General features: G+C 28.4%; 178 protein-coding genes, 8 tRNA genes, 2 pseudogenes, 2 riboswitches and 6 other annotated features. Of the genes and pseudogenes, 45 read left to right on the top strand and 143 right to left on the bottom strand.

Translation table 11 applies throughout. The annotated features are described in order from the left end of the window. Window positions 1-456: 456 nt before the first annotated feature. From OW763_RS12730 to OW763_RS12630, 21 genes are all read right to left on the bottom strand, one after another. The gene (locus OW763_RS12730) at window positions 457-900 is read right to left on the bottom strand and encodes a hypothetical protein (protein ID WP_268041517.1); all 444 of its coding nucleotides are present in this window, start codon (window positions 898-900) and stop codon (window positions 457-459) included. Window positions 901-1009: 109 nt separating this feature from the next. Further along, window positions 1010-1864 (bottom strand): undecaprenyl-diphosphate phosphatase, encoded by an 855-nt coding sequence (locus OW763_RS12725; protein ID WP_268041516.1) that lies wholly within the window; start codon window positions 1862-1864, stop codon window positions 1010-1012. A gap of 92 nt (window positions 1865-1956) precedes the next feature. Next, window positions 1957-3078, bottom strand: a complete 1122-nt coding sequence (locus OW763_RS12720) for a transglutaminase domain-containing protein (protein ID WP_268041515.1) — start codon at window positions 3076-3078, stop codon at window positions 1957-1959. 123 nt (window positions 3079-3201) lie between these two features. Then, window positions 3202-4071 carry a cation diffusion facilitator family transporter gene (locus OW763_RS12715; RefSeq protein ID WP_268041514.1) on the bottom strand — a complete coding sequence of 290 codons (870 nt, stop codon included), beginning with the start codon at window positions 4069-4071 and terminating at the stop codon, window positions 3202-3204. A 138-nt stretch (window positions 4072-4209) separates the two neighbouring features. After that, window positions 4210-5205: a LacI family DNA-binding transcriptional regulator gene (locus tag OW763_RS12710; protein ID WP_268041513.1), complete on the bottom strand. Its 996-nt coding sequence runs from the start codon at window positions 5203-5205 to the stop codon at window positions 4210-4212. Between the two features lie 220 nt (window positions 5206-5425). Continuing rightward, window positions 5426-6361 carry a ribose ABC transporter substrate-binding protein RbsB gene (gene rbsB, locus OW763_RS12705; protein WP_268041512.1) on the bottom strand — a complete coding sequence of 312 codons (936 nt, stop codon included), beginning with the start codon at window positions 6359-6361 and terminating at the stop codon, window positions 5426-5428. 21 nt (window positions 6362-6382) lie between these two features. Further along, window positions 6383-7312 (bottom strand): ABC transporter permease subunit, encoded by a 930-nt coding sequence (locus tag OW763_RS12700; RefSeq protein ID WP_268041511.1) that lies wholly within the window; start codon window positions 7310-7312, stop codon window positions 6383-6385. A gap of 25 nt (window positions 7313-7337) precedes the next feature. Next, window positions 7338-8843: a sugar ABC transporter ATP-binding protein gene (locus tag OW763_RS12695; protein ID WP_268041510.1), complete on the bottom strand. Its 1506-nt coding sequence runs from the start codon at window positions 8841-8843 to the stop codon at window positions 7338-7340. Window positions 8844-8856: 13 nt separating this feature from the next. Further along, the gene (rbsD, locus tag OW763_RS12690; RefSeq protein ID WP_268041509.1) at window positions 8857-9252 is read right to left on the bottom strand and encodes a D-ribose pyranase; all 396 of its coding nucleotides are present in this window, start codon (window positions 9250-9252) and stop codon (window positions 8857-8859) included. Beyond that, window positions 9249-10184, bottom strand: coding sequence for a ribokinase (gene rbsK / locus OW763_RS12685; protein WP_268041508.1), 936 nt, complete (start codon window positions 10182-10184; stop codon window positions 9249-9251). The genes rbsD and rbsK overlap by 4 nt, the downstream gene beginning before the upstream one ends. Window positions 10185-10369: 185 nt before the next feature. After that, a complete protein-coding gene (locus OW763_RS12680) occupies window positions 10370-10567 on the bottom strand; it encodes an aspartyl-phosphate phosphatase Spo0E family protein (RefSeq protein WP_268041507.1) in 198 nt (65 codons plus the stop codon). A gap of 310 nt (window positions 10568-10877) precedes the next feature. Beyond that, a complete protein-coding gene (locus OW763_RS12675; RefSeq protein ID WP_268041506.1) occupies window positions 10878-11087 on the bottom strand; it encodes a hypothetical protein in 210 nt (69 codons plus the stop codon). 3 nt (window positions 11088-11090) lie between these two features. Next, window positions 11091-12254: a Ger(x)C family spore germination protein gene (locus tag OW763_RS12670; protein ID WP_268041505.1), complete on the bottom strand. Its 1164-nt coding sequence runs from the start codon at window positions 12252-12254 to the stop codon at window positions 11091-11093. Window position 12255: 1 nt separating this feature from the next. Further along, complete coding sequence (locus OW763_RS12665) at window positions 12256-13782, bottom strand: spore germination protein (protein WP_268041504.1); 1527 nt, start codon at window positions 13780-13782, stop codon at window positions 12256-12258. 123 nt (window positions 13783-13905) lie between these two features. Then, the gene (locus OW763_RS12660) at window positions 13906-14403 is read right to left on the bottom strand and encodes a TspO/MBR family protein (RefSeq protein ID WP_268041503.1); all 498 of its coding nucleotides are present in this window, start codon (window positions 14401-14403) and stop codon (window positions 13906-13908) included. A 142-nt stretch (window positions 14404-14545) separates the two neighbouring features. Then, window positions 14546-14764: a hypothetical protein gene (locus OW763_RS12655; protein WP_268041502.1), complete on the bottom strand. Its 219-nt coding sequence runs from the start codon at window positions 14762-14764 to the stop codon at window positions 14546-14548. 187 nt (window positions 14765-14951) lie between these two features. Further along, window positions 14952-15797: a PHP domain-containing protein gene (locus OW763_RS12650; protein WP_268041501.1), complete on the bottom strand. Its 846-nt coding sequence runs from the start codon at window positions 15795-15797 to the stop codon at window positions 14952-14954. 259 nt (window positions 15798-16056) lie between these two features. After that, on the bottom strand, window positions 16057-16365 hold the full coding sequence (locus OW763_RS12645) for a hypothetical protein (protein ID WP_268041500.1): 309 nt from the start codon (window positions 16363-16365) through the stop codon (window positions 16057-16059). Window positions 16366-16508: 143 nt separating this feature from the next. Beyond that, the gene (locus OW763_RS12640) at window positions 16509-17378 is read right to left on the bottom strand and encodes a radical SAM protein (protein WP_268041499.1); all 870 of its coding nucleotides are present in this window, start codon (window positions 17376-17378) and stop codon (window positions 16509-16511) included. Between the two features lie 25 nt (window positions 17379-17403). Next, entirely contained in the window at window positions 17404-18591 is a 1188-nt protein-coding gene (locus OW763_RS12635; protein ID WP_268041498.1) for a transglutaminase domain-containing protein, read from the bottom strand. 12 nt (window positions 18592-18603) lie between these two features. Continuing rightward, complete coding sequence (locus OW763_RS12630; RefSeq protein ID WP_268041497.1) at window positions 18604-19500, bottom strand: phosphotransferase; 897 nt, start codon at window positions 19498-19500, stop codon at window positions 18604-18606. 170 nt (window positions 19501-19670) lie between these two features. Between OW763_RS12630 and OW763_RS12625 the strand changes: the two genes are divergently transcribed. The 3 genes from OW763_RS12625 to OW763_RS12615 all read left to right on the top strand — a co-directional run bounded on the left by OW763_RS12625 (window position 19671) and on the right by OW763_RS12615 (window position 22379). Next, window positions 19671-20531, top strand: coding sequence for an MBL fold metallo-hydrolase (locus OW763_RS12625; protein WP_268041496.1), 861 nt, complete (start codon window positions 19671-19673; stop codon window positions 20529-20531). Window positions 20532-20733: 202 nt separating this feature from the next. After that, the gene (locus OW763_RS12620; protein WP_268041495.1) at window positions 20734-21003 is read left to right on the top strand and encodes an ACT domain-containing protein; all 270 of its coding nucleotides are present in this window, start codon (window positions 20734-20736) and stop codon (window positions 21001-21003) included. 20 nt (window positions 21004-21023) lie between these two features. Beyond that, entirely contained in the window at window positions 21024-22379 is a 1356-nt protein-coding gene (locus tag OW763_RS12615; RefSeq protein WP_268041528.1) for a PFL family protein, read from the top strand. A 90-nt stretch (window positions 22380-22469) separates the two neighbouring features. Here OW763_RS12615 and OW763_RS12610 read toward each other — a convergent pair whose 3' ends face one another. The 12 genes from OW763_RS12610 to OW763_RS12555 all read right to left on the bottom strand — a co-directional run bounded on the left by OW763_RS12610 (window position 22470) and on the right by OW763_RS12555 (window position 36848). Continuing rightward, window positions 22470-23333, bottom strand: coding sequence for a phosphatase PAP2 family protein (locus tag OW763_RS12610; protein WP_268041494.1), 864 nt, complete (start codon window positions 23331-23333; stop codon window positions 22470-22472). A gap of 222 nt (window positions 23334-23555) precedes the next feature. Then, window positions 23556-24983, bottom strand: coding sequence for an aspartate ammonia-lyase (locus OW763_RS12605; protein ID WP_268041493.1), 1428 nt, complete (start codon window positions 24981-24983; stop codon window positions 23556-23558). Between the two features lie 50 nt (window positions 24984-25033). Further along, on the bottom strand, window positions 25034-25579 hold the full coding sequence (locus tag OW763_RS12600; RefSeq protein ID WP_268041492.1) for a Fe-S-containing hydro-lyase: 546 nt from the start codon (window positions 25577-25579) through the stop codon (window positions 25034-25036). A gap of 20 nt (window positions 25580-25599) precedes the next feature. After that, window positions 25600-26439, bottom strand: coding sequence for a fumarate hydratase (locus OW763_RS12595; protein ID WP_268041491.1), 840 nt, complete (start codon window positions 26437-26439; stop codon window positions 25600-25602). Window positions 26440-26464: 25 nt separating this feature from the next. Continuing rightward, window positions 26465-27709: a dicarboxylate/amino acid:cation symporter gene (locus OW763_RS12590; RefSeq protein ID WP_268041490.1), complete on the bottom strand. Its 1245-nt coding sequence runs from the start codon at window positions 27707-27709 to the stop codon at window positions 26465-26467. Between the two features lie 78 nt (window positions 27710-27787). After that, complete coding sequence (locus OW763_RS12585) at window positions 27788-28960, bottom strand: NAD(P)-dependent malic enzyme (protein ID WP_268041489.1); 1173 nt, start codon at window positions 28958-28960, stop codon at window positions 27788-27790. Window positions 28961-29251: 291 nt separating this feature from the next. Continuing rightward, complete coding sequence (locus tag OW763_RS12580) at window positions 29252-29926, bottom strand: response regulator (protein ID WP_268041488.1); 675 nt, start codon at window positions 29924-29926, stop codon at window positions 29252-29254. Then, window positions 29923-31542: an ATP-binding protein gene (locus OW763_RS12575; RefSeq protein WP_268041487.1), complete on the bottom strand. Its 1620-nt coding sequence runs from the start codon at window positions 31540-31542 to the stop codon at window positions 29923-29925. The genes OW763_RS12580 and OW763_RS12575 overlap by 4 nt, the downstream gene beginning before the upstream one ends. A 313-nt stretch (window positions 31543-31855) precedes the next feature. Continuing rightward, the gene (locus tag OW763_RS12570; RefSeq protein ID WP_268041486.1) at window positions 31856-33136 is read right to left on the bottom strand and encodes a 2-hydroxycarboxylate transporter family protein; all 1281 of its coding nucleotides are present in this window, start codon (window positions 33134-33136) and stop codon (window positions 31856-31858) included. 84 nt (window positions 33137-33220) lie between these two features. Then, entirely contained in the window at window positions 33221-34393 is a 1173-nt protein-coding gene (locus OW763_RS12565; protein WP_268041485.1) for an NAD(P)-dependent malic enzyme, read from the bottom strand. 192 nt (window positions 34394-34585) lie between these two features. Next, on the bottom strand, window positions 34586-35260 hold the full coding sequence (locus tag OW763_RS12560; RefSeq protein ID WP_268041484.1) for a response regulator: 675 nt from the start codon (window positions 35258-35260) through the stop codon (window positions 34586-34588). A 1-nt stretch (window position 35261) separates the two neighbouring features. Next, window positions 35262-36848 (bottom strand): ATP-binding protein, encoded by a 1587-nt coding sequence (locus OW763_RS12555; protein WP_268041483.1) that lies wholly within the window; start codon window positions 36846-36848, stop codon window positions 35262-35264. Window positions 36849-37630: 782 nt separating this feature from the next. Between OW763_RS12555 and OW763_RS12550 the strand changes: the two genes are divergently transcribed. Beyond that, window positions 37631-38275: an undecaprenyl diphosphate synthase family protein gene (locus OW763_RS12550; RefSeq protein ID WP_268041482.1), complete on the top strand. Its 645-nt coding sequence runs from the start codon at window positions 37631-37633 to the stop codon at window positions 38273-38275. 234 nt (window positions 38276-38509) lie between these two features. Here OW763_RS12550 and OW763_RS12545 read toward each other — a convergent pair whose 3' ends face one another. From OW763_RS12545 to OW763_RS12510, 8 genes and pseudogenes are all read right to left on the bottom strand, one after another. After that, on the bottom strand, window positions 38510-39172 hold the full coding sequence (locus tag OW763_RS12545) for a 3-oxoacid CoA-transferase subunit B (RefSeq protein ID WP_268041481.1): 663 nt from the start codon (window positions 39170-39172) through the stop codon (window positions 38510-38512). Window positions 39173-39200: 28 nt separating this feature from the next. Continuing rightward, window positions 39201-39908: a CoA transferase subunit A gene (locus OW763_RS12540; protein ID WP_268041480.1), complete on the bottom strand. Its 708-nt coding sequence runs from the start codon at window positions 39906-39908 to the stop codon at window positions 39201-39203. A 576-nt stretch (window positions 39909-40484) separates the two neighbouring features. After that, window positions 40485-40928: pseudogene (gene lspA / locus OW763_RS12535) on the bottom strand (signal peptidase II); the annotation flags it as partial. A gap of 403 nt (window positions 40929-41331) precedes the next feature. Next, complete coding sequence (locus OW763_RS12530) at window positions 41332-42126, bottom strand: ABC transporter ATP-binding protein (protein WP_268041479.1); 795 nt, start codon at window positions 42124-42126, stop codon at window positions 41332-41334. Continuing rightward, the gene (locus tag OW763_RS12525) at window positions 42089-43003 is read right to left on the bottom strand and encodes an ABC transporter permease (protein WP_268041478.1); all 915 of its coding nucleotides are present in this window, start codon (window positions 43001-43003) and stop codon (window positions 42089-42091) included. Before OW763_RS12525 ends, OW763_RS12530 begins: the two co-directional genes overlap by 38 nt. Further along, window positions 43003-44025, bottom strand: coding sequence for an ABC transporter substrate-binding protein (locus OW763_RS12520; RefSeq protein WP_268041477.1), 1023 nt, complete (start codon window positions 44023-44025; stop codon window positions 43003-43005). Before OW763_RS12520 ends, OW763_RS12525 begins: the two co-directional genes overlap by 1 nt. 274 nt (window positions 44026-44299) lie before the next feature. After that, on the bottom strand, window positions 44300-44716 hold the full coding sequence (locus tag OW763_RS12515; protein WP_268041476.1) for a HutP family protein: 417 nt from the start codon (window positions 44714-44716) through the stop codon (window positions 44300-44302). A 93-nt stretch (window positions 44717-44809) separates the two neighbouring features. Further along, complete coding sequence (locus OW763_RS12510) at window positions 44810-45646, bottom strand: CvfB family protein (protein ID WP_268041527.1); 837 nt, start codon at window positions 45644-45646, stop codon at window positions 44810-44812. Window positions 45647-46062: 416 nt separating this feature from the next. On the opposite strand from OW763_RS12510, the gene OW763_RS12505 reads away from it, so the two are divergent. Both OW763_RS12505 and OW763_RS12500 read left to right on the top strand, forming a co-directional pair. Beyond that, window positions 46063-46395 carry a flagellin gene (locus tag OW763_RS12505; RefSeq protein WP_268041526.1) on the top strand — a complete coding sequence of 111 codons (333 nt, stop codon included), beginning with the start codon at window positions 46063-46065 and terminating at the stop codon, window positions 46393-46395. Window positions 46396-46480: 85 nt separating this feature from the next. Further along, the gene (locus tag OW763_RS12500) at window positions 46481-47209 is read left to right on the top strand and encodes an HAD-IB family hydrolase (protein WP_268041475.1); all 729 of its coding nucleotides are present in this window, start codon (window positions 46481-46483) and stop codon (window positions 47207-47209) included. A 69-nt stretch (window positions 47210-47278) separates the two neighbouring features. On the opposite strand, the gene OW763_RS12495 is transcribed toward OW763_RS12500, so the two are convergent. The 4 genes from OW763_RS12495 to OW763_RS12480 form a co-directional block, all read right to left on the bottom strand. Then, window positions 47279-48259: a YeiH family protein gene (locus OW763_RS12495; RefSeq protein WP_268041474.1), complete on the bottom strand. Its 981-nt coding sequence runs from the start codon at window positions 48257-48259 to the stop codon at window positions 47279-47281. Window positions 48260-48346: 87 nt separating this feature from the next. Continuing rightward, window positions 48347-49249, bottom strand: a complete 903-nt coding sequence (locus OW763_RS12490) for a LysR family transcriptional regulator (RefSeq protein WP_268041473.1) — start codon at window positions 49247-49249, stop codon at window positions 48347-48349. Window positions 49250-49368: 119 nt separating this feature from the next. After that, complete coding sequence (locus tag OW763_RS12485; protein WP_268041472.1) at window positions 49369-50283, bottom strand: branched-chain amino acid transaminase; 915 nt, start codon at window positions 50281-50283, stop codon at window positions 49369-49371. 260 nt (window positions 50284-50543) lie between these two features. Continuing rightward, window positions 50544-50741, bottom strand: a binding site (T-box leader). 69 nt (window positions 50742-50810) lie between these two features. Further along, window positions 50811-51011, bottom strand: a complete 201-nt coding sequence (locus OW763_RS12480) for a 4Fe-4S binding protein (protein ID WP_268041471.1) — start codon at window positions 51009-51011, stop codon at window positions 50811-50813. A gap of 192 nt (window positions 51012-51203) precedes the next feature. Between OW763_RS12480 and OW763_RS12475 the strand changes: the two genes are divergently transcribed. Further along, a complete protein-coding gene (locus OW763_RS12475) occupies window positions 51204-51497 on the top strand; it encodes a hypothetical protein (protein WP_268041470.1) in 294 nt (97 codons plus the stop codon). 33 nt (window positions 51498-51530) lie between these two features. Here OW763_RS12475 and ilvB read toward each other — a convergent pair whose 3' ends face one another. Then, window positions 51531-53201 carry a biosynthetic-type acetolactate synthase large subunit gene (gene ilvB / locus OW763_RS12470; RefSeq protein WP_268041469.1) on the bottom strand — a complete coding sequence of 557 codons (1671 nt, stop codon included), beginning with the start codon at window positions 53199-53201 and terminating at the stop codon, window positions 51531-51533. A gap of 22 nt (window positions 53202-53223) precedes the next feature. Beyond that, a complete protein-coding gene (ilvC, locus tag OW763_RS12465) occupies window positions 53224-54219 on the bottom strand; it encodes a ketol-acid reductoisomerase (protein WP_268041468.1) in 996 nt (331 codons plus the stop codon). Between the two features lie 101 nt (window positions 54220-54320). Next, window positions 54321-54524, bottom strand: a binding site (T-box leader). 108 nt (window positions 54525-54632) lie between these two features. Further along, window positions 54633-54837: a binding site (T-box leader), on the bottom strand. A gap of 149 nt (window positions 54838-54986) precedes the next feature. On the opposite strand from ilvC, the gene ilvD reads away from it, so the two are divergent. Further along, on the top strand, window positions 54987-56648 hold the full coding sequence (gene ilvD, locus OW763_RS12460) for a dihydroxy-acid dehydratase (RefSeq protein ID WP_268041467.1): 1662 nt from the start codon (window positions 54987-54989) through the stop codon (window positions 56646-56648). 47 nt (window positions 56649-56695) lie between these two features. On the opposite strand, the gene OW763_RS12455 is transcribed toward ilvD, so the two are convergent. From OW763_RS12455 to OW763_RS12435, 5 genes are all read right to left on the bottom strand, one after another. Further along, window positions 56696-58009, bottom strand: coding sequence for an aspartate kinase (locus OW763_RS12455; RefSeq protein WP_268041466.1), 1314 nt, complete (start codon window positions 58007-58009; stop codon window positions 56696-56698). A 224-nt stretch (window positions 58010-58233) separates the two neighbouring features. Then, the gene (locus OW763_RS12450; protein ID WP_268041465.1) at window positions 58234-59103 is read right to left on the bottom strand and encodes a DegV family protein; all 870 of its coding nucleotides are present in this window, start codon (window positions 59101-59103) and stop codon (window positions 58234-58236) included. 12 nt (window positions 59104-59115) lie between these two features. Then, on the bottom strand, window positions 59116-59271 hold the full coding sequence (locus OW763_RS12445) for a hypothetical protein (protein ID WP_268041464.1): 156 nt from the start codon (window positions 59269-59271) through the stop codon (window positions 59116-59118). Window positions 59272-59288: 17 nt separating this feature from the next. Then, window positions 59289-60155: a methionyl aminopeptidase gene (locus tag OW763_RS12440; RefSeq protein WP_268041463.1), complete on the bottom strand. Its 867-nt coding sequence runs from the start codon at window positions 60153-60155 to the stop codon at window positions 59289-59291. A gap of 278 nt (window positions 60156-60433) precedes the next feature. Next, window positions 60434-61690: a uracil-xanthine permease family protein gene (locus OW763_RS12435; protein ID WP_268041462.1), complete on the bottom strand. Its 1257-nt coding sequence runs from the start codon at window positions 61688-61690 to the stop codon at window positions 60434-60436. 902 nt (window positions 61691-62592) lie between these two features. Here OW763_RS12435 and OW763_RS12430 point away from each other — a divergent pair. Then, entirely contained in the window at window positions 62593-63183 is a 591-nt protein-coding gene (locus tag OW763_RS12430) for a superoxide dismutase (RefSeq protein WP_268041461.1), read from the top strand. A 90-nt stretch (window positions 63184-63273) separates the two neighbouring features. On the opposite strand, the gene OW763_RS12425 is transcribed toward OW763_RS12430, so the two are convergent. From OW763_RS12425 to OW763_RS12395, 7 genes are all read right to left on the bottom strand, one after another. Next, window positions 63274-64164, bottom strand: coding sequence for a DMT family transporter (locus OW763_RS12425; RefSeq protein WP_268041460.1), 891 nt, complete (start codon window positions 64162-64164; stop codon window positions 63274-63276). A 147-nt stretch (window positions 64165-64311) separates the two neighbouring features. Further along, window positions 64312-64782, bottom strand: a complete 471-nt coding sequence (locus OW763_RS12420; protein WP_268041459.1) for a sporulation membrane protein YtrI — start codon at window positions 64780-64782, stop codon at window positions 64312-64314. Continuing rightward, complete coding sequence (locus tag OW763_RS12415; protein ID WP_268041458.1) at window positions 64770-65108, bottom strand: YtrH family sporulation protein; 339 nt, start codon at window positions 65106-65108, stop codon at window positions 64770-64772. Before OW763_RS12415 ends, OW763_RS12420 begins: the two co-directional genes overlap by 13 nt. Window positions 65109-65268: 160 nt before the next feature. Then, on the bottom strand, window positions 65269-65493 hold the full coding sequence (locus OW763_RS12410; protein ID WP_268041457.1) for a hypothetical protein: 225 nt from the start codon (window positions 65491-65493) through the stop codon (window positions 65269-65271). A 221-nt stretch (window positions 65494-65714) separates the two neighbouring features. After that, a complete protein-coding gene (locus tag OW763_RS12405; protein WP_268041456.1) occupies window positions 65715-65963 on the bottom strand; it encodes a spore coat protein in 249 nt (82 codons plus the stop codon). 27 nt (window positions 65964-65990) lie between these two features. Further along, window positions 65991-66173 (bottom strand): hypothetical protein, encoded by a 183-nt coding sequence (locus OW763_RS12400; RefSeq protein WP_268041455.1) that lies wholly within the window; start codon window positions 66171-66173, stop codon window positions 65991-65993. 75 nt (window positions 66174-66248) lie between these two features. Next, window positions 66249-66908, bottom strand: a complete 660-nt coding sequence (locus OW763_RS12395) for a hypothetical protein (protein ID WP_268041454.1) — start codon at window positions 66906-66908, stop codon at window positions 66249-66251. 170 nt (window positions 66909-67078) lie between these two features. Between OW763_RS12395 and OW763_RS12390 the strand changes: the two genes are divergently transcribed. After that, the gene (locus tag OW763_RS12390; RefSeq protein WP_268041453.1) at window positions 67079-68464 is read left to right on the top strand and encodes an MATE family efflux transporter; all 1386 of its coding nucleotides are present in this window, start codon (window positions 67079-67081) and stop codon (window positions 68462-68464) included. Window positions 68465-68501: 37 nt separating this feature from the next. Here OW763_RS12390 and OW763_RS12385 read toward each other — a convergent pair whose 3' ends face one another. From OW763_RS12385 to OW763_RS12370, 4 genes are all read right to left on the bottom strand, one after another. Further along, window positions 68502-69200 carry an MgtC/SapB family protein gene (locus tag OW763_RS12385; RefSeq protein ID WP_268041452.1) on the bottom strand — a complete coding sequence of 233 codons (699 nt, stop codon included), beginning with the start codon at window positions 69198-69200 and terminating at the stop codon, window positions 68502-68504. A 100-nt stretch (window positions 69201-69300) separates the two neighbouring features. Next, on the bottom strand, window positions 69301-71112 hold the full coding sequence (locus tag OW763_RS12380) for a hypothetical protein (RefSeq protein ID WP_418921802.1): 1812 nt from the start codon (window positions 71110-71112) through the stop codon (window positions 69301-69303). Between the two features lie 168 nt (window positions 71113-71280). Beyond that, window positions 71281-72627 (bottom strand): citrate/2-methylcitrate synthase, encoded by a 1347-nt coding sequence (locus OW763_RS12375; protein WP_268041524.1) that lies wholly within the window; start codon window positions 72625-72627, stop codon window positions 71281-71283. Window positions 72628-73100: 473 nt separating this feature from the next. Further along, window positions 73101-74018 carry a DUF7916 family protein gene (locus OW763_RS12370; protein ID WP_268041451.1) on the bottom strand — a complete coding sequence of 306 codons (918 nt, stop codon included), beginning with the start codon at window positions 74016-74018 and terminating at the stop codon, window positions 73101-73103. Between the two features lie 349 nt (window positions 74019-74367). On the opposite strand from OW763_RS12370, the gene OW763_RS12365 reads away from it, so the two are divergent. The 4 genes from OW763_RS12365 to OW763_RS12350 all read left to right on the top strand — a co-directional run bounded on the left by OW763_RS12365 (window position 74368) and on the right by OW763_RS12350 (window position 80278). After that, window positions 74368-75798 carry a cation:proton antiporter gene (locus tag OW763_RS12365; protein ID WP_268041450.1) on the top strand — a complete coding sequence of 477 codons (1431 nt, stop codon included), beginning with the start codon at window positions 74368-74370 and terminating at the stop codon, window positions 75796-75798. A 566-nt stretch (window positions 75799-76364) separates the two neighbouring features. After that, a complete protein-coding gene (locus OW763_RS12360) occupies window positions 76365-78080 on the top strand; it encodes an ABC transporter permease (RefSeq protein ID WP_268041449.1) in 1716 nt (571 codons plus the stop codon). A 37-nt stretch (window positions 78081-78117) separates the two neighbouring features. Further along, window positions 78118-79194, top strand: coding sequence for an ABC transporter ATP-binding protein (locus OW763_RS12355; protein WP_268041448.1), 1077 nt, complete (start codon window positions 78118-78120; stop codon window positions 79192-79194). Window positions 79195-79240: 46 nt separating this feature from the next. Beyond that, window positions 79241-80278 (top strand): ABC transporter substrate-binding protein, encoded by a 1038-nt coding sequence (locus OW763_RS12350; RefSeq protein ID WP_268041447.1) that lies wholly within the window; start codon window positions 79241-79243, stop codon window positions 80276-80278. A gap of 45 nt (window positions 80279-80323) precedes the next feature. Here OW763_RS12350 and OW763_RS12345 read toward each other — a convergent pair whose 3' ends face one another. From OW763_RS12345 to mtnA, 7 genes are all read right to left on the bottom strand, one after another. Next, on the bottom strand, window positions 80324-82507 hold the full coding sequence (locus OW763_RS12345) for a bifunctional diguanylate cyclase/phosphodiesterase (protein ID WP_268041446.1): 2184 nt from the start codon (window positions 82505-82507) through the stop codon (window positions 80324-80326). A 333-nt stretch (window positions 82508-82840) separates the two neighbouring features. Next, complete coding sequence (locus OW763_RS12340) at window positions 82841-84022, bottom strand: nucleotidyl transferase AbiEii/AbiGii toxin family protein (RefSeq protein ID WP_268041445.1); 1182 nt, start codon at window positions 84020-84022, stop codon at window positions 82841-82843. A gap of 197 nt (window positions 84023-84219) precedes the next feature. Beyond that, window positions 84220-85446, bottom strand: coding sequence for an NRAMP family divalent metal transporter (locus OW763_RS12335; protein ID WP_268041444.1), 1227 nt, complete (start codon window positions 85444-85446; stop codon window positions 84220-84222). Between the two features lie 36 nt (window positions 85447-85482). Continuing rightward, the gene (locus OW763_RS12330) at window positions 85483-86238 is read right to left on the bottom strand and encodes a LamB/YcsF family protein (protein WP_268041443.1); all 756 of its coding nucleotides are present in this window, start codon (window positions 86236-86238) and stop codon (window positions 85483-85485) included. Window positions 86239-86247: 9 nt separating this feature from the next. Further along, window positions 86248-87252, bottom strand: a complete 1005-nt coding sequence (locus OW763_RS12325; RefSeq protein WP_272507452.1) for a 5-oxoprolinase subunit C family protein — start codon at window positions 87250-87252, stop codon at window positions 86248-86250. Beyond that, window positions 87243-87968, bottom strand: coding sequence for a 5-oxoprolinase subunit PxpB (pxpB, locus tag OW763_RS12320; RefSeq protein WP_268041522.1), 726 nt, complete (start codon window positions 87966-87968; stop codon window positions 87243-87245). The genes OW763_RS12325 and pxpB overlap by 10 nt, the downstream gene beginning before the upstream one ends. 594 nt (window positions 87969-88562) lie before the next feature. Next, the gene (mtnA, locus tag OW763_RS12315; protein WP_268041442.1) at window positions 88563-89612 is read right to left on the bottom strand and encodes an S-methyl-5-thioribose-1-phosphate isomerase; all 1050 of its coding nucleotides are present in this window, start codon (window positions 89610-89612) and stop codon (window positions 88563-88565) included. Between the two features lie 305 nt (window positions 89613-89917). On the opposite strand from mtnA, the gene ndk reads away from it, so the two are divergent. Beyond that, window positions 89918-90313, top strand: a complete 396-nt coding sequence (gene ndk / locus OW763_RS12310) for a nucleoside-diphosphate kinase (protein WP_268041441.1) — start codon at window positions 89918-89920, stop codon at window positions 90311-90313. Window positions 90314-90333: 20 nt separating this feature from the next. On the opposite strand, the gene OW763_RS12305 is transcribed toward ndk, so the two are convergent. From OW763_RS12305 to hydG, 14 genes are all read right to left on the bottom strand, one after another. Continuing rightward, complete coding sequence (locus OW763_RS12305) at window positions 90334-90870, bottom strand: hypothetical protein (RefSeq protein ID WP_268041440.1); 537 nt, start codon at window positions 90868-90870, stop codon at window positions 90334-90336. 19 nt (window positions 90871-90889) lie between these two features. Beyond that, window positions 90890-91162: a DUF1294 domain-containing protein gene (locus tag OW763_RS12300; RefSeq protein WP_268041439.1), complete on the bottom strand. Its 273-nt coding sequence runs from the start codon at window positions 91160-91162 to the stop codon at window positions 90890-90892. A gap of 25 nt (window positions 91163-91187) precedes the next feature. Further along, complete coding sequence (gene clpA / locus OW763_RS12295; RefSeq protein ID WP_268041438.1) at window positions 91188-93503, bottom strand: ATP-dependent Clp protease ATP-binding subunit ClpA; 2316 nt, start codon at window positions 93501-93503, stop codon at window positions 91188-91190. Window positions 93504-93505: 2 nt separating this feature from the next. Beyond that, window positions 93506-93799 (bottom strand): ATP-dependent Clp protease adaptor ClpS, encoded by a 294-nt coding sequence (locus OW763_RS12290; RefSeq protein WP_268041437.1) that lies wholly within the window; start codon window positions 93797-93799, stop codon window positions 93506-93508. A gap of 41 nt (window positions 93800-93840) precedes the next feature. Beyond that, window positions 93841-94542, bottom strand: coding sequence for a DUF5714 domain-containing protein (locus tag OW763_RS12285; protein WP_268041521.1), 702 nt, complete (start codon window positions 94540-94542; stop codon window positions 93841-93843). A 149-nt stretch (window positions 94543-94691) separates the two neighbouring features. Further along, window positions 94692-95033 (bottom strand): hypothetical protein, encoded by a 342-nt coding sequence (locus OW763_RS12280; protein WP_268041436.1) that lies wholly within the window; start codon window positions 95031-95033, stop codon window positions 94692-94694. Window positions 95034-95136: 103 nt separating this feature from the next. Beyond that, a complete protein-coding gene (locus tag OW763_RS12275; RefSeq protein ID WP_268041435.1) occupies window positions 95137-95553 on the bottom strand; it encodes an MFS transporter in 417 nt (138 codons plus the stop codon). A gap of 30 nt (window positions 95554-95583) precedes the next feature. Further along, entirely contained in the window at window positions 95584-96147 is a 564-nt protein-coding gene (locus tag OW763_RS12270) for a DUF3867 family protein (RefSeq protein ID WP_268041434.1), read from the bottom strand. Window positions 96148-96288: 141 nt separating this feature from the next. Then, a complete protein-coding gene (gene lepB, locus OW763_RS12265; protein ID WP_268041433.1) occupies window positions 96289-96819 on the bottom strand; it encodes a signal peptidase I in 531 nt (176 codons plus the stop codon). 324 nt (window positions 96820-97143) lie between these two features. Beyond that, on the bottom strand, window positions 97144-98127 hold the full coding sequence (locus tag OW763_RS12260; protein ID WP_268041432.1) for an NrtA/SsuA/CpmA family ABC transporter substrate-binding protein: 984 nt from the start codon (window positions 98125-98127) through the stop codon (window positions 97144-97146). Window positions 98128-98202: 75 nt separating this feature from the next. Then, the gene (locus tag OW763_RS12255; protein WP_268041431.1) at window positions 98203-98940 is read right to left on the bottom strand and encodes an ABC transporter ATP-binding protein; all 738 of its coding nucleotides are present in this window, start codon (window positions 98938-98940) and stop codon (window positions 98203-98205) included. Next, window positions 98909-99691: an ABC transporter permease gene (locus OW763_RS12250; RefSeq protein WP_268041430.1), complete on the bottom strand. Its 783-nt coding sequence runs from the start codon at window positions 99689-99691 to the stop codon at window positions 98909-98911. The genes OW763_RS12255 and OW763_RS12250 overlap by 32 nt, the downstream gene beginning before the upstream one ends. Beyond that, window positions 99672-100016 (bottom strand): hypothetical protein, encoded by a 345-nt coding sequence (locus OW763_RS12245; protein WP_268041429.1) that lies wholly within the window; start codon window positions 100014-100016, stop codon window positions 99672-99674. Before OW763_RS12245 ends, OW763_RS12250 begins: the two co-directional genes overlap by 20 nt. After that, window positions 100009-101436 carry a [FeFe] hydrogenase H-cluster radical SAM maturase HydG gene (hydG, locus tag OW763_RS12240; protein WP_268041428.1) on the bottom strand — a complete coding sequence of 476 codons (1428 nt, stop codon included), beginning with the start codon at window positions 101434-101436 and terminating at the stop codon, window positions 100009-100011. Before hydG ends, OW763_RS12245 begins: the two co-directional genes overlap by 8 nt. Window positions 101437-102108: 672 nt before the next feature. On the opposite strand from hydG, the gene OW763_RS12235 reads away from it, so the two are divergent. The 3 genes from OW763_RS12235 (at window position 102109) to brnQ (OW763_RS12225) (ending at window position 104911) form a co-directional block, all read left to right on the top strand. Then, window positions 102109-102879, top strand: a complete 771-nt coding sequence (locus tag OW763_RS12235; protein WP_268041427.1) for a TSUP family transporter — start codon at window positions 102109-102111, stop codon at window positions 102877-102879. A 78-nt stretch (window positions 102880-102957) separates the two neighbouring features. Further along, window positions 102958-103143, top strand: a complete 186-nt coding sequence (locus tag OW763_RS12230; RefSeq protein WP_268041426.1) for a hypothetical protein — start codon at window positions 102958-102960, stop codon at window positions 103141-103143. 96 nt (window positions 103144-103239) lie between these two features. Next, window positions 103240-103532, top strand: a binding site (T-box leader). Between the two features lie 95 nt (window positions 103533-103627). Continuing rightward, complete coding sequence (brnQ, locus tag OW763_RS12225; RefSeq protein WP_268041425.1) at window positions 103628-104911, top strand: branched-chain amino acid transport system II carrier protein; 1284 nt, start codon at window positions 103628-103630, stop codon at window positions 104909-104911. A 38-nt stretch (window positions 104912-104949) separates the two neighbouring features. Here brnQ (OW763_RS12225) and OW763_RS12220 read toward each other — a convergent pair. From OW763_RS12220 to OW763_RS12205, 4 genes are all read right to left on the bottom strand, one after another. After that, window positions 104950-105023, bottom strand: a tRNA-Gly gene (locus OW763_RS12220). 4 nt (window positions 105024-105027) lie between these two features. Next, window positions 105028-105104, bottom strand: a tRNA-Ile gene (locus OW763_RS12215). 179 nt (window positions 105105-105283) lie between these two features. Beyond that, a complete protein-coding gene (locus OW763_RS12210; RefSeq protein WP_268041424.1) occupies window positions 105284-105631 on the bottom strand; it encodes a hypothetical protein in 348 nt (115 codons plus the stop codon). A gap of 18 nt (window positions 105632-105649) precedes the next feature. Beyond that, window positions 105650-106651 (bottom strand): lysylphosphatidylglycerol synthase transmembrane domain-containing protein, encoded by a 1002-nt coding sequence (locus tag OW763_RS12205; protein ID WP_268041423.1) that lies wholly within the window; start codon window positions 106649-106651, stop codon window positions 105650-105652. A gap of 189 nt (window positions 106652-106840) precedes the next feature. On the opposite strand from OW763_RS12205, the gene OW763_RS12200 reads away from it, so the two are divergent. The 3 genes from OW763_RS12200 to OW763_RS12190 all read left to right on the top strand — a co-directional run bounded on the left by OW763_RS12200 (window position 106841) and on the right by OW763_RS12190 (window position 111237). Next, window positions 106841-108037 carry a pyridoxal phosphate-dependent aminotransferase gene (locus OW763_RS12200; RefSeq protein WP_268041422.1) on the top strand — a complete coding sequence of 399 codons (1197 nt, stop codon included), beginning with the start codon at window positions 106841-106843 and terminating at the stop codon, window positions 108035-108037. 276 nt (window positions 108038-108313) lie between these two features. Further along, complete coding sequence (locus OW763_RS12195) at window positions 108314-110344, top strand: methyl-accepting chemotaxis protein (RefSeq protein ID WP_268041421.1); 2031 nt, start codon at window positions 108314-108316, stop codon at window positions 110342-110344. Between the two features lie 134 nt (window positions 110345-110478). Further along, window positions 110479-111237, top strand: a complete 759-nt coding sequence (locus tag OW763_RS12190) for a YwaF family protein (protein WP_268041420.1) — start codon at window positions 110479-110481, stop codon at window positions 111235-111237. Here the strand turns inward: OW763_RS12190 and OW763_RS12185 are convergent. From OW763_RS12185 to OW763_RS12165, 5 genes are all read right to left on the bottom strand, one after another. Beyond that, a complete protein-coding gene (locus tag OW763_RS12185; RefSeq protein WP_268041419.1) occupies window positions 111234-111866 on the bottom strand; it encodes a hypothetical protein in 633 nt (210 codons plus the stop codon). The genes OW763_RS12190 and OW763_RS12185 overlap by 4 nt on opposite strands. A gap of 228 nt (window positions 111867-112094) precedes the next feature. Further along, a complete protein-coding gene (locus OW763_RS12180) occupies window positions 112095-112970 on the bottom strand; it encodes a pyridoxamine kinase (RefSeq protein WP_268041418.1) in 876 nt (291 codons plus the stop codon). Window positions 112971-112986: 16 nt separating this feature from the next. After that, the gene (locus OW763_RS12175; protein WP_268041417.1) at window positions 112987-113916 is read right to left on the bottom strand and encodes a radical SAM protein; all 930 of its coding nucleotides are present in this window, start codon (window positions 113914-113916) and stop codon (window positions 112987-112989) included. Between the two features lie 173 nt (window positions 113917-114089). Then, window positions 114090-114632, bottom strand: coding sequence for an ECF transporter S component (locus OW763_RS12170; protein ID WP_268041416.1), 543 nt, complete (start codon window positions 114630-114632; stop codon window positions 114090-114092). A 125-nt stretch (window positions 114633-114757) separates the two neighbouring features. Further along, window positions 114758-115666, bottom strand: a complete 909-nt coding sequence (locus OW763_RS12165; protein ID WP_268041415.1) for a DUF2156 domain-containing protein — start codon at window positions 115664-115666, stop codon at window positions 114758-114760. 198 nt (window positions 115667-115864) lie between these two features. On the opposite strand from OW763_RS12165, the gene OW763_RS12160 reads away from it, so the two are divergent. Further along, entirely contained in the window at window positions 115865-116392 is a 528-nt protein-coding gene (locus tag OW763_RS12160) for a DUF6512 family protein (protein ID WP_268041414.1), read from the top strand. Between the two features lie 120 nt (window positions 116393-116512). On the opposite strand, the gene OW763_RS12155 is transcribed toward OW763_RS12160, so the two are convergent. Both OW763_RS12155 and OW763_RS12150 read right to left on the bottom strand, forming a co-directional pair. Continuing rightward, window positions 116513-117652 carry an aldo/keto reductase gene (locus tag OW763_RS12155; RefSeq protein WP_268041413.1) on the bottom strand — a complete coding sequence of 380 codons (1140 nt, stop codon included), beginning with the start codon at window positions 117650-117652 and terminating at the stop codon, window positions 116513-116515. Between the two features lie 164 nt (window positions 117653-117816). Beyond that, the gene (locus OW763_RS12150) at window positions 117817-118317 is read right to left on the bottom strand and encodes a flavin reductase family protein (RefSeq protein WP_268041412.1); all 501 of its coding nucleotides are present in this window, start codon (window positions 118315-118317) and stop codon (window positions 117817-117819) included. 372 nt (window positions 118318-118689) lie between these two features. Here OW763_RS12150 and OW763_RS12145 point away from each other — a divergent pair, with 372 nt between their 5' ends. Next, window positions 118690-119187, top strand: a complete 498-nt coding sequence (locus OW763_RS12145; protein ID WP_268041411.1) for a hypothetical protein — start codon at window positions 118690-118692, stop codon at window positions 119185-119187. Between the two features lie 98 nt (window positions 119188-119285). Here OW763_RS12145 and OW763_RS12140 read toward each other — a convergent pair whose 3' ends face one another. Beyond that, the gene (locus OW763_RS12140; protein WP_268041410.1) at window positions 119286-120446 is read right to left on the bottom strand and encodes a M20 family metallopeptidase; all 1161 of its coding nucleotides are present in this window, start codon (window positions 120444-120446) and stop codon (window positions 119286-119288) included. 210 nt (window positions 120447-120656) lie between these two features. Then, the gene (locus OW763_RS12135; RefSeq protein WP_268041409.1) at window positions 120657-122096 is read right to left on the bottom strand and encodes a YfcC family protein; all 1440 of its coding nucleotides are present in this window, start codon (window positions 122094-122096) and stop codon (window positions 120657-120659) included. Between the two features lie 653 nt (window positions 122097-122749). Between OW763_RS12135 and OW763_RS12130 the strand changes: the two genes are divergently transcribed. Further along, a complete protein-coding gene (locus tag OW763_RS12130) occupies window positions 122750-123889 on the top strand; it encodes a THUMP domain-containing class I SAM-dependent RNA methyltransferase (RefSeq protein WP_268041408.1) in 1140 nt (379 codons plus the stop codon). A gap of 29 nt (window positions 123890-123918) precedes the next feature. On the opposite strand, the gene cobO is transcribed toward OW763_RS12130, so the two are convergent. Further along, complete coding sequence (gene cobO / locus OW763_RS12125) at window positions 123919-124440, bottom strand: cob(I)yrinic acid a,c-diamide adenosyltransferase (protein ID WP_268041407.1); 522 nt, start codon at window positions 124438-124440, stop codon at window positions 123919-123921. A gap of 318 nt (window positions 124441-124758) precedes the next feature. On the opposite strand from cobO, the gene nuoE reads away from it, so the two are divergent. Genes nuoE through OW763_RS12110 form a run of 3 tightly spaced genes read left to right on the top strand, consistent with a single transcriptional unit; the run spans window position 124759 to window position 128900 of the window. Beyond that, window positions 124759-125259 carry an NADH-quinone oxidoreductase subunit NuoE gene (gene nuoE / locus OW763_RS12120; protein ID WP_268041406.1) on the top strand — a complete coding sequence of 167 codons (501 nt, stop codon included), beginning with the start codon at window positions 124759-124761 and terminating at the stop codon, window positions 125257-125259. Next, the gene (locus tag OW763_RS12115; RefSeq protein WP_272507451.1) at window positions 125252-127147 is read left to right on the top strand and encodes an NADH-quinone oxidoreductase subunit NuoF; all 1896 of its coding nucleotides are present in this window, start codon (window positions 125252-125254) and stop codon (window positions 127145-127147) included. Before nuoE ends, OW763_RS12115 begins: the two co-directional genes overlap by 8 nt. Before the next feature lie 19 nt (window positions 127148-127166). Next, complete coding sequence (locus OW763_RS12110; RefSeq protein ID WP_268041405.1) at window positions 127167-128900, top strand: NADH-dependent [FeFe] hydrogenase, group A6; 1734 nt, start codon at window positions 127167-127169, stop codon at window positions 128898-128900. 77 nt (window positions 128901-128977) lie between these two features. Here OW763_RS12110 and OW763_RS12105 read toward each other — a convergent pair whose 3' ends face one another. From OW763_RS12105 to polA, 21 genes are all read right to left on the bottom strand, one after another. Further along, a complete protein-coding gene (locus tag OW763_RS12105) occupies window positions 128978-129349 on the bottom strand; it encodes a methylglyoxal synthase (RefSeq protein ID WP_268041404.1) in 372 nt (123 codons plus the stop codon). A 12-nt stretch (window positions 129350-129361) separates the two neighbouring features. Next, window positions 129362-130480, bottom strand: a complete 1119-nt coding sequence (gene rodA, locus OW763_RS12100) for a rod shape-determining protein RodA (RefSeq protein ID WP_268041403.1) — start codon at window positions 130478-130480, stop codon at window positions 129362-129364. Window positions 130481-130572: 92 nt separating this feature from the next. Further along, entirely contained in the window at window positions 130573-130833 is a 261-nt protein-coding gene (gene minE / locus OW763_RS12095; protein WP_268041402.1) for a cell division topological specificity factor MinE, read from the bottom strand. A gap of 11 nt (window positions 130834-130844) precedes the next feature. Then, on the bottom strand, window positions 130845-131645 hold the full coding sequence (minD, locus tag OW763_RS12090) for a septum site-determining protein MinD (protein WP_268041401.1): 801 nt from the start codon (window positions 131643-131645) through the stop codon (window positions 130845-130847). 14 nt (window positions 131646-131659) lie between these two features. After that, the gene (minC, locus tag OW763_RS12085) at window positions 131660-132292 is read right to left on the bottom strand and encodes a septum site-determining protein MinC (RefSeq protein WP_268041400.1); all 633 of its coding nucleotides are present in this window, start codon (window positions 132290-132292) and stop codon (window positions 131660-131662) included. 114 nt (window positions 132293-132406) lie between these two features. After that, complete coding sequence (locus OW763_RS12080) at window positions 132407-135493, bottom strand: penicillin-binding transpeptidase domain-containing protein (RefSeq protein WP_268041399.1); 3087 nt, start codon at window positions 135491-135493, stop codon at window positions 132407-132409. An 18-nt stretch (window positions 135494-135511) separates the two neighbouring features. Continuing rightward, entirely contained in the window at window positions 135512-136003 is a 492-nt protein-coding gene (gene mreD, locus OW763_RS12075; RefSeq protein WP_268041398.1) for a rod shape-determining protein MreD, read from the bottom strand. A gap of 11 nt (window positions 136004-136014) precedes the next feature. Then, a complete protein-coding gene (gene mreC / locus OW763_RS12070) occupies window positions 136015-136860 on the bottom strand; it encodes a rod shape-determining protein MreC (RefSeq protein ID WP_268041397.1) in 846 nt (281 codons plus the stop codon). Window positions 136861-136866: 6 nt separating this feature from the next. After that, complete coding sequence (locus OW763_RS12065; protein ID WP_336296893.1) at window positions 136867-137976, bottom strand: rod shape-determining protein; 1110 nt, start codon at window positions 137974-137976, stop codon at window positions 136867-136869. A gap of 26 nt (window positions 137977-138002) precedes the next feature. After that, window positions 138003-138689, bottom strand: a complete 687-nt coding sequence (gene radC, locus OW763_RS12060) for a RadC family protein (RefSeq protein WP_268041396.1) — start codon at window positions 138687-138689, stop codon at window positions 138003-138005. 17 nt (window positions 138690-138706) lie between these two features. Continuing rightward, window positions 138707-139285, bottom strand: a complete 579-nt coding sequence (locus OW763_RS12055; protein WP_268041518.1) for a Maf-like protein — start codon at window positions 139283-139285, stop codon at window positions 138707-138709. Window positions 139286-139292: 7 nt separating this feature from the next. After that, window positions 139293-139550, bottom strand: coding sequence for a DUF4321 domain-containing protein (locus OW763_RS12050; RefSeq protein WP_268041395.1), 258 nt, complete (start codon window positions 139548-139550; stop codon window positions 139293-139295). 153 nt (window positions 139551-139703) lie between these two features. Next, complete coding sequence (locus OW763_RS12045; protein ID WP_268041394.1) at window positions 139704-140438, bottom strand: SPOR domain-containing protein; 735 nt, start codon at window positions 140436-140438, stop codon at window positions 139704-139706. Between the two features lie 143 nt (window positions 140439-140581). Then, complete coding sequence (locus tag OW763_RS12040; protein ID WP_268041393.1) at window positions 140582-141163, bottom strand: C40 family peptidase; 582 nt, start codon at window positions 141161-141163, stop codon at window positions 140582-140584. Window positions 141164-141387: 224 nt separating this feature from the next. Beyond that, entirely contained in the window at window positions 141388-141888 is a 501-nt protein-coding gene (locus tag OW763_RS12035; protein ID WP_268041392.1) for a GNAT family N-acetyltransferase, read from the bottom strand. 97 nt (window positions 141889-141985) lie between these two features. Next, window positions 141986-142429: a hypothetical protein gene (locus OW763_RS12030; RefSeq protein ID WP_268041391.1), complete on the bottom strand. Its 444-nt coding sequence runs from the start codon at window positions 142427-142429 to the stop codon at window positions 141986-141988. Window positions 142430-142518: 89 nt separating this feature from the next. Next, on the bottom strand, window positions 142519-142953 hold the full coding sequence (locus tag OW763_RS12025) for an ACT domain-containing protein (protein WP_268041390.1): 435 nt from the start codon (window positions 142951-142953) through the stop codon (window positions 142519-142521). Window positions 142954-143129: 176 nt separating this feature from the next. Next, window positions 143130-143214: transfer RNA gene (locus OW763_RS12020), tRNA-Leu, on the bottom strand. 91 nt (window positions 143215-143305) lie between these two features. Beyond that, window positions 143306-143875 (bottom strand): lytic transglycosylase domain-containing protein, encoded by a 570-nt coding sequence (locus OW763_RS12015; RefSeq protein ID WP_268041389.1) that lies wholly within the window; start codon window positions 143873-143875, stop codon window positions 143306-143308. Then, window positions 143847-144479: a dephospho-CoA kinase gene (gene coaE, locus OW763_RS12010; RefSeq protein WP_268041388.1), complete on the bottom strand. Its 633-nt coding sequence runs from the start codon at window positions 144477-144479 to the stop codon at window positions 143847-143849. The genes OW763_RS12015 and coaE overlap by 29 nt, the downstream gene beginning before the upstream one ends. A 23-nt stretch (window positions 144480-144502) precedes the next feature. Further along, window positions 144503-147151 (bottom strand): DNA polymerase I, encoded by a 2649-nt coding sequence (gene polA, locus OW763_RS12005; protein ID WP_268041387.1) that lies wholly within the window; start codon window positions 147149-147151, stop codon window positions 144503-144505. A 225-nt stretch (window positions 147152-147376) separates the two neighbouring features. On the opposite strand from polA, the gene OW763_RS12000 reads away from it, so the two are divergent. Beyond that, window positions 147377-148174: a TIGR00266 family protein gene (locus OW763_RS12000; protein ID WP_268041386.1), complete on the top strand. Its 798-nt coding sequence runs from the start codon at window positions 147377-147379 to the stop codon at window positions 148172-148174. A gap of 171 nt (window positions 148175-148345) precedes the next feature. Here the strand turns inward: OW763_RS12000 and OW763_RS11995 are convergent, their stop codons facing one another. Beyond that, a complete protein-coding gene (locus OW763_RS11995) occupies window positions 148346-149488 on the bottom strand; it encodes a YibE/F family protein (protein WP_268041385.1) in 1143 nt (380 codons plus the stop codon). 206 nt (window positions 149489-149694) lie between these two features. On the opposite strand from OW763_RS11995, the gene OW763_RS11990 reads away from it, so the two are divergent. Beyond that, window positions 149695-149781, top strand: a tRNA-Leu gene (locus OW763_RS11990). A gap of 399 nt (window positions 149782-150180) precedes the next feature. Here the strand turns inward: OW763_RS11990 and OW763_RS11985 are convergent. From OW763_RS11985 to OW763_RS11975, 3 genes are all read right to left on the bottom strand, one after another. Continuing rightward, complete coding sequence (locus OW763_RS11985) at window positions 150181-151338, bottom strand: ATP-binding protein (RefSeq protein WP_268041384.1); 1158 nt, start codon at window positions 151336-151338, stop codon at window positions 150181-150183. Window positions 151339-151635: 297 nt separating this feature from the next. Beyond that, on the bottom strand, window positions 151636-156129 hold the full coding sequence (locus tag OW763_RS11980; protein WP_268041383.1) for an AAA domain-containing protein: 4494 nt from the start codon (window positions 156127-156129) through the stop codon (window positions 151636-151638). A gap of 1528 nt (window positions 156130-157657) precedes the next feature. Beyond that, complete coding sequence (locus OW763_RS11975; protein ID WP_268041382.1) at window positions 157658-158344, bottom strand: hypothetical protein; 687 nt, start codon at window positions 158342-158344, stop codon at window positions 157658-157660. Window positions 158345-158666: 322 nt separating this feature from the next. Here OW763_RS11975 and tnpB point away from each other — a divergent pair, with 322 nt between their 5' ends. After that, on the top strand, window positions 158667-159827 hold the full coding sequence (tnpB, locus tag OW763_RS11970) for an IS200/IS605 family element RNA-guided endonuclease TnpB (RefSeq protein WP_268041381.1): 1161 nt from the start codon (window positions 158667-158669) through the stop codon (window positions 159825-159827). 21 nt (window positions 159828-159848) lie between these two features. On the opposite strand, the gene OW763_RS11965 is transcribed toward tnpB, so the two are convergent. The 3 genes from OW763_RS11965 to OW763_RS11955 form a co-directional block, all read right to left on the bottom strand. Beyond that, window positions 159849-161288: a DEAD/DEAH box helicase gene (locus OW763_RS11965; protein WP_268041380.1), complete on the bottom strand. Its 1440-nt coding sequence runs from the start codon at window positions 161286-161288 to the stop codon at window positions 159849-159851. Window positions 161289-161697: 409 nt separating this feature from the next. Next, window positions 161698-162030, bottom strand: coding sequence for a hypothetical protein (locus OW763_RS11960; protein ID WP_268041379.1), 333 nt, complete (start codon window positions 162028-162030; stop codon window positions 161698-161700). A gap of 246 nt (window positions 162031-162276) precedes the next feature. Then, window positions 162277-162480, bottom strand: coding sequence for a hypothetical protein (locus tag OW763_RS11955; RefSeq protein ID WP_268041378.1), 204 nt, complete (start codon window positions 162478-162480; stop codon window positions 162277-162279). A gap of 352 nt (window positions 162481-162832) precedes the next feature. On the opposite strand from OW763_RS11955, the gene OW763_RS11950 reads away from it, so the two are divergent. The 3 genes from OW763_RS11950 (at window position 162833) to OW763_RS11940 (ending at window position 164857) form a co-directional block, all read left to right on the top strand. Further along, complete coding sequence (locus OW763_RS11950; protein ID WP_268041377.1) at window positions 162833-163399, top strand: sugar O-acetyltransferase; 567 nt, start codon at window positions 162833-162835, stop codon at window positions 163397-163399. Window positions 163400-163508: 109 nt separating this feature from the next. Further along, a complete protein-coding gene (locus OW763_RS11945) occupies window positions 163509-164501 on the top strand; it encodes a DMT family transporter (RefSeq protein WP_268041376.1) in 993 nt (330 codons plus the stop codon). Between the two features lie 5 nt (window positions 164502-164506). Next, the gene (locus OW763_RS11940; protein WP_268041375.1) at window positions 164507-164857 is read left to right on the top strand and encodes a hypothetical protein; all 351 of its coding nucleotides are present in this window, start codon (window positions 164507-164509) and stop codon (window positions 164855-164857) included. Between the two features lie 138 nt (window positions 164858-164995). Here the strand turns inward: OW763_RS11940 and OW763_RS11935 are convergent, their stop codons facing one another. Both OW763_RS11935 and OW763_RS11930 read right to left on the bottom strand, forming a co-directional pair. Further along, window positions 164996-165598, bottom strand: coding sequence for a nuclease-related domain-containing protein (locus tag OW763_RS11935; RefSeq protein WP_268041374.1), 603 nt, complete (start codon window positions 165596-165598; stop codon window positions 164996-164998). A gap of 141 nt (window positions 165599-165739) precedes the next feature. Further along, window positions 165740-166369: a DUF1847 domain-containing protein gene (locus OW763_RS11930; protein WP_268041373.1), complete on the bottom strand. Its 630-nt coding sequence runs from the start codon at window positions 166367-166369 to the stop codon at window positions 165740-165742. A 307-nt stretch (window positions 166370-166676) separates the two neighbouring features. On the opposite strand from OW763_RS11930, the gene OW763_RS11925 reads away from it, so the two are divergent. Together OW763_RS11925 and OW763_RS16920 are read left to right on the top strand one after the other, a co-directional pair. Continuing rightward, window positions 166677-166838, top strand: a complete 162-nt coding sequence (locus OW763_RS11925) for a hypothetical protein (protein ID WP_268041372.1) — start codon at window positions 166677-166679, stop codon at window positions 166836-166838. A 27-nt stretch (window positions 166839-166865) separates the two neighbouring features. Beyond that, window positions 166866-168458, top strand: a complete 1593-nt coding sequence (locus tag OW763_RS16920; protein ID WP_268041371.1) for a MutS-related protein — start codon at window positions 166866-166868, stop codon at window positions 168456-168458. Window positions 168459-168552: 94 nt separating this feature from the next. Here OW763_RS16920 and OW763_RS11915 read toward each other — a convergent pair whose 3' ends face one another. Beyond that, window positions 168553-169467: a DMT family transporter gene (locus tag OW763_RS11915; protein WP_268041370.1), complete on the bottom strand. Its 915-nt coding sequence runs from the start codon at window positions 169465-169467 to the stop codon at window positions 168553-168555. Between the two features lie 83 nt (window positions 169468-169550). After that, window positions 169551-171326: a methyl-accepting chemotaxis protein gene (locus OW763_RS11910; RefSeq protein ID WP_268041369.1), complete on the bottom strand. Its 1776-nt coding sequence runs from the start codon at window positions 171324-171326 to the stop codon at window positions 169551-169553. A 259-nt stretch (window positions 171327-171585) separates the two neighbouring features. Here OW763_RS11910 and OW763_RS11905 point away from each other — a divergent pair, with 259 nt between their 5' ends. Further along, window positions 171586-172134 carry a hydrolase gene (locus OW763_RS11905; RefSeq protein WP_268041368.1) on the top strand — a complete coding sequence of 183 codons (549 nt, stop codon included), beginning with the start codon at window positions 171586-171588 and terminating at the stop codon, window positions 172132-172134. A gap of 153 nt (window positions 172135-172287) precedes the next feature. Here OW763_RS11905 and OW763_RS11900 read toward each other — a convergent pair whose 3' ends face one another. Both OW763_RS11900 and OW763_RS11895 read right to left on the bottom strand, forming a co-directional pair. Further along, entirely contained in the window at window positions 172288-173124 is an 837-nt protein-coding gene (locus OW763_RS11900) for an MBL fold metallo-hydrolase (protein WP_268041367.1), read from the bottom strand. A 119-nt stretch (window positions 173125-173243) separates the two neighbouring features. Further along, window positions 173244-174764, bottom strand: coding sequence for a hypothetical protein (locus tag OW763_RS11895; protein ID WP_268041366.1), 1521 nt, complete (start codon window positions 174762-174764; stop codon window positions 173244-173246). 376 nt (window positions 174765-175140) lie between these two features. Here OW763_RS11895 and OW763_RS11890 point away from each other — a divergent pair, with 376 nt between their 5' ends. From OW763_RS11890 to OW763_RS11875, 4 genes and pseudogenes are all read left to right on the top strand, one after another. Beyond that, window positions 175141-176250, top strand: coding sequence for a threonine synthase (locus OW763_RS11890; protein ID WP_268041365.1), 1110 nt, complete (start codon window positions 175141-175143; stop codon window positions 176248-176250). Between the two features lie 53 nt (window positions 176251-176303). Then, window positions 176304-176945 (top strand): helix-turn-helix transcriptional regulator, encoded by a 642-nt coding sequence (locus tag OW763_RS11885; RefSeq protein ID WP_268041364.1) that lies wholly within the window; start codon window positions 176304-176306, stop codon window positions 176943-176945. Window positions 176946-176989: 44 nt separating this feature from the next. After that, entirely contained in the window at window positions 176990-177373 is a 384-nt protein-coding gene (locus OW763_RS11880; RefSeq protein ID WP_268041363.1) for a RidA family protein, read from the top strand. Between the two features lie 11 nt (window positions 177374-177384). Next, a pseudogene (locus OW763_RS11875) lies at window positions 177385-178283 on the top strand (acetamidase/formamidase family protein). A 172-nt stretch (window positions 178284-178455) separates the two neighbouring features. Here the strand turns inward: OW763_RS11875 and brnQ (OW763_RS11870) are convergent. Next, window positions 178456-179802, bottom strand: a complete 1347-nt coding sequence (gene brnQ / locus OW763_RS11870) for a branched-chain amino acid transport system II carrier protein (RefSeq protein ID WP_268041362.1) — start codon at window positions 179800-179802, stop codon at window positions 178456-178458. 115 nt (window positions 179803-179917) lie between these two features. Beyond that, window positions 179918-180180 (bottom strand) — a binding site (T-box leader). A gap of 313 nt (window positions 180181-180493) precedes the next feature. Here brnQ (OW763_RS11870) and OW763_RS11865 point away from each other — a divergent pair. Together OW763_RS11865 and OW763_RS11860 are read left to right on the top strand one after the other, a co-directional pair. Next, entirely contained in the window at window positions 180494-180634 is a 141-nt protein-coding gene (locus OW763_RS11865) for a hypothetical protein (RefSeq protein ID WP_268041361.1), read from the top strand. Window positions 180635-181182: 548 nt separating this feature from the next. Then, window positions 181183-182457 carry an MDR family MFS transporter gene (locus OW763_RS11860; protein ID WP_268041360.1) on the top strand — a complete coding sequence of 425 codons (1275 nt, stop codon included), beginning with the start codon at window positions 181183-181185 and terminating at the stop codon, window positions 182455-182457. A gap of 138 nt (window positions 182458-182595) precedes the next feature. Here the strand turns inward: OW763_RS11860 and OW763_RS11855 are convergent, their stop codons facing one another. The 3 genes from OW763_RS11855 to OW763_RS11845 all read right to left on the bottom strand — a co-directional run bounded on the left by OW763_RS11855 (window position 182596) and on the right by OW763_RS11845 (window position 187168). Next, complete coding sequence (locus tag OW763_RS11855) at window positions 182596-183873, bottom strand: O-acetylhomoserine aminocarboxypropyltransferase/cysteine synthase family protein (RefSeq protein WP_268041359.1); 1278 nt, start codon at window positions 183871-183873, stop codon at window positions 182596-182598. A gap of 76 nt (window positions 183874-183949) precedes the next feature. Then, window positions 183950-184055, bottom strand: a riboswitch (SAM riboswitch). A gap of 85 nt (window positions 184056-184140) precedes the next feature. Further along, complete coding sequence (locus OW763_RS11850; protein WP_268041358.1) at window positions 184141-186510, bottom strand: homocysteine S-methyltransferase family protein; 2370 nt, start codon at window positions 186508-186510, stop codon at window positions 184141-184143. Continuing rightward, window positions 186500-187168 carry a vitamin B12 dependent-methionine synthase activation domain-containing protein gene (locus tag OW763_RS11845; RefSeq protein ID WP_268041357.1) on the bottom strand — a complete coding sequence of 223 codons (669 nt, stop codon included), beginning with the start codon at window positions 187166-187168 and terminating at the stop codon, window positions 186500-186502. Before OW763_RS11845 ends, OW763_RS11850 begins: the two co-directional genes overlap by 11 nt. 160 nt (window positions 187169-187328) lie before the next feature. Continuing rightward, window positions 187329-187437, top strand: a riboswitch (SAM riboswitch). Between the two features lie 186 nt (window positions 187438-187623). On the opposite strand from OW763_RS11845, the gene metF reads away from it, so the two are divergent. From metF to OW763_RS11830, 3 genes are all read left to right on the top strand, one after another. After that, on the top strand, window positions 187624-188523 hold the full coding sequence (gene metF / locus OW763_RS11840) for a methylenetetrahydrofolate reductase [NAD(P)H] (RefSeq protein WP_268041356.1): 900 nt from the start codon (window positions 187624-187626) through the stop codon (window positions 188521-188523). A 94-nt stretch (window positions 188524-188617) separates the two neighbouring features. Further along, window positions 188618-188856, top strand: a binding site (T-box leader). A gap of 51 nt (window positions 188857-188907) precedes the next feature. Then, a complete protein-coding gene (ilvA, locus tag OW763_RS11835; protein ID WP_268041355.1) occupies window positions 188908-190122 on the top strand; it encodes a threonine ammonia-lyase in 1215 nt (404 codons plus the stop codon). Between the two features lie 238 nt (window positions 190123-190360). Further along, window positions 190361-191179, top strand: coding sequence for an EFR1 family ferrodoxin (locus tag OW763_RS11830; protein WP_268041354.1), 819 nt, complete (start codon window positions 190361-190363; stop codon window positions 191177-191179). A gap of 118 nt (window positions 191180-191297) precedes the next feature. Here the strand turns inward: OW763_RS11830 and OW763_RS11825 are convergent, their stop codons facing one another. The 7 genes from OW763_RS11825 to OW763_RS11795 all read right to left on the bottom strand — a co-directional run bounded on the left by OW763_RS11825 (window position 191298) and on the right by OW763_RS11795 (window position 193657). Next, a complete protein-coding gene (locus OW763_RS11825) occupies window positions 191298-191660 on the bottom strand; it encodes a hypothetical protein (protein ID WP_268041353.1) in 363 nt (120 codons plus the stop codon). 108 nt (window positions 191661-191768) lie between these two features. After that, complete coding sequence (locus OW763_RS11820) at window positions 191769-192218, bottom strand: GNAT family N-acetyltransferase (RefSeq protein ID WP_268041352.1); 450 nt, start codon at window positions 192216-192218, stop codon at window positions 191769-191771. Window positions 192219-192369: 151 nt separating this feature from the next. Continuing rightward, window positions 192370-193071, bottom strand: coding sequence for a M48 family metallopeptidase (locus tag OW763_RS11815; RefSeq protein WP_268041351.1), 702 nt, complete (start codon window positions 193069-193071; stop codon window positions 192370-192372). A 241-nt stretch (window positions 193072-193312) separates the two neighbouring features. Continuing rightward, window positions 193313-193397 (bottom strand) — tRNA-Tyr (locus OW763_RS11810). 12 nt (window positions 193398-193409) lie between these two features. Continuing rightward, window positions 193410-193486, bottom strand: a tRNA-Asp gene (locus tag OW763_RS11805). Window positions 193487-193494: 8 nt separating this feature from the next. Beyond that, a tRNA-Val gene (locus OW763_RS11800) sits at window positions 193495-193570 on the bottom strand. 11 nt (window positions 193571-193581) lie between these two features. Beyond that, a tRNA-Lys gene (locus tag OW763_RS11795) sits at window positions 193582-193657 on the bottom strand. Window positions 193658-193707: the final 50 nt, after the last annotated feature.

Genomic DNA, 193707 nt, shown 5'->3' with positions numbered 1-193707 from the left:
ATGTGTTAGGCACGCCGCCAGCGTTCGTCCTGAGCCAGGATCAAACTCTCAATTTAAAAGTTTAATCTTTTACTCATTACAATTGACTGACATTATTTCTTAACTTCTGTTTAATTTTCAAAGACCACATTAGATGCTGTTTTTCTACAACAACAACTATCTTACATTATATTGTCTTTTTTGTCAACAGATTTCTGCATTAATTTTATAATTAATCTTCAAAACACTCTGTTGTTCAACAACAATTGGCATTATATCAAATTATTTTTTATCATTTTTTTAATTTTTGTATCATAAAATTAAATTACATTCATATTATTAAATTATATTCCTTTTTCTTCATTATTGCTTATATTGATACTCTAGGTAAAGTTGTTTTTACTTTTTAAAGAAGTATACCTCTTTTTATAAAATTGTTACACTACCACTGATCATAAATTTATTTTCTATAACAAGTTATAAATTAAAATGCTCTGCTATTTCTTCTGAAACCCTTTTATCATAATTACTCATATATCTTTCTATTCCTTCATGTGGCTCTACATAAAATCCTTCTTCTTCAGATATCATATTCATTTCCTTCAAATCTCCAATTGCATTGCCTTTAAATAGAATTTTCCATTCTTCGGAAGTTATAAATTTAGAATAATTGTCATATTCACTTTCTTCCAATACATAATCATATTGACTATCATAAAACAATACAAGCTCACTACCAGTCACAATTACTTTTTCTACCCTTGCACAAGCTGGACCTTCAAGTTCATCAGCTACAATAAATACCATAAGTTCATCTTCATCATTTACCAATTTACAGCATTGTATCTTCCATAATCCATTATCATTTGCTATCCATTTTTTATTATTAATAATATCTTCTATTTTTTGATTCCATTCCATAATTAACCTCTCCTTAAAATATTATTTTTTAATATAATTTTCTTGTTCTTATTATTACCAAATTCCAAAAAAAAATTAAAAACTGAGACATAACTTCTCAGTTTTTAATTTAAATTATTTTTGTAATTATCAATATACTTAAAATAATACCTATAAGTATCCTATACATAGCGAAAATTCTCATAGGCTTTTTCTTTAAAAATGAAATAAAACCATCAACAACAATCAATGCTACAACAAATGAAACTATAAAACCAATAGTAAGTGCTATAACTTGAATTAAATTAAAATTAATTATATCTGCTTTTAATAGTGAGATTCCTGATGCACCTACCATTGCAGGTAAAGCTAAGAAAAAAGAAAATTCAGCTGCAGCAACAGTAGATAATCCACATATCCATGCACCTATAATCGTTGATGCTGATCTTGACATTCCTGGCCATAATGCTAAACATTGAAAGCACCCTATCAAAAATGCTTGTTTTAAATTAACATCCTCTATATATCTAGTTTTATATTTTTTCCTATATTTTTTTTCTGCATATAACATCCAAAATGCTCCTACTAACAAAGCTGCAGTTACTGTTATTGGATTAAATAATTTCTCTTTGATTTTGTCATGAAAAAGTATTCCAAGTACTCCTGCTGGTATAGATCCTATAAATATATTGAACCAAAATCTAAACCCAGACTTAGGTTTTTTAGGAGAAAAGTTTTTTAATGAATTTTTTATTTTATCCCAATATAAAACAACAATTGCTAAAATAGCACCTAATTGAATAACCACTTCAAAAGTATCTATATATTCTTTTGTATACAAGTAGGATGGTATAACACCGTCCTTAAACCCTATAAGATTTCCTATTATAATCATATGACCGGTTGAAGATACTGGTATGAATTCTGTAATTCCCTCAACTATCCCTATAAGAATTGCTTTAATAATAAATATTAAGTTAATCAAACTTTATACTCACTCGCTTCCTTATGTAATTTATTTTTAATTCATTCAAATTATACTGCGTTAAATACCTATTGTCCACCTTTTTTGCTAATTTATTCTTTAATATTATATTGAAAAACAACTTGTCTAACAATGTTTTTTCCATCACTAGATAATTTAATATCATTAATTCCTGGTTTTAATTCAAATTGAAAATAATTATTAACTTCCTTAAATAAAGAACCATTTATACTTACATAAAATTTTTCAACCATAATACTATTTTTAAATACAGCTCCATAATATTCTATATTTTTATTATCCTTAGAAGTTTTCTTTGAAAAAATAAGCGTTGGTATTTTATCACTTTTATCATCTATATATTTATTTCTAGGTGATAGTGTGAATAATCTCTCTTTATCTGTAAATATAAAAGGATGATTAAATACTATTTCAATTGGAACATTAAAACTATCTTTATTTTTCACAAAACAAATATAGGTATTACTTTTACTTATTCCATATATATTATTATCAATACCCACAGCATATGAACAAAAATATTTTTTCATATTTTTTTTATATTTTTCTGGTTTATTAGTACCTACAACTTTTAATCCTTCTATCCCCTTTTTAATAATTTCAACAGCACTAACAGGTATATCCTTGTCCAATAAATAACATCCATTAGATGGATCTATCATTATCCATTTATTATATTTGTCACTCCATATTTCGCAAACCTTAAAACTTCTGTATTTTTCATTTTTCTCATCAGAAATCATAAATTCTCCTATACGCGAAATAACACCTATAGCATTTGAAACTTCATTATATACTATTGAACATTCATCATCTGAAACTAAATTATTTTTATTTGATTCTTCTGATTTTTTTAATATTTGCTCTGCTCCATCATATGATGAAAAACCATTTTTTTTATTGCTATAATTTAGTTTTTGATTAACCCACTTTAATAGTTCTACACTTTTTTCAAAATCACTATTTCCCTTTGAAATTATATCCTCCAATTTATATTCTCTTTTTAATTTTTCAAAAATTGTTTTATCATCATTAACATAGTAAAAATTAATATTCTTACCATCATAAAAATTATCCCATTTTACAACTTTAAGACCAGTATCATCTTTATAATTCCTAATTTTTATTCCAATAACAAATCCTAAGGCAATGAGAATCCATATTAATATAATTGTACTTTTTTTTCTCTTCATATTTACCACCTTATCTCATATTTTTATTAAATTTTTATTATTGTATGTAACTTATTTATTATTTCATCTCATAATAAATAAAAAACTACTTACTTAATTAGTATCGTAGTTTTTTTTAAAGAGTTAATAAGGATTTACATGCACCATACAGTGTTTAACCTTTTTAATATTATCTTCTACCTTATAATGCACTTCTTCAGCAATAGTATGAGCTTGTATAACTGATAAGTTTTTATTAACAGCTATTTCTACATCTACATATAGTCGACTTGCATGTATTCTAGTTTTAAGATCATCTATTTTAATAACACCCTTAACCCCTAATATATCTTTCTTTATAACTTCAATAGTACCTTTATCTGCTGCTCGATCCATCAACTGATTTGCTGCTTTTATATAAATTTCAACTGCTACTTTTATAATAATCAAACATATAATTATAGACGCTATTGGTTCTAAAACTGCCACGCCCATTCTTGCTCCAACGATTCCAACCAATGTTCCAAGGGACGAAAGTGCATCAGATCTATGGTGCCAAGCATCTGTAATCAAAATAGCACTATTTATTTTCTTTGCTCCTTTTATAGTATACCTATACATCCATTCCTTTAATACTATTGATAGTATTGCTGCATAAACAGCAATTTTGCCTGGAGTAGTATAGTTTTTAGCTAAAATTATATTAACAGCTTTATTTCCAATCATAAGAGCTGTAATTACTAATACAAAAGCCAATAATTTTGATATAATAGGTTCAATTTTTTCATGTCCATATTGATGTTCACTATCTTCTGGCTTATTTGCTAATTTAAGTCCTATTATAACACACACTGTACTTAGCACATCAGATATAGAATGTATACCGTCCAATATTATAGCATTACTTTTTCCAATTATACCTGCAAATATCTTTACAATTGACAATAACAAATTAAGTATAATAGTTACTTTAGATATCCTGTTTCCTATTTTTAATCTTTCTTTTTCATACATAATACTACCTCATTATTTTTAAATGATAATATTTTTTTATAATTAATATATAATATATGAGGTATATATTATATATGTCACTATTTTAGCATTCAATGGTCATTATCAATTGAAAATAATAATTACTAAATTTTAACTTTATGTTGTTCCTCTAATAATTAATTTAGTTTTTAAGTATATTTGTCTATTATAAACCTTCTTATTTATTACATTTACAAGCAATTCACAGGCTATTTTTCCTATTTCATATATAGGCTGCCCTATAGTAGTAAGCTCTGGTTCCATAAAATCAGATATTTTTATATTATCAAATCCTATAATACTTATATCTTCAGGTATATTATATCCTTTTCTTATAAGCACTTTTATACCTCCAAAAGCCATTATGTCATTACTATAAAAAATTGCTTGGATATCATTTCTTGAATTTATAATTTTCTCTGTAGATTGCATTCCTCCTTCAATAGTAAAATCACTTTCAAAAATTAATCCCTCATCATAAATATTATTTTCAAGCATTATTTTTTTATAACCTTCAATCCTTTGTCTTGAAATTCTAAGTTCTTTTGCTCCTGTTACAAACGCTATTTTCTTTTTTCCTTTTCTTAATAAATAGTTTACACCATCTATAACTCCTTGTTCATTCAAAGTATAAACTCCACAATAGTTTTTCTTTTTTTCTATATCTCTATCAACTAAAACTAGTGGAATATTATTATTATCCAATATATCTAAACTTTCATCATTACCACTACCAGTTATAAAAATCACTCCATCTACTAATTTACTTATTAGCAATTTCACATATTTTTTTTCTTTTTCATTGTCATTATCTGTATTGCAAAATATAACATTATAATTTAGCTTACTGGCAGTATCTTCTATAGCTCTTGCTATTTCTGAAAAAAATGGATTTGTTATATCAGGAATTATAATTCCTATTGTCTCAGATTTATTTGTACTCAAACTTCTAGCTACATTATTAGGTATATAGTTTAATTCCTCTGCAATTTTTAATATTTTATTTTTAGTTGTTTCACTTACATTAATATTTTTTTTATTCAAAACCATTGATACTGTAGTTTTTGAAACACCTGCAAGATTAGCAATATCTTTCATTGTCACTTTAGTCATATTTGTATGTTTCCTCCATAAATATTATGAATTTGCAAATATATTATATCAAAGTTATCAATCATATAAAACATTTAGAACAAAATTCACTTTGTGAACTATATGTAAAAGTTATCCATAATTTCAAAGTATTATGATTTTCTATAGCGTAAAATAGATAACATAGAAGAAAACGTCGATACAATCGGCGTTTTCTTCTATGTTATCTATTTCTTCTGTATTATTTAGTGACAATTTCAAGTTCAACTGGAATTTCTTTTTCTACTGTTTCTCCTTTTGCAACTTTAATAGCATTTTCTATAGCTGTACTTCCCATTTGTTTTGGTTGTTGAGCTATGGTTGCTGACATATCTCCTTTTTGTATAGCATCTTTAGCATCTGCATTTCCATCAAATCCTACAACTATTATATTTTTATTAGCAGTTTTTAAAGCTTTTACTGCTCCAAGAGCCATTTCATCATTGTGAGCAAATACTGCATCAAAATCAGATTGTGCTTGAATAATATTCTCCATTACAGTTAGTCCTTTTGTTCTATCAAAATCTGCTGCTTGACTTGCAACTACTTTAATGTTAGTTTTTCCATCAACAACATTATGGAATCCTTTTCCTCTTTCTCTTGTAGCTGATGCTCCTGGAAGCCCTTGAATTTCTATTACTTTTATTTCTTTTTTATCTTTTAACTGTTCTAATATGAAATTTCCAGCCATTTCTCCACCTTTGATATTATCTGAAGCTATGTGAGAAATAACCTCTCCACCATTTGATTTTCTATCAACTGTTATAACTGGTATTTTAGCATCATTTGCAACATTTACTGAATTGGCTACTGCATCACTATCTGTAGGATTTATTATTAGAACCTTAATTCCTTGTTGAACTAAATCTTCCACATTAGATCTTTCTTTTGCAGCATCATTTTGTGAATCTAACACTACTAATTCATATCCTAATTCTTTAGCTTTTGCTTCTGCTCCTTCTTTCATTGAAACAAAAAATGGATTGTTAAGTGTAGATAATACCACTCCTATTTTGTCGCCTTTTACAGTTTCTTCACCTTTTTCCTTAACATCACCTTTTTGAGCACATCCAATAAGTCCTCCAAGTAAAAATACTAAAGTCAATACTGATAAAATTCTCTTAATACTTCTCTTCATAATTCTTCCTCCTTAAGTTTTTTATTTATTTTTCTTATCTACCATAACAGCTAATAGTATTACTACTCCTTTAACTATTAACTGATAATATGGTGATACATTCATGAGATTTAAACCATTGTTTAATACCCCAATAATAAGCGCACCTATTATCGTTCCAGCAATACTCCCTTCACCACCTGCTAAACTCGTTCCTCCTAGTACAACCGCTGCAATTGCATCAAGCTCATATCCCCCTCCAGCTGTTGCTGAAGCTGATCCTATTCTACTTGTAACTATTATTCCGCTTATAGCCGCTGTTATACCTGATATAACATATACCATTGTTTTTATTTTATCAGTATTAATTCCTGAAAGTCTTGCTGAATCTTCATTACCACCCAAAGCATATAAGTATCTTCCAAATTTTGTTTGACTTAGAAAATAAAAAGCAATTAAGAACACTATTAAAGTAATAATAACAGGTATAGGAATTCCGGCTAAATTATTATTTCCTATAACTCCAAATTTCTTTCCTAACCCTGATACTGGAGTACCGTTTGTATATACTTGAGTTACTCCTCTAAATACGGTCATAGTAGCTAATGTAACTATGAAAGCTTGAACTTTACCTTTTGAAACAAATATTCCATTAATAAGACCAACACCTGCACCTATTACAATAGCAGCTGCAACAGCTAAGAATACATTTCCATTGGTTTTAACTATTGTAGCAGCAACAGCACCACTTATTGCTAACGTTGAACCTACGGACAAATCTATTCCTCCTGTTAAAATTACAAAAGTCATTCCAACTGCAATAGTTGCATTTACTGAAACTTGTGTAAGTACATTTTTAATATTTGATATACCTGAAAATCTGGGTGAACTAATTGACATAATAATGCACAATAGCAGAAAAGCAAACAATGATTTATATTTTATTAATGCTTTTTTAAATTTATTTTCCATATTAATTCTCCTTTAAGTCTTTATATTATTCATTAGTTGCAACAGCGCACTTCATTATAAGCTCTTGATTTGCTTCTTCATGCTTTATCATACCTGTAACTTTACCCTCATGCATAACCATTATCCTATCACTAATTCCAAGCACTTCTGCCATATCTGAAGATATCATAATAATAGCTTTTCCACTTTCTTTCAATTGGTTTAATATATCATAAATTTCTTTTTTAGCACCTACATCTATTCCTCTAGTAGGTTCATCAATTATAAGTACTTTTGGGGATAACATTATCCACTTAGCAAGTATAGCTTTCTGTTGATTTCCTCCACTTAAATTCTTCATAAGCTGTTTTGAACTCGGTGTTTTTACTGAAAGCTTATTTATATATTTCTCAATATCATTTTGCTCTTTATTTTTATCTATTTTTTTTAAAGCATTTTCGTAATTTTTCAAATTTGAAATAGTCATGTTATGTCCTACAGACATTCCAAGAATTAAGCCTTCTGTCTTTCTATCCTCAGAAAGATAACATATTCCATTTTGTATAGCATCTTTTGGTGAATTTATTTTTACTTTTTTACCTTCAATCAATATTTCACCATTGTCTTTTTTATATTCTCCAAATATAACTTTTGCAGTTTCTGTTCTTCCTGAACCCATAAGACCTGCTACACCTAGTATTTCTCCACTTTTAACTTCAAAGCTAACACCATTAACTTTATTTTTGTATTTAAGATTCTCTACCTTTAACAAAGTATTTTTACTCTTAGCTTTTTTATACGGGAATTGTTCTTTTAGTTTTCTTCCTACCATCATAGCTATTAGATCATCCTCTGTAGCATCTTTAGTTATAGCCTCTCCAACATATTTTCCATCTCTCAAAACCGTAACTTTATCACATATTGTAAAAATCTCTTCCATTCTATGAGATATATAAATAATGGCAATCCCCTTTTTTTTAAGCTTTTTAATAACCTCAAATAATTTTTTAGTTTCTACTTCTGTAAGTGCTGTAGTAGGTTCATCCATTATTATTATTTTAGAATTTTTAGTTAACGCCTTTGCAATTTCAATCATTTGTTGGTCTCCAACACTTATATCTTTAACTAAAATTTCTGGATTTACCTTACAACCTATTTGTTCTAAAAATCTTTGACTCCTATCTTTAAGCAATTTTTTATTTATTTTTCTAGTATATTTATTGACTTTTTCATTACCTAAAAAAATATTTTCTGCTACTGTTAAATTAGGAAGCACACTTAATTCTTGATGAATAATAGCAACTCCTAACTCTTCTGCTTCTTTAATACTTTTAAGTTCTACTTCTTCCCCATCTATTGTAATTTTTCCTGAATTTTTTTTATATACTCCACTTAATATCTTCATTAATGTTGATTTTCCCGCTCCATTTTCTCCAAGTAAAGCTAGAACTTCTCCACCATAAGCTGACAGCTTTACACCATCTAGTGCCTTCACCCCTGGAAAAGATTTTACGATACCTTCCATTTGGAGTATAGGCTTACATTCTCTCATTCTACCCCTCCTTTTAAAATACAACTCCTGATTTTAATATTATATTTGCATAAGGCGTTTGTTCTCCAGTTCTTATAACTGCTTTACACTTTTCCAATTGTTTTTTAAGTTCTTCATGAGTAATAAACGTAATTTGAACATTTCCTATTTCGCCCTTTATTTCTTCATAAATTTTAGGACTCACTTTTTTAGTTTCTTCTGCTACAATTACTTCTTGTACTTCTTGTTCTAAAAGAATAGCTTTTAAAGTATCCTTAAAACTTGGAATACCTTTTACTAATGCTAAGTCAATTCTCTTTGTTCCATCTGGAATTGGAAGTCCACAGTCTCCAATTGCTATAGTATCATTATGTCCAAGTTTAGATATTATCTCTGATATGCTACTATTTAATAATGGTGTTTTCTTCATTTGTATTCCTCCCCATAAATTTCTTCAATTTCTTTTAAATAAGGAATTGATGGTTGAGCTCCTTCTCTTTGAACTGCAATAGCTGATACTTTATTTCCAAATTTTATTGCTTCTTTCATATTCTCAAAATTCAATTTTTTTGAATCAATTTTACTAGAAAATGCGCCTATAAAACTGTCACCTGCAGCTGTTGTATCAACTGCATTAACTTTATAAGCAGGTATAACCTCAGCATTGTTCTCTGTAATTAATGCAGCTCCTTTGGAACCAAGCGTTATAATTACACATCTTACTCCCTTTTCAAAAAACTTATTTCCAGCTTTTTTAGCATCTTCTAGATTATTAACTTCAACTTTAGTAAGCTCGTATGTTTCAGTTTCATTTGGAATTATTATATCTGTATATTTTAATAATTCTTCACTGATTTCTTTTGCAGGAGCTGGATTTAAAATTGTTACTTTATCATTTTCTTTAGCTATTTTAAACGCTTCTATAGCTACTTCAATTGGTGTTTCAAATTGAGATAAAATTATATCACTTTTCTTAATTACCTCAGAAGCTTTTAAAATCTCAGCTTTATTTATAGCCGTATTTGCTCCTGCTGCTACAATAATACAATTATTTGCTTCATCATCAACTGTTATTATAGCTGTACCAGTTGGTTTATTCTCATCTTTGAATATATAATCAACATTTATATTATCCTTAACTAGTTCATTAATTAACGCTTCGCCATTCCCATCTAGTCCAACTTTAGATATCATGTATACGTTTGCGCCTTGTCTAGCACAAGTTACAGCTTGATTTGCTCCTTTACCACCTGATATATTTTTTAAGTTTGAAGCAAATATAGTTTCTCCTACTTTAGGCATTCTATTAACTTTTAAAACTACATCCATGTTAATACTGCCTAAAACACAAATAGTATTCAATTTAGTACCTCCTCTTTACCAACTCCACTTTAGTTTATCGGTTTAGTTAATCGGTTAACTAAATAATAATTTATATTTTACTTTATGTCAATAGCAAATCCAGTATTAATATGCTGAATATTTTGATAATTTAAAATATATTTTGTACAAATACTAATTTTCAATTCATAATAATAAGAATATTGCTATGCAATATTCTTATTATCCCCATTTATTCTAATATAATATATTAAAAGTTCATCTAATTTTTGACTTAACTTAACCACTTCTGAATCCATAATATTTTGATTTTTTTCAGCAACTAATTTATTTAACTTGTATCTTATGTTTTCTATTTTTTTACCTATACTATTTGTTTTTTTTTCACCTTTGTACAAAACCATTTTATTGCCTCCTCGCACATATTATTACAATAATTAACATATTGTTTGAAACTATATATTATGTATATACCTTCACTATTTTTATCCCAATATATTTATACCATATTTTACAAGTTCTTTCAACTTTTTTCATTTTATATATAATTTAGTACTTTTTTTGTATTTCTAAGCATTCTTACAACAACATATCTAATAAATTGATTAGTTATATAATTTTTAGACTATACTTCATAAACTAATTCTATATTCCTTGTTTTTATTTTTAAAATTTTATACTATTTATAAATTACTATCTCACAGTTTTCTATAATCACCCACCTATAATCGATGTAATTAATTTCTCAATAAAAACAGCTGGACTAGGAATTTTTATTCCTCTACTTAATAGAACACTTAATACCAAAGCTATTACCATCATATTAATATATAAAATCATTTCTTTTTTTTGTTGATTTTTAAATAGGGGAATTACTTCTAATAAGGTAATTACTATATATGCAACTATTATGATTATAGTCATCTCTTATTCTCCTATCTTTATAGGTTTTGAAATCAATGCACTATTTCTTATATTAACTTTTACTTGTACATTTGTATCTAATTTTTTAAATTCTTCTTCCCAATTTTTCTTATTTTTTTTCCATTCTTTAGGCATTTCTCTATTTATAATACTAGAAAACCCAAATATATCGCTTTCAAACTCTATCTGTGCTTTATCTATAACTCTCTCAATATCTCTTTTTATAAGCTTTTCAGCATCCATTTTTAGAATTTCTCTTTTCTTTTTATCAATAAAATTCTTTTCACTGTCTAATTCAACTATCCCTGAATCCAACTCTATATTAATCTCCAATGCAATTTTTCCATTTTTCTTAATAGGCTTAATTTGGGTTTTGTTGTTGAAAATTTCCAAAGTATTTTTATATGTTTCTCCATCAATGTCACTTTGAACTACTATAGCTCCACTTTTTATGTCATCTCTTAACCATAAAGCACTTTTTGTTTCACGACCATCTAAGCATCCAACTGATTTATCTCTCTTAAATGCATAACTACCATCTACTTTAAAACCTGGTATACCATCTTTTACTTCATTTTGAATACCAGGCACTATAGGTGCCATACCATCTGCCATCAATTCTTCTACAAATCCCCATACATCTATTTCAGGATATTTTGATAAAGATTTTCTAGCTGTAAATGCCTTATCAATATCATATGAAATTATATTAGTCTCTTTTTTATAGAGATTATTAAGTATTTCTCCAGCTGTATCCTCTTTAGAAATAAGTATCTTCATATCTCCTCTTAATTCAGCATCTCTATTGATAATATCTATAATTGGCAATATTTCAGTTTGTGCTATTTTTTTACTTATTATAACCACTTTTGTATGACTAAAATAAAGCCTTTTACTAGTTTTAGATATAGTATTTCTTATACTATCAAATAAAGATTTTCCTTCTATCTGAATAACCTTTGATAATAATTGATTTTCCCTTGCTCCTAATATGGGCTCTAAAACCTCTGTTGTCAAAATATATTCATTGGTATTTTCATTTTTATCTATAGCTATCCCAGCAACAATTTCTAATTTGTCTATTTGTGTATAATCCCAGCACCCTGAAAAAATAAATACATTTAATATAATCACAGTTACCAATAAAATTTCTTTTATTTTTTTCAATTCATCTACTTCCTTTATATTTATTAACAAGTTTGCTAAAAACAAATTTAGGATTATTTTCTGTAAACCACCACGGTGCTCTTATAGCAGTATCTTTTAAATCCAATTTATTTATAGAACCTATTTTTAACATATAGTCCACTCCAAAAGATTTCAAAGAAAACAAATAAAAAGATATTCCAATTACTGCAAATATATAACCATATAGTCCTAATATAGAAGCTAAAATTAAACATATAATTCTTATTATTACTACAGGTCCTAACATTTTGGGTATAAGAAAACTACTAATTCCTGTAATTCCAACCACAATTACCATAGGGGCACTAACTATGTTAGCAGATGCCGCCGCTTCTCCTAAAACTAATGCACCAACTATACTAACTGCCTGACCTATATTTTTGGGTAACCTAGTACCAGCTTCTCTTAATATTTCAAATGTAGTCAGCATCATCACTGCTTCAATTGCAGGCGGAAATGGTACCCCCTCAACAGCTGCTGCAATGCTTAACATTAATTGGGTAGGAATCATTTCCTGATGAAATGTTGTTAAAGCTACATATATAGCTGGAACACTCGTAGTTAGCATAAACCCTAATATTCTTAATAACCTATTAAATGAACCATATATAAAATTATTATAATAATCTTCACTATTTTGAAAATATTCTTGAAACACAAAAGGTATAGTAAGTACAAAAGGTGTACCATCACATATTAATGCAATTTTTCCTTCTAATAACATTCCAGCTACTGCATCTGGTCTTTCACTATTTCCTATAGTTTTAAACGTCGAAGCTGGATGATCTTTAATAAGCTCTTCTATATAACCTGACTCTAAAATTCCATCTATTTTTATTTTATCTAATCTTTTATATAATTCATTAAGTATTTGTTTTGATACTAAATCATCTATATAACATATACATATTTTCGTTTTAGTGACAGTTCCTAATTCTCTAAATTTAAACTTCAATTTGTTAGAATTTATCTTTCTTCTTATTAATGAAACATTGACACTCATGCATTCAGTAAAACCTTCTCTTGGTCCTCTTATTACAGTTTCTGATAGAGGCTCTGATATAGCCCTAGTTTCCCATCCTTTTGCATCAATACATATTATTTCATCTATCCCATCTATTAGTAATAATGCATCTCCATATAATATAAAATCTATTGCTGTAGTAATGTCATATATCTTTTTTATTTCATCAGTTATCAAAACATTTTGCATAATATAATCTAATATTTCATTATATTCTAAGTTTTCTTTCATTGAAGTATATATTATTGGTTTTAATATATTATCATTAATTATTTTCCCATCAGCCATACCGTCCACAAATATTAAACAAAATTGCATATCTTTTTCTTTATTTCTAAAATATCTATATATAACAGTCTCATCATCTTTAAATATCTCTTGCTTAAATAAATTAATGTTTTCTTGAAGTGATTTTGAAAATTCACTCTTTTTTACATTGTTACTAATTTTACTATAATGATTCATTTTAAATTTATCATACATTAAAATCACTTCCTTTTATTTACTTAACACATTTAAATTTATTAATAATATTTTTCACTAAAAATTGAGTAATATTCCTATATAAAAAAATAGATACCATTTTAATTCGGTATCTACTCTCTTCTACATATTTAACATCCAAATTGAATAATTTAATACTGATGCAAAAACAGTCCATATGAAATAAGGTATTAAAAGATATCCTGCTTTTTTATCTGCTTTAAAAAATTCAACCATAGTAATTATTATAAACCCCATTAATACTAATAATTCAAAGAATGCTACTGATTTTAAATCAAATCTAAAAAAAATTATTGGCCAAATAAAATTTAATATCAATTGTATACCATAAAAAATCAAAGCACATTTTATATTTTGTCCACTTTTACCAACTAAGTATATTCTATAAACAGCAAGTCCCATTAATAAATATAATATAGTCCAAACTATAGGAAAAATCCAACCTGGAGGCGCAAAAAAAGGTTTATTAAAGCTTTGATACATGATTCTTGGAACGCCTGCAAATACACTTGCTAAAATTCCAGTTCCTACACTTATAATTATACTTATTATAAATGCACCTATATCTCGTTCACCATCAACCATTAAAATACCTTTCATAATTTCAACTCCTAATAACGTATTAATCTCTTAATATATTATTATTTAAAATTATATATTTTATGAATTAAAGAAAGAGTAATTATCAACTTTTTCTTTGATAATTACTCTAAATTTATACATTAACTTAACAAACAAATTATTATCTTGACTTCTTATAAACAAAAATTAAAATAATAATTAAAATCAAAGTTGGAAGTGAAAATACCAGCTTAAAGATTCCTAAAACCAGTCCTAAAATCGCCATAATAAATGCAATTATTAACGCTATTCCTGCAATAGGAAGTACAACTACTCCAATTATAGAAAAAACAGCTATAATAATTGCTATTGCAAGAATTAGGCTAAATAATGTCATCATTTTATCTCCCCCTCGTATAATAATATGAATATATTACATTATATAATAAATTTTAAAAATAATATTTGTTATTTAAAAATTAATTATATACATATTAAAGTTGTATACTCATACCCTTATATTATAAATCTTAAAAAGACAATTCCTATTATTATAATTAAGAATTGTCTTTTTTTATTTTATGTTTCTAATATATATACTTCATTAAAATTCCTAAATTAATATCCTTTATAGTTGTTTTTGGAAAACCCATCTTTCTCTGTTCTATAAAATCGCCATGGAAATCTGATCCCGCAGTTGAAATAACCCCATTTTCTCTACACCATTGGATACATCTATCAGTTATTTCATCACTATGGTTGGGATGAAAACATTCAATACCTTCTATACCTAATTTCAAGAATTTATCTAGTTTCTGTCGAACTGGTATATCATACCCTTCATAATAAGGATGGGCTAAAACTGGAATACCATTTGCTCTTTTTATTATATCTATAACCTCTTTTGTATGGTTAAATTCAGGAAATTGAATTCCATTCTTTTCACAAAACAATGTTGAAAAATAATCCCCTACATCTTTGCATAAACCTTCATCAATCAAAAAATTTAATGCTTTCCATCCACCTCTTTTTTTATCATATTCATATTTTTCATATTCTAAGTAATCAATATTATATCCTTTTTCAATTAAGTATCTTATTGAATCATCATCCTTCTTTTGAAGTAAATATTTATTATGTTCTAATAATTGAATAAGTTCTTTATTTGTGTTATCAGTACCATAAGCTAATATATGAAATAATTCTCCTTCAAGTGTACTTGAAACTTCAATTCCTGGAAGATAAGCTATATCATATTTTTTAGCAATACTTTTTGTTAGCTCCACATTCGCTACTTCATCATGATCAGTTATAGCTATTAATTGTATATCTTTTTTCTTTGCTTCCTTAATTATTCTTTCAGGTTCATAACTTCCATCAGATGCCGTAGTATGAATATGTAAATCCACTCTAGAATCTTCATTTAACATCATTTATCTACACCTCATATTATTTTTTAGTTAATTTCATTATTACTATATAAGTAAAGCCTAATTTTTTTTTCTAACATAACAACATTGCAGCTTGTTGAAATTTGGAATTTACAATTAAGCTCTGTTAATTATCTCTTTCAATCTGTCAATTGTTATCTATAAGAAAAGTGCGTTGCACTTTTCTTATAGATAGTTTCCCCACATTTTTATACTATATAATAAAAGAATGGCATAAATATCAGCCATTCTTTTATTATATTTATTTGTTAATTTCTTCATATTCAACATCTATTATACTAGATTGAACTATATCATCCATATTAAATTCAGCATTCCATTCAACTTTTTCATTCATCACACTTTGAACTTTATCTTTTTTAATACCTTGTTTTACTATTCTCATCTGTACAAATTTAACAACTTTATAAACTGCCCATCCAGCAATTCCTAACGGAATTAAAAGAAAAATCCCTTTTAACACTATTACCAAAATCACTGCAAATACACACCACTTTAATACCGATTTTAACGAATTGCCAATATTAAAACTCTTATTATAATATTCCATATTTTATCCCTCTTTTCAAAATAAAAAATTAATTTTCTCACATATAAATGATTTATATATAAATTATATCATACGGAATATATATATGGTACTAAATATCATTTAAAAAAGTATTAATAATTTGTTAACTATTTATTAATTATTTAAAATCTTCTAAATACCTCACCTTTAAATTCGCAATCTTCTTCTATTAAATTATCTAATTGATTAAGAAGGCTTTTCTTTTCTTTATTTAAATTTGCTGCAAGCGGTGCATAATTAGAGGCATGGTTACTTCTAAACACACAATTTGTTACCTCTAAATTTTTAATAAGTTCTCTAGTTTCTACCATAACTTCCTTTGGAGATAATAATTCCATTTCACCATCTTTAAACTTTTCATACATTTCTGTATTAGGATTAACCATAAGAGTAAGTAACCCTAAATAGTGTGGGTCTATTTCACTTATTACTCTTGCAGATTCAACAGCGTGCTGCTTCCATTTTTCTTTTCCTCCTAACCCAGAAATTAAAGTTACAGACAGCTTTATTCCACTCTGAACAATCTTTTTTCCTGCTTGAATCATTTCTTGAGAAGTCACTCCCTTTTTTACATCCTTTAATATTTCATCACTTCCTGACTCTACTCCCATATACATAATTGTAATTCCTAAATCTCTAAGCTTTATTAAATCTTCTTCGCTTTTTCTTATGACATCTTTAGGTGTTGCATATACAGAAACTCTTTCACATTCTGGAAATAATTCTTTTATTTTTATTAACACAGCTTCTAAATATTCATTTTTTAAAACTAACGCATCTCCATCTGCTAAAAATATTTTTTTCACTACACCGTAATATTTTCTTGCATTTTCCAAATCTTCATACACTTCTTCAATTTTTCTCACTCTAAATTTTTTATCCTTATACATGTCACAAAACGTACACTCGTTATGAGCACATCCTATAGTAACTTGAATAATTAAGCTATACGCCTCACTTGGTGGTCTATATACAGTTCCTTCATATCTCATTTATTTATTAAACATCCCTTCTTTTTTATTTTTTATAATAACTATACCTAGTGCTAGTACACTTAGGATATATGTTAGTATTCCAAATGTGATCTTGTGATATTTTGCCATCTGTTAAATTAAAGTAATTATATGTTAATATATTCTTTCCATTATAGGTTATAGGATCATCAAAAGTAATATCAAGATGATAGTACTCTCCTTCTATCTTTACAATATTCCATGCATGCGGTATTCTTCCTGTTCCATCATCTGCCTCTCCAGTAACATATATGCATTCTATTCCTGCACCTTTCATTAACCTATATATCGCCTTTGCATATCCCGAACAAACCCCTACACCATTTACCAATATTCCATAATCAGTATAAGATTCATTAGGCATGTTATTTGTAAACAACCTTTTATCGTATTTTGAATTATTAACTATATAATCATGTAGTACTAATTCTTTTTCATATTCTGTCATATCAGGTTTAATAATTTTATTTATTATCTCCTTAACCTTTTCCTCAGAATCTGCTTTCATTTTCTTCATATAATCTCTTGAAAACTGATACTCTATATTCATTGTCATTTTTGCATTACCATTACTATCTAACACTATATTTGCATTAGCACCATTATAACCATAATCCATCTCAGGATAAGTTTCTATAATATTATTTAAAATGTCTATTTTATATTTATCTGAATCATAATTTTTTATATTAATAATAACTTTTGTTTCAAAATTCTCTAATGTTTCTTTAATGGCTTTATAAAACTCATCATAACTATTTATGTCTTTTTCTGTCCAAACTTTTTCAATTTCATTTTCATTTTTAATTGTGAAATCAAATTTTATAGGCTTATCTATTTTTTTGCCTTCTTTGGTTTTTAAACCTTTTTCTATTAATAAGGTATATGTCTCCATGTTTTCATATTTTTTTAACGGAACTACTTTTAAAGACTTTCCATTCTCATTACAACTTACTTTTATATCTTTACTTTTTTTTGTTTCTTTTTCTACAACTTTAACATTACTTTCAATTGTATGTATATCTATTGGGTAATTAAACTTTATAGTCCATACCTTATTACTTTCAATATTATTCTTAGTTTCCCAAATTTTATAGTTTGTCTCTTCTGCAAAAACTTTAATATTCATAAAAAACAGTGCTGCTAATACCACTGCAAAAAATACTTTTAAATCTCTATTTATTTTTTTCATTTTATCCCTCTTTTACATCCTTTTTATTAAAACATTAATTTTATCATTTAAAACCTTTATTAAATATTTATTATTCATTTTTAATTGAAAATTCACAAATTTTGCTGCATGAATTAATGAATAAAAATCTATTACCTTTCTTTGAAAATCTGTTACATTCCAAAATTTACATAATTCTTCTACATAATACATACATTTGTCATTTAAATGAACCATAGTTCCTGTTTGAACTAAAGCTATGGTGTAAAGAGGGTCCCCATAACATACCCAATCGAAGTCTATAAGCCCTTCAAGTTTGCCTTCCTTTATAATAACATTTTTAAGAGTTATATCATCAAGAAAACATGTTGGACTAACACTATCAAAATAAACTTTAAATTCATACATGATTGTTATAATTTTGTTATAAATTTCTAAGTCAATACTTTCTTTAACTTTATTAACTTCATCCTTTATAAATTCTGTCCATGATTCATATTTACCTTTTTCACCTATATTACATCTTCCAAATCCTTTTCCTAAACAAAGTTTTCCAACTTTGTTTTGATAAAATATAATTTTATCTGCAATATTTGTCATTTGTTCCTTAGACATGTTTTCTATTTCATATCTTAAATCTCGCCCAGGAATTTTTTCCATAATCATATAAGCAACATCATATTTCTTCTTACTTAAGTCGATATACAATATATTAGATACCGGAAGTCCTAATTCTTTTAATTTTTCTATATTTTGTTCTACTCCTATAAAATTATTTTTATCATGGTTAATTCTAATAATAATTTCTTTTCCAGGAAATTCTACATCATAAACCATATTTATAAATCCTAAATTCATCTTTTTCATACTTATAGGTGTTTGTTTTATATTTTCTTCAATTAAAGCAGTAATTAGCCTTTGTTCATCCATTTTTAACTTCCTTTATTTTTTTATTCTTATTATAAAGTGTTTATATAAAATTCTCAACTAAAATCGTTAATTTATTCGATTACAAAGCAACCCTTGTAATTAGCTTTACACATTTATGTAAAAAAGGTATTATTAGTGTATATAAACTTGGAATTAGGAGTTGATTATATTTGAAAATCACAACATTAATCGAAAATACATTGGGTGAAAATAAATCTTTAATTAATGAACATGGTTTATCTTTTTTTATAGAAACCTCAGAAGGAAATATACTATTTGATACTGGTCAAAGTGGAGATTTTATAAAAAATGCAAAAGCTTTAAATATAGATCTTAATAAAACAGATTATTTACTTTTGAGCCATGCACATTATGATCATTGCGGAGGAGTTAAAAAATACTTAGATTCAGTAGATATTAAACCAGATTTGTATATAAGTAAGTATTTTTTTGATAATAGTGATAAATACCATATTTTCGAAGATTCTAAAGATGAGAATGCCTTAAAAAACGGTTTTACTAAGTATATTGGAATAAACTTTAGTAAAGATTATATAATGAAAAAACAGGTGGATATAAACTACATAACTGGAGATTTTGTTAAACTTACTTCCAAAATATCAGTTCATACAAATTTTAAAAGAGAATGTAATTTTGAGTATCTTAATGAAAATCTGAAAATGAAAATCAACAATACATTATTGACTGATAACTTTAAAGATGAAATTGCTATTAGTATAACTACAGAAAAAGGACTTTTAATTCTAGTTGGATGCTCTCATCCTGGAATTGTAAATATAATAAACACTATTCAAAAAAGAACTGGTGAAAAAATATATGGAGTAATAGGCGGAACTCATCTTATTGAAGCAGATAATTCTCGTATTGAAAAGACTATACAATATTTTAATAAACTGAATATTAAATTAATAGGAGTTTCTCATTGTACTGGTGAAAATGCTATTAACAAATTTAAAAATAGCTGTGATAACTTTTTTATAAACTGTACTGGTAAAATAATTGTTCTTTAAATAAACAGGATTACCATATTTTTATAGATTGTATTAAACATTAATATTATAAATTATAATTAAACTATATAACAAATTAAATATTACTATTCAATAGTATAGTATATATAATGTTTTTTATTAATTTATTCTTATGTTTGTTGCATTTTATTCTTTATTAATATATCATAATATAAAACAATTATACTGAGGAGGAATTACTATGAAAGCTATTATTACTGTGTTAGGCAAAGATAAGGTAGGTATTATTGCTAATGTAAGCCACATTTTATCTAATGCCGATGTAAATATTTTAGACATAAGTCAAACTATACTTCAAGAATATTTTACTATGATAATGTTAGTTGATCTTTCCAAATCTACTAAACCATTTAATGATTTGAAAACTCTTTTAGAAGAAGCAGGAAAAGAACTAGAATTATCTATAAAAATACAACATGAAGATATATTTAACTCAATGCATAACGTTTAAGAGAAAGGGGTGACACTATGATAAACCAAAATAAAATCATGGAAACTATTGGAATGATTGAAAAAGAAAAATTAGATATTCGTACTATTACAATGGGAATTTCACTCAGAGATTGTTGTAGTTTTAGTGGCGAAAAGTCAAGACAAAAAATATACGATAAAATAACAAAATATGCAGAAAATCTAGTTAAAGTTGGTAAAGATATTGAAATGGAATTTGGTATTCCTATAATTCATAAAAGAATATCAGTAACCCCTATTTCCTTAATTGCAGAAGCCTGCGATGATGATAATTATGTTGAATTTGCTAAAACTATGGATAAAGCAGCAAAAGCTGTAGGAGTTAACTTTATTGGTGGTTTTTCTGCTTTAGTACATAGTGGTTATTCTAAAGGTGATAAAAAACTTATTGCTTCACTTCCTGAAGCCCTAAGTGTAACCGATCTAGTATGTTCTTCTGTTAATGTTGGTACAAGTAAAGTAGGGATAAATATGAATGCTGTACGTGAAATGGGTCAAATCATAAAACAAACAGCAGAATTAACTAAAGATTCAAATGGTATTGGCTGCGCTAAACTCGTTGTCTTTGCTAATGCCGTAGAAGATAATCCTTTCATGGCTGGTGCTTTTCATGGTATAGGTCAGGGTGAATGTGTTATAAATGTTGGAGTAAGCGGACCGGGTACTGTTAAATCAGCTCTTGAATCAGTTAGAGGTGAAAGTTTTGATGTTGTTGCAGAAACAATAAAGAAAACTGCTTTTAAAATCACCAGAATGGGTCAACTAGTAGCTAACGAAGCTTCTAAACGTCTTAATGTTCCATTTGGAATAATTGATTTATCTCTTGCACCAACTCCTGCTGTAGGTGATAGCATAGCTCATGTTTTAGAAGAAATGGGTATTGAAAGCTGCGGTGCACCTGGAACTACAGCAGCTCTTGCACTTTTAAATGACGCTGTAAAAAAAGGTGGTATCATGGCAGCTACAAAAGTTGGCGGGCTTAGTGGTGCTTTTATTCCAGTATCTGAAGATGCTGGTATGATAGATGCTGTATTAAAAGGCTCAATTAATATAGAGAAGTTAGAAGCAATGACTTGTGTATGTTCTGTTGGCCTTGACATGATTGGTATACCTGGAGATACACCAGCTGAAACAATTTCAGCTATAATAGCAGATGAAGCTGCTATAGGTATGATTAATAACAAAACAACAGCTGTTAGAATTATTCCTGTACCTGGTAAAAATGTTGGTGACATGGTTGAATTTGGAGGTTTACTTGGAACTGCCCCTATAATGAATGTAAGTAAATTTAGTAGTGCTGCATTTGCTCAAAGAGGCGGACAAATTCCAGCTCCAATACACAGTTTTAAAAACTAATAAGGAAAGTGATTATCACTTTCCTTATTTTATCCAGGGTTTTTAAGCTTCAGATGGAATAAAAACTTCACCTGAAGCTTAAAATTCTCTTTATGCAAATCCTATCTTTTTGAATAAATACGGCGCACCTGATGTCATCCATATTCCTATAATACAATATCTTATAAAGTCAAACAGCAAATATTTGGGGAATACTAATTTTAATCCTTTCATTATAATTAATACTATACTCACTCCAACCAAAAATTTAAATATATTAATTATCATAGACGTTTTTTCGTTAAATTTTATGTATTGACTTTCAATATTATATCCTACAAAAAATCCTAAGGTCACACCAGATATTGTATAATAATCATGCGTCTTAAACATAAATAACCCTATTAACATAGGAACTATTATACTAAACAATATAAGCTTATTGCCTCCATTATCTAAATAATTAAAAATAATATTACATACAAGTACCCATATTAAAGATATTACAATTCCGCCTATCACGTCTATGGGTCTGTGAACCCCCAGATATATTCTGGATACTGCTACTAAAATTACAATTATACTTCCCAAAAAATATATGTATTTTTTTTTAACATTGCTTATTATCGACATCCAAAATGTGGCAACGCCTTGAGTATGTCCACTTGGAAAAGAATAACCAGTAGCTGTGTTAATCCTTAGAGATCTTATCCCTTCTGTTCCAAAAATACGAGGAACTTTTAATATTTCTTTTATAGCTCCATTAATAACCATACTTGAAATAAGTGTAAATCCCAATCTATATCCAAACTTTTTGTCAACACACCAAAATATGATAGCTATAATCATTATAAAAAAATATTGTTCTCCCATCATTGTTATACCCTCTGCAAATTTATCTAAGAAAGAATTAGAAAACGTTTGAATATACTTTATAATTTCTATATTGATATCGTTTGTTAAAAAATCATTCATTATCATCTTCTCCTATTTTTATTATATTTTTTTGATATATACCAATAATTTTTCCTTTTTTACTATTATACTCTATTACTATGATAGAATATATATTTATATATTTTCTATCATAAAAAAAACTATACTATAAATACATATTAAAATTATCAAAAAACAAAGAAAAGTTAATCTGTAATAATCAAGATATCATTACAAATTAACTTTTCTTTTGCTATATAATTAAGCTAATTTTAAAATCTTATTTTTCATTAATTGTTTTCCTGATATTCCTGGAACCGTCATACCATATACATCAAGTATTGTGTCAATTTCTTCTTTATTTAAAACGCCCTCTTCTAATGCAATTTCCGTTACTGCCTTATCTGTTTTAATAGCTTTTTTAGCAATTTCAGCAGCTTTCTTATATCCAACATGTGGACATATAGCCGTAATTATTCCAACACTATTATAAACTAACTCTTTGCAGCGTTTATCGTTAGCAGTTATACCTTTAATACAATTTTTAACAAAAGTATCTACACCATTTTTAATGGTATCTATAGATTGAAATAATTTATAAAATACTACTGGTTCAAACGCATTTAATTCTAATTGACCTGCTTCAGCTGCCATAGTTATTGTCATATCATTTCCTATAACATTAAATGCAACTTGACTAACTACTTCTGGTATAACAGGATTAACTTTTCCAGGCATTATTGATGATCCATTTTGTTTTGATGGAAGATTAATTTCACCAAAACCACATCTTGGTCCAGAAGATAATAACCTAAAATCATTTGCCATTTTTGATAAATTAACAGCACAAGTTTTTAATGCAGCAGAAACCTCAACATAACAATCTAAGTTTTGAGTTCCATCTACAAGATCTTCTGCTTGAGTTATGTCTAAGCCAGTAACTTCTCTTAATTCAAGAGCAATATTTTCAACGTATCTCTCATCAGCATTAATTCCAGTTCCTACAGCTGTTCCACCCATATTTACACTTAATAAATTTGGCAATGTCGTTTTAATACGACATATATCTCTTTTAATAGCTCTTGAATAAGCATTAAATTCCTGACCTAATCTTATTGGAACGGCATCCTGCATTTGGGTTCTACCCATTTTTACAACACAATCAAATTCTTTAGCCTTGCTTTGTAAAGCCTCATACAATTGTTCTAATTTTTCAAGTGCAGTATTCAGAAGTTTTCCTGTTGTTATTTTACCACTAGTTGGAATAACATCATTAGTAGATTGCCCCATATTTACATGGTCATTTGGATGTACTATATAATCGCCTTTTTCTCCTCCTAAAATTTCTGTAGCTCTATTAGCTATAACCTCATTAGCATTCATATTCATCGAAGTTCCAGCTCCACCTTGAATTGGATCAGTAATAAAATATTCATGTAAATTTCCTGCTATTATTTCATCACAAGCTTCAATAATAGCATTTCCTATTCTTTCTTCTAAAACTCTAGCACTCATATTAGTTATTGCAGCAGCTTTTTTCACTTCTGCCAATGCTATTATAAACTGTGGATGTATAGTTAAACCCGTAATTTTAAAATTTTCTGCAGCTCTTAATGTTTGAACTCCATAATAAGCAGATTTTGGTACTTGTTTTTCTCCTATTGAATCACTTTCCAATCTAAATAACATTTTAATTCCTCCTTAATATTTTTAAATTAATAATCAATTATTTTTATTTATTATTTAATTTCATATTCTTTTCTTCCTTGTTCATATAAGTCATTTCCATACATATCATTCACAACAATAGCTGGCAAACCTTCTACTTTAAGTTTTCTTACAGCCTCTGTTCCAAGATCTGGATACGCTATCAATTCTGCACTTTTTATAGAAGTTGCTATTAATGCTCCTGCTCCCCCAACTGCTGAACAGTAAACTGCTTTGTTTTTTACAATAGAATTCTTAACCTCTTTACTCCTAGGTCCTTTCCCAATCATACCTTTTAATCCATTATCTAATAAAATTGGTGCAAATTCATCCATGCGATAACTTGTAGTTGGCCCTGCTGAACCTAGTGGTTCTCCTGGTTTAGCTGGTGCAGGTCCAACATAGAAAATCACTTGGTCTTGTAGTTCTATTGGTAATTCTTCGCCTTTTTTTATTAAATCAACTAATCTAGAATGAGCTACATCTCTAGCAGTATAAATTGTGCCGTAAAACTCTACATTATCACCAATTTTTAGCTTCTTTGTAATTTCTTCTGTTAATGGCAAATCTACCCTCATGTTTTCATCTCCTCTTAATCTTATAAAATAATTGTTTCATGTCTTGCTGCATGACAATTAATATTAATTGCTACTGGTAAAGAAGCTATGTGACATGGATGTGTTTCTACTTTTACACTTAAAGCAGTTGTCCTACCTCCTAATCCCATAGGACCTATTCCTAATTTATTAACAGCTTTCAAAATTTCATCTTCTAATTTTGCTATTCTTGAATCTGGATTATGATCATCAAGTTGTCTCAATAGAGCTTCTTTAGACATTAACGCTGCTTTTTCAAATGTTCCACCAATACCTATACCAATTACAATAGGTGGACATGGATTTCCTCCTGCTTCACTTATAGTTTGTAATACAAAACTTTTAACTCCTTCCTCTCCTTCTAAAGGCTTTAGCATCTTAATTCTACTCATATTTTCACTTCCACCTCCTTTAGGAGCAATAGTTAACTTAATTTTATCTCCTGGCACAACTTTTATATGAATAACTGCTGGAGTATTATCATTAGTATTTTTTCTATATAAAGGATTTTCAACAATGGATTTTCTCAAATATCCCTCTTTATATCCTTGTCTTACGCCTTCATGAATTGCTTCATTAATATCTCCATTAACATGTACTTCCTGACCTAACTCCACAAATACAACAGCTACTCCAGTGTCCTGGCAAATAGGCATTTTTCTTTCAGCAGCTATTCTATCATTTTCTAGTATTTGTGATAAAATTTTTTTTCCAACAGGTGATTCTTCTTTCTCATATCTTTCATTTAATACATTCATTACATCATCGCCTAAAAAATAATTAGATTTTATTGCTATATTTTTAACGGTAGATATTATCTCTTGAGCATTGATTTCTCTCATCACCATAGTTCTCCTTTCAAATATATTAATTTACATCCTTATCAACTGCTGCTTGCGAACTAATTTCAGGATTACTTAATTCTCCTTCTGAAGCAGCTACAACAATAGATGCAGCTGCATTTCCTGTTACATTGACAGCAGTTCTTCCCATATCTAGAATTCTATCAATACCTGCTATTAAAGCTGCTCCTTCCAATGGTAATCCTACTGAAGATAATACCATCATAAGCATCATAAATCCTGCTCCTGGTACACCAGCTGTTCCAATTGATGCTAAAAGCGCTGTAAGAAGTATTGTTAATTGTTGTCCTATACCTAAATTTATACCATACGCTTGAGCAATAAACATTGCACAAACTCCTTGATATATTGCAGTTCCATCCATATTTATTGTTGTTCCAAGAGGTAGCACAAAACTGGCTATTCCATCTGACACTCCAAAAGTTTTTCTCACTACTTTGATTGTCAATGGAAGCGTTCCTGCGCTGCTGCTAGTACTAAATGCAAGTACCGTTGCTGGAGCTGTTCCTTTAAAAAAGCTTAATGGTGTTCTTTTTGAAAAAGCCGTAACTGAAAAAGAATATGCAATAATTGAATGTATAATAAATCCTAAATATACAACTAATATGACTTTCATAAGTGGTAACAGCACTTCTGGTCCATTTTGAGCAATAACTGGTACAATAAGTGCAAAAACTCCATAAGGTGCTAATTCCATTATCATTTCAGTTAATTTATACATTATTTCTGCTAAACTATTGAAAAACTTTAAAAAAGACTTACCTTTTTCTCCTATTTTAGTAGCTCCTACACCAAGTACCAGTGCAAAGAAAATAATCTGCAACATATTTCCTTTTCCCAATCCTAGCAACGGATTTGATGGAACAATATTAAGCAGTGTTTCACCTAATGATGGTGCTTTAGTAACCACTTGTGTAGAATCAATAGCAGCCGTCAATCCTAATCCTTCTCCTGGTTTTAAAATATTAGCCAAAACTAATCCTACAACTATTGCTATACCTGTTGTTGTAAAGAAAAAGATCATTGTTTTACCACCAATTCTTCCAAGTTTTTTAGTATCCCCTATACTAGACGCTCCAACTATCAATGAAGAAAATACTAATGGAACTATCGTCATTTTAATAAGATTTAAAAATAGAGTTCCTATGGGTTTTATATACTTTACAGCTATTATTGGATTTTTAGTAAATAACAGTCCTACCAAGATTCCCCCTATCATTCCTATCATTATCTTGGTTACAAGCTTCATATCATATCCCCCTTGTATAATTATTAATTATAGAAATATATTTAATTTGATAAAATATATCTCTATAACTACGTCCTACTATTCCCTTGAAATTCCAGTCTTTCTTGCTACTTTTTCTACTTCACTTGATACTACTGAAACCACTTTTTTATTAAATGCTTCAGGTATTATATAATCTTCATTTAATTCCTCATCTGTAACTATACTTGATATTGCCTTTGCCGCTGCTATTTTCATTTCTTCTGTTATATCTGATGCTCTAGCATCTAGTGCCCCTCTAAATATCCCGGGAAATACTAAAACATTATTTATTTGATTTGGAAAATCTGATCTTCCTGTAGCAACAACTCTTGCTCCTCCACGTTTTGCTTCATTCGGCATTATTTCCGGGGATGGATTAGCCATAGCAAATACAATGGAATCATTATTCATAGTTGATACCATTTCTGTATTTAATACATTTGGTCCTGAAACTCCTATAAATACATCTTTTTCTTTTATTATGTCTTTTATGGTTCCTTCTTCAAAATTCCTATTAGTGACTTTAGCTATTCTCTTTTGTGCTTCATTCATCCATTCAGCGTCTTCTACTAAAGCTCCCTTTTTATCACACATAACTATATTTTTACCACCAGCTAAAAGTAACAGTTTACAAATAGAAATTCCTGCTGAACCGGCTCCATTTATAACAATTTTAGCTTTTTCTAAGTTCTTATTAACCACTTTTAATGCATTTAGAAGACCTGCTAAAACTACTATTGCAGTACCATGTTGGTCATCATGAAACACTGGAATGTTTAATTCTTCCTTTAGTCTTTTTTCAATTTCGAAACATCTAGGCGCTGAAATATCTTCTAAATTTATTCCTCCAAAAGTTGGTGCTAGATATTTTACAGTCTTTATAATTTCATCTGTATCTTTTGTATCAAGACAAATAGGGAAAGCATCTATTCCTGCAAATTCTTTAAATAAAATTGCCTTACCTTCCATAACTGGCATTGCTGCCTCTGGTCCTATATCACCAAGTCCTAATACTGCTGTCCCATCTGAAACCACTGCTACTAAATTTCCTTTTGAAGTATATCTGTAAACGTTGTCAGTATTTTCATAAATTTTTTTACAAGGTTCAGCCACACCTGGAGTGTACGCAATACTTAAATCATCTCTGTTTTTAACAGCGATTTTTGAAATCACTTCTACTTTCCCTTTATTTTGCTCATGCATCTTTAAACTTTTTTCATTATAGTTCATACATTATCCCTCCATGTGATATCATTAATTAATTTATTGTCTATATCTAACATACTCCAATTATTGTAATAAATAAACATTTTGTAATTATTTTTATATTTTTGTAAATATATTTCTTTATGTTATATTATTAACAATTATATTATAATTTTGAATTTTCTGACTTTAGTACAATACATACAAGCTTTAAAAATACTTTTTACTATTCATTTCTTCTAAAGCAAAAATAACAAATGTAAAATATAAGTTTATAATTATAAATTTTTTCAAATACAAAAGACGAGTAAAAAATCACTCGCCTTTCACATATATATTTTTAGGTCGCCCTATTGGTCCATACTCTATTTCACTTTTAAGTTCCTGTATAGATACCATATATTCCATATATCTTCTTATAGTAATTCTTGAAAGCTTCAATTTTTCCGCTATATCATCATTTGTAAAACTAGTTTGTTTATAACATTCAATACAACTTCTAATTCTATTCAAAGTTCTTATATTCAATCCTTTTTTAAGTTGTGTTTTTGAATTTTTATTTTTTATATTTGTTATTTTATCAAGATCTTTTTGTTCTACTATAGTTTTTTCATGTAATAGTTTATATTTCAACATAAATTTATCAAGAGCTTCTTTAAACCTCTTATATTCAAATGGTTTAATTAAATAATCTACAACTCCATATTTAAAAACTTGATCTACTTTTTCTACATTTTGTGCTGCTGTAACAGCTATTACATCTGTTAAAATTTGATTCTTTCTCATTTTTTTTAGTAAATCCACACCATTAAGCTTTGGCATATAAATATCTAATATAACAAGATCTACATTATTTTCTTTTATGTAACTAAAAGCTTCTTTTCCATCTTTACAGATTTTTATTACTGTAAAATTTTCTATACTCTCACTGTATTTTTTATTAATTTGTGCTACCATTGGATCATCTTCTACTATTAATACCTTAATCAATACTGCTCCTCCTTTTTAGGAATACTAACTATAAATTTTGTACCAATTCCAACCTCTGATGAAACTTTAATTTCTCCATGCAGATTTTTAACAATATTATTTATTCTAGCTAACCCTCTTCCTCTGTTATTTCCTTTAGTTGAAAATCCTTTTTCAAAAATTTTATATATATTGTCTTTTAAAATTCCTCCACCAGTATCCTCTACTTTTATAACTATTTTATATTCCTCTTCCTTTATTAATATATTTATATATCTTTCATCCTTATCACATACATTTATAGAATCAATAGCATTATCAATTAAGTTTCCGATTATAGTAACTAATAAATTATTTTCTATTGTTTCATTTTCTTTCTTTAGTACACTATTATTATTCAAGCATAAGTTAATTGCATTTTCTTTAGCATTACTCATTTTTCCAAGTAACAAGCCAGCAATTGTGGGGTTTTTTATACTATTCATAACTAGACTTATTTTTTCTTGCTGCTGTTTTGTTTCATTTATAATAAATTTTTCTGCTTCTTGACTTTCGCCAATTTGTATTAACCCTAATATTACATGCATTTTATTCATAAATTCGTGAGTATTAGCTCTTAATGATTCAACTATCTGATTTACTCCTGTAACTTCTTCTGCTAACCTCGTAACTTCAGTTTTATCTCTAAAAATATAAACTACACCTACTATATCATCCTTAACTTTTATTGGTATTATATTGCACAATATTTTAATATTATTTACAATCATTTTTACATCATATTCAGCTTGTCCAGTTTCCATAATCCTATTTAAATATGAGTTTGATATAATATTATATATATTATTATTATTTACATTTTCATTTTTAATTTTTAAAATTTTTATAGCTACAGTATTAAAAAATGTAACTTTAAATTTCTCATCAACAACAATTATTCCTTCATATAGTGCATCTAACACTTCATTCTTTTGAAGATATAATTTTGATATTTGTTCTGGTTCATATCCCAAAAGAGTTCTCTTTATACTTTTAGATGATACAAATATCCCTAAAAACCCCAAACAAAATCCTATTACTTCAATAAATATTAATTTGACTATACCTTTATATTCAACATCTTCTATATTCTTAACAATACTTTTAACTATAACGAAACCTATTTTTACTCCTTTTTCATTTCTAACATGTAAAAATGCTATAATTTGATTTCCAAAGCTTTCTGCTCCTTCAGGTATATAATCATTTTGTGTTTTGGTAATATTTATATCACTATTTATTTCATTATTAATCATTTCTGATGATTTTATTGAATCAACTTTTATATTGATATACTTTTTTCCACGAATATCTGTTATTACAACAGCATTAATATCTTCCACACAACTTAATATACCACTTATATAATTTCTAATAATTTCTGGTGATTTATTAGCTTCCAAAGTTTTAATTGTTATCTTAGAATTGGCAATAATTTTAGCTATATTCATTGTATTTTTTTTTATCTCATTTTTTATACCAATCATTCTTAAATCTGAAATAAATAAAGTAGTAATTATTAAAGGTATAAATACAATAACTATATTGATAATTGCTATTTTTGTCTGAAGTCTTAAACTTATTTTTAATTTTTTCATACAAATTTCCTCTATAATTAGTATTTTAGATTTAAATATTATTAATCAATTCAATTTTACTATCATTCACTAGCAATATTCAATAACCATATTTTATATTATATTCTATTTTTACATTATTTTTCATTAAATAGCATAAATTATATCTATATAGCTTAAAAACATATACTTTTTTTAAACAAAAAACTAAAAATAATCTGTGTAACTCTATCATTGTAATACGTTATAATCATATTACTTATTTAGAATTTACACAGATTATTTTTTACTTTTTAGCTAATACTAATTATTTTAAAATTTAATGGATTTTAAATCACAAGAAAATTCTTAACAATGTGCTGGCGAGAATCAATATGAATGCTCCCCCAATACGAGATGATATTTGAGCAAATGGCATAAGTTCCATCCTATCTGATGCTGATAGAACTGCTACATCTCCAGTACCTCCCATGTTAGCCATACATAATCCTGCTGTAATAGCTGATTCTATTGGATAGAAACCTACTAATTTTCCTCCAATTCCACCACCTATTGTTGCTCCTATAATTACAACCATTACAAGTATAATATACTGCCAGCTAAAAGCTGCTATAACTTGTGAAAGATTTGTATATGCAATTCCTATTCCCATAAGAAGTGCTCCTGTTAAATTACTCATTACAAATTGGAACCATTGTTTTGCTGCAAGTTCATATTTTCTTGGAATAACTCCTGACATTTTCATTGCTGCAACCGTTATAATCATCCATGCATATGTGTGAATTGTTGGTAAAAACTTATTTACTATGCTACCAAAAGTATAAAATGTTACTGCCATTAATAATCCTATGCCCATCATCTTTAAATCTATTTTATTATCTTCTTCTTCTTCAATAACAACTTCACTTTCAGTTTTCATAAGTTTTCCATTTCCAGTCAAACTAGGCTTTATTTTTCCTAATTTATTTAATAACCCTCCTGTTACTATTGCCATTGCATTACCAAGCGCTACTGCTGGCACCATAATTGATAACATTTGTGCTGGATCTGCTGCCAATGCTTCTCCAAAAATTTTTGATAATGGAACTGCACCTGCTCCCATTCCTCCACCTATAATCGGAATACCTATATAAAATATTGCTTTTTGTGCACCATATCCGATAAGTGCTCCAACTATTCCTACAAATGCAAGTGCTACCGCTACTGAGCATATAATTGCTGGTAAATATCTAACCGACGCCTTTATAAGAAGCTTTCTCTTCATCCCTAAAATACTACCTGTTATAAGTGCTGCAATATAAAAATTTAAAAATCCCCCAGCTTTCATAAAGGTTGTAACATTTTCAACTGCTGTTTTAGGAAGTACATTATATGTTACAAGTGCTGCAGAAGCAAAAATAATTACAATTGGTCCTCCACCTAAGAAAGTATTAACTATAGGCGTTTTATTGCCTATTTCATTAAATATTGCTCCGACTACCATCATTAGTGCAAGTGCACCAATCATTCCTTTAGGTAATTTACCTAAAACTGTTGCCACAAAAATTACTGCTGCTATAATACCAAAAGCCGCAATAGGAAGTCCCATTATTTTATATCCTTCGTTTTTGCTCATACTTTTTCCTCCTTATTTTTTTATAATAATATCAGCATGAAAAATGCAAATATGCTGATATTAAATTCTTTTGTTAAATGTTCGCTATGCTCTAGCTATTCCTGATTCTCTAGCTACTCTAGCTACTTCATTTGCAACGGTTTCTGCTACCTTTTCATTAAATGCACCTGGTATTATATAGTCCTCATTCAATTCTTCATCTGTAACTATTTGGGCTACTGCTTTTGCTGCTGCTATCTTCATTTCTTCAGTAATATCTGTTGCTCTAACAGATAATGCGCCTTTGAAAATTCCTGGAAATACCAAAACATTATTTATTTGATTTGGAAAATCAGATCTTCCTGTTGCAACTACTCTTGCTCCTCCACGTTTAGCTTCATCTGGCATTATCTCTGGAGTTGGATTAGCCATAGCAAATATTATAGAATCATCATTCATAGTTGATACCATTTCTTCATTTAATACATTTGGTCCTGAAACACCTATAAATACATCTTTTCCTTTTATTATGTCTTTTATGGTTCCTTCTTCAAAATTCCTATTAGTAACTTTAGCTATTATTTTTTGTGCTTCATTCATCCATTCAGCACCTTCTACTAAAGCTCCCTTTTTGTCACACATAACTATATTTTTAGCACCAGCTAAAAGCAGTAGCTTACAAATAGAAATTCCTGCTGAACCAGCTCCATTTATAACAATCTTAGCTTCTTCTAAATTTTTATTAACTACTTTTAATGCATTTAAAAGTCCTGCTAAAACTACTATTGCAGTACCATGTTGGTCATCATGAAACACTGGAATATCTAATTCTTCCTTTAGTCTTCTTTCAATTTCAAAGCATCTTGGTGCTGAAATATCTTCTAAATTTATTCCTCCAAAAGTTGGCGCTAAATATTTTACAGTTTTGACTATTTCATCTACATCTTTTGTATCTAAACAAATTGGGAAAGCATCTATTCCTCCAAATTCTTTAAATAAAATTGCTTTACCTTCCATAACTGGCATTGCGGCTTCTGGTCCTATATCACCAAGTCCCAATACTGCTGTTCCATCTGAAACTACTGCTACTAAATTTCCTTTTGACGTATATTTGTAAACGTTATCGAGTTTTTCATGGATTTTTTTACAAGGTTCAGCCACACCTGGAGTATAAGCAATACTTAGATCGTCTCTGTTTTTAACAGAGATTTTTGAAACCACTTCTATTTTCCCTTTATTCTTTTCATGCATTTTTAAACTTAATTCTTTGTAATCCATTTCAAGTACCTCCTAAAAATTTTTCTTCTTGTCTATATTTTAATTTACAACACTAAAAAAAAATACATTTAGAAATTAATCTAAATGTTTTGTAAATAAAGTTATTATCGTTATCTTATTAACGTTATTTTTTTGACATTTCAGAATATTTTGTAGTCATTCAAACTTAGACTTAAAACTTAATATTCTATATTACACCTTATATATATATCTGCTACTTGGTCTTCCTATTGCTCCATACTCAATATCACACATTATTTCCCCACTCGATTCCATATATTCCATGTATCTTCTTATTGTTACTCTACTTAGCTTTAAATTCTTTGCAATCTCTTCATTTGTATAATATTTATCAACATGATCTTTCATAAAACTTCTTATTCTTTCTAACGTTCTTCTATTTAATCCCTTTGGAAGCTCTATTTGTAAATTTAATTTACTTTGATTTGTAATTTTATCAATGTCATTTTGACTCATAATATTTTTTTTATTAAGCAATTCATATCTCATGCGTACTCTTTCAAGTGCTTCTTTAAATCTTTCATATTCAAAAGGCTTAATAAGATAATCCACTGCACCAAGAGTTAAAACTTCATTTAATTTATCCGTATCCTGAGCAGCAGTAACCATTATTACATTAATCATACTAGTTTGTATTCTCATTTTTTTTAAAAGCTCTATACCATCAAGTTTAGGCATATAAATATCTAAAATAATTAAATCTATCTCATCATTCTTTATTTTTTCCAGTGCCTCTTCCCCATTTGTACAAACTCCTATAACTTTAAATTCTCCCACACTTTCAGTATACTTTTTATTTATTTGTGCTACCATAGGATCATCTTCCACTATTAGTACTTTAATCATTTTATTCCTCCTTTGGAATCGTAATTGTAAACTTTGTTCCACTTCCTATTTGAGAAGACATCTCTATTTTTCCATTTAAATTTTCTACAGTCTCAGCTACAATTGAAAGTCCTCTTCCCCTATTTCCCTCTTTTGTTGAAAAACCTCTTACATATATTTGAGATAAATTTTCTTGCTTAATTCCTATGCCTGTGTCACTTACACAAATAACTATTTTGTTTTTCATTTCTTTTATCAGTACATTTATAATTTTATTGTCATTATTACTTAAATTTAATGCTTCTATAGAATTTTCTATTAAGTTCCCTATTATGGTAATAAATGCACTACTTGAAATTTTCCCACCTCTCTTTTTCAAAACACTTTCTGCATCTAAATACAAGTCTATTCCTCGTTCTTTAGCTCTGCTTATTTTTCCCAGCATAAGTGCTGCAATAGTAGGTTCTTCAATTTTTTTCACAACTCTACTTATTTTTTGCTGCTGTTCTCTACTTTGATTAATTATATATTTTTTTGCTTCTTCAATTTCATTTATTTGAATTAAACCTAAAACAACATGCAGTTTATTCATGAACTCATGAGTATTAGCCCTTAATGCTTCAACTACCTGCTTCACCCCTGTTATTTCTTCTGCAAGCCTTGTAACTTCAGTTTTATCTCTAAATATAGCTACAGCACCTAATATTTTTTTTCCTTCTTTTATAGGAATCCTACTTCCCACTATAATAGCTTCCTCTATAGACATTTCCTTATTATATTCTGCCTCACCTTTTTCCATTACCATAGGAAGCCTAGAATTAGGGATTACATTTAGTATGTTATTTCCTATTACATTTTCATTTTTTATATCCAACATTTCTATAGCTTTATTATTAAGGTGAGTTACTTTTAAATTTTCGTCCACCGCAATTATCCCTTCTGACATTGCATTTAAAACCTCTTTTTTTTGAATATATAATTTTGTTATTTGTTCTGGTTCAAATCCTAAAAGAGTATTTTTTATACTTTGGGATAATAAAACAGCACCTATAATACCTATGATAAATCCTAATAATGAAATAAATATTACTGTAGATATAGCTTCAACTTTTTCTTTTTCTATACTTTTTGTTAAGGTACTTGCCATAACAAACCCCAATTGATTCCCATTATTATCCACAACTGGTACAAACGCTCTTAGTTGTCTTCCTAATGTACCTACTGCCTCTGATATATAGTTTTCTCCTTTTTTTATAACTCTTTTTTCATCTCCACCAACAAAATACAACCCTACTTTATGAAAATCAGGATGAGCATAACGTTTACCATTAATGTCAGCAACTACAAGTATATCTATCTTTTCAGTATTCTTTAATATGGTTTCTATATACTTCTGAACATCTTCTGCTGTTCTTTTATTTAATAAAGAATTTATTACTATTGGAGAATGAGCAGTAATTTGAGCAGTATTCATAATACTAACTTCAATCTCTTTTTTTATACTGGAAATTCTAAATCTTGCAATAACCGCAGTAGTTATTATTAATGAAACAAATATTACCGCTATATTCATAAGAGTTATTTTAGTTTGAAGCTTTAGTTTTTTCATACTTCCACACCTTTTTCTATATTTTTAAAATATATTATAATTTATCATTGCACAAGCTTTTTTTTATATTATACTTTATTTACATAAATTTCGTTTGTTTTTATCAGTAAATTTATAAATTTTAATTGGATAAATTGCATAATTAAAAATTATATATATACATAAGATTTGTTGTAAAAAATTTATTAAATTTAGATATAAACTTGTTTAACATTTTTGTATTTTCACTCTTTATATATTCTTCCTCTATATTATCCTGTGATGCTAATATATTTAATATCTCCATCTATAGTTTTATTTAAGCTAGTTTCATATCTATTTTTAATTTTTTTTCGTATTTCATAATTATAGTTATTATTTATAACAAAAGTAACATAAATCTTAAAATTACTTTTAAATAATAAATATTCAATATAAACAAATTAATTTTCTCTATCTAAAAAATAAATCAAAATTAAAATATACAGCAAAAAAATACAGTTAAATTTTAATTTAACTGTATTTTTTTTATATAGCTGTATAAATAAGTTCATCATATTAGTTATACTGAATAATTTTATCATATATTGGAAAAACTTTATGTTATAAAGAGGATTCTTTGCTTTAAGTGGAATTTTGAAGTTTTTACTCCATCTGAAACTTAGAAACCTTTATGTAAGATCATAGAATCGATTAACTCACGCCTATATAGACGAGAGTCGACGGTAGACATCAGATAAATAAAGCGAATTCAGTCGGTGTATGGGATACTACACTAGATATAAATGAAAGGTGAGAATTGTATGAGAATTCCAAAACACATAGGTATTATACCAGATGGAAATAGACGTTGGTCTATAAATAACGGATTATCTAAAGAAACAGGATATACATATGGGCTAGATCCTGGTTTGATTTTATTTAACTTATGTAGAAAAATAGGCATTAAAGAAATAACATACTATGGTTTTACTACAGATAATGCTAAAAGACCTAAAACACAAAGAAAAGCTTTTACACAAGCTTGCATTAAAGCAGTTAAGATTTTAAGTAAAGAAGATGCAGATTTGCTAGTATTAGGAAACTATAACTCTCCTATGTTTCCAAGCGAACTGTTACCTTATACGAAACGTCAAACCTTTGGTAAAGGTGGTACTAAGGTGAATTTTCTAGTTAACTATGGTTGGGAATGGGATCTAAGTAATTTAAATCATAACAATAGCAGTAATAGAAAAAAAATAACTAATTTATTAAAATCTAATGATATATCTAGAGTCGATCTTATAATTAGGTGGGGTGGTAGAAGACGTCTAAGTGGATTTTTACCTGTTCAATCTATATACTCAGATTTTTATGTAGTTGATGAATATTGGCCAGATTTTAAACAAGAACATTTCTATAAAGCGCTTAATTGGTATAATACTCAAGATATAACACTTGGAGGATAACTTAATATAAGAATATTGTACAACAATATTCTTATATTTAATAGTGAATAGTGAAGGAAAGAATTAAGCAGAGCTTAATTCTGAATCCGCAATTGAAATTTGTTACAATGTGCATAGTCAACTTTGCTGCTATAATTGTAGTTTTGCATTAGCAAAATATCCTTCACTTTCCACTTTCAATTCTCAATTTTTAACTAAAAAGTGCGTCGCACTTTTCTTATATTATGTATAATATTAAAAGCTCATTGTTTTAACATCATCTGGTATGATTAAGTCTGCTTCAGTTTTTAAAACAACTTCTTCAACAGTAGTTTCTGGTGCTATTTCTTTTAAAACTAGTCCCTTTTCAGTCACTTCAATAACTGCTAATTCAGTAATAATTAAATCAACTGCATTTTTAGCTGATAAATTCATTGTACATTTTTTTAAAATCTTAGGAGCTCCATTTTTTGCATTATGAGTAATAGTAACTACTATTTTTTTAGCTCCAACCAATAAATCCATTGCTCCTCCTGGTCCTGGACCATAAGCATTTTCGGTATAAGGTAATGCCCAATTTGCAATATTGCCTTCTTGATCTACTTCCAAAGCTCCTAATACAGTCATATCTAAATGACCACCTCTTATCATAGAAAAAGATGTTTGAAGATCAAATATGGATGTATCTAAAACACGAGTTATTGGATCACCTGCTGCATTACAAAAACATTGTTCTACTTCATTTACTTCTGGATTAGGTCCAAATCCTAAAATTCCATTTTCTGATTGAAGAGTTACATCAACTTCTTCTGCTATATAATTAGCTGCTAAAACAGGTATACCGATACCTAAATTTACAAACATTCCATCTTTAAATTCTTGTGCCGCTCTTCTAGCTATTCGTTCTCTTGCATTCATATTAATTCCTCCTCTATTTTATGATTTTTTAATAAATTCCTTTAGTTTTACACATTTCTATAGTATTTTTTTTATATTCTTCATCTTTATATCCTAAACAAATTACATCTACAAAAATACCTGGAGTACCTATTTCCTCTCCTACTAATTCTCCTACCTCAACTATTTCCTCAACCTCAGCAATAGTAATATCTGCAGCCATTGCCATAATTGGATTGGCATTTGGAGTTCCTTTATATACTATATTACCTTTTTTATCTGCTTTAAATCCTTTTATTATAGCCACATCTGCTCTAATTGGAGTTTCTAATAAATATTCTTTTCCATTTACTGTGATTTTTTGTTTTCCTTTTTCTAATACCGTACCAATACCAGTTGGTGTTAAAACTCCTCCTAATCCTGAACCTCCACATCTTATTTTTTCAATAAACGATCCCATAGGATAATATTCTACTTCTACATCTCCGTTTTTATACTGCTCAACAGCTCTAGGATTTGTCCCATAATGAGATACAATAGCCTTCTTAACTAATTTTTTTTCAAAAAGCGCACCTAAATCATAATCAAAAAAAGAATTTGCTGTTGCAATAAGAGTTAAATCTTTTTTTTCTTGATTTGCAACTTCCCTAAGCGCACATATAGGCGCATTGCACCCAAAAAAGCCTCCCACCATTATACTTGAATTGTCTTTAACATACTTTTCTATAGCTTCCTGCATTTTTAAAATTTCTGTCATTTTTCTTCCTCCTTTTATAAATTTATGTATTTTAATCTTTAAAAGCATCACTAACATTTAAAACATATAACTAATATTCCATTTAATTGTTAAGTTATTTTAATATAATTGATATTTGAAAATATGTTAATATTATAACATTGTTTATGTCATTTTTCCACATTAATCATTTTTTTTTAAAATTTTACACATCATATCCTATGTATGAAAATGCTTCTAAAAAATTTTTTTGCACCTGATTAAATCACATAATTAATTTATGTATATTAATACCCCTTGTTTTTCAGTATTTCGCTATACTTTTTTTAAGTTTTCATTATATAGTATATCACAATTTTGTTTTTTATGCTTATATAATCTTCAAATATCATAAATAGCCTATTTAAAAAATAAATAAATAAACAATGTTAATTTTATAACATTGTTTAACTAACGTAGTAATTCATATTGTAAAAGAATAAAAGAATCTTAGCTTTCCAAACTAAGATTCTTTTATTCTCTCTAAATAACTTTTAAGTTTCTTAAAAGCACTCCCTTTATATGTTAAAATACCTTTTCAAATATTTTCTCTACATACTAAAACAATAAATTAAAAAATATTAAAAGGCTGCCACTTAAAATAAAGAAATCTGCTATATTAAAAACAGGAAAATTTTTCACCTTAAAATATATAAAATCTATTACATATCCATGTATTATTCTATCAATTAAATTCGATATTCCACCGCCTATCATAAAAGCAAGACCTATTTTAAGACTTATACCACCAACATTTTCTAATAAAACTATTAAATAGATTAATGCAGCAAGTAGAAGAATAATACTGATTCTAATTATAAATTCTATATGTCCTGTTAAAATGCTAAAAGCTGCTCCACTATTTTTAGTTATAGATAATTCTATTTTATTGTTTACTATTTCTAATTTTCTATCATCTTGTAATCCTTTACACACCGCAGCCTTACTCATTCTATCTAAGGCTATTATAATAATCATACCTATCCAACAAAACATCATTTTATTATCCTCCTTCTGTTTTAATACATATAAATTTTATATTATAATTAAATAAATTAATTTAATTATATATTTACTTTTATTAAACTTATATTAGTTAAATTTTTAACTTTGAATTTCACATGCCATACATTGACTTTAATAAACATTATTACAATCAGTAATTTTATGTAGTATTTGTATGATATATTTTAATTTGTTTGAATTTATTCTCAATAATATTATTTTAATAATATTATTATACCTTTTATTCTTTGCATTTTCTGAATATTTCAATCTTTCTATTTCTTTCTGTAAATATAATATATCATATCGGTTGTTTGTTTGTCAACTATTTAACAATCATTTTTGCATAAAATGGATATTGATTCTAAAAATCAACATCCATTCACTTTTATATTATTTTTTAAGAAAATAACGCTCTATCACTAATTAAATCCTCTTCTTTATTGTTTTCAAAGCATTTCAGCAACTTGTTTATAGTAAATTGTCTTTTTTCTTCACCACTAACATCCAAAATAATTTCTCCCTGGTGAAACATTATAAGCCTGTTTCCCAATTTTATAGCATGATTTAAATTATGAGTTACCATAAGCGTTGTTATACCCTTTTCATGCACTATATTCTTTGTAATCTCAATTATTTTTTCCGAAGTTTTAGGATCCAATGCTGCCGTATGCTCATCCAATAATAAAAGCTTAGGATTTGCCATAGCAGTCATTATAAGAGAAAGTGCCTGTCTTTGTCCCCCTGATAGAAGCCCAACCTGTGTATACAGTTTATCTTCAAGACCAAGTTCAAGACTTGAAAGTATTTTTTTAAAATATGGAATGTTTTTCTTGTCAACACCAAAACCAAGTCCAAATTTTTTACCTTTATTATAAGCCATAGACATATTTTCAAGAATATTCATAGACGGTGACGTACCTTTTGAAGGATCTTGAAATACTCTGCCTATAAATTTATTACATTTATATTCAGCAAGCTTTGTAATTTCATTATCTTGCAATACTATACTACCATCATCTGCTGGTATTGTTCCAGCTATCATATTTAATAGTGTAGATTTTCCTGCACCGTTACTGCCTATTATTGTTATAAACTCTCCTTCATTTACACTTAAATTAAGTCCACTAAAAATTTTATTTTCGTTTACTGTATTTTTATTGAAGACTTTGTACAGATTTTGTATTTGCAACAACAGTCTTCACCTCACTTTTCTCTCTTTTTGCTCTATTAAAATTAAAGTTTACATTATTAGTTCCTAATACAATAATAACTATAACCGCAGTCATAAATTTTAAATCTGAAGGTGGAAGTCCAATTCTAAGTGATCCTCCAATAGCAATCTTATACAAAATTGCTCCCATTAGTGCCATAGTTGTTGCTTTAACAAATTTCAAATTTTTAAGTATAGCTTCACCTAATATTACAGCTGCAAGTCCTATTACTACTGTACCTGTGCCCATTCCTACTGCTGCATAGCCTTGATGCTGCGCCATTATAGAACCTCCTAATGCTACTAACCCATTTGAAACCATAAGTCCTACAATCTTAACAGTATCTTTATTAACCCCCAACGAAGTAACAAGCTGCTCATTATCTCCAACTGCCTTTAACATAAATCCTAATTTTGTTTTTAAAAATAAATCTAGAACTACCTTTACTCCAATTGCAAATAATCCTACGAGCACTACAGGGCTTATAATTGATACCTTTGTAAAAATCGTCTCAAATTTGAAAAAAGATATATTAGATTTACCCATTATTCTTAAATTAATAGAATACAATCCTATCATTACAAGAATTCCTGAAAGTAAATTTGTTATTTTTAATTTTACATGTAATAATCCGGTTATAGCTCCTCCCAACATACCTACTAAAATAGAATAAATGCATGTTTGAAATGGATTCACCCCTTTTGATAAACACACAGCTGTAACTGCTGCTCCTAGCGGAAACGTTCCATCTACTGATAAATCTGGGAAGTCCAATATTTTATACGTAATATAAACCCCTAATGAAACTATAGCAAAAATAAATCCCTGCTCTAATATATTTACTAAAAATCCAAGCATTATTCTACGCCCCCTGTTACCATTTCTGCTTTTAAAACCAACTCTTCTAGAATCTGTATTTTAAGCTTTTTAGCTGCATCTTCATTTATAACTACCGATGTTTCTTTTTGAGTTTCAACTGGTATTTCTGATGGTTTTGTTCCTTTTAATATTTTGACAGCTTTAAGCCCTGTTTCATATCCAAGTTGATGATAACTTATGCCTTCCGTTGCTAGTGCTCCTGCTTTTACATGAGCACTTTCAGCACCTATAACAGGTATGTTTTTCTTAAAACATTCTTTAGTGATAATCGGCATAGCTGATGCAATCATATTATCTTTTAATGTATACATTACATCTACTTTGCTTAATATAGATTCTAAAGCTTGCGGAATCTCATTTTCACTTGTAATACCTTGAGTTATTATTTTGAAATTAAAATCAGACGCAAATTTTTCAGCTTCTTCCACCTGAATCTCTGAATTCACTTCACTTGTATTATATATGATTCCTATTTTTTTAGCAGTAGGCACTAACTTATTTATAATCTTAAACTGTGCATCTATCGGCGCTGCATCTGAAGTCCCTGTTACATTTGTACCTGAATTTTCTAGTGAATTTACAAGACCTGCTTCTACTGGATCAGTAACTGCCGTTATTGCGATTGGAATATTACACTTAGCTTTTAATGTAGCATTATATGCAGCTTGAGCTGATGGAGTTGATATTGCTAAAATCAAATCAACTTTATCATTAACAAACTTATCAGCAATAGTTTGAGTTGTTGGCATATCACCTTGAGCATTTTGAAAATCTATTTTTACATTTTTACCTTCTTCATAATTATTTTCTTTTAAAGCTTGAATAAATCCTTCTCTTGCAGAATCTAAAGCTGGATGCTCAACTATTTGAGTAATTCCTATTTTTATAATATTTTCTTTTGCTTCCTCTTTGCCCTTAGATGCTTTCGTATTGCCACACCCACCTAAAACACTTACTAATAATAACCCTGAAACTAGAATTGAAATTTTTTTACCTACCATACTACCATCCCCCTTAAATATAAAAAAATAAAAACTCTTCGTAGAAGAGTTTTTTGTATGCTTATTAAAGTAATGTATTTTTAAACATACATTACTTAATAATCTCTAATATCTCCTACCAAACTTCTATACTACTATTTTTTAACGAAAATCTTTTAAATAATTAATTTTCCAAACTACTATCCTTCTTTAAATCTCTTCCTACCATTCTACTAATTTCAGTATGTAAATTTCTTATATTTTACATTACATTTATACATTTGTCAACTGTTTATTATTTCTCAGGTATTGAACGGTGTCCAAGACCAATAACCACCTCATTTAAATGAAGAAGCCCTATACTCATAAAAATACATACACTTATGTGTTCACCAGCTCTTGCTATACCTATCTTTCCTCCTACATTAAGTCCATTAGCTTTAGCAGAAACCTGCATAATAGCTTCTCTTGCTGCTCCAACTACAGCACCGTCATGGACATGGCAATCTTTTATAATGCCCGTACGTTTTGAAGCTACTAATGCTCTTTCCATTATTTTCGGTATAGATTCGTTAAGATTTCCACCAATATCTACTGCAGCCGTTAAAATATTCTCATTTTTAAAACATTCTTCCAATCTTTTCTCTTCATTTCTTTCAGAGGTAGCCATTCTTATTGCCGCTTTTGCTACTTCCATACTCTTAGCTTTCATTTTGTCACCTCAAATATTTATTTTATCTATATAGTTTATTATATAATTATATTTAATTACCCACATTAATGTTACACTATTTTAAATTAAATTTTATTTTAATCTCAAACCTTTTTCTACTTGTTCAATTTTCCCTTCCTTTAATAATCTTCCTACAGCTCTTTTAAAAGCTGCCTTGCTCATTTTTAATCTATCTTTAATTTCTTCTGGCTTACTTTTATCATTAAGTGGAAGAATTCCATCATATTTTTTTATCTTCTCTAAAATCATATCAGCATCAATATCCATTTGCTTATAAGCTTCTTCTCTAGTTGATAAATCAAGTTTCCCATCACTTCTAACTCTTACAACCCTACATTCTAACTCTTCACCAACTTTAATTTCACGAAAACATTCAATTTTAGGTATAAGCCCTCTATATTTATTATCTATAGCTACTAACACACCAATCTCTTGACTTACTGAATATACAGTCCCTTTTACAGTATCATTCTTTTTATATGGGCTATCTGTTCTTAAAAACTTACCTATATAAGTTGTAGCTGTTAATCTATTACTTTTATCAATATACATAACCACTAGATACTTTTTTCCTGGATAAACCTTATATTTTTGTTCTTTAAAAGGCAATAATAAATCTTTTTCTAATCCCATATCTAAAAAAGCACCTATTTCTGTAGTTTGCTTAACCTCTAAAGCAGCCACCTCATCTACCTGAATTAAAGGCTTTTTCTTTGTTGCAATAAGTCTATCTTCTGAATCTCTGTATATAAATACCTCTACTTCGTCTCCCTCTTTCATACCATCTTCTAATTGACTATTAGGAAGTAATATATTGTCATTAGTATCCTCTGTGCCTGCATCTAAATATGCTCCTATTTTAGCTAAATTGGAAATTTTTAAATTTTGCACTTTACCTATTTCTATCATCATTAAATTCCACCTTTTTTCATATTGTAATTAATTATTTTTATTTTAATCAGCAAATCACACAATTTCTTCTAATATAAATATTTAGGCATACTAGTAAAATATGCTTCTTTATTTTAATCTATATTACTATTCATAGTCAACTTGTATACAATATATTTTTTCAATAGATTCAATTAATATTTATGTTATTTATATTATTTACATTTATTCTATATATAATTTAACAATATCATTCACAATATCACCATTTCTTTGAATCCTAATATATTTCTTGTATATAAGTACTTAGTCTTATTTGCAAATCCCTTATTTTATATAAAAAACATCTAAAATACTCAAATAATTAAATTTAAATTCATATATATAAGTAAAACCTAATTTTTTCATAATGTAAGGAAGTGTTTATTGTGAACATGAAAATAAATCATACTATTCCAATTTCATACAAAAACCATACTGCATCAAAAAATATTTCTCACTCAAACAAAAAAAATCAAATTAAAAATTCTTGTATGAAAATTACTCATAAAAACGTAGCAATTCCAAAATATAAAATAAAAGATATAAATACCGCAAAGCAAACATTGGAATTCACTAAAAATCAAATCTTAATACAAGCTCAAATGGCACTAATGGTTCAATCTAACCTCATTCCTCAAAGAATACTAAAAATTTTAAATGATAATGATGATACAACATACAAAGTACATTCAACTAAAAAAACATTACTTCATTTTACAAAATAGCTATATCTTAAATATTAAATTTATTGTATAATAAATATTAAAAAATTTACTATTATCTTTATACAATAATGAGAGGATGATAAACATGAGCAAAACTATAGGAGCATTTTTTGATATAGACGGAACTCTATATAGAGAAGGTCTAATAACTGAAATTTTTAAGAAATTAATCAAATCAGAAATAATAGCACCTGAACGTTGGTATAACGATTTAATTAATGATTATGTTAAATGGGATAAAAGAATAGGTAATTACGATGATTATCTTTTAAAAATGGCAAAAATATATATCGATGCGGTAAAAGGACTTCATAAAACTCAAGTAGAATTTATTGCAAAAAAAGTTATCGATCAAAAAGGTGACAGGGTATATACTTATACTAGAGATATGATAGCTTGGCACAAGTCACAAGGACATAAGGTTATAACTATATCTGGAAGTCCTGAGGAATTAGTTCGAGAAATGGCTTTAAAACACGATTTTGATAATTATATTGGCACAAAATACAAAACAGATGCTGCAAATTATTATACTGGCGAAATAACTCCTATGTGGGACAGCATAAACAAGAAAAAAGCAATACAATATTTTATTGATCAATATAATATTGATTTAGATCAAAGCTATGCATATGGTGATACTACTGGAGATTTTACTATGCTTAAATCAGTTAAATATCCAACCGCAATTAATCCTACACGCGAATTATTATCCAAACTTTTAGATGATCCAAGCACTAGAGAAAAAGTAAAAATAATTGTAGAAAGAAAAGATGTTGTATACAAATTAGATGCTGAGTCTATACATCTATAAGAAAAGTGCAATGCACTTTTCTTATAGATGACAATTAATATTTGAGAATATTGCTTCTCAATATTCTACTTAAATAAACTTTGTAATAACTAAAAATGTAGTTGTTGAGCTAATTAAGAACAGTACACATCCTATAATTAAAGCCTTAATACCTTTGTTCTTAATACTTTGAAAATCTACTGAAAGTCCCATTCCTACCATAGACATAAGTATAAACAATGAACTAATTTTTATCAATATATCAAGTATTGCTTTAGGAACCATTCCAGTAGAATTTATAACTCCTGCAATAACAAAATATAATACATACATAGGAAATTTAATTTTTTTACCACTCTCACTATCTTTGTTATATATATAACCTAAAATCACCGATACTGGTACTAACATAACTACCCTTGCCATTTTGACAAAAGTACCGACTATTTTTGCTTCCTCTCCTTTTGCTCCAGCAGCTGCAATAGCATGCGCAACTCCATGAAGAGATATTCCCGACCAAACTCCATATTGAGTATTTGTCATACTGTTTCCTAACGCTACAGCCGAATACACCAAAACTCCTATAGCTCCTAAAAAACTAACTATAGACACTGCTACTACCGAATCATCATCTTCAGCATTTATGCTTGGAGCTAATGCTACAACTGCTGATGCACCACATATACATGATCCTACACCTATTAATGTGCTTAGTTTATCGTTACATTTAAATACTTTACCTAGTATAGTCGCTAATATTAAAATACTTGGTACAAAAATTAAAACCATAATCAAAACCTTTGGTCCTAATTTTAAAAGTGAATTAAAATTAAGCTTAAATCCTAAAAGAACAATTCCGAATTTTAATAGTTTTTTTAATGAAAACTGTACTCCATTTTTAAATACTTGTTGAGTTTTTATAGTATTATTATAAATAATACCTATTATTATACCAATAGTTAAAGCTTCTAAGTTTATAACGTTTTTTAATGAATTATTTAAACCCATTGATAAAATAGAAATTAAAAACACAAAAATAACTCCTGGTATCATCTTTTTTATTCTTTCCATATCAATCACCTCTGAAAGAATTATAACAAATCTTTTACATAATTAAAAATTATGATTTATTATAGTTTCATAAATATTTATTATACTTTAGGAGATTGTATTTGAACAAAATTTCATAAATTCTTTTAACGAATCATTTATGCTTCTTTCTAAATATACAAAATTAAATTCTCTATAAAAACAAATTCTATCTAATTTTTTATTCTTCATAGGTATTATTTTTATAGTTTCATTGTTACATTCTCTCTGTATGGCTGTTTTTGAAATAATTGTATATCCTAAATTAGCTTCAACTAGTGCTTTAATTGCATCAATACTTCCAATTTCCATATATATGTTTAAATCTTTAGGGGTGTACCCCTCTTCAACCAGAGTATTTTCAAAGTATTTTCTTGTTCCAGAACCTTCCTCTCTTAAAATAAGTTTTCCTTTAAAGATTTCCTCAATTTCAACGTATTTTTTTTGAGCAAATTCATGTTTAGGCGAAACCGCTAAAACTAATTCGTCCTCTTTTAATTTTTTGTATTTAAATTTATTTCTATCAAAAGGTCCTTCAACCACTCCTAAATCTATTTCTTCTCTTAATATTTTTTTTAAAATTTCTTGTGTATTATTTACAGTCAAAATCACTTCAATATTAGGATATTTTTCTTTGTACTTACCTAAAATATATGGAAGCACATATCCTCCTATTGTTAAAGTCGCTCCTATATTATATTTTTTTTCTATAGCCGTTTTATTTCTTAGTTTTTTATATATACCTCTTTCTTTTAATTCTATTTCTTTAACATATTTTAAAAATTCTTCACCCTCTTCTGTCAGTTCTATACTTCTCCCTTTCTTCTCTATAAATTTAACTCTATAGTATTCTTCTAAAAATTTTATATGTTGAGATACAGCTGGCTGAGTTAAATTTAATATTTGAGCAGCTCTCGTATAGTTCTTAATTTTAGCTACAGTAAGAAAAGTTATTAATCTGGTATCTAGCATAATTTTCTCCTCTATTCATAAATTAGCATTTTCACAAAACATAAATTTAAAGACCATAAATATATTTTATGGTATATTTATGGTCTTATATACTATTTTAAATTTCACACTCTAAGGTCTTAATATACTGGAGTACAAAAATGACTATATTTAGGATCTTTCCCTGTTGTAATACTAAAAAATAATTCTTTAATTTTTTTAGAAATATAACCCGGTTTTCCATCGCCTATCACTCTATTATCAACTTCCACAACTGGAGTTACTTCCATTGCTGTACCACTAAAGAACACTTCATCAGCAGCATAAAGTTCTGTTCTTGATATACTTCTTTCAACAACCTCTATACCTAACTCCTTCTCCGCAAGTGTCATTACAGTATCTCTTGTTATACCTTCTAATATATTATCTGAAATAGATGGTGTTATGATTTTGCCACGTCTTACTATAAAAATATTTTCTCCTGGTCCTTCACAAACATGCCCACTCTTAGTTAAAAATATAGCTTCATCATATCCATTTTTAGTTACTTCCAAAGACGCTAAAGCTGAATTCAAATAAGCAGCTGTTGCTTTTGTTCTAGGTGGAAGCATATTATCCTCTAATCTAGTCCAAGAAGTCACTGCAACTTTAAGTCTATCTTTCCCTGTATAACTTCCTAGTGGCTGACAATAAATAAGTATTCTATCATCGTCATCATTAAGTGTAGGTCCTATAGAATCCGCGCCTTTATAAGCCATAGGTCTTATATAAGTTATAGTTTTAAAATTATTTTTTCTTAATAATTTAATTGTTGCATCTATAAGTTGTTCTATTGTGTAAGGAATGTTGATATTTAATGTTTTACAAGATTGAAGAAGTCTTTCATAATGTTCTTTTAACCTAAAAACATAAAGCTGTTGAGTTTCTTCATCCCAGTAAGCTCTTATACCCTCAAAACACGCAAGCCCATAATTGAACGCTTTGCATCTTATACTTATATTAACCTCACTTTCTTTAACTATTTCTCCTTGATAAAATACATAAGATTGATTCATAATTAAAAGCCCCTTTCTTTTCTTAACCCTATTTAAGTATTTTTTTAAATTTAAATAACACCTCATTTTATATTGATAGATTTAATTACCCCTAATTAAATCTATCAATTGAAACTTAGTTTCAAATATAGTTTGTACTGCGTATGAATCTAAATTTAATTTATCTATAAGTTTAATAGCACTTATCTCCTTTAGCATAATTAAAAATCTTATAAATAGTTAGCTAACAAATAAAAATGTTTAATAAAAAAAGACTCTTCCCATGAGGCGAAAAGTCTTTTATCGCGTTACCACTCAATTTTATTGTTCTTTTTATAACGGCATTGCCGGCACAGCTTACTACCATTTCAGCTTGCAATTCCAGGGTGATTTTCAACAATTTGTTATCTATGGGTTCTCAGCTTATCCCACTCTCTTTAAGACACTTACTGCCTACTCGTCCCTATCACTATTTTTAATAAAATATAATTTTATTGAGATGTATTTTATCATTTATTCGCTTATATGTCAATATATTTTTCTTTTATTTATTTCATAACAACCGCACCTCTAGGGCAAGCCGAAATACATTTTGTACATCCAATACATTTATCCTTATTCACAACTGCAGTTCCAAATGAAAATAAACCTTTTTTATCCTGTACCACTGCTTTTACAGGACAAACTTTTTTTACTGGACAAAACGGTGATCTATCACATTGATTTGGATTTATATAAGCTTTTTTCATTATTAATCCCTCCAATAATCTTAATATACCCCTAATAGGTATATTAAGATTATACTACCTTCTCAAATTATTTTCAATTAATTTTCTACTGTTTTATCCTATAAAACATATTTTAATTTTGTTCTAAATTTTAAAATAAACGTATTATTATTTTACCCTTTGGCAATACTGCTAAATAAGGAGTGATTTAATATGTCTAATATGCCTAAAAATCCAAATTACTCATTCAATAATGATGTACTAAAGCTAAATTTGATAACAACTATAAACAATAGTTCTTCTCCACTAAATAAATTAATTGAGAACGGTTCTTTACAAATTAATAGCATAGATTTTTTCCCAGAAGAAAATGAATTAAAAATTGATTTAGAAAGCAATAATAAAAATAATACAAACATCGTAAATGAATTTAAAACCCTCATATCTGATACACTATATAGCAATTTAAATCCATTTTCTGATAAAAAACATATCAAAAGACCATAAAGATGGAATGTTTTTCATTTATGGTCTTTTTTATCAATTTCCTATCATATTATTTATCACTTCTCCTGGTGGTACTATTGGTAAGACTCTTTCAATAGCATCTATTTGGCATTCGATAAGCACAGGTTCATTAAGATTCAAAGCAGTATTAAGTATATCTTTTACTTCTTCATTTTTTGTAATTCTCATGGACTTTATTCCATAAGCCTCTCCAAGTTTTACAAAATCTACTTCATTTTCAAATATAGTATGTGAAAATCTTTGTTTATAAAACATATCCTGCCATTGTCTAACCATTCCTAGACAATTATTATTCAAAACCAACTGAATTAATGGTATTTTAGTTCTAGCTATTGTAGCTAATTCAACTGAATTCATTTTAAAACTTCCATCTCCTGCTACATTTATAACTTTTTTATCAGGCTGTCCTACTGCTGCTCCTATTGCTGATCCAAGTCCAAATCCCATAGTTCCAAGTCCCCCAGAAGAAATAAATGTTCTCGCCTTTAAATATTTAAAATATTGTGCAGCCCATATTTGATTTTGACCTACTTCTGTGCAAATAATACAATCACCTTTTGTAAGTTCGTAAAGCTGTTCTATAACATATTCAGGATTTAGCCCTTCTGTCTTATTATACTTTAATGGATGTTTCTCTTTCCATTTCTGTATTTGTAAATTCCATTCCCCTTCTTTTTTTTCTTCTACAGCTTCAATAAGCATATTCAAAACATCTTTTACATCACCATTTAAAGGAACATCTGTATTTACATTTTTGCCTAACTCCACTTTATCTATGTCTATATGAATAATTTTAGCTTCTGGTGCAAATCCTTCTACTTTACTAGTAACTCGATCACTAAAACGTGCACCTACTGCAATCAACAAATCACAATTTGTTATAGCATGATTTGAGCAATAAGTTCCATGCATCCCACTCATACCAGTATAATATTTGTGATTTCCTGGAAAACATCCCAACGCCATTAATGTGCATGTAACAGGCGCTTTTATTTTTTCTGAAAAATCAGTCAATTCTTTGCAGGCAGCAGAAGCATTTACGCCTCCGCCTGCATAAATAATAGGCTTTTTTGATGAATTTATCAAATTTACTGCTTCTTTAATTTTCAAATATAATTCCTTACTATTTACAGAATAATTTCTATCTTCTTTGTTTTCTTTAAAAGCTTCTTTTTCGCAATAAACTTCTGCTATTTGGATATCTTTAGGAATATCTACGAGTACTGGTCCTGGTCTACCTTCCTTAGCTATTTTAAAAGCTTCTTTAATTATTGAAGGTAAGCTATTTACATCTTCAACTATATAATTTTTTTTAGTTATTGGTTTTGTAATTCCTGTTATATCTACCTCTTGAAAAGCCGCCTTACCTATATATGCAGTTGGTACCTGCCCTGTAAAAACCACCATAGGTACTGAATCTGCATATGCAGTTGCTATACCAGTAACTGTATTTGTAGCTCCAGGTCCAGAAGTTGCAAGCACCACCCCAACTTTTCCAGTTGCCCTTGCATATCCATCAGCGGCATGAGCAGCCCCTTGCTCATGTGCTGTTAGAATATGCTTTATTTTATTTTCATCATATAATGCATCATAAATTGGAAGTACCGCCCCACCCGGATATCCAAAAATTATTTCCACCCCTAATTGTTTTAAACATTTTAATAATAACTTAGCCCCATTCATTTTATAGCCCCCATTGCAAACTTTATTTATTGCCTAACCACGGCATCATACCTCTAAGGTTTTTACCTACTTCTTCTATTTGATGCTCTTTTTCATTTCTTCTTACTGCTGTAAAGCTAGGTCTATTGATTTTATTTTCCATAAGCCAATCTCTTGCAAAAGTTCCATCTTGAATTTCTTCTAATACTTTTTTCATTTCTTTTTTTGTTTCTTCTGTTATAATTCTTTTTCCTATTCTATAATCACCATATTCAGCAGTATCACTTATAGAATATCTCATTTTTTCAAATCCACCTTCGTAAATTAAATCTACTATAAGCTTCATTTCATGTACACATTCAAAATAAGCATTTTCTGGTGCATATCCTGCTTCTACTAATGTTTCAAATCCAGCCTTCATAAGTGCTGTTACTCCTCCACAAAGAACTGCCTGTTCACCGAAAAGATCTGTTTCTGTTTCAACTCTAAATGTAGTTTCTAAAACTCCACCTCTAGTTCCACCTATTCCTTTTGCATATGCAAGAGCATATTCTTTAGCCTTTCCTGTATAATCTTGATATACAGCAATAAGAGCTGGAACTCCGCTTCCTTCTTCATATTGTCTTCTTACTATATGTCCTGGTCCTTTTGGTGCAGCCATGAAAACATCAACATATGCTGGTGGAACTATTTGACCATAATGAATATTAAATCCATGTGCAAAAACTAATGCATTTCCTTCTTTTAAGTTTGGCTCTACCTTAGTTTTGTATAATTCTGCCTGTTTTTCATCTGGTATTAATATCATTACTATATCAGCTTGTTTTACTGCTTCAGCAGTTTCTAAAACCTTTAATCCGGCTTCTTCTGCAAGTTCTTTAGATTTACTTCCTTCATAAAGACCAACAACCACATCTACTCCACTTTCTTTTAGATTCAATGCATGTGCATGACCTTGACTTCCATAACCAATTACTGCAACCTTTTTTCCTTTTAATAATTCTAAATTTGCATCAACATCATAATAAACTTTTGACATTTTTATAGCCTCCTCTTTATAAATTACCCCTATTAATTTGTTTTTATTTATTTATAAAATTAAAATTTATAAATCTATTTAATAAAAAAAAGACTTTTCATCCATGAGGCGAAAAATCTATAATACCCGCGGTACCACTCACATTTATAACTCAATTTTTAACGACAATTTGCCGGCACAGCTTACTATAAGTTCAGCTTGCAACTCCAGGGTGATCTTCAATAAAATGTTGTCTATAGGCTCTCAGCTTTGCCTACTCTCTGTAAGACTAATTTTTATCTACACGTCCCATTCTCAGCTTTTATATATTTTCACCTTTATTATGAAAATTCGGAATAATATAATTATATAAAATCATTAGTACCTGTAATCTAAACGTAGTTATTTTTTAATAATAAAAAAAGACCTTCCGTCCATGAGGCGAAAAATCCATAATACTCGCGGTACCACTCACATTTTTAACTTTAATTAATAACGACATCTCGTCGGCACAGCTTACTATAAATTCAGCCTGCAGCTCTAGGGTGATATTCAATAAAAACTCATCTATGGGCTTTCACCTAATCCCACTCTCTTTAAGTTTAATTTTTATTTACTCGTCCCCGTCTCAGCATTTTTCAAAACAATATTTTGTATTTGAAATGTAGTATACTATGACATTTATCCTCTGTCAAGCAAAATTTTAAAACTTTTTAACTAAAATCGAAGTTGACACTTATAAATATTTACTGTATATTAAAATGCAAATATATAGAGGGGGCTTTAATATGATTAGTAATGAAGTAACAAAAGGAGCTGCAAGAGCACCTCATAGATCTTTATTCTATGCTATGGGCTATTTACCTGAAGATTTAGAAAAACCATTAATTGGTGTAGTTAATGCACATAGTGAAATAATTCCTGGTCACTTTCATCTAAACGAAATAGTTCAATCTGTAAAACTTGGAATATCTGCTGCTGGTGGAACTCCAATAGAATTTCCATCAATAGGAATATGTGATGGTATTTCCATGAATCATAGTGGAATGAAATATCCACTTGCTAGTCGTGAACTTATTGCAGATTCTATAGAAGCTGTAACAATGGGGCATAAATTTGACGGTTTAGTATTGGTAGGAAATTGCGATAAAATTGTACCTGGTATGTTAATGGCAGCTGCAAGACTTAATATTCCTTCGATATATGTTAGTGGTGGACCTATGCTTCCTGGAAATCATAGAGGTAGAACAACAGACCTTGTTTCAGCATTTGAAGGAGTTGGTTCTCATGCTGAAGGAAAAATTTCAGATGAAGAACTAAAAGAAATAGAACACAGTTCTTGTCCTACTTGTGGAAGTTGTGCTGGATTATTTACAGCAAACAGTATGAACAGCTTAGCTGAAGCTTTAGGAATGGCACTTCCTGGAAACGGAACAATTCCTGCTCCATATGGACGAAGACGTCAACTTGCAAAACGTACTGGTATGCAAATTATGCATTTAGTAAAAGAAAATATACTTCCTAGACATATACTAACAGAAAAAACTTTTAAAAATGCTATTGCCTTGGATATGGCTATAGGTGGTTCAAGTAATACAACACTTCACTTATTAGCTATAGCTAGAGAAGCAAAGGTAGCTTTAACCCTTGATGAATTTGATGTAATAAGTAAAAAAGTTCCACATATAACCAAATTAAGTCCTGCTGGTAAACATCATATGGTAGATTTAGATGAGGCTGGAGGTATTTCAGCAGTTTTAAATATTTTGAAAAAAGCAAATCTAATTTCTCCTAATGAAATAACAGTTACAGGAAAAACATTAGGTGAAAATATACAAAATGCAACAGTCTTAGATGATACTGTAATAAGATCTTTAGATAATCCTTACTCAAAAGAAGGTGGAATTGCAATACTTAAAGGAAATCTTGCAGAAGAGGGTTCGGTTGTAAAGCAATCTGCTGTAGAACCTGAAATGATGCATCACAAGGGTCCTGCAAAAGTATTTGAATCAGAAGAAAGCGCATTTGATGCAATTATGAACAAGAAAATTATAGCTGGAGATGTAGTAGTAATAAGATATGAAGGTCCTAAAGGCTGTCCTGGAATGCGTGAAATGTTAAGCCCAACAGCAGCTATTATTGGATTAGGTCTTGAAAAGAGCACCGCTCTTATAACTGATGGACGTTTTTCTGGTGGTACTAGAGGACCCTGCATAGGTCACATTGCTCCTGAAGCCGCTGAAGGAGGACCTATTGCAATAATTGAAGATGGAGATATGATAGAAATTGATATTCCTAATAGAAGAATAACCTTAGATTTACCTGATAAAGAAATTAAGAAAAGACTTTCTACTTGGGAATGTCCTGAATCCAAAGCACAAGAAGGTACTTACCTTCGTAGATACAGCAAACTAGTTACTTCTGCAAGTAAAGGCGCAGTACTTGAATAAAAGGAAATTGCTTAGCAATTTCCTTTTATTCGTTCATATTAATATTTTTAAAATACATTATATATAGCATTTATTGCTTTCTCAAAATCCTCTGCTTGTACTCCTATTATGATATTCATTTCACTTGATCCTTGATCAATCATTCTAATATTAACCTTATTTTTAGCAAGAGCTGTAAAAATTTTTTGAGAGACACCTACCGTTCTAGCCATTCCTCTTCCTACTGTTGCTATAAGTGCCATATTAGGAATAACATGAATAGTGTCTGGATTACACTGTCTCTTTATTCCATCAAGAATTTTGTCCAATTTATTGTCTAACTGAGAATCATTAACTACAACAGACATAGTATCTATACCTGAAGGCATATGTTCAAAAGATACTCCATAAGCTTCCAAAACAGAAAGAAGTCTTCTGCCAAATCCTATTTCTGCATTCATGAATGCCTTTTCTACCGCAATAACTGTAAAATCTTTTCGTCCTGCTATACCAGTAATAGTATATAGATTTTCCTCAGCATTTTCATCATTTATTATAATAGTACCCTTATCTTGTGGCGAATTTGTATTCTTAATATTTATTGGAATTTTCCCTTCTCTTGCTGGGAAAATAGCTTCTTCATGAAGGACTGTAGCTCCCATATAAGCAAGCTCTCTGAGTTCCTTATACGTAATGTTCTCTATAGGCTTAGGATTTTCAACTATTCTTGGATCTGCCATTAAAAATCCAGAAACATCTGTCCAATTTTCATATAAACTAGCCTGTACATCACGAGCAATTATTGATCCTGTAATATCCGAACCTCCACGTGAAAAAGTTTTGATTTCTTTATTTGGCATTACTCCATAAAATCCTGGAATTACAGCTTTTTCTGTATTATTCAATTTTTTTTCAATAGCACACTTAGTAGCTTCTGAATCAAAGCATCCATATTTATCAAATAATATTAAGTCAGCTGCATCAATAAAATTAAATCCCAAAAAATCTGCAAGTATTAATCCATTTAAATATTCCCCTCTGCTAGCTGTATAATCAGCACTAGCTCCATTTTTAATTTTATTTTTAACTTCTTGTAAATAAAATTCTATATTAAAATCAATAGAAAGTTCAGTTACTATTTCTTTATACCTGTCAGATATAATTCCAAAAACATAATCAAAAGAAATTCCTTGCTGCACATGTGCATGGCACAAATAAAAGAGATCTGTTATTTTATAATCCTTATCATACCTTTTCCCTGGTGCAGATGGAACTATAAATTGTCTTCTTTCATCACTTAAAACTATTGATTTCACTTTTCTAAATTGCTTAGCATTAGCAAGTGAACTGCCCCCAAATTTAGCAACTATAATATCATTCATTACTTTACCCCCTATATTCTACATAATCTCCCTAGTGTTTTTAATTATACATCTTATCATAATTTTAAAATTTTTCAAGTGTTTTTTGTTTTTTACAAATAAATTTAAAATTTTTCTCCTATAATAAACTATTAAAAATTAAAGAGTATAGCCTATTTAAAATCTATACTCTTAATTTTCCTCATCACTATTTAATTTTAATGATTTTTAAATATCATAATGCCTTAAACCCTAGTCTTCAATTCATCTTTTGTATAATATGCTATTCCAAAAGCTCCAGGTCCTACATGTATTCCTATAACAGGACTTATATCACATATCTTTACTTTCATTCCAAAACGTTTCTTAACCATATCCAACATTTTTTTTGCTGTTTCTTGGCAATTTATATGTAGAATAGTGACTTCTCCGAATCCATATTTTTTAACATCTTCAAATAAAATATTTAACATAGTCTGTATTGCTCTTTTTTTTGCTCTAACCTTATGTAGTACTTCTACTTTACCTTCTACTACTGTTAATATAGGTTTTATCTGAAGCAGTGATCCTATTAATGCACTAGCTCCTCCTATTCTTCCACCCTTTTTTAAATATTTAAGAGTATCTGGCGCAAATAATATCCTACTTCTTTCTTGATTTTTCTGCACTGCTTGTACCACTTCTCCTAAAGCATTACCATCATATGCAACTTTTGCAGCAGTAATAACTGCAAAAGCAAGTTGCATAGATGCAGATTTTGAATCTAAAATTTCAATTTTCGATTCTGGATAATTCTCTAAAATCATATTTTTCACAAGGCATGCAGTTGAAAAAGTACCACTCATTTTAGATGAAATAAAAATTCCAACAATATCATTATTTTCTTTCACATGCTTTTCAAATACTTTATAAATTTCATCTACAGATGGTTGTGATGATATTGGAATCGTATCACTTTTATCCATTTTTTTATAAAATTCTTCATTATTCATGTCAACTTCTCTAAAAGTATCATTTTCAATAGCTATACTTAAAGAAATCACTGAAATATCATATTTTTCTATTAGTTCCTTTGGTATATAAGAAGTACTATCTGTAATTATTTTAACGCCCATTGTTCTTCCTCCTTATTTATCAAATAGACCTCCACCATTATGGCTTTTAATACCTTTTCTTTGATTACCTATAACCTTAGTAGGTCTTAAACCATTCTTTTGATTAGCGCTATTTTTCTTTTTTTCTTCGATTAATTTTTTCATCATTTCAATATTCTTTTGTGACATAGTTTACCTCCTCCTATTTAATCCGTTAAAATTTCAACTCCATCTTCTGTAACTAATATAGTATGTTCCCACTGAGCACTACGCTTACTATCAGCAGTAATAGCTGTCCAACCATCGTCAAGTATTTTACATCTATATATTCCCTCATTAATCATGGGTTCAATTGTAAAAGTCATTCCAGGTACTAATATCATACCTGTAGTTCTATGTCCACAGTGATCAACAAATGGTTCTTCATGAAAATTTACTCCTATTCCATGTCCACCATATTCACGAACAACTGAATATCCATTACTCTCTGCATGCTTTTGAATAGCAAAACCAATATCACCAATAGTAGCAAAAGGTTTAACTTGTTCAATACCTATATATAAACATTCCTTTGCAATTCTCACTAATTTTTTAGCTTCTTCAGAGCCTTCTCCAATTATAAACATCCTACTAGCATCTCCATAATATCCATCTAGTATGCTTGTAACATCAACATTTACAATATCTCCATTTTTTAAAACTCTATCGCTAGGTATCCCATGACATACCACTTCATTTATAGAAATACAAACACTCTTAGGATATCCCATATAATTTAAAGGCGCTGGAATCGCCCCTAACTCTAAGGTATATTCATGAACCCAAGTATTTATTTCATCAGTAGTTATACCTTCTTTTATTCTTTCAGCTACCATATCTAATACCTTTTTAGTAACCTGAGAACTTTTTCTAATACCTTCTATTTGTTCTGGAGTTTTAATAATTTCTCTAGGAGGGGCTATTAATCCTTCCATTTCCATAATACTTAGTTTTTCATCTTGTTTTAGATGACAGTTTTTATATTTTTTACCACTTCCACACCAACACAAATCATTTCTTGATAATTTTCCCATTTCTTCACCTTCTAAAAATAATAATAATTCTCTTTATATATTATATTGATTTTAAACTTTTCAGTTATTACTATATCACATTTTACTCAATATTACATTTACAAAATAAATAAACTTAAAAATGAAAATATATGTTAACAAATCATTCATAAAGATTTTTAAACATATATTGCTAAAAACAAATTTTACTAGGGTATAAAAGCAAACTGAATGCCACCTAGCACTCAGCTTGTTTTTATACCCTATCTTGTAATGGTTCTTTTTATTACTTTTTTGACCTATTTTTTTGACAGTGCATTCATTAACGCATTCATTAACACTCCTACTATTGCTGCAAAGCTTAAGCCTTGAATACTAACAGTAGCTGTTACAGGAATTCCTATATTTATTCCTGTGTAAGTTGGTAATAATCCTAACACTAATATTGTTAACATTATTATTATATTTTTAATATTAAATTCTACTTTACTACTCTTTATTGTTTTAACACCTACGAATGCTATCATACAGTAAAGCATTAAGCTTATTCCACCCATTACTGGTACTGGTATTGTCTTTAAGAATCCACCTACTTTTCCTACAAACCCTAATACTACTGCAAACACTGCTGCTAATCTAAGTATTGAAGGATCATAGTTCTTAGTTATTGCAAGCACACTTGTATTTTCACCATAAGTTGTATTAGCAGGTCCTCCTACAAATCCAGCAAATAATGTTGCAAGCCCATCTCCCAATAATGTTCTATTTAAACCTGGATTTTCTATAAAGTTTTGTCCTACAACCTCTCCATTAGTTGTTATATCCCCTATATGTTCCATAAATACTGCAAGTACAACAGGTGCAATTATTGCTATTGCTCCGATATCAAACTTTGGAAGAGTAAAATTTGGTAATGCAAACATTGCTGAACTTTGCATTACTGTTGTATTAACTAATCCCATGCTTAATGATACTAAGTATCCAACTAGTACTCCTATTAATATTGAAAGCTGCTTTATAAGTCCTTTACCAAAGAATGTAATTCCAACTGCTGTTCCAAGTGTAATTGCCGCTACTAAATAATTAGCTTTTGCATTTCCTAATGCTACTGGAATAAGATTTAATCCTATTACCATTATCATTGGACCAACAACCTGTGACGGTAATAATTTTCTTACTTTATCAACACCAATTTTTTTGATTAAAAACGAAACTAAAATATAAATTAAACCAGCAACTACTATACCACCTTGAGCATAAGTTAAATCTCCATTAAACTGTTTGCTTACTGTCTGTATACCTGCTATAAATGCAAAAGATGACCCTAAGAAAACAGGTATTTTCCCTTTTGTTACACGATGGAATAAAAGAGTTCCTACACCTGCTGAGAACAGTGCAACCGAAGGATTAAATCCTGTAAGAATTGGCACTAACACAGTAGCACCAAACATTGCTATTAAATGTTGAAGAGCCAAAATCACCTTTTTGGATGCTTCTAATACTTTCGAACTTTCTTTTAATTCTACATTTGATTTTTTTAATACATTTTCTGACATAAAAAAAACCTCCTTATATTTAATCTAAGGAGAAACTATTCTTCTCCTTTTTTCAGTCTCACAGGACTGAATTAAAAAGTATTTTAAATTTATATATAATTTGATAAATAAAAAAACTTCTTACCTGCTGGCAAGAAGTTGTACTCTTAATCGTAAAAATACATACGTAGCTATACTTCTAATCTTGCCAGCCTCACTGGACTGCTTTTAAAGATTATCTTTATCTTTACTTATGATATCACTTTTTTATTATATTTTCAATAGAAAAAATAATTTATATTTATTTTTATTGATATAGTAATCATTTGCTTTGTAATACAGCTAATACACACCTCCTATGCCTTTATGTGTCAAAGTATTTTTTAAATCTGTTTTTAATTTATTATCTATATATTTGCTATTATTAATCATATTATATGCATCTATAATTATATTTTTACACATAATTTTATTAGGTACATTTATTTTTTCAATAAATTCTATATAGTCTCTAACTTTTTTATCATTTAAGTTATCTTCAAGTCTAACTGTATTTTTTATTAATTTCTGTATATTCTTCTTTTGCTCTTCTTCAGCTTTTATAGTTTTTATCCTCTCTTTAATTACTAATGTTGGTATGGATAATAATCCTACAATCGCTAAAATTCCTGTAATTGCATCATTTTTATTATATTTAATTTTAATTCCACCCCTTATAATAATTGTTCCTATTATATATTTATATTCAATTATTTATATTTTAAAATAAAAAAATTTTAAATTTATTAACTATAGCCTATATTAATTCTTTCATATTAAATATAGCAACTATTTCCTCATAAATATAAGTAAAACTATACATATAATATGTAAGTATCATAAATAATATAAGTGTTATAAACTTTATTTAGCGAGGTGATACTATGTTTACTTTACCTAATTTACCTTATGCATATAATGCACTAGAACCTTATTATGATGAACAGACGTTAAAAATTCACCATGATAAACATCATAAATCTTATGTAGATGGACTTAACAAAGCAGAAACAAAGCTTGAAGAAGCACGAAACAGTGGTGATTTTTCTCTTATAAAACATTGGGAACGTGAACTTGCTTTTCATGGTTCTGGGCACATATTGCATACTATGTTCTGGGAAAACATGATACCTGGAGGTTCTACACTTTCTGGAGAATTAGTTGGAAGAATAGATCAAGATTTTGGAAACTTTGAAAACTTCAAAAAACAATTTGAAGAAGCTGCAATAACCGTGGAAGGATCTGGATGGTGTACTCTTGTATGGATTCCTAAATTGCAAAAACTTGAAATACTTCAAATAGAAAAGCATCAAGACCTAACCTTATGGGGATGCAAACCTCTTTTAATTATTGATGTATGGGAACATTCTTATTATTTAAAACATCAAAATAACAGAGCAAATTACTTAAAAGATTGGTGGAATATAATAAATTGGGATGATGTTAATAGAAGATATGTTGAAGTTCTTAAATAATAATAACTAAAACTAAGTTAATTAACAAAGCAAAAGACCATAAATATAATTTAATATTTATGGTCTTTTCTGCAAATATATATAATTTACTTATTTCTTATTATCTAATTGAATTAACACTACCGAAAATAGTATGAAACCCATTCCTATCAATTGTGGAATCTGTAATATTTCTCTGAATATAACAAATCCTAATATAGCTGCAACTATAGGTTCAATACTACATATAATACTGGCCTTTCCAGATTCTACATACTGTAGTGCTTTTACAAAAACTCCATTAGGAATAACTGTAGCTACTATACCTATACTAATAACATAAAACAATGATGTGGAATTATTAATTTTTGATAATATAGTCCACGGTGACCTAAAAATCCATAAAAATAATGCAGCAAATAAAAATGAATATATTAGATGAGTTTTTGGGGAATATTTGTTTGCTCCAATTTTACCTAAAACATTTTGTAGTGCAACAGTAAATCCTGATATTACGCCAAATACTATCCCAATAAAATTCACTTTAAAGGCTTGGATATCATAAGCTTTTACAATTAAAATACACCCTACTATTGATAAAACTAGTGCTATAATCTTTTTCTTTGTAAATTTTTCTCCAAATAAAAAATATGACATAACCATTACAAAAATAGGATTTGTAAATAGTAAAACCGATGCAATTCCAATACTTGTATACTTTACTGCATATGTAAAGGAAAGAAACATTCCATCTAACGCAACTACACCATATAGAATAAAAAACATTATTCCCTTGAAATCAGTCTTAAAACATTTAGTGTCTCTAACTAAATTATATATAACATAAAAAATAACTGCCACAGTAGGTCTCAGTGCAGATACTGATAATTCATCAAATCCTAAAATATCTAATTTTTTTGTTAAAATACCCATTAGTCCCCAACAAACTCCAGCTAATGCAACAAGCATATAACCTTCATTAACTTTTTTTGTATTCTCCATTGTGAATTCCTCCTTTAATACAAAAAAATTCATAAGCCAAAACCTTATATATTTTAACACAAAAATTAGATTAAGTACATCTTATAACAATATTATCATTTGAGTAAATTGCATAATTAAAAATTTGCATATAACTATATAATTTCCTTATTTAATTAATTTAACTTCTACCCATAATTTAAATATTGGAGATACCATCATTCTTTTTACTCTCATTTGATATTGTTTTCCATCAGTTTTCATTATTCTTTTGTCAATAACCTCTAATAATATTTCCCCATCTATCTTTTCTACTTCTTTTCCAATCAACCTTTTAAATTTTTCTTTTATATTTTTCTCTAAAGTTATTCTTACCATCTCATCATCTTGTTCTTCATTCTCAAATTCTAACTCCACTTCTATACTATTAATTAGAAGTCTTTTTTTATCAATTATTTCACTCAGTTTTTCAAGACGCATTTCTTTATCTTCTACTGTTGCTTGAAGATATTGAACTTTCTTCATATAATTATCTATCTTGTATCCAACTAAAAGGTTCACTGCTACAACTCCAAATATTCCCCCAATAAACAAACCAGTTATAAAAAATAAAGCGTATTTATTTTTTATTTCATCCATATTTGACCACACCTATGAATTAATTTTATAAATTTAAGTCCTAAATTAGCTCCAATAAGAGCTGCTAAAATATATACTATTTGTTTTGCAAGTGAAGTAACTTCTCCTCTAAATATTCCTTCTTCAATTACTTGAAACGAAGAGAATGTTCCACCTAATGCAGTAGCTATTGCCCATATTTTTATAGAATTTGCTAAATTAATCATAGTTTTTAATGGAGGGTCATTATTCATCAATGCTCCAATTCCTGCAAAAGTACTTCCACCTACTATAACTCCAAAAGAAATAAAAAAACTATATATAACATTAGATATAAAAACAGACACTAGCATCACCTTTTCATATGAAAATTGTATTTCCATATAATTTATGATACTAGTATCCTCATTATTACCCTTCATTACTATAGAATAATATAATTCTACCTTTCATTCTTACTATAAAAAAACATTTTATAGATATCCAATATTTTATTATGTTTATATTTTAATCTTCTCTGTAACCATATTTCTCTTTCATATTCTCTATTTCACCATTACGCTCTTTTAAATTATGATTATACCCATAAACTAAATTTTTCATTTCTGCTTCTTTATCTATTTCTACTTCTTTTGCCTTAGTATTTTTTTCAAATCCTGTTTTATAACCATGTTTTCCCATATAAGCATCACGTCTCAAGTCACTTATAATATTATCTAATTTATCATTCATTTTAACTGCTCCTTATAAAGTTAGCATTCAACTGATTTGTTTTTTCTTTATCTATATTTTCATCACCCTTATTGCTTATTTATATCATGCCTTATTATTTTTACTTTTATATTCTTATTTAATACCATTTAATAACTTTTAATTATCTGAAAATAAGCCTCTGCATAAAACCCAAAGACTTATTTTTATAGAGAATTATTATTCTAATTAGTGTATCTTTATTATGCTTGATTTAATTGTGATTTAACCTGCTGTCTTTCCTGTTGAGTTACTTGTGCTGCTGGATTATAGTATCCTTTTTGCTTCGCTATATTATATAAATCATATTGAAATTTTTCGCCTTCATCTCTCAATTGCTGAATAGTCTTTCTTAATTCTTGATTATCACATTGAGTTACAACATTAGCATAGCCTGTCATGCTATTATTAACCATTGACAATATATCATTAACCATCTCTTTTTCTTGCATACTGTATCCCTCTCTTTTATTTGAATTTTATAGTAATCCCATCAAATTTTGTGCAGTTTGTTGTGCAGATGCAGCTGCTTGTTGGAACATTTGCTTAATTTGTTGATCCTGGCATTGATTTGCATAATCATTTAATTTACAATTCATAGTCTGATGACTCCCTATAAGGTGTCTTAAGTTTTGCAATTCCATTTGATTTAATTGTTCCATACTATTTCCTCCTTTTAATTTTTATTTCCGATAGTATTGTGTGTTAAATTAAGTAATAATATGTGCTATAATTTTTCACTTTCTACTTTCTTCATATTTATCAATACATACAATTTCATCTAATTTTTTCAAAGTATTTTTATAGCCTATTTTTATAAACTCATTATTATATAACTCCTTATAACTTAACTTATCTATATCATAATTTAATATTCTAGGATAATTCTCTCCATAAAGTTTTTTTAGAAATAATTCACAATCTTTTTTAATTAAATTACACCCATCTTTATCACCATAAGATAGGTCTTTAATATGCTCATTCAAAACTTCTATAATTCCATACAGTTGATATATATAACTCATTTCCTTTAAATCAAATTCACTTGAAAGCGCAGCTACCATCTTAGAATATTCTTTATTTATTGGTATAGGATATTTATTAATAATTTTTTTTTGATCAAAACATTTTAAAGTTCTTATACTTTGAAACATAGCTGTACATATATCTAAACGAATAATATTTACATTTTCATAAAATTTATTTATCTTATCTTCTTTTTCATATTTTCTATTATCCTCTACAATTTTATTTTCTACTTCTATATTTTTATAAGTACAATACTTTGTAGTAAGCCAGCTGCATAATGCTCCTATTAAAGAGCCTAATATGATTGCTGAAGCCGAAATTATTGGAATTATAAATTGTTCAGAAATTAGCATTGGGAAAACTTTCACACCTAATTCAAACTCCTTTCATAAAAAACAAATTATACTACTATATTTTCCACCTAAAGTTGTTTTATTCTAAATAATTTACTTTTAAATTTTAGTGTTTTATGTAGCCTTTTACAAAAAAACATGTTATAATTATTGGCTAGTATCTTAACTAAGAAAGGAAATAAAATATGGACAAATCAAAAGAACTCGGTACTGGAAAAATTTCAAGTCTACTTTGGAAGTTTTCTATTCCTGCAATTATAGGAATGATGGTTAATGCTTTATATAATATAATAGATAGAATTTTTATAGGACAAGGCGTTGGTTCAGATGCTATAGCTGGACTTGCAATAACTCTTCCAATATCCACAATTATAATGGCTTTTGGTATGCTAGTTGGAATTGGTGCTTGTACTCTAGTTTCAATTAAATTAGGAGAGAAGAAACATAAGGAAGCTGAACAAATTTTAGGTGCAGCTGTACTTTTGGATATAATAATATCTGGAGCTGTTGGTATTTTAGGTGTTATATTTATAAAACCTATATTAATAACCTTTGGCGCAAGTAATGTAACTTTTCCCTATGCAAAAGAATATATAATAATTATTCTTGCTGGAGCTGTAGTCCAAAATATAGGCTTTGGTATAAATAACATTATACGTTCCGAGGGTAATCCAAAAATTGCCATGAGAACAATGTTAGTAGGTGGTTTTTTAAATATAATTTTAGATCCTCTATTTATATTTGATTTTGGATTAGGATTAGGTATTAAAGGAGCAGCTATTGCTACAGTAATTTCTGAAACAGTTAATACTATATTAGTAATGTATTATTTTATAAACAAAAATAGCGGAAGCATACTTAAACTTAAAAAATCAACAGTTAAATTAAACATTCAAATATCAGCTAAAATATTTGCTATAGGTCTTTCTCCTTTTTCAATGCAAATTGCGTCCAGTGCTGTAACAGCTTTATATAACAGAGGTTTATATAAATATGGTGGAGATATTGCAGTTGCAGCTATGGGTATAATAGTAAGTATTTCCCTATTTGTTTTTATGCCTATTTTTGGAATCAATCAAGGTGTGCAACCTATTTTAGGATATAATTATGGTGCAAAATCTTATGCAAGAGTTAAAGATGCTTTAAAGCTTGCTATATATGCCGGAGTTGGAATCGGAACTATAGGATTTATAGCAGTAGAGTTTTTTCCCGAAATTTTAATATCATTATTTAGTAGAAATAACCCTGAACTCATAAATCTAGGTGCTCGTGGTCTAAAAATAGATTTAATGTTTCTTCCTATAATAGGCTATCAAATTGTAGCTTCTAACTACTTCCAAGCTATAGGTAAAGCTAAAATATCTATTTTTCTTAGTTTTTTAAGACAAGTAATTGTCTTAATTCCTATTATAATTATTCTACCTAGATATTTACACTTAGACGGACTTTGGTTTTCACAGCCTATTGCAGATATAATTGCGGTTTTTATAACAGGATATTTCTTATATAAGGATATTAAACAGTTAAATAACTTACAAATGTCTCAAGAAACTAAAAAAGAATTGATATAAATTAAAATTCTATATCAATTCTTTTTTTATTTAATTTTTATACAATAGCAACTCTTACAATTCCTTCGTAAGAACTCAGATCCTGTATAATCCTTGATGAATTTAAATTTTTAGGAGTCAATACAGTATATTGAGTTGTCTTTAAAAGAGATCCATAATCTTCATCTATATAAAATTCTATATTTTTAATTTTAATATTTCTATTTTCGAAATACTCAGATACACAATCAGATAAATCTTTCTTGTTTAAATATTCTATTTCAAGTTTTATAATATTAGCTTTTTCAATAATCCTAGTTTCAATTTTTTTCAAACTTACCAAAACTCCATACATTCCTATTGTAGATACCCCAGTTAAAAAATAATATCCCATTCCTATAGCAAGTCCTATACATCCAACTACCCATATGCTAGCTGCCGTTGTCAATCCTTTAACCGAGCCCTTTTCATGTATTATTGTTCCAGCACCTAAAAAACCTATTCCTGAAACAACTTGAGCACCAACCCTTCCAATATCAGCTTTTAATGCGTTTGTAAGTTGAGGGTTCTTCGCTATAATTTGAATAGTATCATCTATCATGTGTACTTGTATCATAGATATAACTGTCGCTCCAACGCAAACTAATATATTTGTTCTAAATCCAGCTGGTCTATTTCTATATTCTCTTTCATACCCTATGATTCCACCAACCAATATAGCTATAACCAATCTTAATACGACTTCATAATTTTCCACTTTTCTACCCCTTTTTTTTCATTGTTTCAAATCATTTTAACATTATATTAGAGCTAAGTACATTATAGTTTATATCAATAGTTTTATACAAATTTATCATTTAAATTTCTTTAAAAAACTTATGGTATTTGTAATTACCAATATTTACAATAACAAGGTTCTTTCTAGCTCTAGTTATTCCTGTATAAATTAATTCTTCTGATACATTTTCAATATTATCTATTATAAAAACTAAAGAGTCTATTTCCCATCCCTTAAAATTATCAATTATAGCCAAGTTTATTTTTCCACTCTTTGCTTTAAAATTATATTTCCTGCTATATCTTATCTTGCCTATTTGATTTTTTAAAATACTTTTATAATAATTATCCCTATCCCTATATTGTTTTTTTAGTTTTTGTTGCAATTTAATATACTCTTCTTCCGTTTCAAACATAATTTCTGTTTTATATTCTGTTTGTTTTGTTATAATACTATTTAGTTTTTTGAGTTTATCTATAGATGTAGAAACAATACAAATATTTTTTATTTTAATATCTTGTTTTTTTATTATATTGTAATAAACAGTTTCAGCATCAAAATTATTATAGAATTTATAATCTATCTTTCCCTGTTCATCCCACATAGTTTTTTGTATACTAAAACAATAAATATTATCTAAATTGTACTTACTGCTAAGAAACTTTTTTTGAAATTTTATTGCAAGAGTAGCTAGATTTGTAGGCAATCTAAAAGATTGTTCTAATACATTCCACGATCCCAAAATATTAGTTTTAGTAGTTTTATTATTCTCAAGCTCTCTAATATACGCATTTTGCTTTTCATCTCCAAAAAGAACATATTCTCCATTCTTTTTTAAAAAATATTTTTTAATAATCCTAAGCCAATCTAATTTATAATCCTGTACTTCATCAATAAAAATAGAATCATATTTTTCAACTGTTTCCTTATATGATTCTAAATGTTTTACAATCTCATCACTTTCAAAATCACTATCCCATTGAAAAGGAATACCTATATTGTTTAACTGAAATTTTATAAATACATGATAGTTATTTATCTCGAAGTCTTTCCAATAAAATTCTTCTCTTATACAATTGATTTTGTTATAAATATAATTTCTTAAAGCTATATTATGAGTTAATATAAGTACCTTATTTTTTGTTCTTATATTGGCATTTACTGCTCTTTGTGCAAGAAGTAATGTCTTGCCTGATCCTACTGTCCCCTTAATTTTTTTATTTTCCTTTTTACTTTTTATAATAGTTATCTGCTTATTACTATAATTTATACTCTTGCCTTGACTACATTTATGAATAGGACAATTTAAGTATTTTTTTAATTCATCATAAACATTATCATCAAAAAATTTTGATTCACTATTTATGTTATCAAACATTTCAAAAAAACTTTTAGTATTAAGAGAATCCCTACCAAAAACTTCACATTTATTTTTTAGCTTTTTATCATTTTCTATTATGAATTTTTTTATATTTTTATTAGTTTCATTATGGAAATACACTGCACATCTAACCAAATTAAATGCATAACTATCCTCTATACTTTTTTTCAAAAGGCTTTTACTATGTAAATTATACATATTGTTTTTATGCTCCTGTACCTGACTAAATGGAGATCTGAAAACTTTAAAGTCTTTTTTCTTTCTAAAATCACCTTTATTATCACAATAATAGCTATCCAATTTCCATTCCTTAATTCCTATAATTATAATACCTCTATTTTTACTAATAACAACAATTTGAGGCTTATCTCCATTAATATTTGGCTTAAAATAAATTTCATAACTAGAATTTAATTGTGTATTTAAAAAATTTAATAAATATTTTTCTCCCTCTGTTGTATTTATATTGTTTTCTTCTATACTTTCCATATCAGGAAACATATCAGCCAAAATATCACCTCAAAACATAATAAAATTTATTAAGTAATATTTTACCATATAATTACTTTTTTTGAAATGGCTTATATATCCTATTTTACTTAAAAACTTCAAAGTATATATTAATATAAATTTTTATTTAGTATTTGGTAAAACCTAGAAGTATTATTCTTCTAGGTTTTATCTACAACTTAAATTAATATATTTTGAATTTCCATTAATATTTTTATATGCAGGTCTTATAATTTTAGGTTCACTTACAACTTGTTCTATTCTATGAGCACACCATCCCGGAACTCTAGCTGTTGCAAACAATGGTGTATATAATTCACATGGGATGTTTAACATTTCATATACAAAACCTGAGTAAAAGTCTACATTTGCACATATATTCCTATTTCCTCTTAATTCTTCAAATATCTCAATGGCCGTTTCTTCTACATTTTTATATAAATTAAATTCATTTATTCTATCTTTTTCCTCAGCTAATTCTAAAGCCTTTTTCTTAAGCATAACAGCTCTTGGATCAGAAAGAGTATAAATAGCATGCCCTATACCATATATTAAACCTGATTTATCAAAAACTTGACCTTTAACAATTTTTAAAAGATAATTTTTTATCTCATCATTGTCTTCCCAATCTTTAATATTTTCTTTTATTTCTTTCATCATATTAATGACTTTAATATTGGCCCCTCCATGTTTAGGTCCTTTTAAAGAGCCTACTGCTGAAGCTATTGCCGAATAAGTATCCGTTCCCGTAGAAGATACAACGTGAGTTGCAAATGCTGAATTATTACCGCCTCCATGTTCAGCATGTAATACTAATGCTAAATCTAAAACCTCCGCTTCGGTTTTAGTATATTTATTATCCGGTCTTATCATATAAAGAATATTTTCTGCAGTTCCAAGTTCAGCTTTAGGTGAATGTAAGTAAAGACTTTTATCATTATAGTAATGGGCTTTTGCTTGATATCCATAAGCTATCATCGTAGGAAATCTTGCTATAAGTTCTATACTTTGTCTTAATATGTTTTTTACACTAACAGCATCAGGATTATCATCAAAAGAATAAGCTGCTAATATACTTCTCTGTAGCTTATTCATAATATTCCTACTAGGGAATTTTAATATCATATCCTCAGTAAATCCATCAGGTAATGTTCTACACTCTCCTAAAACATGCTTGAATTTAACTAATTTATCTTTATTTGGAAGTTCTCCAAAAAGTAGCAAATAGCATACTTCTTCAAATCCAAATCTTTTTTCCGATTGAAATCCGTCAACAATTTCTCTTAAATTTATTCCCCTATAAGTTAATTTTCCTTCAACAGGAATCTTATTTTCTTTATTATCCATAACATATCCATGAACATTTCCAATCTTAGTCAATCCGACTAAAACTCCTGTTCCATTTTCATTTCTTAAACCTCTTTTAACATCATATTTTGTATAATATTTAGAATTAATAACATTATTGCTTTCTGCAGCAACAGTTAACTCTCCTAATATATTTTCATTAAATATATTTTCATTAAATATATTTTCTGTAAAATTATTAATCAATGTTTGCCCCCCTAAACTAAATCGTTGACTTAATATAAGTCTATCACATAATCACTCTTTAATAAATAGTAATTTGCACAAAATTGCATAATTTAATATGAAATATTTCATATTAAATATTTCATATTAAATATTTTCTATATTCTTACAATTTTGTTTTGTTTTTTTCTATTCAAACCTCTAATATCCGTGTTTTATTTATAGATGCCTTTCCCTAAATTCACATTTAATTTTGCATTTCTAAAAACATTGCAATTATATTTTTTTAAATTTCATTTGTTCTTAACACGAAATTATATTTTTATAATAAAAATACAATTTTTGTTTCCATTTATTTGTTGAAAAATCTTAAACATAACCCCCGCTACTATAAACTATAGTGGTTACATTTAAGATTTTTTGTTAAATAGTTTTATTCACGATTTACACATATTCTATCTATTTATAGATCTTGCCATTCTAATATACGTATGCCTTTTTCCCCTTATTGCAATACTATAATACATAATATTTTCTGGTACTGCAATTCCAGTATATCCAGCATCTCCTATGTGATGTATATCCGTTCCTGCCATTTTACACATAAGTGCAATTCTCTTAATAGTTTCACAATCAGCTCCTTCTTGAGATGTTCCGAGAGCTGTTAATGCCAATATTCCTAAACTATGAGCATACGATATAAGATCTTTAATATACTTAACTGTTATTCCTGGTACAGTACCGGGTGCAGGCATAAGTATTATATCTGCTCCAGCACCTACAAATTCTTTTATATCTTTCTTGGTTATAATACTCTCTCCACTTTCCTTTAATGAACCTGATGAATGCATTTTTCCAGCACAAAGAATCACTTTATCGCCTAATTCCTCATTAATATTCTTTAGCGATGATATAATTGCTTTGTTTGAAACTCCACTTCCAGGGTTTCCTGTTAAAACTATTATATTTGCTCCCATTTCATAAGCCTTAACAGCCGTTTTTCTAGTAGCTAGTCTTCCTTTTGAAATTTCGCACATATCTCCTATAGATTCTATTTCACTATCTACTGGCTCTAAGTTTATTCCTATTACTCTACCTGTAAGTCTTTTTATTTCTTTTATTATATTATTATTATCTACTTTAGAAATACCATTAAAAATTGGATTATACACATCAAACATATTAAGTAATATAATATCAGTTCCAAAAGCTGACGCAAGCTCTGCATTACTTATATTAAAGTATAAAGGCATAGCATTACCTATAACTTCTGAAACCAAAACCCGTCCTTCACTAGCAGCAATAGCTTCAAGTAATTCTTTTTTACTTATATTTTTGAAATCTGAAGAACTACAATCTAATAATCTCTTCATAGCTTAACCTCCATAAAAATCAAGTACAAAACTATTAACATATTTTTGTACTTGACTAAATTTATACTATTTTATTATTTCAAAATTAAATCTATGAATAATTCAGTTTAATTTTACTTATTTTCTATATACTATATATTAGACTTAATATAATACTAGACATTGGATAATTCACAATGTACAATTGATAACAAAGAACATTTATTAACCAAAATTTAAGCTAATTGGTTTTTTGTTCTGTATGGATATATACTTTTTTAATTATAAAATTTTATAATTAAAGAACTTCCATAATAAATTGGAATCGTTCAATTCTAAAAACATCTTAAAATTTAAGGGAGGTTTTATTATGACAGAAACTATAAATTTTGATTCTTTATTAATACTTTCTATTTTTGCATTTTTAACTCCTATTTTTATTAATTTTATAAAAAAATTTAGAGTTCCCTTTGTTGTAGGTGAAATATTTGTAGGAATTATAATAGGCAAAAGCTTTTTGAATCTAGTACATGAAGATGTATGGATAAGTTTTCTATCTCATTTAGGTCTTGCTTATCTTATGTTTTTAAGCGGACTTGAAATAGATGTAGATAGAATACGCATAGGTAGAGAAAAGACAAAAGCATTTCTTAGAATTTTAATGTCTTTTGGAATGTTTATTATATCTCTTTTAATTTCATATTTTATTTCAGAAGTTTTATATAATATGAACATTATAAAAGATATCTCATTCATGACCTTACTCTTTACCGCTTCAGCTCCAGGGCTTATAGTTCCTTTTTTAAAAGAACGAAAAATATTAAACACAGAGTACGGTCAAGCTATACTTATCTATTCATTAATTTGTGAATTTGTATGTTTAATAGCCTTAACTTTTATATCTTCTACTATAATGTACGGGTTAACATATAAAAATTTTCTATTTATAATTTTATTTGTTACAGCCTTTTTATTGTTTAAAGCTATAAAAGGTTTTTCTCTTTTTTTAGATTTATCAACAGCTTCCTTTAGAGGATTACACATTGGAGTTAGAGCAGCTTTTGCACTTATCCTTGTTCTCGTAACAATTTCAGATAAAATAGGTACTGAAATAATTTTGGGTTCCTTCTTGGCAGGTGTAATATTCACCTTAATACTTGATAAAGAAAAAGAGGATTTAAAACATGAATTAGATATACTTGGGTATGGTTTCTTAATTCCAATTTATTTTATTATGGTAGGTGTTAACTTAGATTTATCTGCTATTTTTCATAATCCAAGTTCTTTAGCAAACATTCCAATATTCATCATCATAATATTTGTAGTAAAATTAGTTCCTTCTTTGATTATGTCTTTATATTTTGGAATCAATAAAGCAATTTCTGCATCATTTATACTATCAGCACAACTTAGCTTATTAATAGTTGGAGCTCAAATGGCATTTAATCTAAATATAATAAGTTCCTCAGATTATTCTGCATTTATTTTAACAACAGTTATATCATGTATATTATTTCCTCTTTGCTTTGATAAAATATTAAAAAAAGATCATATAACTGAGTTGCCTCCCTCTTTGGTACATAAAATCTCAATAATGGAGATTATTCCACTGAATGAAGAGTTATTTGATAAACCACTAAAAGAAATACGCTTTCCACATAACTTTAGAGTTTTCATTATAATTAGAGATGGTTTGGAAATACTTCCTACAGCTGATACTAAAATATTAAAAGGTGATAGATTAATAATTGCAGGTTTATCTGACAAATCACAAGATATACTAAATTTCTTAAATAGCTAAAAACTACACATATAATTTTAAAAACTGGACATTATAATTAGTGTCAAAGAGTTTTAAAATATTGAGTTGAAATTAAGTATAATCTATCCAGCATGACTAATCACAAAAGTATTAACGAATTGAAAATCAATTCAAATATACTGGAGGTGTTTGTCTTGGAAATATTTAAGATTTAGAAACTTCATATAATACAAAAGTTCCTAAATCTAAAGATAAAATTAGCATTATATTCTATAAAACAAAATATTTTAAACTTTTGATTTTAAAAGGTAGATATATATATATCTACCTTTTATTTTTTTATTATTAAATAATACTTTTTTATTTATATATATTTTTTTGTAAATTGACTTTGAATTATTAATATGCTATTATGTACCTGTGTTTAACTTATTTTTACATTTAATTAAATTTTTTACATAACATCACATCCACATAGTTACTATCTTTATATTATTTTTTTAAATGTATTTGCTTCTATTTATTAAAGAGGGTGATAAATACTTTATGTAAAAGTACTTTTATTCAAGACAAGTAAGCTAATTGTTTTAAAGGAGGAAATTAGCATGAACAATACCCCTTCAGTAACAACTGAAAAAAAAGCATTTTCTCACCTAAGGCAACTCAACATTAAATGGATTATAATTCTGCTGGCAATTTTAGTTTTAGTTATATTCGAAGTTATTCCAATGATATACTTAGTAATTAAAAGTTTTATAGTAAATGAAAGTTCAAGTTTAGCTAATTACAGTAATGTATATTCAAAATCTGTAAACTGGAGTGCATTTATAAACACATTTAAAATTTCCCTCTTAGTTATGTTATTAAGTTTAGTTATAACTTTTCCATTAGCCTGGCTAATTGGAAGAACAGATTTACCTGGGAAAAAATTTTTTAGAACATTTTTTATAACTACATACATGATTCCACCATACGTTGGAGGTATAGCCTGGACTCAATTACTAAATCCCAATGTTGGATACTTAAATAAATTTTTCATGAAAGTTTTTCATTTATCTTCTGCTCCCTTTAATATTTATTCAACTGGTGGTCTTGTGTGGGTATTAACATTATTTTATTCTCCTTTTGCTTTTATAACTATTTCTCGTGCTTTAGAGAAAATGGATCCAACATTAGAAGAAGGCGCAAGAATATCTGGTGCTTCACCTCTTCGTACAATGTTTAATATCACTTTGCCACTTACCCTACCAAGTATACTAGCAGGTGGACTTTTAGTTTTTGTTTCCGCAGCATCAGCTTTTGGTATCCCTTCTATAGTAGGAATGCCTGCTGGAATAGAGGTTCTTACTACTAGAATAGTATCTTATGTGTACCTAGGTAGTTCTAAAGGCGTTTCTGAAGCAACTGCTCTTGCAGTTTCATTAATGGTTGTTGCTAATTTTATCTTGTTTTTATCAACAACGGTAATCGCTGCAAAAGAATACGTTACTATTTCAGGAAAAAGTACAAGACCTACTTTGGTAGAATTGGGCAAATGGAAAAAATTAATTACAGCTATCGTTAGTATTTATGGATTTATTGCAGTTGTTTTACCTATAGGTTCCATTGTAATAACTTCTTTATTAAAAACTTTGTCAAAACCAATTTCTCTATCTAATTTAACCTTTAAAAATTGGTATATAGCTATCTCAAACCCTCAATATATAGTACCTATAAAGAACAGCTTTATATATGCAATAATTACAGCTATAGTTGGTACTCTTGTTTCACTATTAATATCCTATCTTGTGGTTAAAACTAATGTAAAAGGACGTAAAATTCCTGACTTTTTAGTAACTTTAGGTTCTGCTACACCTAGTGTTGTAATTGCTCTAGCAATGATTATAACTTTTTCAGGTAAATTTGGTTTAAATTTATATTCCACTGCTTCAATACTTATAATATCGTATCTAATTAAATATTTGATGATGGGAGTTCGAACAATTTCAGCTTCACTTTCACAAGTACATGAATCATTAGAAGAAGCAGCTTTAAACTCAGGAGCTTCTTGGCTCAGAACTTTAAAAGATATTATTTTTCCACTTATAGCACCTTCTATTATCGCTTCATGGTTTTTGATTTTCATGCCATCTTTTTATGAATTATCAATGTCCATATTGCTATATGGATCAAAAACGAAGACCATAGGAGTATTGCTATACGAATTGCAAACTTATGCTGACCCTCAAAGTGCTTCGATACTTTCAGTATTAATATTACTTATAGTCCTCATAGGAAATTTAGTTATGAGAAAATTCTCAAAAGGAAATATAGGAATTTAGTATTGAATAAATTTATATAAATTAAAGGAGAGATAATATGTCAGAAGTAAAATTAACAAACATCATTAAACAATTCGGACAAGTTAAGGCAGTAGATAATTTTAACGCTGTGATTAAAGATGGGGAATTCGTTTCTATACTAGGTCCTTCTGGCTGTGGCAAAACCACTACTCTTAGAATGATAGCTGGATTTGAAAAAGCTACCAGTGGAGAAATTTGTATAGGAAATGTCGTTGTTAGTTCCTCTGATAGTAAAATGTTTGTTCCTCCTGAAAAAAGAGATATCGGAATGGTTTTTCAATCATATGCCGTTTGGCCTCACATGACCGTTTTTGATAATGTTGCATACCCTCTTAAAATAAAAAAGATGGATAAAAATACAATAAAAGAAAAAACAATAAAAGCTTTGGAATCTGTTGACCTTGACAAATATGAAGAAAGATATCCTAACCAATTATCTGGTGGACAGCAACAAAGAGTAGCTTTAGCCAGAGCTTTAGTTGCAGAACCCGAACTTTTGCTTTTAGATGAGCCTCTTAGTAATCTCGATGCAAAATTAAGAGAAAGTATGCGTTTTGAAATAAAAGAATTACAAAAAAAATTAAAAATCACCGTTGTTTACGTTACACATGATCAAGCTGAAGCTATGGCAATGTCCGATAGAATCATAGTAATGAATAAAGGAGTTATTCAACAAGTAGATGTTCCAATGAATATATATGACAATCCTATTAACCAGTTTGTAGCAGATTTTATAGGGCTTGTAAACTTTATTAAAGCAGATATAGATAAAAATAAGGTAACAATCCCTAAACTAGATTATAGTTTTGAAACACAAACTACTTTTATTGGAAAAGGCATTGTAGCTATAAGACCCGAAAACATTTCTATAAGCAAAGTAGGACCTGGAATTAAAGGAATTTTACTTAGGAAACTATATTTAGGTGATTCAGCCGATTGCAGAATAAATATAAGTGGTCAAACTATTCGTGTAACAGATGAATCATCTGCATATGCAAATTATAAAGATGGTGATGAAGTTTATTTACATTTTAATAAGCTTATGGTATTTCCTGATAAAAGCAACTCTCAAACACTACAAAAAGCTATATAGTTAATTTACTATATATAATTTTCAATAAAATATAAGGAGGTCAAAAATGAAAAGACATTTTAAATTTCTAGTTATGGTTGCTATGATTTTCTGCTTGTCTTTAACTTTAATTACTGGCTGCGGAAATAAAAAAGCTGCTTCTACTAATGCAAAAAAAGTGGAGGGACCTAGTGGCAAACTTATGATTTACACTTCTATCTATCCAGATATTATTGAAAGTGTAAAACCTGCACTCCAAGAAGCTTTTCCTAATCTTGAAATTGAATGGTTCCAAGGTGGAACAGAAAAAGTTGTAACTAAACTCACTGGAGAAATCGAAGCCAATAAAGTAAGTGCAGATTTACTTATGGTTGCAGATCCTTCCTATTACTTAACACTACAAGATCAAGACCTTTTACTTAAATACGATGCCCCTAACAGAAAAGATGTTCAATATAAAGATGAAGAAGGATATTGGACAGGCGTTAGAATTTCTAACATGATAATAGCTTATAACACTGACAAAGTTAAAGATGAAGAAGCTCCAAAATCTTTTAAAGATTTATTAAATCCTAAATGGAAAGATAAACTAGCTATGCCGAACCCACTACTTTCTGGTACTGCTTTCGTAACTGCTGGTGCAATATCTGATGCTTTTGGTTGGGATTACTTTGAAAAATTAAAAACTAACGGTTTAAAAGTAGAAGATGGTAATTCCAAGGTTCAAAACAAATTAATCACTGGAGAATATGATGTTGGTATCATATTAGAAGAAAACATCTTAAAAATGGCTGATAAAGGCGAGCCTTTAAAGGTTGTATATCCTGAAGACGGTGTTGTTGTTGTTCCAAGTCCAATAGCTATATTTAAAACTTGTGAAAATCCTGAAGCAGCTAAAGCTGTTGAAAATTGGTGGCTATCTAAGGAAGGACAAGAAGCTATCGTTAAAGGTTGGATGCATTCAGTACGAAATGATGTAGTTCCTCCAAAAGGTGCTCCTGAATTCAAAACATTCGGAGACAGAGCATTTAAAGTTGACTGGGCTAAACTTGCTAAAGACAATGAACAAATGAAAGAAACATTTAGAAGCAAAGTTATGGAATAAAAACACAGTATAAGAATATTGCTAACCAATATTCTTATACTGTGTTTATTTATAGTATTTTTTTAAATATTTTTCAAATTCTTCTGAACAAACAGGCTTACTAGAATAATACCCTTGTGCTTCATCACAATTAATTTGTTTTAATGCTTCAAGCTGTTCTTTAGTTTCTATTCCTTCTGCAATAACTTTCAAATTCAGTGAATGAGCTAGAAATATTATTGCTTTTATAATTCTGTTTTGGGTAATATTTATAGTTATTTCATCTATAAAAGATTTATCTATTTTTAAATTATTCAAAGGAAATTTTCTTAGATGATTTAACGAAGAGTATCCTGTTCCGAAATCGTCTAAAGATATGCTTATATTCATGTTTTTTAATATTTTTAAAAGTTTAATAGTCTTTTCCATATCTTTCATTGCATTGCTTTCTGTTATTTCAAGTTCAAGATATTTAGATTCGAGTTTAGTTTCATTTAAAATATGCAATATAATATAAATTAATTTTTTGCTTTCCAACTGTCTTCCTGATAAGTTTACAGAAATTTTTAAATCATCATACCCCATATCATGCCATGTTTTTGTTTGCTTGCATGCAGTTTTTAATATATATTCTCCTATAGGTATTATAGCACCTATTTCTTCAGCGCAAGGGATGAATTCTGCTGGTGAAATTAATTTGCCTTTAGGTGTGATCCATCTTGCTAGAGCTTCCATTCCTATAACCTTTCCTGTTTGAATTTCTATTTGAGGTTGATAAAATACTGTGAATTCGTTATTTTTAACAGCAAGTCTCAAAGCTTTTTCAAACTTAATTTTTTTTAAATTATTTATATATAATTCTTTATTATAGATTTTATAATTGTTCTTAAAAGAATTTTTCCCCCCATTCTTAGCAGAATACATTGCTATATCGGCATTTTTTATCAGTTCTTCTGGAATAGCTCCATGCTCTGGAAAAATACTTATTCCAAGACTTGATGTAATAAACATCTCCTTATTCTTCACTATAATACTGTTTCCTAAAACATGGTCTATATCACATAAAAGAGTTTTCACTTCTGATGGACTTGTATTAATTTTTAATATTAATACAAATTCATCCCCGCCCCACCTGTAAGCCTTATAATCATATCCAACTAAATTATTAAGAACACTAGTAAACTCCTTTAAAAGCAAATCGCCAAAAGAATGCCCAAAAGTATCATTAATTTCTTTAAATTTATCTATATCTATAAAAATCAAAGAAAATCTATCCTTTGCTTCACATAATTTTACTAAATCTTTGTATAAATAACTTCTATTTGGTAGTCCAGTCACTAAATCAATAAACGCCAAATTATAAATTTTTTTCTCTCTTTTCTTTCTTTCTGTTATATCCGTATGTGAACCTGATAAACGTATAGCTTTCCCCTTACTATTTCTTAAAATATAGCCATGATTTTGAACCCAAATATAAGAACCATCTTTTTTTGTAAAACGATATTCTAAAGTATATATATTTTCTTTTCCAATTAAATAATTTTCCAATTTAGCTACTATATTACCTCTTTCATATGGATGAATATTATCTTTCCAACTCTCATATGTGTTAGATAATTCATTATCCTCGTAACCAATCATATTTTTCCATTGTTTAGAATAAAAAAAGTTATTAGTTAATAATTTCCAATCATAGATCCCATCTTTAGATCCTAAAAGAACTAATTTATATCTCTCATCACTTTCTTTCAAAAGCTTTTCATTAATTTGCAATTCATTAAACTGCTGTCTAAACTCTTCTTCTGCTACTATTAATTTTTCGTGTACAACTTGTAACTCATTATAGCTCTTATTAGATTTTTTTTCTGCGTAAATAGAATCTAATCTTTCTGAACACAAGGAACAAATTAAATTTGCCATATTTCTAAAAAATTTTATAAATTTATTTTTCATACAAACATTAACATTATGACAAATTATCGCCAGAATTTCTCCATTTATTGATATAGGTATAACTATATTACAAAATCCATTTTCACAGTTAACTTCAAAATAATCCGCTCCATTTTTTATAGTATTAATTATATCTTTAAATTCATCTATGCATATTTTATTTTTATCACCAACCACAACCATATCTTTTTCATCTTTTTCTATTATTATTGATGAAACTCCTGTATATTCATATAAACTCTGTAAAAATTCTCTTAATTCCAAAATATCTATGAGGTCATTTAATTTGTACTTCATATTATCACCTCTTTATAATATAATATTTATCTTATATATATTTTGTACACAATATTATTATAAAGCGTATCAAATATTACTATAGGGTAATACTAATTTTGAATTAATAAGAAAAATATATTCGAGGTGAAGATAACTATGGCTAAAAAAGGTATGAAAAGACCTTCACCAACTGAAAATCAAAAAGGTGAAATAAAAAAGAAAACCAAAAGAGATGACCCAAGACAAGTTTCTGAAGTAAAATAATTACAAAGATAATAACCAGCAATTAACTATTTACAGTATATAGTCAATTGCTGGTTATTAAAATTTCTAAAATATATTTAATGTATTTTATTTTTTAAAATAAAGACTAAACATGCAAATAAGTCTTAAAGGGTCTTTAACATACTTATAATTTAGCTTTGCTCTTTTTTTTGCAAGTTTATTTTTTATATTGTTCAAATAATTTTGCTGCTCTTTTTTAGTTAACTTTTTATAATAATCATGTTCTTTAGTAATTTTATCTACATTATCTAATTTGGAATAGTCTCCATAAAAAATACTTTCTTTTAATGCATAAGTCCATAAATATACATATATGCACATAATACTCCACGAATCAAAATCTAATTTTATTCCTATATGGTATTGTATATAATTATTTTGAAAATCTAAAAATCTTTTTGAATAACCTGTAAAATTATCTCTTAAATCATAGAGTGATAAATAATAGAGTTCCTGTAATATATCATTAAAAATCACTTCCATTCCTATAGGTTTTAATTTTTTTATATAAAATTCTTCTTTTATATTGTGTTGAATATATTTAACTACTTTTTTTAAATCATTCTCGCTATTATATATATGAAGCATATAAAATAAATCATATATATTTTTATATAGCTTATCCTTCTTAAATTTTTCAATTCCTATAGAATTCACTGCAAAAATTATAACTTTAGAAGATATTATATAATATGGATCAACACAAACAGGAACATACTTTAAGTCTAACCCCAAAGCATTTCCATTTTTGATTTCCTTAGTCCTTATATTATTAATATCAACATGTAAAAAATCTATTTTAATCTTTGATTTATCTCCTTTTTTATTTTTTTTAAAAATTAAAGGAAGTTTAAACATAAAAGTTGTAATAGGTAGTGTTTTTCCTGTTTTAATTATGCTTTCAGGAATATACTCACTAATTTTTATATGTATTTTATTAGTATTAAACTCTCTCTCAATAGATTTCATTATCTTTCTTAATTGTTTAATTGTTAAATCTGTATATAAATCTAAGTCTTCAGTACCCCTCTGCATATCAATAGGAAGATATAATTGAATACAAGCTCCACCTTTTAGAATAACTTTACCTTTAAGCCTTTTTTGAATTTGAGAATGTATTTCGTATATCCATATCTGTCTTTCTAATACATTCTTAGGTATACCATAATAATTAGCTTTACTCGCAATATATTCCTCTGTAAATTTAGAATAGTCATGTGTAAAAATCTTTTTATTTAGAGTTTTCATATACTTCCCCTTTTCAATTAACATAGTCCTATATTATATATTAACCACTTTTCATCTTAGCATTTCAATTTATTAAAAATAATTTTTAAATTAAGTATGATATAAACAAAGGGAAAGTGCATTGCACTTTCCCTTTGTTTATATCATACATTAAATCAATATCCTTCTAAAATTTTATTTTACCACACAAATAACATCTAAATAAACAGCTTTGGAATTTGTTTTATAAGAGTACTAACTCCTAAGTATGACATTATTACAACAACTAAAACTCCAAAAATAGTCATCCACGTAGGGTGCTTATAATTACCAACTATATTTTTTCTATATGCCGCTATAAGCATTGTTCCTAAAGTTATTGGAAGAATAAGACCATTAAGTGCTCCAACTAGAATTAAAGTTTTAATTGGTTTTCCAATAAATACAAATACAATCGTAGATATGATAATAAAAGCAATAATTAATTTCTTTTCATTTCTTTCCAATTTATTGCTAAAAGTTTTAATAAAAGACACAGATGTATATGCTGCTCCTATAACTGAAGTTATTGCTGCAGACCACATTACCATTCCAAACATCTTATATCCTGCATTTCCTGCTGCTAATTTAAATACTGAAGCTGGAGGATTAGCTGGATCTAAAGTAAGCCCTCTTGATACAACTCCTAGCGTAGCTAAAAATAAGAAAACTCTCATAATTGATGCAATACCTATACCCGACATACAGCTTTTTGTCATTTTAGGAATATCTTTCTCGCCCTTTACTCCCGCATCTAAAAGTCTGTGACCTCCTGCAAAAGTTATATAACCTCCAACAGTACCTCCCACTAAAGTTACAATTGACATCATATCTATAGTATCTGGCATAAAGCTTTTAGCTACAGCAGTACCTACAGGAGGATTTGATATTGCAACTACATATATAGTAAGTATTATCATAATGAATCCCATAGTTTGTGCAAATTTGTCCATAGCCTTTCCTGCTTCTTTTATAAGAAAAATTCCAATAGCTACAACAGCACTAATAGCAGCACCGGTTTTAGGATCTATATTGAATAAAACATTTAATCCAAGTCCTGCACCAGCTATATTACCTATATTAAAAGCAAGTCCTCCCATCACCACAAGTAAAGCTACAAAATATCCAAGTCCAGGCAAAACCATATTAGCAATATCTTGTCCTCTCTTTTTAGCAACAATAATTATTCTCCAGATATTAAGCTGAGCTCCAATATCTAAAATTATTGATATTAAAATTACAAATCCAAAACTTGCTCCAAGTTGTCCTGTAAATACAGTACTCTGTGTTAAAAAACCTGGTCCTATGGCAGATGTTGCCATTAAGAACGCAGCCCCTAAGATTACATTCCAATTCAATTTATCAGTATTATTTTCTACAACTTTATTATTATTATTATTTTGCATATATAATTCCGCCCCCTTTATGTTTTTGATAATATTCTAAATTGCTTCAATTTTTATTCCTTGCTTTTGAATATCTTGTTTAATTTTTTTTGCAAATTCCAATGCCTTAGTACCATCTCCATGAATACATATAGTATCTGCTTTTATATCTATATCATTTCCATCAATAGATGTTACTTTACATTTCTTTATCATTCTTATTACCTGGGTACTTGCTTTGTCTGCATCTTTAATTAATGCATTTTTTTGTTTCCGTGATGTTAAAGTACCTTCATCTGTATAGGTCCTATCTGCAAAAACCTCATTAGCAACTCTAAGACCTATCTTTTCTCCTTCTTCTATTATTTTACTACCTGAAAGTCCAAATAAAATAAGTTCTGGATCTACTTTATAAACGGCTTCTGCAATAGCCTTAGATAGTGCTGAATCTTTCGCTGCCATATTATAAAGTGCACCATGTGGTTTTACATGTTTCATAATTCCCCCTTCTGCTTTAACAAAACCATATAAGGCTCCTATCTGATAAACCGTCATATTATAAGCTTCCTTTGAAGATATATCCATAACTCTCCTACCAAAGCCAACCAAATCAGGCAACCCTACATGTGCTCCTATTGCAATTTTTCTTTCCAATGCAAGCTTTACAGTTCTATTCATCACAGAAGGGTCTCCAGCATGAAATCCACAAGCAATATTAGCTGATGTTATAAATTTCAAAATTTCTTCATCATTTCCTATTTTATAGGCTCCAAAACTCTCTCCCATATCACAGTTTAAATCAACTTTATGCATAAAATCACCTTACTCCATTTTAATTTTTATCCCTCTTTTTAAATCTTCTATGTACATTTCTCTTAATATATATAACGATTGTGCTTCTTCTAAGGAAATTTTTTGAAATCCTAATCTATCTCCAGGTTTTAATTGTGCTATAATAGGAATATCCACACTTATAACTTGTGCAATCTTAGGATACCCTCCAGTAGTTTGTCTATCTGCAAGAAGTATAATTGGATTACCATCTGCTGGGACTTGTACAGTTCCAAGCGATACTGCTTCAGATATCATTTCCAAAGGTTCTTTCAAACTCAAATTATTTCCTTTAAGTCTATATCCCATCCTATCTGATTGAGAAGTTATCATGAATTTATTTTGGAAAAAATTTTTCTTACTTTCATCATCAAAACAATCATATTGTCCATCAGCAATTACTCTAACTATTGGACTTGCATCATATTTAGGAAGAACCTCTCCTCCAATAAACCATTTAGTAGCTGCAAACCCATAACAATTAACATCTTTCAAAAGATTATTTGCTATCCTGTTTCCAATATGAGAAATATCATTTAACTTTAAAACATCTCCCTTTTTTAAAGCTCTTCCTTCATACCCTCCAATTTCAGCACGCATATACGTACTTTTGCTTTCCATTATTTTCTCGATATTAAAAGAACCTGCAAAAGCCACATAAGTTCTACTTCCTACTACACATTTAGAAAAACTTAAAATACTTCCTCCTTTAACATAAACAGGTCTCCACATAGGAACATCACAATTATTAATCTGTGGAGATAAATCTCCTCCACAGATAGAAATTAATGTGTCCTCTTTTATTAAAATTTTCGGTCCTATCAATGTTGCCTCTAGAACCGCATCCTTCTCTTCATTTCCAACCAATATATTTGCAATCCTATGTGCAAATCCATCCATAGCTCCACTTACAATTATTCCATACTTTCTAAAACCATATCTTCCTGAATCTTGAATAGTAGTTAACAATCCAGCACTTTTTATCTCTATGCCCATTTTAAGCTTCCTTCTGCTTCATACTTAATCTCATAGTATTGAGCTCTAGATATAGCTTTAAATTTAACTATATCTCCAGCTTGAAGCAAACTAGGTATATCACTTTCTGGCTTAAAGAGTTCTAATGGAGTTCTACCAATAAGCTGCCATCCGCCTGGTGTTTCAATAGGATATACCCCTGTTTGACTTCCTGCTATTCCAACAGAACCAGCTGGAATAGCTAATCTAGGTGTTTTTCTCCTTGGTGCAGCAATTTTTTCCGACATACCTGCAAGATATGGAAATCCTGGTGCAAACCCTATCATATAAACTCTATTTTCACATTCCGAATGAATTTTAATTACTTCCTCTACAGTAAGATTGTTATGCTCTGCTACAAATTTTAAATCCGATCCAAATTCCTCTCCGTAGCATACTGGTATTTCTACCACTCTAGGCTTATCATTAATTTTATTTTCAATCTTTAATAAAATATTCTCAATAATCATTTTTACTATATTAAAAGGTGTTTTGTTTTCTAAACCCTTTATATTTTTTGAACTTTTTATTATCTCTAGCGGATTATAAAAAACCGTTAAGGTAACAAAAGCAGGAACATACTCAATCATTCCTTTAAAAGGATTGTTATCAAGATACTCTGATAAAGCTTTTATTGTTAAATGAGTATTTACATTAATCTTTTCACTAAACTTTATAATAATGGCAGAATCTCCCATAGTATTTATTTGAACAGATTTAATATCCACGGTATAACCCCTTCTCTTTCCAAATCTTATTTTTATGAAAATTAATGTATTGAACACATTATTTCCTAAAAAATCATTATATATATATTAACATTTTTTAGCATGTTTTTGCAAGTTTTTTTTTCGTAAATTTCATTTTTTATTCAGTTTCTCATTATACTGAATTTAATTATTAAATCTTTGCGTATTTTCTTTATTTTCACATTATCTTATCCGCATAAATGCTGTCATCTTCCAACTTTGCTTTTTCGGATTGTGAATTTATTAATTCATTTTATGCATTTTCTTGTAAAGAAATTTTTGTTTTGAAATATTTCATTTTTATTGTTTCAATCTTCTTTAAAAGTTGTATAATTAAAGCCCCCTCAATTTCATAATTCTTTAAAAATCAAAGAGCTTGTTATTCAAACTTCAAATAACAAGCTCCTTCTTTATAATATACGAATTTTTATTTGTAAATTCATATATACATTTAACCATGTCCAGTTAAATACATACAATTGTTAAAATTGTATAATCAAAAATTTCAAATGCGCAATGAAACTATGCAATTTCCTCAATTACTTACTTATTAAATACTTTTTTTAAATTTTCTTCATAAGGTGGATAAACTATTCCTCTTTCAGTAACTATAGCTGTTATATTTTCATTTGGAGTCACATCAAAAGCTGGATTATACGTTTTTACACCTTTAGGGGCTGTCCACACTCCAAATCTACATGTAATCTCTTTTGAATCTCTCTCTTCAATTGGAATTTCTTTTCCTGTTGGAGTATCCATATCTATAGTTGGTGTTGGTGCTGCTATATACATAGGAATTTCAAAATATTTTGCAAGTATTGATAGATTAAACGTTCCTATTTTATTCGCAGTATCTCCATTAGCTGCTATTCTATCACATCCAACTATAATTGCATCAATTTTTCCCTGTGACATAACCATAGCTGCCATATTATCTGTAATCGTTGTCACATCTATTCCTGCCTGGTAAAGTTCTAAAGCAGTAAGCCTTGATCCTTGTAATCTCGGTCTTGTTTCATCAGAATAAACCTTTATGTGCCATCCTTTTTCATAAGCAAGGTATATAGGCGCGGTTGCTGTCCCATATTTTGAAGTTGCTAACTGTCCTGCATTACAGTGAGTTAAAATTGTCATATTATCCTTTAATAAACACATGAAATGTTCTCCAATTTTTCTACAAATATCAATATCCTCTTCATGTATTCTTATTGCTTCTTCTCTTAGTATTTTTTTAATCTCTAATACAGACTTACTCTTTGATTCTCGTGCCTTTTGCTGCATTACCTTAAGTGCCCAAGAAAGATTAACTGCTGTTGGTCTACTTGTATTCAAATAATCTGATTTTCTCTTAAGCACCTTAAAAAATGATTCATAGCTATCTTCTGAAGCATCCTTAATTCCTAAATATAATCCATACGCTGCAGTTACCCCAATAGCAGGAGCTCCCCTTACAATCATATTTTTAATAGCTCCCCAAACATCTTCTGCTGTATCATATTCTATATATTCGATTTGATTAGGCAATTTAGTTTGGTTCAATAATATAAGCTTCTCCCTTTCATTATCCCATTTAAGTGCAAGTAATCCTTCCATATTATTTTCTCCTCCTCTTTATTATTTTATTTCACAGGTACCAAATCCAACTTCTACAAATATCCTTAATAATATTTTATGGTAATTTTATACATTTTGCAATATTTCCCACCGAATTGCCCTATACTTTTTTATTTATACACTACCTTTTATTCATTTTATATTAATTCTAATTTTGTTATAACATTATTAACTAATAGCAAACATGAATTTTGCACATATTTTTTTACAAGTTACCAATAATATAGTAATGTAGAAAATATGTACTTAAAATTTATATTAATTAAACTTAAGGAGTGACTTAAATGGAAAAAACTCTTGTACTTATAAAACCCGATGCTGTAGAAAAGAACTTAATAGGTCAAATTTTAACCTTTTATGAAAAAGAAAACTTGAAAATAATTGCTTTAAAAATGTTGAAAGCTGATGAAGTTACTGCATGCCTTCATTACAAGATTCACGAAGGTAAACCTTATTATGATGAACTTATTAAATATATAACAAGAAGTCCTATTTGTACACTTATACTGGAAGGAGACAACGCTATTGAAAAGGTTAGAAAAATAAACGGAAACACAGATCCATCAAAAGCAGATAGCAACTCAATAAGAGGAAATTTTGGAGTTTCAAAAACCGAAAATTCAGTCCACGCTTCTGACAGTGCTGAAAATGCCCAAAAAGAAATAAGCATTTGGTTTTAATCAAATGCTTATTTTCCTTTTTAAATCTGTAATTTATTCAACTCTTTAAAAGTAGAACTTATCTTTTCAACTATGTTTTCTAGTGCTGTAATCATGCTATTATCTTTAAGCTTTCCTAATTCTAAAGCAGTATCAGCTGTGTTTACTATACTATTTAAATATCCACAATACTTATCATGAAAAAAATTTAGTTTATCTGAATGTTTTAACACTTCAGCTTCTGTCTTATATTTATGAAGATTTTCATTTTCTGTTTTAATGGTACTAAATGCATTTTCATCAAATTTTTTTTCATCTACTACCTTCTTTAAATTATCCAATGATGTTTTTATTTTTGAAGAATAATCCTTAATATTTTTTCCATATTGTATATCAGTTTTGTAGCTCTTAATTTCCTCTAAAGGAGAAACCCCTTTTACAAAAACATTATAAAGAGAAACGCCTAAAAGTATCACTAATAAAAAGATTATCAATTTAAAAAGCTTTTTTACTATAGAAACAATTAGAAAAATTGCTATCAACGCAATAACTCCATAAATTAAATATGTGGAACTCATAAACTTCATCTCCTTCTACCTAAAACACTCTTAATCTATAAATCAAATATATTTGTATAAATAATATTATAGGTATACCATAAACGAACTTAAAATGCTTTGTTTTATGCCTGAATAATCTCATACCAAGCATAATTCCTACACTTCCAAAAATCAATGCTGTTTTAAACAACTTTGCTTCTGGAATCCTCCAATCTCCTCGTTTTGCTTTTCTCTTATCACTATACATAATAATCACTCCATATAAATTGATTATTATAAGATATATATAAAAACCATAAAGTAAATTCATCTATAACTCTCCTAAAAATCAAAAATTACATATCTATATTATCTATTATAACTTTGTCTTCTACAACATCAACAACTGCTGTCCCACCCATTGATAATTTTCCAAACAATACTGCATCAACAAAATAAGGCTTAATTTCTTGCTGCACTACACGCAGTATCTCTCTAGCTCCATAAGTAGAGTGAAATCCTTTTTCAGCAAGCCATTTATAACAATTATCTGTAACTTTAAGCTTAATATTTTTCTTTAAAAGTTTTTCTTCAAACTCTTTTATAGCTTTTTTAGCTATTAAAAGAGCCATATCTTCATTAATGTTGTTAAATACAATAATATCATCAAGTCTATTTCTAAACTCTGGTGAAAATATTTTTTCAACTTCTTTTGTTATTGCATCATTCTCAACAGCTCTTTCTCCAAATCCCAACATTATTTTACCTACATTTCTAGCTCCTGCATTAGATGTCATTATTAAAATAACATTTCTGAAATCTGCTTTTTTTCCATTGTTATCTGTTAATGTACCATAGTCCATTAATTGCAATAATACATTTAGAATATCTTGATGGGCTTTTTCAATCTCATCTAATAGGAGTACACAATATGGCGTTTTCCTAATAGCATCAGTTAAAAGTCCGCCTTCCTCATATCCTACATATCCTGGAGGAGCTCCAATCAACCTCGCAACTGTATGCTTTTCTTGATATTCACTCATATCAAATCTAATTAAAGGCACATCTAAATTATTTGCTAACTGCTTAGAAATTTCCGTTTTACCAACTCCAGTTGGTCCTACAAACAATAAGCTTGCCACTGGTTTTTCTTCTTCATTAAAACCTGCTCTGGATCTTTTAATAGCTGTAACAATAGTACCAATTGCCTTATCTTGTCCAAAAATCTTTTTCTTTAAAATTCCTGCAAGGTTTTTAAGTTTTTCAATTTCATTTGCAGATACATTCTGCTCAGGAATTTTTGCTATAGAAGATACTACCTTTTCAATATCCTTCTGTGTGATTACAATATTTTGTTCATCATTTTTTGAATTAAGTCTTGCATATGCTCCAGCTTCGTCAATTACATCTATAGCTTTATCTGGGAGATATCTATCCCTTATATATTTTGCTGCTAATTCAGAAGCACATTTCAATGCTTCATCGGTATATGTGATTTTATGAAACTTTTCATAAGTATCCTTAAGTCCTTGAAGAATCTCATAAGTGTCTTCTACCGAAGGCTCAGTTACCTCAATTTTTTGAAATCTTCTTGATAACGCTCTATCCTTTTCAAAATATTTTTTGTATTCCTCATAAGTTGTAGAACCAATAAACTTTAATTTTCCTTCAGTTAAAAAAGGCTTTAGAATATTTGATGCATCCATAGAACCTCCAGATACGGAACCCGCACCTACTATTGTATGAATTTCATCAATATATACAATTGCTTTACCTTCATTTTCAATTTTTTTAAGTACCTTCTTAATTCTCTCCTCAAAATCTCCTCTATACTTTGTTCCTGCAAGTAGTGATGCCATATCCAAGGAATATACCTTGTTTTCCTTTAATATATTAGGTACTTTATCTTCTACAATTAATCTAGCAAGACCTTCCGTAATTGCAGTTTTCCCTACTCCTGGATCTCCAACATGAACAGGATTATTTTTTAATCTTCTAGATAAAACTTGAATAGTTCTATTTAATATATTTTTTCTTCCTATAAGAGGATCAATTTGTCCTCTTTTAGCTTTTTCAGTTAACTCAACAGTATATTTGCTAAGGAAATTTTTACTTTCTGTACTTTTGTTACTTTCATCTTCTCTTAGTTTTTCATCCATATCTTCTATACTTTCGTATTCATATTCATCTTCTTCGTCATATTCATATTCTTCATCATCTAATGCAATTTCTAATTTTGAATCCTCTAATCCTAAAGTATTGTGAGTAATATAATTAAGAATATCCAATCTAGTTATTCCCTGCTTTTTTAAAAAATACCCAGCAAAAGTTTCTTCTTCATCATACATTGAAACAAGTATATCTCCAAATTTAATAATATTCTTTCCTGATGCCAATACATGTTCTGCTGCAGAAGAAACTATATTCTGTACTCCAATTGTTTGTATTGGCTCTCTTTCTTCTATAGTATTCATATTTTCTCTTAAGTACTTATCTAATTCACCCTCAAGTTTTTGTATATCGCCACCACTGTTTTTTATAATATCTTTAGACTCATCAAAAAATAGGGCAGCATATAAAATATGTTCAGGAGTAAGATACTCATGCTTTTCCATTTTTGCTTTACTATATGCAGCTGTAAATATTTCATTTAATAAACTATCTAATCTCATAATTACTCCTCTTCCATAGTCAATTTTAATGGGAATCCGATTTCTTTACTCATCTGAGCTGCTTGAACTATTTTTGTAGCAGCTATATCATATGAATACACTCCAGCAATCCCTGTACCTTTTTTATGTACATCATACATAATTTTAGTAGCTTCTACAGGCTTTTTTCTAAAAACCCCAACCAAAATCTCAATCACAAAATCCATAGTTGTATAATCATCGTTATGTAGAATAACCTTATACATTTTAGGCTTTGTCACCTTTATTTCTTCTTTAAACATAACTTTTTCTGCCATAAATATCAACCCCAATAAAAATTTATAATTCGCAACAACTTTTATTTACTATAAAATAAACATTTTTCTTTTTTGCATTCATTATTAAGCTTACTGTATTCACATCGAATTTTTCCATTTATTTTTAATTCTACTCCCATATTTTCTTTTATAAACCTAACTGCCTCAAGAACTGAAATATATGAATTTCTCTTACAACATCTTGGTCCTCCATTTTCTGCAATAACTCTTAAGGATTTTGACGTCATTAAATTGCTAAGTCCCCACTCTTTGCCAGACAAAGGAGTAGCCCCTGTAATTAAGCTAATGAAAATACCGGTGCCAACTCCAGCACCACAGTTACCATAAAATCCACAAAAGCCACCTAATATTTGAGCACTTCTTTTTTCTGCTTCAATTATTTTGCATTCTTTATTAATTTTATCACCAATTTTATTATAGTAAGCAGCCAAAAGAACTGCTGGCACTAAAAAATGATGCTCTGGTCCATGCATTTTTATACTTGGATGTCTAAGAAGCTTTAACATAATTTCAATAGGTTCTTCTGAATCAGTTTCCAAACAATATTTTTTTATTATTTCCCTTGCTGTCATCGAATGACACTTATCACATACATAATGTCCTTCTTCACATTTTACATTTGATTCATATATATCATTACAATAAAAACATTTCATTTTTTCTGATGTATTTAAATAAACAAGTTCTTCTCCACAAATCAAACAATTATTCTTATGTTCCATAGCTTTCACCTTATCCTCTTCTTTTTCTTTAAAATTATAAATAGCACTATAATTATATTACATTTTGCCATTATATCAAAATTATTATAAAATTTTATACTTTCTAAAAAAACGAACCATTGAGTTATCAATGATTCGTTTTAATAAAGCTACTTCAAGAAAGAATTGTTATTAAAATCTAAATGCAAACTAAAGTTATCATTATTATCATAAATTACCGATACATCCATACCACCTTGTTGATTATCCTCTTGTAAATAATCTTCTACCTTTCTTTTTAAACCGTTTTGATCTTTCAAAGCATACTCTACTCTATCAGTATCAAATAATTCATTTAACATTTTTCTTGTAATGTGTACGAATTTTTTGGAATCATGCTCCGCTTTATCCGCTACCATTTGCCATTGTATTGCATCATTGACTCTTTTCTCTGTAAAATCCACTTCTAATGAACCAAATTCTCCGTTGTATTTATTAAATAATTTTAGCAAAAATATTCACTCCCAACAATAATTATTTCTACACTAATTATTGTATCTACATTTTAAAATATAATACTAACTATACTTTTATATCATATACACTTAAACAATACTAAATAATATTTTGTACTGTTTCTTTATTATGTACATTAGCAACTTTAAATGTAATCACTGCTCCTATTATTCCTATAACACCAATGACAAAAAATCCAACCTTCAATCCAAACACATCACTTAAAAATCCTGCTAGCCACGGGCCAACAAACATTCCGAGACTACTGATTATTGATAAAATTATACCTAAAATAATAAAGATTTTCCTATTATTAAGAAAATCTGAATATATACCCAAGGGAATCCTCAATATCATTTGAGTAAATCCATATGATCCAATTATAAGTCCTACTATTTTAAGTTCAGCACCTAAGTCTCGTGCAAAATTAGGAAGGATAGGCACATAACTATAAAGCGAAAACCAAAACAAGGTAGTAACTATATAAAAAATAGAAATTTTATGCTTTTTAATCATTAGTCTTCCTTTCATCTACATTAATTTATATCAGTATTTGTATACGAAACAATTATCAGCTACTGTTATATTTAATTTTTCACCTTTTAATATTTTCTTGTAATCACATAATAATTCATTTAATTCTTTATCGTCTATATTAACTTTTTTTTGACTAACTATAGTAACTTCATCTTTACTTAATATCACTTTTCCTTCATTAATATTATTATTTAATTTGTATGTAGCAAAATACTCATCAATTTGATTAACATACAATTTACTCTTATACTTTTCTTGAAACGTATTTATTTCCATAGTTTCATTAATATCAAACTCTAAACCTAATTGTTTTAAATCTATTCCTAATTGATTTAAATCTAATCCTAGTTCATCTGAATATCTTTCCATTAGCTTTTCTTGTATAGCTTTAAATTTTTCCTCTGATATATTGTTGTTTTGAAGCCATTCTTTAATTTTCTCAGGTGCTTCATTTATGTTTATTTTCCCTTCCATAACTCCATAAAACACATTCTGCATATATTGCTCAAATTTTTCTATATCTTTTTCTGTGGCATTATTTTTAAAACTGTTGAAATCTATAATATCACTCATTTTCACGCCCCCTGATAACATTATATCTTAATTTAAAATTAATATTAAAATTGTACTTTGCTATTTTATTATATTATTAATTATAGTATGATTAAGAACCCTCCATTGACTATTAATATTAGTTAGAGGGTTCTTATAAATTCAAAGCGCTTCTTCACCAAAAACAAATTTCCCAAATCTATTAAATGGATATACAATAACTCTTGCTTTACCTTTTATATCTTTTCCTTCTATATACGGATTGTTCCACTTTCTTGCATCATAAGATCTAGCTCTATTATCGCCTAAAAAGAAATAGTAATCTTTTGGTACTTTAAATTCTCCTTTTCTTTTTTCTGGGAAAACCACATAAGGTTCTTCTGTTTTATCTCCATTTATGTATATCTGTCCATTTTCATCTATTTTAATTTCATCTCCTGGAAGCGCTATTAACCTTTTTATTAGAGTCTCTTGTAATTCTTTAGAATAAAAAACTACTATATCGCCTCTCTTCAACTTATCCCTGTTATATACTTTAGTCACAATAATTCTATCTCCTATTTTTATAGTAGGATACATTGATTCTGATGGTACTCGCACCTGAAAAAATAGAAATTGATTTATTAATATCGCAAATACTACAGCTGCTCCTATTGGTATTATCCATTCCTTAAAAAATTTCTTATAATCCATTTTCATACCTCTTCTCAAGTTGATTTTATATATTATGAATAATTTATTTTTTAATCAATCTATCTAATTTTTACCTATTTTAATAACACTTTTCATAAGATTATTCCTTCTTCCTTGTTTATAATCTTGATTTAACCCTTTACATATAAATAATACCATTTTATATAAAATATAACCATATCTTTATAAAAGTTTTCTCATCATAAAAAATGTTCTGAACAGTCCACACTAAACCTTACATGTAACTATATAAGATTCAATTTAAAATATTTATAAAAATAGCTTATGATACTTGATTATCATAAGCTATAATGTTTCTACATTTTATTTTACTTCTTCAATTATTTGTTTTATATCAATAGTTTTTGTTAACATATCGTTTTGCTTTAAAAATTCTTGTGTCTTTTCCAACTCTTTTATATCATTTTTTGTAATTTGAGAATTAAAATCATACCATTTATACATTGTTTTAACTTCATCTATTGGAATATTAGTTTCTTCTGCTGTTATCTTATAAGTATCTTCTAGATTTTCTTTCATATATTTAAGACTTTCATGATGAACCTTCATATAATTTTTAACTAACTCAGGATATTTTCTTAAAAATTCTCCTCTTACAGCTATCACTATAGTCGCATCTAATATTCCTTCTCCTGTTGTAATTATATGAGCACCATTTGCTAACGCTTTGCTAACTGCTGGTCCTGCAACTAATGCTGCATCAACCTTTTCAGACATCATAGCCGAAACACCTTCTGGTATTCCCATATTTATAAACCCTATGTCTTCTGCTTCAAAATTTCCTTTTTGAGCAGCTCCTAGAAGCAATTGATGAAGTATAGTTCCTTTTGGACCTGCTATCTTCTTACTTTTTAAATCTTCAACAGTTTTTATAGACGCATCTTTTGCCATTATTGTAAAAGCTTTAGGTGCTCTACTGTATATTCCTATAATCTTTAAATCTACTCCATTTGCTGCCGCAAGTATTGCTGATGTTCCTCCTAATGCATTACAAAAATCTAAAGAGCCTGCTGCTAGTGCTTCAGTCATTTTAGAACCTTGAGTAATTTCAGGAAAAGTAATCTTTATATCATCTTCCCCAAACTCTTTTTCAAATAACTTTTCCTTCTTTTCAATGATTGAAGGAACATTTAAAGGTAATTTCACATAAGAAATATTTATTTCATTAACACTTTGTTTTGAAGAAGATATCTCCTTTTCTGTTCCACTAGTTTTAGTAGAACCACATCCCATAAAAATAGTTCCACACATCAAAACTGAAACTATAATTGATATAATTTTTTTCATTTTAATTTCCCCCATTTATTTTATTTATTACATAAATTGCATGCAACTAAGTATTTGTGGATTTATTTAATTTTCTTAATTAAACAAGTAATTTAAAATTTCTTCTCTAATATTAAAGATTTCTCTTGAACTTATTTCACGAGGATAAGATAATTTTACAGGAATTTCTTTTATTACTTTACCTTTATCCATCATAACAACTTTTTGCCCCAAATAAACAGCTTCATCAACATCATGAGTAACAAAAATTATAGTCTTTTTATGTTTAAGAAAAATATCTATAATTTCATTTTGAAGTTTTCGTCTATTAAAAGCATCTAAAGCTCCTAATGGCTCATCCATAAGAATTACATCTGGATTATAACACAGTGTTCTTCCTAAAGCAGTTCTTTGTGCCATTCCTCCAGAAATTTGTGACGGATATGCATTTTTAAATTTAGTTAATCCTAGCATTTCTAGATATCCATTAACCTTTTCTTCTATTTGATCCTTATTTAAATTCTTTATTAATGGAAAAGCCATATTTTCTTTTACTGTAAGCCAAGGCATAAGCCTTGCTTCTTGAAAAACAATACTAACTTTCAGAGAATCTAATTTTTCCTTATCATAATCATCAAAAATTATTTCTCCCTCTGTTTTTTCTTCTAGTCCACATAGAATTCTAAGCAAAGTAGTTTTACCACATCCACTTTTACCAACTATGGTTACAAAACTTCCATCCTCAATATCTAAATCAACAGAAGATAACGCCTTTACTCGCCTTGATTCAATATTAAATACTTTAAATAAATTCCTTATTTTCACTCCCGCCATAGTTCGCCTTCCTTCTATCTATATGAATGAATATATTAGTTATCTTAATAAAAATATAGTCAACACAACATCCTACAATACCTATTGTGAAAATCCCAACTATTATGATATCTGGTCTTGATAATTGTTCTGCATCATTTATCATATACCCAATACCTGTAGAAGCTGCAATAAGTTCCGCTGCTACTAAAGACCTCCAACTATATCCAAGCCCTAGTTGCATTCCAACTATTATAGAAGGCATTGCCTGCGGTAAAATTATTTTAAAAAATTCCTGTTTCTTATTAAAATCAAAAACTTTTCCTACTTCAATAAGCTTTCCATCACAATTCATAACACCGTTTAAAGTATTCAAAAACACAGGAAAAAAAGTTGCCAAAACTATAACTGATATTTTTGATATTTCCCCTATTCCAAACCAAAGTATAAGCATAGGAATAAGTGCAATAGGCGGAATATGTCTTATAAATTCCAATATAGGTTCTAAATATTCATACACTTTTTTCTTCATTCCAACTATAATAGCAAGAGGAAATGCTATTACAAAAGTTATGCAAAATCCTATAAAAACTCTATATAAGCTCACACCTAAGTGCTTAATAAGCAATCCTTTTTTTATTAAATTCCAAGCAGTTTGCACCACTCTTTCTGGTGCTGGAATTATATAAGAATTAAACATATTAAATTTAGAACCACTCCACCATAGTATCAAAATTAAAATAGGTACAATGCTACCTTTTAATTTCTTCATTTTCTTTCTCCATTGATGCAATATTCTTAAAAAGTGCTCCAATAGCATTTTTTTCATAGTCAGAAACATTATTAAAATTTTGCATTACTAAAACATACCTCTCATTAATCCTTATTATTTCAGAAGGTTTAAAAAGTTCTTTGCCAGCACCTAATATATAAGATATTCTTTTTCCAATATTTTCTGCAAAAGATATCTGCGTACCAGGATAGTAATCTACTATAGAATTACATACAATTTGTAGAGCACTTTTTAAACTTTCATTTTCAATAGCTCTTTTTGATGTATTTTCTATAAATCTATAAAACTCCTGTTTTTTACACATAAATATCCCTCTTACCTTGTTCAATACTCTTAAGCTTTTCTTCTACTAATTTTTTTCTATCAGGCTCCAAATCCTCAAGATGTTTTTTGATTGATTCTTCCCCAGCTGTTTTGGTTTCTGGTGAAGCATAATCTAATAAATATTCTTTAAAGGTCAATATTGCATTAGGCATACAATAGTTATGAACAAGTCCTGGTTTACAAAGCCCCATGAATTTTTTACCAGTTCGTGCTGTTCTATATCCTGCTGTACAAAAGGAAGGAATACAGCCTTCTATACAAACATCTCTTATAGTTTCATCTAAAGATCTCATGTCTCCTAATTGGAACTGCTCTTTCTCAGGTACATAACCTTTCTCAAATTCCTTATATCCGCCTACACCAATTCTTGAACCAGCATCTACCTGCGAAACACCTAATGGAATTACTTCTTTTCTAACTTCTGGTCTTTCTCTAGCTGTTAAAATCATACCTGTATATGGTACTGCTAGTCTTATTATAGCTACTATTTTCTTAAAATTTTCATCAGAAACCTTATATTTAGGGTTTTGAGTAAATGGTGTATCTAAAGCAGACTCTATTCTTGGAAATGAAATAGTATGTGGTCCTACTCCACCAAAAGTTTCTTCTAAATGAATTGTATGATATAAAAGTCCCATTACTTCAAATTTCCAATCATATAATCCAAATAAAGCTCCTATTCCAACATCATCAATTCCTGCTTTCATTGCTCTATCCAAGCCATAGATTCTCCACTTATAATTACTTTTTCTATCTCCTTTTGGATGAAGTTTTGCATATGTTTCATGATGATATGTTTCTTGGAAAATTTGGAAAGTTCCTATGCCCGCATCATGAAGTTTCTTGTATCCTTCAATCTCTAATGGAGCAGCATTAATATTTACTCTTCTAATTTCTCCCTTATCTTTTTTCACATCATAGACAGTTTTTATGGTTTCAACCATAAAATCAGCATCATAATCAGAATGTTCTCCATATACTAATATCGATCTTTTATGTCCTGCTTTTTCTATTATTTCAACTTCTTTTCTTAATTCATCCATAGTTAAGGTTTTTCTAACAATAGATTTGTTATCTTTTCTAAACCCACAATACAAGCAATTGTTTTCACATTTATTTCCTATATATAGTGGTGCAAAAAATACTATTCTTTTGCCATAAACATCTTCTTTTATTTTTCTAGCAAGTTTAAACATATCTTGTAATAATTCTTCATCCTCTACTTGTAAAAGCTTTGCTACTTCTTCAGGTTCAAGTCTAATTTTTTTTTCAGATTTTTTTAAAATTCTTCTTATTTCTGATGGATTAGGATTTTTAGAATTATTAAGCTGTTTCCATATTTTTTCATCATCAATAAAATCTTTTCCTTCTAAATACTCCTCTTTAATTTTACCTAACATAATCTCCTCATATCCTTCCTCAAAATTTATTTTTTATAAAATAAAAAAACTTTCCTCAAATGGAAAGTTAGGCTTACATAAAATACAATTAATAATTAGAAATCAATAGTTTTAAATATATAGGTGTAAAAATTAGTTAAAGTTTCCCAAAGCAAGGTTAACTTCAAGATTAATTAAACACTACAAAGCTCTCAACCATTAATTCTTGATTATTAATTTTTAACTCTTTATAACCTAATCCCTCTGCAAATCAGATTTCTCTTTTATGTAAGGTATTATTTTTTTAATGAACAAATTCCTTAAGGATTTCCTCAAAAAATTTGAACTCATATACAATTTAATATTATTATATCATAAATATGGAAATACTTCATGTTAACTACTATATCAAACTGAATAAATAATATTATTTATATGTTATCCATTATATTGCTTTTATTTGAATACATGTAAGATTTTAAAATCAGAAAATTAAAGAATATGCTAAAAAACTACCTACCCCAAAAGACTTTTATTATGTTTATAATTTGGAGAATATTAAAAAGCCTATAGTAATATGTAAAAAGCACTAAATATGCCACCATTATAAAATTTATTTAACAAACTATATAAATATTTCAAGAAATGTAGTAAAATATGTGTGAATTTATTTTAATTAGGCGGTGGCTTTATATGATAACAACTTCTCTGATTACAAAAATGTTTTTTCTATGCGTAGCAGGATTTTTAGCTTCTTTTGTAGATTCTATTGCTGGAGGCGGTGGAATAATTAGCGTACCTGCTTTTCTTGCTGCAGGAGTTCCTGCACATTTAGCACTTGGAACAAATAAATTTTGTTCCACTACAGCTTCATTTACAAGTTCTTTAAAGTTTGCTAAATCAAAAAAAGTTAACTTTAATTTACTTAAATATCTGATTCCTTTTACATTTTTAGGTGCTGTATTAGGTGTAAACACTGTTTTAAAAGTTGATGAAAGTTTTCTTCAAACTTTAGTATTAATTTTGGTTTTGTCAGTAGGTGTATACAGTGTCTTTTCTAAATCACTAGGAATGGAAAACAAGTTTAAAAAAGCAACTAAATTAAATGTATGTTTAGGAATCATTCTTGCATTTTCCTTAGGATTTTATGATGGTTTTTTTGGACCTGGAACTGGATCATTTCTAATTTTTGGTCTTATAAAAATCTTTGGATTTGATTTTGTTCAAGCAGCTGGCAATGCAAAATTTTTAAATTTCATAAGCAATATTGCTTCCCTAATTCTTTTTGCAATACATGGTGAAATTTATTATGCTCTTGGCATTCCAATGATAATATTTATGATATTAGGAGCAAGATTAGGAACTTCACTTGCTATTAATAAGGGTTCAAAACTTATCAAACCTATATTTATAACAATGTCATTATTAGTTGCTGGTAAATTGGTAATAACTAATTTTATATAGTAACTAGTAAAGGAAATAATTAGCTTATACTCATATATAATAAAATGTTGATACAATATATTGTAAGGAGGATAACAAATGCAGGTAGATATATATTTAAAAAGTTCTAGAGATCCTTTAATAATAAAAAGTGATAGAATAGATATAAAAGACTTTGAAAATGAAGGTGTGAAATATAAACAAATTAGATATTTCAAAAACTATACAAGTAAAAGCATTTACATCAAAGAATCGGATATAAAAACAATAAAAAAGCGCTCTTAAAAAGATTTTTTTCACTTATTGCAAAATTTTATAAATTATATTGACAATATATTAAAATACTATTATAATGATGACTAACCTATTATAAAATTTAAATACAAAGCTATGACAGAGAGAAAAATATCTTTATTTAACTACAGCGAGCTAATATTTGGTGAAAATTAGCGTTAAAGGGATATATACTAGTAGCTCTAGAGCTGCCAATTCGAAAGATTTTTCTAATAAATTTAGTAGATGCGGACGGTTGCCGCCGATATACGGATATGGTTCGATTGTAATATTTATTTTAAATGTCTAAAACTTTAAATTACATCCGACCTGAATAATAAGACAGTTACTACAACTGTGAATTAGGGTGGTACCACGAATGTTAATCTTTCGTCCCTAAGAATATGAAGATATATTCTTAGGGATGGAAGATTTTTTTATTTAATTTATAAAAACCTAAAAAAAACATAATATAATACAAAGGGAGGCTAAAAAAATGAAAAAAAGGAATAATGATATTTTAGTATTAGGCGTAGCTTTATTTGCTATGTTTTTTGGGGCTGGGAATTTAATTTTCCCTCCATCTTTAGGACTTTTCGCAGGTAAAAATTGGGTGATTTGTGGTGTAGGTTTTTTCATAACCGCTATAGGTATGCCACTTCTAGGTATAATTGCAGCTTCTAAAGCTGGGGGTACAATTTATGATGTAGGTAACAAAGTTGGACCTATTTTTAGTAAAATTTTTGCTACTATAATAATACTTGCTATAGGACCTCTACTTGCAATCCCAAGAACAGGTGCTACAACTTATGAATTAGGTATAAAACCTATTTTCCCTGGAATTAGTCCTGTAGTTGCATCTATAATATTCTTTGGACTTACACTTTATTTTGTTATTAAACCTTCTCAAATTGTAGATAAAATAGCTAAAATACTTACTCCTCTACTACTGATAATGGTATTTATTATAATAATTAAAGGTATTATATCACCTATTGGAGCACCAACTAATCCTATTTCTGTATCTCCATTATCTAAAGGATTTACTGAAGGTTATCAAACAATGGATGCTTTAGCTTCTTTAGTATTTGCCAGTGTAATATTAAACTCTGTTATAAACAAAGGATATAAAGAACAAAAAGAACAAATAAGCTTAACTATAAAAGCTGGAATAATAGCGGCCATAGGTCTTGCTCTTGTATATGGTGGTTTAATATATTTGGGAGCTTCAACTAATAGTATTTTTCCCGTTGACAAAAACAAATCAGATTTACTAATCTCAATAACAAATACTTTATTAGGTGACTTTGGTAAAATAGCTCTTGGAATAGTTGTTTCACTTGCATGTCTTACTACTTCAATAGGACTTACAGCAACTGTAGGAGACTTTTTTAACAAATTAAGTAATAACAAACTAAGTTATTCCTCTATTGTAATTTCAACTGTTGTTTTTAGTGCAGTTTTTGCAAATGTAGGAGTTGAAAAAATTGTTATACTTGCTGTACCTCTATTAGTGGCAGTATATCCTTTAGCCGTTGTACTTATTTTAATGAATATTTTTGATGATTATATACCAAAAACTGCTTATATTGGTGCTGTTATTGGTGCATTAGTTATAAGTTTATATGATGGAATTTCAGCTGCTGGTATTGATATAACTTTTGTTGGAAATATAATAAGTAAACTACCTTTTGCAAGTGAAGGCTTTGCTTGGATTATACCTACAGTTATAGGCGCTTTAATTTCAACATTACTATTAAAAAATACGCAAACTACTTAAAATAAAAAGAACACCTTAATTTGGTGTTCTTTTTATTTTGGAGCGGGTAAGGGGAATCGAACCCCTATGTTCAGCTTGGGAAGCTGACGTTCTACCATTGAACCATACCCACACGTTGGTGGGTCTAAATGGACTCGAACCATCGACCTCACGCTTATCAGGCGTGCGCTCTAACCAGCTGAGCTATAGACCCATATATTATTAAATTTATTGATTTTTCAATTTCTAACAACGAAGGTTATTTTATCATAAATCTTATCCTAATGCGTTTTTATAACTTCATTTATACCAAATCATTTATAATATGCTTTATTTTCCTTTATATATTAAAAAAATACATATAATGATACACTTGGATATGTTTTAACATTTTTACTTACTGGATATTTTCATTTCCGCGAAATATTCTCTGTTTTTCAATTGTATAAAATGATCGTTATAATCTATTTCAAAGTTAGCTATAGTTGAATATAAATCTGAACCACTTAAAAAATGAATAGTACCTATATTGTTATCTTCTAAAATACAAAACCTGATGAGTACACTTGTTACTAAAGGAAATTGTAATCTAGAATTTAAACATTTAGGAGAATTATCTAAATATACATTAATACATCTACCTTCTAAATGAATTAATATATCTATATTATACCTATCTTTTTTTATTTCTTTCATATTAAAGTCACTGACAATACAAAATTGACCATTTTCATAAATCATAATATACCTCCATTTATATCAACAATAGTTCTTCTCTTTTATTGTAAATATACTTCCAACTACTATACACAGATAATAAGTAATAAATCTCCAGATTAATATTGCAACTACTATAGTATGACCTTTAAAGAACATACCAAACAACAAATAAAACCCTCCCTCTGAGCCTCCTGAAGCACCTGGAAGAGGAATAATAGTAACGACCATATTTAAAAAAGTAGCAGCTGCAACCATATTCCAAAAATGTGCTAAATTCATATTAAAACTCCTATAAATAAAATAAGGTATAATAAAATATGAAGTTAGCTGAATTGCAGTAACTAAACTAACTATGATTAGTATTTTAAAATTTTGAGTTATTAATAATGCATTTTTATTAAAATTGTTCAATTCCTCTTCTATTCTTTCTAATATTTTCTGTGTATTCTTAACTACACGAATTTTATTTAAAATCAAAAATACAAATCTAAGTATAACTCTAGTAGTTTTTTTATTGATAGAAGCTAAAACTAAAAACAAAATAACTACGGCATTTAAAGAAAACCCCAAGATAGCTAAATAAAAGAAATTAGTTAGCTTAACTTTAAAAAAAGTACATTTTAGTATGATTATAATCAAAGAATATAGAGCTAAAACACATTGATATACAATTAATTTCATAGCTAAAATTGAACTTGCTGTACCACATTGAATCTTTTTTTTCATCATAAAATATACTTGAGCTGGTTGCCCTCCTGAATAAAAAGGCGTAATAGAATTAAAAAACTGCCCAATCATTGTCATTCTAAAAGATTCCATTATTTTTTGTTTTATGTGTAGCGATTTTGCAAGTATATTTAAAATAATACTGTCTAATAACCAATATATAAACATACACAATATAGCTAATATAATCCATAAACAGTTTACGTTCTTCAGCTGATAAATTAAATTTTCTAATCCATTTGTGGATATAACCAAAAACATAAAAATAACAGCCGTTATAATTATTATTGCTATATTAAAAATTCTATTCTTCATTTAGATTATCTCCTTTAAATTTATTTTTAATAATTATATGACATATAATATGTGATTTATCTGCATAATAAATTATATATTATATGTTCATCTTTTTTCAACATTATAGTTATTATATTTTAATATTGAATAAGTATAATTTTTAGAGTATACTTATTATCATATTAAAATTATTATGGGGGCCTTTGTATGAAAATATCGAACAGAGTTTTAGACATGAATTTTTCTCCTATACGAAAACTTGTTCCTTTAGCACACAACGCTGAAAAAAAAGGAATAAAAGTGTATTCTCTCAATATTGGACAACCAAATGTAGTTACACCTGATGCATTTTTCGAAGGTCTGGCCAAATATGATGAAAAAATTGTAAAATACTCTGATTCTCAGGGTATAGATATTTTAATAGATAGCTTTATAAAATCTTATAAAAAATGGGATATTGAATTGTCAAAAGATGAAATACTCATAACTCATGGTGGTAGTGAGGCAATTTTATTTGCTTTAATGGCTATATGTGATCCTGGTGATGAAGTTCTAATTCCTGAACCTTTCTATTCAAATTACAATAGCTTTGCTAAAATTGCTTGTGCAAAAGTTGTTCCATTTTTAACTACAATAGAGAATGGATTTCATCTTCCACCTAAAGAAGAAATAGTAAAAAAAATAACCGATAAAACTAGATGTATTTTAATTTCAAATCCTGTAAATCCAACAGGTACTATATACACATATGATGAATTAAAAATGTTAGCTGAAATCGCACAGGAATATGATTTATATATTATTTCAGATGAAGTATATAGACAGTTTGTATACGATAATATTGCATATACATCATTTATGTACATGCATGATATGCTAGACAGAATAATTTTAGTAGACAGTATCTCCAAGCATTATAGTGCTTGTGGTGCAAGAATAGGTTTAGTAGCTTCTAAAAATACCAAACTAATAAAACATATATTAAAATTATGTCAATCAAGACTTTGTGTATCTACAATTGAACAATGTGCTGCTGCAAATTTAATAAATACATTAGATAGCTATATAGAAGATGTAAACACCAAATATAAATCAAGAAGAAATTTAATGTACGACTATCTAAAAAGAATCCCTGGTGTTGTTTGTGATAAGCCTGGTGGAGCATTTTATATGCTAGTTAAACTTCCAGTAGATAATACAGAAAAATTTGCAGAGTGGCTTCTAACAGATTATAGCTATGACAACATGACAATAATGATTGCTCCAGCATCAGGTTTCTATGCTACAGAAGACCTTGGCAAAAATGAAGTTAGATTATCATTCTGTACAAATATTGAAGATATTGAGAATGGTATGATTGTATTAACTCATGCAATTGAAGCTTATAACTCTTTAGAAAAATAGTATAATATACAACTTAATATTAAATTTAAACATAATTAAAAACCATTAGAATATAAAAAATTATATTCTAATGGTTTTATTTTTTATCCTAATAAATTATATATTTAAACAAATTCAACACTTAAAATATCAATATTAAGATAATGTTTTTAAAAAATTTATCTATAAAAAGAGGATTATTACATTTTTTGTTGAATTAACTTTAATATTGAAATTTTGTGTATTTAAACAAAATACACTGTTTATTTCAAATAAAGTAACTATAGGAGGATACCAATGGGAAAATTGAAAAATCTACCACTAAAGTTTAAAATCACATTACTATCACTATTATTACTTCTACTATCTACAATTGTGCTAACAATTTCGATAGTTAATATAGTGGAAAATAAAATGGAATCACAGCTTTCTTCTAGTGGAATAGGTTTAGCAACAGAAATGGCTAACGAAATTCAAAACAGCTATGCAGTAGACAACACTATTCTGGAATTATTGGATGAAAAAATATTAGCATCTGCATATGCAATAGGAGATATGGATATCAATACAATGTCAAATGAAAAGTTAACTAAACTATCAAAACAAATGAACTTAGCAATAATAAACATTGCAAATTCAGATGCAGTAGTTATCTTTTCTAATACGTCACGTAATATTGGACAAAAATATCCAGATAAAAATCCAATGCAGCAATTATTCAAAGGTCAAAAAAAAGTTTTAACCGAAGCTATAAGACAAAGCACTAACGGTGATGGTAAACATTACAAGTTTGGCGCTGTTAATATAGGCAATGGATATTTTATTCAAATAGCAATAAGTGCTGATAAAATTGCTAACCTTCAGCAAAGTATAGGACAACAAAGTATTGTTGAAAAAGCTTCTAAAGCTGATAATGTAAATTTTGCAGTTGTAGTAGATAAAAATCTAACTGCAGTAGCTCATAATGATAAAAATATGATAGGTTCATCTTGTGATGGTGAAGGAAGCAGAACAGCTTCAATAGATGGAAATGTTTATTCAAAAAAACATTATGTTAATAATAAATTAGTTTATGACATTCTTGTTCCAATTAACAACAACGGACAGAATACTGGTTCTATAAATATAGGATTATCCTTAAAAGAACTTAATGAATCTAAACATTCTATAATACTTAGCTCAATATTTTTAGTTACAATAACCATTATCATAACTGCAATATTATTAATATTAGCAATCAAAGCTTCACTAAAACCACTAACTATTTGTGCTGACCATATTCATTTATTATCTGAAGGAAATTTCACTTCAAAAATTCCTGAAAAATTTAAAAATTTTAAAGATGAAATTGGAAACATAGCTAACTCACTTGATAAAATGCAGAGTAATTTAAAAAGATTATTATTAAATATAAAGAATTCATCTAATACTGTATCTGAATCATCAGATAACTTATTTAATATAACCGAAGAATACAATAAAACTACTAATGAAGTATCAAATGCAATAAATCAAGTTGCGTCTAGTGCAGCTACACAAGCAGAAGATACACAAACTGTAGCTGAAAAAACAGACTATTTAGGGGATGTAATCAAAAACACAACTGGATTAGTAGAAGATGTATTTGTTATTTCTCAAGAAACAAACACTTTAAGTGAAAAAGGAAAAGAAATACTGAAAATTTTAAATGACAAAACAACATTAAATAATAATAATATAGTAGGAATTCACAAAATAGTATCAGATGTAGATAAATATGCTAAAGATGCCGAAGCAATAACTGATTTAATTGATAGTATATCAAGCCAAACAAACCTATTAGCATTAAATGCTTCAATAGAAGCAGCTAGAGCTGGTGAAGCTGGTAAGGGCTTTGCTGTAGTAGCTGATGAAATAAGAAAACTAGCAGAAAACACTGTAGATGCAACTAATGATATAAAAAACCTAATAATAAATATACAACAAAAAGCAAATAGTGCTGTTAACGAAATGAATTTTGTAAGTGAAACAGTAAAAGAACAAACTTCATCAATAGACGATACTGAAAATATATTCAATAATACTTCCTCAGCATTAAAAAATCTAGTAAATAAAATGAAGGAACTTAAAGAATATGCAGAAAATATGGAAAACAGTAAAAATGAAATAATCTCAGCAATACAAAACATATCAGCAATCACAGAAGAAACATCAGCAAGTACCGAAGAAGTATCTGCTTCTGCACAGGAACAATTAGCTGGTATAGAAAATTTAGTATCTACTGCTGAATCATCAAAAACTCTTGCAGAAACTCTTCAAAATGAAATAGACAAATTTAAATTTGAATAAAAATACATTATTAAATTAAATTTGTATACATAAAATTAGAGATATAAAAAGCAACATTTTATATCTCTAATTTTTTTTGATTTTTTCACTAAAATTTAATATAATTGCAATATATAAAACAGGAGGCTATAGATATGAAATTTGACATTAGTATGTTTTGGAAATCAACAACTAACAATTCTCAATTTGAAAGTTTTTCAAATGGACATGTGTTATCTTTAACAATCATTATATCAATTATTTTATTAATATACTTTAATAAAGAAAAACTAAAAAACAAACATTCAAGAAAAATTATAGGTTCCTCTTTAGCAGTAATTTTACTTTTACAGCAAATTCTATTGTATTTATGGTATATAGATAGTGGTAATTTTACACTAAAAGAATCTCTTCCTTTATATACATGTAGAATATGTGAAATACTATGTATATTTATGGTTATAAAAGGAAATCGCAAACTCTTTGACATAGTTTATTTTTGGGGAGTTAGCGGAGCTTCTATAGCCCTATTAACCCCTGATACTTCTGGATTTAAATTTCCTCACATAATGTACGTTCAATTTTTTATTGGACATGGCTGTATTTTAATTTCTATAGCATTTATGTTTTTTGTATATAACTATATACCAACTATAAATTCCTTAAAAAGGACCTTTAAGTGGTCGTTTATATACATATTTATTGTTGGAGGATTTAATTACTTAGTTAATGGAAATTACTCTTATTTGAGACAGAAACCATTAACATCATCTCCTCTAGATTATTTACCTCCTTATCCTTATTACATTCCTATTTTTGTTGGATTTATATTTACGTTATTTATAATTTTATATTTACCTTTTCATTTTCATTCCATAAAATCTAGTTTACCAAAGCAGCAAGAAGTTACCTAATTCTTCTTGCTACTTTCATCATAAAGTTGTTTCATATATTGATTTAAGATTTTTAATCTACCTTTAATACTTTTAATTTCTTTTTCTTTATGTATGCAATCTTTATTCAGCTTTCCTATAATCTTGTTACTCTTATTTATTTTATTATCCACTCTCTTCTTTTGACTAAACAAATCATATATTTCATTAACCAAATCCTCCCTTTTCAAACTATGATCATATATTTGATTTTGTATGTTTTTTATATCACCATATTTTTTAATGATTTTTATATACTTAGGTATAACAATCATTTTTAACTTATCTACTTTCTTTCTAGACATTAATATTCTTAATATATTTTTAAGTTCTCTTATTTTATTTTTTTCCATATTCAATTTACATTCTGTATCCCTAACAGATTTTTTTATATAATCTAATTTTTCTTTATTTAATTCAATACTTTCCTTTAAATTTATATTTTCTTGTTTATTAATTTTAATGGTATTTTCTTTAATCTTAATTTCATTTAATGCATTATTAGTATAATTATCTACTTTATCATAGCTAAATTCATCCACTTTTATAAATGCACAAATTTTCCTCATAATAAATTCTATATCCGTTAAATTTGAATTTTCATCTTTCATAATTTCTCCCCTCTATATTTTGAAATAATAATACCGTTAAAATTTTTATATAAATTTTTTATTTTAAAATAGGTTTATATATATTAAAATAATACATTTAATTAATCCAAACAACAAAATTGATGAAATTGCATAATTATGAGAGAAAAACAATAAACATTTATTATAAAACACAAACAGCACCTACATTTTTTATGTGGATGCTGTTTTAACATATCTAAACTCATTTTACTCCAACAATTCATAACTACTTACAATAACAGGCATTTTTAAATTTCCAAGTACTCTCTCCAATAAAACGCCTTCTCTTTGAGGATATTGGAAGCCGTAGCTAGCCTTAATTGATGCCGTTATAAATTGCACTCCTCTATCTAATGCAATTGGTAAACTATCTCCTTGTAATAAGCTTCCAACAATTACACTAGTAAATATATCTCCTGTTCCAGGAAAATGAGCAGGAATATATCTACAACTAACTTTCCAAAATTTTTTATATTCGCTGTCATAAGCAATAACACTTGTATTTTTTTGTAATTTATTATCAGGAACACTAGTAATAATCACTATTTTAGGTCCCATATCAGATAATTCAACTAGCCACTCTTTTATTTCTTCATCTGTAATATTATTTGTATAATCTTTACCCAAAAGATATGCCGCTTCTGTAAAATTAGGAGTTATAATATCTGCTTTTCCAACTAGTTTCTTCATATTTTCTACCATTTCTATACCCATAGTACTATATAACTCACCGTTGTCAGCCATAACTGGATCTATTACTACTAGATTATCTTTATTTTCAAACATATCTATAAATTTTAAAACTATTTCTATTTGTTTAGTTGATCCTAAAAAGCCACTATAAATACAATCAAATTCTATATCTAATTTTCTCCAATGTTCAATATACTTTTCCATTGAATCTGTTAAATCAACAAAACTAAAATCTTCAAACCCTCCAGTATGAGTTGATAAAATAGCCGTTGGTAACGGACAAACTTGCGCCCCCATCATTGATAAAACCGGTATAATAACTGATAATGATGACCTTCCGAAACCAGATAAATCATGAATTGCAGCGACTCTTTTAACAGTTCTTATCATATGCTTTTACCACCTTTCATATGTTTAATCTATAAGTATTATATCCTTTATATTCTACTGTTTGTACATTATTATCATTTTTCAATCTTGTAAAAATTTCTTCTATATTACTACATTTTCTAGATTCCAAGAATTTTCTAATTTCATATTGATTCATAGGATGTCTTCTTATAATGCTTAATATCGCTTCATAATCATCCTCTACTTCACTAAAAAAGCCTTCTGAATCAAGCATATCTATAGATATGCCACCTAATATATTAACAGCTAATTCTATTGATTGCTTTGATGCTTGTTTGACCCATTCTTCTGCTGGTGGTCTAACAGGAGTGTTTATATACAATCTACTATATTTTATATTATTTAACACTTCCTTGATTTCTATTAAAGATTTTTCATCATCATTTAAATCTTTAATAATCATTACTTCTAACCATAATTCACCCTTATATTCTTTTGAAAACTCTACTAATCCTTGATAAACTTCTTCATATTTAATTTTTCCATAAGGTCTATTTACCTTTTTAAAAATATTTTCATTATGAGCATCTAAAGATGGAAGAACTATATCTGCATTCATTAACTCTTTTCTTACTTCTTTATCATATAAAAGCGCACTATTTGTAATAACTGCAATAGGTTTAGAAGTCAGTTTTTTTAACTCTAATATAAGTTCACCTAATTTTGAATACAATGTAGGCTCTCCTTCTCCTACTATTGTTACTACATCAAACTTAAATTGTTCTTTTAAGTACTCTTTAAACTCATCTAATATATCCGAAAGTTTAAAAAATTCACTGCGCTGATTTGTCATTCTGTCAGTTCTTCCAAGCTGACAATAGGCACAAGAATAATTGCATGCTTTTCTTGGAATAGGACTTACCCCAACAGAAAGGCCCATTCTTCTTGAAGGTACTGGTCCAAAAATGTACTTAAATTCTTTCATATTAAAAACTCCTTTGTATATCTAGTATAGTACATCCTACACTGACTAAATTTATTACTTTTTACTTATACTATATATAATTAACATAGTCTATAGTATACTACTTATTTATGATATATATCTAAACTTTAAAAACTATAACACTCGGAAATTTAAGTTTCAAATTTCCAAGTCTATAGTTTAATACCAGTTTTTTTTAATGCAGCAGCTGCTGGTAATCCAAAAATCATTGCAGCAACAATTTGTACAATCATTCCTGGTATAGATGTTATTGGTGAAAACCAGTTCCCATAAATAAAAACCTCAGCCATATAGTAACCAGCAATCATCCACACGCCACCAAACAATACACCTATGAAATTCCATAAGATACTGTTACCATTTCTCCCTTTGGCATATGCCATAGTTCCTATAATATATGCCATGTAACCTTTAATTACAAAGGTGAATGGAGCCCACTGTGCTCCTCCTGTGATTAAATCGAATAAGCTCATACCAAATGCTGCAGCTATAGTGCCTTTCTTCTTTCCAAAGATAATTGATATAACTACCACCATCGCACTTCCTAAATGAATCAATCCTCCATGTATAGAAATAGGCAAACGAATATTTATAAACATTGTAGCTACAAATACCAAACTAATTAATAATCCTGATAAAACAATATCCTTTGCTTTACTATTAGTATTAATATCTTTTGAACAACTATTATTCATATTATACCCTCCCATAATATCTCAGTATTTAATTTTTGTATATTATCTCACCCATGGGTATAATTGAATTATTTCACAATAATTACAAATAGTCAATTGTATCGATACTTTACTTGGTTTTGTATTTAAAAATCTAAAATATATTTTTTTGCAAACTTTATTGGACGATAAGACATCTTTGACTTTCTAAGTCCAGCAAGTCCCATGTCTTCTTCTCTATTAATTAAACTTATATCATTAAAATATCTTTTTATAAATGTTCTACTTATAAAACTATATATTCCTCTTATATCAGCGTTAGCTTTTTCTATATGGATAATCGCCATTTTATCATTAACTTTTTCTCCAATACTAAAGGCTTGTACACTATTATCTACATAAACTACTAAACCTTTTAATTCTAATTCATCCATATACTTTAAAATTTCCTTTATAGCATTTAATTCATGTATAAGAATTTTATTTTTCTCCTCTTTTCTTTCATACCATATTTCAGCAGCTCTTATACAATCAAAAATAACTTGCTTGTCTAAAATATCTTCTATCCTATAATCATATTTCTTTACAAATGCATTGTAATGATTCTTCTTCTTATGATATTTTTTTCCAGATAACTCAATAAGATTTTTAGCATCATATATATAATCAAAATTATCCTTGCTTTCTTTTTTACAAACCTTAAAATCTTTTCTTGTTTTTTTATATAAATCTTTTACTTTTTTAACAAATTGCCTTTCTAAATCACTGAACAAATAATCCATATTATTTTTTTCTTTATAATCTCTTAAAACTTCTACTAAATTCATCAATTCATTATCGTTATATCCTATTGGCTGTATAAAATAATATTTACCTTCAAAATCTTTCTTTTTTATTATTAAAGTGTCCTTATATATACTATATTGAATGTCACAAGCATCTTTCCACATAAATAATGTTGCAAAGGAATACTCACAGCTTAGAAATTTATACGGTTTTAGATACCTATTAAGAACAGCTCTATCATCAATATCTAATGTTTTAAATTGAAGCATATTATCCCTTCTTTACTTAATAGTTTTTGTTACAATCATTATATGAAGAATACTTGTATTGTTTTACTAACATACTCTATCTTTTTAGTTAAATATATTAATTTTTATCTTGCATAATACAAATTTTCATTTTGGGTATAATTGTACATAATTATTGCTATACATAATATAGTAATAATTATGAAAGGACTTTTAAATTTGAGAAATATAAGAAAATTTGAATTTTGGGGAGTTATTGTTATTTTTATACTAATGAGCATACTTCATTTTCTTTATGAATTTACTGATATTAAATTTTTCACCCCATTCAGTGCAGTAAATGAAAGTGTTTGGGAACACCTAAAAATAGGATTTTTTGCAGCATTTTTTTATGCAATTTTTGAGTATTTTATAGGATTTAAAAATTATCCAAATTTCATTTTTGCTAAAGCAATATCTTTACTTAGCTTACCAATACTAATAACAATAATGTTCTATAGTTATACATGTGTATTGGGAAAAAACGTACTTTGGGTTGATATATTAATTGCATTTTTGTCCATAATAATTAGTCAATGGATAAGCTTTTCTCTCATAACTTCTTCCAAAGATTTTAGCAGTTATACCTTAGTAGCTAATCTATTGATTGTCTTTTTAGTTTTTATTTTTATATTGTTCACATATTATCCACCAAATTGTAGTATTTTCATAGATTCAAGCAAACAAACTTCATATACATTATTATAAATATTACTAATAGTTAATATATAAAAAACTAGGTACTAGTAAACAAAACTTTGCCTTAAACAGCACCTTCATTCCTAGTACCTTTAGTATTTATTTAACTCACAATAATTTTATCAAGTTTCAAGATTTTTCAAATACCTTTGCTATTTCCATCAATTTCTCTATAATAGGAATATTTTGAGGACAAGCTACTTCACATTTTCCGCATGAAATACATTTTGAAGCTCTTTCTTCTTCTTTTAATAGAGCATTATAACTGGCTTTACTAGATTTGAAATCACCAAAAATAGATAAATTATTATATTCATTAAAACATTCAGGTATGTTTACTCCATTAGGACAAGGCATACAATATCTACAATTTGTACAATTAATCTTTATTTTACTCTTATAAATTGCTTTAACCTCATTAACCAACTCTATTTCTTCATCTTTTAGTGAATTCTCATGTGCATATTGTGATGATGCTAAACATATATTTTCCTTAACCTGATGCATATTTGACATGCCACTTAAAACTATAGTCACTTCTGGATGATTCCAAATCCATTGTAACGCCCACTCTGCAGGAGTTCTCTTAATATCCGATTTGTTCCATATTTTCTCAACTTCCTTTGGAATATTGTTAGTAAGTTTTCCGCCTCTAAGAGGCTCCATAACAATTACCCCTATTCCTTTTTTAGCTGCATATTTAAGCCCTTCTTTTCCTGCTTGATATTCTTCATCCAAATAATTATACTGAATTTGACAAAATGTCCATTCATAAGAATCCACAACTTCTTTAAATAACTCTATATCATCATGGAAAGAAAATCCTGCATATCTTATTTTTCCACTTTTTAATGATATATCCAAAAATTCTAACACACCCAATTGTTTTAATTTTTTCCAATCCGTTTTATTTAATGCATGAAGTAAATAATAATCTATATAATCTGTTTCTAATCTTTTTAACTGTTCATTTAAATATTTATCCATATCAGCTCTTGTTTGAATAAGCCAACTTGGAAGTTTTGTAGCAAGCTTAACCTTTTCTCTATACCCATCTTTTAAAGCTTTTGCAACTAGTAGTTCACTATACCCATTATGATAAGGATACGCTGTATCTATATAATTAACTCCATTATCTATTGCATAATGAAGCATTTTTATTGCTTTTTTCTCATCAATCTTATCTCCATCTATAGTTGGAAATCTCATACACCCAAACCCCAATATAGATAATTTATCTTCTGCTCTACTCATAGTTCTATATAACATAATTCTCCCTCCTCTCTTCTTTATTCTTATTTAAAGTAGCTCCTTAATATTCTTATTTACATATTTCCATCCTTGTATACTTTAATTCAAATAAAAATGCAGCATTAATTTTTCTGCTGCATTTCTAATACTTTCATAAATTTACTTGTTAGAAAAATTATATATTATTTATTTAAATAGCAATCCACTATTTCTCCATAATACATAACATGCTTATCATCTTTTGGATAACAAGCTTTTTTAATGTCTTTATCTAATAAATTCAAGTCCATATCCTGTTTATATATGATTCTACATTCATATACAAGTCCACAATTTTCTATAGATGGTGAAGATATTTTTCTACTCTTTTCCATACTTAAATTACACTCTTTAAATTTATCTAAATTTCTTCCTGATTTACTTCCACAGAAAGCCAATGCTTCTTTCATATCATTATCTAATGGAACACTTACTGTGAAATTTTTAGCTTTTTCCATAAGTCCGTATGTATATCTAGACTGCCTTACAAGAACTGTAAAAATAGGTTTTTTCCATTGGAACCCTATATTTCCCCATCCAATTGTCATAGTATTTACTTTATCATTAACCTTAACTGTTAAAAATGCTCCTTGCTTATATAAATATTCTATTCCTTTTTCAATATTTCTAGTAAAATTAACCACTAATCATACCCCCTAATATCAAGTTTCTTCTTTATTTTAAATTATAACTCACTCTTTTAAAATTGCAAATCTAAGTTAAATTTCATTTTTTTACAATATTCTTATAAATGCCAATAGTATCTATTTGATTTTTTGTAGATTTATGTGAAAATAAAATGTAATTAACGAAAACGAATCTAATTATGAGGTACTAGAAATGAAATTATATGTGAAATTTTTTTAAAATACGAAAATGTTTAAAATATATACTTGTAAATATTTTCACTTCACGTTAATCATCTAAATCATCCTTTAAACAGGATATAGGACCTATTGTTTAAACAATATATCTATGCTAAAATACATCGATATACAACAAAGGAGGGAGATATTATGATTAAACTGTACGTTACATTATTTTTATTAAAATTATTGGATGGTTCACTAAAAACTTTTAAGCAAAAGGCATTAATACACAATCAGGATCTTATAGCGAGTGTGTTAAATTCCTTATCTTTTATAACTTATATGATGATTATAAATAAAATAATCCATCAAAATGATATGACATCAATTATTATAACTTCATCAGCAGTATTTTTTAGCACCTATATACCTTCAAAAATATTTAATAGAGTACAAAGAGATAAAGTTTTTCTATTTGAAATATTGCCTAATGAAAATATCCTTGGAAAAGAAATTGCAGATTTACTTCGTGAAAACAATATAGCAATAACAACTTACAAGGGTTATAACAAGCAAAAAGAACTTGTGTTATGCTGCAAAGCCTTTGCAGAAACTAAAAGTGAAAGTAAGTTTATAACAGGTTTGATAGAAAACAAAGATACAATTTACAATATTATAGAAGTTAAAAACCTAGTCGCGAGTTAAGATAAATTACAAATTTCATCTTAACTCGCTTTGTTTTTCTATAAACTAATCAACCGACAGATAACAACTATCTATCGGTTAATTTAATCTTTAATAATTTATTTTTCATTTAAAAAATCAAAAACATATTGAACATGAAGAGCTGTTCCTATTTCTAATGCCTCTTCATCTACATTATAGTTAGGATGGTGTTGTGCATAGCACGCTCCTTTATCTTTATTTTTTACACCAACCACAGCAAATACTCCTGGTACTTTATTCATATATTGTGCTACATCTTCTGCTGCTGATATCTTTTGAAACTGTACAGATTCAGCTCCTATTTTTTGTACTGCTTTATCTGCTATTTTTGAGCAATCTGCATCATTTACAACCACTGGTGGTCCCTGTATATATTCAAGCTCAGCTTCTGCTCTATATGTACTAGCTGTTTGTTTAGCTATTCTTTCAATTAATTCAGGAAATTTTTTGCGTATTTCCTCATTATAGCATCTAGTTGTTCCTCTTAATACTGCTTCACTGGCAATAACATTATATTCAGATCCAGCTTTAAGGTACCCTACACTAACAACTGCTGGCTCAAAAGGACTTAACTCCCTACTTACAATAGATTGTAAATTCATAACTATTGCAGAAGATGCAAGTACGGCATCAATTCCTTGATGTGGTGCAGAACCATGTCCACCTTTTCCTTTAACACGTATAGTAAACACATCTGCTGCAGCCCAACCCGGACCTTCTTTTACACATACTTTTCCACATTCCAAGTCACTCCATACATGCATACCAAACACACCATCTACACCTTGTAATGCTCCTTGTTTTATCATTTCTTTAGCTCCAACACCTATTTCTTCTGCTGGTTGAAATACTATTTTTACAGTTCCACTTAATTCACCTTTTACTTCGTTTAATATTCTTGCAGCTCCTAGGAGCATAGCTATATGACAGTCATGTCCACATGCATGCATAAATCCTTCATGTTTTGATTTATACTCAAGATCATTAGCTTCTGTAACAGCCAATCCATCTATATCTGCTCTTAAAGCTATAGTTTTTCCTTTACCTTTTCCTTTTATTTCAGCAATTATCCCTGTTTCCGCAACTGAAATATAAGTAATACCTATATTATCTAATTCTTCTTTTATAAGCTGAGAAGTTTTAAATTCTTTAAGACTTAATTCTGGGTACATATGAAATTTTCTTCTTAATTCTATTACATATTGTTTATATTCTTTTGCTAGTTTTCTAACATCCATTTCAAGTCACCTCTATTAAAAAATTTAATTAAGAAATACATACTTTTAAAATCGTATATCTACATACAATTTTCTTATATCTAGTTGTTATTATAGGCAAACATCTTTATATTAATTTTTATATAAAATTAATATAAATTTAGCTTTACGTTAATTTTCAATCATTCGTTGTTAATTGCATATATATTTAACTTTCCATACCTATGTAAGTTAAAATGGTCCATAACCTATCTTAACTGCAATTACTAAGAATATACATGACGCAACAAATACTTTCCATATAACAGGCCAAACAAATTTCATCCAACGATTATATGGTACTTTTCCAGAAGTTAATAAGAACATTAATCCTCCATAAGTAAACCACATTATATTAGAGAAACCATCACCTAATTGGAAAGCCAAAATAGTAGTCTGTCTTGTAATTCCTAGCAAATCACCCAAAGGTATCATTATAGGCATAGTAACCATTGCTTGTCCACTTCCAGACGGAATAAAGAAATTAAGAACCATCTGAACAACAAACATTCCTATAGCACAAATAACTGTTGGTAATTTTGATAAAGGTAATGAAGCTGTATAAATAATTGTATCAACTATATGTCCCTGTAAAAGAATCCATTGAATTCCTCTAGCAAGTCCAACAATTAATGCACCAAAAACTATTTTTTCTGATCCTTTTACAAAATGTTCTGCTATTTTATTTGGTGTCATGCTACATGCTAGCCCTGCTATTATACCACCTATTACAAACACAGCAGACATGTCATTTATATTCCATTTTAATTTAGTCATACCTATAACTACCATTATAAATGTACCTAAAAGAATTAGCAATGAAAGTGTATGTTTACCTGTAAATTCTACTTTTTTAGATAAATCTAAATTATAGTCTAAATCACTGGTATCGATTCCATTCATTAAACTCAAAGAAGGATCTGCTTTTGTTTTTTTAGCATATCTATATACATGAGTAATAGAAATTGTTACTAAAGTAATATATACAATCATCCTATATCCCATTCCTGAGAATAAAGGTAATTCTGCAACTGATTGCGCAATTCCTACTGAGTAAACATTGGTAGGTCCCCCTGTAAATCCTAAAATCATTGAAAGAGTACACACACCAACTCCAACTAAAGTATCATATCCTAATCCACATATAACAGCCATTGCCAGTGGAACAAAAGGGAATGCTGCTTCAATCCATCCTAAAAAGCCTCCTAAAACTGCAAAGAACGTCATTAGTATTACAATTACTATTGGACCGCCTTTATCTCCATATTTTCTTATTATCTTAGAAAGGCCTGCATTTATTGCTCCTGTTTGACTAAAAACTTCTATTGATCCACCAACAAGAAGTATTAAAAACATAATACTACTAGCTTTTATCATACCATTTGGTATAGCCCTAAAAATATCCAAAAAGCTAACTGGGGTGTTTTTAACATAGTGAAAACTTCCAGCATCAACTACTGTTCTACCATTAACTTGAATTCTTTCGAATTCACCTGCTGGTACAAAATAAGATAAAATAGCGCATACCACAATAACCATAAATAATAGTAGAAATGCATGTGGAAAGCTTTTGTACCAAGGTTTTTTTGGAACTGTAGGTTTGTTTGTTACTACCTTATTGTCTTGGCTCATATTTTTCTCTCCTTCTTATGTTAAATTTTATATTAAACTTGAATTCAATAAAGTACACTGAATATTTTGAAATATAATTTTATTAAAGATGTTTGCCTATTTTTTATAAAATTCAAGTTTTGAACATAATAAGAAATACATATAATTTATAGTCTTCTTTTACATGATACCATATTTTTGTTAACATTTGAATATTTTTGTAATAAAGTGATGTATTGTGTCATTTGTAAAAAAACAGTGAAGCTTGAAATTAAATAGCTTGACTAGCTTTATTTCTTAATCTAAAAATAATTTAAAATTCAAATATTAAATCTTAAAATAAGTAAAACTTTAATTTTAAGCTTCCATTTATAATGATATTTCTTGTGATACTTTATTTTTCTCTATTAAACTTAATGCATTATTATCTTTTTAGTATTATGAATCTAAATTCATTTTATAATAAATTTAGATTCATAATACTTATACAAAATAATTATATCAAGTAAAAAAATTTTTAATTAACAATGTATTAAAACATTTGTCTTTTATTATTTCAAATGCTATATTTATATGTAGTATAAATGAGCTACTTAAAAGTTTAAATGACAATCACACTCATCTATAACTCAATCAATTTTAAACAAAAATACAGAAAACAGGAGAGAAAATTCATGGCAAAATACGAATTAATTGCTACTTCAGCCTTTGGTATAGAATCTCTAGTATCAAAGGAAGTAAAAAGATTAGGCTATAAAAATCCAATGGTTGAAAATGGTAAAGTTACTTATACTGCAGATGAAGAAGGTATTTGTAAATCAAATTTATGGCTTAGATGTGCTGATAGAGTTTATATAAAACTTGGGGAATTTGAAGCTACATCTTTTGAAGAATTATTTGAACAAACTAAAGCTCTTCCTTGGGAAAATTATCTACCTGAGGACGCTAATTTTATTGTAAATGCTAAATCAGTAAAATCTCAATTATTCAGCCTTTCTGATATTCAATCCATATGTAAAAAGGCTATTGTAGAAAAACTAAAAGAAAATTATTTTACAGAGTGGTTTGAAGAAAGTGGAAGTAAATATCCTATCGTAATTTCTATTTTAAAGGATAAAGTAACTGTTTTATTAGATACAAGTGGTACTGCTCTACATAAAAGAGGTTATCGTGAAGTTGGGAGTGAAGCACCTCTTAAAGAAACTTTAGCTGCTGCTCTAGTTACATTAAGTCAGTGGAGATATGATAGAATCTTTGTAGATCCTTTTTGCGGTTCTGGAACTATTCCTATAGAAGCTGCCTTAATTGCTAGGAATATAGCACCTGGACTAAACAGAAACTTTGTTTCAGAAGAATGGGACATAATTCCTACGGAGCTTTGGAAAAAAGTTAGGAAAAAAGCCTATGAAGCTATAATGTATGATAAAGATTATAATATACAAGGTTTTGATATCGACAATAGAGTAATTGGAATAGCACGTCAAAATGCAATTAAAGCTGGAGTAGATGATATAATACATTTTCAAACTGCTCCTGTAAGTGAGCTTTCATCTAATAAAAACTATGGAACTATTGTATGTAATCCTCCTTATGGTGAACGTTTAAGCGAAAAAGAAGAAGTAGAAAAATTATATAAAGATATGGGAAAGGTTTTTAAAACCCTTGATACTTGGTCTGATTTTATAATAACTTCATATCCTGAATTTGAAAAATGTTTTGGTGAAAAATCTACTAAAAATAGAAAGCTTTTTAACGGACGTATTGAATGTTACTATTATCAATACATTGGACCAAAACCACCAAAAAGAATTTAAGAATATTGCTTAGCAATATTCTTAAATTCTTATTTTTCTATACCCTCTCTAGCCTCAACGCCTTTTGTATAATAATGCTTTATTTCATTCATTTCAGTAACTAAATCTGATTTATCTATAAGTTGTTGAGGCGCATATCTTCCTGTAATTACCACTTCCACATTTTCTTTTCTTTTATTTAAAATCTCTATTACCTGTTCTACTGTAAATAATTTATAAAAAAGTGCTATATTTAGTTCATCCATTACTACTAAATCATATTTACCCTCTACTAATATACTTTCAATTTCTAAAAGAGCATCTCTTGCTGAGTTTATATCTTCCTGCTCAGGATTATTATAAATAAAACAATTACGTCCATATTGTTTCATTTCAAAATTAGGTAAATATTTTACTGCACCAAGTTCACTATATTTCATTCCTTTAGCAAATTGTCCAAAGAAAACTTTTTTTCCAGCACAAACTGCTCTTAATGAAAGTCCAAGAGCAGCTGTAGTTTTCCCTTTACCATTTCCAGTGTAAATGTGAATATATCCCTTATAGCTTTCCATGAATTTCTCTCCTTAACTTAACTTGTTTTACTTTAATAATTTATTTTTTTAGTTAAAAATTTATAAATTAAATTTATATTTTTTACTTAACTTATTATATATAACTACAAATATAATCATTGTTAAATAAATATATAGTATATTTATTTTTTACTAATAGTTTAAGTCCTCAGTAACTTTATGTCAATGCAGTATAATTGTTGTTTTTTACTATATTATCTCTTTTAAATCAAATGAATTATAAGTTCAAAAATGCACATCCTAAAAATATATTATAAGTATTTCTATATATTACATTTGTAAAGGAGGTTAACCTTAATGTGCTCAAATCCTTTATCAGAACAAAAATTTGGAGAATTAGAAAATTTTATAAATAAACTTCCAGCTAATCGTAGTTCCCTAATAGAAGTCTTACATAAAGCTCAACATATTTTTGGATATCTTCCAGAAGACGTACAAAGCTTTATAGCAGACAAACTTCATCTCTCTGTAGCTACAGTATATGGTGTTGTCACCTTCTATTCTTACTTTACAACTATACCAAGAGGTAAGTATGTAATAAATATTTGTATGGGAACAGCTTGCTTCGTTAAAGGCGCTGGAGATATTTTAAAAGAATTTGAAACAAAATTAAATATTAAAGCAGGTCAAACTACAGCAGATAGTAAATTTACACTTGAAGTACTGCGTTGCGTAGGAGCTTGTGGTCTTGCACCTGTTGTAACAGTAAATGATAAGGTTTATGGACATTTTACTGTAGCTCAAGTAGATGATTTGCTACATGAATATGCAGAAAAGGAGGTATCAGTCGTTGAATAAAATTAATTCTTTTGAAGAGCTTAAAAATTATCATAATCAATTTAAAGAATTACTTGAACTTCGAAAACCTACTTATAAAGAAGAACTAATGGTTGAAAATAAAAAATGTAAAAGAGAAATATTAGTTTGTGGAGGAACAGGATGTCAATCTGCCGAAAGCCAAAAAATACTTGAAAATTTAAGAGAACAAATTGTTAAAGCAGGAATCTCTAATGAAGTAAAAGCATCTATAACTGGCTGCTTTGGTTTTTGTGAAAAAGGACCTATTGTAAAAGTGGATCCGGACAATGTATTTTATGTTAAAGTAAAACCTGATGATGTGGAAGATATAGTTAATGAACATTTATTAAATGGAAAAATTGTTGAAAGATTATTATATGAAGAGCCTACCCTTAAAAAGAAAGTAAAAAGACAAGATGAGATGTCTTTTTATAAAAAACAATACAGAATTGCACTTCGGAACTGTGGTCTTATAAATCCTGAGGATATACGTGAATCTATTGCTGAAAGAGGATACATGGCATTAGGAAAAGTGTTAACTGAAATGACTCCTGATGATATTATTAAATTAATCTCAGATTCTGGATTAAGAGGAAGAGGTGGTGGTGGCTTCCCTACTGGTAAAAAATGGAGTTTAGCTAGACAATTTCAAGCTGACCAAAAATATATTATATGTAATGCAGATGAAGGTGATCCTGGTGCTTTTATGGATCGTTCTATTCTAGAAGGAGACCCGCACAGCGTTCTTGAAGCCATGGCTATAGCTGGATATGCTCTAGATGCTTCTCATGGTTTTATTTACATAAGAGCAGAATATCCACTTGCCATAGATAGACTTAAAATAGCTATAAAACAATCAAGAGAATACGGTCTTCTTGGTAAAAATATATTAGGAACAAATTTTAATTTTGATGTTGAATTAAAATTTGGTGCAGGTGCCTTTGTATGTGGTGAAGAAACAGCTTTGATAAATTCGATTGAAGGTTATCGCGGTGAGCCTAGAAACAAACCCCCTTACCCTGCTGAGAGTGGACTTTGGGATAAACCAACTAGTGTAAATAATGTTGAAACCTTTGCTAATATACCAGCTATAATAAATAATGGTGTAGATTGGTTTACTTCAATAGGTACAAAAACTTCCAAAGGAACAAAGGTTTTTGCCTTAGCTGGAAAAATTAATAACGTTGGTCTTGTAGAAGTTCCAATGGGAACAACTTTAAGAGAAATAATATATGATATCGGTGGCGGCATATCTGGTGGAAAAAAATTCAAAGCAGTTCAAACCGGTGGTCCTTCTGGTGGATGTATACCAACTTCCCTTTTAGATACACCTATAGACTATGAATCATTAAATGCTATAGGCTCTATGATGGGGTCTGGCGGTATGATTGTTATGGATGAAGATAACTGTATGGTAGATATTGCAAAATTTTATCTTGAATTCACACTTGAAGAATCCTGTGGAAAATGTACTCCATGTAGGATTGGAAATAAACGACTTTATGAATTGCTTGATAAAATCACCAAAGGCAAAGCAGAAGAACAAGATCTAATTAATCTAAAAGAACTTGCACAGATTGTAAAAGATACCTCTCTCTGTGGTCTTGGTCAAACTTCTCCTAATCCAATTTTAAGTAATATGAGGTATTTTAGGGATGAGTTTGATGCTCATGTAAATGGTAAATCCTGTCCTGCTGGTGTATGCAAAGACTTATTGAACTATCAAATCACAGATAAATGTATAGGCTGCACTAGATGCGCTAAGAAATGTCCAGTATCATGTATTAGCGGAAATGTTAAAGAAAAACACGTTATAGATCAAGATAAATGTATAAAATGTAATACATGTTATGAAATATGTCCAGTGGATGCAATAATAAGAAAATAGCAAAAAAGAGGTGAGAATATTGAATTTAGTTAGTTTAACTATAAATGGTAGAAAAGTTGAAGTTGAAGAAGGAACATCTATTTTAAAAGCTGCCGAAAAACTTAATATCCATATACCTACATTATGCCACTTTAAACTTCATGATGATAGAACAATAAATGAACCTGGTTCTTGTAGAGTATGCGTAGTTGAAGTAGAAGGACGACATAATTTAGCACCTTCATGTTCTACTAAAGTAAGAGAAGGCATGGTTGTTAAAACCAATTCTATAAGAGCTATAAAAGCCCGACGAGCTATTGTTGAATTGCTTCTTTCAGACCATCCTCAAGAATGTTTATTGTGTGAAAAAAATATGCATTGCGAACTTCAATCATTAGCAGCAGAACTAGGTATTCGCGAAATAAGGTACGAAGGAGAAATGTCTACTTTTCCAACAGATAATTCAAGTTATTCTATAATTAGAGATATGGATAAATGCATTCTATGCAGAAGATGTGAAACTATGTGTAATGAAGTTCAAGCCTGTGGTGTATTATCTGGAATTAATAGAGGATTTCATACTAATATAGCCCCAGCTTTTAATCTTCCAATGGCTGAAACAAACTGTACATTCTGTGGTCAATGTGTAGCTGTTTGCCCTACTGGTGCTTTAACAGAAGTAAATTTCATTCCAAACGTATGGGATGCTATAAACGATGAAGGAAAAATAGTTATTGTAGAAACAGCACCTGCAATTAGAGCTGCACTTGGAGAAGAGTTTGGACTAGAACCAGGAACTTTAGTAACTGGTAAAATGGTAGCTGCTCTTCGCACTTTAGGTTTTGATTATGTATTTGATACAGATTTTGGTGCAGATTTAACTATAATGGAAGAAGCATCTGAATTCATTCATAGGTTAGAACATGGTGGAAGACTTCCTATGCTTACAAGCTGCTGCCCTGCTTGGATAAATCTATTAGAACATAGCTTTACAGATTTATTAGATATCCCTTCTACCTGCAAATCACCACATCAAATGTTCGGTACAATAGCTAAAACATATTTTGCAGAAAAAATGAATATACCTCCTGAAAAAATAGTAGTAGTATCCGTTATGCCTTGTCTAGCTAAAAAATATGAAGCTGCAAGACCTGAAATGCAGCGAAATGGAATACGCGATGTAGATATTGTCATAACCACAAGAGAACTTGGAAAAATGATTAGAGAAGCAGGAATTGATTTTATTTCTTTGCCAGATGAAAAGTTTGATGCACCACTTGGAGAATCTACAAGTGCAGGTGATATTTTTGGTGCATCTGGTGGAGTTATGGAAGCAGCTGTTCGTACAGCTTATGAATGGCTCACTGGCGAAAGTGGTCCAGCATTAGAATTTCATTCAGTAAGAGGTCTTAAAGGAGTAAAAGAAGCTACTGTTAAAATAAAAGATATGGATGTACATGTAGCTGTAACAAATGGTCTTGGAAATGCTCGAAGATTACTTGAATCAATAAGAGCAGGTGAAGTAAATTATCATTTAATTGAAATCATGGCGTGTCCAGGTGGATGTATTGGAGGCGGCGGTCAACCATATATATATGGAGATACTAAAATATTAGAAAAAAGAATAGAAGCCCTTTATCAAGAAGATAAGAACAAAGCACTTAGAAAATCTCATGAAAATCCTTATATACAGCAACTATATAAAGAATTTTTAGGGGAACCTTATGGAGAAAAAGCACACGAACTTCTTCATACACACTACGTTAATAAATAAAAATCATTAAAAAACCTCATACATTTGCATGAGGTTTTTTATAAGTATCCAAAATTACTAAGCACTTCCTTTAGTTTTTACCTTTTTGTTACTAAAGCTTTTGCAAAAACTTCTGCTGAACCTAAATTACTTGCAAGTGGGATATCATGTACATCACATATTCTTAAAAGAGCTGAAACATCTGGTTCATGAGGTTGTGCAGTTAAAGGATCTCTGAAGAATATAACCATATCCATCTCTCCCGTTACAACTTTTGCCCCAATTTGCTGATCTCCACCTAACGGCCCAGATAAAAATCTATATACATCTAATTCTAATTTTTCATTTATAAGTTTTCCAGTAGTACCTGTAGCAAATAATTCATGTTCCCCAAAAACATCTCTATACCTACATACAAAGTCAATTAGCTCTTCTTTTTTGTTGTCATGAGCTACTAACGCTATTTTCATCTTTAATTCCCCCTAAAAATTAATTTTTTTCTTTCTCATACCTATATTTAAAACTAACCCTATAGACATAAAATTAGATAGTATGGAACTTCCCCCATAACTCATAAGTGGTAATGTAATTCCTGTTATAGGCATAAGTCCTATAGTCATACCTATATTTTGTAATATTGAAAATAAGAATGTTGATATAACTCCTATAGTTACAATAGAACCAAAAATATCTTTTGAATTTTTAGCTATCTTTATAAATTTATATATCATAAATCCATAAAGTACTAATAAAAATATAGCACCAACAAGTCCCCATTCTTCTCCTACTACAGAAAAAATAAAATCTGTATGAGCCTCTGGCACATTATTACCTGCTATTTGCAATCCTTTGGTAAAGCCCTCTCCTAATATTTTACCTGATCCAATCCCCATTATAGATTGATTAAGTTGAAATGATAAGCTTCTGCTATATGCTTCTGGATTTAAAAAAGCAACTAATCTTCCCTTCCAATAAGGTTTCATAAGTGGTGAATTCCATATTCCAACAACAAGTACTACAAGACTTGCTAATCCACCTAATATAACTCTTAAGTCAAGACCTGCTATAAAAAATATTCCCAGCACTATAGAAAATGTAACCATTGTCATACCCATATCTGGTTGAATAACAATAAGAATCATAGGAAGCAGCGCATAAAACACTAATTTTAAAAAGTTTTTAGGCTTATTTATATTACCTTCCATATCATTAAGAAGCTTAGCGAGCATTACCATCATACCTAACTTAGCAAATTCTGACGGTTGAATAGCACGTGATCCTATACTAATCCAAGCATTAGATCCTTTATGAATACTTCCTAAAACAAAATCATTTAACACAAGTAACACAATACCAAACCAATATATAATACTTGCATAATTTCCTATAATAGTATAATCAATCAATAAAATTATGTATATTACAAATAACCCCAAACAAAGCCATATTAATTGAAGCTTTGTATAGTAAACTCCAACATTTCTAAAGGTAGCACTGTATATATTCAAGCAACTATATAATACTATCATTATTGCTATAATTACTATACTGTAGTCTAATTCTCTTAACAACTTTTTACTAATCTTCAGTTTTTCGAGCACTTTTATATCCCTCCATATAAATAAGATTATATCACATAAATAAAAAAAAGCCATGTATAACCTATAAATTACACATAGCATTTTTATCAATTTTATTTCATATATTTTATTGGAATACTTGCAACAAGCGCTGGTGAACTACCTTCAACTTCCTGTGTATGGGTTAATCTTACTTCTACTTCACTATCATCTATTACTACATATTTTGAAATTACTTGTAAAATATCCTCTCTCATATTTTCTAAAAGCTCTGGTGATATATTGGCTCTATCATGAATTAGTATTAGTTTTAATCTATCCTTAGCCACAACTTTAGAGGATTGCTTGTTAGAAAATAGCTTTGAAAAATCCATTTAATTTCCTCCTAATTCATTTTAAATATTCTCTTTAACGATTCAAATAAACCTACACGACTATTGTTTGGTACCTGTATAAGAGGTACGTCTTCTCCTAATATCCTTTTTGCAATATTATTAAATGCTTGTCCAGCTAATGCTCTATTATTAAGAACTACTGGTTCTCCTTTATTAGTAGCTACTGTTATTTCTTCATCCACAGGAACAACTCCTAATAATTTTATAGCTAAACTATCAAGGATATCATTTACATCAAGCATATCTCCTCTTTTTACCATTTCATGATCTATTCTATTTACAATTAGTTGATGATTATCAACGCCTTTAGCATCTAATTTTCCAATTACCCTATCAGCATCTCTTACAGAAGTTACTTCTGGATTAACAACAACAATAGCTCTATCTGCTCCTATAACAGCATTTTCAAACCCTTGTTCGATTCCTGCTGGACAATCAATTATCACATAATCAAATTCTTTCTTTAACTCCTGTATTAAGTTAAACATTTGCTCTGGACTAATATCATTTTTATCTCTTGTTTGTGCTGTAGGAAGTAAATATAAATTTGACAACCTTTTATCTTTTATAAGAGCTTGTTTTAGTCTACACCTTTCCTCAATAACATCAAGTAACGTGAATACTATTCTATTCTCAAGTCCCATAAGTACATCTAAATTTCTAAGACCTGTATCTCCATCAACTACAACTACTTTTTTATTTAACCCGGCAAGTGCAGTTCCAACATTGGCAGTAGTTGTTGTTTTACCTACTCCACCTTTACCTGATGTTATTACTATAGCTTCACTCATATGTTCTTCCTCCATTATATAAATTTATTAGGTAAATAAGGTTCAACTATTATAGTATCGTCTTTTATTTTTGCAACTTCAGGATAATTTGCTTTTTCATCATCCTCTGGAGCTCTGGTCATAATATTTGCAATTTGGAGTATCTTCGGTTGAAGTTTAAATGCAGCAATAATTGCTTTTTTATTTCCCGTATTACCGGCATGAACATTTCCTTTTAAATTTCCTAAAACTATTATATTGCCAGCTGCATAAACCTCTGACCCTGGATTCACATCCCCAATAATAACTATATTTCCTGCATACCTTATAATTTGACCACTTCGCAAGGTTCTTCTATAAAATTTTGTACGTCCTTCATATATTCCTGAAAACACTCTAACTTTTGTTTCTTCTTTATCTTCAAAAATACAATCTTTTATGAAAAACTCATCAAATAATATATTTTTTATTATTATTATTTGTCTTTCATTTAATTCTTTAAGTTGAGTTGTTATCTTTATAGTAGCTCCCTTATAGAATCTTTTTCCCTTAGTTAACTTTTCTACAAAGGCTTCTATCATTTCATCAAAATCACCATATTTGTTCATATCAATTACTGCATTTAATCCCTCTTTATTACCTTTCATCATTACTCCATCGTTAACCATACCAAACCTCCATTACTACACTACCTCTATATTTCAACATTTTTATGCTATTTCCTTCTATATAATATAAATAAATTTCAAAAACCAGATAAATAATTATCTGGTTTTGTCTTATTAGTCTACATTTATTTCTATTTGTGATTCTGTTTTTTCTTCATACACGTTATCAGGAATTTTATAATTATATTTTGGAACATAGTTTGGATATTCCTTACTTAATTTTTCTTTAAAATAAGATTCATAAATGGCTCTTCCAACTCCTGCTATACTTCCACCATGACCTCCGTCAAAAACTATCACACAAACTGCAATCTCTGGATTATCATAAGGAGCAAATCCTACAAATACACCATAAGAAGTTCTTCCCATTTCCTCTTGAAGCTTAGAAAATGTAGCTGAACCTGTTTTTCCTCCATTAACTATAGGAAATCCTGAAAATGCGCCTATAGCTGTACCATGACTTCCATTAATAACATCATACATTCCTTTTTTCACAGCATTTATTGTTGAAGACTTAAGTCCTACCTTTTCAATAATTTCTGGTTTAAATTCCTTCACTACTTTACCATCTTGGTCTAATATTTTGTCTACTAAATGAACTTTATATCTGTTTCCACCATTAACAAGCGTTGCAATATAGTTTGAAAGCTGAACTGGTGTAAACTGATTAGTACCTTGACCTATAGAAGCATCATAAACATTATTTTGGTTATTTATGTTATAATTTGAATCATCAATAGAATATACAGCAGTAAGCCATGCTGCTTCTATTTGTTTTGCAGCAAAAGCTTCATATGTAAGCTTTTTATCTTCACTACCAGAATAACTATTAGAATATATATTGTAATTATCCATATAGTTTTTCTTAATAACAGAGTCTATATTTGAAAGTTCAAAAATCATTTCCTTTATATCTGCTGTACCTTTAGCTTTATATTTCATCTCTTCAACAATTCTTTTTCTAATTTTTTCTTTTAGACTTCTAACATTTTCGTTGTCACTTTCATTATCTGTAATATTTATCCCTACGTAGTGATTTCTATAATTAGGAGTTCTTGTATCTGTTCCTCTTTTCAAAAGTGACTCTAATGTATTCATATAAAGTGCTGCAAAAATTCTTCTACCAGATTCCAAATTATATACTTGCCCAAATCTTTCTGGAATTTCTATACCACTAGCAGGCTTAGCATCTTTTGGTGCACCTAAACCAAATTTCCAAGCATAATGAGCTATTGCATCAAATCCATTGTTATATTTACCTGTTTGATACAATCTATCTCCAACTTCAAAGAAAAAATAGTTACAAGATCTTTCAATGGCTTCAGCTACAGCTATATGTCCAAAACTATAGCTATTCCAATCTTTACCCTTGTATCCATGTTTAGTGAATATTAACCCATCATAAATTGTTTCATTTGGTTGCAGTACTCCTTCTTCCATTCCTGCAACTCCCACTAACGGTTTAAAAGTAGATCCTGGTGGTATAAGACTCTTTGTTGCATAATTATATAACGGTTTAGGATATATATCATATCTATCTTGTCTTATAGTAGTATTGTTTTTTATATTTTTATCTAGAGGAAATAGTCTATCTACTATATCCTCTATAGATTTGTCTTTATAAGCTTCTCTTGCTATACCATTTCTTTTAAGCAAATCCTGAACATGTTTTTCTCCAAACTCCTTCAAATCAGGGTTAAAATACTGCTTTTGTAGTTCTGGGGTTAATCGTCCTGGTACTGCAAATAAATTCGGATCATATCCAGGTTTACTTACAAGAGCAAGTACTTTACCTGTTTTTACATCAATTGCTACAGCAGCTCCTCTAGTAGCATTTGTTGTATCAACATCACCAACTCTTCCTCTACCTTGTAACTCTTTCATACTTTCTTCAAGAGATTTTTCTGCAGCATATTGTATATCCTTATCAACTGTAAGCTGAACAGTTTTACCGGGATAAGGTTCTTTTCTTCCTAGCTCTCTTATTATTCTTCCATGCTTATTTATCTGAACAAGTTTTGTTCCTTTGGAGCCTCTTAATATACTTTCAAAAATTTTTTCTATTCCATCTGAACCTATATAATCAGTGCTAATATCATAGCCTTTTTCTTCATACTTTTCCTTCTGATTTGAACTTATTTTTGATAAATATCCTAGAAAAGCTGATCCCAATTCACCATTAGGATATACTCTTATTGGATCAACAGTAACTTCTATACCTGATAATTCTTCATACTTCTGCATAAGTGTAAATGCTGTATTTTTATTAATATTAGATGCTATAACAACTGGTTTAAACCCATAATAACTTTGGAGCTTTATTGCATCTTTTATGAGCACAAATTTTCTTTCTAATTCAATAGAATATACTTTTGTATTTACACCATAAAGTTTCACTAAATATTCAAAAGTTTCCTTAGATATTTCCTTATATAGTTTTACATATTGTTTTTTAATATTTTTTTCTTTTATTTTATACTCTTTTAAATATTTTTCTAAAGTTTCATTTTGTTTTATATCCTCGCCTTTCATTTTATCAAAAAGTTCAGTATATATTATCTTATCTTCTTGAGACTTAATTCCATAAAATTTTAATAAATATTCAAAAGTTTCTGCAGGTGTTTTCTTCAAAAGCTCTTCGTCTATCTTTTCCTTTTCTTGATTTGTTAATTCTTCTCTTTTTTTCCCTGGAAATAATTCTTTTCTTGCACTATCATCCATTCCTCTATCTTTTTTAAACCTAAGTTCCATCCACCTTCTAGTTTTAGGATTACTACTTCTAAACTCAAATCTAAATGGATTGACCTTTAAGTCAAAGTCATCTATTTGACGTTCATTATTGTCATCTAAAATTTCAAAAACTTTAATCATTGTATCAAAAAACTTAGTTTTACTCTCTTCTGTTTGGGTAAACACTAAAGTATATCCCTGTCTGCTTTCTGCTAGTATCTTACCTTTACTGTCAATAACATTTCCTCTTGGAGGAGTAATTGGAACACTTCTAACAGCTTTTCTGCTAGTCATTTCTCTATATTCATCAGCTTTAACTACTTGTAAATAAACCAACTTAGAAATAATCAAAGTAAATATTAATACCATAATTATTGTAAGTGCTGTGTATCTAGTGAACTTTTTATTTTTTTTAGATTTTTTTCGTTTTTGTGATAAATTAACCTTTTTCATTGAATCAGATTTTTTCATTATACTAAATCACCACTTTTAAAATTTCCAATTTTTAACCATAAATTTTCTTTGACAAAGCTTATAAATTCTTTTATACATAAAAACAGCAACTACTGCATTATATATACTGTTTAAAAATATAATTTTTACATTAAAATGAATTTTTAATATGTATAATATGACAAACATTAAGACTCCCTTTAACAAACTAAGTACAAAACAAGTTATAATAGGTATACTTGATTTGTCTTTAAATATAGCCTCACCTATTTTGCTAGCTATTAAGCACATAAGCATATTTAACAACATATTAATTCCAAATGCCCCTATAAGATAAACATCCTGTAACGCCCCAGAAAATATTCCAATTGCAATACCACTCCAACTTCCATTAATAATAGAATAGCACATTGCAAATACTAGTAATAGACTGGGATACACACCTTTTATATTTAAAAAAGGCATTAATGTATTATCCAATATTAAAAATAAAATCGACAAAAATCCTACAATTATCATTTTTTTCATATTATGCCACCCTAATATTTTACTTCTCTTTGCTCTTTAGGAATTACCACAAAAAGTTCTTGTAGCTTATTAAAATCTACACTTGGCTGTATTAACGCATTTTTTACTAATTTACCTTTATCCTCTTCAATATCAATAACTGTTCCTATACTTATTCCTTTTGGATATAATCCACCTAATCCAGAAGTTAAAATTGTATCTTCATTTTTAATTTTAGAATCCAAAGGTAAATAATAAAGCTTAGCCAGTAACTTATCATTGCTATCTCTATATCCTTTTACAATACCATCATTTTCATCAGTACTATTGACAAGACCAGCTACTGCAATATTTTCATTTACTAATGACTGAACTATAGCCCAATTACTTCCTACTGAAGTCACTTGTCCTACTAACCCTTCTCCAGTTATAACTACCATTCTTTTCTTTATTCCATCATTAGAACCTCTATTAATTACAAAGCCTTCCAACCAATCATTACCACTTTTTCCTATAATATCGCAACCTAAATATTCATATTCAGATTTTTGATCCTTAAAATTTAGCATTTTACGTAATCGCTTATTTTCTTTTTGTAATGCATCAAACTTAATTGCTTTATCCTTTAGCTGTATATTGTCAGTTCTCAGCTTTTCATTTTCTTTCTTTACATCCGAATAATTAACAAAAAAATTTATACTATTTTTTATTTTACTGTTAAAATTATACACAACGCCTTGTACTGAATTTAAAGTAACACCTACACCATTTTCTGCAGCACCTATTTTTTCTTTTTTAAAATTATACCCGATCAAAATTAAAAAGCTAACTGACAGCACAATAATAATTACTGTCAGTTTATTCTTAAAAAATGTCATTTTTCATTATTTCCTATTTAATTTGTCAAGATTTTCTAAAAATTTCCCCGCACCAACCGCGACACAGTCAAGAGGTGCTTCTGCTATATGTACTGGCATATGTGTTTCTATATTTATTAATTTATCAAGACCTTTAAGCATTGCGCCTCCACCTGTAAGCATTATACCTTTATCCATTATATCGGAAGCAAGTTCTGGTGGAGTCTTTTCTAAATTTGTTTTTATTGCATCTATTATAGCTGATACCGGTTCCTTCAAAGCTTCTCTTATCTCATTTTCTCCTACTTCTATTACTTTCGGAAGTCCAGTTATAAGATCTCTACCTCTAATTTCCATTCTTCTTTCCGTTAATATTGATTCATCATTTTTTTCTAAATCTATTATATTATCCATTTTTTCTTCTGATTCATCTTCTACTGCTGCTTCTTCTACTGCTAACTCTTCTTCCGTTAGCTTAGTTGGATAAGCTGAACCTATATTTACCTTTAGATTTTCTGCTGTTCTCTCACCTATCATTAAACTATATTCTTTCTTAATATAAGCTATAATGGCATGATCTAACTCGTCTCCAGCAACCCTCAAAGATTGACTTGTAACTATTCCACCTAATGAAATTACAGCAACTTCGGTAGTACCACCACCAATATCAACAACCATGCTTCCAGTTGGTTCATCTACAGGTAACCCTGCTCCAATAGCAGCTGCCATTGGTTCTTCCATTAAATGGACATATCTAGCTCCAGCTCTTTTAGAAGCTTCTTCTATCGCTCTTTTTTCAACAGCTGTAACTCCTGATGGGAAACAAACAACTACCCTTGGACTTGTAAAAGCTGATTTTGTACAAACCTTTGTAATAAAGCTTCTTAACATTTCTTCTGTAACATCAAAGTCTGCAATAACACCATCTCTCATAGGTCTAATGGCTATTATATTACCAGGAGTTCTTCCTATCATTTGTTTTGCTTCTTGACCTACAGCTAAAACTCTATTTGTGTTAGTATTTATTGCTACAACTGAAGGTTCTCTCAAAACTATTCCTTTTCCTTTAGAATATACTAATGTATTTGCTGTTCCTAAATCTATTCCCATATCTTTTGTAATTCCAAAAAATCTCACGATTATTTCTCCTTTCACCTTTTAGACTACAATATGCATTTTTCTTTTAAACTCACATAAATTCCATTACCAATTATCAAATGATCCAACAAACCAATTCCTAAAAGTTCACTGCATTCCTTTAATCTATAAGTTACGTTTATATCCTCACTACTTGGAGTTGGATCTCCCGAGGGATGATTGTGGCATATTATAATAGCTGCACTATTCTTTTTTATTGCTTCACTAAATATTTCTCTTGGGTGAACAATTGATGAATTTAAAGTTCCTATTGAAACATCTTTAATACAAGTAACCCGATTTTTTGTATTAAGCATTATAACTCTCAAATGTTCTTCTTTTAAATAGCGCATTTCTTCCATAACTAAATTAACTGCATCTTTAGGTTGTTTTATAGCATAAAACTCTCCTGATTTGAAAGCTTTAAATCTCTTGAACAACTCCGAAACAGCTAATAATTGTGCAGCCTTTGCAGGTCCAATACCATTTAAACTCATAAATTCCTCTGCATTGGAACTTAAAAGTTCATTCAATCCTCCACTTTCTTTTAATATTCTTGTACTTAAATTCAAGACATTTTCTTTTGACGTACCAGTTCTAAGTATTATAGCCAAAAGTTCACTATTAGATAAATTATCTCCACCATATCTTAAAAGTCTTTCTCTTGGTCTTTCATTTTTAGGTAAATCCATAATTCTAAAAGTAGTTTGCATAGTCATTATTACTCCTTTTATAGATTTACCCCCATCTCCTTGAACATACAATTTAATTTATTTAAAGAAAGTCCCACTACATTATAATAGCACCCGTGTATTTCTTCTACAAATACTCCACCAAATCCTTGGATTCCATACGCTCCTGCCTTATCCATAGGTTCTCCAGTATCTATGTATTTCTTTATCTGTTCATCAGTAATAGTTGAAAACTTAACATTAGTACACACATAATCAATTTTTATGTTTTTAGAAACTTTATCAACCAAAGCAATCCCAGAATATACCTGATGAGTATCTCCACTTAAAAGCTTTAACATATTAAAGGCATCCAATTCATTTTTAGGTTTTCCAAGTACATTATTTTTAAATGAAACTATAGTATCACTACCAATCACCACTGCATCTGTATTAAGCCTATTAGCTACTTCCATAGCTTTTCCTTTTGCTAGCTCCATTACATAATTTCCGCAATCACCTTTAAACGCAATTTTATCTTCATTAAAATTGCTAACAATAATCTCGAAATTATCTGTTAATCTATGTAAAAGGTTTTGTCTTCTTTCAGAAGCTGATGCTAAAACCAACCTCATAATATCACTCCTAATACTTTCTATATAAATACATAGCTAAAATCACTCCAACTATAGTCATTATATTTATATCAAAGTTAATCCCAAAAGTTAACTTCATAATTTTTAGATTTACTATAAAAGGTGCTGAAGTTCCTATATGATATACAGTTTTAAAAAAACTTAGTACTTTTATATTATTTGATAAAATATCTCCAGCAAAAGTTCCACCCAAAGCCCCTAATAATATTACAAAAACTAGAGAACTTTTTCCACTACCATTTCTCACTATATATTCTCCCCTTAACCCCTTTATCTTATATAGTTTAACACTTAATAAAAACTTAAACAAGTGGCAGTATATATTATTTTTATTAATTTTTATTTAACAATAAAATAAATAAAAAAGCATTCAAAATTTAAGAATGCTTATAAAAATTATTCATTTCATTTCCTTTAATATATTGTATATATAAATATTTTGCTTACTTAGTTGTTCTTTAGATATCTTCTCTGGCAATTTATTTGAATTATCTTTAACATTTTGAAGTTTATTATAATTTTCACTTGTTTTATCTATTTTTTTCATTTTTGAAATCCATTCCTTTAGCTGCTTAGTTTCAACTGCTTTAACTTTTTTATCAGAAAATTTATTAATTATTTGTAAATTTCCATTGATAATTTCATAAATTTGAGCATCACATAAATTATTTGTATCAAATACAAATTTTATTCTAGTATAATCTTTACCATTATCCTTTAATATCTTTATTTGTTCTTCAGCTTCCTTTTCAGTATATATTCCTAAAATAACTCTATTTTTACCTTCTTCTTCTATTATAAATGGATTGCCCAAATCAGATAATTCCACTTTTAATATATCAGCATTTTCTTTACTTCCAAACACGCCACATTGAATAGCAATAAAACTACCTCCTGTATTTTTATATATCTTTTCACCTGATTTTTTTTCTTTACTATTTTTTATATCACCAGGATTCATCTCAATATTTTCAACAGGGTTTTTATTACTTTTGCTTTCATTTATATCTTTTATAATAAAATTTGATATAATAGTCCCCAAAATTAAAGCTAATACTAATATCCCACATATTATAATGATAAAAAATATACCATTACTTTTTTTCTTTTTTAAATTATATCTAGTGTATTTCATTTTTATTCCTCCCTACCTAAGTTAAAATAAAAAAACAAAAATTCATTTATATTTTAATATTATTTGACTATAAGCATATTTATACTAAAAAAATCCCAATCTAATGATTGAGATTTTTAATATGTATTATTCTATTTTACACTTTATTTTATTATCCTTCGCCCAGTTGAATATCTAGAATTATAGTAAGATTGACTTAAGCTGCTTACTATAATTTTCTTTTTACCTGATGATGCATGAATAAAATTCCCGTTTCCTATGTATATGCCTACATGGCTATTAGATCCTGATGTATTGAAAAAAACTAAATCTCCAGTTTTAAGGTTACTCCTTGATACTCCATTACCTAAGCTTACTTGGTAACCAGTATAATGAGGTAGATTATATCCAAACTTGCGATAAACATACGATGTAAATCCCGAACAATCAAATGCTCTTGGACCTGAAGCTGCCCAAACATATGGTCTACCTAAAAACTTATAAGCATATTCTATTATGCTCGTATTAGAACTACTACTTCCTCTAGATAACCTTTCTCTTTCTGCTTTTTCTTTAGGCACCTTTATAATTCTATTACTTTCTATTTTCTTCGAACGAACATTTATACTTTTAGTTGTCTGAACACTTACATCTGCCTTTACTTCGTAGCTATTTACAGTTGTTATTATACCTAAGACCATAAAAAACATCGCTGGAATAATAAACTTATGTGTAAAACATTTCATTTTTCTACCTCCTAGCAACTTTAAAGATAACGTTTTCACACCTCAACATCATAACAAAATTTATCATTAAACCATTTTATATGGCATAATCCTTTTTTTAATATTCTCAATTTTCTACACCTGTTTACCATTATATTATATATTATAAATATTTGTCAATAATCCGTGCATCATTTTATCATATTATCATTTATTTTATAATATCGTAGTATTTTTTCATTATATCATTTTTTTAAAATCATTACTTTATCTTGGTACTGATTTTTTTCATTAGAAAATCCTATTAATTTAAAATCATTTTTTTTAAAAAATTGCAAAATATTAATATAACACTTTGGTACTTTAATATAAAAATCATTTATCCTACATTCTCTATAAAAATAATTAATTATCTTTTTTAATATTTCAGTTCCTACTCCTTCATTTCTAAACTGTTCATTTATAAAAAACCACTTTAACCAAACTTGATTTGGATTTTTAAATTCTATTGCACCTTTAACTATTCCTATAGTCTCTTTTTTTCTCTCTACCTTTAAAAAAAATTCACATTCACTTAAATAATATGCTAAAAACATCTCATAGAATTGTTTTTGGGTTAATGGTTTTTGTTTTTTATCAAAATTACAATTCAAACCATTTATAAACCATTTATAAACACTATCTAAATCTTCTTTTTCTACACTTGAAATTTCTACATTTTTGAAATTCAATCTAATATCAAACATATTTCACACCTCTTTTGTTTTAAATTCTACAAAAGCTTGAAAATTCCTTCAAAAAAAAGACAGCCTCTAAACTAACGTTTAAAGACTGATTTTTTCTTTAATCATCATAATACATAAGAGTTAATCTTATGATTCTTCTGCAAATCTTTTTAGCTGTTGGATAAGGTATTCCAAACATCATCATCTGTTTAAATATGCCCGGATTATATCTTTCAATATTTCTAAGTATTCTATTTACTTGATTAGGTCTATAATTATCTTTTTTTCTTGTATCATCAATTTTGTCTTCATCAAAATATCCACTTGTTTCAATATTGTCTGTTCTTAACATATCATTTCTTCCATACATCATTTGATTCATCATCATTCCACTCATTGGATTAGGAATACAATTCATATTCATTGGCATACCATATGGCATAGTTTGCATTGGCATCATACTCATTTCCTGCATTTCCATAGGCATGCACATCCCCATAGGTATCATTTCATATTCTTCATCTATGTCCTTTTTTCTTTTATTGTCAACATTTGAATCCATACACATCCCTCCATAATAGTGTAACTTTATTAATAAGTTATGCATAAGATTCAAATTTGAGTACAATTTTTATTTATGTATCTTTCATTTTACCCCATGGCAAGAAGCTTTACTTCTATAACATTATCCATACTTTTTATTTCCTCTAAAAGAGAATTCAATTCAATATTCATATTTGAAACATCAAAAGTTATTCTTATATTTGCAATGTTACTTACTGGTATATCCTGATTTATTGTTAATATATTACCATTAACATAAGCTATTCTATCCAATACATTAGATAATTTTCCAGCCTGATGAGCAACTGAAAAACTAATTGTAGCTTTTTTTGCATGTGAGCCTTCAGAAACAGAAAAAACATAATCTTTATATTTGTAATATGAACTTCTACTTATTTCGCAAGCCTTTACCGCCTCTGTTATATCTTTTGCTTTTCCCATTCTTAAAAGTTCTTTAGCTCTGAGAACCTTTTCATAAATTTCGGGTAAAATCTGGGTACTTATTATTAAATATTTACTCATATTAAAACACCTCCGTACATTTTGCAAATAAGCTCAACATAATTTTATCTTTTATTGCTTATATTTTTATTTTAGTTTTTTTTTTGAAATTATTCAATAAAAAATATATAAAATTTTATACTTTACCAGTAAATAAGAGTGTCAATTGGTTTAATCCAATTGACACTCTTGATTTTTGGTGCAGGAAACGGGACTTGAACCCGTACACCTCACGGTACACGCCCCTTAAACGTGCGCGTCTGCCGATTCCGCCACTCCTGCAAAAGTAAATATTATCTTTTATTCAATTAACATTATACTCTAATAATGTATGCTGTCAATACTTATATTAAAATAACATTAATATTTACTCTTATTTATTTTTATTATCTTCATATAAAAAACTATAAATATTATAACTAACCTGTACCTTTTTAATATATTTATCAGTCTCTTTAAACGGAATATATTGAAGTGTCTCTCCATCCTTTGAATGCTCGCTACTGTTTAACCATTTTTTAACGTTTCCTCTTCCTCCGTTATATGCTGCAAGTATAAGTTCCATATTAGCTCCAAATTCTTTTCTTAAGTCACTTAAATACCAACATCCCATGTTTATATTCAGTTCTGGATCATAAAGCATATCAACTTCAAAATCTTTAATTTTTATCTTCTGTGAAATTTCTTTAGCGGTAGAAGGTGTTATCTGCATAAGTCCACAAGCATTTTTTTTAGATGTTGCATCCTTATTAAACTTACTCTCTGTCTTTATAACTGCTGCAACAACATAAGGATTAAGATTATACTGTTTAGAATATTTATATATATATTCTTCGTATTTAATAGGATATATAACCCTTCCTATAAGTTTAATATTTATTAAAACTAATGCAAGTATTATTATTACTATAAATCTACTTTTTCTTTTCCTTCTGCCTTTCATTACAGCCTCCTACACTCATAGTTTTTTTCAATATTTCTTTGAGCTGTTTTTTAGTATAGTCTAAATCAAAACTATTATCTATTACATAATCTACTTCTTTCTTTTTATCTTGAAGCAACATCTGAGAATTTATTCTATGTAAAACCTGTTCCTTTTTAAAAAAATCTCTTTTCATTACACGCTCAATTTGAATATCCCTATTGACCCAAACTAAGATATTTGTATCCATTTCCTTATGTATACAATGTTCTATTAATGTTGGCGCATCCACTATACATAAGTTTTCTCCTAATTTATTGTATTTATCTATTCTTTCAAATATTTCTTTTTTTATATAAGGAATCATTATATCTTCAAGCTTTCCTCTTAATTCTTTACTTTTAAATATATAGTTTCCAAGTTCTCTTCTATTTAACTTTCCGTCCTCATTAATAAATTTTTCTCCAAAAACATTCTTTATTTCTTCTAAGATTTCAGAATATATTTCTAAAACATCTCTTGCTATAATATCAGCATCTACTACAGGTATATTTTTTTCTCTAATCATATTTGAAACTGTACTCTTACCACTACCTATTCCACCAGTTAAACCAACCTTTATCATATCAATCTCCCCCAATTGTTATTCTACTTGGCTTCGTACCACGTTTCTCCTATATTAACATCTACCTCTAATGGAACCGAAATGTCTATCACCTTTTCCATCTCATTCCTAACAATATTCTCAACCTCTTCAAGTTCGTCCTTATATACATTTAATATAAGTTCATCATGTACTTGAAGTATAAGTGATGTTTTTAAATTTCTCTTTATTATTTCTTTATATACATTAATCATAGCAAGTTTAATTATATCCGCTGCACTTCCTTGTATTGGAGTATTCATAGCAAGCCTTTCTCCAAAGGACCTTATCATTTTATTTCTAGATTGAATTTCTGGTATAAACCTTCTTCTATTCATAATAGTAGTTACATACCCAGTTTTCTCTGCTTGGCTAATTATGTTATCTATATACTCTCTTACAGAAGGATATCTTTCAAAATAAGTATCAATATATTCCTTTGCTTCTTTTCTTGATACATTTATATCCTTTGCAAGACTAAATGCACCAATTCCATAAACAATACCAAAATTTACAGCCTTAGCATTGCTTCTCATCGTAGAAGTAACCTCATCAACAGGTACCTTAAATACTTCCGAAGCTGTCTTAGTATGTATATCACTATGATGTTTAAAAGCATCTATTAGATTTTCATCACCTGCAATATGTGCAAGTACTCTAAGTTCAATTTGAGAATAATCTGCAGAAAGTATCACTGAATCTTCATTATTAGCTACAAAAACCCTTCTTATTTCTCTTCCCATTTCATATTTTATAGGTATGTTTTGAAGATTTGGTTCTGTGCTTGATAATCTTCCAGTAGTTGTTACAGTCTGATTAAAACTAGAATGTATTTTTCCATCTTCATCAATAACCTTTTTTAATCCTGTAACATAAGTAGAATCAAGCTTAGTGATTTGTCTATATTCTATTATTTTGGGAATAATAGTACTCTTATCTTTGAGTTTTTCTAAAACTTCCGCATTTGTAGAATATCCTGTTTTTGTTTTTTTCACAACAGGCAAATCCATTTTTTCAAACAAAATCTTACCTAATTGTTTTGGAGATTTTATATTGAATTCCTCATCAGCAAGTTCAAAAATCTCTTTTTCAAGGGATTCTATTTTAATCTTAAATTCCTTTCCTAATTCAACAAGTTTTTGTTTATCAATCTTAAAACCTTCACACTCCATCGCAGCTAGCGCTCCTACAAGTGGTAATTCAATTTCATATAAAAGTTTTTCCATATCCAAGTTCTTAATTTTCTCTTCAAGTTCTTCATATATTTCTTTGATATAAAAAGCTTCTTTTATTTTTATTTCATCGTCGTTTCCTGAAAGATTAGCTTTAAATTTAGCTGCAATCATATCCTTTAAAATATAGTCTTTGCTTGAAGGTTCTATCAAATAAGCTGCTATTTTAGTATCAAACTTAACACCTTTAAAATCTATATTATGTTTATTACAAACTATATAAGCCATTTTTGCATCATGACATACTTTTTTTATTTTTTCATCTTCAAAAATTATTTTTAAAATATTTACTACCCTTGAAGCATCTTCTTCATTCATTTTTTCTATATCTAATACATATACCTTATCATTAGAATTAATATATATTTTACTAAACTCAACTTTAGAATATATATTTCCATCATTAAACTCAAACTTTATATATATTGTTTTATCTAATTTGTTAGTCAAATCAGATAAATCCTTTGAATTTTCTATGTATTCATAATCTACATCTATATCCTCATTCACTTCTTCTTTTTTGTCTTCATCTTGATTATTAACTTCTTCAGAATTTTCTACTATCTTATCAAAAAGAGACTTAAATTCAAGCTTTTTAAATAATTCTCTAACACCTTCACTATTGTAATCTTTCTTAGATTTTATCTCATCTAAATCAATGTCTATAGGAACCTCTGTCATTATAGTAGCCAATCTTTTGCTAAAAACAGCTTGTTCTCTATATTCCGTTAAATTTTCTTTCATCTTCTTTCCGCTTATGTTTTCTATATTTTCAAGTACACTTTCAACACTTCCATATTCCTTAATAAGCTTGTATGCAGTTTTTTGTCCTATACCTGGTACTCCTGGTATGTTATCAGATTTATCTCCCATAAGACCCTTTACATCTATAAACTGCGTTGGCGTAACTCCATATTCCTCTATCATTTTATTTTTATCATATATTTCTACTTCGCTCATACCCTTTTTATTTATAACAACTTTTACATTATCTGTTGCTAATTGAAGAGCATCTCTATCTCCTGTAACTATAAAAACCTCTATATCCTTTTCATCCGCAAACTTAGATAAAGTACCTATTAAATCATCTGCTTCAAAACCATCTATTTCAAAGATATTTATAGCAAGCATTTGTAACAGTTCTTTTACAATAGGAAATTGTTCATTAAGCTCTGAGGGCATTTTTGCTCTACCTGCTTTATAATCTTCATATTCCTTATGTCTAAATGTAGGTGCTTTTTTATCAAAAGCAATTACTATATAATCTGGTTTTATCTCCTCTTTCATTTTTAATAACATTTTTATAAATCCGTATACAGCATTTGTATGGATGCCCTCAGAATTTGTAAATTGAGGAAGTGCAAAAAAAGCTCTATACATCAAACTGTGACCATCTAATATCAATAATTTTTCTTTTCCCATAATCTCCTGTTATTACCTCCGTTTTTAAATTGGATACTTAAAACCATTTTTTCGTATTCTTACTATATCTAGTTTACTCATTTTTATTATTTATATCAACAAATTTAAGCATAATAGTAATAAGGAATTTTTCAAACCGAACAATATTTTTTCTTACAATTTGCAAATTATAGAGCATACTTAATAAAATTTAACTATAAAATATATTTAATGGAGGGGATTATTATGAATGCACATGAAATCGATTATACACTATATGGAGATGATATGCAGTTTGTTGAAATTGAATTAGATCCAAATGAAAGCGTTATTGCAGAAGCTGGAGCAATGATGATGATGTCATCAGGTATTGATATGGATACAATTTTCGGAGATGGTTCTCACAAAAGTAATAAGAGTGGATTTATGAATAAGCTTTTTGGTGCTGGTAAAAGAATACTTACTGGAGAAAGTTTATTCATGACATTATTTACAAATAAAGCTTATGGTAAACAGCAAGTAAGTTTTGCATCTCCTTACCCTGGTAAAATCATACCTATGGATTTAAGTGAATTAGGAGGAAAACTCATCTGTCAAAAGGACGCTTTCCTTTGTGCTGCAAAAGGAGTATCTATTGGAATAGATTTTAGAAAAAAACTTGGTGTAGGATTCTTTGGAGGTGAAGGATTTATACTACAAAAACTAGAAGGAGATGGTTTAGCTTTTGTTCATGCTGGAGGAACAATCATAAAAAAAGATCTTCTGCCAGAAGAAACCCTTAAAATTGATACTGGATGTCTTGTTGCTATGACAAAAGATGTACATTATAATATTGAGTTTGTCGGTGGAATAAAATCTGCATTCTTTGGTGGTGAAGGTTTATTCTTTGCAACAGTAAAAGGTCCTGGTTCAGTTTGGGTACAATCACTTCCATTCAGTAGATTAGCTGATAGAATTTTTGCATCAGCACCTAAAACTGGTGGGAAACGCACTGGCGAAGGCAGCGCATTAGGTATGCTTGGTGACCTTTTTGATGGAGAATAACCATACTTTTAGTTTAGTAACCATTTTGCCAGTTAATGGTAAATTAAGCAACGCTTAAGGATACTGTAATATTTCCTCAAATATAAAAGTAGATTGGTGATAAATATAAATCATGAACAATCTGCTTTTATTTAGGTATTCAAAACTTATTTTTCATCTGATCATCAACTGCTAGATTTCCAACCTTCTCCTAGCTTTTCTATTTCTGAGTATTCCCGACACAAAAATAGTTATTGGTATCGAGGATATAAGACCAATGCTTCCTGATAATGCTCTTACAATTTCAGTAGCTATTACATTCTGATTTATTATTTCAATAAAAGAAATATTATATGCCATGAGAAGTATAACGAATTGTAGTGATGCTCCTATATACGCTAATATTAAAGTATTGGACATAGTTCCCATAATATCTTTACCAACACTCATTCCTGCTTTCATAAGTGATGCTGTACTAATATTAGGATTACTATCATCTATTTCATTCATAGATGATGCAATAGACATGCTAACATCCATTATAGCACCTAAAGCTCCCATTAATATTGCAGCAAATAAAAGACCTTTATAATTAAAATTTATATTTTGAGGAATATACATAAGCATTTGACTTTCTTCTGTTCCATAGCCTGTAAGTTTAGTTAAATTGCCCATTAACAATGCTATTAATCCCGCCATTGCAACTCCACAGCTTGTACCAATAATTGCTGATACAGTTTTTCTATTTATCCCACTTACAATTAATAATGTAAATACAATTATTCCTATACAAATTAAAACCGAAGTCGTCACTGGATCATATCCTTTAAGTAACAATGTAGGAAGTACCTTTAGAATAATAATGATAGTAAGAGCTAAAGTAAAAACTGATTTAATACCCTTAATACCTCCTATTAAAATCATTAAAATAACAAATCCTAAAGTTAAATACAATAAATATTTTCCTCTATCAAACTGATACATATAAGCTTTTGTTATTTTTCCGTTTTTTTCTTCAATTGAAATGAGTATGTTATCTCCTTTACTCAATGAAAAATTTTCAGACATAGAAGTATCTATTGTATTATCTATTATCAACTTTTCTCCCTTATGACTTCCACTAGTAATTAATATTTGAACCTTTTGATTTTTAATTCCGTGTGATTGTTCTAATTCAGCATTATCTATTGTTAATGTATCTAAAACAGTTGCTTTAATACCTTCTGTAGATTTACTGCTATTGGTTTCATCTGCAAATGCTAAATTCATATTGAATATAAGCATAAATACAAATATGGAAAAAGAAAAAATGGTAACTTTAGTTTTTTGAAACATATATATATATCCTCCTCTCATAATAAATAAAGGAACTGCATAATTTTAAAAACATTTCATAGTTAATTTTAGCGCATAAAACATTTAATGTAAATATTTTACATTAAATGTTTTAAAATATAATATATTGTTATAAAAATTACCATTTTTCTTTTTTGCTATTGACTTAATTTTAATACTGTGATATTATAATATTCGTCGAGTGAGCCGAAGTGGTGGAATTGGCAGACGCAACGGACTCAAAATCCGTCGGTAGTGATATCGTGCGGGTTCAAGTCCCGCCTTCGGCACCAAATGTATCAATGGGTTAAGGACTTTGGATGAAAATTCCAAAGTCCTTTTTTATTGTATTTGTCCGTTTTTTGTCCGTTTATAAAATAAAACATATTAATACTGCTTAAACTAAAATAAACTTTTTATTTTATATTTCTTTAATTTTACATAAAAAACATAACTTCCTAAATTCTAAAATTCTTAAGAAGTTATATTATTAAATTCTTTAATTTTTGCATTTTAAAATTCTATAAGACATCACCTTATAATTTTTTCTGTAATTTTCTTATATAGTATTTGTTTTATATAAACCTCTTATTGTAGTCTATAATTTTCCACCCTTTAGACTAACATCATTTAACAAATTTCTTGTTCATTTAGTTATTAATGTTTAAAATATAAAAATTAATTTACAAAGATTAAATTGTATTATTGCTCTTAAGAATTTTCAAGTATTCTTCATATGTTTTTATTCCAACTTGTCTTGCCGAATTCACCTTTAAAAAATTTTTCAACATTTCAACTTCTCTTATTGGCTTTTGATAAGTAATTGAAATATTCTTATCTTTAACTATAATTGACAAAGTCTTTTCAACACTATCTATCATATATTTCCTCATTTTTTTATAGACATCGGAATTTATATCAATTCCATCTTTTGTAGTATTAAATGGTAACAAATATGGATTTTTACATTCTACATCTAAATAACCCCTAAATGTATAAAATCTTTCATCAAACTTTGGTGTCTCAATCTCATCATATAATTTATTATATCCCCATCCACTCAACTTACTTTTATCTAAATATACTATTGTTCTTCTATTAAAGGAAATATTCCACCCGCTTTCTTCTAGTGAATACTCTCCTTTCTTCACTATTATTCTCATCATAATACTATTAACTTTATATGAAGTTCTAAATATTTCTTTTTCTATTTCTCTATTAACAGTTAAGATATCTCTATTAACTATTATTTGTATATGTTGCTTTAGTATTTGTCTATATGTTCTATTTATTTCTTTCTTTAATTTATTAACAAATTTTTCAGAACTAAAATCTTTTGATATGTTTTCATATAATTCACTAATTATTATTTTTGTACCTTTAACTCCCTTTTTTGAATCTCCTTCTTTTTTTAAGTATATATTCCAATTATCTGTTCTTTTCCATTTTTTAATATTTAAATCAATACAAAAATAACTGTTTTCACTATTAGATTCTACAATTATCTTATTTCCCATTTTAAAAAATGCTCTTTTCATTCCTATTCCAAATCCACTAGCTGAAAATTCCTTCAAATTACTATTATTTTCATGTCCGAATCTAAAAGCATAATTGCAGATATCTTCTTTAGATATACCTCCACAATTATCTTCAATAATAAATTTATTCTTAGTAATAGTTATTTTTATATAATATCTAGAAAAATAACTATCTTTTACAAATCTTTTAGCTCCCTCTATAGAATTATCTATCAAATCTAGTATAGCTTTGTTTAAGTTTATATCTCTTATTAATGAAAATATAAAAAATTCTTTTGTTGGAGTCATATTTACAGTAGAATCTTTTTTCATAATAATCAACATTCCTTATTTTACTGATTATAATAAAATTATATTATACATTCTTATAACTTATACATAACTTTTCCATATCTCAAGCTTTAAAATATCTTCTGAAAAATATAATAATTTAATAATACTATTAGTTATACATTAAAATATTTTTTATAAAAGAATAAAATTCCTAAGTTGTAGGCTTCTTAGGAATTTTTATTTCTCAATTCTTATATTATTTATACTAAAAATATCAAATTTCGTTATCTATGTTCAGGTATGTCTAAAGGTCTGACTTATTCTTGATTTAATTTTTTATTCTTCTTTCCACTCTCTTCTTATTTGTTCTGCTCTAGAAATTATTATTTCTTTTAAATCATATGTTTCATTTTCTTCACTAGCATAATTTGAAGTATCCGTATATATCTCCATATCAGTTAACTTTTCATATATCATTTCCATTGTTCCTATTTCATTTTTGAAGAATTCACTTCCTCTAATTCTTATAAATCTCCAACCAAGTCTTTCTAAAATTGCCTGTCTAAGCATATCTTCTTCTAATTTATCTTCTCCATGCCATTTTTCACCATCACATTCTATTGCTACTTTATTTTCCTTATATACAGCTACCATATCTATTCTATATGATCCTACTTCCCATTGAGGAACTATTTTATAGCCTTTATTTGTTAAATATTTCATTACTCTTTTTTCAAACTCTGACTCAGCTTTATTAACATTTAAATTATAAGCATTTTCTCTTGACTTAGGATTTTTAATGTAATCTATAAGTTCCTTTCTAATATCTCCAGGTTTTAAATCATTTTCTGAGTCTATAGAATGTACTAGCCATATTTGATCTTTGGCACGACTTACAGCAACATTATATCTTTTTTTATAAAGATTATCTGTTCCATATCCATTAAGCCTTATAGGTCCTTCTCCTTCATTTGTGTCAACCATAGATAAGAAAATAATATCTCTTTCATCACCTTGAAAATTTGCAGGATTTCCACAAAGTATGTTTCTATTTCTATATTTCGCTGGTTCCATCTTGCTTTGAAGCATTTTATCTATAATAGCTGCTTGTTTATCTCCTCTTAAAGTAATAACTCCAAAAGTTTTATCATTGTATTCTTCCATTTCACAACATGCTAAAATAAGTGAAACTACAGCATCGGCTTCTTTTTCATTAGTTTTATTTACACTTATAGCATTATCTACTTTATAACTAATCGTAGCTGGGCGTGTTTTTACATTACTTGTTTCTCTAAGTGGCTTTATCTGTCCATTATACGAAAGCATATTAGAATATTGTATTATATCTGGAACACACCTAAAATGTTCTCTCAACCTAACTGGTTGATAACCAGCTGTTTGTGCTAAATCGTATATAGAAAATTTTCCAGAATATAAAAAATGATTTGGAACTTCATATAAAAATTCTTTAGATAATCTTTCTATATCTTCTGTCTTTTCACCTATTGCAAGTGGACTTACCTGCTCATTGTCTCCTACAATAATTACCTTTTTACCAAGATAAAGTGCTACAAGTGCCATAATGTCTGCTTGACTTGCCTCATCTATTATTACAACATCAAATTTATTTTTACTTGGATTGAAGTTTTCAACTACTTTATTTAAAGGCATAATCCAAACTGGTACAGCTGTTTGACAAAGTGGCATCAGTTTTCTAGCTTCTGCTTTTAAAGCTTCTGCTCTTTTTCCCTTTCCTGAACCTATTTTTCTAATTAATTGTCTCCATCCTTCTATCGCTTGAACCTGCTGCTTATTATTTTCAAAATCTAATAGCTTTGAACTCCAAGCCTTTTTAAAAGCTAGTTCTGCTGTATTTTCTTTCAAATATTTTTCACTTTCCAATATTTCACCTTGAATATTTTCTATAGATAAACTATTTCTAACTTCTATTTGCCCACATAGTTGTCTATATATCCATGCTTCTTTTATATTTTCAAGCGGTTTACCTTCTCCATGTATTCCATTTCTATCTTCTATCTTCTCAGCCCAAGCATTGGCTGTCTTTTTAAGTTTATCAATTAATTTTTTTCTTCTTTCAATAGTTTTACCTAAAGTTTTTATGTGAACTAGAGTTTCATAAGTATCTTGATATAGTTCTACATCTTCATTTGTTAGTGAATCTTGTAATCCCTTTAAAATAACACTAGTCTGCTTATTAGGATACTTATTTATAACTCCCTCTAAACTCTCGTATTGTGCTTTGTATTTTTCGTAGTCTATTCTATATATTTCCGATTCCATAGTTTCTATTAATTTTGGAGATAAGTTTGTCTTTATATATCTAATTCTACTAAACCTATCAGCACTTAAGTCCACTTCATTATCTATGCTTTCTACGTCAAGACCATAACATTTTAATTTCTCTATGATTGGTTGCCATATTTTTTTATACCATTCAATATTACTATGTATAGTATTACAATACTTTTTACAAATCTGTTCAAAATTTTCACCCATTTTTTCTGATGAATCTGCTCCTAAAACAGCAACTTGTCTATCCCATCTATTTTTAAGCTTTTTTCTGTTACAAAGCAGCTCATAGTAACTTCGCAAAGCTTCAAACTCTCTTAAATTCTTAGGATAATTCGTGTTTACTCTACATGAGTTAATAGTCTTTTTCCATCTAGAATTTAACATTAGACTAAATCGTCCTATTTTACCTCCACTTTCTAATCTAGCTATTATATCATCTAAACACTTTTTTGTGTCTATATTTTCTTGTAAACTAATAAACTCTGGATTAAATTCAATCCTTATCTCTGATGTATTAACTGCTGTTTCATATACTTCATCAATTTCTTTAATTAGATTTTCCCATTGCTGTTTAAGTACTTCTTCCTTTCCGTCCTCAATACTTGCAAGAGTCCATTCTTTTTCAAGATTTATATAATCTAAAGCTTTATTTATATCATTTACTATATTTTTTAAATCTTCTCTTGAATACTCTGATGTATTATTCCCCCATAATTCAAAATTCTTCTTTAACTCAGTTTGCGAAAAACTTTGCTTGTTTTTTATTAGTTTTTTAAATTCTGCAGGAGTTAAAAGATTATCAATATTAGGTAAATCAAAATCATACTCTCTCTCTTCCTCTACAGATATGCTTTTATTTGTTTTATATAATTCTAATATCTCGTCATTAGAGAGTGAAGGAAGCACTCCTAACTCCACAGGTACAGGTATCCAGCTAGCTTCTTCTTTATGCATTTTAATGAATTTAGCTGCATCCACAGGCTTATATTCTTCTCCACCTATAACTATAGGTCTATACTCATTTAGCCTAGCATTTTTAAGATCATTTCTTAATTTGTGCAATTTATCAATATTATATTTTCTAGTTCTTTCTAATTCATCTATTTCTTTTTTTAAAATAACGGGATCTAATCTTGATCTATTTTCATTTATCTTATCTAATGTTTTCTCCATTTCCTGTCTGCTTTCTGTGGTGGATAGCAGACTTAAGCAAAGAGATTGTAAATTTTTCACAACTTTTTCTTTTAAAACCGAAAGTGCCTTTTCACTATAACTTGTAACCAATATACTTTTACCTTGTGCTAAAATATGTCCTATCATATTTGCTATCGTATGAGTCTTTCCTGTGCCTGGAGGTCCTTGAACTAAAACTGCCCCTTTTCTTTCAAGATGCTTTGCAACTGCAAGCTGTTCAGAATTTGCTGGTTTTGTAAGTAATATATTCTTATCTAAACCATTAGGATCTAAATTTGCAACAACTGATTTTGGGCTGTTTTTACAGTTATCTTCTTCACTGCATCCTACTATATCTTTTAAAAATCCTGGTATTGTATCATTTATATTCATATCTTCAATTATAGAATCTATAGCAACTCCAAACCCCAAATTTCGCTTTCTTAAAAAAAGAACTGGTCTTCTATATATTTGGGGAAACCCCACACCTTTTTCAATTTCATCATTAGAATTAACAAGTTTTCCTTTAGAAGATAATGATAAGGCAACCCTATTCAAAAATAAATTTGATTTATCTACTTCAATAGGACTATATTCATTTTCCTGTAAATCATTTGAAACATCTTTTAAAAGCTCCAAATTTATATCATCTATATTATAAAAAAGTGAATTATATATCTCTGGTTCCTTATCAGAAGGTATAATTACAAACTCTGGAATATCAGCATTAAACTGCATTTTTACACTTTGAAGTAATACAGGATGTTCTATAAATTTTTTATTACTATAAAAAAGAATTCCATCTCCGATCATCAATTCAACCGATTCTGATTGTTTTTGTATATCAGAATAAAGTGAATACATCTTATTAAAGAATTCTGCTGACTCTCTTGCTGGCTTTTCATTTTTAATCCATTCATCTCTTTCTATTTTCCAATTTTCTAACTCTTTCACTCTATTTTCATCATCTTCAAATTTTGTAAACACATATTTTTCTTTATCATCTTGTCCTACTTCATATAAAGGATTTAATACTTTTAATTCTTTTAAAACTTGTATATCATCATCTACATTTCTCCATCCTTTTTTTACCCATTCAACTAATATCGCTGGAATAGGAGGACATTGTTTTAGTTCTGGTCTTCTAACACTTAGAATAATATCTTCATCTATTTTATCTGAGTATATATTATTTACTATAGAATCATGTACTGGAATACTATCCATCCAACTTTTCCAAACTTGATTATCTATATCTACAACTACAGGATTTTTAATATCATTATATTGCTTTAAAAACGTAAACAATTTAATAAGTTTATCTTTAGAATTATTATCTTCCATTTTATCACCTTCAATTTTAATTAATAGTTTATTGATATTTTTCAACATTTACCCAGCTATAAACATAATAAAACAATTTTGTATAAAATTCCACGAAAAATATTAGAAATTTCAATTTTACTCTAAAATAAATGTTCTACCATAAATAACATTATGTTGTATTTACAATTTATATTACTTTATCTATCTATTAAAATTTAATAAATACTTATACTTTCTATTTTTATGTAACTATAAATAACAGGGCTTGGTGGGTGGGATATGAATTTAATTATTATAGTTCTACAGCTCCTGGTACAAAACTAACATGCCCTATACTTACTGGAGCTTGTTATGGTTTGTACCAGGAATGTACAACTATAATTTCCCAATTGATAGACCACAGAGGATTACTGCTAGGGTTTGGGGCTATGCCCCATTTTAAATTATTCTATCCCAATTTAGCTAAATAACAGTTTTGCGAAGTAGTCACATGTCCCTTTAGGGCTTGTTTATTTCGCAAAACGAGCGGGTTATTTGGCGAAGTTGGGCAAACCCTAGAGGAATCCCCAAGAGAAAAAGACCTGTAAGGAATGCAGTAAAAAGGGTGGACTTGCCTTGCAGCACAAAAGTACGGACATGACTTTTTAATGCTTGTACGTGATATTTGGAGCTGGAAGCATGTCAACCCTTGCCCTTGCGCTCTGTCGGGTAGCTATAAGCAGAGAGCCAAAATCCATAATTTTGTGCGAATCGCTTACTCATTTGAGAAACGAAAATGAGTTTCCTTATAATTTTACAGATACTTAAGCTATAGAAAGCTTGAAGACGTGAAAGACTTATAGAGGTTTAGTATCTCTTAGCAAAACAATGAAGTTCGTTGGGTGACAGGGTTTAGCGCCATAAAAATTATATGTATTAAGTATATATACACCTATAATAACTATACTATTATCTACTATTCTATTAATTTCTAATTTAATTATTTTTATATTTATTTAAACTTTTATCTTTATAAATAATAAAGCTGCTTTACTATAATTATGTATGTTAAAAAAATTAAGATTTTAAAATATACACCTTCGTGGTATAAGCTTGACAAGCTCTAATTCTCTAAGAGCTTGTTTTGCTTGTTCCACGCCCTATTTTAAAACAAGGCAGTGCAAGCTTGGCATGCCCACTTTGGTGGACTTGTTTTGCTTGTACTGCCTTATCAAAGAATTTTTTTGAAGTTGATTCAGTAGCTATAGGGGAATACATTCATGAATGAACTTCGAAAAAATTCATCCTTATTATTCTCTTAAGTAGAAGTGAAAAGCTAGTTTGTTTTTGAAGGGTTTTTCGGAAAAAATGAACTAGGTTCCGACTTCTACATCATATACAATACATAACTATTATAGATTAAAAAACCCTCACACATATACTAAATTTTTATATAAACCTATATATTAATACTTATATTCATTTGTTGCACAATATTGTGCTGTTACGACTTAAGTACTTCCTTTACCATTAGTTCTTCACGCTACTATTTAAGAATTATATTCCCTTAAAAACCATGTTCCATAATTTTAACTACTTCTTTTTTATTATATAACTGATACTCAACATCTTCCCAATACCATTGAGAATCAAATGAACTTTTTCGTGTATAATCATTATCTAATCTAACAACTATTTGTTCCTTTACATTTAATATGCTTCGATTGCCATAAGTTCTATAGTGTTTTTCAAATTCATAAAAATCTTTTCCTACATAATCACTTAAAGATTTTGGTAAATACACCCTAATTTTAAATTCATTTTGACTTCTACTATAATCTATTAATTCTAATTTAAAATTTATAGTTAATTCTTCATTAGAACCATTTAAATTAATATCTGTATCTACTATGTCTACAGCATTTAATCCATCTCTCTTTAACCAATGATAATTTGTTCTAGTAAAATCTAATGACCAATTCATTATTGGTATTATAATCGTTACTATTAATAGAAAAATTAGTATTCTGCGCTTATCTGCAAATCTTTCTAAACTTAAAATACCTTTTATACCAATAATGAATACCGCCAATGGTATTATCCCCGAAAGATAAATCACACTATTTTTATATCTTATTGGTCTTATAATATATTGAATTATAGAATATGAATCATGAGGAAGTTTATATGTTAGTAATACTGCTATGAATACAATTCCTAGATATTTAAACAACTTTTTATTATCCTCACTCAATGTAATCATCTCCTAATCTCTACTTTACATAATTATACTATTTTCCTGTAATCATTATGTTTCCTTTACGACGCACTTTCTTTAAATTCTGCAACACCACTCCATATGAAGTGATATCACTCCAACCCTTATTATAACAATATAACATATTTTACCCAATAAAAAATAACCCTAAACACCTAGTATTTAGAGTTATAAAGCTTTTATCATTTGCCCGTAAGACACCCATCCTCTATAGGTGGTTGATGTAAGGGTGATGTTAATAATTACAAGTATAAATTTAGCCATATTGGGTATACCATATGTGTTAAGGGGTGAAGTTATGAAACTAGCTTTTAAGTATAGAATATATCCAAATAAAGAACAAACTATAATGCTTAATAAAACCTTTGGTTGTAATAGATATATTTTTAACCATTATCTTAATTATAAAAATGAACAGTACAAAGAAACTAAAAAATCAGTTTCCTATAAAGAATGTTCAAGCTTATTAACTAGCTTAAAATATAATTTAGAATGGCTCAAAGAAATTGATAGTATATCTCTGCAACAAACATTAAGGGATTTAGATAAAGCATTTAAAAATTTCTTTAAAGGTTATGGATTTCCTAAATTTAAAAGTAAACATAATCACTTTCATAGCTATAGAACCCAAATGGTTAATAATAATATTGTTATAGAAAATAATAAAATCAAACTTCCCAAAATAGGTTTTGTAAAACTTAAATATCATAGGCAACATAAAGGTAAAATTTTAAATGCTACTGTATCTAAAACTAATACAAATAAATTCTATGTTTCCCTATGTTGTGAGGTTGATAATATAGAAAAATTCCCAAGACTTAATACTACTATTGGAATAGATGTAGGTATCAAGTCTTTTTGTGTTACTTCTAATGATGAAATTATTGATAATCCTAAATTCCTTAAAAAGTATTATAAAAAACTATTGAAGGCTCAGAGGAGATTATCAAGTAAAACTAAAGGAAGTAACAATTTTCACAAAGCTAGAATTAAACTAGCTAAGATCCATGAGAAAATAACTAACTGTAGGTTTGATTTTCTCCATAAGTTAAGTTCAAGACTAATTAATGAAAACCAAGTTATTTGTCTTGAAAATCTTAAAGTAGAAAATATGATTAAAAACAGTAAACTGTCAAAACTCATTAGTGATGTAAGTTGGTCTAAATTTAGACAACTCCTAGAATATAAAGCTAAATGGTATGGTAGAACTATAGCTTTAGTTGATACCTATTACCCTTCGAGCCAAATATGTTCTAACTGTGGTTTTCAAAATAAAGATGTTAAAAATCTTAATGTTAGAGCATGGGAATGTCCAAATTGCCACTACATACATAAAAATAGAGATTACAATGCAGCACTAAATATATTAAAAGTAGGATTGGAACAATCCGATTTTAAGCCTGTGGAGATAGTAGGTTACGAAGTCTTTGAAACAGGAAGCTCCCACTTCAACCGTTAGGTAAGTGGGGGTAGTTCACTGCTATACCTTACTTACATTACGAAGTCTTCCTTTAATTGTTGTATTCTGTAACGCTTGAAAAACCAGCTCACCTTTATTGTTTAATATCTCTACAAAAGTAGACACATCAAGTATATTTATAATACCTATATCTGCTGCTGTCATACCTTTAATATTACAAAGTGTACCTACAATATCTACAGCTCTCATCTTTGTTTTCTTACCTGCATTAATATGTAATTTCATAATTTCCTTGTTTAACTTTTCACCTTTTGTTTTTTTAACTTTAGGTTTACTGTTCATCTTTGTAATAAATTCTTCTTTAGCATTATTCACAGTTTCTTTATCAGGTTTTTCCTTCAAAAGAATTTCTTTACCTATATACTCATGTATATCATCTAAAAATTTATTTTCATTTTTTGCTACAAAAGTAATTGCTCTGCCCTCATTTTTTATACGACCAGTTCTTCCTATTCTATGAACATAGCTTTCTCTATCTTGCGGTATATCATAATTTATAACAAGAGAAATATTATCTATATCTATTCCTCTAGCTGCAACATCTGTAGCTATAAGATACCTAAACTTTCCTTCTCTAAAACCATTCATCACACTCAATCTATCCCGTTGTTCCATTCCACCATGAATCTTATCACAATTATATTTAAGATTTGAAAGCTCATAACACACATCTTCAACCTTTTGCTTTGTATTACAAAATATCATACAGCTATCTGGATTTTCTAGTATTGTAACGTCTCTTAAAAGTTCCATCTTATCTTTTCTATCTACTGTATATCTTTCTTGGACTATTCTATCTGTTGCTGAATTTTCATCTTCTATTTCAATTGATATAGGTGCTTTCATATATTTATTACATAAAGTTTTTATATCTTTAGGCATTGTAGCTGACAACAACATAGTTACACGATCTTTTGGCAATTCCTTTATTATAGTTTCTATTTGTTCCACAAATCCCATATTAAGCATTTCATCAGCTTCATCTACTATAAGATATTTTATTTTTGATGTGTCAAATGTTCCTCTTTCCATATGATCTATAACACGACCTGGTGTACCAACTACAATATGAGTTTTTTGCTTAAGTTCTTTTTCTTGTCTAGAAAAAGGAGCCTTACCATAAATTGCAGATGCTTTAATTCTTTTAAACCTACCTACATTAAAGACATCTTCTTTCACCTGAATTGCAAGTTCTCTTGTTGGTGTAAGTATTAATGCTTGAGGTTTATTTTCGTCCCAATCCACTAATTCACAAATAGGTATAGCAAATGATGCAGTCTTTCCACTCCCTGTTTGAGATTTTACTACTACATCATTTCCATCTAGCACAGCTGGTATAACCTGTTTTTGAACTTTTGTAGGACTCTTAAAGTTCAGCATACTAATTGCTTTTAATAATTCACTACTTAGTTTGTAATCATTGAAATTTTCTATTATCATATTATCATCTCTTTCTTTAGTTTCATTCGATTTACCATTATAACATATCTGATGTAGTATTCCGCATTTAATTCTTATTCTGCAACCATTTTATATTCCCAATTTTTAAAACAGATCAGATATCCTACAACGATTAATCATAAAATAAAAAACACCTACCATTCACCGATAGATGCTAGTTATACTTCCACTGCTGCATAAGCAGCAATATGCTTTAAACATACCTATAACTATAAATACAAACATCCTGTAATTATATAATTATTCCGCAAAATAAGAATACTAGTATTTATATTATTAATCAACAAAAAATAAAAACATCCTAAGATTCTTCTTAGGGTATAATTAAGGGATTTAGGTCCAAAACACACTTTAAATTTAAACATTTTATTTGTTTTGAAGTCTGTTACTATACTATTCCCAATTTTTTATTTACCATTTTATTTGATCTAGTTGAAGCATCTAGTATTTTTTCATAAAGAGAATTATTATTGTATCCCTGATTTAAATATTTATTCTCATAATATTCAAACGGCAAATTATAATTATTAATATCTAAATGCTTTGCAAGCTTTCTATCTCTCATTAATTTTCTAGCTTGCATTCTATACTTATTTCTTAAAGAATGAGCTTGTATAGCCTGTTCTTTTATTGACAATGATTTATCTATCTTATTGATAATATTTTTGTCATGATGATTATACCATATTCTCACTTCTACATTACTTAATTTTCCAATCAAATTTCTGTGTTCTATAAAATCATTAGCTGTTAAAACCTTTTTAACCTTTCTTTATCTTATTTCTATTATTAATATAGTATACTTTATATATTAAACTTTATCAAATCGAATTAGCCACTTTCCCTTGAAATTACTAAATTCAACTTATACCTTTATGTCATCGCTAACACTTTTCTTCTCACCTTTGCGTAAAAATAAAAAATAATTATAATACAAAGATATTCTGATAATATAAAAAAATTATTCTTATTTAAAAATTACAGATGATAACCTTTTTAAACTCATATAAACTACAAAATATATACTACCCCATAATACTATGTCAATTGCAAGTTTGAAATTAAATATACCTTCACCAAAATTATAATAAAATCCTGTTAATTTATATACTATATGCACAATTACATATGTTATTAAAACTGTAATAACTGTTCTATTGCCATTTTTCATATACGCTCCCCCTTTTAAATTCTATAATAACACCCTACATCAAATTATATCATACCATCCTTATTATAACAAAGTATCATATTTTAACCAACATAAATAGCCATTTGCTAAAATTTTATATACTTCTAAAATATAAATACATAAATAATTCATAACATTATATATTTTCCAGTATCATTCTAAAATAACCTTATTATTCCTAATATATACTATGTGCTTTAAAGATATAACACATGGTTCAATTCTTAAACACTTTACTTTCTATATTAAGCTTTATGAACTGTTTGACCATATTTGCTTATACAACTATGCTATACTATTTCAAGCGCGCACTAAATAAGGAGTGTATAAAATGGATGAAAAAAACAAGAAAAGAATGTTAAATGGAGAAATATACAACGCTTACGAGGAAGGTTTAATACTTTTAAGAAATAAAGCTAGACATCTCACAAAAGCATACAATAATACAGACCCCGAAGCAACAGAACAAAGAATAAATATTCTTAAAAATCTATTTGGTAAAATAGGAGATAATTTTGAAATAGAGCCTCCTTTTCATTGTGATTATGGCACTAATATGGAAATTGGAGAAAATTTTTATGCAAATTTTAATTTTTTAGTTTTAGATGATGGACTTGTAAAAATTGGAGACGATGTATTAATTGCACCTAATGTAAGCATACTTACCGCAACTCATCTAATCAATCCTAAATTAAGGCCTAAAAATGCTGATTATACAAAAGCTGTAACTATTGGAAATAATGTATGGATTGGTGCTTGTTCTATAATAAATCCAGGTGTAACTATTGGTGATAATAGCGTAATTGGTTCAGGTAGCGTGGTTACAAAAAATATTCCAGCTAATGTTGTTGCCGTTGGAAACCCTTGTAGAATAATAAAATACATTGATAAAGAATAATAATATTTTTTTAAAAGTTTAAAATACTGCAAACTAAATTAAAAATATGTAACTTTTGAACTTTGTTATTAAACAAAGTTTCTTCTATATATGAAAGGAAAGATTAATATTGAAAAATATAGCCAGTTTAACATTAGAAAGAGATTTGCATTATGCTAAAAATGGTATAGCTAATTGTTTAATTTCAGGTGTAACTTGGGGAATAGATGCTGTTGTTCTTGGTTATTTATTAACTCAATATCCCTTTAACGATCCTAATACTGCTATACAAGCACCCCTTATAGCAGCCTGTATACACACAGGATTTTCATCTTTTTTGATTTTACTTTACACTTTTTTTAATGGTAAAATCAAAGAATTTGGTAGATGCTTATTTAGTAAAGTGGGTGTACTTATTGTTATTTGTGCATTTTGTAGTGGTCCATTAGCAATGTCAGGATATTTACTTTCTATTAATATGGCAGGTCCTGCATACGCAGCAGTTATAACCTCTAGTTATCCTGCAATAGGAACGGCTTTAGCTATAATATTTCTTAAAGAAAGACTAAACAAAAGAACTTTAATAGGAATTTTATTATGCATTGTTGGATCAATAGCTACAGGATATATATCCCCAACTACTGCATTATATCCTAATTTTTATTTAGGAATAATATTTGCTTTTATCGCTGCACTAGGCTGGGGCTTAGAAGGTGTTTTTGGTGCTTATGCTATGGATATTGTAGATCCCGAAATAGCTATTTTAGTTAGACAAACAACGTCCTTCTTAATGTATGTATTTTGTGTTATTCCATTTATAAAAGGATTTAAAATATTCTTTAACGCATTTACAACTTCTAATATAATACTTTTTTTATTAGTAGGTCTATTATGTAGCACATCTTATATAAGTTGGTATCGTGGCTTAAGTATGACTGGAGTAGGTAGAGCTATGGCTCTTAATATTACTTATCCTATCTGGGTTATAATATTAGAATGGTTGATCAAAGGTGTACCTCCTTCTCCAAATTTGATAATTGGGTGTTCAATAATTGTTTTTGGAGCAATTTTGGTTTCAGGAAATCCAAAAGAAATGTTAAAACTAAGAGAATATAAGGAGTAGTAATTATGAAAATGAAACTGCCAATGAAATTTAGAATTCTTCAATTAATTTGCGAAAAAAGTATTCAACTTAAAATAATAGATACAAACGAAATTATAAACCTAATTAATTTAGAATATGGTAATGAAAAACAATGCTGTACTAAAACCATAAAAACACATATTCTAGCACTAAAATCAGTAGGATTAATTTCTGAAATTAATGTTTATGAAAATAAACATCAATTAATATCTGAATATAAATCAACTCGTGAAGGCTTTAACAGAATGAAACTCATCCCTAATACTGCTGAAAGTTATAAAGAATGGCTGCCTTTCAAAAGACAAGCTAGTGCTTTAATAAATCATAGCAACTAAGATTTTTTATTATATTATTACTAACATATATTTATAAATAATGAATTTTTTACTATATTATAAATATTTGTATAAAAACAATTCTAAATATCTACTATCTAGAATTATTTTTATACAAATATTTTTTTATTACTTTCATTACGATATCTTCTTTACCCTCTTAACATGACTTCTTCTTGCTTTATTACTCTTTATATCAGATTTTTTTATAGTTTTATACATATGTCTAACTTCTTTTCTTGAGAGCACTGGCTTATTATATTTCTTAATAGTTTTTAACAACTCTTTATTATTTACTACATTATAAATTTTATTTTTTAATACTGCTTCATCACTAAACACAATTATAGACCTAAAATTTATTCTACGTTTTAATAAATATTTCAAAGCATCTATATGTGCTTCATTCTGTTTTATAGGACTATAGAATTTATACTGTGATGTTCTAAAAGATTGAATCCATTTTTCATCATTTTTATTTCCATAAACCCATCCTTTATAATTTTTAGTTTCTATTACAAAAATTCCGTATCGCGAAATAACTACATGGTCAATTTGTGTAGTGTAGCCTGTCCTTTTTTTTAAAAGTACATCATTTATGATTTTATACTTAAGAGGATTCAATTTTAAAAGAAGAAGTCTAATCTTTATCTCTCCTATATGTCCTTTTATCTTTGACTTATTTAGTTTACAAAGCAATACTATTATTATGATAATTAATGATATTATTATATAAATCATGTCTTCACCCTTTTGATATATTTTTACAAAATATTATTATATATTATTTTTCTATACATATATTATATAATAAAAGTATATCTATTGATGAAAAATGTCAAATAATAATAGTACTATTTTCTTTGTTTGATTCAAAAATATCTATTTTTTAGGGAACAATTTTTTATTGTAATATCCTTCTGACAAATATAAAGCTTGAACAGGATTATGTCCTAATACTCTATCCTTAGCTACTAATACTGTAACTGGTGCATCAGAATACTTTATAAATAATGAATCGTGTCCCACACACAATCCAACTAATACATTTAAATCTGTTTTCATTTCATTTAATAAAAGAGCTTGTCCTATAGGATTGCACATAGGTTCATGTTCACACTCTAAACTAACCTGTTGTTCTCTTTCAATACCTATCTCCGCTTTAGATATTGAGCCGTTTTTACAAATAATTGAATTAACATTAAAACCATTAGCCTTTAATATTTTATGTAATGCTTTCACTTCTTTTTTTAATCCTGAGCAAAAGGCTATTCCAATATTTTTATACCCACATTTATTTGCAAAATCCATTGTTTCTTCTAATCTAGTTTTTTTACAATATCCTTCTGCTTCAACTAAAGCAGAATTATGAGCTATTTTTGCATTTTCTTCTTCTTTGTATAATTCTTTACTTTTTTCAATATTTTCTGATAAACAGGGGCAATTTTTAGGCATTCTTTCTTTTTCTCCGGTACTACAAACATGACTTTCACATACTGCACAAGTATACATATTAAATCTTCCTTTCTTATTAAGAAATTTTATTAAATTGCTCTTCTCTTTATTAATCTAATTCTATACTACTAATGGTATCATTTCTTTCTATTTTTTACAAAGTAAGAAATTAGTTCTAATAAATTTGCTTTATATTAAATCAAATTTCCAATTCTATGTTGTATTCCGAAAAAATGTTAATAATAATACTACATATACATGTTATTACATTTAACAATATGATATAATTTACTAAGTAAAAATATATAAAACTCTATTTACAAACATATTCACGCTTAACATAAATTTTGATTGGAGGTATATTATGATTAAATATGATGAAAGCACATACAAGACTGTAAAAAATGCTGGTACTACTAATATTGCAATAGGAGCTGTATCTATAGTTTTAGGAGTAACTTTAGGTGTTCTATCTATAGTATCTGGCAGTAAGCTTCTTGCAAAAAAGAAAAATTTAATAGACTAGGAAGAAATTACTTTAGGAGATGATATAGTGTCAGTTTCAGAACTACTATCCTATATATTAGATAAATTATTCAGTAAAAGAGCTTTAAGATATATAAAAAGTACTTGGGCTCACGAAATAAAAAGAAAGAGAAACTATAAAACAATAAAAGAATTCTTTAATGAATCATCTAAAACTGACTTTTATATTGATGATATAACCTGGCAAGATTTAAACATGAATAAGGTATATGAAAAACTTGATCGAACCTTATCTACATGTGGTGAACATATTTTATACAATATTTTAAGGAATCCTTTATTTGATATAAATAAGCTACATTCAAGAAATAACATTATAAAGACTTTTCAAAAAAATGAACCTATAAGAGAAAAAATTCAACTATTGCTATATAAGCTTGGGAGAACAAATAGTGATATTACTTCAGTACTATATAATGACCTTGAAGAAAAACCTTCTTCAAAACTTTTATGTAATATATTTGCACTATTATTTACTGGTTTAATTTTAGTATCCATTGTAACAAGAAATGGTGGTTTTGTTTTTTTCTTAATACTATTAGGATTTGTAAATATGTTTCTTCACTATAAAATGAGTTCATTTATAAAAGAACAGATTGAATCTGTAAAATATCTAGGTTGCCTTGTTAATGTAAGTAATAAAATTTCAAAAATTAATGCTGAAGAAATTGCTGAATATACAAACAAACTTAAAGCTTTAAGTGAACAATGCATAAAGATAGGTAAAAAATCATCTATAGTTGGCAGAGTTGAAGGTCTTGATGTATTTGGTGATTATATAAGTATAATGTTTTTAATTCAAGAACGAAACTATTTTTCTATGATAAACGAAATAGAAAAACATAAGCAGGAACTAATAGAACTCTATTCCACACTTGGAGAAATAGACGCAACACTCTCAATAGCTTCTTATAGAGAAAATTTAGATTATTACGTTGAACCTTCATTAATTAATAATGGAAAAATATTAGAAGTTGAAGATATAATTCATCCTTTACTTGAAAAACCCGTTTCAAATTCAATTAAAATGCACAATAGTGGTATAATACTAACCGGATCAAACATGGCAGGTAAATCAACATTTTTAAGAACCTTAGGAGTTAACGCTCTTTTCGCTCAAACAATTTATACCTGTCTTGCTAAATCATATGCTGGTAGCTTTTTTAACATAGTAACCTCTATTGAACCTCAAGATAACATTATTAAAGGCAAAAGTTATTATCTTGGAGAAGCAGAAGCTTTATTACGAGTTGTAAAAGCTAGTAATAATAATATTCCTTGTCTTACTATGGTAGATGAAATATTCAGAGGAACAAATCCTACTGAAAGAATAAATGCAGCAGCTGAAATAATGGACTATCTAAATAAACACAATACTCTTGCTGCTATAGCCACACATGACTTGATTTTAACTAAAATAGTAAAAGGTTATGACTGCTATTACTTTAGAGAACATGTTAATGAAGATGGTTTAACTTTTGATTACTTAATTAAAGAAGGAATTTCTCCTACAAGGAATGCAGTAAGATTGTTAAAACTTGTAGGTTATCCTGATGAAATCATTGAAAGAATTGAAAATAGAATCGCACAAGGAACTTAATACTAAATCAGAGAAGCAATAAGAATTATTCGCTTCTCTTTTAGTTTTTTGTTAAAACATTATATTTAATTTTTACTATTTATTTCATAACATACTATTTTCTATTAGCTTTAATTCCAAAATAATTAGTTCCCCAAACTCCTGATAAAATCATAATCGCTCCAACAATCTGGTACCAATAAAATGGCTCATGTCTTATTACAATCCCAGCAATAATAGATACTATGCTTGAAATGTTTGCAAAAACAGCAGAACGAGAAGCTTCGATTTTAGATAACGTATAGTTTGCTAAAAAGAAAGCTATAATTGAGGATAATATTCCCAAATAAAGTACTGCTGAAATTACTTTTAAATTTAATAAAGGCACAAAATAATTTGATAGTTCTCCTTTAATAATATGTTGTATTACTGCAATTGTATTAAATGTTATTGCCCCAACACACATCATTGCATAAGTAATTTCTACAGGATTAAAGTCCATTGAGTATTTTCGTGATAATATATTAAATATTGAACCACATGATACAGCCATTAAAAGTATAATTATCCCAGTCATATTTGAACCTATTTCACTACTCTTCATAATAATGGTAAAAATCGCACCTGTAACAGATAATCCCACAAACATTACTTGTATCCTACTTGGAAACTCCTTTAAAAATATTACTGCTAATATTGTTACCATAGCAGGTATTAAAGCTATCATCATTCCAGCTTCTGAAGAACTAGCTAGTTGTATACCAAAAACTTCAAAAATGAAATAAGCTACAGGTTGTACCAATGCAATTGTTGCAAGTTTACGAAGCTCTTTTCCTTTGTATTCAATTTTAATCACTTTAGTTATCTTTAAAATTGATAATACTATCGCTGCTATACCAAATCTAAAGCCTAGTAAATGAATAGGTTCAACTTGTGATAACGCTTCCTTTGTAAATAAAAAGGATAATCCAAATATTAAAGCCATTCCCCCAGCGGCTAAATAAGGTAAGTATCTTTCTTTTTCTATCATAAGTCTACCAGCCCCCTATATATCTCTCTACTAAATAATTCTATAGTAAAAGATTGTAATAAACAATTGATTTAAAATAGAGCTTAAATATTAAATTTTTGTACTACCAAATTCAGCTCATTAACAACCTCTTCAAGTTGTTCTGCATTTTCAGATATACTTTCCATTGCACTTGATTGTTCTTCCATAGAGGCAGAAACTTCTTCAGTAGCAGCAGCAGATTCCTCTGATATAGCAGCTATTCCTTGAATAGAATTTATTACTGAATTTTTATCTTCATTTACTTTATTAATGTTAAGAACAAGACTATCTGATTGTTCAATCATATTTTCAACAGAGCTGTCTATAATTTTAAATGCTTTTTCAGCTTGAACCATCGATGTATTTCCCTCATTAAGAAGAGTTTGTCCTTTATCCATATTAATCTTAGCATTATTTATTTCACTTTGAATTTGTTCAATCATATCTTTAATTTCATCAGTAGAATGAGCAGTTTGTTCTGAAAGTTTTCTTATTTCATCAGCAACAACTGCAAAACCCTTGCCAAACTCACCAGCTCTTGCAGCTTCTATGGCAGCATTTAATGCTAATAGATTTGTTTGTTCTGCTATAGACTGTATAGTCGTTACAATTTCATCAATAGAACTAGATTTATTAGAAAGTATATTTATATTTTGTGCAATTTGTAAAATTGATTTGTTATTCTCTTTAATATTTTCACTTAAAATTTTGATATCATGTATTCCTTGTTTATTAACTGATTTTGTGTTGTTTGAATATTCTTTAAGTAAATCAGCATTATTGTTAACAATGTCGATTTCATCAGCGAGACTTGAAAGTTTTTCTGTTCCATTTTGAGAATCAATTGCTTGTTCTGTAGCACCTTTTGCAAGCTCTTCTACAGTTTTTGTTACAGCTTCTATAGACTGAACAGTTTCCTTTACAGAAGATGCAAATTTTTCTGAGTGCTCTTTAATATTATTTGAGTTTTTGTCAATATTTGCAATAATATTTCTTAATTCACTTCTTAAATTCATTACAGATTTTCCAATAATTCCAGTTTCATCTTTATAACTTAATATTACTTCAAAATTTTTATTATATTTCAAATCTAACTTGGATGTATTATCTATAAGCTTAGTAATTATTAGAATAGGATTGCTTATTCTTTTACTGAAATATAGTGCTGAAATAATAGAAAGCACCATAGATATAATTATAAAAATGCTTATAGTAAATATGTTTTTATGTAATTGTTCTTCTAAAACAACCTTTTTTCCAAGAACTACTTTATCAATATCATCTACATAATTTCCTGTTCCAACAACCCAATCAAAAGGTTCAAAGTAAAGAGAATACGCTCTTTTAGGAAGTGGTTCAATCTGACCTTGTTTAGGAAACCAATAATTTGTGTAATCACCTTCTTCTTTCATACCATTATTAATTAAATCTTGAATCATATACTTTCCTCTTTTATCTTGAGTATTATATCTATTTTTACCTTCTATATCTTTTCCAAGCAGAACTACATTTACACCTTTGCTTGTATCAGCCCAAAAATAACCTTCTTTACTATATCGAGCATTTCTAAGTATATTAGCTCCTAATTTTTTAGATTGTTCAAGTGTTATCTCTCCATTTTTATACTTGTGGTAACAGGTTTGCAGTATGCTAAGCATAGTTTGCACTTCATTTTTTATGGTTTCATCGTAATCGTTCCTTAAATTACTTTCTAGTTCTTGAATGTTTTTTAAATTATTTTGTTTCATATTATAAATACTAAAAATTCCGATACCAGAACCCACAACAAAACAGGTTATAATTACTAACATTATTATTTTGCTACTTATTTTTTTCATACTATCACCCCATCCAATATAAATTATATTATCCATTATTATACCATATTAAACCTTAATTTAATAAATTATGACAATATCAAAACACTTTACCAAGTGTATTTAAAGCTAATATGTTTCATTAAATACTACTAGTTATATAGAACTAACTTTGTTATAATAACCTTAATAATAAGCTGTATTTCAAATAATTATTTATAGCTTATATAAATAAACAGTTTTTTAATGACCTATAACACTAAAGAAGGAGCGATTAATTATGAATAAATTTACTTTATTTAAAGAAGACTCTCTTTTGTTGATCATTGACATTCAAGAAAAATTAGTTTCAGCTATGAAAGATGGAAACCAAGTTATAAAAAACACAAATATTTTAATTTCAGCAGCTAAAGAAATGAATTTACCAATATTTTTTACAGAACAATATCCAAAAGGTCTTGGTGGAACATCTCCTGAAATAAATGATCACTTAGAAAATGCAATTAAATTTGAAAAAAATTCTTTTTCAGCTTGTTCTGATAATTTTATCTTTAACCTTAAAGAAACTGGAAAGAAAAAAATAATCCTTACAGGTACAGAAACTCATATTTGCGTTTTCCAAACTGCTAGAGATTTGATTTCTTTAGGTTATGAGGTTTTTGTAGTGAGTGATGGAGTAATTTCAAGAACAAAAGAAAATTATATGAATGGTTTAGATTTAATGAAAAATATGGGTGCTATTATTACAAATACAGAAACTGTATTGTTTGATTTATTGAAAAAATCCGGAACACCAGAATTCAAACTTCTTTCAAAACTTATTAAATAGTCGCTCAGTTGTTATAATTCCTAACAAAAATGCTATTATGTTTTTACATAATAGCATTTTCCTATTAAATATTTTCCTATAGTTTCTTAAAATTTTTTCTAAAATCATTAGATATCTCATCTTATTCTTTAACTATAATTTTATTATATTAGATTAATATTCTAATACTAATCCTATCCCTACTTCTTTTAAGTTACTAACTTTAGATAACTCTATTTTTGATCTTAAATCTGTACAATGGCATGCATGGAGCTCATTTATATTATTCTGTTTTATATATTCGCAAGTATATTTAAGCGTTTCTTCTGTTGGATTAAGTAAATGAAATCCTCCTATTACATCAACTATTCTATCATCTTTACAAATCTTTTTTGAGTATTCTATAATATTACAAATACCTGAATGAGAACACCCAGTAATAATCACCAAACCTTTTGAGGTTTTATAAACTAATGCAGAATCATCTAATACATAATCATCTATTTCATTGCCATTATATTGAACCTTTCCAATTGGTATTTTGTTTTCAAATTCATTTTGTCTTTCTATTTCACCAAGAAAAACTAGTTTATCTGTTATCCAGATTGGCTCTTTACTTAAAACCACCTCAAAATGTTTGTTTAATTTATCCGCTACAATTAGGGAACCTATTTCCTCATTTTCAGACAATTGTTTGTTTGAAAATGCTAAAGGATGAGCAATAAGTTTTGGTTTATTATACTTTATTTTTTCCATAGCTGCTTCTGTATACAGTTTAATTAAGTCAAATAGTCCCCCAGTATGATCATTATGTCCATGAGAAATAACTATTAAATCTATATTTTTTAAATTTATTTGCATTTTATGTGCATTTTTAATAAATGCTCCTGTATATCCTACATCAAATAAAATATTAATATTATCATCTTGAATAAAATAAGATACCCCTGGTTCACCATAAAAATAACGATCTATAAGTGTATTGTTATCTATAAGAACTGTTAACTTCATTTTTCTCATTTCCTTTCAGTAACATATTTTTTAAACAACCATTAAAAATACACGTTTTTAATGGTTGTTATCTACTTCTTAAGTTGCAAACTTCTTAAGAAGTTCTACTCTTTAATTCTTCAATTTTCAACTTCCAATATTTGTTGCAATTTTTTTAGCCAGTTAGTATTATCAACTTCTCTATTTTTATTGACTAATAGCATCTTAATATTTCCTATATTTTGAACTTTAAGTTTATCTGCTATAGCATTTATACGTTGTTGTATTGGAATTCCTTTTTCTATATCAACCACAACCATTTTCTTATTATTTCCATCAATTAATGTTCTAAGTATTCCATTAATATGTTCATCATCTAGATTAAACCCAAAACCCACCACACAAATAGCATCAGATTTTTTAAAATTTTTGTACATATTAACATATTGCATAGACATCTCAATTGATGTCATAGGTTTTGTCCCACTTTGGGTAAATAACAGTGGTACTAAAAAATGTTTTTCATCATTTTCCAAGTCACTTTTTTTACCAATACGATTCAAATATGGATCATACCAAATTTCTGTGGAACCATTTAAAAAATATATTTTCTCTCCTAAGACATCGCTAATAAATGTATTGTAATTAGTTGTAGCAATTGAGCTTACTACATTTTTTTTATCTATGGCTTGCTTTAAATCGTGATAATACCCATTTTTTATTTTCTTTTTTATCATATAACTGTGGTTTAACATATACTGACGAACTGTAATTAAGAAAATGTTAATTTTACAAAATTTTGCCCATTCATCTTTAGGACAATAAAGATAATGCCAATTTGAATCAATTAATGATTTATAGTCAAGAGCAGACGAATAAATAGTTTCTATAATTTTCTTACAAAAATATAGTATAACATTGTCATCACTATTCAAATCTATTTTTTTGTTCTCTATAACATATTCAAGTCCAGATAATCCTGTTGATTGATAATTTAGCTGAATAATATCACCAATATCATCTAACAAATCTATAGAATCATCTTTAGTTGCAAAAATACCATCATTTATACGACGAGTAAGATTTTGACTAAGTGAGCCAATTTGCAACTGAAATATTGATATAATAATTTTTCTAAGTTCATTACGAACATTTTCACTTAACAAATTTTTATCTTTATATAATAATAACATTGCAGGGAAATAGTTACTATTGAATATTTTATTTCCCTCTTTAAAAATGTCAACAAAAGATATTACCTGAGCCATTTTCAACTTTGCAATATCTTGTCCTAATTTTTCTTCTATAATTTTTGTTACACTTTTATTATATTTTTTCACTAATTTCTTTTCTTCTTTTTTAGCAATATTATCAAAATCATTAAACTTGGCAATAATTTTACCTCGATTATGCTCTATTGTATCGCGAATAATGGTTTCGAAAGCTGATTTTCCGTATGAACTAACAGATTTAGTAGCATAATCATTAGGCAACCAATAAGTTGCATAATGAGTTGAATAGTCAATACTATCTCTTATTTGTTTAAATTTTTCTTTACTTTTATTTGTATCTTGTCTAAATATATCTAAGGCAAATTCACCACCTGAAGGTAAGCCATAATCAATCTCTGCACCAGCCCCAAACAGTATACCAAGTTTCATATACTCTCCCTCTTTCAATCAATAATACATAACTAAATTATACTACATGTATACATTAATTACAGAAAAACGTTTCATTATAAATATCGCCTTAAAATTTGTTTTTTTATATATTTGAAATTTATTCTAACCTTAAAAAAAGAAGTCATTATATATTTTTTTATATAAATAATTTATTTTTATATATTTTTTTATATATATCTTTTTACTAATAATATTAATTACCAAAGTTTTATCGAGTATTCACAGCTTACAAACTTAGTCATAGTATACTTTCTAATTAACAAACACTAGTGATATATTCTATTTAAAAAATATTGACTTTATATAAAAAATTATATAATATATAAATAAAAAATATAGGAAGGAGTTTATTATGAAATACTTATGTAAAAAATGCGGAAATCTCTACGATGCTAATGATAAAATAATAAAATGTAAATGTGGAGGTGCATTATGGCTTGATTTTACAGGTAAATTAAAAAAATCAGATATTAAACAAAATGATTTTACTATGTGGAGATATGCTAAAGCTTACCCTGTTAAAAGAGAAAATGTTAAAATCTCATTTGGTGAAGGATTAACACCGCTTTCTTCTATTAACTACAAAGGGCATAAAATCTTAGTTAAACAAGATAACCTTATGCCTACAGGTTCATTTAAAGATAGAGGAGTAGTAATGGTCACTAACTATCTTAATAATCTTGGTGTAACTAAATTTGCAGAAGATTCAAGTGGTAATGGCGGTTCTTCATTTGCAGGTTACTGTGCTCTAGGAGGTATTGACTGTAAAATATTTATTCCTGCTGGAACTTCTCAAGGGAAAATAGCACAGATGAAAGTTTACGGAGCAGATTTAATCGAAGTAGAAGGAACACGAGCAGATGTGGCAAATGAAGCAATGAAAAATATTGGTGGAAGTGTTTACGTTGGACATAATTGGCATCCCCTTTTTGTCCATGGAGTTAAATCTCTTGCTTATGAACTTTGGGAACAGAACGAGTTCAAGGAACCTGATAATATAGTGTGTGTTGCAGGAAATGGTAGTATTGTAACAGGTATTTATATAGGTTTTAAAGAATTATTGAACATTGGAGAAATAGATAAAATGCCAAAAATATATGCTATTCAAACTGATAATTGCAATACATTATATCGTGAATTTGTAGGAGATACCATTAATTTCAAACCACTCCCAACAATTGCTGAAGGTATATCAATTTATAGACCAACTAAACTAAAAGAAGTTGTAGATTTAGTAAGAGAAACAAATGGTAAATTTATAAGTGTAACAGAAGACGAGATAAAAAACGAACTTCTAAAAGTTGGGAAAAAAGGTTTTTATATCGAACCAACATCAGCAACAGGATTTGCAGGTCTTAGCAAATTAATTAATGACAATGTCATTAATAAAAAAGAACAAACAGCTATTATAATATCCGGAAACGGCTTAAAAGCAACCGATAAAATATTGAATTTATTATAATGCTATTAAAAGATAATCTTATATAAAAATTTATACATTTGGTGGTGTTCTTATTGTTTTTTACTAATAAAGAATTAGAAAAATACATTCCTATAGCAAATTTAATAGCCAAAACATTTGGTAAAAATTGCGAAGTTGTAATTCACGACTTATCAATTCCTCAAAACTCTGTTGTTTACGCTGTTAATAATCATGTAACAGGAAGACAAGTTGGTCAACCCTTTGATCATTTAGTTAAACAAGTTTTGTTATCTAAAAATTTTGATGGAGATTATACAGCAAATTATAAAATTGTTACTGAAGACAATAGAGAAATAAAATCCTCAACAGCTCTTATTAGGAATTCTAAGGGTGAAGTAATCGGAGCCTTGTGTATAAATTATGACCTAGACCCTATGAAAAATATAAAAGAATTTCTAGATGAGTTTATGCATGTAGAACAAGAAAAAATAGAAAATGTAAAACCTTTCGATAATGTAATACAAATAGTTGATGATTTAATAGATAAAATTGTATCTAATACAAATATAGACAATTTAAAAAGAAAGGATAAAGTTTCACTAATTAAATTCATGGATGAAAAAGGAATTTTCCTAATAAAAGGAGCTATCGAAAAGGTAGCTGATAAACTAAATATTTCTAAAGTAACTGTATATAGTTACTTAGATGATATAAAGAAAAATAAAAACTGTTAAATTTAAAGATATAGTTATAATTTAAAAATAAGGAGGAAATTTTAATGAAATTTATATCTACAAATAATGCTTTAAAGCCTTCTGGACATTATTCTCAAGCAATAGTACATAATGATTTAGTATTTATCTCAGGGCAATTATCCATAGATCCTGAAACAGGTGAAAAAAAATTTGGCACTATTGAAGATGAAACAGACAGAATTCTAAAAAACATAGAATTAATTCTTAAGGAAGCTGGAAGTGATAAAAATCATATTTTAAAGACAACTATATATATTCCAGATATATCTTTATGGGATAAAGTAAATAAAGTTTATAGTGATTTTTTCGAAAATCATAAACCAACAAGATCTGTTGTTCCTACAAAAGATTTGCATTTTGGTTTTAAAGTTGAAATTGAAGTTATTGCAACAATTATAGAAAAATAGGAGGAAATTATATGAAACGTATCAAAAGAGAAAATTCTATATTTACTATGTCTGCATCTCATAAACCCGTTGAAAAAATAAATTCAGGAGAAACTATTATTTTTCAAACATATGATTGCTATAATAACCAGATAAAAAATGAAAATCAATTATTTAGTACTATAAAAAAAGAATTAACTAATCCTGCCACTGGACCATTGTATATAGAAGAAGCAGAAGTTAATGATATTTTAAAAATTGAAATTATCGATATTAAAATTAATAATAGCGGAGTTATGTCTGTCTGCCCTAATAACGGAGTATTAGGCAAATCCTTTGATACACCAAAATCAAAAATCATACCTATAAAAGACAACAATGCTATTTTCAATGAAAAAATTCATATTCCCATAAACCCTATGATTGGAGTAATTGGAACAGCACCAAAAACGAAGAAATTGAAACAGTTGTTCCTGATATGCACGGTGGAAACTTAGATTGTAAAAGAATAGTAAAAGGATCTACAGTATTTTTACCTGTAAATGTTAAAGGGGGACTTTTATCCATAGGAGATTTACATGCTGTTATGGGCGATGGTGAAGTAGTTATATGTGGATTAGAAGTGGACGGAGAAGTTATAATTAAAGTTGATGTAATAAAAGATAAAAATTTTCCATTACCAATGGTAGTTGAAGGAGAACATATTATTACTATATCATCTAAAAAAACCTTAGATGAAGCTGCTAAACAAGTTACAATAAACATGCATAAATTTTTAATCAATGAACTTAAATTTGATGTTCATGAAGCAGCAATGCTTCTATCTTTAGTAGGAGAAGTAAAAGTATGCCAGATTGTTGATCCGTTAATGACTGCTCGTATGGAGTTTCCTATATATATTTTAGATAAATACAACTATAAAATAGTTTAAAAGATAACTATTCGTGGCTCAGGATTAAAAACAAATTAGAATTTAAAAAATCATTGATAAAATAAAAAATCCACTGCAGATACAACATAATCTGCAGTGGATTTTTATATGTAAATTATACAAGATTTGCTATAGTTTTACCAATAGCAATCATTCCTTATATAATTAAATTTTATTGTACATTAGCATTTTCAAAAGCTTTATTATGCTCTGATTTTTCCTTTACAAGCTTAACTACCACTCCTAAAAACATTCCAAATATTGCTGGAACTACCCAACCTAAACCTTTTGCATAAAGAGGTAATCCACTACATAAATTTGTAACAAATCCTAACTTTATTCCCACCTGACCTAATGAATCAACTATACTTACAACTCCAGTAAACAGTATTGTTAATCCATAAACCATGGAACTTTGTTTAAACAGATTATCTAACATTGCAAGTACTATAAGCATTATTGCTATTGGATAAATTGCATTTAATACTGGTACTGATATTGCAAGGATTTTTGTTAATCCCATATTAGCAAGCGTCATACTAGAAAGTGCTAATATTCTAACCCAACCTTTGTATGCTATCTTATTAGTTAATGTTGAAAAATATTGACTACATGAAGTTATAAGTCCAACACTAGTTGTTAAACAAGCTAAAGTGAATATAACTGCTAGTAATACAGCACCTGGCTTTCCAAATATATAAGTTGTAACATTTGTTAATGTTTGCGCTCCATTTTGAGTACCACCAAATCTTCCACCACTAGTTGCTCCTAAATGTGCAAGTATTGAATATATAAGTACTAGTAAAGCTCCCGCTATCATTCCAGCTTTTATTGTTGTTGAAACTACTACTTTTTCATCCTTAACCCCTTTAGATTTTATTGCTAATGCGATAACTATTCCAAAATTTAAAGCTGCTATTGTATCCATTGTTAGATACCCTTCTAAAAATCCTTTAACAAATGGAGACGTTACATATGCTTCTGTTGGTGCACCATAACCCCCTAATGGTTTAACTAAAGCTCCAACAAACATAACTAAAATTAAAAGTAACAAACTAGGTGTCAATACCTTACCCATACGGTTTACTAACTTAGTTGGTGATAATGAAAGCCAATAAGCTACCGTAAAAAATACTAATGTAAATCCTAGCAATGCTAAAGTTTTTGATATAGTTTCAGGCAAATATGGTGCTACCATCATTTCAAAAGGTAAACTTCCTGCTCTTGGAATACCTAAACAAGGTCCTATTGATAAATATATTAAAACCGTGAAAACCCCTGCAAATATTGGATTTACCCTTTTTGCTAACTTAGCTAATCCACCAGATTTAGCAACTGCAACTACTCCTAAAATTGGAAATCCAACTGCTGTTATAAAGAACGATGCCATTGCTACCCAAGTTTGTGAACCTGCTGCTTGACCTAAAAATGGAGGAAATATTAAATTTCCTGCTCCAAAGAATAATGAAAAAAGCATTAATCCTATAAGTAATAAATCTTTTTTTGATAAATTTTTCATTGTGAATGTCCCCCTTATATTTAAACGTAATCTCTTTTTTGATAATTAATAATACCATCCTCAATGTCCATATAATCGCCACCTTTACATAAATAAAAAACCCGCCCCTTGAAAAACAAGGGACGGGATAAACCGCGTTACCACCCTAATTCTATAAAACAAGTTTACAACGAATAAACCTTTTATAGCTCTTAGTTACATATCTAACAATACGCTTATCTTTTAACGGTGAAAGATTCCGTCAAAGCTTACTAAAATTAACTTCAGCTTTGCTTCTCAGAGATGATTTTCAATCATACTTTGAACATTGGCTTACAGCAAAACACCAACTCTCTGTAGAACAAAATATTACTTACTTTTTCTCTTCATAGAATTTATTTTAATTGTTGTTTATATGATATACTCATATTTATTCTCTGTCAATACCTATTTTAATATTTTTTTACAATATCCCAATATATTAACTTAAAAGTTAGTTTATTAATTAGTTACATAAAAAATAGCTTTTCTAAAAGACAGTGACCTGTAAACGATTTTTCACTAATTATAAATGCTATTTTACTATTTTTAATGTAATTTGAACTTTTACTAGTTTAATGTTTTAGTATTATAATTGTCTACGGTAAAAATAAATACTCACTCAAAAATAATAAATTATTAAATAGATAAATATATATATGGAGGATTTCACATGATGTATCAAATGGTATTTTTAATAATAGGATTAGCTAATCTATTAGGAATTGCATTAGTTTGTTTGGCTAATAACAATACAGAAACAACTACTTCTGTAAAAGATGATGTAAAACCAAACTTCAATCCAGTTCACTAAAAAACAAGCTAATTAAAATAAATAGAATGTAAAAATTCATCATTATTAATATTAAAAGAGCAGCGATAATATACGCTGCTCTTAATTATATCTAATTTCTATATAAATTATTTTTAAAAGTCTTGACATCTATTTCTAAAAATGCTAATATTAAAAAATAAATTTTAAAAAGGAGGTTGTTTATATGATATCAAATACAGAACTAGCATTAACCATGGTAATAAATACTCGATACCATCAAAAAAAATTATGTATAAACGACCTGTGTGAAAATTTTTAAAGGATATTTCTATAATTAGACATATTATGCCGCAGGTAGTTTATCTGCGGCTTTTTAGTATACTAAACTTATATGTCTATGTTAAGTAGTTTTTGAGATTTGATGAGATTTGCTTATCAGAAGTAATTTCTCACTCTCAAGCTTATAAGGATTATATACAAAAAGCCAAATTATACTTATTTTTTATATAAGGTATAGTGGGGCTTTTTTTATTTATTAAAAATATCCATATTGAATTTCACACAGGAACATGAAAGGAAAAAAACTTATGAAGAAATTAATTGAAAAAATTGAAAAATTATTAAATCCCTATAAAGGATTACCAAAGGAAATATATATTTTATTTATAGCAAGAATTATTAATGCTGCTGGTGCCTTTATTTTTCCTCTTTTAACTTTAATTTTCACAAAAAAACTTGGAATGTCAAATGCTCAAGCAGGGATATTTGTAACAATATGCGGAAGTTTATTTTTACCAAGCAGTATTATAGGTGGAAAATTAACTGATACTTTTGGAAGAAAAAAAGTTATTGTAACTTTGGATACATTAGCAGCTTTAAGTTATATAACTGCTGCGCTAGTGGGAACATCTACAAAAATGATACCTTTTATAATGCTTGCTAGTATTTTTATGGGAATGTCAGATCCTGCTCATTCAGCTATTATAGCCGACTTAACTACTCCTAAAAATAGAGATGGAGCATATTCTCTTTCATATATGGGGTTTAACTTAGGATTTTCAATAGGTCCTATATTAGGCGGATTATTGTTTGAAAATCATTTGAAACTTTTATTTATAGGAGATGCTATTACAGCTCTTATAGCAACAATATTAATATTTCTTTTTATTAAAGAAACACTACATAAAACTCATGAAAATATTGGAGATGATAGAAATTTAGAAAAAAGAGTGGAAGGCTCTATATTTAAAGTTTTATTATCAAGACCTATATTAATTTGGTTTTCATTAATAATGTTTGGATATAGTTTTGTTTATTCTCAGTGGAGTTTTATGTATCCAATGTATGTTGAACAAAGTTTTGTAAATGAGGGTGCAAAGCTTTATGGTAAATTAGCAAGCTTTAATGGGATTATAGTAATTACAATGACACCTGCCATTACACTATTTTTATCAAAGGTAAAAAACATAAGAAGGATATTTTATGGTGGTATTTTTTATGCAGTAGGTTTTGGGATGCTTGGTTTTGCAAATACGAAATTAGCCTTCTTCTGTTCAGTATTTATATTTACTATTGGTGAAATAACAATAGTAATAAGTTCTACCCCTTTTATTATAAATAATACACCAGCCTCTCACCGAGGAAGAATGAACGCTATACTTCCATTAATTATGGGCTTTGGACATACTATAGGTCCATTAATTATGGGCTTTGTATTAAAAAGTTCGTCTACTGCATTTGGCTGGAAAATAGTAGGACTTGTTATGATAATTTTTACACTTTTTATGTTCATTTTAGAAAAATATGATAAAAAACCACTCCAACATATTAATAAAATTAAAACAAGTACCAACTTGAAATAAAAAACTAGGATAAAATTTATAATTTTAGCAAAGCATTTCATTGTAAATCTATATACTTAATTTAAATAGCTTTACAATGAAATCTTAAACTATTCTTCTAATTCAACATATATTCTTTTATTAATTTTTACCTTACTTTTATATTTTATTTAATGCATTTGAAATATCATCGATTAAATCATCTGGATTTTCAATTCCTATTGAAACTCTTATTAATTCTGAAGTAACTCCTGCTTGTTTTTGCTCCTCTTTACTAAGCTGCTGATGTGTTGTAGATGCTGGATGTATTACAAGCGACTTAACATCTCCTATATTGGCTAAATGCGAAAACACCTGTAAAGATTTTATAAATTGTTTGGCATTTTCATATCCACCTTTTATTCCAAAAGTAAATACAGCACTAGCTCCCTTAGGTAAATATTTTTCGCATAAAACATTATATTTATTATCTTCAATTCCAGGATAGTTTACCCATTCAACCTTTGAATGTTGACTTAAATATTTAGCAATTTTCTTTGCATTTTCTACATGTTTTTCCATTCTAAGAGATAAAGTTTCAATTCCACTTAAAATAAGAAATGCATTAAAAGGCGAAATGCATGCTCCTATGTCTCTTAAAAGCACAACTCTTAGTCTTGCAATATACGCAGCATCCTTAAATGCATCATAATAAGAAAGTCCATGATAGCTTTTATCTGGTTCTACAAGATGAGGAAACTTACCATTGTTCCAGTTGAATTTACCTGAATCTATAACTATTCCACCAATTGCGGTACCATTACCACCTATATATTTTGTAGCAGAATATACAACAATATCTGCCCCAAACTCAAAAGGTCTGCATAAATATGGAGTGGCAAAAGTATTATCTACTATTAGCGGTATATTATTTTTATGTGCTATTTTTGCTACTTCTTCTATATCACATATATTAATACTTGGATTTCCAATAGTTTCTATATAAACTGCTTTTGTCTTTTCATTTATTGCAATTTCAAAACTTTTAGGATCATCTGAATTTACAAAATTAACTTTAATTCCATAGTCCTTTAAAGTACTTGAAAACAGCGTATATGTTCCTCCGTATAAGGTAGATGCTGCAACTACCTCATCTCCCGATTTTGTAATGTTTAATATAGCATAAGTTATAGCAGCCATACCAGAAGATGTTGCTACAGCTCCTATTCCTCCTTCAAGCAATGCCATTCTTTTTTCAAAGACATCTACAGTTGGATTGTTAATACGTGTATAAATATTACCAGATTTTTTTAGTGCAAATAAATCTGCCGCTTCCTCTGGTGTATCAAATACATAAGATGTTGTCTGATAAATAGGAACCGCTCTTGATTTTGTACTTGAGTCTGGTTCATATCCTCCATGTAACTGAATTGTTTCAAAACGTAATTTTTTCCCCATTTTTTAGCCCCCTATTATATCATTAAACAAAAGACTTCTTGTAGACAAGCTACAAGAAGTCTTTATTTCTTCTAGTATCTTATCTTTCAGGTAATTTACCTGCTGGAATTAGCACCTTGAATAATAATTATTCAGGTTGCTGGACGTCATAGGGCCAGTCCCTCAGTCTCTCGTGATAAGAAATTCATATTACTATTTTTTATTATTATCGATTGTATCAATATCAGTTATTATTGTCAATAAGAAAATATTACTAAATATTTTTTGCTATTCATTAAAAATTTTTCTTGCTATTTCTACCGATTTTCTAGCATCCTTAGCATAATAGTCTGCACCTATCATATCTGCATATTCTTGATTTAAAACAGCACCACCAACAAAAGTAATACAATCTATATTGTTATCTTTAAGTGCTTTTATAGTATCCTCCATACTTTTTACTGTAGTAGTCATAAGCGCACTAAGACCTATAAGTTTTATATTTTGCTCTTTTGCTGTTTCTACTACATTTTCAATAGGAACATCCTTACCTAAGTCTACAACTTCAAACCCATAATTTTCAAGAAGAATTTTAACAATATTTTTCCCTATATCATGTATATCTCCTTTTACTGTGGCTAAAATAATTTTGCCCTTTGAAATATTATTTGAACCTTCTTTTGTCATCTTTGCTTTTATAACATTAAATGCTTTTTTTACAGTTTCTGCTGATTGTATAAGCTGAGGAAGGAATAATTCTCCTTTCTCATATTTTTCTCCCACAATATCAAGAGCAGGAATTAAATATTCATTTACAACGTTCATTGAGCTCATTGTATTCAAATATTCCTTTGTCTTTATTGCTGCTTCATCCTTCATACCATTTATTACTATTTCCTTCAAATCTCTATCTGCTTTTACTTTAACAGCTTCCTTTTTCGCTTCAACATTAGAGTATATTTTCACAAATTCCTGTGAATCTTTATCTACATTAGAAAGTACTCTAAAAGCATATATTGTATCCATTATTCCTTCTGCCATAGGATTTAATATTGGTGCATCAAGCCCTTGAGCTAGTGCCATTGATAAAAATGTCTTATTTAAAATTTCTCTCTGCGGAAGTCCAAAAGACACATTGCTTACTCCAAGAAGTGTTTTAACTCCAAATTTTTCTTTAACCATTCTTACAGCTTTTATTGTTTCCATAACCTCTTCTTGCTGAGCTGAGGCAGTTAAAACCAAGCAATCAATAAGTATATTTTCCTTTGGTATTCCATAGCTTTCAGCTTTTTTTATAATTCTTTCAGCTATTTTAACTCTATCTTCTGCTTTAGCAGGAATACCCTTCTCATCTAAAGTAAGTCCCACAACACAAGTTCCATACTTTTTAACTATTGGAAATATTTCATTCATAGTCTGTTCTTTACCATTTATAGAATTTATAATAGGCTTTCCGTTATAAATTCTTACCGCTGCTTCTATAACTTCTCCACTTGTACTATCTATTTGAAGCGGAAGATTAATAATTGATTGAATTTGTTTAACAGTTTCTATCATAACTTTTTTCTCATCTATCTCGGGCAGTCCTACATTAACATCTAAAATATCTGCTCCAGCTTCTTTTTGATTTACAGCCTCTGTTAATATATAATCTATATTATTTTCTCTTAGAGCTTCTTTAAACTTCTTCTTTCCTGTTGGGTTTATTCTCTCACCTATAACCTTTACTCCATTACCTAATATAACAGTTTTTGATGAAGAACAAGCTCCTGTAATCCCCTTATACTTTACCTTTTTAGGCGCAAGTCCCTTTAATTCTTTCTTAACTTCTTTTATAAACTCTGGTGTTGTACCACAACATCCGCCAAGTACAACTGCTCCTTTTTCTGCTAAAACTTTTATGTAATAAGCAAATTCTGAAGGCTCTATATCATAAACAGTATTTCCATTTTCTACTCTTGGAAGCCCAGCATTAGGCTGTATCATAACAGGTATAGATGAATATTCTAGTATATGTTCTACTGTAGGTAACATTTCTTTAGGTCCAAGAGAACAGTTAACACCTAAAGCATCTACTCCTAATCCTTCTAGTACCATAGTCATAATAAGCGGATCTGTACCTGTTAATGTTCTTCCATCCTCTCCAAAAGTCATCGTACAAAATACAGGCAAATCACAGTTTTCCTTTACTGCAAGTACTGCTGCTTTTGCTTCATATATGTCAGATATAGTTTCTATTAAGATAAGATTACATCCAGCTTCTGCACCTGCCTTAACCTGTCTTTTAAATATTTCATAAGCTCTTTCAAAAGTTAACGTACCCATTGGCTCCATAAGTTGTCCTATAGGTCCTATATCTAATGCTACATACTTTTCACCTTTAGCTTTTTTTGCAATTTTCACAGCATTATTTATAACTTGTTCAACAGAATATCCAGTTTCTTTAAGTTTTAACTCATTAGCTCCAAATGTATTTGTAGTTACAACATTTGCTCCTGAACCTATATATTCTTCATGAATCTCTGTTATTATTTCTGGATGAATCATATTATAGACTTCTGGAATTTCTCCTGCTCTAAGCCCTTTTTTCTGAAGCATTGTTCCCATAGCTCCATCAAAAAATATAATTCTTTTCCCTAATATATCCTTAATTAACACAATAATCTCCCCCTCTTCTGTATTCACATGTTTCATAATTACTACACACCGTGCAGCCTGGATGTTCACTTGTAATACTTTTATCTTGAAATCCAATTACCGCAGTTACAGACTTTCTAGGTATCAATATACTATTTTCTGTAGCTGTAAGACCTATATTTTTCTGTGCTTGTAAAGTATTTAATATTTTTTCTTGAATATCTATTGGAAAATCTCCATACCCAGGACTATACCTATAAGTAATACCTAAATCTATATTTTTAGCTATTTTTCTTATTTCACACTCTGCTTCATCACATATTTTTTCTATCAATACTGATGCACAGGAATCCCAAATAACAGCTTTTGTTAAATTAAACTTCTCATAGTATCTTATTTTGCTGTCCACTAAACTCCCAAGAGTTACAGCCATAACAGCACACATATCTGAATTTTTAAGATGCTCCTTTATATCTTTCCCCTTAAATATCAAATTACTTTCTAAAAGTTCTACTCCCTCATCATTTTTCTTAATATCAAACACCCCAAATGTATACTTAGGTTTTGTATACTGCTTTACTTCTTCTATGCACTGATCTATTAATAAATTTAATTGTTCTTGAATAATCTGATTTTTATGCCCCAAATATCTTAAAACCTCTTTTTTATCAATATACAAATAATCGCCCCCTATTTGTTAAACTTTATTTTAAATATATTCTTTTAATTATTCAACATTTTTTTTCTATATTAAAATATTGAACAAATTTCCTCTTGACATCTGCATATAAAAATATTAAAATAGGTTAAAATAAAATTTAATAGCATATACGAAAAATTTCTTATCAAGAGTGGTGGAGGGACTGGCCCTTTGAAACCCGACAACCGGTATCTTTATGATACAACGGTGTCAAATCCTGCAGAATTTTTTATTTTGGTAGATGAGAAGATTAGCATAAATTTTATATATAAACATATAAAATTAAGAGTTCAAAGCTGCTTTTCTTATCGAAAAGTAGCTTTTTTTTATTAAAACTATGAACTTTACGTAAAATCTCAAATACTTATTATAATTGGGGCATAATTAAGTATTTGAGCCATATTAACTAGAACAAGAAAAGGGGGCTATCTTTTATGAACATAAAAGATATATTTAAACAAAAGAAACCTGTAATTTCCTTTGAGATATTTCCACCTAGAAAAGACTCTTCAATCAATACTATATACAAAACTATTGATAATTTAGCTTATTTAAAACCTGATTATATAAGCGTTACTTATGGTGCCAGTGGAAATAAAAACAAAAACAAAACTACTGAAATAGCTTCTATTGTTAAAAACAAATATAATATCGAAGCTTTAGCTCACTTAACGTGTTTAACATCTTCTAAAGATGAAATAAACAAAATATTACAGCAGTTAAAAAATAATAATATTGAAAATCTCCTTGCTCTTAGAGGAGATTTACCTGAAGAGCCTGATTTTAAAATTTCAGATTCCAATCCTTTCAATTATGCTGTGGATTTAATAAAACATATAAAAGAAACAGAGGATTTTTGCATAGGTGGAGCTTGTTATCCAGAGGGGCATACTGAATGTAACAGCATAGAATCTGATTTATATAACCTTAAAAACAAAGTAAATTCTGGTACAGATTTTCTAATTTCTCAATTATTTTTTGATAACAAATTTTTTTACGATTTTAAATCTAAAGTAGATACTCTAGACATAAACGTTCCACTTCAAGCAGGTATTATGCCTGTGATAAATAAAAAACAAATAGAAAGAATAGTTTCTCTATGTGGAACTTCTATTCCAAAAAAATTTATTACAATCATGAACAAATACGAAAATAATACTGAAGCTTTAAAAGACGCAGGTATTGCTTATGCTACAGATCAAATAATTGATTTATTATCTAATGGAATTGATGGTATTCATATTTACACTATGAACAATCCTGATGTAGCACGAAAAATAGTATCAAATATATCTTCTGTAGTAAATGCATTAAATACCGATATTGCAATTTAATTTTATAAAAATCATTTTTTAATTAAATTAAATATTTATTGACAAATATATAAAAACAGGTTAAAATCTATAAACAAATGATAATTATACATAGTAAATAGCAACGAAGGAGACAGCTGTTTTGTCAAAATCAGTTACAGAAAGTCGACATTTGTTGAAAGTCGATACTGATGGATAAAATAGGAATCACTCCCGAGCTGTGTGTCTGAACAATAGTAAGATACACCGTCTAGCTCCGATAAAAAGCTTAGGTTTAATTGAACTGAAAAAGTGGCATTTTTATATAATTAAAAATGCAATTAAGGTGGTACCGCGAATTAATTCGTCCTTGAAATATTCAAGGGCGTTTTTTATATATTATTACAATTTTAAGGGGGCACATTTATGAAAAATTCATTTTTAAACTTTGCAGATATTGAAACAGCTGTAAACAACCTCAAAGGAACAGCTAAAAGAACTCAGCTTATCTATAGTTCTTTTTTCAGTAATGAATCTAAAAATAAGGTTTATATAAAACCAGAAAATCTGCAAGTAACTGGGGCTTTTAAAATACGTGGAGCTTATAATAAGATTATTAAGTTATCCGAAGAAGAAAAGAAAAGAGGGGTTATAGCATCATCTGCTGGAAACCACTCTCAAGGAGTAGCTTATGCAGCTCAAAAGCTTGGGGTTAAAGCAACAATTGTAATGCCTAAAACTACTCCACTTATAAAAGTATCAGCCACTAAAAATTATGGTGCAAATGTAGTTCTACATGGGGATTTCTACGATGAAGCATATACTAAAGCTAAAGAACTTCAAGAAGAAAATAATTATGTTTTTGTTCATCCTTTTGATGATTTAGATGTTATTGCAGGGCAAGGAACAATAGCTGTAGAAATATTAGAAGATTTAAAAGATATTGATTATATTCTTGCCCCTGTCGGCGGAGGCGGACTTATAAGTGGAATTGCTTTTGCTGCAAAATCTATCAATCCAAATATAAAAGTCATAGGGGTCGAACCTGAAGGTGCTAAAGCAATGAAAAAATCTTTGGAAGAAAATGCTGTTGTAAATCTTGATACAGTAAAAACTATAGCCGAAGGAGTAGCTGTAAAAAGACCTGGAGATACACCTTTTGAAATTATAAAAAATTATGTAGATGAAATCATAACTGTTTCAGATTTCGAAATAATGGAGGCTTTTCTAATGCTTCTTGAAAAAGAAAAGTTAATTGCTGAAACTTCTGGAGCACTATCCCTAGCTGCATTAAAGAAAATAAATGATAAAGATAAAAAAATAGCTTGTGTTGTAAGTGGTGGTAACATAGATGTTGTAACAGTTTCTTCTATGATAAATAGAGGACTTGTTTCTAGAGGAAGATTATTCTGCTTCACAGTAGAACTTCCTGATACTCCAGGAGAATTATTAAAAATCTCAGAAATACTCTCTGATTTAAGTGCTAATGTTATAAAACTTGATCACAACCAGTTCAAAACATTTGATAGATTTATGCAAGTTCAACTAGAAGTAACTGTTGAAACCAATGGTGATGAACACGTTAATCAAATAATCAACAGCTTAAATAAAGCTGGATATAAAATTATTAGAGTATATTAAAATTTACTAAGCATTCTATATAATAATTAACACTTCTACACATTAACACGTAGGAGTGTTAAAAATATAACTCCAATCTATTGTTAATCTTCATTAAAATATCTATTTATATATTACTTTTAGTATCTACCAATTTATACTATAATGATTCTAGAAGTAATATAACAAAAGTTACTATTCACCACAATAATGATATTTGGATTAATAATATATAAAAATGTATCATAGGAGGCTTATTATGGATAAAAAAATTAATGCAATATACTTTAGTGCAACAGGTACAACAAAAAAAATAGTCTTTGGAATATCACAACAAATTTCAAAGAATAATGACAATGAAACACCTATACATAATATTGATTTTACGTTACCAGAAGCTAGAAAAACTCCTGTATCTTTTACAAAAGAAGATATTGTCATTGTAGGCGTTCCAGTCTACGCAGGAAGAGTTCCTAATATATTACTAAAATATTTAACTTCTATTAAAGGTAATGGAACATTGGCAATTCCTGTAGTTGTTTATGGAAACAGAAATTATGATGATGCTTTAATAGAATTGAAAGATATTCTTGAATTAAATGATTTTAAAGTTATGGCAGGAGGTGCATTTATAGGAGAACACTCATTTTCTAAAACTCTTGCTCAAAACAGACCTGATGAAAAAGATATGACTATAGTAAGTGATTTTGGTAATCAGATATATACAAAAATAAAAACTCAAGATCAAATTGAAGATATAGTTGTAAAAGGAAATAAACCTTATAGAAAATATTATATGCCCAAAAATAAAAATGGGGCTCCTGCAGATATTAGAAAAGTCATTCCAAAAACAAATAGCAATTGTATTGATTGCAAACTTTGTGTAGATGTCTGTCCTATGGGTTCTATTGATTCTAATGACGTATCTAAATTAAATGGAATTTGTATTAAATGTGGTGCTTGCATTAAAAAATGTCCTACTCATGCAAAGTATTATGATGATGCAAATTATTTAAAACATAAACACGAATTAGAAATTGATTTTGCTTCTAGAAGAGAACCAGAATTATTTATTTAAAAATTAAGGGCCAAAAATTTGGTCCTTATATAAAACTTTAATTGATAATTAAAATATAGTTAAAAATAATTTTGTAATATGTTATATATAAATCATCACACCCTTCTACCACTCCAAACTACTTTGTCTTTATATAAAATATAATCATACCAACAAACGCCATCATACAAATTATGTAAAATCCATTTAAACCCAAATAACCAAATTTATCTTGAAATATACTTAACTTTGGAATCTTTAGAATTATAATAAGTATTCCTGCACCAATAAAAAAATTTTTATTTGCAGCAACATACCTGTTTATATTCTTTATTTTACTTTTTTGTTTACTCTCCAAATGTTTTTCGTTAAGAATAACTCCATTAATTATTAAGATTATTCCAAAAACAACATCTCCTAATATAGAATCCCAATGTAAAAACAAACCATTAATTATCAGCATACTAATTAGTATAATATTGCCTATTTTAAACCAGTTCAAATTAATCTCCCCCACATTTCATATGTAATATATCTATAACAGTCCATTCAGACTATATTTTTCTTTAATATACCATTTAATTTTACTTTTTAATATTCATTCTCCATTCTATATATTATCTAAATCCTTCATCATCAATGTCATTGTGCTAGATAATTTATAACCATTATTTTTATAAAAATTTTCTATTCTTCCTCCTTTAAGTGTCCAAAAATGAATAAAATTCACATCTACTGCTTTTAATTCTTCTTCTAAATATTTTAGCATCTTGCTTCCAATGCCTTTTTTTTGAATAGCTGAATCCACAAAAAAATCCTTCATGTAATAGTGAAAACCTTCATACCACTGTTCACAATTACCCATAATGACACTTACAATCTTATCATCTTTTTTATAAACTATCCCCTTAAAGTTAGGGCTTTTACATGTTTCTTCTAATCTTTTACGAGCAGTTTCAAAACTCCACTTCTCATTCCAAGGCTCACTATTAAAAACTGATACTAATAAATTAGTACATTCATCTAAATAATCATTTTGAAAGATTTCAATTGTTTCCATATATATTCCTCCAATATTTTAGTAATTTATTTCATATATTATATAGCAATATTAACTTTTTTAACATTTAGAAAAATTATACAATCAATGATACTATAACTGCAAAAATAGCTGTCCCTATATTTTGAACAAAAATATGCACCAGCCCCCATTATATAACAGTACTCTCCAACTTTTCTTTTCTTCCTTGCCAATCGGGCATAACTAAATCCATAAGCCCATAAAATTGCTTACTGTGATTTGGATGTTTCACATGACAAAGTTCATGCACAATAACATGTTCAATGCAATAACTAGACGCTCTTATAAGTTCTAAATTCAAAAGCACATGATTTTTTTTAGGATGATAACTTCCCCATCTAGCTTTCATTTTTCTTATAGACCACGTAGGTTTTTTTATTCCATATTTTCTTAATTTTTCAAAACACTCTTCAAATAATTCTCCAAATTTCTTTTCAGCCTGATTTCTATACCACTTGTAAAGCAATTTTTCATTGTACTCTCTGTTATGTTTATGAATTGTATATATATAAATATATCTTTCTTTTAACTCTACATGATTTTTCTTAGCAGCTATTACCTTGAGCATATACTGTCTACCTAAATACATATGACTTTCTCCACTTTCATAATATCTTGGAGTGAATCCAGGTAAAATTTTCTCAAAATGCTCCTTTTGTTTTAATATCCACGTAGCTCTTTTTAGTATGATTTCTTTAATCACCTCATCTTTAGTTCTTAAAGGAGCTGAAACCTCCACTGCAAGATTTGGTTTTATAGAAATCTTTAAAGTTTTACGTTTTTTATACTTAACTTGAAATTCTATCTCTTTTTCTCCGTAGTTAACTTTCATGTTTATTCTCATCACCTTTAAATTTACTATAAACTTATCCTATTTATCGTTTGTCTTAATTTGACCTTGATAGTGAACATTTATATTTTAAAATACAAAAGAACTTAGACTAGCCAATTAACCAGTCTAAGATTTAAACATTTATATTTACATACTTTTTAAGTTTTTTCATAAGCCACAGTTTTATTTCTAATTTAAAATTTCTGTATAAAAAAAACAGCCTTATATAAGACTGTTTTAATGGTGGAGGAAGATGGATTCGAACCATCGAAGCGAAACGCAACAGATTTACAGTCTGCCCCCTTTGGCCACTCGGGAACTCCTCCGTATTATATTATTGGCGACCTAGAAGGGACTCGAACCCTCGACCCCCGGCGTGACAGGCCGGTACTCTAACCAACTGAGCCACTAGGCCACATTTTATGGTGGGCACAACAGGGCTCGAACCTGTGACCCCCTGCTTGTAAGGCAGGTGCTCTCCCAGCTGAGCTATGCGCCCATAAAATTAATTGGTGATCCACCGGGGAATCGAACCCCGGACAACTTGATTAAAAGTCAAGTGCTCTACCGACTGAGCTAGTGAATCAAATTACCTGGCAGCGACCTACTCTTCCACATCGTCTCCAATGCAGTACC

Origin of the sequence: Clostridium aestuarii, assembly GCF_026735135.1 — a bacterium.
Taxonomy (GTDB): domain Bacteria; phylum Bacillota; class Clostridia; order Clostridiales; family Clostridiaceae; genus Clostridium_H; species Clostridium_H aestuarii.
Note: the sequence above shows the minus strand (reverse complement) of the source record. Positions and strands in the feature narration are given on the sequence as shown.

Bases quoted from the DNA above. Each gene is read 5' to 3' on its own strand.
- OW763_RS12730 (WP_268041517.1), bottom strand. From the start codon at position 900: ATGGAATGGAATCAAAAAATAGAAGATATTATTAATAATAAAAAATGG.
- OW763_RS12720 (WP_268041515.1), bottom strand. From the start codon at position 3,078: ATGAAGAGAAAAAAAAGTACAATTATATTAATATGGATTCTCATTGCC.
- OW763_RS12715 (WP_268041514.1), bottom strand. From the start codon at position 4,071: ATGTATGAAAAAGAAAGATTAAAAATAGGAAACAGGATATCTAAAGTA.
- OW763_RS12710 (WP_268041513.1), bottom strand. From the start codon at position 5,205: ATGACTAAAGTGACAATGAAAGATATTGCTAATCTTGCAGGTGTTTCA.
- rbsB (WP_268041512.1), bottom strand. From the start codon at position 6,361: ATGAAGAGAAGTATTAAGAGAATTTTATCAGTATTGACTTTAGTATTT.
- OW763_RS12700 (WP_268041511.1), bottom strand. From the start codon at position 7,312: ATGGAAAATAAATTTAAAAAAGCATTAATAAAATATAAATCATTGTTT.
- OW763_RS12695 (WP_268041510.1), bottom strand. From the start codon at position 8,843: ATGAGAGAATGTAAGCCTATACTCCAAATGGAAGGTATCGTAAAATCT.
- rbsD (WP_268041509.1), bottom strand. From the start codon at position 9,252: ATGAAGAAAACACCATTATTAAATAGTAGCATATCAGAGATAATATCT.
- OW763_RS12680 (WP_268041507.1), bottom strand. From the start codon at position 10,567: ATGGTTTTGTACAAAGGTGAAAAAAAAACAAATAGTATAGGTAAAAAA.
- OW763_RS12675 (WP_268041506.1), bottom strand. From the start codon at position 11,087: ATGACTATAATCATAATAGTTGCATATATAGTAATTACCTTATTAGAA.
- OW763_RS12665 (WP_268041504.1), bottom strand. From the start codon at position 13,782: ATGTATGATAAATTTAAAATGAATCATTATAGTAAAATTAGTAACAAT.
- OW763_RS12660 (WP_268041503.1), bottom strand. From the start codon at position 14,403: ATGAAAGGTATTTTAATGGTTGATGGTGAACGAGATATAGGTGCATTT.
- OW763_RS12655 (WP_268041502.1), bottom strand. From the start codon at position 14,764: ATGATGACATTATTTAGCCTAATTCTTGCAATAGCAATTATTATAGCT.
- OW763_RS12650 (WP_268041501.1), bottom strand. From the start codon at position 15,797: ATGATGTTAAATGAAGATTCTAGAGTGGATTTACATATTCATACTACG.
- OW763_RS12645 (WP_268041500.1), bottom strand. From the start codon at position 16,365: ATGGAATATTATAATAAGAGTTTTAATATTGGCAATTCGTTAAAATCG.
- OW763_RS12640 (WP_268041499.1), bottom strand. From the start codon at position 17,378: ATGAGATATGAAGGAACTGTATATAGACCACCAAGTGAGGCGTATAGC.
- OW763_RS12635 (WP_268041498.1), bottom strand. From the start codon at position 18,591: ATGAAAAAAATAAATAGAGATTTAAAAGTATTTTTTGCAGTGGTATTA.
- OW763_RS12630 (WP_268041497.1), bottom strand. From the start codon at position 19,500: ATGGATGAACAAAGGCTAATTACTGCTTTAATTGAAGAAAATATAAAA.
- OW763_RS12620 (WP_268041495.1), top strand. From the start codon at position 20,734: ATGAAAGCTATTATTACTGTGTTAGGCAAAGATAAGGTAGGTATTATT.
- OW763_RS12610 (WP_268041494.1), bottom strand. From the start codon at position 23,333: ATGAATGATTTTTTAACAAACGATATCAATATAGAAATTATAAAGTAT.
- OW763_RS12605 (WP_268041493.1), bottom strand. From the start codon at position 24,983: ATGTTATTTAGATTGGAAAGTGATTCAATAGGAGAAAAACAAGTACCA.
- OW763_RS12600 (WP_268041492.1), bottom strand. From the start codon at position 25,579: ATGAGGGTAGATTTGCCATTAACAGAAGAAATTACAAAGAAGCTAAAA.
- OW763_RS12595 (WP_268041491.1), bottom strand. From the start codon at position 26,439: ATGAGAGAAATCAATGCTCAAGAGATAATATCTACCGTTAAAAATATA.
- OW763_RS12590 (WP_268041490.1), bottom strand. From the start codon at position 27,709: ATGAAGCTTGTAACCAAGATAATGATAGGAATGATAGGGGGAATCTTG.
- OW763_RS12585 (WP_268041489.1), bottom strand. From the start codon at position 28,960: ATGAACTATAATGAAAAAAGTTTAAAGATGCATGAGCAAAATAAAGGG.
- OW763_RS12575 (WP_268041487.1), bottom strand. From the start codon at position 31,542: ATGAAAAAATTAAAAATAAGTTTAAGACTTCAGACAAAAATAGCAATT.
- OW763_RS12570 (WP_268041486.1), bottom strand. From the start codon at position 33,136: ATGAGCAAAAACGAAGGATATAAAATAATGGGACTTCCTATTGCGGCT.
- OW763_RS12565 (WP_268041485.1), bottom strand. From the start codon at position 34,393: ATGGATTACAAAGAATTAAGTTTAAAAATGCATGAAAAGAATAAAGGG.
- OW763_RS12560 (WP_268041484.1), bottom strand. From the start codon at position 35,260: ATGATTAAAGTACTAATAGTGGAAGATGATCCTATGGTAGCACAAATA.
- OW763_RS12555 (WP_268041483.1), bottom strand. From the start codon at position 36,848: ATGAAAAAACTAAAGCTTCAAACTAAAATAACTCTTATGAATATAGCG.
- OW763_RS12550 (WP_268041482.1), top strand. From the start codon at position 37,631: ATGAGAATTCCAAAACACATAGGTATTATACCAGATGGAAATAGACGT.
- OW763_RS12545 (WP_268041481.1), bottom strand. From the start codon at position 39,172: ATGAATGCAAGAGAACGAATAGCTAGAAGAGCGGCACAAGAATTTAAA.
- OW763_RS12540 (WP_268041480.1), bottom strand. From the start codon at position 39,908: ATGACAGAAATTTTAAAAATGCAGGAAGCTATAGAAAAGTATGTTAAA.
- OW763_RS12525 (WP_268041478.1), bottom strand. From the start codon at position 43,003: ATGCTTGGATTTTTAGTAAATATATTAGAGCAGGGATTTATTTTTGCT.
- OW763_RS12520 (WP_268041477.1), bottom strand. From the start codon at position 44,025: ATGGTAGGTAAAAAAATTTCAATTCTAGTTTCAGGGTTATTATTAGTA.
- OW763_RS12515 (WP_268041476.1), bottom strand. From the start codon at position 44,716: ATGAAAGCTAAGAGTATGGAAGTAGCAAAAGCGGCAATAAGAATGGCT.
- OW763_RS12510 (WP_268041527.1), bottom strand. From the start codon at position 45,646: ATGATAGAAATAGGTAAAGTGCAAAATTTAAAAATTTCCAATTTAGCT.
- OW763_RS12505 (WP_268041526.1), top strand. From the start codon at position 46,063: ATGAAAATAAATCATACTATTCCAATTTCATACAAAAACCATACTGCA.
- OW763_RS12500 (WP_268041475.1), top strand. From the start codon at position 46,481: ATGAGCAAAACTATAGGAGCATTTTTTGATATAGACGGAACTCTATAT.
- OW763_RS12495 (WP_268041474.1), bottom strand. From the start codon at position 48,259: ATGGAAAGAATAAAAAAGATGATACCAGGAGTTATTTTTGTGTTTTTA.
- OW763_RS12490 (WP_268041473.1), bottom strand. From the start codon at position 49,249: ATGCTAGATACCAGATTAATAACTTTTCTTACTGTAGCTAAAATTAAG.
- OW763_RS12485 (WP_268041472.1), bottom strand. From the start codon at position 50,283: ATGAATCAATCTTATGTATTTTATCAAGGAGAAATAGTTAAAGAAAGT.
- OW763_RS12480 (WP_268041471.1), bottom strand. From the start codon at position 51,011: ATGAAAAAAGCTTATATAAATCCAAATCAATGTGATAGATCACCGTTT.
- OW763_RS12475 (WP_268041470.1), top strand. From the start codon at position 51,204: ATGTCTAATATGCCTAAAAATCCAAATTACTCATTCAATAATGATGTA.
- ilvB (WP_268041469.1), bottom strand. From the start codon at position 53,201: ATGAATGGGGCTAAGTTATTATTAAAATGTTTAAAACAATTAGGGGTG.
- ilvC (WP_268041468.1), bottom strand. From the start codon at position 54,219: ATGTCAAAAGTTTATTATGATGTTGATGCAAATTTAGAATTATTAAAA.
- ilvD (WP_268041467.1), top strand. From the start codon at position 54,987: ATGATTAGTAATGAAGTAACAAAAGGAGCTGCAAGAGCACCTCATAGA.
- OW763_RS12455 (WP_268041466.1), bottom strand. From the start codon at position 58,009: ATGAATGATATTATAGTTGCTAAATTTGGGGGCAGTTCACTTGCTAAT.
- OW763_RS12450 (WP_268041465.1), bottom strand. From the start codon at position 59,103: ATGGGCGTTAAAATAATTACAGATAGTACTTCTTATATACCAAAGGAA.
- OW763_RS12445 (WP_268041464.1), bottom strand. From the start codon at position 59,271: ATGTCACAAAAGAATATTGAAATGATGAAAAAATTAATCGAAGAAAAA.
- OW763_RS12440 (WP_268041463.1), bottom strand. From the start codon at position 60,155: ATGGGAAAATTATCAAGAAATGATTTGTGTTGGTGTGGAAGTGGTAAA.
- OW763_RS12435 (WP_268041462.1), bottom strand. From the start codon at position 61,690: ATGTCAGAAAATGTATTAAAAAAATCAAATGTAGAATTAAAAGAAAGT.
- OW763_RS12430 (WP_268041461.1), top strand. From the start codon at position 62,593: ATGTTTACTTTACCTAATTTACCTTATGCATATAATGCACTAGAACCT.
- OW763_RS12425 (WP_268041460.1), bottom strand. From the start codon at position 64,164: ATGGAGAATACAAAAAAAGTTAATGAAGGTTATATGCTTGTTGCATTA.
- OW763_RS12420 (WP_268041459.1), bottom strand. From the start codon at position 64,782: ATGGATGAAATAAAAAATAAATACGCTTTATTTTTTATAACTGGTTTG.
- OW763_RS12410 (WP_268041457.1), bottom strand. From the start codon at position 65,493: ATGAATGATAAATTAGATAATATTATAAGTGACTTGAGACGTGATGCT.
- OW763_RS12405 (WP_268041456.1), bottom strand. From the start codon at position 65,963: ATGCAAGAAAAAGAGATGGTTAATGATATATTGTCAATGGTTAATAAT.
- OW763_RS12400 (WP_268041455.1), bottom strand. From the start codon at position 66,173: ATGGAACAATTAAATCAAATGGAATTGCAAAACTTAAGACACCTTATA.
- OW763_RS12390 (WP_268041453.1), top strand. From the start codon at position 67,079: ATGGACAAATCAAAAGAACTCGGTACTGGAAAAATTTCAAGTCTACTT.
- OW763_RS12370 (WP_268041451.1), bottom strand. From the start codon at position 74,018: ATGAAGAGATTATTAGATTGTAGTTCTTCAGATTTCAAAAATATAAGT.
- OW763_RS12365 (WP_268041450.1), top strand. From the start codon at position 74,368: ATGACAGAAACTATAAATTTTGATTCTTTATTAATACTTTCTATTTTT.
- OW763_RS12360 (WP_268041449.1), top strand. From the start codon at position 76,365: ATGAACAATACCCCTTCAGTAACAACTGAAAAAAAAGCATTTTCTCAC.
- OW763_RS12355 (WP_268041448.1), top strand. From the start codon at position 78,118: ATGTCAGAAGTAAAATTAACAAACATCATTAAACAATTCGGACAAGTT.
- OW763_RS12350 (WP_268041447.1), top strand. From the start codon at position 79,241: ATGAAAAGACATTTTAAATTTCTAGTTATGGTTGCTATGATTTTCTGC.
- OW763_RS12345 (WP_268041446.1), bottom strand. From the start codon at position 82,507: ATGAAGTACAAATTAAATGACCTCATAGATATTTTGGAATTAAGAGAA.
- OW763_RS12340 (WP_268041445.1), bottom strand. From the start codon at position 84,022: ATGAAAACTCTAAATAAAAAGATTTTTACACATGACTATTCTAAATTT.
- OW763_RS12335 (WP_268041444.1), bottom strand. From the start codon at position 85,446: ATGCAAAATAATAATAATAATAAAGTTGTAGAAAATAATACTGATAAA.
- OW763_RS12330 (WP_268041443.1), bottom strand. From the start codon at position 86,238: ATGCATAAAGTTGATTTAAACTGTGATATGGGAGAGAGTTTTGGAGCC.
- OW763_RS12325 (WP_272507452.1), bottom strand. From the start codon at position 87,252: ATGGGCATAGAGATAAAAAGTGCTGGATTGTTAACTACTATTCAAGAT.
- pxpB (WP_268041522.1), bottom strand. From the start codon at position 87,968: ATGGGAGATTCTGCCATTATTATAAAGTTTAGTGAAAAGATTAATGTA.
- mtnA (WP_268041442.1), bottom strand. From the start codon at position 89,612: ATGGAAGGATTACTTGCACTTAAATGGGATAATGAAAGGGAGAAGCTT.
- ndk (WP_268041441.1), top strand. From the start codon at position 89,918: ATGGAAAAAACTCTTGTACTTATAAAACCCGATGCTGTAGAAAAGAAC.
- OW763_RS12305 (WP_268041440.1), bottom strand. From the start codon at position 90,870: ATGAGTTCCACATATTTAATTTATGGAGTTATTGCGTTGATAGCAATT.
- OW763_RS12300 (WP_268041439.1), bottom strand. From the start codon at position 91,162: ATGAATTTACTTTATGGTTTTTATATATATCTTATAATAATCAATTTA.
- clpA (WP_268041438.1), bottom strand. From the start codon at position 93,503: ATGAGATTAGATAGTTTATTAAATGAAATATTTACAGCTGCATATAGT.
- OW763_RS12290 (WP_268041437.1), bottom strand. From the start codon at position 93,799: ATGGCAGAAAAAGTTATGTTTAAAGAAGAAATAAAGGTGACAAAGCCT.
- OW763_RS12285 (WP_268041521.1), bottom strand. From the start codon at position 94,542: ATGGAACATAAGAATAATTGTTTGATTTGTGGAGAAGAACTTGTTTAT.
- OW763_RS12275 (WP_268041435.1), bottom strand. From the start codon at position 95,553: ATGATTAAAAAGCATAAAATTTCTATTTTTTATATAGTTACTACCTTG.
- OW763_RS12270 (WP_268041434.1), bottom strand. From the start codon at position 96,147: ATGAGTGATATTATAGATTTCAACAGTTTTAAAAATAATGCCACAGAA.
- lepB (WP_268041433.1), bottom strand. From the start codon at position 96,819: ATGGATTATAAGAAATTTTTTAAGGAATGGATAATACCAATAGGAGCA.
- OW763_RS12260 (WP_268041432.1), bottom strand. From the start codon at position 98,127: ATGAAAAAAATTATATCAATTATAGTTTCAGTTTTGATGTGTGGAACT.
- OW763_RS12255 (WP_268041431.1), bottom strand. From the start codon at position 98,940: ATGGCGGGAGTGAAAATAAGGAATTTATTTAAAGTATTTAATATTGAA.
- OW763_RS12250 (WP_268041430.1), bottom strand. From the start codon at position 99,691: ATGAAGAAATTAAAAGGTAGCATTGTACCTATTTTAATTTTGATACTA.
- OW763_RS12245 (WP_268041429.1), bottom strand. From the start codon at position 100,016: ATGTGTAAAAAACAGGAGTTTTATAGATTTATAGAAAATACATCAAAA.
- hydG (WP_268041428.1), bottom strand. From the start codon at position 101,436: ATGTTAGGTAAAATTAAAGAGGAGTATTTAGAAGGAAAAGATTTTATT.
- OW763_RS12235 (WP_268041427.1), top strand. From the start codon at position 102,109: ATGATAACAACTTCTCTGATTACAAAAATGTTTTTTCTATGCGTAGCA.
- OW763_RS12230 (WP_268041426.1), top strand. From the start codon at position 102,958: ATGCAGGTAGATATATATTTAAAAAGTTCTAGAGATCCTTTAATAATA.
- brnQ (WP_268041425.1), top strand. From the start codon at position 103,628: ATGAAAAAAAGGAATAATGATATTTTAGTATTAGGCGTAGCTTTATTT.
- OW763_RS12210 (WP_268041424.1), bottom strand. From the start codon at position 105,631: ATGATTTATGAAAATGGTCAATTTTGTATTGTCAGTGACTTTAATATG.
- OW763_RS12205 (WP_268041423.1), bottom strand. From the start codon at position 106,651: ATGAAGAATAGAATTTTTAATATAGCAATAATAATTATAACGGCTGTT.
- OW763_RS12200 (WP_268041422.1), top strand. From the start codon at position 106,841: ATGAAAATATCGAACAGAGTTTTAGACATGAATTTTTCTCCTATACGA.
- OW763_RS12195 (WP_268041421.1), top strand. From the start codon at position 108,314: ATGGGAAAATTGAAAAATCTACCACTAAAGTTTAAAATCACATTACTA.
- OW763_RS12190 (WP_268041420.1), top strand. From the start codon at position 110,479: ATGAAATTTGACATTAGTATGTTTTGGAAATCAACAACTAACAATTCT.
- OW763_RS12185 (WP_268041419.1), bottom strand. From the start codon at position 111,866: ATGAAAGATGAAAATTCAAATTTAACGGATATAGAATTTATTATGAGG.
- OW763_RS12180 (WP_268041418.1), bottom strand. From the start codon at position 112,970: ATGATAAGAACTGTTAAAAGAGTCGCTGCAATTCATGATTTATCTGGT.
- OW763_RS12175 (WP_268041417.1), bottom strand. From the start codon at position 113,916: ATGAAAGAATTTAAGTACATTTTTGGACCAGTACCTTCAAGAAGAATG.
- OW763_RS12170 (WP_268041416.1), bottom strand. From the start codon at position 114,632: ATGAATAATAGTTGTTCAAAAGATATTAATACTAATAGTAAAGCAAAG.
- OW763_RS12165 (WP_268041415.1), bottom strand. From the start codon at position 115,666: ATGCTTCAATTTAAAACATTAGATATTGATGATAGAGCTGTTCTTAAT.
- OW763_RS12155 (WP_268041413.1), bottom strand. From the start codon at position 117,652: ATGTTATATAGAACTATGAGTAGAGCAGAAGATAAATTATCTATATTG.
- OW763_RS12145 (WP_268041411.1), top strand. From the start codon at position 118,690: ATGATTAAACTGTACGTTACATTATTTTTATTAAAATTATTGGATGGT.
- OW763_RS12140 (WP_268041410.1), bottom strand. From the start codon at position 120,446: ATGGATGTTAGAAAACTAGCAAAAGAATATAAACAATATGTAATAGAA.
- OW763_RS12135 (WP_268041409.1), bottom strand. From the start codon at position 122,096: ATGAGCCAAGACAATAAGGTAGTAACAAACAAACCTACAGTTCCAAAA.
- OW763_RS12130 (WP_268041408.1), top strand. From the start codon at position 122,750: ATGGCAAAATACGAATTAATTGCTACTTCAGCCTTTGGTATAGAATCT.
- cobO (WP_268041407.1), bottom strand. From the start codon at position 124,440: ATGGAAAGCTATAAGGGATATATTCACATTTACACTGGAAATGGTAAA.
- nuoE (WP_268041406.1), top strand. From the start codon at position 124,759: ATGTGCTCAAATCCTTTATCAGAACAAAAATTTGGAGAATTAGAAAAT.
- OW763_RS12105 (WP_268041404.1), bottom strand. From the start codon at position 129,349: ATGAAAATAGCGTTAGTAGCTCATGACAACAAAAAAGAAGAGCTAATT.
- minE (WP_268041402.1), bottom strand. From the start codon at position 130,833: ATGGATTTTTCAAAGCTATTTTCTAACAAGCAATCCTCTAAAGTTGTG.
- minD (WP_268041401.1), bottom strand. From the start codon at position 131,645: ATGAGTGAAGCTATAGTAATAACATCAGGTAAAGGTGGAGTAGGTAAA.
- minC (WP_268041400.1), bottom strand. From the start codon at position 132,292: ATGGTTAACGATGGAGTAATGATGAAAGGTAATAAAGAGGGATTAAAT.
- OW763_RS12080 (WP_268041399.1), bottom strand. From the start codon at position 135,493: ATGAAAAAATCTGATTCAATGAAAAAGGTTAATTTATCACAAAAACGA.
- mreD (WP_268041398.1), bottom strand. From the start codon at position 136,003: ATGAAAAAAATGATAATTGTAGGATTTTTGTCGATTTTATTTTTAATA.
- mreC (WP_268041397.1), bottom strand. From the start codon at position 136,860: ATGACATTTTTTAAGAATAAACTGACAGTAATTATTATTGTGCTGTCA.
- radC (WP_268041396.1), bottom strand. From the start codon at position 138,689: ATGCAAACTACTTTTAGAATTATGGATTTACCTAAAAATGAAAGACCA.
- OW763_RS12045 (WP_268041394.1), bottom strand. From the start codon at position 140,438: ATGAAATACACTAGATATAATTTAAAAAAGAAAAAAAGTAATGGTATA.
- OW763_RS12040 (WP_268041393.1), bottom strand. From the start codon at position 141,163: ATGAAATGTTTTACACATAAGTTTATTATTCCAGCGATGTTTTTTATG.
- OW763_RS12035 (WP_268041392.1), bottom strand. From the start codon at position 141,888: ATGTTTGATATTAGATTGAATTTCAAAAATGTAGAAATTTCAAGTGTA.
- OW763_RS12030 (WP_268041391.1), bottom strand. From the start codon at position 142,429: ATGGATTCAAATGTTGACAATAAAAGAAAAAAGGACATAGATGAAGAA.
- OW763_RS12025 (WP_268041390.1), bottom strand. From the start codon at position 142,953: ATGAGTAAATATTTAATAATAAGTACCCAGATTTTACCCGAAATTTAT.
- OW763_RS12015 (WP_268041389.1), bottom strand. From the start codon at position 143,875: ATGAAAGGCAGAAGGAAAAGAAAAAGTAGATTTATAGTAATAATAATA.
- coaE (WP_268041388.1), bottom strand. From the start codon at position 144,479: ATGATAAAGGTTGGTTTAACTGGTGGAATAGGTAGTGGTAAGAGTACA.
- polA (WP_268041387.1), bottom strand. From the start codon at position 147,151: ATGGGAAAAGAAAAATTATTGATATTAGATGGTCACAGTTTGATGTAT.
- OW763_RS12000 (WP_268041386.1), top strand. From the start codon at position 147,377: ATGAATGCACATGAAATCGATTATACACTATATGGAGATGATATGCAG.
- OW763_RS11995 (WP_268041385.1), bottom strand. From the start codon at position 149,488: ATGTTTCAAAAAACTAAAGTTACCATTTTTTCTTTTTCCATATTTGTA.
- OW763_RS11985 (WP_268041384.1), bottom strand. From the start codon at position 151,338: ATGAAAAAAGATTCTACTGTAAATATGACTCCAACAAAAGAATTTTTT.
- OW763_RS11980 (WP_268041383.1), bottom strand. From the start codon at position 156,129: ATGGAAGATAATAATTCTAAAGATAAACTTATTAAATTGTTTACGTTT.
- tnpB (WP_268041381.1), top strand. From the start codon at position 158,667: ATGAAACTAGCTTTTAAGTATAGAATATATCCAAATAAAGAACAAACT.
- OW763_RS11965 (WP_268041380.1), bottom strand. From the start codon at position 161,288: ATGATAATAGAAAATTTCAATGATTACAAACTAAGTAGTGAATTATTA.
- OW763_RS11955 (WP_268041378.1), bottom strand. From the start codon at position 162,480: ATGAAAAATGGCAATAGAACAGTTATTACAGTTTTAATAACATATGTA.
- OW763_RS11950 (WP_268041377.1), top strand. From the start codon at position 162,833: ATGGATGAAAAAAACAAGAAAAGAATGTTAAATGGAGAAATATACAAC.
- OW763_RS11940 (WP_268041375.1), top strand. From the start codon at position 164,507: ATGAAAATGAAACTGCCAATGAAATTTAGAATTCTTCAATTAATTTGC.
- OW763_RS11935 (WP_268041374.1), bottom strand. From the start codon at position 165,598: ATGATTTATATAATAATATCATTAATTATCATAATAATAGTATTGCTT.
- OW763_RS11930 (WP_268041373.1), bottom strand. From the start codon at position 166,369: ATGTATACTTGTGCAGTATGTGAAAGTCATGTTTGTAGTACCGGAGAA.
- OW763_RS11925 (WP_268041372.1), top strand. From the start codon at position 166,677: ATGATTAAATATGATGAAAGCACATACAAGACTGTAAAAAATGCTGGT.
- OW763_RS11915 (WP_268041370.1), bottom strand. From the start codon at position 169,467: ATGATAGAAAAAGAAAGATACTTACCTTATTTAGCCGCTGGGGGAATG.
- OW763_RS11910 (WP_268041369.1), bottom strand. From the start codon at position 171,326: ATGAAAAAAATAAGTAGCAAAATAATAATGTTAGTAATTATAACCTGT.
- OW763_RS11905 (WP_268041368.1), top strand. From the start codon at position 171,586: ATGAATAAATTTACTTTATTTAAAGAAGACTCTCTTTTGTTGATCATT.
- OW763_RS11900 (WP_268041367.1), bottom strand. From the start codon at position 173,124: ATGAAGTTAACAGTTCTTATAGATAACAATACACTTATAGATCGTTAT.
- OW763_RS11895 (WP_268041366.1), bottom strand. From the start codon at position 174,764: ATGAAACTTGGTATACTGTTTGGGGCTGGTGCAGAGATTGATTATGGC.
- OW763_RS11890 (WP_268041365.1), top strand. From the start codon at position 175,141: ATGAAATACTTATGTAAAAAATGCGGAAATCTCTACGATGCTAATGAT.
- OW763_RS11880 (WP_268041363.1), top strand. From the start codon at position 176,990: ATGAAATTTATATCTACAAATAATGCTTTAAAGCCTTCTGGACATTAT.
- brnQ (WP_268041362.1), bottom strand. From the start codon at position 179,802: ATGAAAAATTTATCAAAAAAAGATTTATTACTTATAGGATTAATGCTT.
- OW763_RS11865 (WP_268041361.1), top strand. From the start codon at position 180,494: ATGATGTATCAAATGGTATTTTTAATAATAGGATTAGCTAATCTATTA.
- OW763_RS11860 (WP_268041360.1), top strand. From the start codon at position 181,183: ATGAAGAAATTAATTGAAAAAATTGAAAAATTATTAAATCCCTATAAA.
- OW763_RS11855 (WP_268041359.1), bottom strand. From the start codon at position 183,873: ATGGGGAAAAAATTACGTTTTGAAACAATTCAGTTACATGGAGGATAT.
- metF (WP_268041356.1), top strand. From the start codon at position 187,624: ATGAACATAAAAGATATATTTAAACAAAAGAAACCTGTAATTTCCTTT.
- ilvA (WP_268041355.1), top strand. From the start codon at position 188,908: ATGAAAAATTCATTTTTAAACTTTGCAGATATTGAAACAGCTGTAAAC.
- OW763_RS11830 (WP_268041354.1), top strand. From the start codon at position 190,361: ATGGATAAAAAAATTAATGCAATATACTTTAGTGCAACAGGTACAACA.
- OW763_RS11820 (WP_268041352.1), bottom strand. From the start codon at position 192,218: ATGGAAACAATTGAAATCTTTCAAAATGATTATTTAGATGAATGTACT.
- OW763_RS11815 (WP_268041351.1), bottom strand. From the start codon at position 193,071: ATGAAAGTTAACTACGGAGAAAAAGAGATAGAATTTCAAGTTAAGTAT.